At 67.0% G+C, this 225,403-nt stretch carries 218 protein-coding genes, 5 tRNA genes and 1 riboswitch (2 of these 224 running past the window's edge); of the genes, 151 read left to right on the forward strand and 72 right to left on the reverse strand.

The genetic code is table 11. From position 1 onward, the window contains the following. From AAYO93_RS06950 to smc, 4 genes are all read left to right on the forward strand, one after another. Positions 1 to 820 carry the 3' portion of a branched-chain amino acid ABC transporter permease gene (locus AAYO93_RS06950; RefSeq protein WP_345764261.1) on the forward strand. It extends 380 nt beyond the left edge of the window, so the window shows 820 of its 1,200 coding nt (coding positions 381-1,200); its start codon lies beyond the left edge, outside the window; the stop codon is at positions 818 to 820. Next, on the forward strand, positions 817 to 1,716 hold the full coding sequence (locus tag AAYO93_RS06955; protein ID WP_345764262.1) for an ABC transporter ATP-binding protein: 900 nt from the start codon (positions 817 to 819) through the stop codon (positions 1,714 to 1,716). Before AAYO93_RS06950 ends, AAYO93_RS06955 begins: the two co-directional genes overlap by 4 nt. Then, a complete protein-coding gene (locus AAYO93_RS06960; RefSeq protein ID WP_345764263.1) occupies positions 1,703 to 2,416 on the forward strand; it encodes an ABC transporter ATP-binding protein in 714 nt (237 codons plus the stop codon). The genes AAYO93_RS06955 and AAYO93_RS06960 overlap by 14 nt, the downstream gene beginning before the upstream one ends. Before the next feature lie 234 nt (positions 2,417 to 2,650). Next, the gene (smc, locus tag AAYO93_RS06965) at positions 2,651 to 6,196 is read left to right on the forward strand and encodes a chromosome segregation protein SMC (protein ID WP_345764264.1); all 3,546 of its coding nucleotides are present in this window, start codon (positions 2,651 to 2,653) and stop codon (positions 6,194 to 6,196) included. Here the strand turns inward: smc and AAYO93_RS06970 are convergent. Next, entirely contained in the window at positions 6,193 to 7,074 is an 882-nt protein-coding gene (locus AAYO93_RS06970; RefSeq protein WP_345764265.1) for a CHAD domain-containing protein, read from the reverse strand. The two genes, smc and AAYO93_RS06970, sit on opposite strands and share 4 nt — an antisense overlap. Positions 7,075 to 7,141: 67 nt before the next feature. On the opposite strand from AAYO93_RS06970, the gene ftsY reads away from it, so the two are divergent. The 4 genes from ftsY to ffh all read left to right on the forward strand — a co-directional run bounded on the left by ftsY (position 7,142) and on the right by ffh (position 10,782). Further along, complete coding sequence (ftsY, locus tag AAYO93_RS06975; protein ID WP_345764266.1) at positions 7,142 to 8,017, forward strand: signal recognition particle-docking protein FtsY; 876 nt, start codon at positions 7,142 to 7,144, stop codon at positions 8,015 to 8,017. A gap of 9 nt (positions 8,018 to 8,026) precedes the next feature. Continuing rightward, positions 8,027 to 8,527, forward strand: a complete 501-nt coding sequence (locus tag AAYO93_RS06980; RefSeq protein WP_345764267.1) for a DUF2004 domain-containing protein — start codon at positions 8,027 to 8,029, stop codon at positions 8,525 to 8,527. 71 nt (positions 8,528 to 8,598) lie between these two features. Next, a complete protein-coding gene (locus tag AAYO93_RS06985) occupies positions 8,599 to 9,207 on the forward strand; it encodes a GNAT family N-acetyltransferase (RefSeq protein WP_345764268.1) in 609 nt (202 codons plus the stop codon). A gap of 12 nt (positions 9,208 to 9,219) precedes the next feature. After that, on the forward strand, positions 9,220 to 10,782 hold the full coding sequence (gene ffh, locus AAYO93_RS06990; RefSeq protein ID WP_345764269.1) for a signal recognition particle protein: 1,563 nt from the start codon (positions 9,220 to 9,222) through the stop codon (positions 10,780 to 10,782). 98 nt (positions 10,783 to 10,880) lie between these two features. Here the strand turns inward: ffh and AAYO93_RS06995 are convergent, their stop codons facing one another. Together AAYO93_RS06995 and AAYO93_RS07000 are read right to left on the reverse strand one after the other, a co-directional pair. Further along, a complete protein-coding gene (locus AAYO93_RS06995; RefSeq protein ID WP_345764270.1) occupies positions 10,881 to 11,576 on the reverse strand; it encodes an SGNH/GDSL hydrolase family protein in 696 nt (231 codons plus the stop codon). Between the two features lie 86 nt (positions 11,577 to 11,662). After that, positions 11,663 to 12,802, reverse strand: coding sequence for a glutamate--cysteine ligase (locus AAYO93_RS07000; protein ID WP_345764271.1), 1,140 nt, complete (start codon positions 12,800 to 12,802; stop codon positions 11,663 to 11,665). A 181-nt stretch (positions 12,803 to 12,983) separates the two neighbouring features. Between AAYO93_RS07000 and rpsP the strand changes: the two genes are divergently transcribed. The 3 genes from rpsP to rimM are packed head-to-tail and all read left to right on the forward strand — an operon-like array spanning position 12,984 to position 14,306. Beyond that, positions 12,984 to 13,469: a 30S ribosomal protein S16 gene (rpsP, locus tag AAYO93_RS07005; protein WP_345764272.1), complete on the forward strand. Its 486-nt coding sequence runs from the start codon at positions 12,984 to 12,986 to the stop codon at positions 13,467 to 13,469. Between the two features lie 2 nt (positions 13,470 to 13,471). Continuing rightward, positions 13,472 to 13,708 (forward strand): RNA-binding protein, encoded by a 237-nt coding sequence (locus AAYO93_RS07010; protein WP_345764273.1) that lies wholly within the window; start codon positions 13,472 to 13,474, stop codon positions 13,706 to 13,708. A 1-nt stretch (position 13,709) separates the two neighbouring features. Continuing rightward, on the forward strand, positions 13,710 to 14,306 hold the full coding sequence (gene rimM / locus AAYO93_RS07015) for a ribosome maturation factor RimM (protein WP_345764274.1): 597 nt from the start codon (positions 13,710 to 13,712) through the stop codon (positions 14,304 to 14,306). Positions 14,307 to 14,370: 64 nt separating this feature from the next. Here rimM and AAYO93_RS07020 read toward each other — a convergent pair whose 3' ends face one another. Beyond that, positions 14,371 to 15,033, reverse strand: coding sequence for a GntR family transcriptional regulator (locus AAYO93_RS07020; RefSeq protein ID WP_345764275.1), 663 nt, complete (start codon positions 15,031 to 15,033; stop codon positions 14,371 to 14,373). 126 nt (positions 15,034 to 15,159) lie between these two features. Here AAYO93_RS07020 and AAYO93_RS07025 point away from each other — a divergent pair, with 126 nt between their 5' ends. Together AAYO93_RS07025 and trmD are read left to right on the forward strand one after the other, a co-directional pair. Beyond that, complete coding sequence (locus AAYO93_RS07025) at positions 15,160 to 16,332, forward strand: MFS transporter (RefSeq protein WP_345764837.1); 1,173 nt, start codon at positions 15,160 to 15,162, stop codon at positions 16,330 to 16,332. A gap of 21 nt (positions 16,333 to 16,353) precedes the next feature. After that, positions 16,354 to 17,040 (forward strand): tRNA (guanosine(37)-N1)-methyltransferase TrmD, encoded by a 687-nt coding sequence (gene trmD / locus AAYO93_RS07030; protein WP_345764276.1) that lies wholly within the window; start codon positions 16,354 to 16,356, stop codon positions 17,038 to 17,040. 111 nt (positions 17,041 to 17,151) lie between these two features. On the opposite strand, the gene map is transcribed toward trmD, so the two are convergent. Then, positions 17,152 to 17,919, reverse strand: a complete 768-nt coding sequence (gene map, locus AAYO93_RS07035) for a type I methionyl aminopeptidase (RefSeq protein ID WP_345764277.1) — start codon at positions 17,917 to 17,919, stop codon at positions 17,152 to 17,154. Positions 17,920 to 17,988: 69 nt separating this feature from the next. On the opposite strand from map, the gene AAYO93_RS07040 reads away from it, so the two are divergent. From AAYO93_RS07040 to AAYO93_RS07080, 9 genes are all read left to right on the forward strand, one after another. Next, a complete protein-coding gene (locus tag AAYO93_RS07040; RefSeq protein ID WP_345764278.1) occupies positions 17,989 to 18,483 on the forward strand; it encodes a hypothetical protein in 495 nt (164 codons plus the stop codon). A 212-nt stretch (positions 18,484 to 18,695) separates the two neighbouring features. Further along, positions 18,696 to 19,043, forward strand: coding sequence for a 50S ribosomal protein L19 (rplS, locus tag AAYO93_RS07045; protein ID WP_345764279.1), 348 nt, complete (start codon positions 18,696 to 18,698; stop codon positions 19,041 to 19,043). Between the two features lie 153 nt (positions 19,044 to 19,196). Next, the gene (gene lepB, locus AAYO93_RS07050) at positions 19,197 to 19,874 is read left to right on the forward strand and encodes a signal peptidase I (RefSeq protein WP_345764280.1); all 678 of its coding nucleotides are present in this window, start codon (positions 19,197 to 19,199) and stop codon (positions 19,872 to 19,874) included. After that, a complete protein-coding gene (locus AAYO93_RS07055) occupies positions 19,874 to 20,533 on the forward strand; it encodes a ribonuclease HII (protein WP_345764281.1) in 660 nt (219 codons plus the stop codon). Before lepB ends, AAYO93_RS07055 begins: the two co-directional genes overlap by 1 nt. Before the next feature lie 23 nt (positions 20,534 to 20,556). After that, entirely contained in the window at positions 20,557 to 20,880 is a 324-nt protein-coding gene (locus tag AAYO93_RS07060) for a DUF2469 domain-containing protein (protein WP_055813042.1), read from the forward strand. A gap of 103 nt (positions 20,881 to 20,983) precedes the next feature. Next, positions 20,984 to 21,337, forward strand: coding sequence for a YraN family protein (locus AAYO93_RS07065; RefSeq protein ID WP_345764282.1), 354 nt, complete (start codon positions 20,984 to 20,986; stop codon positions 21,335 to 21,337). Further along, complete coding sequence (locus AAYO93_RS07070) at positions 21,337 to 22,917, forward strand: YifB family Mg chelatase-like AAA ATPase (RefSeq protein ID WP_345764283.1); 1,581 nt, start codon at positions 21,337 to 21,339, stop codon at positions 22,915 to 22,917. The genes AAYO93_RS07065 and AAYO93_RS07070 overlap by 1 nt, the downstream gene beginning before the upstream one ends. Further along, a complete protein-coding gene (dprA, locus tag AAYO93_RS07075) occupies positions 22,914 to 24,194 on the forward strand; it encodes a DNA-processing protein DprA (RefSeq protein WP_345764284.1) in 1,281 nt (426 codons plus the stop codon). Before AAYO93_RS07070 ends, dprA begins: the two co-directional genes overlap by 4 nt. Positions 24,195 to 24,310: 116 nt before the next feature. Further along, positions 24,311 to 25,216: a tyrosine recombinase XerC gene (locus AAYO93_RS07080; RefSeq protein WP_345764285.1), complete on the forward strand. Its 906-nt coding sequence runs from the start codon at positions 24,311 to 24,313 to the stop codon at positions 25,214 to 25,216. 36 nt (positions 25,217 to 25,252) lie between these two features. Here the strand turns inward: AAYO93_RS07080 and AAYO93_RS07085 are convergent, their stop codons facing one another. Then, a complete protein-coding gene (locus AAYO93_RS07085) occupies positions 25,253 to 25,774 on the reverse strand; it encodes a murein hydrolase activator EnvC family protein (RefSeq protein ID WP_345764286.1) in 522 nt (173 codons plus the stop codon). Between the two features lie 246 nt (positions 25,775 to 26,020). Between AAYO93_RS07085 and AAYO93_RS07090 the strand changes: the two genes are divergently transcribed. The 11 genes from AAYO93_RS07090 (at position 26,021) to AAYO93_RS07140 (ending at position 36,181) form a co-directional block, all read left to right on the forward strand. Next, a complete protein-coding gene (locus AAYO93_RS07090; RefSeq protein WP_345764838.1) occupies positions 26,021 to 27,457 on the forward strand; it encodes a sugar porter family MFS transporter in 1,437 nt (478 codons plus the stop codon). Positions 27,458 to 27,718: 261 nt separating this feature from the next. Beyond that, positions 27,719 to 28,708 (forward strand): 30S ribosomal protein S2, encoded by a 990-nt coding sequence (rpsB, locus tag AAYO93_RS07095; RefSeq protein ID WP_345764287.1) that lies wholly within the window; start codon positions 27,719 to 27,721, stop codon positions 28,706 to 28,708. A 50-nt stretch (positions 28,709 to 28,758) separates the two neighbouring features. After that, positions 28,759 to 29,586 (forward strand): translation elongation factor Ts, encoded by an 828-nt coding sequence (gene tsf, locus AAYO93_RS07100; protein WP_345764288.1) that lies wholly within the window; start codon positions 28,759 to 28,761, stop codon positions 29,584 to 29,586. Between the two features lie 102 nt (positions 29,587 to 29,688). Further along, positions 29,689 to 30,414, forward strand: coding sequence for a UMP kinase (gene pyrH, locus AAYO93_RS07105; RefSeq protein WP_345764289.1), 726 nt, complete (start codon positions 29,689 to 29,691; stop codon positions 30,412 to 30,414). A gap of 46 nt (positions 30,415 to 30,460) precedes the next feature. After that, entirely contained in the window at positions 30,461 to 31,015 is a 555-nt protein-coding gene (frr, locus tag AAYO93_RS07110; protein WP_345764290.1) for a ribosome recycling factor, read from the forward strand. A gap of 95 nt (positions 31,016 to 31,110) precedes the next feature. Further along, positions 31,111 to 32,016 carry a phosphatidate cytidylyltransferase gene (locus tag AAYO93_RS07115; protein ID WP_345764291.1) on the forward strand — a complete coding sequence of 302 codons (906 nt, stop codon included), beginning with the start codon at positions 31,111 to 31,113 and terminating at the stop codon, positions 32,014 to 32,016. 21 nt (positions 32,017 to 32,037) lie between these two features. Continuing rightward, complete coding sequence (locus tag AAYO93_RS07120; protein ID WP_345764292.1) at positions 32,038 to 32,586, forward strand: DivIVA domain-containing protein; 549 nt, start codon at positions 32,038 to 32,040, stop codon at positions 32,584 to 32,586. Between the two features lie 54 nt (positions 32,587 to 32,640). Beyond that, positions 32,641 to 33,321 carry a lytic transglycosylase domain-containing protein gene (locus tag AAYO93_RS07125; protein ID WP_345764293.1) on the forward strand — a complete coding sequence of 227 codons (681 nt, stop codon included), beginning with the start codon at positions 32,641 to 32,643 and terminating at the stop codon, positions 33,319 to 33,321. Between the two features lie 48 nt (positions 33,322 to 33,369). Beyond that, a complete protein-coding gene (locus AAYO93_RS07130) occupies positions 33,370 to 35,112 on the forward strand; it encodes a cation:proton antiporter (protein ID WP_345764294.1) in 1,743 nt (580 codons plus the stop codon). A gap of 26 nt (positions 35,113 to 35,138) precedes the next feature. Continuing rightward, a complete protein-coding gene (locus AAYO93_RS07135; RefSeq protein ID WP_345764295.1) occupies positions 35,139 to 35,438 on the forward strand; it encodes a hypothetical protein in 300 nt (99 codons plus the stop codon). A gap of 2 nt (positions 35,439 to 35,440) precedes the next feature. Next, the gene (locus tag AAYO93_RS07140; RefSeq protein WP_345764839.1) at positions 35,441 to 36,181 is read left to right on the forward strand and encodes an alpha/beta hydrolase; all 741 of its coding nucleotides are present in this window, start codon (positions 35,441 to 35,443) and stop codon (positions 36,179 to 36,181) included. A gap of 12 nt (positions 36,182 to 36,193) precedes the next feature. On the opposite strand, the gene AAYO93_RS07145 is transcribed toward AAYO93_RS07140, so the two are convergent. Continuing rightward, entirely contained in the window at positions 36,194 to 37,231 is a 1,038-nt protein-coding gene (locus AAYO93_RS07145) for an AI-2E family transporter (protein ID WP_345764296.1), read from the reverse strand. A 17-nt stretch (positions 37,232 to 37,248) separates the two neighbouring features. Then, positions 37,249 to 40,185: a hypothetical protein gene (locus AAYO93_RS07150; RefSeq protein ID WP_345764297.1), complete on the reverse strand. Its 2,937-nt coding sequence runs from the start codon at positions 40,183 to 40,185 to the stop codon at positions 37,249 to 37,251. Positions 40,186 to 40,466: 281 nt separating this feature from the next. Here AAYO93_RS07150 and AAYO93_RS07155 point away from each other — a divergent pair, with 281 nt between their 5' ends. From AAYO93_RS07155 to AAYO93_RS07165, 3 genes are read left to right on the forward strand one after another with little or no spacing between them, the layout of a single operon-like run. Continuing rightward, a complete protein-coding gene (locus AAYO93_RS07155) occupies positions 40,467 to 42,296 on the forward strand; it encodes a hypothetical protein (protein ID WP_345764298.1) in 1,830 nt (609 codons plus the stop codon). Then, positions 42,293 to 43,261 carry a tetratricopeptide repeat protein gene (locus AAYO93_RS07160; protein ID WP_345764299.1) on the forward strand — a complete coding sequence of 323 codons (969 nt, stop codon included), beginning with the start codon at positions 42,293 to 42,295 and terminating at the stop codon, positions 43,259 to 43,261. Before AAYO93_RS07155 ends, AAYO93_RS07160 begins: the two co-directional genes overlap by 4 nt. Positions 43,262 to 43,295: 34 nt before the next feature. Continuing rightward, positions 43,296 to 44,081 (forward strand): SDR family oxidoreductase, encoded by a 786-nt coding sequence (locus AAYO93_RS07165; RefSeq protein ID WP_345764300.1) that lies wholly within the window; start codon positions 43,296 to 43,298, stop codon positions 44,079 to 44,081. Here AAYO93_RS07165 and glgB read toward each other — a convergent pair. Both glgB and AAYO93_RS07175 read right to left on the reverse strand, forming a co-directional pair. Next, positions 44,065 to 46,284 carry a 1,4-alpha-glucan branching protein GlgB gene (glgB, locus tag AAYO93_RS07170; RefSeq protein WP_345764301.1) on the reverse strand — a complete coding sequence of 740 codons (2,220 nt, stop codon included), beginning with the start codon at positions 46,282 to 46,284 and terminating at the stop codon, positions 44,065 to 44,067. The two genes, AAYO93_RS07165 and glgB, sit on opposite strands and share 17 nt — an antisense overlap. Then, on the reverse strand, positions 46,284 to 48,230 hold the full coding sequence (locus AAYO93_RS07175) for an alpha-1,4-glucan--maltose-1-phosphate maltosyltransferase (RefSeq protein WP_345764840.1): 1,947 nt from the start codon (positions 48,228 to 48,230) through the stop codon (positions 46,284 to 46,286). Before AAYO93_RS07175 ends, glgB begins: the two co-directional genes overlap by 1 nt. A gap of 224 nt (positions 48,231 to 48,454) precedes the next feature. On the opposite strand from AAYO93_RS07175, the gene glgP reads away from it, so the two are divergent. Beyond that, positions 48,455 to 51,016, forward strand: coding sequence for an alpha-glucan family phosphorylase (gene glgP / locus AAYO93_RS07180; RefSeq protein ID WP_345764302.1), 2,562 nt, complete (start codon positions 48,455 to 48,457; stop codon positions 51,014 to 51,016). Positions 51,017 to 51,042: 26 nt separating this feature from the next. Here the strand turns inward: glgP and ybaK are convergent, their stop codons facing one another. Together ybaK and glgX are read right to left on the reverse strand one after the other, a co-directional pair. Beyond that, complete coding sequence (gene ybaK, locus AAYO93_RS07185; protein ID WP_345764303.1) at positions 51,043 to 51,531, reverse strand: Cys-tRNA(Pro) deacylase; 489 nt, start codon at positions 51,529 to 51,531, stop codon at positions 51,043 to 51,045. Then, positions 51,531 to 53,648, reverse strand: coding sequence for a glycogen debranching protein GlgX (glgX, locus tag AAYO93_RS07190; protein WP_345764304.1), 2,118 nt, complete (start codon positions 53,646 to 53,648; stop codon positions 51,531 to 51,533). The genes ybaK and glgX overlap by 1 nt, the downstream gene beginning before the upstream one ends. Positions 53,649 to 53,695: 47 nt before the next feature. Between glgX and AAYO93_RS07195 the strand changes: the two genes are divergently transcribed. From AAYO93_RS07195 to AAYO93_RS07245, 11 genes are all read left to right on the forward strand, one after another. Then, entirely contained in the window at positions 53,696 to 54,925 is a 1,230-nt protein-coding gene (locus AAYO93_RS07195) for a cysteine desulfurase family protein (RefSeq protein ID WP_345764305.1), read from the forward strand. A 51-nt stretch (positions 54,926 to 54,976) separates the two neighbouring features. Continuing rightward, positions 54,977 to 56,095, forward strand: a complete 1,119-nt coding sequence (mnmA, locus tag AAYO93_RS07200) for a tRNA 2-thiouridine(34) synthase MnmA (protein ID WP_345764306.1) — start codon at positions 54,977 to 54,979, stop codon at positions 56,093 to 56,095. 63 nt (positions 56,096 to 56,158) lie between these two features. Next, positions 56,159 to 58,405 (forward strand): NAD-dependent DNA ligase LigA, encoded by a 2,247-nt coding sequence (gene ligA / locus AAYO93_RS07205; RefSeq protein WP_345764307.1) that lies wholly within the window; start codon positions 56,159 to 56,161, stop codon positions 58,403 to 58,405. A 196-nt stretch (positions 58,406 to 58,601) separates the two neighbouring features. Beyond that, positions 58,602 to 59,915: an alpha/beta hydrolase gene (locus AAYO93_RS07210; RefSeq protein WP_345764308.1), complete on the forward strand. Its 1,314-nt coding sequence runs from the start codon at positions 58,602 to 58,604 to the stop codon at positions 59,913 to 59,915. A gap of 214 nt (positions 59,916 to 60,129) precedes the next feature. Beyond that, complete coding sequence (locus tag AAYO93_RS07215) at positions 60,130 to 60,270, forward strand: hypothetical protein (RefSeq protein ID WP_345764309.1); 141 nt, start codon at positions 60,130 to 60,132, stop codon at positions 60,268 to 60,270. Between the two features lie 524 nt (positions 60,271 to 60,794). Further along, positions 60,795 to 61,091 carry an Asp-tRNA(Asn)/Glu-tRNA(Gln) amidotransferase subunit GatC gene (gene gatC, locus AAYO93_RS07220; protein ID WP_345764310.1) on the forward strand — a complete coding sequence of 99 codons (297 nt, stop codon included), beginning with the start codon at positions 60,795 to 60,797 and terminating at the stop codon, positions 61,089 to 61,091. Positions 61,092 to 61,094: 3 nt separating this feature from the next. Next, positions 61,095 to 62,642, forward strand: a complete 1,548-nt coding sequence (gene gatA, locus AAYO93_RS07225) for an Asp-tRNA(Asn)/Glu-tRNA(Gln) amidotransferase subunit GatA (protein ID WP_345764311.1) — start codon at positions 61,095 to 61,097, stop codon at positions 62,640 to 62,642. After that, positions 62,642 to 64,147 (forward strand): Asp-tRNA(Asn)/Glu-tRNA(Gln) amidotransferase subunit GatB, encoded by a 1,506-nt coding sequence (gatB, locus tag AAYO93_RS07230; protein ID WP_345764312.1) that lies wholly within the window; start codon positions 62,642 to 62,644, stop codon positions 64,145 to 64,147. The genes gatA and gatB overlap by 1 nt, the downstream gene beginning before the upstream one ends. A 181-nt stretch (positions 64,148 to 64,328) precedes the next feature. Next, complete coding sequence (locus AAYO93_RS07235) at positions 64,329 to 64,502, forward strand: hypothetical protein (RefSeq protein WP_345764313.1); 174 nt, start codon at positions 64,329 to 64,331, stop codon at positions 64,500 to 64,502. Positions 64,503 to 64,520: 18 nt separating this feature from the next. Next, the gene (locus AAYO93_RS07240; protein ID WP_345764314.1) at positions 64,521 to 65,078 is read left to right on the forward strand and encodes a YbaK/EbsC family protein; all 558 of its coding nucleotides are present in this window, start codon (positions 64,521 to 64,523) and stop codon (positions 65,076 to 65,078) included. Further along, entirely contained in the window at positions 65,075 to 65,983 is a 909-nt protein-coding gene (locus AAYO93_RS07245; RefSeq protein WP_345764315.1) for an oxygenase MpaB family protein, read from the forward strand. The genes AAYO93_RS07240 and AAYO93_RS07245 overlap by 4 nt, the downstream gene beginning before the upstream one ends. Here the strand turns inward: AAYO93_RS07245 and AAYO93_RS07250 are convergent. Next, entirely contained in the window at positions 65,970 to 66,107 is a 138-nt protein-coding gene (locus tag AAYO93_RS07250) for a hypothetical protein (protein ID WP_345764316.1), read from the reverse strand. The two genes, AAYO93_RS07245 and AAYO93_RS07250, sit on opposite strands and share 14 nt — an antisense overlap. Positions 66,108 to 66,304: 197 nt before the next feature. On the opposite strand from AAYO93_RS07250, the gene AAYO93_RS07255 reads away from it, so the two are divergent. Further along, a complete protein-coding gene (locus AAYO93_RS07255; protein WP_345764317.1) occupies positions 66,305 to 68,071 on the forward strand; it encodes an APC family permease in 1,767 nt (588 codons plus the stop codon). Beyond that, complete coding sequence (locus AAYO93_RS07260) at positions 68,068 to 68,589, forward strand: PaaI family thioesterase (RefSeq protein WP_345764318.1); 522 nt, start codon at positions 68,068 to 68,070, stop codon at positions 68,587 to 68,589. Before AAYO93_RS07255 ends, AAYO93_RS07260 begins: the two co-directional genes overlap by 4 nt. Here the strand turns inward: AAYO93_RS07260 and AAYO93_RS07265 are convergent. Together AAYO93_RS07265 and AAYO93_RS07270 are read right to left on the reverse strand one after the other, a co-directional pair. Continuing rightward, a complete protein-coding gene (locus AAYO93_RS07265) occupies positions 68,586 to 70,283 on the reverse strand; it encodes a long-chain-fatty-acid--CoA ligase (protein ID WP_345764319.1) in 1,698 nt (565 codons plus the stop codon). The genes AAYO93_RS07260 and AAYO93_RS07265 overlap by 4 nt on opposite strands. 9 nt (positions 70,284 to 70,292) lie before the next feature. Further along, positions 70,293 to 70,946 carry an SDR family oxidoreductase gene (locus tag AAYO93_RS07270; RefSeq protein WP_345764320.1) on the reverse strand — a complete coding sequence of 218 codons (654 nt, stop codon included), beginning with the start codon at positions 70,944 to 70,946 and terminating at the stop codon, positions 70,293 to 70,295. A gap of 131 nt (positions 70,947 to 71,077) precedes the next feature. On the opposite strand from AAYO93_RS07270, the gene AAYO93_RS07275 reads away from it, so the two are divergent. From AAYO93_RS07275 to AAYO93_RS07300, 6 genes are all read left to right on the forward strand, one after another. Beyond that, positions 71,078 to 71,383 carry a DUF6412 domain-containing protein gene (locus AAYO93_RS07275; protein WP_345764321.1) on the forward strand — a complete coding sequence of 102 codons (306 nt, stop codon included), beginning with the start codon at positions 71,078 to 71,080 and terminating at the stop codon, positions 71,381 to 71,383. A gap of 90 nt (positions 71,384 to 71,473) precedes the next feature. After that, entirely contained in the window at positions 71,474 to 72,235 is a 762-nt protein-coding gene (locus AAYO93_RS07280; RefSeq protein ID WP_345764322.1) for a YidC/Oxa1 family membrane protein insertase, read from the forward strand. 108 nt (positions 72,236 to 72,343) lie between these two features. Next, the gene (locus tag AAYO93_RS07285) at positions 72,344 to 72,664 is read left to right on the forward strand and encodes a hypothetical protein (RefSeq protein ID WP_345764323.1); all 321 of its coding nucleotides are present in this window, start codon (positions 72,344 to 72,346) and stop codon (positions 72,662 to 72,664) included. Further along, a complete protein-coding gene (locus tag AAYO93_RS07290; RefSeq protein WP_345764324.1) occupies positions 72,661 to 73,212 on the forward strand; it encodes a DUF1697 domain-containing protein in 552 nt (183 codons plus the stop codon). Before AAYO93_RS07285 ends, AAYO93_RS07290 begins: the two co-directional genes overlap by 4 nt. A 73-nt stretch (positions 73,213 to 73,285) precedes the next feature. Next, positions 73,286 to 73,921, forward strand: a complete 636-nt coding sequence (locus tag AAYO93_RS07295; RefSeq protein ID WP_345764325.1) for a TetR/AcrR family transcriptional regulator — start codon at positions 73,286 to 73,288, stop codon at positions 73,919 to 73,921. Then, positions 73,918 to 75,639, forward strand: coding sequence for an MDR family MFS transporter (locus AAYO93_RS07300; RefSeq protein ID WP_345764326.1), 1,722 nt, complete (start codon positions 73,918 to 73,920; stop codon positions 75,637 to 75,639). The genes AAYO93_RS07295 and AAYO93_RS07300 overlap by 4 nt, the downstream gene beginning before the upstream one ends. Before the next feature lie 96 nt (positions 75,640 to 75,735). Here AAYO93_RS07300 and AAYO93_RS07305 read toward each other — a convergent pair whose 3' ends face one another. Further along, positions 75,736 to 76,947 carry a HAMP domain-containing sensor histidine kinase gene (locus AAYO93_RS07305; RefSeq protein WP_345764327.1) on the reverse strand — a complete coding sequence of 404 codons (1,212 nt, stop codon included), beginning with the start codon at positions 76,945 to 76,947 and terminating at the stop codon, positions 75,736 to 75,738. Further along, on the reverse strand, positions 76,944 to 77,594 hold the full coding sequence (locus tag AAYO93_RS07310) for a response regulator transcription factor (protein WP_345764328.1): 651 nt from the start codon (positions 77,592 to 77,594) through the stop codon (positions 76,944 to 76,946). Before AAYO93_RS07310 ends, AAYO93_RS07305 begins: the two co-directional genes overlap by 4 nt. A 136-nt stretch (positions 77,595 to 77,730) precedes the next feature. Between AAYO93_RS07310 and AAYO93_RS07315 the strand changes: the two genes are divergently transcribed. From AAYO93_RS07315 to AAYO93_RS07335, 5 genes are read left to right on the forward strand one after another with little or no spacing between them, the layout of a single operon-like run. After that, a complete protein-coding gene (locus tag AAYO93_RS07315; protein ID WP_345764329.1) occupies positions 77,731 to 78,324 on the forward strand; it encodes a hypothetical protein in 594 nt (197 codons plus the stop codon). Continuing rightward, the gene (locus AAYO93_RS07320; RefSeq protein ID WP_345764330.1) at positions 78,317 to 79,423 is read left to right on the forward strand and encodes a peptidoglycan-binding protein; all 1,107 of its coding nucleotides are present in this window, start codon (positions 78,317 to 78,319) and stop codon (positions 79,421 to 79,423) included. Before AAYO93_RS07315 ends, AAYO93_RS07320 begins: the two co-directional genes overlap by 8 nt. After that, positions 79,420 to 80,103, forward strand: a complete 684-nt coding sequence (locus AAYO93_RS07325) for an ABC transporter ATP-binding protein (RefSeq protein ID WP_345764331.1) — start codon at positions 79,420 to 79,422, stop codon at positions 80,101 to 80,103. Before AAYO93_RS07320 ends, AAYO93_RS07325 begins: the two co-directional genes overlap by 4 nt. Beyond that, complete coding sequence (locus AAYO93_RS07330; protein ID WP_345764332.1) at positions 80,100 to 81,314, forward strand: ABC transporter permease; 1,215 nt, start codon at positions 80,100 to 80,102, stop codon at positions 81,312 to 81,314. The genes AAYO93_RS07325 and AAYO93_RS07330 overlap by 4 nt, the downstream gene beginning before the upstream one ends. Before the next feature lie 58 nt (positions 81,315 to 81,372). Continuing rightward, on the forward strand, positions 81,373 to 82,020 hold the full coding sequence (locus tag AAYO93_RS07335; protein ID WP_345764333.1) for a hypothetical protein: 648 nt from the start codon (positions 81,373 to 81,375) through the stop codon (positions 82,018 to 82,020). Positions 82,021 to 82,127: 107 nt separating this feature from the next. Here the strand turns inward: AAYO93_RS07335 and AAYO93_RS07340 are convergent, their stop codons facing one another. Then, on the reverse strand, positions 82,128 to 83,132 hold the full coding sequence (locus AAYO93_RS07340; RefSeq protein ID WP_345764334.1) for an aldo/keto reductase family protein: 1,005 nt from the start codon (positions 83,130 to 83,132) through the stop codon (positions 82,128 to 82,130). Between the two features lie 108 nt (positions 83,133 to 83,240). Between AAYO93_RS07340 and AAYO93_RS07345 the strand changes: the two genes are divergently transcribed. Beyond that, complete coding sequence (locus tag AAYO93_RS07345) at positions 83,241 to 84,503, forward strand: DNA polymerase IV (RefSeq protein ID WP_345764335.1); 1,263 nt, start codon at positions 83,241 to 83,243, stop codon at positions 84,501 to 84,503. A gap of 36 nt (positions 84,504 to 84,539) precedes the next feature. Here AAYO93_RS07345 and AAYO93_RS07350 read toward each other — a convergent pair whose 3' ends face one another. After that, a complete protein-coding gene (locus AAYO93_RS07350; protein ID WP_345764336.1) occupies positions 84,540 to 85,457 on the reverse strand; it encodes an endonuclease/exonuclease/phosphatase family protein in 918 nt (305 codons plus the stop codon). Positions 85,458 to 85,570: 113 nt separating this feature from the next. Between AAYO93_RS07350 and AAYO93_RS07355 the strand changes: the two genes are divergently transcribed. The 6 genes from AAYO93_RS07355 to AAYO93_RS07380 all read left to right on the forward strand — a co-directional run bounded on the left by AAYO93_RS07355 (position 85,571) and on the right by AAYO93_RS07380 (position 89,825). After that, complete coding sequence (locus tag AAYO93_RS07355; protein WP_345764337.1) at positions 85,571 to 85,903, forward strand: spore germination protein GerW family protein; 333 nt, start codon at positions 85,571 to 85,573, stop codon at positions 85,901 to 85,903. Positions 85,904 to 85,918: 15 nt separating this feature from the next. Next, positions 85,919 to 86,028: riboswitch (TPP riboswitch) on the forward strand. A gap of 36 nt (positions 86,029 to 86,064) precedes the next feature. Further along, positions 86,065 to 86,685 carry an ECF transporter S component gene (locus AAYO93_RS07360; protein ID WP_345764338.1) on the forward strand — a complete coding sequence of 207 codons (621 nt, stop codon included), beginning with the start codon at positions 86,065 to 86,067 and terminating at the stop codon, positions 86,683 to 86,685. Between the two features lie 11 nt (positions 86,686 to 86,696). Then, positions 86,697 to 88,181: an ABC transporter ATP-binding protein gene (locus AAYO93_RS07365; protein WP_345764339.1), complete on the forward strand. Its 1,485-nt coding sequence runs from the start codon at positions 86,697 to 86,699 to the stop codon at positions 88,179 to 88,181. Further along, positions 88,178 to 88,960 (forward strand): energy-coupling factor transporter transmembrane component T family protein, encoded by a 783-nt coding sequence (locus AAYO93_RS07370; RefSeq protein ID WP_345764340.1) that lies wholly within the window; start codon positions 88,178 to 88,180, stop codon positions 88,958 to 88,960. Before AAYO93_RS07365 ends, AAYO93_RS07370 begins: the two co-directional genes overlap by 4 nt. Continuing rightward, complete coding sequence (locus tag AAYO93_RS07375) at positions 88,944 to 89,540, forward strand: ATP-binding protein (RefSeq protein WP_345764341.1); 597 nt, start codon at positions 88,944 to 88,946, stop codon at positions 89,538 to 89,540. Before AAYO93_RS07370 ends, AAYO93_RS07375 begins: the two co-directional genes overlap by 17 nt. 24 nt (positions 89,541 to 89,564) lie before the next feature. Further along, the gene (locus AAYO93_RS07380) at positions 89,565 to 89,825 is read left to right on the forward strand and encodes a hypothetical protein (RefSeq protein ID WP_345764342.1); all 261 of its coding nucleotides are present in this window, start codon (positions 89,565 to 89,567) and stop codon (positions 89,823 to 89,825) included. A 25-nt stretch (positions 89,826 to 89,850) separates the two neighbouring features. Here the strand turns inward: AAYO93_RS07380 and AAYO93_RS07385 are convergent, their stop codons facing one another. The 3 genes from AAYO93_RS07385 to AAYO93_RS07395 form a co-directional block, all read right to left on the reverse strand. Beyond that, on the reverse strand, positions 89,851 to 90,201 hold the full coding sequence (locus AAYO93_RS07385; RefSeq protein ID WP_345764343.1) for a metallopeptidase family protein: 351 nt from the start codon (positions 90,199 to 90,201) through the stop codon (positions 89,851 to 89,853). A 3-nt stretch (positions 90,202 to 90,204) separates the two neighbouring features. Further along, on the reverse strand, positions 90,205 to 91,266 hold the full coding sequence (locus tag AAYO93_RS07390) for a hypothetical protein (protein WP_345764344.1): 1,062 nt from the start codon (positions 91,264 to 91,266) through the stop codon (positions 90,205 to 90,207). Between the two features lie 105 nt (positions 91,267 to 91,371). Continuing rightward, complete coding sequence (locus AAYO93_RS07395; protein ID WP_345764345.1) at positions 91,372 to 92,130, reverse strand: hypothetical protein; 759 nt, start codon at positions 92,128 to 92,130, stop codon at positions 91,372 to 91,374. Between the two features lie 340 nt (positions 92,131 to 92,470). Between AAYO93_RS07395 and AAYO93_RS07400 the strand changes: the two genes are divergently transcribed. The 3 genes from AAYO93_RS07400 to AAYO93_RS07410 all read left to right on the forward strand — a co-directional run bounded on the left by AAYO93_RS07400 (position 92,471) and on the right by AAYO93_RS07410 (position 95,826). Then, a complete protein-coding gene (locus AAYO93_RS07400) occupies positions 92,471 to 93,196 on the forward strand; it encodes a GAF and ANTAR domain-containing protein (protein WP_345764346.1) in 726 nt (241 codons plus the stop codon). A gap of 130 nt (positions 93,197 to 93,326) precedes the next feature. Beyond that, entirely contained in the window at positions 93,327 to 94,412 is a 1,086-nt protein-coding gene (locus tag AAYO93_RS07405; protein ID WP_345764347.1) for a fatty acid desaturase family protein, read from the forward strand. A gap of 55 nt (positions 94,413 to 94,467) precedes the next feature. Beyond that, positions 94,468 to 95,826, forward strand: a complete 1,359-nt coding sequence (locus tag AAYO93_RS07410) for a maltokinase N-terminal cap-like domain-containing protein (protein ID WP_345764348.1) — start codon at positions 94,468 to 94,470, stop codon at positions 95,824 to 95,826. On the opposite strand, the gene AAYO93_RS07415 is transcribed toward AAYO93_RS07410, so the two are convergent. The 4 genes from AAYO93_RS07415 to AAYO93_RS07430 form a co-directional block, all read right to left on the reverse strand. Then, on the reverse strand, positions 95,823 to 96,698 hold the full coding sequence (locus AAYO93_RS07415; RefSeq protein WP_345764349.1) for an aminoglycoside phosphotransferase family protein: 876 nt from the start codon (positions 96,696 to 96,698) through the stop codon (positions 95,823 to 95,825). The genes AAYO93_RS07410 and AAYO93_RS07415 overlap by 4 nt on opposite strands. A 30-nt stretch (positions 96,699 to 96,728) precedes the next feature. After that, a complete protein-coding gene (locus AAYO93_RS07420; RefSeq protein ID WP_345764350.1) occupies positions 96,729 to 96,875 on the reverse strand; it encodes a hypothetical protein in 147 nt (48 codons plus the stop codon). 69 nt (positions 96,876 to 96,944) lie between these two features. Beyond that, positions 96,945 to 98,636: an HAD family acid phosphatase gene (locus AAYO93_RS07425; RefSeq protein WP_345764351.1), complete on the reverse strand. Its 1,692-nt coding sequence runs from the start codon at positions 98,634 to 98,636 to the stop codon at positions 96,945 to 96,947. 198 nt (positions 98,637 to 98,834) lie between these two features. After that, positions 98,835 to 99,044: a hypothetical protein gene (locus AAYO93_RS07430; protein WP_345764352.1), complete on the reverse strand. Its 210-nt coding sequence runs from the start codon at positions 99,042 to 99,044 to the stop codon at positions 98,835 to 98,837. 86 nt (positions 99,045 to 99,130) lie between these two features. Here AAYO93_RS07430 and AAYO93_RS07435 point away from each other — a divergent pair, with 86 nt between their 5' ends. From AAYO93_RS07435 to AAYO93_RS07445, 3 genes are all read left to right on the forward strand, one after another. Then, complete coding sequence (locus tag AAYO93_RS07435; protein ID WP_345764353.1) at positions 99,131 to 100,093, forward strand: helix-turn-helix domain-containing protein; 963 nt, start codon at positions 99,131 to 99,133, stop codon at positions 100,091 to 100,093. A gap of 108 nt (positions 100,094 to 100,201) precedes the next feature. Then, complete coding sequence (locus AAYO93_RS07440; RefSeq protein WP_345764354.1) at positions 100,202 to 100,855, forward strand: hypothetical protein; 654 nt, start codon at positions 100,202 to 100,204, stop codon at positions 100,853 to 100,855. Beyond that, entirely contained in the window at positions 100,852 to 101,766 is a 915-nt protein-coding gene (locus tag AAYO93_RS07445; RefSeq protein ID WP_345764355.1) for a hypothetical protein, read from the forward strand. The genes AAYO93_RS07440 and AAYO93_RS07445 overlap by 4 nt, the downstream gene beginning before the upstream one ends. 43 nt (positions 101,767 to 101,809) lie before the next feature. On the opposite strand, the gene AAYO93_RS07450 is transcribed toward AAYO93_RS07445, so the two are convergent. Together AAYO93_RS07450 and AAYO93_RS07455 are read right to left on the reverse strand one after the other, a co-directional pair. Further along, a complete protein-coding gene (locus AAYO93_RS07450) occupies positions 101,810 to 101,986 on the reverse strand; it encodes a hypothetical protein (RefSeq protein WP_345764356.1) in 177 nt (58 codons plus the stop codon). A gap of 43 nt (positions 101,987 to 102,029) precedes the next feature. Then, positions 102,030 to 103,913: a DUF2207 domain-containing protein gene (locus AAYO93_RS07455; RefSeq protein WP_345764357.1), complete on the reverse strand. Its 1,884-nt coding sequence runs from the start codon at positions 103,911 to 103,913 to the stop codon at positions 102,030 to 102,032. Positions 103,914 to 103,981: 68 nt separating this feature from the next. Between AAYO93_RS07455 and AAYO93_RS07460 the strand changes: the two genes are divergently transcribed. Then, positions 103,982 to 104,503 carry an AAA family ATPase gene (locus AAYO93_RS07460; RefSeq protein ID WP_345764358.1) on the forward strand — a complete coding sequence of 174 codons (522 nt, stop codon included), beginning with the start codon at positions 103,982 to 103,984 and terminating at the stop codon, positions 104,501 to 104,503. 19 nt (positions 104,504 to 104,522) lie between these two features. Here AAYO93_RS07460 and AAYO93_RS07465 read toward each other — a convergent pair. The 3 genes from AAYO93_RS07465 to AAYO93_RS07475 form a co-directional block, all read right to left on the reverse strand. After that, positions 104,523 to 104,598: transfer RNA gene (locus tag AAYO93_RS07465), tRNA-His, on the reverse strand. A 52-nt stretch (positions 104,599 to 104,650) separates the two neighbouring features. Beyond that, positions 104,651 to 105,271: an oligoribonuclease gene (gene orn, locus AAYO93_RS07470; protein ID WP_345764359.1), complete on the reverse strand. Its 621-nt coding sequence runs from the start codon at positions 105,269 to 105,271 to the stop codon at positions 104,651 to 104,653. Between the two features lie 9 nt (positions 105,272 to 105,280). Further along, positions 105,281 to 106,087 carry an SGNH/GDSL hydrolase family protein gene (locus tag AAYO93_RS07475; protein WP_345764360.1) on the reverse strand — a complete coding sequence of 269 codons (807 nt, stop codon included), beginning with the start codon at positions 106,085 to 106,087 and terminating at the stop codon, positions 105,281 to 105,283. A gap of 149 nt (positions 106,088 to 106,236) precedes the next feature. Between AAYO93_RS07475 and AAYO93_RS07480 the strand changes: the two genes are divergently transcribed. Continuing rightward, positions 106,237 to 106,497 (forward strand): thioredoxin, encoded by a 261-nt coding sequence (locus tag AAYO93_RS07480; RefSeq protein WP_345764361.1) that lies wholly within the window; start codon positions 106,237 to 106,239, stop codon positions 106,495 to 106,497. Between the two features lie 30 nt (positions 106,498 to 106,527). After that, positions 106,528 to 106,600 (forward strand) — tRNA-Arg (locus AAYO93_RS07485). A 95-nt stretch (positions 106,601 to 106,695) separates the two neighbouring features. Here the strand turns inward: AAYO93_RS07485 and AAYO93_RS07490 are convergent. Both AAYO93_RS07490 and AAYO93_RS07495 read right to left on the reverse strand, forming a co-directional pair. Further along, complete coding sequence (locus AAYO93_RS07490; RefSeq protein ID WP_345764362.1) at positions 106,696 to 107,067, reverse strand: hypothetical protein; 372 nt, start codon at positions 107,065 to 107,067, stop codon at positions 106,696 to 106,698. A gap of 32 nt (positions 107,068 to 107,099) precedes the next feature. Then, entirely contained in the window at positions 107,100 to 108,404 is a 1,305-nt protein-coding gene (locus AAYO93_RS07495) for an MFS transporter (RefSeq protein WP_345764841.1), read from the reverse strand. 183 nt (positions 108,405 to 108,587) lie between these two features. Here AAYO93_RS07495 and AAYO93_RS07500 point away from each other — a divergent pair, with 183 nt between their 5' ends. Next, entirely contained in the window at positions 108,588 to 109,442 is an 855-nt protein-coding gene (locus AAYO93_RS07500; protein WP_345764363.1) for a LysR substrate-binding domain-containing protein, read from the forward strand. Positions 109,443 to 109,461: 19 nt separating this feature from the next. On the opposite strand, the gene AAYO93_RS07505 is transcribed toward AAYO93_RS07500, so the two are convergent. Then, positions 109,462 to 110,682 (reverse strand): cation:proton antiporter, encoded by a 1,221-nt coding sequence (locus AAYO93_RS07505; RefSeq protein WP_345764364.1) that lies wholly within the window; start codon positions 110,680 to 110,682, stop codon positions 109,462 to 109,464. Between the two features lie 88 nt (positions 110,683 to 110,770). Here AAYO93_RS07505 and nadE point away from each other — a divergent pair, with 88 nt between their 5' ends. Further along, positions 110,771 to 111,613, forward strand: coding sequence for an ammonia-dependent NAD(+) synthetase (gene nadE, locus AAYO93_RS07510; RefSeq protein WP_345764365.1), 843 nt, complete (start codon positions 110,771 to 110,773; stop codon positions 111,611 to 111,613). Positions 111,614 to 111,685: 72 nt separating this feature from the next. On the opposite strand, the gene AAYO93_RS07515 is transcribed toward nadE, so the two are convergent. Next, on the reverse strand, positions 111,686 to 112,369 hold the full coding sequence (locus tag AAYO93_RS07515) for a hypothetical protein (protein WP_345764366.1): 684 nt from the start codon (positions 112,367 to 112,369) through the stop codon (positions 111,686 to 111,688). 76 nt (positions 112,370 to 112,445) lie between these two features. After that, positions 112,446 to 113,456, reverse strand: a complete 1,011-nt coding sequence (locus tag AAYO93_RS07520; protein ID WP_345764367.1) for an aldo/keto reductase — start codon at positions 113,454 to 113,456, stop codon at positions 112,446 to 112,448. Between the two features lie 47 nt (positions 113,457 to 113,503). Between AAYO93_RS07520 and msrA the strand changes: the two genes are divergently transcribed. The 5 genes from msrA (at position 113,504) to AAYO93_RS07545 (ending at position 117,850) form a co-directional block, all read left to right on the forward strand. Then, a complete protein-coding gene (msrA, locus tag AAYO93_RS07525) occupies positions 113,504 to 114,031 on the forward strand; it encodes a peptide-methionine (S)-S-oxide reductase MsrA (RefSeq protein ID WP_345764842.1) in 528 nt (175 codons plus the stop codon). Positions 114,032 to 114,169: 138 nt separating this feature from the next. Next, complete coding sequence (locus AAYO93_RS07530; RefSeq protein WP_345764368.1) at positions 114,170 to 114,784, forward strand: single-stranded DNA-binding protein; 615 nt, start codon at positions 114,170 to 114,172, stop codon at positions 114,782 to 114,784. Between the two features lie 98 nt (positions 114,785 to 114,882). Then, positions 114,883 to 115,350, forward strand: coding sequence for a DUF6993 domain-containing protein (locus AAYO93_RS07535; protein ID WP_345764369.1), 468 nt, complete (start codon positions 114,883 to 114,885; stop codon positions 115,348 to 115,350). Positions 115,351 to 115,663: 313 nt separating this feature from the next. Beyond that, on the forward strand, positions 115,664 to 117,346 hold the full coding sequence (ettA, locus tag AAYO93_RS07540; RefSeq protein ID WP_345764370.1) for an energy-dependent translational throttle protein EttA: 1,683 nt from the start codon (positions 115,664 to 115,666) through the stop codon (positions 117,344 to 117,346). Positions 117,347 to 117,373: 27 nt separating this feature from the next. Further along, complete coding sequence (locus AAYO93_RS07545) at positions 117,374 to 117,850, forward strand: acyl-CoA thioesterase (protein WP_345764371.1); 477 nt, start codon at positions 117,374 to 117,376, stop codon at positions 117,848 to 117,850. Between the two features lie 148 nt (positions 117,851 to 117,998). On the opposite strand, the gene AAYO93_RS07550 is transcribed toward AAYO93_RS07545, so the two are convergent. Continuing rightward, a complete protein-coding gene (locus AAYO93_RS07550) occupies positions 117,999 to 118,448 on the reverse strand; it encodes a ubiquinol-cytochrome c reductase iron-sulfur subunit (protein ID WP_345764372.1) in 450 nt (149 codons plus the stop codon). Between the two features lie 123 nt (positions 118,449 to 118,571). Between AAYO93_RS07550 and AAYO93_RS07555 the strand changes: the two genes are divergently transcribed. Both AAYO93_RS07555 and AAYO93_RS07560 read left to right on the forward strand, forming a co-directional pair. Further along, on the forward strand, positions 118,572 to 119,081 hold the full coding sequence (locus AAYO93_RS07555) for a sigma-70 family RNA polymerase sigma factor (protein WP_345764843.1): 510 nt from the start codon (positions 118,572 to 118,574) through the stop codon (positions 119,079 to 119,081). Then, positions 119,078 to 119,818 carry an anti-sigma factor family protein gene (locus tag AAYO93_RS07560; RefSeq protein WP_345764373.1) on the forward strand — a complete coding sequence of 247 codons (741 nt, stop codon included), beginning with the start codon at positions 119,078 to 119,080 and terminating at the stop codon, positions 119,816 to 119,818. Before AAYO93_RS07555 ends, AAYO93_RS07560 begins: the two co-directional genes overlap by 4 nt. A gap of 72 nt (positions 119,819 to 119,890) precedes the next feature. Here AAYO93_RS07560 and AAYO93_RS07565 read toward each other — a convergent pair whose 3' ends face one another. After that, positions 119,891 to 120,763 (reverse strand): acyl-CoA thioesterase, encoded by an 873-nt coding sequence (locus AAYO93_RS07565; RefSeq protein WP_345764374.1) that lies wholly within the window; start codon positions 120,761 to 120,763, stop codon positions 119,891 to 119,893. A gap of 42 nt (positions 120,764 to 120,805) precedes the next feature. On the opposite strand from AAYO93_RS07565, the gene AAYO93_RS07570 reads away from it, so the two are divergent. After that, complete coding sequence (locus AAYO93_RS07570) at positions 120,806 to 121,504, forward strand: hypothetical protein (RefSeq protein ID WP_345764375.1); 699 nt, start codon at positions 120,806 to 120,808, stop codon at positions 121,502 to 121,504. A gap of 34 nt (positions 121,505 to 121,538) precedes the next feature. Here AAYO93_RS07570 and AAYO93_RS07575 read toward each other — a convergent pair whose 3' ends face one another. The 9 genes from AAYO93_RS07575 to AAYO93_RS07615 all read right to left on the reverse strand — a co-directional run bounded on the left by AAYO93_RS07575 (position 121,539) and on the right by AAYO93_RS07615 (position 132,102). Beyond that, positions 121,539 to 123,191 carry an FAD-binding dehydrogenase gene (locus AAYO93_RS07575; RefSeq protein ID WP_345764376.1) on the reverse strand — a complete coding sequence of 551 codons (1,653 nt, stop codon included), beginning with the start codon at positions 123,189 to 123,191 and terminating at the stop codon, positions 121,539 to 121,541. Between the two features lie 67 nt (positions 123,192 to 123,258). Then, positions 123,259 to 123,669 (reverse strand): globin, encoded by a 411-nt coding sequence (locus tag AAYO93_RS07580; protein ID WP_345764844.1) that lies wholly within the window; start codon positions 123,667 to 123,669, stop codon positions 123,259 to 123,261. Between the two features lie 79 nt (positions 123,670 to 123,748). Next, positions 123,749 to 124,897: a mechanosensitive ion channel family protein gene (locus tag AAYO93_RS07585; RefSeq protein WP_345764377.1), complete on the reverse strand. Its 1,149-nt coding sequence runs from the start codon at positions 124,895 to 124,897 to the stop codon at positions 123,749 to 123,751. A gap of 45 nt (positions 124,898 to 124,942) precedes the next feature. Further along, complete coding sequence (locus AAYO93_RS07590) at positions 124,943 to 125,635, reverse strand: response regulator transcription factor (RefSeq protein WP_345764378.1); 693 nt, start codon at positions 125,633 to 125,635, stop codon at positions 124,943 to 124,945. Positions 125,636 to 125,638: 3 nt separating this feature from the next. Beyond that, positions 125,639 to 126,910: a sensor histidine kinase gene (locus AAYO93_RS07595; protein ID WP_345764379.1), complete on the reverse strand. Its 1,272-nt coding sequence runs from the start codon at positions 126,908 to 126,910 to the stop codon at positions 125,639 to 125,641. A 10-nt stretch (positions 126,911 to 126,920) separates the two neighbouring features. After that, a complete protein-coding gene (locus AAYO93_RS07600) occupies positions 126,921 to 127,745 on the reverse strand; it encodes an ABC transporter permease subunit (RefSeq protein WP_345764380.1) in 825 nt (274 codons plus the stop codon). Further along, positions 127,742 to 128,653, reverse strand: a complete 912-nt coding sequence (locus AAYO93_RS07605) for an ABC transporter ATP-binding protein (RefSeq protein WP_345764381.1) — start codon at positions 128,651 to 128,653, stop codon at positions 127,742 to 127,744. Before AAYO93_RS07605 ends, AAYO93_RS07600 begins: the two co-directional genes overlap by 4 nt. 107 nt (positions 128,654 to 128,760) lie before the next feature. Continuing rightward, positions 128,761 to 131,304: an aminopeptidase N gene (pepN, locus tag AAYO93_RS07610; protein ID WP_345764382.1), complete on the reverse strand. Its 2,544-nt coding sequence runs from the start codon at positions 131,302 to 131,304 to the stop codon at positions 128,761 to 128,763. A 111-nt stretch (positions 131,305 to 131,415) separates the two neighbouring features. Further along, on the reverse strand, positions 131,416 to 132,102 hold the full coding sequence (locus AAYO93_RS07615) for a hypothetical protein (protein ID WP_345764383.1): 687 nt from the start codon (positions 132,100 to 132,102) through the stop codon (positions 131,416 to 131,418). Between the two features lie 120 nt (positions 132,103 to 132,222). Here AAYO93_RS07615 and AAYO93_RS07620 point away from each other — a divergent pair, with 120 nt between their 5' ends. Genes AAYO93_RS07620 through AAYO93_RS07635 form a run of 4 tightly spaced genes read left to right on the forward strand, consistent with a single transcriptional unit; the run spans position 132,223 to position 135,799 of the window. After that, positions 132,223 to 132,711: a ribose-5-phosphate isomerase gene (locus AAYO93_RS07620; protein ID WP_345764384.1), complete on the forward strand. Its 489-nt coding sequence runs from the start codon at positions 132,223 to 132,225 to the stop codon at positions 132,709 to 132,711. Between the two features lie 11 nt (positions 132,712 to 132,722). After that, positions 132,723 to 133,697, forward strand: a complete 975-nt coding sequence (locus AAYO93_RS07625; protein ID WP_345764385.1) for an Fpg/Nei family DNA glycosylase — start codon at positions 132,723 to 132,725, stop codon at positions 133,695 to 133,697. A gap of 3 nt (positions 133,698 to 133,700) precedes the next feature. After that, positions 133,701 to 134,333, forward strand: a complete 633-nt coding sequence (locus AAYO93_RS07630; protein WP_345764386.1) for an FMN-binding negative transcriptional regulator — start codon at positions 133,701 to 133,703, stop codon at positions 134,331 to 134,333. Continuing rightward, positions 134,330 to 135,799: an amidohydrolase gene (locus AAYO93_RS07635; protein WP_345764387.1), complete on the forward strand. Its 1,470-nt coding sequence runs from the start codon at positions 134,330 to 134,332 to the stop codon at positions 135,797 to 135,799. Before AAYO93_RS07630 ends, AAYO93_RS07635 begins: the two co-directional genes overlap by 4 nt. A 214-nt stretch (positions 135,800 to 136,013) precedes the next feature. Here the strand turns inward: AAYO93_RS07635 and AAYO93_RS07640 are convergent, their stop codons facing one another. Beyond that, on the reverse strand, positions 136,014 to 136,499 hold the full coding sequence (locus tag AAYO93_RS07640; RefSeq protein WP_345764388.1) for a Dps family protein: 486 nt from the start codon (positions 136,497 to 136,499) through the stop codon (positions 136,014 to 136,016). A gap of 233 nt (positions 136,500 to 136,732) precedes the next feature. Between AAYO93_RS07640 and AAYO93_RS07645 the strand changes: the two genes are divergently transcribed. From AAYO93_RS07645 to AAYO93_RS07655, 3 genes are all read left to right on the forward strand, one after another. After that, positions 136,733 to 138,091, forward strand: coding sequence for a sensor histidine kinase (locus AAYO93_RS07645; protein ID WP_345764389.1), 1,359 nt, complete (start codon positions 136,733 to 136,735; stop codon positions 138,089 to 138,091). A gap of 16 nt (positions 138,092 to 138,107) precedes the next feature. After that, positions 138,108 to 138,764 carry a response regulator transcription factor gene (locus tag AAYO93_RS07650; RefSeq protein WP_345764390.1) on the forward strand — a complete coding sequence of 219 codons (657 nt, stop codon included), beginning with the start codon at positions 138,108 to 138,110 and terminating at the stop codon, positions 138,762 to 138,764. Positions 138,765 to 138,852: 88 nt separating this feature from the next. Continuing rightward, the gene (locus AAYO93_RS07655; RefSeq protein ID WP_345764391.1) at positions 138,853 to 139,206 is read left to right on the forward strand and encodes a ribonuclease E inhibitor RraB; all 354 of its coding nucleotides are present in this window, start codon (positions 138,853 to 138,855) and stop codon (positions 139,204 to 139,206) included. On the opposite strand, the gene AAYO93_RS07660 is transcribed toward AAYO93_RS07655, so the two are convergent. Next, a complete protein-coding gene (locus AAYO93_RS07660) occupies positions 139,109 to 139,933 on the reverse strand; it encodes a DUF5995 family protein (protein ID WP_345764392.1) in 825 nt (274 codons plus the stop codon). The genes AAYO93_RS07655 and AAYO93_RS07660 overlap by 98 nt on opposite strands. 107 nt (positions 139,934 to 140,040) lie before the next feature. Between AAYO93_RS07660 and AAYO93_RS07665 the strand changes: the two genes are divergently transcribed. Next, a complete protein-coding gene (locus tag AAYO93_RS07665) occupies positions 140,041 to 140,349 on the forward strand; it encodes a hypothetical protein (protein WP_345764393.1) in 309 nt (102 codons plus the stop codon). 15 nt (positions 140,350 to 140,364) lie between these two features. On the opposite strand, the gene AAYO93_RS07670 is transcribed toward AAYO93_RS07665, so the two are convergent. Further along, positions 140,365 to 140,435 (reverse strand) — tRNA-Gly (locus AAYO93_RS07670). Between the two features lie 178 nt (positions 140,436 to 140,613). Between AAYO93_RS07670 and AAYO93_RS07675 the strand changes: the two genes are divergently transcribed. The 6 genes from AAYO93_RS07675 (at position 140,614) to clpX (ending at position 145,660) form a co-directional block, all read left to right on the forward strand. After that, a tRNA-Pro gene (locus AAYO93_RS07675) sits at positions 140,614 to 140,691 on the forward strand. A 52-nt stretch (positions 140,692 to 140,743) separates the two neighbouring features. Beyond that, positions 140,744 to 142,144 (forward strand): trigger factor, encoded by a 1,401-nt coding sequence (gene tig, locus AAYO93_RS07680; protein ID WP_345764394.1) that lies wholly within the window; start codon positions 140,744 to 140,746, stop codon positions 142,142 to 142,144. Positions 142,145 to 142,222: 78 nt separating this feature from the next. Continuing rightward, positions 142,223 to 142,708 carry a tetratricopeptide repeat protein gene (locus tag AAYO93_RS07685; RefSeq protein ID WP_345764395.1) on the forward strand — a complete coding sequence of 162 codons (486 nt, stop codon included), beginning with the start codon at positions 142,223 to 142,225 and terminating at the stop codon, positions 142,706 to 142,708. A gap of 261 nt (positions 142,709 to 142,969) precedes the next feature. Further along, positions 142,970 to 143,566 carry an ATP-dependent Clp protease proteolytic subunit gene (locus AAYO93_RS07690; protein WP_345764396.1) on the forward strand — a complete coding sequence of 199 codons (597 nt, stop codon included), beginning with the start codon at positions 142,970 to 142,972 and terminating at the stop codon, positions 143,564 to 143,566. A gap of 27 nt (positions 143,567 to 143,593) precedes the next feature. Beyond that, complete coding sequence (locus AAYO93_RS07695) at positions 143,594 to 144,262, forward strand: ATP-dependent Clp protease proteolytic subunit (RefSeq protein WP_345764397.1); 669 nt, start codon at positions 143,594 to 143,596, stop codon at positions 144,260 to 144,262. 123 nt (positions 144,263 to 144,385) lie between these two features. Beyond that, positions 144,386 to 145,660: an ATP-dependent Clp protease ATP-binding subunit ClpX gene (gene clpX, locus AAYO93_RS07700; RefSeq protein ID WP_345764398.1), complete on the forward strand. Its 1,275-nt coding sequence runs from the start codon at positions 144,386 to 144,388 to the stop codon at positions 145,658 to 145,660. 10 nt (positions 145,661 to 145,670) lie between these two features. Here clpX and AAYO93_RS07705 read toward each other — a convergent pair whose 3' ends face one another. Continuing rightward, complete coding sequence (locus tag AAYO93_RS07705) at positions 145,671 to 146,984, reverse strand: ion channel protein (RefSeq protein ID WP_345764399.1); 1,314 nt, start codon at positions 146,982 to 146,984, stop codon at positions 145,671 to 145,673. Between the two features lie 43 nt (positions 146,985 to 147,027). After that, on the reverse strand, positions 147,028 to 149,067 hold the full coding sequence (locus AAYO93_RS07710) for a M3 family metallopeptidase (RefSeq protein WP_345764400.1): 2,040 nt from the start codon (positions 149,065 to 149,067) through the stop codon (positions 147,028 to 147,030). A gap of 159 nt (positions 149,068 to 149,226) precedes the next feature. Between AAYO93_RS07710 and AAYO93_RS07715 the strand changes: the two genes are divergently transcribed. The 3 genes from AAYO93_RS07715 to AAYO93_RS07725 are packed head-to-tail and all read left to right on the forward strand — an operon-like array spanning position 149,227 to position 151,330. Then, positions 149,227 to 149,841 (forward strand): ArsR/SmtB family transcription factor, encoded by a 615-nt coding sequence (locus AAYO93_RS07715; RefSeq protein WP_345764401.1) that lies wholly within the window; start codon positions 149,227 to 149,229, stop codon positions 149,839 to 149,841. Beyond that, positions 149,838 to 151,121 (forward strand): MFS transporter, encoded by a 1,284-nt coding sequence (locus AAYO93_RS07720; RefSeq protein WP_345764402.1) that lies wholly within the window; start codon positions 149,838 to 149,840, stop codon positions 151,119 to 151,121. The genes AAYO93_RS07715 and AAYO93_RS07720 overlap by 4 nt, the downstream gene beginning before the upstream one ends. Then, positions 151,118 to 151,330 (forward strand): hypothetical protein, encoded by a 213-nt coding sequence (locus tag AAYO93_RS07725; protein ID WP_345764403.1) that lies wholly within the window; start codon positions 151,118 to 151,120, stop codon positions 151,328 to 151,330. The genes AAYO93_RS07720 and AAYO93_RS07725 overlap by 4 nt, the downstream gene beginning before the upstream one ends. Positions 151,331 to 151,332: 2 nt before the next feature. Here the strand turns inward: AAYO93_RS07725 and AAYO93_RS07730 are convergent, their stop codons facing one another. The 5 genes from AAYO93_RS07730 to AAYO93_RS07750 form a co-directional block, all read right to left on the reverse strand. Continuing rightward, positions 151,333 to 151,599, reverse strand: coding sequence for a hypothetical protein (locus AAYO93_RS07730; protein WP_345764404.1), 267 nt, complete (start codon positions 151,597 to 151,599; stop codon positions 151,333 to 151,335). A 3-nt stretch (positions 151,600 to 151,602) separates the two neighbouring features. After that, positions 151,603 to 152,061, reverse strand: coding sequence for a GNAT family N-acetyltransferase (locus AAYO93_RS07735; protein WP_345764405.1), 459 nt, complete (start codon positions 152,059 to 152,061; stop codon positions 151,603 to 151,605). Positions 152,062 to 152,171: 110 nt separating this feature from the next. Continuing rightward, the gene (locus tag AAYO93_RS07740; RefSeq protein WP_345764406.1) at positions 152,172 to 152,618 is read right to left on the reverse strand and encodes a GNAT family N-acetyltransferase; all 447 of its coding nucleotides are present in this window, start codon (positions 152,616 to 152,618) and stop codon (positions 152,172 to 152,174) included. After that, complete coding sequence (gene valS / locus AAYO93_RS07745) at positions 152,615 to 155,230, reverse strand: valine--tRNA ligase (RefSeq protein ID WP_345764407.1); 2,616 nt, start codon at positions 155,228 to 155,230, stop codon at positions 152,615 to 152,617. The genes AAYO93_RS07740 and valS overlap by 4 nt, the downstream gene beginning before the upstream one ends. Before the next feature lie 172 nt (positions 155,231 to 155,402). Continuing rightward, a complete protein-coding gene (locus AAYO93_RS07750) occupies positions 155,403 to 156,764 on the reverse strand; it encodes an MFS transporter (RefSeq protein WP_345764408.1) in 1,362 nt (453 codons plus the stop codon). Positions 156,765 to 156,842: 78 nt separating this feature from the next. Between AAYO93_RS07750 and AAYO93_RS07755 the strand changes: the two genes are divergently transcribed. The 5 genes from AAYO93_RS07755 to ndk all read left to right on the forward strand — a co-directional run bounded on the left by AAYO93_RS07755 (position 156,843) and on the right by ndk (position 163,407). Next, the gene (locus AAYO93_RS07755; protein WP_345764409.1) at positions 156,843 to 157,487 is read left to right on the forward strand and encodes a TetR family transcriptional regulator; all 645 of its coding nucleotides are present in this window, start codon (positions 156,843 to 156,845) and stop codon (positions 157,485 to 157,487) included. Positions 157,488 to 157,711: 224 nt separating this feature from the next. Next, positions 157,712 to 161,134: an isoleucine--tRNA ligase gene (gene ileS / locus AAYO93_RS07760; protein WP_345764410.1), complete on the forward strand. Its 3,423-nt coding sequence runs from the start codon at positions 157,712 to 157,714 to the stop codon at positions 161,132 to 161,134. Next, positions 161,127 to 162,488: a bifunctional folylpolyglutamate synthase/dihydrofolate synthase gene (locus AAYO93_RS07765; RefSeq protein ID WP_345764411.1), complete on the forward strand. Its 1,362-nt coding sequence runs from the start codon at positions 161,127 to 161,129 to the stop codon at positions 162,486 to 162,488. The genes ileS and AAYO93_RS07765 overlap by 8 nt, the downstream gene beginning before the upstream one ends. Further along, complete coding sequence (locus AAYO93_RS07770) at positions 162,485 to 162,991, forward strand: DUF4233 domain-containing protein (RefSeq protein ID WP_345764412.1); 507 nt, start codon at positions 162,485 to 162,487, stop codon at positions 162,989 to 162,991. The genes AAYO93_RS07765 and AAYO93_RS07770 overlap by 4 nt, the downstream gene beginning before the upstream one ends. Next, positions 162,988 to 163,407, forward strand: coding sequence for a nucleoside-diphosphate kinase (gene ndk, locus AAYO93_RS07775; protein WP_345764413.1), 420 nt, complete (start codon positions 162,988 to 162,990; stop codon positions 163,405 to 163,407). The genes AAYO93_RS07770 and ndk overlap by 4 nt, the downstream gene beginning before the upstream one ends. Before the next feature lie 128 nt (positions 163,408 to 163,535). On the opposite strand, the gene AAYO93_RS07780 is transcribed toward ndk, so the two are convergent. Continuing rightward, positions 163,536 to 164,135 carry a vitamin K epoxide reductase family protein gene (locus AAYO93_RS07780; RefSeq protein ID WP_434056675.1) on the reverse strand — a complete coding sequence of 200 codons (600 nt, stop codon included), beginning with the start codon at positions 164,133 to 164,135 and terminating at the stop codon, positions 163,536 to 163,538. Positions 164,136 to 164,449: 314 nt separating this feature from the next. On the opposite strand from AAYO93_RS07780, the gene AAYO93_RS07785 reads away from it, so the two are divergent. After that, the gene (locus tag AAYO93_RS07785) at positions 164,450 to 166,918 is read left to right on the forward strand and encodes an Rne/Rng family ribonuclease (protein WP_345764414.1); all 2,469 of its coding nucleotides are present in this window, start codon (positions 164,450 to 164,452) and stop codon (positions 166,916 to 166,918) included. Positions 166,919 to 166,946: 28 nt separating this feature from the next. Here the strand turns inward: AAYO93_RS07785 and AAYO93_RS07790 are convergent, their stop codons facing one another. After that, the gene (locus tag AAYO93_RS07790) at positions 166,947 to 167,234 is read right to left on the reverse strand and encodes a DUF4031 domain-containing protein (protein ID WP_345764415.1); all 288 of its coding nucleotides are present in this window, start codon (positions 167,232 to 167,234) and stop codon (positions 166,947 to 166,949) included. Between the two features lie 265 nt (positions 167,235 to 167,499). Between AAYO93_RS07790 and rplU the strand changes: the two genes are divergently transcribed. The 10 genes from rplU (at position 167,500) to AAYO93_RS07840 (ending at position 174,886) form a co-directional block, all read left to right on the forward strand. Continuing rightward, positions 167,500 to 167,808 carry a 50S ribosomal protein L21 gene (gene rplU, locus AAYO93_RS07795; RefSeq protein ID WP_163289947.1) on the forward strand — a complete coding sequence of 103 codons (309 nt, stop codon included), beginning with the start codon at positions 167,500 to 167,502 and terminating at the stop codon, positions 167,806 to 167,808. 30 nt (positions 167,809 to 167,838) lie between these two features. After that, a complete protein-coding gene (gene rpmA, locus AAYO93_RS07800; RefSeq protein WP_163289946.1) occupies positions 167,839 to 168,093 on the forward strand; it encodes a 50S ribosomal protein L27 in 255 nt (84 codons plus the stop codon). A gap of 127 nt (positions 168,094 to 168,220) precedes the next feature. Beyond that, positions 168,221 to 169,762, forward strand: a complete 1,542-nt coding sequence (obgE, locus tag AAYO93_RS07805; RefSeq protein ID WP_345764416.1) for a GTPase ObgE — start codon at positions 168,221 to 168,223, stop codon at positions 169,760 to 169,762. Further along, entirely contained in the window at positions 169,759 to 170,541 is a 783-nt protein-coding gene (gene proB, locus AAYO93_RS07810; RefSeq protein ID WP_345764417.1) for a glutamate 5-kinase, read from the forward strand. The genes obgE and proB overlap by 4 nt, the downstream gene beginning before the upstream one ends. Positions 170,542 to 170,567: 26 nt before the next feature. Beyond that, complete coding sequence (locus AAYO93_RS07815; protein ID WP_345764418.1) at positions 170,568 to 171,836, forward strand: glutamate-5-semialdehyde dehydrogenase; 1,269 nt, start codon at positions 170,568 to 170,570, stop codon at positions 171,834 to 171,836. Between the two features lie 102 nt (positions 171,837 to 171,938). Further along, positions 171,939 to 172,178 (forward strand): hypothetical protein, encoded by a 240-nt coding sequence (locus AAYO93_RS07820; RefSeq protein WP_345764419.1) that lies wholly within the window; start codon positions 171,939 to 171,941, stop codon positions 172,176 to 172,178. Positions 172,179 to 172,189: 11 nt separating this feature from the next. Then, positions 172,190 to 172,792, forward strand: a complete 603-nt coding sequence (gene nadD, locus AAYO93_RS07825; RefSeq protein ID WP_345764420.1) for a nicotinate-nucleotide adenylyltransferase — start codon at positions 172,190 to 172,192, stop codon at positions 172,790 to 172,792. Continuing rightward, positions 172,789 to 174,297 carry a hypothetical protein gene (locus AAYO93_RS07830; RefSeq protein WP_345764421.1) on the forward strand — a complete coding sequence of 503 codons (1,509 nt, stop codon included), beginning with the start codon at positions 172,789 to 172,791 and terminating at the stop codon, positions 174,295 to 174,297. Before nadD ends, AAYO93_RS07830 begins: the two co-directional genes overlap by 4 nt. Before the next feature lie 40 nt (positions 174,298 to 174,337). Then, positions 174,338 to 174,715, forward strand: coding sequence for a ribosome silencing factor (gene rsfS, locus AAYO93_RS07835; protein ID WP_345764422.1), 378 nt, complete (start codon positions 174,338 to 174,340; stop codon positions 174,713 to 174,715). A 95-nt stretch (positions 174,716 to 174,810) separates the two neighbouring features. Next, positions 174,811 to 174,886: transfer RNA gene (locus tag AAYO93_RS07840), tRNA-Ala, on the forward strand. A 55-nt stretch (positions 174,887 to 174,941) separates the two neighbouring features. Here AAYO93_RS07840 and AAYO93_RS07845 read toward each other — a convergent pair. Beyond that, entirely contained in the window at positions 174,942 to 177,566 is a 2,625-nt protein-coding gene (locus AAYO93_RS07845) for a glycoside hydrolase family 38 C-terminal domain-containing protein (protein ID WP_345764423.1), read from the reverse strand. A gap of 127 nt (positions 177,567 to 177,693) precedes the next feature. Between AAYO93_RS07845 and AAYO93_RS07850 the strand changes: the two genes are divergently transcribed. From AAYO93_RS07850 to AAYO93_RS07860, 3 genes are all read left to right on the forward strand, one after another. Further along, positions 177,694 to 178,389: a GNAT family N-acetyltransferase gene (locus tag AAYO93_RS07850; RefSeq protein ID WP_345764424.1), complete on the forward strand. Its 696-nt coding sequence runs from the start codon at positions 177,694 to 177,696 to the stop codon at positions 178,387 to 178,389. Positions 178,390 to 178,421: 32 nt separating this feature from the next. Continuing rightward, the gene (locus AAYO93_RS07855) at positions 178,422 to 180,131 is read left to right on the forward strand and encodes a SulP family inorganic anion transporter (RefSeq protein WP_345764425.1); all 1,710 of its coding nucleotides are present in this window, start codon (positions 178,422 to 178,424) and stop codon (positions 180,129 to 180,131) included. A gap of 164 nt (positions 180,132 to 180,295) precedes the next feature. Then, a complete protein-coding gene (locus tag AAYO93_RS07860; protein ID WP_345764426.1) occupies positions 180,296 to 181,606 on the forward strand; it encodes an LCP family protein in 1,311 nt (436 codons plus the stop codon). 13 nt (positions 181,607 to 181,619) lie between these two features. On the opposite strand, the gene AAYO93_RS07865 is transcribed toward AAYO93_RS07860, so the two are convergent. The 3 genes from AAYO93_RS07865 to AAYO93_RS07875 are packed head-to-tail and all read right to left on the reverse strand — an operon-like array spanning position 181,620 to position 183,303. Continuing rightward, on the reverse strand, positions 181,620 to 181,832 hold the full coding sequence (locus AAYO93_RS07865) for a DUF6186 family protein (protein ID WP_345764427.1): 213 nt from the start codon (positions 181,830 to 181,832) through the stop codon (positions 181,620 to 181,622). After that, the gene (locus tag AAYO93_RS07870; protein ID WP_345764428.1) at positions 181,829 to 182,458 is read right to left on the reverse strand and encodes a hypothetical protein; all 630 of its coding nucleotides are present in this window, start codon (positions 182,456 to 182,458) and stop codon (positions 181,829 to 181,831) included. Before AAYO93_RS07870 ends, AAYO93_RS07865 begins: the two co-directional genes overlap by 4 nt. Positions 182,459 to 182,469: 11 nt before the next feature. Further along, positions 182,470 to 183,303, reverse strand: a complete 834-nt coding sequence (locus AAYO93_RS07875) for a UbiA family prenyltransferase (RefSeq protein ID WP_345764429.1) — start codon at positions 183,301 to 183,303, stop codon at positions 182,470 to 182,472. 72 nt (positions 183,304 to 183,375) lie between these two features. Between AAYO93_RS07875 and AAYO93_RS07880 the strand changes: the two genes are divergently transcribed. The 7 genes from AAYO93_RS07880 to AAYO93_RS07910 all read left to right on the forward strand — a co-directional run bounded on the left by AAYO93_RS07880 (position 183,376) and on the right by AAYO93_RS07910 (position 191,708). After that, positions 183,376 to 184,386, forward strand: coding sequence for a LacI family DNA-binding transcriptional regulator (locus AAYO93_RS07880; RefSeq protein WP_345764430.1), 1,011 nt, complete (start codon positions 183,376 to 183,378; stop codon positions 184,384 to 184,386). A 193-nt stretch (positions 184,387 to 184,579) separates the two neighbouring features. Continuing rightward, entirely contained in the window at positions 184,580 to 186,298 is a 1,719-nt protein-coding gene (locus AAYO93_RS07885; RefSeq protein ID WP_434056676.1) for a glycoside hydrolase family 13 protein, read from the forward strand. Positions 186,299 to 186,397: 99 nt separating this feature from the next. Then, positions 186,398 to 187,774 carry an extracellular solute-binding protein gene (locus AAYO93_RS07890; protein WP_345764431.1) on the forward strand — a complete coding sequence of 459 codons (1,377 nt, stop codon included), beginning with the start codon at positions 186,398 to 186,400 and terminating at the stop codon, positions 187,772 to 187,774. Between the two features lie 91 nt (positions 187,775 to 187,865). Next, entirely contained in the window at positions 187,866 to 188,807 is a 942-nt protein-coding gene (locus tag AAYO93_RS07895; protein WP_345764432.1) for a carbohydrate ABC transporter permease, read from the forward strand. Continuing rightward, on the forward strand, positions 188,804 to 189,811 hold the full coding sequence (locus tag AAYO93_RS07900) for a carbohydrate ABC transporter permease (RefSeq protein ID WP_434056677.1): 1,008 nt from the start codon (positions 188,804 to 188,806) through the stop codon (positions 189,809 to 189,811). The genes AAYO93_RS07895 and AAYO93_RS07900 overlap by 4 nt, the downstream gene beginning before the upstream one ends. 235 nt (positions 189,812 to 190,046) lie before the next feature. Further along, entirely contained in the window at positions 190,047 to 191,045 is a 999-nt protein-coding gene (locus tag AAYO93_RS07905) for a glycoside hydrolase family 3 N-terminal domain-containing protein (RefSeq protein ID WP_345764433.1), read from the forward strand. Positions 191,046 to 191,150: 105 nt separating this feature from the next. Then, a complete protein-coding gene (locus AAYO93_RS07910; protein ID WP_345764434.1) occupies positions 191,151 to 191,708 on the forward strand; it encodes a YceI family protein in 558 nt (185 codons plus the stop codon). A gap of 91 nt (positions 191,709 to 191,799) precedes the next feature. Here AAYO93_RS07910 and AAYO93_RS07915 read toward each other — a convergent pair whose 3' ends face one another. The 3 genes from AAYO93_RS07915 to AAYO93_RS07925 are packed head-to-tail and all read right to left on the reverse strand — an operon-like array spanning position 191,800 to position 195,055. Next, complete coding sequence (locus AAYO93_RS07915) at positions 191,800 to 192,843, reverse strand: FUSC family protein (RefSeq protein ID WP_345764435.1); 1,044 nt, start codon at positions 192,841 to 192,843, stop codon at positions 191,800 to 191,802. A 17-nt stretch (positions 192,844 to 192,860) separates the two neighbouring features. Next, entirely contained in the window at positions 192,861 to 193,952 is a 1,092-nt protein-coding gene (locus AAYO93_RS07920) for a winged helix DNA-binding domain-containing protein (protein ID WP_345764436.1), read from the reverse strand. Positions 193,953 to 193,987: 35 nt separating this feature from the next. Next, entirely contained in the window at positions 193,988 to 195,055 is a 1,068-nt protein-coding gene (locus AAYO93_RS07925) for an App1 family protein (protein WP_345764437.1), read from the reverse strand. Positions 195,056 to 195,269: 214 nt separating this feature from the next. Here AAYO93_RS07925 and AAYO93_RS07930 point away from each other — a divergent pair, with 214 nt between their 5' ends. From AAYO93_RS07930 to AAYO93_RS07950, 5 genes are all read left to right on the forward strand, one after another. Then, positions 195,270 to 195,932, forward strand: coding sequence for a TetR/AcrR family transcriptional regulator (locus AAYO93_RS07930; protein ID WP_345764438.1), 663 nt, complete (start codon positions 195,270 to 195,272; stop codon positions 195,930 to 195,932). A gap of 238 nt (positions 195,933 to 196,170) precedes the next feature. Beyond that, entirely contained in the window at positions 196,171 to 197,055 is an 885-nt protein-coding gene (locus AAYO93_RS07935; protein WP_345764439.1) for an ABC transporter ATP-binding protein, read from the forward strand. After that, complete coding sequence (locus AAYO93_RS07940; RefSeq protein WP_345764440.1) at positions 197,052 to 197,756, forward strand: ABC transporter permease; 705 nt, start codon at positions 197,052 to 197,054, stop codon at positions 197,754 to 197,756. The genes AAYO93_RS07935 and AAYO93_RS07940 overlap by 4 nt, the downstream gene beginning before the upstream one ends. Beyond that, positions 197,753 to 198,499 carry an ABC transporter permease gene (locus tag AAYO93_RS07945; RefSeq protein ID WP_345764441.1) on the forward strand — a complete coding sequence of 249 codons (747 nt, stop codon included), beginning with the start codon at positions 197,753 to 197,755 and terminating at the stop codon, positions 198,497 to 198,499. The genes AAYO93_RS07940 and AAYO93_RS07945 overlap by 4 nt, the downstream gene beginning before the upstream one ends. Positions 198,500 to 198,521: 22 nt before the next feature. Then, positions 198,522 to 199,448: an ABC transporter substrate-binding protein gene (locus AAYO93_RS07950; protein WP_345764442.1), complete on the forward strand. Its 927-nt coding sequence runs from the start codon at positions 198,522 to 198,524 to the stop codon at positions 199,446 to 199,448. A gap of 66 nt (positions 199,449 to 199,514) precedes the next feature. Here AAYO93_RS07950 and AAYO93_RS07955 read toward each other — a convergent pair whose 3' ends face one another. Continuing rightward, a complete protein-coding gene (locus AAYO93_RS07955; protein ID WP_345764443.1) occupies positions 199,515 to 200,105 on the reverse strand; it encodes a TetR/AcrR family transcriptional regulator in 591 nt (196 codons plus the stop codon). Positions 200,106 to 200,278: 173 nt separating this feature from the next. Here AAYO93_RS07955 and AAYO93_RS07960 point away from each other — a divergent pair, with 173 nt between their 5' ends. From AAYO93_RS07960 to cydC, 4 genes are read left to right on the forward strand one after another with little or no spacing between them, the layout of a single operon-like run. Next, positions 200,279 to 201,691, forward strand: coding sequence for a cytochrome ubiquinol oxidase subunit I (locus tag AAYO93_RS07960; protein ID WP_345764444.1), 1,413 nt, complete (start codon positions 200,279 to 200,281; stop codon positions 201,689 to 201,691). 9 nt (positions 201,692 to 201,700) lie between these two features. Then, positions 201,701 to 202,717 carry a cytochrome d ubiquinol oxidase subunit II gene (gene cydB, locus AAYO93_RS07965; protein WP_345764445.1) on the forward strand — a complete coding sequence of 339 codons (1,017 nt, stop codon included), beginning with the start codon at positions 201,701 to 201,703 and terminating at the stop codon, positions 202,715 to 202,717. A gap of 3 nt (positions 202,718 to 202,720) precedes the next feature. Next, positions 202,721 to 204,370 carry a thiol reductant ABC exporter subunit CydD gene (cydD, locus tag AAYO93_RS07970; RefSeq protein WP_345764446.1) on the forward strand — a complete coding sequence of 550 codons (1,650 nt, stop codon included), beginning with the start codon at positions 202,721 to 202,723 and terminating at the stop codon, positions 204,368 to 204,370. After that, entirely contained in the window at positions 204,363 to 206,069 is a 1,707-nt protein-coding gene (gene cydC / locus AAYO93_RS07975; protein WP_345764447.1) for a thiol reductant ABC exporter subunit CydC, read from the forward strand. The genes cydD and cydC overlap by 8 nt, the downstream gene beginning before the upstream one ends. Here the strand turns inward: cydC and AAYO93_RS07980 are convergent. Then, on the reverse strand, positions 206,041 to 206,829 hold the full coding sequence (locus tag AAYO93_RS07980; RefSeq protein ID WP_345764448.1) for an aminotransferase class IV: 789 nt from the start codon (positions 206,827 to 206,829) through the stop codon (positions 206,041 to 206,043). The genes cydC and AAYO93_RS07980 overlap by 29 nt on opposite strands. Before the next feature lie 68 nt (positions 206,830 to 206,897). Between AAYO93_RS07980 and AAYO93_RS07985 the strand changes: the two genes are divergently transcribed. The 6 genes from AAYO93_RS07985 to AAYO93_RS08010 all read left to right on the forward strand — a co-directional run bounded on the left by AAYO93_RS07985 (position 206,898) and on the right by AAYO93_RS08010 (position 215,738). Then, positions 206,898 to 208,304, forward strand: a complete 1,407-nt coding sequence (locus AAYO93_RS07985) for an anthranilate synthase component I family protein (RefSeq protein ID WP_345764449.1) — start codon at positions 206,898 to 206,900, stop codon at positions 208,302 to 208,304. Between the two features lie 121 nt (positions 208,305 to 208,425). Then, positions 208,426 to 211,014, forward strand: a complete 2,589-nt coding sequence (leuS, locus tag AAYO93_RS07990; RefSeq protein WP_434056680.1) for a leucine--tRNA ligase — start codon at positions 208,426 to 208,428, stop codon at positions 211,012 to 211,014. A gap of 101 nt (positions 211,015 to 211,115) precedes the next feature. Beyond that, a complete protein-coding gene (locus tag AAYO93_RS07995) occupies positions 211,116 to 211,808 on the forward strand; it encodes a helix-hairpin-helix domain-containing protein (protein WP_345764451.1) in 693 nt (230 codons plus the stop codon). Continuing rightward, complete coding sequence (locus tag AAYO93_RS08000; RefSeq protein WP_345764452.1) at positions 211,805 to 214,378, forward strand: ComEC/Rec2 family competence protein; 2,574 nt, start codon at positions 211,805 to 211,807, stop codon at positions 214,376 to 214,378. The genes AAYO93_RS07995 and AAYO93_RS08000 overlap by 4 nt, the downstream gene beginning before the upstream one ends. Then, on the forward strand, positions 214,345 to 215,235 hold the full coding sequence (gene holA / locus AAYO93_RS08005) for a DNA polymerase III subunit delta (RefSeq protein ID WP_345764453.1): 891 nt from the start codon (positions 214,345 to 214,347) through the stop codon (positions 215,233 to 215,235). Before AAYO93_RS08000 ends, holA begins: the two co-directional genes overlap by 34 nt. 35 nt (positions 215,236 to 215,270) lie before the next feature. Continuing rightward, positions 215,271 to 215,738, forward strand: coding sequence for a GNAT family N-acetyltransferase (locus tag AAYO93_RS08010; protein ID WP_345764454.1), 468 nt, complete (start codon positions 215,271 to 215,273; stop codon positions 215,736 to 215,738). A gap of 187 nt (positions 215,739 to 215,925) precedes the next feature. On the opposite strand, the gene rpsT is transcribed toward AAYO93_RS08010, so the two are convergent. Together rpsT and AAYO93_RS08020 are read right to left on the reverse strand one after the other, a co-directional pair. Beyond that, complete coding sequence (rpsT, locus tag AAYO93_RS08015; RefSeq protein ID WP_345764455.1) at positions 215,926 to 216,186, reverse strand: 30S ribosomal protein S20; 261 nt, start codon at positions 216,184 to 216,186, stop codon at positions 215,926 to 215,928. A 169-nt stretch (positions 216,187 to 216,355) separates the two neighbouring features. Then, positions 216,356 to 217,246: an NAD-dependent epimerase/dehydratase family protein gene (locus AAYO93_RS08020; RefSeq protein WP_345764456.1), complete on the reverse strand. Its 891-nt coding sequence runs from the start codon at positions 217,244 to 217,246 to the stop codon at positions 216,356 to 216,358. 91 nt (positions 217,247 to 217,337) lie between these two features. Between AAYO93_RS08020 and AAYO93_RS08025 the strand changes: the two genes are divergently transcribed. The 4 genes from AAYO93_RS08025 to hemW all read left to right on the forward strand — a co-directional run bounded on the left by AAYO93_RS08025 (position 217,338) and on the right by hemW (position 222,506). Next, positions 217,338 to 218,561: an amidohydrolase gene (locus AAYO93_RS08025; RefSeq protein ID WP_345764457.1), complete on the forward strand. Its 1,224-nt coding sequence runs from the start codon at positions 217,338 to 217,340 to the stop codon at positions 218,559 to 218,561. Positions 218,562 to 218,707: 146 nt separating this feature from the next. After that, positions 218,708 to 220,558 (forward strand): translation elongation factor 4, encoded by a 1,851-nt coding sequence (gene lepA, locus AAYO93_RS08030; protein ID WP_345764458.1) that lies wholly within the window; start codon positions 218,708 to 218,710, stop codon positions 220,556 to 220,558. A gap of 67 nt (positions 220,559 to 220,625) precedes the next feature. After that, positions 220,626 to 221,273 carry a DUF1990 family protein gene (locus AAYO93_RS08035; RefSeq protein WP_345764459.1) on the forward strand — a complete coding sequence of 216 codons (648 nt, stop codon included), beginning with the start codon at positions 220,626 to 220,628 and terminating at the stop codon, positions 221,271 to 221,273. A 3-nt stretch (positions 221,274 to 221,276) separates the two neighbouring features. Continuing rightward, a complete protein-coding gene (gene hemW, locus AAYO93_RS08040; protein ID WP_345764460.1) occupies positions 221,277 to 222,506 on the forward strand; it encodes a radical SAM family heme chaperone HemW in 1,230 nt (409 codons plus the stop codon). Here the strand turns inward: hemW and AAYO93_RS08045 are convergent. Continuing rightward, positions 222,503 to 222,877 carry a DUF4870 domain-containing protein gene (locus AAYO93_RS08045; protein WP_345764461.1) on the reverse strand — a complete coding sequence of 125 codons (375 nt, stop codon included), beginning with the start codon at positions 222,875 to 222,877 and terminating at the stop codon, positions 222,503 to 222,505. The genes hemW and AAYO93_RS08045 overlap by 4 nt on opposite strands. Before the next feature lie 86 nt (positions 222,878 to 222,963). Next, positions 222,964 to 223,497, reverse strand: coding sequence for a DUF4870 domain-containing protein (locus AAYO93_RS08050; RefSeq protein ID WP_345764462.1), 534 nt, complete (start codon positions 223,495 to 223,497; stop codon positions 222,964 to 222,966). A gap of 214 nt (positions 223,498 to 223,711) precedes the next feature. Between AAYO93_RS08050 and hrcA the strand changes: the two genes are divergently transcribed. After that, complete coding sequence (gene hrcA, locus AAYO93_RS08055; protein ID WP_345764463.1) at positions 223,712 to 224,734, forward strand: heat-inducible transcriptional repressor HrcA; 1,023 nt, start codon at positions 223,712 to 223,714, stop codon at positions 224,732 to 224,734. A gap of 26 nt (positions 224,735 to 224,760) precedes the next feature. Further along, a protein-coding gene (dnaJ, locus tag AAYO93_RS08060; protein WP_345764464.1) for a molecular chaperone DnaJ crosses the window boundary here: on the forward strand, positions 224,761 to 225,403 show its 5' portion. The gene runs 467 nt beyond the window's last position; the window shows 643 of its 1,110 coding nt (coding positions 1-643); its start codon is at positions 224,761 to 224,763; the stop codon falls past the right edge of the window.

Here is a 225,403-nt window from a genome sequence, read left to right on the forward strand (position 1 = left end):
CTCACCGTTCACGCACATCCCGTACCTGTGGACCATCCCGGTCGCGATGGCCGTGACGATGACCTTCGGGGTGATCCTCGGCGTACCGACGCTCCGCCTCCGCGGCGACTATCTGGCGATCGTGACGCTCGGCTTCGGTGAGATCGTGCGCATCCTCGCGACGATCATCCCGGCGATGCAGGGACAGGTCGGATTCCAGAACGTCGGTCACCCGCCGGGCAACGATGCGAACGGCGAACCGATCTTCTCCAACTCGAACGGGATTCCCTGGTACTGGCTCACGCTGGGGGTCATCATCATCGTGCTGCTGCTGGTGGGCAACCTCGAGCGCAGTCGCGTGGGTCGTGCGTGGATCGCCATCCGCGAAGACGAGGACGCCGCGGAGATCATGGGTGTCCCCACCTTCAAATACAAGGTGTGGGCGTTCGCGATCGGGGCATCCGTCGGTGGCCTGTCCGGTGCGCTCTTCGCCGGCCAGGTGGGCTTCGTGAACAACCAGAAGTTCGACGTGCAGACGTCGATCCTGTTCCTCGCGGCCGTCGTGCTCGGCGGCTCCGGCAACAAGGTGGGCGCGATTCTGGGTGGCGCGATCGTGGCGTACATCCCGCTGCGCTTCACCGCCATCGCCGACTACAAGTACCTGATCTTCGGCATCGCACTCGTGCTGCTGATGATCTATCGGTCGAAGGGCCTCATCCCCGCGAAGCAGCGGCTGCTCGCTTACGGGCGTCACGCTCTCGAGTACCTGAAGGCGAAGCCGACTGCGCCGCCGCCACCGCCGCAACCGGCGGCCGATGTGTCGGAGGGAGGCGCATCATGACCGAGGACGCCGACAACCTGACGGAGGCCGGAGCCGATCCCACCGAGCTCGCCGAACTCAACGTCGACCTCGACATCGCCGAAGCCGCCGCCCCGGATCGTGAGATCGCGGTCGAGGTCGGAGACAAGCTCGTCGAGGTCAAGAACCTCACGGTGAAGTTCGGCGGCCTGCTGGCCCTCGACGACGTGACCTTCGACATCAAGCGAGGAGAGATCCTCGGGCTGATCGGGCCGAACGGCGCGGGCAAGACGACTTGCTTCAATGCCATGACCGGGGTCTACAAGCCGACGAGTGGTGACGTGCTGCTCGAAGGAAAATCGCTGAAAGGCCAGAAGCAGCACAAGATCACGCGACTGGGCCTCGCGCGCACGTTCCAGAACATCCGACTCTTCGGCGAGATGAGCGCACTCGAGAACGTGGTCGTCGGCCTCGACGCCCGACACCGAACCAGTGTGCCCGGCGCGCTCCTTCGCCTGCCACGGCACACGCGTGAGGAGAAGTCGGCGATCGAGCGCGGTATGGCGCTGCTCGAGTTCGTGGGAATCGCCGACCTGGCGAACACCGCCTCCCGCCAGTTGCCGTACGGCTACCAGCGGAGACTCGAGATCGCCCGCGCGCTGGCCACCGACCCGAAGGTGCTGTGCCTCGACGAGCCGGCCGCCGGGTTCAACCCGGCGGAAAAAGAGGACCTGATGGAGCTCATCCGCACCATCCGGGCCGACGGCTACACGGTGCTGCTCATCGAACACGACATGCGCCTGGTGATGGGTGTCACCGACCGCATCGTCGTCCTCGAATTCGGGCGCAAACTGGCCGACGACATTCCTGTCGAAATCCGCAATGACCCGCGCGTGATCGCCGCCTACCTCGGGGAGCCCGAAGATGACGTTGCTTGAGCTGAAGAACGTGAGCGTCGCCTACGGGCGCATCGAAGCGATCCACGACATGTCGTTCTCGGTGGACGAGGGTGAGATCGTCAGCCTCATCGGCGCGAACGGCGCCGGCAAGTCGACGACGATGAAGACCATCTCCGGTCTCCTCAACCCGTCGAAAGGCACCCTCATGTTCGAGGGCGAGGACATCACCAAGATGAAGGCGCACATCCGCGTCGTCCGAGGGATCTCGCAGGCGCCGGAAGGCCGGGGGATCTTCCCCGGCATGACGGTGATGGAGAACCTCGACATGGGAGCCTTCGGCCGCAAGGACCGCAGTGGGATGGAAGCCGACTTCGATCGGGTCTTCTCGCTGTTCCCGCGGCTGGCCGAACGCCGCACGCAGGCCGGCGGCACGATGTCCGGCGGCGAGCAGCAGATGCTCGCCATCGGCCGGGCGCTGATGTCGTCACCGAGACTGCTGCTGCTCGATGAGCCGTCCATGGGCCTCGCCCCGCAGTTCATCAAGCAGATCTTCTCGATCATCACGGAGATCAACCAGCAGGGGACCACCATCCTGCTGGTCGAGCAGAACGCGAACCAGGCGCTCGCGCGGGCCAACCGCGGCTTCGTGCTCGAAACGGGTTCGATCACCCACTCCGGCACCGGCAAGGAGCTCCTCGCCAATCCCGCCATCAAAGAGGCCTACCTCGGGGTGGGCTGACGCCGGCTCCTCGCTCACATTGGTCGAGCACAGGGAAAATCTCCTCATCCACGTCGATTAGGGTGCCTTTTCCTGTGCTCGACGGGGTACGAGCGCGTGGGCTGCGCGGCGCGGCGGTGCCGGTCGGGTAATCTTGCTCGCGATGACCTCGCGAGCGCAGCCCGCTCGGCGCCGGCGTCGCCGAATCGCGGTGCGATTCTCATAGCTCCAGCGCGCAGAACGAAAGGGCGGCAGGTGTATCTGAAGAGCCTGACGCTCAAGGGGTTCAAGTCGTTCGCTCAGCCGACGACGTTCGCCTTCGAGACCGGCGTAACCTGTGTCGTCGGGCCCAACGGTTCGGGCAAGTCGAACGTCGTCGACGCACTGGCCTGGGTGATGGGCGAGCAGGGCGCGAAAACCCTGCGCGGCGGCAAGATGGAAGACGTCATCTTCGCCGGCACCTCGACCCGTGGTCCGCTCGGTCGGGCCGAAGTCACCCTGACGATCGACAACTCGGACGGGGCGCTCCCGATCGAGTATTCCGAGGTCACGATCTCGCGCACGCTCTTCCGCAACGGCGGCAGCGAATACGCGATCAACGGACAGGCCTGCCGTCTGCTCGATGTCCAGGAGCTCCTCAGCGACTCGGGTCTCGGCCGCGAGATGCACGTCATCGTCGGCCAGGGCCAGCTGGATGCTGTGCTGCACGCGAGCCCCGAGGATAGACGCGGTTTCATCGAAGAGGCGGCGGGCATCCTGAAGCACCGCAGGCGCAAGGAGAAGACCCTGCGCAAGCTCGAGGCGATGCAGACCAACCTGACGCGCCTCAGCGATCTCGCGGGCGAGATCCGGCGCCAGTTGAAGCCGCTCGGACACCAGGCCGAGATCGCGCGTGAAGCGCAGTCCATCGCGGCCATCGTGCGGGATGCGCGCGCCCGGCTGCTCGCCGACGAGGTCGTCTCGCTGCGCACCGCTCTCGACGCGCACGGGCGCACTGAGAGCGAACGGCACAGCGAGCGCATCGTCCTGCAGGAGCAGCTCGAACAGAAGCAGTTGAGGGTCGCCCGTCTCGAGCAGGCGCAGGTCGGCGACGACGTGGATGTCGCTCGCCGTACCGCGTTCGGGCTCGAGTCGGTGCAGGAGCGGCTCCGCAACCTCTACACGATGGCGAACCAGCGACTTGCCCTTCTCGGCTCGCAGGCCGAGGCACAGGATGCTGCGCCCGGCGTGACGCCCCAGATGGTCGAGGATGCGCGGGCCGAGGTCGAACGACTGCGTGCCGTCGTCACCGAAGCCGAGGCGGCCTGGGTCGCCGCGCAGGCCAAGACACGCGCCGCGCGCGCCGGTCTCGATTCGGTGGATGAGGAGATCGCCGCCCAGAGCGCTCTCGTCTCCCGCCACGACCTCGAGATCACGAAGCTCACCGGACAGTCCGACGCCGCCGCATCACGGCTCGCCGCAGTGCGGGGCGAGGTGCTTCGCCAGCAGAACGCGCTCGACGCCGCAACCGACCGCAAGGAGAAGGCGCGGAGCGATTTCGACGCTCGCGAGTCGGAGGCGGAGATCACTGATGCGAGCGAGGGCAACCTCGATGAGGCCTACGAGCTCGCGCAGGCCGACGTCTTCGAGGCCGAAGGCGAAATCGACCGGCTGCGCGAGGAACTCCACGTGCTCGAGCGGGAGCGCGACGCTCTCGCCGCACGCACCAGCGCCCTCTCGCAGGCGCTCAACCAGAGGGACGGCTCCGCAGCCCTCGTCGAGGCCCGACTCGCCGGTGTGAGGGGGCTCGCGGCCGAGCACATCCGCGTGCGCCCGGGATTCGAGGCTGCCATCGCCGCAGCCCTCGGTTCGCTGGCGGATGCGGTGCTCGCCGAAGATCGCGACGCAGCTTTCGAGGCGGTCGCCCACGCATCCGCTGACGATCTCGGACGCGTGGAGATCATCATCGCGGCCGCGAGCGCTCCCGACGTCGACCTGTCCGGCATCGACGGCGTCGTCGCCGCCCGTTCCGTCGTGGAGGCACCCGGTGGGGTGCTCGGCGTCCTGTCGTTCACGGCGATCGCCGACGACCTCGATGCGGCGCGCGCGGCATCGGCCGCCTTCGGCGCGCGTGGCCTCGGAGCTCCCGTCACGATCATCACCCGTGCCGGCGAAGTGCTCACGGAGTTCGTCCTCCGCGGCGGTTCCGGCGCGAAGCAGAGCCGAATCGAATTGATCGCCGATCGCGATGCGGCCGAGGATCGTCTCGGTGAAGTGACGTCGCTGATCGACCGGGCGAAGTTCGCTCTCGCCGAGCAGCGCGGCGTGCTCCAGGTCGCGAAGGAGCAGTCGGCTGCGGCGCTCGCGGCCCTGCGCGAATTCGATTCGCAGCTCGCCGCGCAGACCGAGCAGCTGAACCGGCTCAAGGTGCAGATGGAGGCTTCCCAGGCGGAGTTCGATCGCCTGAGTGTCGCGCTCGGCCTCGCCGAGGAGCGGGTGGCGGATGCGGAAGCCGCTTCCGAGAAGGCCAGGGCGGAGCTCGAGACGGCTCGCGCACGCCCGCGCCCGATCCTCGACGTGAGCGCCCGCGACTCCCTCTACGCCGAACTCGAGACGGCGCGCGAGACGGAGGTCGAGTCGCGCCTCGGAGTGGAGACCGCCAAGGAACGGGTGCGCGCCGAGCAGGCCAGGGGCGAAGCGCTCGCCCGGCAGCTCGACGCGGAACGCGCGGCAGCCGAGGAGGCCGCCCGCCGGGCAGTGATCCGCAGGCGGCAGGTCGACGCCGCGACCCTCGTGATCGAAGCGCTGCCCGCCGTGCTCGACTCGGTCGATCGTTCGGTCGCCCAGGCTCGCGTGGAGCTTGCCACGGCGGAAGCCCAGCGTGCCAGCCAGAACGAGGAGCTGGCCGTTCTGAGGCGGGACGAGAGTGCCCTCCGGGAGCGGCTGCAGGCCATCACCGAGAACGTGCACGGCCTGGAACTGCAGATCTACGAGAAGAAGCTGCACCTGTCCAGCCTGCTCGAGCGTGCGGGCAGCGAACTGGGTCTGGTCGAAGACGTTCTGGTCGCCGAGTACGGGCCGGAGGTTCCGGTGCCGGTGGATGTGAAACCGGATGCTGAGGGTGCCGGGAACTCCGACGAGGTTGAAACGAAACTATTCGACCGTGAGCAGCAGCAGAAGCGCCTCTCCCAGGCCGAGCGCAAGCTCGCGCAGCTGGGCCGCGTGAATCCGCTCGCTCTCGAGGAGTTCGCCGCCCTCGAGCAGCGTCACAAGTTCCTGACCGAGCAGCTGACCGACCTGACGAATACACGCCGCGACCTCCTCACCATCATCGAGGAGATCGACGAGAAGATGCAGTCGATCTTCCAGAGCGCGTTCGAGGACACGAAGGCGGCGTTCGGCGAAGTATTCCCGGTGCTGTTCCCCGGAGGCTCGGGAAGCATCCAGCTCACCGATCCCGACAACATGCTCACGACCGGCATCGAGGTGTCGGTGAGGCCCGCCGGAAAGAAGATAGAGCGCCTCTCACTGCTGTCGGGCGGAGAGCGATCCCTCGCAGCGGTCGCCCTCTTGATCGCGATCTTCAAGGCGCGCCCCAGCCCGTTCTACATCATGGATGAGGTCGAGGCCGCGCTCGACGACGCGAACCTGGGGCGGCTGCTGACGATCTTCGAGGATCTCCGCCAGTCGAGCCAGCTCATCGTGATCACCCACCAGAAGCGCACGATGGAGATCGCGGATGCGCTCTACGGCGTCTCGATGCGTCAGGACGGCGTGTCCGCCGTGGTCGGGCAGCGGGTCGCCCAGGAGAAGGCTTCTTAGCCTTTCGGCGGATAGAGCTCGCGGATGCCGTCGAGCGCGACGTCGAGGCGGTCGAGTTCCCGGGTCGCCTGCTTCTCGCTCCGTGATGCGAAGATCCCGATGCCGGTCGCAGCCGACCGGCCGAGTGTGTGCCGGTCCAGGGCGTGCCGGAGATGGTGGGCGAGCAGGATGCCGTCGCGATGGTCGCCGAGCACGTCCTGTGCTGTCTCCGCCGCGTAGGCGAGACGCTGCGTCCTCAACCCGAGCACGGGTGCCGGTTCGCTCGACACGGCGTCTGCCGCGTACCGCAGCCGGCGGGCCTTCTTGCGCAGGTCATGAAGAGCTTCGAGACGCAGGTCGGCCGCCGCCCGTGCGCGCGCGTCGACGCGGGCGACCTCACGACGGAGCGCCTTGCGGAACCAGCGCCGGGCCGGCAGCGCAGCCCGGCGATGGAGCGGGGGCTCGACGGCGAACCGGGTGATCCGGTCGAGCAGTGCCGCGTGCTCGGCCGTCTCGAAGAGCTGCAGGAGAGCGCCGTGCGCCCGGTGGAATTCTCGCTGCGACTGTGCGGCCAGAGCTTCGACCGCATCGATCACCGGTGGCGACGTGCGTGCGAGGAGCAGATCTTCCATCGCCTTCGCGCGCACCTCGGGATCGCGCGCCGTGCCGAGGGCCGCCCCGAGGGTGCGGAGATCCCGCCTGAGCTCTTCGGTCTGCCCGCGGGCGAACAGCCGCCGATACACCGCGAGCACGCTCCGGATGCGCCGGACGCGGATGCGCGCCTGGTGGACCGCATCCGGGTCGTTGCGACGCACCGCCGCCAGCTGATCACGGAGTTCGGCGTCGAGGAAGACGAGAACGCGGACGACGGCTTCCCCCGCGCTCGTATCGTCTTCCATGTCGAAAACGTACCCCTCAGGCACCGGTCGCAGGAAGAGGCGCCCTGCGAACAACTAGGGTGAATCCATGGCTGAACGCACCCCGTGGTCCTTGTCGAGCGCCCTCCGCGGGATGTTCTCGAAGAAGACCATCGACGACGACACCTGGGACGACCTCGAGACCGCGCTCATCACTGCCGACTTCGGAGCGGACGTGACCGAGGCGATCGTCGACGACCTGAGGGCGAAGGTCGAACGGTACCGCACGACTGACCCGGCCGACCTCCAGCGGATGCTGCGGGAGACCCTCGAGGAACGGTTGTCGAAGCTCGACCCGACACTCAAACTCTCCGAGCGTCCCGCGATCGTGCTGGTCGTCGGTGTGAACGGCGTCGGCAAGACGACGACGATCGGCAAGTTCGCGAAGTTCCTCCGCACCTACGACCGAACTGTCATCGTCGGTGCGGCCGACACGTTCCGTGCCGCGGCGGTCGAGCAGCTGGCGACCTGGGCGGAGCGCGCCGGGGCCGACATCGTCCGCCCGCAGCAGCAGGGCCAGGATCCGGCATCCGTCGCCTTCCAGACGGTGGAGCGCGCGAAGGCCGAGGGCATCGAGATCGTCATCATCGACACGGCCGGCCGGCTGCAGACCAAGGGCGGCCTGATGGACGAGTTGTCGAAGATCAAACGGGTCGTGGAGAAGCAGGCGCCGATCGCGGAGGTTCTGCTCGTTCTCGACGCGACGACCGGGCAGAACGGCCTCGCGCAGGCGGAAGCCTTCATCGAGCACGCGGGCGTGACCGGGCTGGTGCTGACGAAGCTCGACGGGTCGGCCAAGGGCGGTTTCGTACTCGCCGTCCAGGAGAAGACGGGTATCCCGATCAAGCTCGTCGGCCAGGGCGAGGGCATCAACGATCTGACCGGCTTCACCCCGCACGTCTTCGCACAGCAGTTGATCGGCTAGGAGGATCCGATGGCGATCGAACACGAGTATTTCGGGATCATCGACGAGACCGCGAGCGGCGGGCTGGCCTGGCAGGATACCATCGAGCTCGGCGACCAGGCGGTCGAAGTCGACCTGCAGGCGGAGTCCGAGAGGCGGGTGACCGAATACTCCCTCGATGCCGCAGCGGCGCTCATCCAGGCGCTCGAAGGCTTCGACGCCCGGGCGAGGGATGCACTGGTCGCGCAGCTGAGCGAACGCGCGTCCTCCACGGTGAATTACGTCGACCAGCAGATGGACGAGATGGGGGAGAGCCTCATCGATCTCCTGGTGCACAACTCGGGCGACATCGCGGTCGACGTGCTGCGCTCCCTGCAGCTCATGCGGGTCGCGCTCTACCCGGAGCGTTCGGATGAGGAGGACGTCTTCGCGACGTTCGACTACTCGATCAGCCCGGACGACACCGACTCGGTGCTGATCGTGAGTTTCGATATCCGGGGCGACGTCGTCGCCGTCGAGATGCAGGGCTGATGGGGGAGCTGTTCCAGCCCCGGCAGGATCCTCGGCCGGACGATACCGTTTGGCCCGAGCTGCAGTGGCCGATGGACCCCTCGATCGAACTGCGCGGAAGCATCGTGACGCTGACCGGGGTGCGCGAACCGGAGCGCGACGCGCGTGAGCTGTTCGCCGCGCTCGACGACGACGCGGTCTGGCGCCATATCGCCGGCCGGCCGGCCGATGTCGAGGCGCTGCAGGCGCGCCTCGAGGACGCGCTTCAGCCCGGTCCGCGCTTCCAGTGGATCGTACGGCTGGCTGTTCCCTGTCGCGGACTGGCGGCGGGGACGGCGGTCGGCCAGACGTCGTATCTCGACGTCTCGGCACCGGATACGCGGCTCGAGATCGGTTCGACCGCGTACCGGCAGGCGGTGTGGGCGTCCGGCGTCAATCCGGAGACGAAGCTGCTGCTGCTCGAGAACGCGTTCGACCGGCTCGGTGCCGGCCGGGTGCAGCTCAAGACGGACATCCGCAACGAGCGTTCGCAGCGGGCGATCGACCGCCTCGGCGCGCGCTATGAGGGTGTGCTCCGGCGCCACATGAGGCGTGCGGACGGCACCGTGCGCGACACCGTGATGTTCTCGATCCTCGCCGAAGAGTGGCCGGATGTGCGCAGTGGGCTGAACGAGCGCGTGCGCTCAGCATCCGCCGGTTAAACTGTCTGGACCATGGCTACTTTCGGAACCCTGTCTGACAGGCTCGCAGACACCTTCAAGAACCTCCGCACCAAGGGCAAGCTGACGCCCGCGGATGTCGACGGCACCGTTCGCGAGATCCGTCGCGCACTCCTCGATGCCGACGTCTCGCTCGACGTCGTCAAGGCGTTCACGGCGACCGTGCGCGAGCGCGCGCTCAGCGACGAGGTCAACAAGGCACTGAACCCTGCCCAGCAGGTCGTACAGATCGTCAACGAAGAACTCGTGACGATCCTCGGCGGGCAGCAGCGCCGTCTGCAGTTCGCGAAGAAGCCGCCGACCGTCATCATGCTCGCGGGCCTCCAGGGTGCAGGCAAGACGACACTCGCCGGAAAGCTCGCGAAGTGGCTTGCCAAAGACGGCCACACCCCGGTGCTCGTCGCGGCCGACCTCCAGCGCCCGAACGCCGTCACGCAGCTGCAGATCGTCGGTGAGCAGGCGGGCGTGCCCGTGTTCGCTCCCGAGCCCGGCAACGGTGTCGGCAACCCGGTCAAGGTCGCCAAAGAGGCGATGAAGTTCGCCGAGACCAAACAGTACGACGTCGTCATCGTCGACACGGCCGGCCGCCTCGGCGTCGACGCCGAGCTCATGAAGCAGGCCGGCGACATCCGTAAGGCCGTCGACCCCGACGAGGTGCTGTTCGTCATCGACGCGATGATCGGCCAGGACGCGGTCGCCACCGCCAAGGCGTTCCAGGACGGCGTCGACTTCACCGGCGTCGTGCTCACCAAGCTCGACGGCGATGCCCGCGGTGGTGCGGCGCTGTCCGTCGCATCCGTCACCGGGCGCCCGATCATCTTCGCGTCGACCGGAGAGGGACTCGACGACTTCGAGCCGTTCTATCCCGATCGCATGGCCAGCCGCATCCTCGATCTCGGTGACATCCTCACCCTGATCGAGCAGGCGCAGGAAGCGTTCGACGAAGACGAGGCACGCAAGGTCGCGGAGAAGTTCGCGACCGACACGTTCACGCTCGACGACTTCCTCAAGCAGATGCAGCAGCTGCGCAACATGGGCTCCATCAAGAAGATGATGGGCATGCTGCCGGGTGCGGGCGCCATGAAGCAGCAGCTCGACAACTTCGACGAGCGCGAGATCGTGCGCACCGAGGCGATCATCCAGTCGATGACCAAGGCGGAGCGCGCAAATCCGAAACTCCTCAACGGGTCGCGCCGCCTGCGCATCGCCAAGGGAGCCGGTTCCACCGTCACCGAGGTGAATTCGCTCGTCAACCGCTTCGAGCAGGCCGCGAAGATGATGAAGACCGTCTCCAAGGGCGGCGTTCCGAACGTTCCCGGCATGGGGCCGATCCCGGGAGCCGGATTCACGGGCGGCCGAGGAAAGCAGCAGCAGAAGAAGAAGGGCTCGCGTTCGGGCAACCCGGCCAAGCGCGCAGCCGAGAACGCAGCTCTGGCGTCCGGCGCCAAGCCGGTCACGGCTGCGGGCGGCTCAGGCTTCGGACTCGGGGGAGCCGCGAAGAAGGACGGCCCGACCGAAGAAGAGCTCGCGTCGCTGCAGAAGTTCCTCGGGCGCTGAGCGCGACTTCATCGCGAGAGTGACACTTGCGGTCGAGCGGGTCAGGTGTGCCGGTCGCCCTCGGCCGGAACTGTCGCTCTCGAGGTACCGGCGCGCAGTCAGCCCGTGATGCGGGCAGCGTCGAGCGCGCGCTCGACGACGTCTGCAACGACCATCTGACCGGGCGCGTTCGGGTGGATGTGGTCGGCCTGGAGGAGTTCCGGGTGCCCGGCCAGCGGGAAACCGAGATCGAGCCACGTTCCGCCCACGCCGGTGACTGCCTCATGCACGAGGGCGTCGACGGCGGCCAGGCGCGCGGGCGGCGTGTTGTCTCCCCACACTGCACTGGTGCCGACGATCGTCGCTTCTGGAAGCGCAGAGCGGATGCGGCCCAGGAGCTCTACGGCCTTCGCCCGGAGCGCCTGGTCGCCGATCGTCAGGTCGTTGCGCGTCGCCGCGATCAGCACGATGCGGGGATGCAGGCGGATGGCCGTCTCGACCTGGGCGTCGTAGGTGAAACCGTCCCAGCCGGGCTTCACGAACCCGGAACCGCTGATCGCCACATCGTCGAGCGCCCATTTGTGCGCGGCGGCCACCTGCTCGGGCCATGCCTGCGCGGGGAGCACTCCGCGGCCGTGGGAGATGGAGTCGCCGATGGCGACGGCAGTCACGGTGGCCGCTGCATGGTCCGCCGACGCCGCCTTCGCATCCGCTGCCGCCGACCGCTCTGCGGCTACGGCGGAGCACCCGCTGAGCGCTGCGAGCACGGTCAGGCCGGCGACCACGAAGAGCAGTCGTCGGGGGGAAGTCGTCACGCGCACGGAGTGAGCGTAAATCCTCGGAACTGCGCGGATGCTGTGAGTGCGGCCGCGTGTCGGGACCCGGCCGTCGGTGTCGGCGTTCACACTCGTGAAAGTCCGTTCCGCAACTCGTGGGTGAGCGAGCTCACCACGGCCTGGAGGCTGCCACCGTTCTCCTCGGCGACCTGCAGCTGTCGCTGGTAGCTCGCGCCACGCTCCAGTATGAGGTCGACGTTCTCCAGCTGTTCCAGGCACCCGAGCCGTTCGGCGATCGGTGCGAGTTCGACGACCAGGTCGCGCAGCTCGTCCGAGACCAGGCGTTCGTCTCCGGCGGCATTGAGGATGACTTCGGCGTCCATCCCGTAGCGGGCGGCACGCCATTTGTTCTCACGGACGAACCACGGCTGCAGGCTCACCGGTTCGACGCCGTCATCGAGCTGGCCGGACATCCGGTCGACAAGACAATGGATGATCGCCGCGACCGCCCCGACCTCCTCGGCGGTCGACAGCCCGTCGCAGGCCCTCATCTCGACGGTTCCCCAGTGCGGGGACGGACGGATGTCCCAGCGCACCTCGCTGTAATCGTGCACGACGCCGGTGTTGACCAGGTCCTGCACGTACTCCTCGTAGTTCGCCCAGCTCCCGAACTGCCAGGGGAGTCCCGCTGTCGGCAGCTGCTGGAACATGAGAGCGCGGTTCGAGGCGTACCCGGTCTTCGCACCGCCCCAGAACGGGCTGGACGCGCTGAGCGCCTGCAGGTGAGGGTAGTAGGTGAGCAGGCCGTTGACGATCGGCAGGGCCTTGTCCCGCTCATCGATGCCGACGTGGACGTGGATGCCCCAGATCATCATCTGGCGGCCCCACCACTGTGTGCGGTCGAGCAGTCGGTCGTAGCGCTCGTTCGGGGTGACCTTCTGGTCGAACCACTGGGCGAACGGATGGGTCCCCGCACACATCAGCTCGACGCCGAGAGGATCGGTGACCTCGCGGACGAGCGCCATCAGCTCATTGAGGTCGGCGACCGCATCCGGAACGGTGTGATGCACCCGGCTGACCAGTTCGACCGTGTTCAGCAGGAGCTCGTGGGTGATCTGCGGATGCTCCTTGCCGTCGGGCGTACCCAGAGCCTCGAGGACCTCCTGCGCGATGTGCACGAGGTCACCGGATGACCCGTCGACGAGCGCGAGCTCCCATTCGATGCCGACGGTCGACCTCTCGGATGCTGCGAAATCGATCTGCATCTGGTCGTTCCGCCCATCCGATTATTCAAAGCCCGGTGTATCTGACAGAATAGCTAGTTGAGTTCTGTTCCGCCCGACCCTCTAATCAGGCGAGAGAGAACCCCATAGACCTCCTGCCGAGTGTGCCCCCACGCTCACGGCAGTCAGTTCGTTCAAACACCTCATACAACACAGGAGAATTGTGGCTGTCAAAATTCGTCTGAAGCGCCTCGGCAAGATCCGCGCGCCCTACTACCGAATCGTCGTCGCCGACTCGCGCACCAAGCGCGACGGCCGCGTCATCGAAGAGATCGGCAAGTACCACCCCACCGAGGAGCCTTCGCTCATCGAGGTCAACTCCGAGCGTGCGCAGTACTGGCTCAGTGTCGGCGCACAGCCGACCGAGCAGGTAACCGCGCTGCTGAAGCTCACGGGCGACTGGGGCACCTTCAAGGGTGACAAGAACGCTACGAACACGGTCAAGACCAAGGAAGCCAAGGTCGAGTTCGTCGCTGACGAGAAGAAGAAGCCGGTTCTGAAGCCCAAGGCTGAGAAGCCGGCTCCGGTGGTCGAAGAGGCCGAGGCCGTCGTCGAAGCCGAGGTCGAGGCCGAAGAGGCCGCCGAGGCCGAGGTCGTCGAGGCTGCGGAAGAGATCACCGAAGCCGCCGCCGACGGCGAGAAGGCCTAGCCTTGCTCGGTCCCGCTCTCGAGCACCTGGTCAAGGGGATCGTCGATCACCCGGCCGATGTGCACGTCGTAGCAAAGAATTCGCCCCGCGGCGAGGTCCTCGAGGTTCGCGTGAACCCCGAGGACCTCGGCCGGGTCATCGGCCGGGCCGGGCGCACCGCCAAGGCGCTGCGCACGCTCGTCGCCGCGCTCGCCGACGGACGTCGCGTGCGCGTCGACGTCGTCGACACCGACTACTGAGGTGTCGGCCGACAAGCCTGCCCAGACTCAACTTCGGGTCGGTCGTCTGACGAAGGCGCATGGGCTGAAGGGCGCCCTCAAACTCGAGTTGTATACGGACACTCCCGAGCAGCGGTTCACGCCCGGCGCGGTGTTCACACTGCAGGTCCCGACCGGCTCCAAGTGGCACGGCAAGACCCTCGAACTGACGGAACTCCGCTGGTACAACGGTCACGCGGTCGGCTTCTTCAAGGGCGTCGACGATCGCAGCGAAGCCGAGACTCTCGTCAAGGCGATTCTCTGGGTCAATCAGGACCCGGCGGAGCTCCCTGAAGAGGAGGACGCCTGGTACGACCACCAGCTGGTCGGTCTCGCCGCGGTGCGCGACGGCGTGAAGGTCGGGCTCGTGGCCCGGGTCGACCACCTGCCTGCCCAGGACCTGCTCGCGATCAAGACGGATGCGGGCGAGGTGCTGGTCCCGTTCGTCAAAGCGATCGTGCCTTCGGTCGATCTGGCAGCGGGAACCGTCATCCTCACGCCGCCGACGGGGTTGTTCGAAGAACTGCCCGATGACGATGACGAGTCCCCTGACGACGCGGAGCCCGAAACGGCCGAGTAGATCACGAAACGGACCGGTTGCGCCGCTGAGGTGCGCCGGTCCGTTTTCTCGTTCCCGGGTGATCTCAGCGCACGACGGCGAGGCCGCGAGCGCGCAGGATGCGGGTGTCCGCGTCGAGTGACGCGAGCAGGCGCTGGTGCGTCGCGACGATGTGGTGGTGGATGCGGTCCGCCGCCCCATCCGCATCCCGCGCGGCGACGAGGTCGACGATCTCGCGATGCTCCTGCCAGGCCGTGCGGCGTGCGTCCTCGGTGCGGACTTCCAGCCACCTGGTGCGTTCAAGGCGGGTCATGGCCGACGCGACGCTGTCGGCGAAGAAGTGGTTGCCGGACAGCCTTGCGAGTTCGACGTGGAAATGCGTTCCCGCTCGCACACCCTCGTCGCTCGGGGCGGCGATGTCGAAGGCCCCGAGTCTGCGCCCCAGCGACGTGATCGCTTCTGCGGGTGCTCGTTCGCAGCTGAGGCGCACCGCGGCGGTCTCGAGCGCATCCCTCAGTTCGCTGAGCTGGGCGATCTCGCCGAGGTCGATCGGCGAGACCTGCCAGGCACGCCCGACGCGTTCCACAAGACCGTCGCCTTCGAGTCGCATCAACGCGGCACGGAGCGGGGTGCGGGATGCGCCGAGCTCCGTTTCGAGGCCGCGCTCGGTGAGGCGGGCGCCCGGCGTGCGCTCGAGGTCGAGGATCTCGGAGCGCAGGAGCTCGTACACGTGAGTCTGCTCGGGCATGGACGACCTTTCGCTTGGTATACCGAGCTGGTATACCGCTAGGGTATACCAAAAGACCTCGCTGATGCCGGAAGGAGCACCGTGACCGCAACGATCACCCGCACACGAACCGCCCGCCCCTGGCTGATGCTCGCCCTCGGTGTCGTCGCCCAGGCGAGCTCGACGGTCTTCGTGAGCACTCCGGCCTTCCTCATCCCGCTCCTCCACACCGAACGCGGGCTGAGCCTCGCGGAGGCGGGCCTGCTGGCGTCGACGCCCACACTCGGAATGGTCACGACCCTGATCGCCTGGGGTGCGCTCAGCGATCGCATCGGCGAACGGTGGGTGATCGCATCCGGCCTCGCCGTGACGGCGCTGGCGGCGATCGGCGCGATGTTCGCGAGCGGCTACATCGGTCTCGGGTTCTTCCTGCTGATCGGTGGGATGGCGTCGGCCAGTCCCAATGCGGCGAGCGGACGCGTCGTGGTCGGCTGGTTCCCGCGCGAGCGCCGGGGCCTCGCGATGGGCATCCGCCAGATGTGCCAGCCGCTCGGGGTTGCGATAGCGGCGGTGAGCATCCCGATCCTGGCATCCACCTTCGGCATTCCCGCTGCGCTGGTGGTTCCCGCTGTGCTGACCGGCGTCTCCGCCGTTCTCTGCGCGATCTGGATCGTCGATCCGCCGCGGCCGGAACGTAGTGCGAGCAACGAGGTCGATGCGCATCCGCAGGCGGGATGGAATCCGTACCGTTCGACGTCACTGCTGTGGCGCATCCACGGGGTGTCGATCCTCCTCGTCGTGCCGCAGTTCGCGGTCTCGACCTTCGGCCTGGTGTGGCTCGTAACCGAACTCGGCTTCCCGGCTCTCGGGGCCGGGCTGGTGATCGGAGCGAGCCAGTTCGTCGGCGCCGTCGGGCGGATCGGGGTCGGGGTGCTCAGCGACCGCGTCGGCAGTCGGCTAGCGCCCCTGCGCTGGGTCGCTGTCTCGGCCGTCGCGGTGATGCTGCTGATGGCCGTCGGTGCCACTCTCGGAGCAACCTGGGCCGCGGTCATCCTGGTCGTGGCGGCCGTGGTGACGGTCGCGGACAACGGTCTCGCCTACACTTCGGTGGCCGAGATCGCTGGTCCCTTCTGGTCGGGACGCGCGCTCGGCGCCCAGAACACGGGGCAGTTCCTCGCGGCCTCCATCGTGGGCCCCGCGGTCGGCGGCCTGATCACACTCATCGGGTTCCCCCTCGCCTTCGCGTCGGTGGCGCTCTGCCCGCTCGCGGCCATCCCGCTGGTCCCGCGCGACCGGGAGCTCGCCGTCGTGCCGCAATAGGCCCCGTTAGAATTGGCCTCCATGCGCATCGACATCGTCACGATCTTCCCCGAGTTCTTCGATGTGCTCGACATCTCACTACTCGGCAAGGCCCGGCAGTCGGGGATCATCGACCTGGGTGTCCATAACCTCCGCGACAACGCGCACGACCGGCACCGCACAGTCGACGACACCCCGTACGGCGGCGGCGCCGGCATGGTCATGAAGCCGGAGCCGTGGGGTGAAGCGCTCGACGGCATCCTCGACACGAGCCCGGGGGATCCGGTGGTCATCTTCCCGTCGCCGGCGGGTGACGTGTTCACCCAGGCCACCGCTCGCGAACTCGCAGGCGAGGACCATCTGGTCTTCGGATGCGGTCGCTATGAAGGAATCGACCAGCGCGTGTTCGACGAGACCGCCTCCCGCGCCCGCGTTCGGCTGATGAGCCTCGGCGACTACGTGCTGAACGGGGGAGAGGTCGCGACGATGGCGATGATCGAGGCGATCGGTCGCCTCATCCCCGGTGTTGTCGGCAACCCGGAGTCCCTGGTGCAGGAATCACACGAAGATGGACTGCTCGAGTACCCGAGCTACACGAAGCCGTCGGTCTGGCGCGGGCGCGAAGTCCCGCTGGTGCTCCTGAGCGGCAACCACGGAGCGATCGACGCCTGGCGACGTGAGCAGCAGCTCGACCGCACGCGCCGCGTGCGCCCCGATCTTCTCGACTGAGCCGCCCTCGTCGCCCGCGCTCTCGACCAGAGTCTCCGTCGAGCACAGGAAGAAGCACCCTATTCGCGCGCCTGAAGGTGCTTTTTCCTGTGCTCGATGAGCGGGATGCGGTCAGTCGCGGGCGGTGAGGACGATGGGGACGTCGTCCGTGATCGCGATGGTGTGCTCGGAGTGGGCCCCTCGCGAGCCGTCGGCGCTTCTGAGGGTCCAGCCGTCCGCATCCGTCACGATCTTGTCCGTCGTCTCGAGGAACCAGGGTTCGATGGCGATCACCAGTCCCGGTCGCAGCGGGTAGCCGCGCCCGGCCCGGCCGTCGTTGGGCACATGAGGATCACCGTGCATGGTGCGGCCGACGCCGTGGCCGCCGAAGTCGGTGTTGATCGAGTAGCCCTCCGCGTGCGCGACCGCGGCGATCGCCGCGGAGATGTCGCCGATCTTGTTGCCCGGATGCGCGGCGGCGATCGCTGCGTCGAGAGCGCGCCGGGTGGTGTCGATGAGCCGGAGGTCGTCTGCACGAGCCGAGCCGACCACGAGGCTGACCGCCGAGTCGGCCACCCAGCCGTCGACGGCCGCGGCGAAGTCGAGCGAGAGCAGGTCGCCGTCGCGCAGGCGGTAATCGTGGGGGAGGCCGTGGAGCACGGCGTCGTTGACCGAGGTGCAGATCACTTTGCCGAACGGGCTGGCGCCGAACGAGGGGTGGTAGTCGATGTAGCTGGAGACGGCACCGGCTTTGCGGATGAGGTCGTGCGCGATCCTGTCAAGCTCCAGCAGGTTGACCCCGACCTTGGCTGCCGCGCTCGTGGTGCGCAGCACCTCCGCGACGAACCTGCCTGCCGGCTTCATTGCCTCGATCTCCGCGGGCGTCCTCAACTCGATCATGGAGACAGTTTTTCATGCCGTCAGCGAACCCGCAGGCCGTGCACAGCCGGCCGAGGATAATCTGGTGCCGTGATCCTCCGCAGGGCGTTCTACTGGTGGCTGTTCCCATCCGCCGTGATCCTTCCTGCCTGGCTGCTCGTCGGCTGGGCGATCTTCGGAGGCGGCGGCTGGACATTCCTGGGGCTGCTCATCGCCTGCCCCGTGCTCTTCATCGCGATGCTCGCGATCGGCGGCATCATCGCTGCGCGCAGAAGCGTCCGCGAAGCCAGGGCCGTGTCCTGGTACGACGTCGGGCTTCTTGCCGCCTGGCATGTCTCGATCATCGCGTTCGGATGCTTCATCCCGGGTGCGGCGGGCTGGATCGCGGTGCTCGGCATCCTGCTCGGTCTCGCGATGTTCTGGGTGTCGCTGTGGGAGCTTCTCGTCGAGACGCGCGCCCGTGTGCAGCTGACGTTCGACGCGTATGAGCGTGCTGCGCAGCCGGATCAGGCCGGGCGCCCCGATCCCGGTTTCGTCGACGGCGGCGAGTACATCGTGATCGAAGAGCGCCGCGACGAGGAATGATGGAGGCGCGGGCGGGCTCCCGGCTCCGACCGCTTTGGTAAAGACTGCCTGTCCATGGCAGAATAGTTGTTTGTGCCGCGGCCAGGCTCTGCCACAGGGGAGCCAGCATTCTTCGCGGTCACCCCATAACTGACAATTCGGCCCGTCGTGCACCCTGCACGGCAGCCCCAAGTCCGTCCTCGACCTGTGGCGGGTACAGAGAGCGAACACACATGCACATTCTCGATGAGCTGGACGCAGCGTCCCTCAAGAAGGACATTCCGGACTTCCGCGCGGGCGACACCGTCAAGGTCCACGTCAACATCGTCGAGGGCAGCCGCTCTCGTATCCAGGTCTTCCAGGGCGTCGTCATCGGCCGCTCAGGCGAGAGCGTCCGCGAGACCTTCACGGTCCGCAAGGTCAGCTTCCAGGTCGGCGTCGAGCGTACCTTCCCGGTTCACTCCCCGATCATCGACCACATCGAGGTCGTGACGCGCGGTGACGTTCGTCGCGCCAAGCTCTACTACCTTCGCGAGCTCCGTGGCAAGAAGGCCAAGATCAAGGAAAAGCGCGAAAGCTAAGCCGCTGCCGCCGACCCGCGGTCGGCTCCCGGCAAATCCTGAGCTCCCGATCCCATAAACTGGGTCGGGAGCTCAGGCGGTTAAACGACAGAAGATACTTTGCCCACGCGGACAGACCGCGCGGCGGCAGACAAGCGCCGTAAACAGCGCAGCGTGAAGCTCTTCATCCGTGACATCCTCATCATCTTCGTGGTGGCGGTCCTCGTCTCCTTCCTGATCAAGACGTTCGTCGTCCGGTCGTTCTACATCCCGTCGGCGTCCATGGAGAACACGCTCCAGATCAACGACCGCATCATCGTGAACGAGCTCGAGCCGAACCTCATCCCGATCCAGCACGGAGATGTCGTCGTCTTTCGCGATCCGGGCGGCTGGCTTCCGCCCACCCTGCCGACCAACCAGAATCCCATCGCCGCTGCGTGGGACGCGGCCCTCTCATTCGTCGGTCTCTCCGCGCCCGACAGCAATGACCACCTGATCAAGCGCGTCATCGGCCTTCCAGGCGATCACGTCACGTGCTGCAACGCACTCGGTCAGATGAGTGTCAATGGTGTTCCTCTCAAGGAGCCCTACGTTCTCCTCCCGCCGGGCTCGCAGGCCGTATCCGGAATCACCTTCGACGTGACCGTGCCTAAGGGGTCGCTGTGGGTGATGGGAGACAACCGGTACAACTCGGCCGACTCTCGTTACCATGTGAATGACCCCGGCAAGGGTTTCGTGCCGATCAGCAACGTGGTCGGCCGCGCGTTCGTGATCAGTTGGCCGGTCAGTCGGTGGACCTGGCTCGACAACTATCCCGACGTGTTCCGTGGTGTGGAGGACGACCAGAAGTAATGCCCGCAGATCCGACCCTGCGATTCGAACGTTCGCTGTTCCGCAGCGGCGTTGAGTCGATCATCGCCTGCGATGAGGTCGGGCGCGGAGCGCTGGCCGGACCGGTCGCGGTGGGCATGGTCGTGATCGACCAGAGCGTGAAGCGGATGCCGAAGGGTCTCCGCGACTCCAAGCTGCTGCCGGAGCCGCACCGTGAGCTGCTCGCCCCTCTGTGCACGAAATGGGTTCTGTACTCGGCCGTCGGACTCGCTTCGGCGGACGAGATCGATTCGCTCGGGCTGAGCCGGTGCCTCGGCCTCGCGGGCCGGCGCGCCCTTGAAAGCCTCGAGGCGCTCGGTGCGCCGATCGCGACCAGCACGCTCGTGCTCGACGGCAACTGGGACTACCTGAACCCCGCACTCGACGCGCGGGTGGATGTGGTGACCAGGATCAAGGCGGACCGTGACTGCGCGTCGGTATCCGCGGCATCCGTCATCGCCAAGGTGCACCGCGACCGGTTGCTGATCGAACGCGACGTCGTGACGCCCGGCTACGGCTGGACGTCGAACAAGGGGTATGCGAGCCGTGCCCACTTCGCCGCCATCGATCTGCTCGGGCCGAGTGACTATCACCGGCTCAGCTGGTTGAAGGGCGACGTCCCGCGCGAACAGGTCGAGTGAAACCGGCATAGACTTGTCGGACGATGGATGAAGACGAGTTCGACGACTACGACCGCGAGGTCGAGCTGGCACTGTACCGCGAATACCGCGACGTCGTCTCACAGTTCAAGTACGTGATCGAGACCGAGCGGCGTTTCTACCTTGCCAATGAAGTGGAGTTCGTGCGGCGTGACACCGAGCACGACTTCTACTTCGAGCTGACGATGAACGACGTCTGGGTGTGGGATGTCTACCGCTCAGACCGCTTCGTCAAGTCCGTGCGTGTGTTGACGTTCAAAGACGTCAACATCGAGGAGCTGTCGAGCAAAGACTTCGAGCTGCCCAAGGAACTCGCGCTCGACGAGTAGGGCCGCTTCCTCCACAGAGCGCCTTTGAGGGCTTTCCTCCACAGATTTCTGCGCGCCCGGAAATCGTCTCGCGGATGCCGCGAGGCTGGTTCCGGAGGCACCAATGGCAGACAAAGACGACCTCGGTCGACGGGGTGAAGAGATCGCGGCGACGTGGCTCGAACAGCGGGGCATGACGGTGATCGCGCGTAACTGGCGCTGTGGGTCAGGCGAGATCGACATCGTTCTGAGCGAGGGCGAGACGACTGTCTTCGCCGAGGTGAAGACGAGGTCGTCGACCACCTTCGGGCATCCGTTCGAGGCGATCACTCCAGCCAAAGCCGCACGTCTTCGACGGCTCGCGGCGGAATGGTGCAGGCAGAATCGGGCATCCGCCGAGTTGCGTATCGACGTCGTGGCGGTCCGCGACGCGTGGAGCCCGAGTCCGATCGTCGAACACGTGCGCGGAGCTGTCTGATGGCCGTGGCGAGGACATTCGCCGTCGCGCTGAACGGGCTCGAGGGACACGTCGTCGAAGTCGAGGCGGACATCGCACCGGGGCTTCCGGCGTTCGTGCTCATCGGACTGCCGGACACGGCACTCGGCGAGTCCCGCGAACGCGTCCGAGCGGCTGCCGTCAATGCGGGATGCCCACTGACGCAGCGCAAACTCACCATCAATCTCTCGCCCGCAGCTCTGCGCAAGCAGGGCTCCGGATTCGACCTCGCGATCGCAGTCGCGGCTCTCGCCGCGGCCGGCGACGTCTCGGTCGATTCCGTGGCGGGTGTGGTCCACCTCGGTGAGCTCGGGCTCGACGGTCGGCTCCGACCGATTCCAGGGGTGCTTCCGTCGGTCGCCGCCGCGCGTCGGGCCGGATTCGCGAATGTCATGGTTCCAGCGGCGAATGCCGACGAGGCTCACCTGGTGGACGGGATCCGGGTCATCGCCGTGGGGTCCCTCCGGGATGCTGCGATCTGGCACGGCGGCCGCTTCTCGCCGCGGCCGGTCGAACCCGTGGGGCTCCCCGTTTCGACCGACCGTCGGGAAACAGCCGAGGGCGGTCTCGACATGAGCGACGTGCTGGGGAACGAGGATGTGATCGAGGCGCTCATCGTCGCGGCCGCAGGCGCGCACCACGTGTCGATGGTCGGGCCGCCGGGGGCTGGCAAGACGATGCTCGCCGCCCGGTTGCCAGGCATCCTGCCCGACCTCACCGACGAGGAGGCCCTCGAGGTCACTTCGATCAGATCGCTGACGGGAGTTGGCGTCGGGGGAGAGCTCGTGCGACGCCCGCCGTTCGAGGCGCCGCATCACACGGCATCGGCGATTTCGATCGTGGGTGGAGGCAGCGGGCGGATCGTCCCCGGCGCCGTGGTTCGCGCGACGAACGGAGTGCTCTTCCTCGACGAAGCACCCGAATTTCCCGCGCGCGTGCTTGACGTGCTCCGTCAGCCTCTGGAGTCGGGACGGATCGCGATTCATCGCGCGAGCGGCGTCGCCGCCTTTCCTGCACGTTTCCAGCTCGTTCTTGCGGCGAACCCCTGCCCGTGCGGGAGGTACGGTTCGCAGGACGACGAATGCACCTGCACTCCGATCGCTCGCAGGCGTTACCTCGCGCGACTGTCGGGGCCGTTGCTCGATCGTGTCGACATCCGGCTGACCGTGCGCAGGCTCAGCGTCGCGGCAATGCGTGCGTCGGGAGCCACAAGTCCTGCGTCGAAGCCAGACGGGGTCACGACGTCTGCCGCGGTTACGAGCGAGGCGATCCGGCATCGGGTCGTCGGGGCACGAGCGGTCGCGGCAGAGCGGCTTGCGACGACCCCCTGGACGCGCAACTCAGAAGTGACCGGAAGCTGGCTGAGAACCGGGCCGAGAAGGCTGCCGCACGCCGCCACCGCGGCCCTCGATCGGGCCTTCGAGCGAGGCGCGATCACCATGCGCGGGTTCGACCGTACGCTCCGGCTGGCGTGGACGCTCGCCGACCTCGACACGGCTGAGGCGCCGACGGCCCACCACGTCGGCGCGGCACTGTTCCTTCGGCGGGGGATGGAGTCATGACCTTCCTCGGCCTGACCGACGAGCAGCTGAGTGCCTGCGTGGGCCCTGTGGTCCCGGCTCCTACCAGACAGGCTGGGCCTTTCACGCCGGGATCGGGCGAGACTGGGCCGTCGACCACGCGCGCCCGGTTCGCACGCGGGGTGATGACGGCGCTCGGCGAGCCGGGCGACACCGATGCAGGTGCGATCGTCGGAGCGATCGGTCCGGTTCGAGCACTGCGCGCAATAGTCGAGGGGTGGGAGGCACCCCGCGTCCTCGACCTGATCCGCGAGAATGATCCGGCCATGGCGGACGGCATGCAGGGTCGGCTCGCTAAGGCGCTCGAGCGCTGGAGACCGCGTGCCTCACAGTCGGCCGCCGTTCGCATCTTCGAGTCGGCCGGACACCTTCGCGCGGTGCTCGTCACACCGGAGGACGCCTGCTGGCCACATGCCGTCGACGACCTGGGCGACGGTGCGCCTCACGCGCTGTGGGTACGCGGAGATGTGGGTCTCCTCGGCAGTCTCGGGCGGTCCGTTGCGCTGGTCGGTGCCAGGGCTGCAACCGGTTACGGCGAGCACGTGGCGATGGAGGCGGCCTCCGGACTGGCCGACCGTGGATTCCTCACCGTGTCCGGAGGCGCCTACGGGATCGACGGAGCGGTGCATCGCGCGACCCTTGCCAGCGATGCGGCGACGGTCGCCTTCCTCGCGGGAGGTGTCGACCGCCTGTACCCGGCCGGTCACACGGAGCTTCTCCGCCGCGTGGCCGAGCGCGGCCTCCTCATCGCCGAGCTGCCGTGCGGGTCGTCTCCCACGAAGTGGCGCTTCCTCATGCGCAACAGGCTCATTGCGGCCGCCAGCACGGCCACAGTGGTCGTCGAGGCCGGCCGACGATCCGGATCGCTCAATACCGCGGGCCACGCCGCCACCATCGGCCGTCCGCTCGGGGCGGTTCCCGGTCCGGTCACCTCACCCGCTTCCTCTGGCTGCCACCGTCTCATCCGCGAGTACGGGGCGGAATGCGTCACCAGCGCAGAGGAGATCGCCGAACTCGCCGGTTTCGCCGGCGAGGCGCCGTCGGCCGACGGAGCCGAAACGACCTCCGGTCGGGATGCGTCCGACGGGCCCGAGGCAATTCGGGTGATCGATGCGTTGAGTGCTCGCAAGCCCCGAAGCGTCGGTGAACTCTCGATTGTGACGGGGATGTCCACACGGGATGTCATCGCAACGCTCGGCGCCCTCGACCTCGACGGAAGGGCCCGTCACCGTGATGGACTCTGGCTGAAATCTCCCTAGGAGACCCCATAGCGACCAAAACTTCTGCGCCGAGGATCAGGCATCCGCCAAGGCAGTGAAGGTATGGCGGAGCGTCGCTCCGGTGAGGACGACGATTCGCAGAGCAAGCTGGAGAGGTGCAGTTGGAACAAGCGATCGAGGACTACACGGTCCACCTGACCGCGGAGCGGGGATACTCGCCGCAGACGGTCCGCGCGTACCGCTCCGACCTCGCCGTGCTCGTCGCCTTTGCACACACACGCGACGTGGGGACGACTGAGGACCTCACACTCGACCTCCTCCGGGACTGGCTCTGGAACGCATCCCAGGCAGGACTCGCGAAGGCTACGCTCGCGCGGCGCGCGGCGTCCGCCAAAGGCTTCAGCGCCTGGGCCGTGCGCGCCGGCGGAACCGACAAGGACCCCGCCGCTCGACTGCGCTCGCCGAGACCCGACAAGACGTTGCCCAGGGTGATCAACCGGCAGCAGATGTCCGGGTTGCTCGACACGCTCATGGCGGATGCGGCGACCGGCGACCCCTCGGCGAAACGCGACCTCGCGGTCATCGAACTCCTCTACGCCACAGGAATCCGTGTATCCGAACTCACCGGACTCGACAGCGATGACGTCGACCTGGAGCGGCTCACACTGCGTGTGCTGGGGAAAGGATCCAAAGAGCGTGTCGTCCCGTTCGGCGTGCCCGCGCGGGCAGCCGTCATCGCGTACCTCCAGGAAGCCCGACCCGCAATCGCCACAACCGGATCCGGCCCGGCCCTGCTACTCGGCGATCGAGGTCGAAGGCTCGGAACCCGTGCTGTCTACCAGCTCGTCGCGCGCCTCCTCGCAGACGTACCCGGATCGGGACCGGCGGGTCCCCACGCCCTGCGCCACACCGCGGCTACCCACCTGCTCGACGGTGGTGCCGACCTTCGAGCGGTACAGGAGCTCCTGGGCCACGCAAGCCTCGGAACGACTCAGATCTACACGCACGTCTCGACCGAGCGACTGAAAGAGAGTTACCGGACCGCCCATCCGCGCGCCTGATCCCGTTCCGGCTGCCGGCACCCACCGCTGACGCCGTCACTCGAGCGGCAGAAGGACAGCCCGTGGCACTCGGTCGAAGAACAGCATCGGCGAGACGTAGGCGCCACGAACCCGCACCCCCACGTGCAGGCACGAAGGTCCGCAATGCCCACCCGCGGCCAGATGGCCGATCAGCTCGCCTCGCGCGACGCGATCACCGCCTGCTACGGCGGCCTCGAGCGGCTCGAAGCTGACCAGGACATCGCCGCCGACATCGATCGTGAGAACGGGCCGATCGACGACCACGCCGGCGAAGGTGACGACGCCGTCTGCGGGTGAGCGCACCTCCGATCCGGGATCAACTGTGAGGTCGATGCCCCGATGGCCCGCGGAATACGGCGTAGCCGGCGCGACGAACCCCCGGCCGACGACGATCGGCGGCGCGACGGGCCACGGCCAGCGCGGGCCCTCGTCGGGGATCGTGGCGGACGGGGATCCGAGGATGAAGGCGAGCACAGCGACGGACGCGACCCGAGCGATCACACGAGCCGACCATCCGGGCAGAGAACGTCGGTGCATGGAACCATCGTCGCGAACCGAGGTCGCCAGGAGGGCGTGTCCTGCCCGATCTGTGCGCATCCATCAGACCTGCCGAATTGTGAACGAGTCGTGCCCCGTACCTCCGCAAACCACTTACCTCCGCACAGGGGAGGGGTACCGTGTGCGGAAGCGGAGCGACTCAAGGGGGTACCGATGTCCGATCGACACGACAACACACCATCCTCGAAGATCGAGGAATGGGAGGGTGCGAAGCCGACCCCGGCAATGAGGCGCAAAGTGGTGGGTCTCTCCATCGCGGCAGCGGTCGGCGGCTTCCTCTTCGGATTCGACTCGTCCGTGATCAACGGTGCTGTGAACTCCGTCCAGGGACATTTCGCCCTCAACGCCTTCGTCACCGGCTTCATCGTCGCCATCGCGCTGCTCGGATGTGCCGTCGGCGCCTACATCGCCGGCCGCCTGGCCGACCGGTGGGGCCGCCTCAAGGTCATGCTCCTCGGCGCTGTGCTGTTCCTGGTCAGCTCGATCGGAGCCGGCCTGGCGTTCTCCGCGTGGGATCTCGGGCTCTGGCGAATCGTGGGCGGGCTCGGAATCGGCATCGCCTCCGTCGTGGCACCGGCCTACATCGCCGAGATCGCACCGCGGCAATCGCGTGGTGGGCTCGCCTCGCTCCAGCAGCTCGCCATCACGATCGGCATCTTCGTCGCTCTGCTCTCGGACGCTCTGCTCGCAGGAATCGCGGGTTCCGCTTCTGACCAGTTGTGGCTTGGCCTCGAAGCGTGGCGGTGGATGTTCCTGGTCGGCGTGATCCCATCGGTCGTCTACGGAATCATCGCGCTCACGCTGCCCGAATCGCCGCGATACCTCATCACCACCGGCAGGCGCGACGAAGCCAGGGAGATCTTCTCGACCCTCGTGCCTGAAAGCGATCTCGACCGTCAGATCGGCGACATCGAACGGTCCATCTCCGAGGACAAAGAAGGAAAGAAGGCCACTCTACGAGGCGCGTCCTTCGGTCTGAAGCCGATCGTGTGGATCGGCATCATCCTGTCCGTCTTCCAGCAGTTCGTTGGAATCAACGTGATCTTCTACTACTCGACGACGTTGTGGCAGGCTGTCGGCTTCACGGAGCGCAACTCGCTCCTGATCACTGTCATCACCTCGGTGACCAACGTCCTGGTGACCGTCGTGGCCATCCTGCTCGTCGACCGAGTCGGCCGACGGCCGATCCTGCTCACCGGATCGGTCGGGATGGCCCTGTCGCTTGCGACGATGGCTCTCGCCTTCAGCTTCTCCGACAAGGTGCACGGCACGGTCAGCCTTCCCAATCCGTGGGGGCCGATCGCGCTGGTCGCGGCGAACGTGTTCGTCGTCTGTTTCGGCGCATCCTGGGGTCCGCTGGTCTGGGTCCTGCTCGGCGAGATCTTCCCCACCAAGATCCGCGCCAAAGCGCTTGGCATGGCCGCGGCCGCCCAGTGGATCGCCAACTTCCTCGTCACCGTCACGTTCCCGCCGCTCGCCGACTTCTCGCTCGTCTTCACGTACGGGATGTACGCCGTCTTCGCCGCGCTCTCGTTCATCTTTGTGTTCTTCAAGATTCCGGAGACCAACGGGATGGCTCTCGAGCACGCGGAGACCCTGTTCGCGAACGCGAGGAAGTCGCGCGGTGTCTCGGTCACAAGTTCGGGAGACAGCATCGGATAGGTGCCTGCGGCCGGCTGACGCCGGGCGGAAAGGCCGCCCGCCGCCGGATGGTACTATTCATGGAGCACCCCGCTCGCCGGGGTGACTACGCGTGCACACTGCGCTGAATGCAGCGCCGCGTCGCATCCACACGGTCCGTCTCTGGAAACAGGGGTGGCGGATGCGCGCCGGGCACCAGGAGTGGCGGCCGTCCGGTCGTCGCTGAGAACCGATTGGCATCCGCGCTGACACGTGCGGCGTGCCGGAACAGGAGTACGGCAAATGGCCGTCGTAACCATGCGCCAGCTGCTCGACAGCGGCGTCCACTTCGGACACCAGACCCGCCGGTGGAACCCGAAGATGAAGCGCTTCATCCTCACCGAGCGTTCGGGCAGCTACATCATCGATCTCCAGCAGTCGCTGGCCTACATCGACAAGACCTACGAGTTCGTCCGCGAGACGGTCGCCCACGGCGGCACCATCCTCTTCGTCGGCACCAAGAAGCAGGCCCAGAACGCCATCGCCGAGCAGGCGACCCGCGTCGGCCAGCCCTACGTGAACCAGCGCTGGCTCGGTGGCCTGCTGACCAACTTCCAGACGGTCTCCAAGCGTCTTGCCCGTATGAAGGAGCTCGAGGAGCTCGACTTCGAAGGCACCACGAGCGGCTTCACGAAGAAGGAGCTCCTCATCAAGAAGCGTGAGCTCGACAAGCTGCACAAGTCGCTTGGCGGTATCCGCAACCTGACGAAGACCCCGAGCGCGCTGTGGGTGGTCGACACCAAGAAGGAGCACCTCGCGATCGACGAGGCAAAGAAGCTGGGCATCCCGGTCATCGGCATCCTCGACACGAACTGCGACCCCGACGAAGTCCAGTACCCGATTCCGGGTAACGACGACGCCATCCGCTCGGTCGGCCTCCTGACGCGCATCGTCGCCGACGCTGCCGCCGAGGGTCTGATCCAGCGTCACCAGAAGCCCGAAGAGGGCGCGGAGCCGGCTGAGCCGCTCGCCGAGTGGGAAGCGGAGCTCCTCGGAGCGTCCGGCCAGGAGCTCCAGTCGAGCCCCGAGACCGCGAAGTCGGTCGACGCCGACCTCAAGGAAGCCAAGGCCGAGCTCGGCTCGGCGGCCGTTGAAGCCGAGGTCCTGGAAGAGGCCGTCGAGGAGACCGAAGCCGCCGCTGACGAGACCGTCGCCGTTGACGACGCGACAGAGGCCGTCGTCGAGGCCGAGGCCGAGGCCGAGGCTCCGGCGACCGACGCAGAAGCCAAGTAACTCCGGCTTCACCTTTTCGTACATTTTCGACAGAAGGTTCTCAGAAGAACATGGCAAACATCAGCATCGCTGACATCAAGGCACTGCGCGAGCAGCTCGGAACGGGCATGGTCGACACCAAGAAGGCCCTCGAGGAAGCCGACGGCGACCTCGAGAAGGCGACCGAGATCCTCCGCCTCAAGGGTGCGAAGGGCAACGCGAAGCGTGCCGACCGCTCCACGAGTGAGGGCCTCGTCGCCGCCAAGGAGAACGGCTCGACCGCAACGCTCATCGAGCTCGCCTGCGAGACGGACTTCGTCGCCAAAGGCGAGAAGTTCATCGCGCTGGCCGACAAGGTGCTCGACGCGGTCGCCGCAGCCGGCGCCACCACGGTCGACGAGGGCCTCGCGGCTCCTGCCGGCAACAGCACGGTCGCTGACCTGATCAGCGACGAGGCGGCCATCCTGGGCGAGAAGATCGAGCTGCGTCGCGTCGCGGTCGTCTCCGGCGAGCACTTCGCGATCTACCTGCACAAGACCTCCAAAGACCTGCCTCCGCAGGTCGGCGTAGTGGTCGGATACTCGGGTGACGACGCGGAGACCGCTCGCAGCATCGCGCAGCACATCTCATTCGCCAACCCGGAGTACCTCAGCCGCGAGGACGTCCCCGCCGCAGCGGTCGAGAACGAGCGTCGCATCGTCGAGGAGATCTCGCGCAACGAGGGCAAGCCCGAGGCCGCACTGCCGAAGATCATCGAGGGTCGCCTCGGTGCCTACTTCAAGCAGGTCGCTCTTCTCGAGCAGGACTACGCGAAGGACAACAAGCTGACCATCAGCTCTGTGCTCAAGGACGCGGGCCTCACCGTTTCGGGCTTCGCCCGCTTCAAGGTCGGCGCCTGACCCACACGTGAAGGAGTCCGGATCGAATCTCGATCCGGACTCCTTTTCTCTGCCCACAGCAGCTAGCTTTAGAAAAACCGGATCGGAAGGACTCGAATACGCATGTCGGAATCGCACAAGAGGCGTCGGGTCCTTCTCAAGCTCTCCGGTGAGGCGTTCGGCGGGGGACAGCTCGGCGTCAACCCCGACATCGTCAGCGCCATCTCGCGTGAGATCGCACAGGCCGCTTCCGATGTAGAGGTAGCGATCGTCGTCGGCGGAGGAAACTTCTTCCGCGGTGCGGAACTCTCCCAGCGGGGGATGGACCGTGGTCGCGCCGACTACATGGGCATGCTCGGCACCGTGATGAACTCTCTCGCGCTCCAGGACTTCCTCGAGCAGGCCGGTGCCGAGACCAGGGTCCAGTCGGCGATCTCGATGACCCAGGTGGCCGAGCCGTACATCCCGCGCCGTGCGGAGCGGCACCTCGAGAAGGGCCGTGTCGTCATCTTCGGCGCCGGTGCCGGGTTGCCGTACTTCTCGACCGACACCGTGGCAGCGCAGCGTGCGCTCGAGATCGAGGCGGACATCGTGCTCGTCGCAAAGAACGGTGTCGACGGAATGTACAACGACGACCCGAAGAAGAACCCCAACGCCCGCATGATCGAACAGATCTCGCACCAGGAGGCGCTTCAGCAGAACCTCCGCGCGGTTGACTCGACGGCGCTCAGTCTCTGCATGGACAACGGGATGCCGATGCGCATCTTCGGAATCGAGCCTGCGGGCAATGTGACCGCCGCCATCCTCGGCGCGGAAATCGGCACGCTGCTGAGCGCCGGCGTGCGCTGAGCGCAACGGTAAGCTTGACTGACGCCCACCGATTGAAGGAGTGACCGTGATCGCGGATGTGATTTCCGACGCCCGCCAGCGCATGAGCAAGACCGTCGAGGCGGCGAAGGACGACTTCGGCACGGTCCGCACCGGGCGGGCGAACCCCCAGCTGTTCCAGAAGATCATGGTCGAGTACTACGGCTCTCCGACCCCGCTCGCGCAGCTGGCTTCGCTGCAGAACCCGGAGGCGCGCGTCCTGCTGGTCACGCCCTACGACAAGTCGGCGCTCAAAGAGATCGAGAAGGCCATCGTGAACACGCCGAACCTCGGCGCGAACGTCGGCAATGACGGCGAGATCGTCCGCGTGACCCTCCCGGAGCTCACCGAGGAACGCCGTCGCGAGTTCGTCAAGATCGTTCGCGGCAAGGGCGAGGATGCGAAGGTCGCGATCCGCAACATCCGGCGCAAGGCGAAGGACGACCTCGACGCGCTGAAGAGCGAGGTCGGCGACGACGACGTGGCCCGCGGCGAGAAAGAGCTCGAGCAGCTCACGAAGACCCACGTCGACGCGGTCGACGAGGCTCTGAAGCGCAAGGAAGCCGAACTCCTCGAGGTTTAGGGCGCCACGCAATGACCGAAGCTCCTCCGGGTGAACCGGGTCCGCCGGTACCGCCGCAGCGTGGCAGAGCGTCGCGCGCGGAGTTCCGGGCGCAGGTGAAGGCAACACGTGCCGACATCGAACGCCAGATGCAGGCGCGCAAGGCGCAGCTGGATGCGACGAATGAGCGCATCGAGGCGCGCACCGGCCGCAACCTGATCCTGGCGATCCTCATCGGGCTCGCGTTCGGGTTGCTGATGCTGTTCAGCCTGATCGTGATCAAGGAACTCTTCATGGTGGTCGCAGCTGCGACTGTCGTGTTCTCGGCGTTCGAGCTCACTCAGGCGCTGCGCGCGGCCGGCTGGGACGTGCCGCGCATCCCGACGATGATCGCGTCCGTAGTGATCATTCCCGCGGCCTACTACGGCCACTCCGGCGGCCAGCTCATCGCACTCGCCTCCGGCATCGTCTTCGTCTGGGTGTGGCGTCTCGTCGAGGCGGCGGTGAAACGGCCCGGCGTGTCCCGGACGCAGCTGATGCGCGACCTCGGCGCAGGCGCGCTCATCCAGCTGTACGTGGTCTTCCTGGGGAGTTTCGCTGTGCTCCTGCTGGCCGAGGACGGCGGCCAGTGGTGGACGCTCGCCTTCCTCATCCTGGTGATCGCGATCGACACGGGGGCGTACGCTACGGGTCTCTCGTTCGGACGGCATCCGATGGCTCCGACCATCAGCCCGAAGAAGACCTGGGAGGGTTTCGCGGGCGCCGCCGTCGCGAGTGTCGTGGCGGGCATCCTGCTGTCGATCTTCATGATCGGCGAACCGTGGTGGTTCGGAATCATCTTCGGACTGGTCCTGCTGTGCACCGCCACGTTGGGCGACCTTGCAGAATCCCTGATCAAACGCGATATCGGTATCAAGGATATGAGTTCGTGGCTCCCCGGGCACGGCGGCTTCCTCGACCGGCTCGATTCGATTCTGCCGTCCGCGGCCGCCACCTACGCGCTCTTCCTGATCTTCCGATAAAGCATTTGGCACAATAGGGGAGTGAGTACCTTCCCCCGCACCCGCAAATCGAAGCTGGGCTACGACACCGACCAGGTCGAGGAGTTCCTCCAGCAGGCGAGGCGCGCCTACGACTCCGACCATGACGGCGTCGCGCTGCTGACCGCAGAAGACATCCGCCACACGGCCTTCACGATGCAGAAGGGCGGCTATTCGACCTCGCACGTCGATTCGGCGCTCGAGCGCCTCGAGGATGCGTTCGCGTCGCGTGAGCGCGAGGCTGCCAGGGGCGTGCTCGGAGACAGCGCCTGGTATGACGAGGCGCGCACGACGGCACAGGTCATCCTGAACCGGCTCGACCGCCCGGAGGGGCATCGATTCGCCCGCACGAGCATTCTCACTTTCGGCTACCACCGCGCCGATGTCGACCGATTCGCGGGCCGCCTGGTGCGTTATTTTCAGGACGCGCGACCGATGAGCGTCGACGAAGTCCGCACTGTGACCTTCCGGCCGCAGCGCGGCGGATACAAGGAGATCCAGGTCGATCTGCTGCTCGACAGCGTGACCGATGTCATGCTGGCCGTTCGCTGAGTGTGACCGCGTCGTCTTGGTATCCACGCGGATGTCCGTTATGGTTTTGTGATCGTGAGTAGACGAGAAGCCGAACTAGTGCCGCTCACGCCGTCCAACCCGGTCGGTGTTGCTGTCAGGCGACCGCACGTCCGTTCGCGGGCGAGCCTCTGGGTGTTCGCATTCAGTGCGGCGGTCGGCTTCCTGCTGGTGAACGTGGTCGACCCGTACTCGGGCGCGACCGCAGCCACGTTCAGTCCGACGACCTCTCGTTTCGGCACCCAGCCCATCCAGAAGATGACTGTGGAAGGCTCATACACGACCACGGTCACGCGCGAAGCGGTCTCGGTGAAAGCGAAGCCCAAGCCGCCGCCCCCGGCTCCCACCAAGTCCACGTCGTCCAGCAGCAGCAGCGGCGGAGGCGGCGGAGCACCCGCTGCGGGCACGCCCGACCCCGGCACAGCGCAGGCGATCGGTTACAAGATGGTCCACGACCGTGGCTGGGGAGACGACCAGTACAACTGCCTCGTCGCACTCTGGAACCGCGAGTCGCACTGGAACGTGTACTCCTACAACGCGAACAGCGGCGCGTACGGCATCCCGCAGGCGCTCCCGGGCAGCAAGATGTCTTCTGCGGGTCCTGACTGGCAGACGAACCCCGCCACCCAGATCACGTGGGGCCTCGGCTACATCACCGGCCGCTACGGCACGCCGTGCGGCGCCTGGGACCACTCGCAGAGCACCGGCTGGTATTGATCCGGTCGTCGATCGCTTCCCAGGCGGGTCGGCTTGTAGCGTAGGTCCATGGAGATCGCGCTGATCGCTGTCGTCGGGGTCGTCACGGTCGTCGCCGTGGCCGCCTTCGCGAAACAGCTCGGCATTGCCGCGCCGCTCGTGCTCATCGTCGTCGGCGTGGCGACGTCGTTCCTGCCCGGACTGCCGTCGCCTTTCTTCGTGCCTTCGTGGGTCATCCTGACGCTTGTCCTCCCGCCGCTGTTGTACTCGTCCGCCGTTCAGGTGCAGCTGACGGATTTCCGGCGAAATCTCGGCACGATCTCGGCGCTGTCCGTCTTCCTGGTGATCGCGACCGCCTTCGTCGTCGGCTTCGCGCTGCACGCCGTCCTGCCGGGGCTCGATCTGGGCTCCGCCATCGCTCTGGGTGCGATCGTCAGCCCGACCGATGCGGTGGCCGCGACCTCCATCGCCAAACGCCTCGGACTTCCGACCCGACTCGTCACCGTGCTCGAGGGCGAGAGCCTGGTGAACGACGCCTCCGCGCTCGTACTGCTGAAGGCCGCACTCGGGGCCACCGCGGCTTCTCTCAGCGCCTGGGCGATCGCTGGTGACTTCCTCTATTCGGTGGTCATCGCGGCCGGCGTCGGACTCGTTGTCGGTGTCGTCAATGTGTGGGTCCGGTCGAGGCTGAAGGATTCGGTGCTGGAGACCGCGATCTCGTTCGTCGTTCCTTTCGTCGCCTTCATCCCCGCAGAGTCGCTGGGCGCATCCGGTGTGCTCGCCGTCGTGGTCGCGGGCATCTACACCGGTCACCGGGCAGCGCATTCGTTCACCGCCCAGGCGCGACTCAGCGAGCAGATCAACTGGCGCACGATCCAGTTCCTCCTCGAGAACGGCGTATTCCTGCTGATGGGACTTCAGCTGAACACGATCATCGCGCAGGCGCAGGGCAGCATTCTGGGCGTCGGCGGTTCGTTCGCGATCGGGCTGGCTCTGTGTGTACTGCTGCTCATCATCCGTGCCCTGTTCGTCATTCCGATCATCTGGCGGCTTCGTGCGAGCCAGAAGCGCGCTCCTGAGGTTGGTGAGCGCCTCTCGGACGGCCTGGAGCGGGTGCGTACGGAACGCGAGAAGCGCCCACCGCAGGATGAGCGCACGGAACGGCGCTGGAACCGTTTCACCCGCTACCTCGAGCGTCGTGAGGCGGATGTGACAGACCTGCAGGAGCGGCCGATCGGATGGCGCGGCGGTTTCGTGCTCGTCTGGGCCGGGATGCGCGGTGTGGTGACTCTCGCGGCCGCCCAGTCGCTGCCGCAGACGGCGTACCGCTCACCGCTCATCCTGATCGCTTTCACGGTCGCGGTCGTCACGCTCCTCGTCCAGGGTGGAACCCTTCCGTGGGTGATCCGCCGACTCGACGTCACCGGTTCGGATGCCGCGGCGGACCGACGCGAACTGGCCGGACTCCTCGAGGAGATGGGCAAGGCGGGCCTCGCCGCCATCGAGCACCCCGACGATGTCGCAGAAGCCGGCCGCACCTTCGACCCGGAGGTCGTCGAGCGGGTGCGGGAGGACACGATGTTGCGCGTCGAGGCGCAGTGGGAGCGCGCAGAGCGGGAGGCGTCGGACGGCGTCGGCTTCGGGCCGCACCAGCAGTACCAGGCACTCCGGGAGCAGGTCCTCGAGGCGGAGCGCAGTGCCCTGCTGGATGCGCGGAGCCGCGGCAGCTACTCGTCACGCGTTCTGACCCACGCCCAGCTCATGCTCGACTTCGAGGAGTCGCGCACATCCCAGCGTGACGATCAGGTCTGAGACCGCGCCCGTCCTAGACTGAAACCATGCCGCGCAGTAACCGTCCCCGAGGCCGCAAGCCCAGTCAGGACGAAGACGAGGCTCTCGACCTGTCGCGCGTGACCCAGGGCTGGCGCCGTACCGAAGTGCGCCGCGGTTTCGCCTGGAACGTCCAGCCTGTTTCGCCCGTGCAGGCTGTCAAGGTCTACGTCTGCCCGGGTTGCGGCCTCGAGATCGAGCCCGGCATCGCCCACCTCGTGACGTGGCGGGCGGATGGGCTCATGGGCGACGCCGCCGACATCGCTGCGCGGCGACACTGGCACACGCACTGCTGGAGGATCAGTTGACGATCGAGATCAGAGGGGGAGTCGAGCTTCCTGCCCGTCGCGAGGACATCGAACTCCACACGAAGGACGGGCTCACCCTCGTGGGCGAACTCGCCTCGCCGCTCGATCGAGAACCGGTCGCCACCCTGGTGACACTGCATCCGCTTCCGACGGGCGGCGGCTTCATGGATTCGCACATCCTCCGGAAGGCGGCAGGGCGGCTGCCCGCACTCGCGGACATCGCGGTCCTTCGTTTCAACACGCGCGGCACACGATCGCCGCGCGGCACCAGCGGCGGTCAGTTCGACGGCGGAGTCGACGAACGATTGGACGTCGAGGCCGCGATGGCCTTCGTCGCTGAACGTCGGCTTCCGCATCCGTGGCTGGTCGGGTGGTCGTTCGGCACGGAGCTGGCGCTCATGTACGGTCGCGAGCTGGCCGTGGACGGAGTCATTCTGCTCTCCCCACCGCTACACCGTGCAACCCCGGCACAGCTGGCCGCGTGGGCGGGCGACAACCGGCCCATGGTCGCACTGATCCCCGAACACGACGATTACCTGAGGCCGGCCGCTGCAGCGGAACGCTTCGCGCCCGTTCCCCAGATCGAACTCGTGAATGTCGAAGGCGGCAAGCATCTGTGGGTCGGTGAGAACCAGACGCGGCGAGTGCTGACGGAGATCGTGCGGCGGGTCAATCCGGGCGCGCTCCCGCTTCCGACCGAATGGTCGGGATCGGGCGAGGCGGAGCCGACGCCCGACGCCTGAGCTGCGAGCCGGTCAGAGCTCGTTCTGGCGCGGGATCACGACCTGCTTGATTATCAGCAGGATGGATGCGGCGAAGGGGATCGCGATCAGCGCGCCGAGGATGCCGAGGAGCGACCCGCCCGCCAGCGCAGCGATGACGACGACCGCGCCGGGCACGGAAACGGCGCGGTTCATGATGCGCGGGCTGAGGAAGTATGCCTCGACCTGCATGTAGATGAGGTAGTAGATCGCCGCCGCCAGTGCAGTCGGCCAGCCTGAGAGCAGGCAGATGGCGACGATGATGACGGATCCGGTGATGGTTCCGACCAAGGGGATCAACGAGAAGAAGAAGGCGATGAACGCGAGGAGGATCGGGAACTTCGCGCCGATGATCGTGAGGAAGATGGCGCTGAGGGCACCGTTCACGAGCGCGAGCGACACCTGGCCCATGACGTATTTGCCGACTGAATCGGTGATCTGGTCGGCGAGGTCGGCGAAACGGGCGCGCTTGGACGCCGGAACCAGCAGGTAGCTTGCCCGCTTGATGTTGGGCAGGGATGCGGTGAAGTAGATCGTGAGGATGATCACGACGATCACGCCGAAGAACCCGCTCACGATGCCGAGACCCGTCTGGACGATCCCGTTGGTGATGTTTCCGACGTTGCTCTGCAGCCAGTGGACGACGTTGTTGATGTTCTCCTGGTTGACGATCGTCGGGAACTGGTGCTGCAGGTTCTCGAACCACTTCTGGGCGTCGCCCTTCTGCACCCAGGTCACGATGCCCTGGACGAGCTGCGTGGCCTGCCCGACGGCGATCGGGACGATGGCCCAGATCAGCCCGGCGAATGCTCCGATGATGATGACCAGCACGGTCACCAGCGCGGCCCACCGGGGGAACTTACGGCGTTCGAGGAACGCGATCAGCGGCTCGATGCCGAGTGCGATGAAGAGCGCGGCTCCGATGTAGGTGAGGATCGTCGACAGTGTGACGATCGACATCAGGATCAGGAGGCCGAGGCCAACGCCCAGAGTTCCGATGAGGCCGAATCTGAACGCGTTCTGGATCTTCATCCGGACCTCCCCGTGGTCTAACCGTTGTTGTCCGCCGTCACCTTCTCAGCCTGCTGGAGTACACCGCGCAGGTTCTCGAAGTAGCCGGCGACGGCTTCTCGCTCGATCCTAATCTGAGCGAGCCGGTCCTCCGCGTCAGCCACGAGGCTTTCCGTGCGCTTCTCTGCATCGTCGATGAGGTCTGCTGCGCGCTTCTCGGCGGCACCGACGATCTTCCGGGCGGTCGCCTCGGCCTCCTTGCGAGCCGCCTTGACCTCGGCGCGGGCCTCGGCCTCGATCGCGTCGGCCTCCTCGCGCTTCTCAGTCGTCCGCTTGATCGCTTCGGCGAGCTGCTGGTTCGCCTCGTCCAGGTATTTCTGGGTCTGGGCGACGGCCTCCTGGTGACGGGCGAGATGCTCCTTCTCGGCTTCGTCCCGCCTCGCCTTCAACTCCACATCCAGGTCGATGCGCGCCTGCTCGAGTTCGCGGGCTCCTGCCTGGGCGGCATCAAGGGCATCGGCGCGGACTGTAGCCAGCTCCGATCCGAGGGCGGCTTTCGCCTCCGCGCTCTCCGCCGCGAAGGCTGAGCGGGTCGAGGTGATCTCGTCTGCGAGGTCGGCGCGCGCCTGTTCGAGCTCCCGCGCCAGCTCGGCGCGCGCTTCCGACGACTGCTTCTCGAGGTCCACGCGCGCCTGCTCCGTCTCCTCAGCGAGGGCGACGCGGGTGTCCTCGGCTTCGCGAGCGAGCGCGACGCGCGTCTGCTCGCGTTCGTTCGCCAGCTCGAGCCGGACTGTCTCGCTCTCCTCGGCGAGGGTGGCCCTCGTCGTCTCGACCTCGTCGGCGAGGGCGGCCTTGGTCGTCTCGACCTCTTCTGTGAGCGCGCTCGTCTTCTTCTCGACTTCGGCCGCAAGCCGACTCTTCGTTCGCTTGACCTCGGTCGCGAGCTTGCTCTTCGTCTGCTCGACCTCGGCTCCGAGGGCGCTCTTCGTCGCGGTCACTTCGGCGGCGAGGTTCGCCTGCGTCTGCTCGACCTCGGTGGCGAGGGCGGTCTTCGTCTGGAGCACCTCGTCGGCCAGTTCGGCCCGTGCGCTGTCGACGTCGGCCGTGAGCGCGTTGCGGGTCTCCTCGACCTCGGCCGCGAGCGCGTTCTTCGTCGTGCGCACCTCGGTCTCGAGTTCCGTCTTCGTCTTCTCCACTTCGGTGGCGAGATCGGCTCTCGTCTTGTCGATGTCGGCAGCGAGAGCCGCCCGAGCGCTCGTGACGTCGTTCTCGAGTGCGGCCCGGGTGGTGCTGACTTCGTTCTCGAGCGCAGCCCTGGTCGTGTTGACTTCGTTCTCGAGTGCCGCCTTGGTGTTCGTGACTTCGTTCTCGAGTGCCGCCTTGGTGTTCTTGACCTCGTTCTCGAGTGCGGTCTTGGTCGCGGTGACCTCGGCGTAAAGCTCGGTCTTGGTCGCGGTGACCTCGGCGTCGAGCTGTGCCTTCGTCGCCGTGACCTCGGCATCCAGCTCGGCCTTCGTCGTGTTGACCTCGTTGGCGAGCTCCGCCCGGGCCGTCGTGACTTCGTTCTCGAGCTCGGACCGGGTGCTGGACACCTCATTGTCGAGGTCGGCCTTGGTCTTCTCGACCTGTGCGGCGAGGGAGGTGGTCGTCTCCTCGACCTCCGTGGCGAGTGCGCTCCTGGTGCTGTCCACGTCGGCGGCGAGGGTGTTCTTCGTCTGCTCGACCTCGAGGACCAGTTTCCGCTTGGTCTCCTCGACCTCGGTGGTGAGGGCGCTCTTGGTCTGTTCCACCTCGGCGGCGAGGGCACTTTTCGTCGTGGTGACCTCTGCGGCCAGGTTCGCCTGGGTCTGCTCGACCTCGGTGGCGAGCGATGTCTTGGTCTGCAGGACCTCGTCGGCCAGGCTGCTGCGTGTCTGCACGACGTCGTCGTTCAGCGCGCTCCGGGCCTGCTCCACCTCGGCCGTGAGCGCCATGCGCGTCTGCTCGACCTCGACGGCGAGCTCCCGCTTCGTCAGTTCGACCTCGGTCTCGAGTGCGAGCTTCGTCGTATCCACCTGGTTGGTCAGGTCGGCGCGCGTCTGTGCGGTCTCACTGGCGAGGGTGGCCCGCGCCCGCTCGGTCTCGGCCGCCAGGTCTGCACGTGCCTGCCGGGTCTCGTTCGCGAGCGCCGTGCGCGCCTCGAGCGTCTCCGCGTCGAGGGTCACCCGTGTCTGCTCGATGTCTCGGGCGAGGGCCAGACGGGCCTGTTCGGATTCCTTCTCGAATGCGGCTCGCGCCGCGTAGAGGTCTGCCGTCGCCTCCGCGCGGCGCTGGTTCAGTTCGCGCTCGATGTTGTCGGCTTCTGCACGGGCTGCCGCGGCGTCCCTGGTCGCGACGACTTTGAGTTCGGCCGCCTCGCGCTCGGCTTCCGCACGCACGGCCGCGGACTCCCGCTTGCTCGTCGCACGCAGCTCCGCGGCCTCCGTGGCGACGGCGCCGCGGATTGCGGCTGCCTCGCGGACCGCATCCTGCGTGAGGGTCTCTTTGTCTTCCTTGGCCTTGGCGACGAGTTCGGCAGCCTCGATCTGCGCATCCTCGAGGGCGGTCGTCGCGCGCGCCCGAGCATCCGCGAGCACCCGCTCGGCCTGCTGCGCCGCCGCCTGCTTGATCTTGTCGACTTCTGCGGCCACGCCGCTGCGCAGCTTCTCGGCGTCGATGTCTGCCTGGGCGATCAGGCGTGTGGACTGCTCTTCGGCGACACGAAGCGTGTTCTCGAGCTTGGTGCCCAGCCCCGAGAAGGTCGGGCTTCCGACCTCTTCGATCTCGGCATTGAGCTCCTCCACACGGATCTGGAGCCGCTTGATCTCCTTGGCCGAGTCGGAACTCTGCGTGTTCGACTTGATGAGCTCGCGACGGAGGCCCTGGATGGCCTTGTCTACCTCGTCCTTGTCGTAGCCGCGGAATACCTGCGTGAAGTTCTCGTCGTCGGTCGCCACTGTCTCTCCTGGTCAATTGAATGCAGGCATTCGGGGGTGGGGCGCTGCAACCGATCCGATCTTAGCCACCCGACCTGCGTGCCGCACTTGAAGGGCTTGCAGGCAACGGTTAGCGCGCTCTCAGGGTGGTCCGGTATCGTTACTTGACTTTGTTTGTTGCCGTTCAGTGGCGGTGCGTCCGCTGCAGATGGTGTGGTCCAGAACCCGATGAGGGCGACAACCGTCGTCCGGCCGCACCACGGGATCGCTCAGCGAGGACGGGCAGCACAGGAGGAGCTTTTTTGCGTTTCGTACTCGCCATCGTCGCCTTCGTGGTGGCTGCCGTGATGATTCTCGCGGGCATCGCCCAGCGCACGGTGTTCGCACCACCTGCCCAGGTGTCGGCGGCCACGACGGTCAGCGGCGAGCCGCGGTTCATCGTCATCGACGGCGCTGTGCTCAATTCGCACCCCGGCCAGCAGACGCTCTACGTCGACGGCGCCAAGAACGAACTGGTCGCCTACGGCCGTACCGCCGATGTCACCACGTGGCTGGGCGACCAGTCGTACGCGACGCTGAAGTACGACGCCACCACCGCCAGCCTGACCAGCAAGAACGTGACGCCGTCGCCGGCCGTCGACACCTCGGGCACGGCACCGTCGACGACAGCGCCGACGACCTCGAGCACTCCATCTGCAGACGCCAAAGGCCCGAACCCCGCCGGTTCCGACCTGTGGCTCGAGGAGTTCGACGGTACCGATGCGAACGTGACCCGGATGAACGTGCCCAACAACATCAGCGTGATCATCGCGAGCGACGGCACGGCCCCCGCGCCGAATCAGATCCGCATCGTCTGGCCGCTCGACGCGAGTACGCCGTGGGCCGGCCCCTTGATCGTCGGCGGGGGTGCGCTGCTCATCGTCGGCCTCGGGCTGTACCTCTGGGGTCTCTACGCACTGCGCAGGTCGCGTGGGCCGAGGCGCAAGGGCGGACCCAAGATGCCGAAGCTGCCGAAGGCACCGAAGTACAAGCCCTCCAAGTCCATCGAGGCGACCCCCAAGGGACGCCGATCGGCCCGGCGGGCCATGATCGCCGTCCCGGTCGTGCTTGTCGGGGCGCTCGGCCTCTCGGGCTGCTCAGGCGACTACTGGCCACATTTCGGCGGGACGACTCCCATGGCGACGTCGACTCCGATCACCACTGAGCTGCCGAAGTCGAAGGACGTGCAGCCTCCGGCCGTGACCGTTCCCCAGCTCGAGCGGATCATGACGAAGATCTCCGCTTCCGCGACGACGGCGGATGCGAAACTCGACTCCAAGGGCATCGCTACCCGCTTCACCGGTCCCGCCCTTCAGCTGCGCCAGGCGAACTACGCCATCCGGGCGAAGAAGTCCAACGAACCGGCCCTTCCGGCGATCGCAGCAGGTCCGCTGGCGCTGACCCTCCCGCAGGCGACCTCCATGTGGCCACGCGTCGTCTCCACCGTGGTCCAGGGATCGAGCAAGACGCAGGCGCCGCAGGCGATCACTTTGGTGCAGGAGACCCCGCGGTCGAACTACCTCGTGACATACGCTGTCTCGCTCGAACCCAAGGCGAAGGTCCCCGACCTGGCGCCCGCTGCCATCGGCGCGGCAGTCGTGCCCCCGGACTCGAAGCTGCTCCTGCTCCCGCCCCAGCAGGTCGCGGCCGCATACGGCGACATCCTCATGAAGGGTCCGAAGAGCACCTACTTCAACCTGTTCGAGGCCCAGGGCGACACGCTTCGGCCGGCGGTCGGGCTCGAATACAAGACCAAGAAGAAGGCGGCGATCCCCAAGACCGCCTCCCTGACCTTCACGAACAAGGTCGGTGCGAGTGATCCGATCGCGATGGCGACGAACGATTCGGGCGCGATCGTCTGGACGAGCCTCGAGGAATTCGAGACCACGAAGGTAGTTGAGGCGGGTGCCGAGATAACATTGCCGGCGAACAGTCAGACGGCTGCCCTTCTCGGAACGAATTCGAGCAAGACAGGGATCCAAGCGAATTACGGGTACCAGCTGGCGTTCTACGTTCCGCCGGCCGGATCCGACCAGAAGATCACGTTGCTCGGGTTCGCCCAGGGCCTCGTCTCAGCCAAGGAGGTTCAATGAGCCAGCTCGATCCCGCCAACCTGCGCGGAGCCGTCGACCTCTCGTCCCTGGTCAATCGGGCTGCCCTGCCCGGGCCGGCGGCGCCCGGCGCAGCAGAGGCCGAGCCGGCACAGTCCCTCGCGCTGCCCAGCCTCTTCTTCCAGGGCACCGACGCCAACTTCAACGACTTCCTCGACCTGTCGATGACCGTCCCGGTCATCGTCGACCTGGCTGCATCGTGGGCCGAGCCGTCGCAACAGCTCTCCACGACGCTCGAGCGAGTCATCCTGGACTATGACGGCACCTTCGTGCTGGTCACCGTCGATGTGGATGCGAACCCGCAGCTCGCGCAGGCCTTCCAGGCCCAGTCGGTGCCCGCGGCAGCCGCGGTGATCGCCGGCCGCCCGGTCCAGCTGTTCGCGGGCGCGCTGCCCGAGGCCCAGATCCGCGATGTGTTCGAGCAGCTGCTGCAGCTCGCCGCGCAGAACGGCGTGACCGGCCGTGTGACCGTGGAGGGCGACGGAGCCGCGCCGGCCGAAGCGGAGGAAGGGGCGGAGCCGCAGCCGGAGCCGCTGCCGCCGCACCACGCCGAAGCCTACGAAGCGATCGAGCGCGGCGACTTCGACGAAGCGATCGCCGAGTACAAGCTCGCGATCGCCCAGGACCCTCGGGACACCATGGCGGTCGCAGGTCTCGCCCAGGTGAGTCTTCTCGCCCGGCTCAAAGGCCGGACCACCGACGAGATCCGCTCGGCGGCCGCCCAGGACCCGAACGACGTCGAGGCGCAGGAGCTCGTCGCCGACCTCGACATCTCCGGCGGACACGTCGACGATGCGTTCGACCGGCTCCTCACTCTGTTCCCGAAACTCGGCGCCGCCGAACGTGATTCCGTCCGCGCCCGCTTGATCGACTATTTCGAGATCGTCGGTGTGGACGACCCGCGTGTGATGAAGGCCCGGGCTAGGCTGGCGTCGCTTCTGTACTGACACCCACGCCAGACCAGACCCCGGGAGGCTTCGCATGGCGCGCGTCCTCGTCGTGGGTGGGACCGGGCTGGCGGGCCGCGCGATCGCCGGCGAAGCGGTCGGGCGGGGTCATGATGTGGTCGTGGCGAGCCGGCGGGTTCCGGATGACGACAGCCCGGCCTACGTCCCCGGCACCGTCTATGCGACGGCAGACCTGGTGACCGGCGACGGTCTCGAAGAAGCGGTCGACGGTGTCGACGTGCTCATCGACTCCTCGAACGGCACCGGCCGCGAGGCGAGCCACACGTTCATGGCCGGGTCTCAGAACCTCCTGCACACCGCCGCACGGTTCGGCGTCGGTCACGCGGTTCTGCTCTCCATCGTCAACGTCGATCGGTCCGGGTACGGGTACTACCGCGCCAAAGCGGCTCAGGAGCGCGCCTACCACGACTCGCCGATCGAGTCGCGGATCGTGCGCACGACGCAGTTCCACGACTTCCTCGCCTCCATGTTCGCCTCAGGCGCCCGTATGGGCGTCATCCCGGCGTTCACGAAGGTCCGCTTCCAGACGATCGCGGTAGCCGATGTCGCGCGGATCCTTCTGGATGCTGCCGAAGGCTCGGGACCGTCCAACGCGACGCGTACCGTCGGTGGGCCGCGCATCCAGACCAGCCGTGCCCTCGCCGAGGCCTGGAAGGCCGCGACGGGGTCACGCGCCGTCATCGCAGGTGTGCGGCAGGCCGGAGCGCTGGGCGCTTCGTGGCGCGCCGGCGAGAACCTCGCTCCCGATCAGGCGATCAACGGTCTCGACTTCGAGGGCTGGCTCAACTCGACGGTCTGAGCCAGAGTCCGGCGAGCGGGGGCAGCGTGACGAGCGCCGACGCGGGCCGACCGCCCCACGGTTCGTCGACGGCCTCGACCGCGCCGAGGTTGCCGACGCCGGAGCCTCCGAACACGACAGCATCGGTGTTGAGCAGCTCTTCCCACCGCCCGGCGAAGGGCAGCCCGACGCGATAGTCGCTGTGCGGATTCCCGGAGAAGTTCATCAGCACGGCGATCGGGTTGCCGTCGTCGTCCCAGCGCAGGAACGAGACGACGTTCCCGGCCGCGTCGCCGCCGTCGATCCATTCGAAGCCCGCCGGGTCGTTGTCGAGCGCCCAGAGAGCGGCATTGTCGCGGTAGACGCGGTTGAGCTGGCCGATGAGGTCGAACAGCCCACGATGCGTCGGCTGGTCGAGGATCCACCAGTCGAGGCCGCGTTCCTCGCTCCATTCCGACGGCTGGCCGAACTCCTGACCCATGAACAGCAGCTGTTTGCCGGGATGGGCCCACATGAACGACAGGTAGGCGCGCACGTTGGCGAGCTGTTGCCAGTGGTCGCCCGGCATCTTGCTGAGCAGCGAGCCTTTGCCGTGCACGACCTCGTCGTGGCTGATCGGGAGGAGGAAATTCTCGCTGAACGCGTAGACGAACGAGAAGGTGATCTCGTTGTGGTGGTACGACCGGTACATCGGATCTTCATGGATGTACTGCAGCGAGTCGTGCATCCACCCCATGTTCCACTTGAAGCCGAAACCGAGGCCGCCGCTGGAGGTGGGCTGCGTGACACCACCCCAGCTGGTCGACTCCTCGGCGATCATCACTGTGCCGGGGTTGCGCTTGTACGCTGTCGCCGTCACCTCCTGCAGGAAGCCGATCGCTTCGAGGTTCTCGCGGCCGCCGTACTTGTTCGGCTCCCACTCGCCTTCCTCGCGGGAGTAGTCGAGGTACAGCATGGAGGCGACGGCGTCGACGCGCAGCCCGTCGATGTGGAACTCCTCGAGCCAGTACAGGGCGTTCGCCACGAGGAAGTTGCGCACCTGGGAGTTCCCGAAGTCGAAGATCAGGGTGCCCCAGTCCTTCTGTTCGCCCCGGCGTGGATCGGAGTGCTCGTAGAGGGGCTGCCCGTCGAATCGGGCGAGCGCCCAGTCGTCCTTCGGGAAGTGCCCCGGAACCCAGTCGATGAGCACGCCGATGCCGGCCTGGTGGAGACGGTCGATGAGGTAGCGCAGATCGTCTGGATGCCCGAACCGGCTGGTCGGTGCGTAATAGCCCGTGACCTGGTAGCCCCAGGATCCGCCGAACGGATGCTCCGCCAGAGGCAGGAACTCGATGTGCGTGTACCCGAGCTCGCCGACGTACTCGATGAGCTGGTCGGCCAGTTCGCGGTATCCGAGCCCCGGGCGCCAGCTTCCGACGTGGAGCTCGTAGACGCTCATCGGGCCGTTGTGCGGGTTGTGCGAGGAACGCGCCGTGAGCCAGTCGCCGTCGCGCCAGTCGTAGTGGGTCTCGCCGACGACGGATGCCGTGGCCGGAGGACACTCCGTGTAGCGGGCCATCGGGTCTGCTTTGCGGACCCAGTTGCCGTCCTGGCCGAGGAGGTCGTATTTGTAGATGGTCCCGGGTGCGATACCGGGTATGAAGAGCTCCCAGACCCCCGTCGTACCCATGTTGCGCATGGCGTGCTGGGTACCGTCCCAGTCGTTGAAGTCGCCGACGACGCGCACCGCGCGCGCGTGCGGGGCCCAGACGGTGAATCCCGTTCCCACCGTTTCGGCCGTCACGCCGAACTGGGCCTTGTAATGGGAGCCGAGAGCATCCCACAGTCGCTCGTGCCGGCCTTCGCCGATCAGGTGCAGGTCGAGTTCGCCGATCGACGGGCGGAACCGGTACGGGTCGTCGGCCGTCCATGACGGCGCGTCGGCATAGTGCGTCTCGATGACGTAGTCCTGCGGCCCGAGAAGGCTGAACCCCTGCCAGATGCCGTGCGCGAGATGCCCGAGCTCGACACGTGAGCCGTTCGAGAGCACGGCGACCACCTCGCTCGCGAGGGGCCGCAGGGCGCGGATGACCGTGATCGGGTCGTCGATGCCCTGCGCCCGGACGACGTGCTGCCCGAGCACGGCGTGGGGATCGTGGTTGCTGCCGGACGCAACAGCGGCGAGCAGAGAGTCGTGCAGGGTGGGCAGGGCGATCGCGGCCGCGCCTTCGGGGATCGGGCTCATCAGGGGGTCCCCTTCACGGTCAGGATGTGGACGGGCTCCGTGAACGCGTCGAGCCGCACGTAGTCGTCGGCCCCCCACGTCCACTTCGCCCCGGTGATGATGTCTTTCACTTCGAACAGGCTGCCGGGCGCGACGCCGAACTGCGCGACGTCGAGGTGCACGACGGTCTCGCGGACGGAATGCGGGTCGACATTCGCGACGACGATGACCGCATCCGGTTTCCCGCTGCGGGTGAACGCCCCCGGGAGGTATTTGCTGTAGACGAGGATCGCGTCGTCGTCGCTTTCGTGGACGTGCAGGTTGCGCAGCTGGCGCAGGGCCGGATGCTCGCTCCTGGCCCGGTTCAGCATCGTCAGGTAGGGCGCGAGCGACTTGCCGAGGTTCTGGGCCCGCGCATAGTCCCGCGGGCGGAACTCGTACTTCTCGTTGTCGATGTACTCCTCGGCCCCGGCGCGGGCGACGTTCTCGTACAGCTCGAAACCGGAGTAGACGCCCCACGTCGGCGCTCCCGTCGCGGCGATCGCAGCGCGGATCTTGAAGGCGGCCGGTCCGCCGAACTGGAGGTACTCGGTGAGGATGTCCGGCGTGTTCACGAAGAGGTTGGGCCGGAGGAAGTCGGCGGTTTCGTGGGCGAGCCCGTCGAGGAACTCGGCCAGTTCCTCTTTCGTGTTCCGCCACGTGAAGTAGGTGTACGACTGCTGGAAGCCGACTTTACCGAGGGTGTGCAGGATCGCCGGCCGCGTGAACGCCTCCGCGAGGAAGATCACATCGGGATGGTCGGCGTTGACGTGGTGGATCAGCCATTCCCAGAAGCCGATCGGCTTGGTGTGCGGGTTGTCGACCCGGAAGATCCGCACACCGAGAGAGATCCAGTAACGCACGATGCGCAGGATCTCGTCGCGCAGGCCGATCGGATCGTTGTCGAAATTGATCGGGTAGATGTCCTGGTACTTCTTGGGCGGGTTCTCCGCGTAGGCGATCGTCCCGTCCGGGAGCGTGGTGAACCACTCGGGATGCGACGTCACCCACGGGTGATCGGGTGCGGCCTGGAGCGCGAGGTCGAGCGCCACTTCGAGGCCCGCCTGTTTCGCCTTGCCGACGAAGAACAGGAAATCCTTCTCCGTACCGAGCTCGGGATGGATCGCATCGTGGCCGCCCTCCGCGCTGCCGATCGCCCACGGGGATCCCGGGTCGCCAGGACCTGCGTTGAGCGTGTTGTTGGGACCTTTGCGGAACTCCCGCCCGATGGGGTGGATCGGTGGCAGGTAGACCACGTCGAAGCCCATCGCGGCGACCTCAGGCAGGCGCTTCGCCGCCGAGCGGAAGGTGCCCGACTTCCAGGTCCCGTCAGGCTGCTTCTTCGCGCCCTCGGAGCGGGGAAAGAATTCGTACCAGCTGCCGACACCGGCGCGCGTGCGCTCGACGAGGATGCTGCGGGTGGGGGACAGCGTCGGAAGGCTGACGACCGGCCGCGCGTCGAGCACGCCGACGACGCGGGTGTCCGTCGCGGCCGCGAGCCGTTCATCCGGCGTCTTCGACGTGTCGGCGACGGTCTTGGCGGCCTCGCCGAGGTGGCGCCGCTCCGCCGTGCTGCGGCGCTTGTCGTCGGCAGCCTGCTCGAGGAGTCCGTGGCCGATCGTGAACATGAGCTCGACGTCGACACCGGCCGGGACCTTCACGGTCGCATTGTGCAGCCAGGTCGCATACTCGTCGCCGTACGCCTGGATGCGGTAGCGCCAGAGGCCCTCCGTCTCGAGCTGCACGAGGGCTTCCCACCGGTCAGTGCCAGGAGCGACCGCCTTCATCCTGTGCTCGGTCTGCGTGCCGTTCGGGTCGAGGAGCAGCAGGTCGACCCCGATCAGGTCGTGGCCCTCACGGAAGGCAGTCGCCCGGAACGGGATGACCTCTCCGCTGAACGCCTTGGCCGGCCAGGTTCCGTCGTCCACCTGGGGTGACAGGGCGAGGATCGGGATGCGTCCGACCGCCGGCGCGAACGGGGAGGGCGCAGGGCCGTCGCCGGCCGGTACAGCATCCGTGCGGGTGTCCTTGCCCGCCTTCTGGTTCTCCGCAGTCTTTCCCACCCCCTGACCGTACCGCGCGGGCCCGCGACTTGGCACCCTCCAACGCAAGCGCTTACCGCATCCAATCCGACTCGCCTAGGCTGTTGGGCGTGAAGGCGATCCGAAGGTTTACCGTTCGCGCAGTACTCCCCGAGCAGCTCGGGGCGCTGGAAGAGCTCGCAGGCAACCTGCGGTGGTCGTGGCATGAACCCACCAGGCAGTTGTTCGCACGCATCTCGCCGGAGCTCTGGCAGCAGACCGGGCACGATCCGATCGCGCTGCTGGGTGCCGTCGACCCCGCGCGTCTCGCGGAGCTGGCGAACGACTACGGATACGTGGACTGGGCGAACCGGCTGCGTGACGATCTCCACGCCTACCTCAGCGAGCCGCGCTGGTACCAGGGACTCGACGGCACCGCGCCGCGCTCGATCGCCTACTTCTCGCCCGAGTTCGGCATCGCAGCGGCGCTTCCGCAGTATTCGGGGGGACTTGGCATCCTCGCGGGAGACCACCTGAAGAGCGCGTCCGACCTCGGCGTCCCGCTGGTCGGTGTCGGCCTGTTCTACCGGTCCGGCTACTTCTCGCAGGCGATCTCACCGGACGGCTGGCAGGTGGAGAGCTACCCGGTGCTCGACCCGGATGGGCTGCCGCTGGCCGTCCTCCGCCAGCCGGACGGCACCGCGGTCCAGATCACGCTCGCGCTGCCGGACGGCCGCGCTTTGCACGCCAGGGTCTGGCAGGCTGCTGTCGGCCGCATCCGCCTCCTCCTCCTCGACACGGACATCCCCGAGAACGACGACGCGCTGCGCTCGGTCACCGACCGGCTGTACGGCGGCGGGGGAGAGCACCGGCTGCTGCAGGAACTCCTGCTCGGGATCGGCGGTGTGCGCGCGATCAAGGTGTGGGCCGAACTCACCGGGATGCCCGAGCCCGAGGTCTTCCACACGAACGAGGGTCACGCCGGATTCCTGGGAGTGGAGCGGATCTCCGACCTGATCGGCGAAGGCCTCACCTTCGACGAGGGGCTCCAGGTCGTGCGCGCGGGCACGGTGTTCACGACGCATACCCCGGTCGCCGCGGGGATCGACCGGTTCGAGCGCCCGCTGGTGGAGCGCTACTTCTCGACCGACCTCCTTCCTGGCGTGCAGGTGGCCGATGTGCTCGCACTCGGTGCGGAGGATTACCCGGGCGGCTCGCCCGACGTGTTCAACATGGCCGTGATGGGCCTCCGGCTCGGCCAGCACGCCAACGGGGTCTCGAAGCTGCACGGCCAGGTCAGCAGGCGGATGTTCCGCGGGCTGTGGCCGGGATTCGATGTCGACGAAGTTCCGATCGACTCGGTGACGAACGGCGTGCACGCGCCGACCTGGACGGATCCGATGCTCCGCGCGCTCGCCGAAGAGCGCCTCGGCACGACCGACACGACGGCGGCCGACTGGGCTTCCGGCGGACTCGGCGACCGCGACATCTGGTCGGTGCGCACGCGGATGCGCGAACAGCTCGTCGGCGACGCACGCCGACGTGTGGCCGATGCCTGGGAGAAGCAGAACCCCGGCGGCGTCGCGCCCGCCTGGATGTCGGAGCTGCTCGATCCGTCGGTACTCACCATCGGGTTCGCCCGTCGCGTTCCGACGTACAAACGACTCACCCTCATGCTGCACGACCCCGACCGGCTGCGGGCCATCCTGCTGAACCCGGAACGCCCCGTGCAGATCGTGATCGCAGGCAAGTCGCACCCGGCCGACGAGGAGGGCAAGCGCCTCATCCAGAAGCTCGTCCAGTTCGCGGCCGAGCCGGACATCCGGACGCGCATGGTGTTCCTCCCGGACTACGACATCGGCATGGCGCAGCTGCTCTATCCGGGAACGGACGTGTGGCTGAACAATCCGCTGCGCCCGCTGGAGGCCTGCGGCACGTCGGGAATGAAGGCGGCGCTGAACGGCGCGCTCAACCTCTCGATCCTCGACGGCTGGTGGAACGAGTACTACGACGGCGAGAACGGCTGGGCGATCCCTTCGGCCGATGCTGCAGGTGACGGAAGCGAGCGTGACGCCCTCGAGGCCGAAGCGCTCTACGACCTCATCGAGAACCAGATCGCGCCGCGCTTCTACGAGCGGAACGGCGACGGTGTCCCGGAGGCGTGGGTCGGGCAGATCCGGCACACACTGTCGACGCTGTCGCCCTCGCTCAGCGCCGACCGCATGGTGCGTGAATACGTCGAGCGGATGTACCTCCCGGCCAGCGTGTTCGAGCGGCGCGTGAGCGACGACGGCTATTCAGGAGCGCGGGCGTTGTCGGCGTGGAAGGGGCGCGTGCGATCGGCCTGGCAAGGCGTCGCGGTCGTCCACGTCGAGTCAGGCGGCGTGGATGCGACCCCGCAGGTCGGCGACGAACTGCACCTGCGCGCGCGGATCCAGTTGAACGGACTCACACCGGACGACGTCGCCGTCCAGGTGGTCTACGGTCGCAGCCAGAACGGCGACGAGCTCACCGAGGTGCGCATCCGTGACCTGGAGGTCAATGAGGAGTCGTCGATCGGCGGAGCCTTCGAATACACGGGGACCGTCGAGCTGGGGCGCGCGGGGTCGTTCGGCTACACCGTGCGCATCGTCCCGCGCAACGACCTGCTGCTCAGCTCTGCCGAGCTCGGCCTCGTCGCCGTCGCCGGCTGACTCACCCCTGTTCTCGACGAAGGAGCTCAGGGGCGGGCGATGGGGGCGACGACGGCGTCGGTCGCGGCGATGAGGTCGGCGGGGGCGAGTTCGAGGTCGAGCCCCCGCTTGCCGCCAGACACGAACACGGTGTCGAAGAGTTCGGCCGTCTCGTCGAGGACGGTCCGCAAGTGGACCTTCTGCCCGATCGGGCTGATCCCGCCCACCACGTAGCCGGTTCTGCGCTCGGCCACCGCCGGGTCGGCCATGACCGCGCGCTTCGCCCCGACAGCGGTCGCGAGGGCTTTGAGGTCGAGCTTGCCATCGACGGGGACGATGCCGACGATCAGCCCGGCGTCGGTGTCTGCCAGGAGCGTCTTGAACACGCGCTCGGGTTCGATTCCGAGCGCGTCGGCGGCCTCGAGCCCGAACGACGTCACCGAGGCGTCGTGGTCGTAGGCGTGGACGGCGAACGGGATGCCGGCAGCGGTCAGGGCGACCGTCGCAGGGGTGCCGGCCGACGTGCGTTTCGCCATCAGCTCGGAAGCGGGTCCGTGATCGGATGCGGGCTCGGCGCGGCGCCGGGAGCGGCGACGACACGGGGTCCGTCCGCCCGGAAGAGCTGCATCGATGTGCCGCCGACGAGGCGCTCGGATCCGGGTGCGAGCGACCCGAGATCCTCCTCGATCGGAACCTCGGTCGCGCTGTCCCACAGCAGGGTGTAGGACTCGACGCCCGGAGCGACCGGAAGGGAGACGGTCACGTCGTCCTCGACCCCGTGGACGATCAGCAGGATGCGGTTGAACTGCTCCTTGTCCGGGGTGCTCGCCGCGAGGTACTGCAGCGTCCGGTTCTCAGGCGAGTTCCAGTCGTCGTCGTCCATCAGCGCGCCGGTCGCGTCGAACCAGTCCATGTGGCTGGCGTTCTTGGTCGTCTCGCCGAAGACTGCGAATCTGCTGGGGCGGAGGGCCGGGTTGGTGCGCCGGAGCTCGAGAAGCCTCCGCGTGGTCGCGAAGAGTTCGCGCTGGTCGCGGGTGCGGAGCCAGCCCATCCACGTGAGCTCGCTGTCCTGGCAGTACGCGTTGTTGTTGCCGCGCTGACTGCGGCCGAATTCGTCGCCGGCGGTGAGCATCGGGACTCCCGCCGACAGCAGCAGGGTGCCGAGCAGGTTGCGCATCGCCTTGTGCCGGTTGAGGAGGACGGCTTCGTCTGTCGTCTGGCCTTCGATTCCGTGGTTGAACGACCGGTTGTTGTCCGTGCCGTCACGATTGTTCTCGCCGTTGCCCAGGTTGTGCTTGACGTCATAGGTCGTGAGGTCGGCGAGCGTGAATCCGTCGTGGGCGGTGATGAAGTTCACGGATGCGAGCGGTCCGCGCTCGGGCGAGAAGGTGTTCGACGATCCGGCCAGTCGTGTCGCGAAACCGCCGATGCCGGTCGGAGCGGCGCCCGTCGCGCGAGCTTGGGCGATGTCGGCCAGCCAGAAGGCTCGCGCCCGGTCACGGTAGCGGTCGTTCCACTCCGACCAGCCGAGCCGGAAGTTCCCGGTCTGCCAGCCGCCGGCACCCACATCCCACGGTTCGGCGATCATCTTGACGTTCGCGAGCTGTGGGTCCTCGAGGATGCCCCTCAGGAGCGGATGGTCGGGGGAGTAGTTCACGTTCGCGTCGCGCCCGAGCGTGGCCGCCAGGTCGAACCGGAAGCCGTCGATCTGCACCTCGTTCGCCCAGTACCGGAGGGAATCGAGCACCAGTCTGACCGGCACATCGTGACCGAAATTGATCGTGTTGCCGCACCCCGTGACATCGATGTAGGCGCCGTGCTCGTCCTGGCGGTAGTAGTTGGCGTTGTCGATCCCGCGGAAGCTCGACCGGGGCCCGCCGATCCCTTCTTCGGCCGTGTGGTTGTAGACGACGTCGAGGATGACCTCGAGTCCGGCCTCGTGGAGGAGCTTGACCATCCCCTTGAACTCGGACAGCACCGCATCCGGACCCGCGGCCTGCGCCGCCCGTGAGGCGTACGCGGCGTGCGGTGAGAAGAAGTTGAGCGTGTTGTAGCCCCAGTAGTTCGTGAGGCCCTGATTGATGAGCCGCTGCTCGGAGAGGAACGCGTGGACCGGCAGCAGCTCGACGGCCGTGACCCCGAGGTCTTTCAGATAGCCGGTCGTCGATTCGTGGGCGAGGCCGGCGTAGGTTCCACGCAGTTCTTCGGGGATGTCGGGGTTGAGCTTGCTGATGCCCTTCACGTGCGTCTCGTAGATGACGGTGTGGTCGAGCGGCGTCTCCGGTTTGCGGGAGCCGCCCCAGTCGAAGCCATCTTCGACGACGTAGGAGAGCCATCCGTTCGATCCCGTGTGGACGAGGCCGCGCGCGTACGGATCGATCAGCATCGTCTCCGGATTGAACGTGTTGGTCGGGCTCGCGGGCCCGGACACGCGGATGGCGTAGCGCCGGCCCGGGGTCAGCGTTCGCGACTTGCCGACCCAGACATTGTTCGCGTCCTTCGCCATCCGGATGGTCTTGACCAGCCAGTTCGCGTCCTTGTCGTCGAACAGGCAGAGTTCCATTGCGTCGGCGTTCTCCGACCAGACACGCAATTCGCCGCCGTTCGAGGTCTGTCGGACGCCGAGATTGCGCAGGGGATCGGCAGGAGTCATGCGATCTAGAGTAGTGAATACAGGCGAGTGCAGAGGGAGTGATGGCAGTGGCTGTCTACCTGGACCATGCGGCGACGACGCCGATGCTGCCCGAGGCGATCGCGGCGTACGCCGAAGCGATGAGCGTCGTCGGCAATCCGTCGTCGATCCACAGCCAGGGGCAGCAGGCGAAGCGCATGCTCGAAGAGGCTCGCGAGACCGTCGCCGCGTCGCTCGGGTGCGACCCGATCGAGGTCGTGTTCACCTCGGGCGGCACCGAGGCGATCAACCTGGCGCTCAAAGGCATGTACTGGGCGCGCAACGACGCCGGCCAGCCCGCGCGGCCGCGGGTTCTCGCGCCCGGAGGCGAGCATCACGCGACCGTCGACACTCTCGAATGGCTCGAACGCTCCGAGGGTGCCTCGGTCGAATGGCTGCCGCTCGACGAGCGCGGTCTGATCGACCTGGACGCAGCGCAGCGTTCGTTCGCGCGTGAGAGCGATTCGATCGCGCTGGCGACGGCGCTCTGGGTCAACAACGAGGTCGGGACGATCGAGCCCGTTGCGGAGTTCGCCCGGCTCGGGCAGCAGCACCGGGTTCCCGTTCACCTGGATGCGGTCGCCGCCTACGGTCACCTGCCGATCGATTTCGCGGGACTGAGGCAGGCCACCGGAAGCGGCACGGCGGGTCTCGTCGGGCTCAGCGTGTCCGCCCACAAGGTCGGCGGTCCCGTCGGAATCGGGGCGCTCGTGCTCAGCCGCAAGGCGACCGTGGTGCCGCTCGTGCACGGCGGCGGCCAGCAGCGCAACGTGCGCAGCGGCACGCAGGATGTCGCAGCCGCCGTGGCCTTCGCCGTCGCAGCCGAACGGGCGGTGCGCGACCTGGACACGGAGCGGATGCGGCTGGAAGGGCTGCGGGACCGCCTCATCGCGGGCGTGGCCCGGGAGGTCCCGGAGGCGGTGCTGAGCGGGATGCCCGCGGGGGACCGGGGGCGGGTCGCGTCCAACGTGCACTTCGTCTTCCCCGGGGCACAGGGAGACTCCCTGCTCTTCCTGCTCGACGTCGCGGGGATCTCCGTGTCGACCGGGTCGGCGTGCCAGGCGGGCATCCCTGAGCCGTCGCACGTGCTCATCGCGATGGGACGCACCGATGAGGAGGCGCGCGGTGCGTTGCGCCTCACTCTCGGACGGACGACGACCGAGGGTGACATCGATGCGGTCGTCGCCGCGCTGCCCGCCGCATACGAACAGGCGGCGCGCGCCGGGCTCGCCGAACGGGCGACGCGGCTCGGGCGCTGAACCGCGGGCGCTCTCGGCGAGCGGCCAGCAGGAGCGCCGTAGACTTGTTGGGTGAAAGTTCTGGCAGCGATGAGTGGTGGCGTCGACTCGGCGGTGGCGGCGGCGCGCGCGGTCGAAGCCGGCCATGACGTGGTCGGCGTGCACCTGGCACTGAGCCGGATGCCCGGTACGCTGCGCACCGGCGGCCGCGGCTGCTGCACGATCGAGGATTCGATGGATGCGCAGCGGGCGGCGAACATCATCGGCATCCCGTATTACGTGTGGGACTTCTCCGAGCGTTTCAAGCTCGATGTCGTCGACGACTTCATCGCCGAGTACACGGCCGGCCGCACACCGAACCCCTGCATGCGCTGCAACGAGAGGATCAAGTTCGCCGCCCTCCTCGAGAAGGCGCTCGACCTCGGGTTCGACGCCGTCTGCACGGGCCACTACGCGGCCATCGTGACCGATGACGACGGCAACCGTGAACTGCACCGCGCGAGCGCCTGGGCGAAAGACCAGTCCTATGTGCTCGGCGTGCTCACGACGGAGCAGCTCGCACACGCGATGTTCCCGCTGGGAGCGACCCCGTCGAAGGCCGAAGTGCGTGCCGAAGCCGCGGCGCGGGGCTTCAGCGTCGCGAACAAGCCCGACTCGCACGACATCTGCTTCATCCCCGACGGTGACACCCGGGGCTGGCTCGCCGAGCGTGTCGGCGCCGAGACCGGAGACATCCTCGACCGCGAGGGCAACCGGCTGGGGTCCCACGAGGGCGCGCACGCGTTCACCGTCGGACAGCGCAAGGGCCTCAACATCGGGTTCCCCGCCGACGACGGCAAGCCGCGATTCGTGCTCGAGGTGCGCCCCAAGGACAACACGGTCGTCGTCGGGCCCAAGGAGGCGCTCGACATCGCCGAGATCGCCGGCTCCCGGTTCACCTGGGCCGGTCGTGCCCCGGAGAACCCCGGGGAGCCGTTCGCCTGCGAGGTGCAGATCCGTGCCCACGCCGACCCGGTGCCCGCAGTGGCCGTGGTGCGCCCGGGCGCGGACGGTGCCGATGAGCTCGTGGTCACACCGGACACCCCGCTGAACGGCGTCGCACCGGGGCAGACCGCGGTCGTCTATGTCGGAACCCGCGTGCTCGGGCAGACGACGATCGACCGCACGATCAGCGCGGTTCCCGTCGGCTGAGCGACCCGGCGGCGGCGAGGCGTGGTCACGCCCGGCGTCGGCGGCTGTCCGTATGCTGGGAACGTGGTGAACGACACAGCGGATGACCCCACGCGGGCACGGGCCGAGGCACAGCAGCTGACCGAGCGCATCATCGAGTTGCGCGACGCGTATTACGAACGCGACACGGTACTGGTGAGCGACCTCGAGTACGACGAGATGATCCATCGGCTCGAAGAGCTCGAACGGCTCTTCCCCGAGTTGCAGAGCCAGGACAGCCCGACCCAGACCGTCGGCGGCCGGGCACAGACCACGCTTTTCGCGCCGGTCGAGCACGCGGAGCGCATGCTCAGCCTCGACAACGTCTTCTCGATCGACGAGTTCGACGCCTGGGCGGCGCGGGTCGAACGGGATGCGGGGCGCAGGGTCGACTACCTGTGCGAGTTGAAGATCGACGGTCTCGCCATCAATCTGCGTTACGAGAGCGGGCGCCTCGTCTCGGCCGCGACCCGGGGCGACGGTGTCGTCGGCGAAGACGTGACCGAGAACATCCGCTTCATCCCGGCGATCCCGACGCGCCTTTCGGGCACCGGGCATCCGCCGCTCGTCGAGGTGCGCGGCGAGGTCTTCTTCCCCGTCGCGGAGTTCGAGGCGCTCAACGCGGCGCAGACCGAGCTCGGCGAGAAGGTGTTCGCCAATGCGCGGAACGCGGCCAGCGGCTCCCTCCGGCAGAAGGCCGAAGGCAAGAACGACACGCAGCTCGCGCTGATGCGCGCCCGCCTCGGGCGGTTGCACATGCTCGTCCACGGAATCGGGGCCTGGGCGAACCCGCCGGTCGACAGCCAGTCGAAGACCTACGAGCTGCTGAAGGAATGGGGGCTGCCGACCTCCACCCACTATCGCGTCGTCGACTCCATTGCGGGGGCTGCCGAGTTCATCCGCTACTACGGCGAGCACCGAGACAGTGTCGAGCACGAGATCGACGGTGTCGTCGTGAAGGTCGACGAACTCGCTCTGCACGACGAGCTGGGCGCCACGAGCCGCGCGCCCCGATGGGCCATCGCCTACAAGTACCCGCCCGAACAGGTCAACACGAGACTCCTCGACATCGTGGTGAGCGTCGGGCGCACCGGGCGCGCGACGCCGTTCGCGGTCATGGAGAAGGTCCGGGTCGCCGGCAGCGAGGTTCGCCAGGCCACCCTCCACAACCAGGACGTGGTGAAGGCGAAGGGCGTCCTGATCGGCGACACCGTCGTGCTTCGCAAGGCAGGCGACGTCATCCCCGAAGTCCTCGGCCCCGTCGTCGAACTGCGCGACGGCACGGAGCGTGAGTTCGTCATGCCCGAGAACTGCCCGGTCTGCGGCACGCGACTGGCACCGGCCAAGGAGGGCGACGTCGACCTCCGGTGTCCGAACGCGGAGTTCTGCCCCGCCCAGGTGTGGGGCCGCGTCGAGCACATCGGGTCCCGGGGGGCGCTGGACATCGAAGCCCTGGGCGAGGTCGCCGCCGCCGCGCTGACGCAGCCGTTCAAACCGAAGACGCCGCCGCTGCCCACCGAGGCGGGCCTCTTCGACCTCACGATGGCCGATCTCTTCCCGATCGAGGTCGTCGTCCGCGACCCGGAGACCGGGCTCCCGCGCCTCACCGAGTCGGGGGAGCAGAAGACCGACACCCCGTTCCGTCGCCGTCGTCAGAAGAAGGACGGGCCCTACGACCCTGATGCGGCCGAATTCGCCGGAAGCGAGGACTCTGTCCCGTCGAAGAACGCCGAAGAGCTGCTTGTCAATCTGCAGGCGGCCAAGGCCAAGCCGCTCTGGCGCATCCTCGTCTCCCTGAACATCCGTCACGTCGGCCCGGTCGCCGCGCGGGCACTGGCAAACCATTTCGGGTCGCTCGACGCGATCCGTGCGGCAGACCGCGACGAGCTCGCCGAGGTCGACGGCGTCGGGGGCATCATCGCCGACGCGGTCCGCGACTGGTTCGGCGTCGACTGGCATCGCGAGATCGTCGAGCGCTGGGCGGCAGCGGGGGTTCAGTTCACCACTCCCGGGCATCCCGGTCCGGGCTCCGCAGAAGACAAGGGAGGCACGCTCGCGGGACTCACCGTGGTCGCGACCGGGAGCCTGGAAGGGTTCACCCGGGAGGGAGCGCAGGAGGCGATCATCGCGGCCGGCGGCAAGTCCGCATCCAGCGTCTCGAAGAACACCGACTACGTCGCAGCCGGCCCCGGCGCAGGGTCGAAGCTGGGGAAGGCTGAGCAGCTCGGTATCCCGATCCTCGACGCCGACGGGTTCCGCAGACTGCTCGAAGGTGGGCCAGACGCCGTCTGAGCCTGCTAAAATGGTGGTTCTACTCCCGAACAGGGGGTAGAACGAGTATCTGGCGGAGGTTAACCGACCGATAGCATCAAAGGGCGCGCCTCGCCAGGGGCGGTGCAAGGGCTCTGCTCGTCGCTCTCGGAGGGACCCGGACGGAGTGCTGGTCGGCTTTGCAGCAATACTCTCGATTACCTCGGTCATAGGAGGAGTGGCCGGGGTCGGAGTCATGCCCGTAGACGCCGCTGCCTACCAGCCCGCATCCGCGTATTCGACTGTTCTCTCCCATGACACGACGCGGGCCGCCACGGTGGGCGATGCGCCCGCGGGTAACTCGCAGACCGGGCTGCTCGCCGCCAACATGCTCGGAGCGCTCAGCCAGATCGGCGCGACCGACGTACCGGCATTCGTCGATTCGCATCGGGCGGCACTCGACGCGATGCTCTCCAATCCTCCACGGGCGAGCGACGTCGCAGGATTCTGGCGCCTCATCGACCCCGCCACCCAGGCCTCGCTCATCCACTCCGCACCCCATGTCGTCGGAAATCTGGAGGGCATCCCGTACGACGTTCGTGGACGCGCCAACGTCCTCGACCTGAAGCAGACCATCGGGCACGAACGAACCAGCCTCGCGTCGGTGCCGGGCAAGGCGCAGCGACTGGAACTGAAGCGAAGCCTCGACACTCTGCAGAACGTCAACCGTGCGCTCGCCAGACACGACGGCGTCAAACGCACGCTCGTCTCACTCGACACGTCAGCGGATGCGCGCGCGGCGATCGTGATCGGCGACCTGTCCAGGGCACACTTCGTCAGCTATCTCGTACCCGGGATGTACATGTCGGTCGACGAACAGATCGTCGACTGGGCCAAGACCGCCCAGGAACTCTACGACAGCCAGACGCAATGGCTGCACCGTGTGCTCGGGCCCCGCGGTACGCAGGCGACCCCTGGCGTCGCGACTGTCGCGTGGATCGGCTACCAGACGCCGGAGCTCATGAACATCGGAGGGCTCGACCTCGCCACTCAGGGCGCCGACAACATCGAACGCGCTCTCGAGGGCCTTCAGGCGCTCCGCAAGTCCGACATGCCATACGTGAGCGTTTTCGCGCACTCGTACGGATCGACGGCCGTTCTCCTCGCCCTCGAACGGCACAACGTCTCGATCGACGCCCTCGCTCTCCTCGGATCGCCCGGCAGTGACGCCCAGTCCGTCTCCCAGCTGAGCGTGACAGACGGTAACGTCTTCGTCGGCCAGGCGCCGATGGATCCGATCGTGCACAGCGCCTTCTTCGGCAGCGACCCCGGAGCCGCGACCTATGGTGCGCGCACGATGGGTGTCTCCGGCGGCGTCGACCCGATCACCCAGGACACGCTCGGCGGCTCCTCCGGGCACAACGAGTACTTCGCGGCCGGCAGCGAATCGATGCGGAACCTCGCTCTGATCGGGATCGACATGGGGGACCTGGTCATGGATGGATCTGCACCGGCCGCGCCGGTCACCGAGACGACTGCCTCGGGCAGGTAGTGCCGTGAGGACGGGGAGCGGCGAGTGGTCCCCGACGATGCGATGCCCGATCGAGATGATGCCCCGGATGGGAGCCGCGGCGCATCCCGTCGCGCGTTCCTGAAGGGTGCAGGGCTCACTACGGCAGGCGTCGACGTCGGCGGCGTAATCGGTGGTGCGGGCTACCTGTACGACGAAACGAACCTCCCCGCGGGCGCGAGGTTCGACGGTCTTCGTGCGCGACTACATCGGCGCGCTGAAGGCGGGGCACGAGGGTCGATCGCCGACTCTGGACGAGTACAGCCGCATCATGGGGTCGTTCAGCCCGGACATGCTGCCCGTTCTCTCGACCCTTGCGCGGCAGTTCGCGGTCTAGGACGACTGGCATTGCGCAGTCCCGTCGCAGGTGCTCTGCAATCGTTCGTTCTTCCACGCGTCGACCTCGCACGGCTACGTGACCAACGGGGGCGACGGCGGGCTCCGCAAATGGTTCGACCCGAGGAATGCCGCACCGACGATCTTCAACCGCCTGGAGGATGACCACGTGGCCCCGGGAGCGGCCGTCCCACCCGACGACACTGTCGGGGAGCACGGCTTCGGCTTCGACCGGCTCGGCGTGCGTGTCCCCGCGATCGCGATCTCGGCGTACACCGGTCGAAACACCGTGATCAACGACACCCACCCGCCGTACATTCCGATCAACCCCGAAGCCGCGGGCCCGGGTCCCGGCGACGAGGACCGCCCGCTCAGCCCGCCCGGGATCGGACTCGTCGGGCTCCTCTCCGTGAAGCGTACGAGCTCGTCAACCGGGAAGGTGCGGGGCTGTTCGGGCGATGACCAGTCCCCGGTCGCTCGAATAGGATTGAAGAATCCACACACTGACGCAGCAGACGGAGACCCATGTCCGAAATTAGCGCCGAACAGGTCGCGCACCTGGCGAGCCTCGCCAGGATCGACCTGAGCCCTGAAGAGATCACCAGCCTGACAGCCGAGCTGGGGCAGATCGTCGACGCGGTCGCAAAGGTCACCGAGGTCGCCGGCCCCGACGTTCCCGCGACCAGTCATCCGCTTCCGCTGACCAACGTTTTCCGCGAAGACGTCGTCGTGCCCGGCCTGACCGTCGAGCAGGCGCTCTCCGGTGCCCCCGACCGCGAGGGCGACTGGTTCCGCGTCGCCCCGATCCTGGACGAGGAGTAGACCATGACCGACCTCACCAGGCTCTCCGCTTCGACGCTCGCCGACCTGCTCGCCACCCGCGACATCTCGTCGGTCGAAGCCACCCGCGCACACCTCGACCGCATCGAAGCGGTCGACGAGGACGTACATGCCTTCCTTCATGTCGCAGGCGAAGCCGCACTCGCGACCGCGGCCGACGTCGACGCGCGCCGTGCCGCCGGCGCACAGCTGTCCACGCTCGCCGGTGTGCCCATCGCGATCAAGGATGTGCTCGCGACGAAGGACATGCCGTCCACCTCGGGCTCGAAGATCCTCGAAGGCTGGCTGCCGCCCTACGACGCGACCGTGGTGCGCAAGCTCCGCGAAGCCGACCTCGTGCCGCTCGGCAAGACCAACATGGACGAATTCGCCATGGGCTCCTCGACGGAGCATTCGGCCTACGGTCCGACGCGCAACCCGTGGGACCTCGAGCGGATTCCGGGCGGTTCGGGCGGCGGGTCGGCCGCGGCCGTCTCCGCTTTCGAGGCACCGCTCGCGCTCGGCTCGGACACCGGTGGATCCATCCGCCAGCCCGCTGCCGTCACCGGTTCCGTCGGCGTCAAGCCGACGTACGGCGGCGTGAGCCGGTACGGAGCGATCGCCCTGGCGAGCTCGCTCGACCAGGTGGGCCCGGTCTCGCGCTCGGTCCTCGATGCCGCTCTGCTGCACGACGTTATCGGCGGACACGACCCCTTCGACTCCACGTCCCTTTCCGACGCGTGGCCGTCGATGGCCGCAGCCGCCCGGGTGGGACTCGCGGGCGGCGCGCTCAAGGGCGTTCGCGTCGGAGTGATCACGGAGCTCTCCGGTGAGGGCTTCCAGGCCGGCGTGAAGCAGCGCTTCGAGGAATCGCTCGCCCTGCTCGAATCCGCGGGCGCCGAGATCGTCGAGGTCTCCGCTCCCAGCTTCGAGTACGCGGTCGCCGCCTACTACCTGATCCTTCCTGCGGAAGCCTCGAGCAACCTCGCCCGTTTCGACTCGGTGCGTTTCGGTCTGCGGGTCGACCCCGAAGACGGACCCGTCACCGTCGAGCGCGTCATGGCCGCGACGCGCGACGCCGGGTTCGGCCCGGAGGTCAAGCGCCGCATCATCCTCGGTACGTACGCGCTGAGCGCCGGCTACTACGACGCCTACTACGGCAGCGCCCAGAAGGTTCGCACGCTCATCCAGCGCGACTTCGCGGCGGCGTTCGAGAAGGCGGATGTGCTGGTCAGCCCGAGCGCGCCGACGACCGCCTTCCGCTTCGGCGAGAAGCTGGCCGACCCGATGGCGATGTACCTGAACGACGTCACGACGATTCCGGCGAACCTTGCCGGCGTACCAGGGATGGGACTGCCGATCGGGCTGGCCCCGGAGGACGGCCTTCCGGTCGGCCTGCAGCTGATGGCACCGGCACGGGCCGATGCGCGGCTCTACACGATCGGTGCGGCCCTCGAGCAGCTCCTCGAAGAGCAGTGGGGGCACAGCCTCCTCAGCCAGGCGCCCGACCTGTCGGCCACTGAGATGTTCGCAAGCGAAGAGGGAGCCGTCTGATGGCCGCAGCTGAACTGATGGACTACGACAAGGCCATCGAGCTCTTCGAGCCTGTCCTCGGCTTCGAAGTCCACGTCGAATTGAACACCAGGACGAAGATGTTCTGCGGTTGCTCGAACGCCTTCGGCCAGGGCGCCAACACCAACACCTGTCCGACCTGTCTCGGCCTGCCCGGTGGTCTGCCACAGGTCAACAGGAAGGCGATCGAGTCGAGCATCCGCCTCGGACTCGCACTCGGCTGCAACATCGCCGAGACGAGCCGGTTCGCGCGCAAGAACTACTTCTACCCGGATACACCGAAGAACTTCCAGACCTCGCAGTACGACGAGCCGATCGCCTACGACGGCACGATCACGATCGAACTCGAGAGCGGTCGCTCGGTGACCGTCGCGATCGAGCGCGCGCACATGGAAGAGGACGCCGGCAAGCTGACGCACGTCGGCGGCTCCACCGGCCGCATCCAGGGCGCCGACTACTCGCTCGTCGACTACAACCGCGGCGGCGTTCCCCTTGTCGAGATCGTCACCAAGATGATCGAGGGTGCTGAGGCCGACGCGCCTGAGGTCGGCCGCACGTATGTCGCGGCGATCCGGGAGCTCGTCAAGGCACTCGGTGTGTCGAACGCGCGAATGGAGGAGGGCAACGTGCGCTGCGACGCGAACGTCTCCCTGCGTCCGCGGGGATCGTCGGTGCTCGGTACGCGTACAGAGACGAAGAACGTGAACTCGCTGCGCTCGGTGGAGCGCGCCGTCCGTTACGAGATCCAGCGCCAGGCTGTGATCCTCGCAGCCGGCGGCACCATCACCCAGGAGACCCGGCACTGGCATGAGGACACCGGCACGACCAGTGCCGGGCGCCCGAAGAGCGACGCGGACGACTACCGCTACTTCCCGGAGCCCGACCTCGTCCCGGTCGCGCCGTCCCGCGAGTGGGTCGAAGAGCTGCGCGCAACCCTTCCCGAAATGCCGGCCGCACGTCGCAAGCGACTCGCCGCCGCGTGGGGATTCACCGCGCTCGAGTTCCAGGATGTCGCCAACGCGGACCTGCTCGACGCGGTCGATGCCACCGTCGCCGCCGGCGCATCGCCTGCGGCCGCCCGCAAGTGGTGGACGGGCGAGATCGCCCGGCTCGCCAACGCGCAGGGCGTCCCCGCCGAGACTCTGGTCTCGCCCGAACACGTGGCGTCGCTCGCCGCACTCGTCGACGATGGGACCCTCACGGATCGTCTCGCTCGCCAGGTGCTCGAAGGCGTCATCGCAGGCGAAGGCACGCCCCAGGAGGTCGTAGACGCTCGCGGGCTCGCTGTCGTCTCCGACGATGGTGCGCTCATCGCGGCCATCGACGAGGCACTCGCGGCCCAGCCGGATGTGCTGGAGAAGATCCGCGACGGCAAAGTGCAGGCGGCGGGCGCCGTGATCGGCGCGGTCATGAAGGCCATGAAGGGCCAGGCGGACGCGGCTCGCGTGCGGGAGCTCGTGCTCGAGCGGGCGTCCTCCCAGCAATGACCGAGGTGAGCATCCGCCTCCTCGACCGCGAGACGCTCGATCCGAGCGTTCTCGACGGCCTGGCGGAGGTGCTCGCCGACTGCGTCGGCGGCGGCGCGAGCGTCGGATGGGTGCAGGTTCCCAGGCGGGCGGCTGCGGCCGGCTGGTGGGCGGCGTTCACACAAAGTCCGGGCGTGTCCACGTGGATCGCCGGACGCTCCTCGTCCTCCACACGGAGACGGGGAGTCCGGCCGAGCGCCTCTACACGCGCTGGGGCTGGACGCAGGTCGGAGCCATCCCGCAGTACGCGCTGAGTCCGTCGGGCGTGCTCGCCGGCACGACCCTGATGGCGCGCACCCTCACGCCGGCCGGCTGAGTTTGGCAGAATCGGGTCATGGGAGTCTTCACACTCGGTGATCTGACCACGGTGCCCGCATCCACTCGTCCCGACCTTCTCAGCGGTCCGACCGCCGCCGCCCTCGCCGCTGCAGGCGTTGCGGATGAGATCGGCGTCGTCGAGATCGATCCGGATGTCTCCGACACGGCGGCCACCCAGGCGCGGTTCGGCCTCGACGCCGGCACCCTCGCCAACTGTGTCGTCGTCTCCGGCAAGCGCGAGGGCGTCGAACGCATCGCCGCGTGCGTGATCCTCGCGACCACGCGTGCGGACATCAACACTGTCGTCCGCAAGCTCCTCGACGTGCGCAAGTGCTCCTTCCTCCCGATGGATCGCGCCGTCGAGCTGACCTCGATGGAGTACGGCGGCATAACGCCGATCGGGTTGCCCGAAGACTGGCCCGTGTACGTGGACAGCCGGGTGGATGCGACGGACGTCGTCATCATCGGCTCCGGGGTGCGGCGGTCAAAGCTCCTGCTGCCCGGAGCGACGCTCGGCACTCTCCCCGGCATCCGGGTCGTCGACGGCCTCGCGGTGGACATGCCGACCGGATGACCCGCCTCACCGACCCCATCCGCGTGCGGCTGCTCGAGACACTGGCCGGACAGCCGAACGGTGTGCCCGGCTGGGTGCGGGAGTTCGAAGAGGGGGACGACGCCGGATTCTTCGGTCCGGGAAGCGCGACCTGGACGGTTCACGGTTCGATGCCGACGCTGGTCGCCGGCGTTCGCGCCCTACTCATGCAGGCTCTGCATCCGGGCGCGCTCGCGGGTGTGCGGGACTGGTCGCGGTTCCGCGAGGATCCGCTCGGAAGACTGGCGGGCACCATCCGCTGGATCCACACCGTCACCTATGGCGACACGACGCAGGCGGCAGAGGGCTCGCAGTGGGTTCTCCGGCTCCACGAACGTGTGGTCGGCACCTATGTCGATGCGCGGGGTGCCACCCACCCATACGCGGCCAACGATCCGCACCTCCTGAGCTGGGTGCACCTGGCGTTCACCGACTCGTTCCTGACCGCACACGAGCTGTGGGGCGCGCCGATCCCCGGTGGGTCCGACGAGTACGTCCGCGAGTGGGCGACCGCGGGCGAGCTGATGAACGTCCCGAATCCGCCGCGGTCGCGCGCCGAACTGAAGACACAGCTGGCGGAATTCCTGCCCGAACTCGCCGGGGGAGCGGATGCCGACGAGATCGTCCGCTTCGTGCGGCGTGCGCCGCTGCGGAGGACACTGCGGCCGTCGTACGCGGTGCTGTTCGCGGGCGCCGTGCATTCGCTCGAGACGCCGTACCGCGAACTGCTCGGCCTCCGAGAGCCCCGGCTCGGCCCTGTGCCACTGCCCATCGCCGGGGCGACGTCTCTCGTGCTCCGCGGAGCCGGCAGGATGCTCGGTCCGAGGAGCGCTGGAGAGAACGCCGCCCGGCAGCGGCTGGAACGGCTTGGCGCTAGCGCTTCTTGATATCGGAGACGGCGTCCATATGTGCCTTCGCGTCGGACTTCGCGTGTTTCTCGAGCCGCTTCTCCTTCAGAGATTTGGTGGCGGCGGTCTTGGAACTGTTCTTCTTCGGTGACTTGTCAGACATGGTGACTCCCTTGATCGAGAGTCGAACGACTCCGTAGTGCTGACTGTATGCCCTTTCCCCGCGCGCCATGCCGACTCCACAGGTACGTGCAGGAACGGATGAAAAGGCGTAAACATGTCTAGTCGGGCTGTTCACCGTTGAACAGCCGTTCGCGACCAGGTTCGGCCGGCATGCCGGCCGCAGTGTTGGGAGACCCGATGACGACCACTGTTCCCCCCAATTCCAACTCCGAATCCGTCGACAGCAAGGGACTGAAGTCCGGCGCGCTCGGGCTCGTCTCGAGCGTCGTGGTGGGTGTCGCCTCGACGGCCCCCGCCTACAGCCTCGCGGCCAGCCTGGGGTTCATCGTCGTCGGCGGCACGCTCGCCGCCGGCGTGCATGCGCCCGGCATCGTCCTGCTGGCGTTCATCCCGATGTACCTGATCGCGGTGGCCTACCAGGAGTTGAACAAGGCGGAGCCGGACTGCGGCACGACGTTCACCTGGGCTACCCGAGCCTTCGGGCCGATCACCGGCTGGATGGGCGGATGGGGGATCATCGTCGCTGACGTGATCGTGATGTCGAACCTGGCGCAGATCGCCGGGTCGTACACGTTCACCTTCATCGGTGGTTTCGGGCTGCCGGGGGTGGCGGCGCTCGCGACGAACGAGTTCGCGACGCTCATCGCCGGCCTCCTGTGGATCGCCGTCATGACATGGATCTGCTACCGGGGGATCGAGATCTCCGCGCGCGTGCAGTACGTGCTGCTCGCCTTCGAGGTCATCATCCTGCTGTTCTTCGCGGGTTTCGCGCTCGTGAAGGTCTACACCGGCAACGCCGAGCCCTACTCGCTGATCCCGCAGTGGAATTGGTTCAACCCGTTCGGGCTCGACTTCAGCCAGACGATCGCGCCGGCCATGCTGACAGCGATCTTCATCTACTGGGGCTGGGACACGGCGGTCTCCATCAACGAGGAGACCAAGGACCCGGGAAAGACCCCGGGACGTGCGGCCGTGATCAGCACCATTCTCCTTCTCCTCACCTACGCGATCGTCACCGTCGCGGCCATTGCATTCGCCGGGGTCGGAGACAAAGGCATCGGATTGGCGAACCCCGCCAACTCGAGTGATGTGTTCTCCGCCATCGGGCCGACATTGTTCGGCTCCGGACCCATCGGATCGATACTCCTGACCCTTCTCGGCTTCTCGATCCTGACCTCCGCGTCGGCGTCGACCCAGACGACGATCCTCCCGACGGCGCGCACCTCACTGTCGATGGCGGTCTACAAGGCGATCCCGGAGAAGTTCGCCCGCATCCACCCCAAGTTCCTGACGCCGACCTGGTCGACGATCGGCATGGGCGTCATCTCGGCGGCGTTCTACTTGATCTTCTCGGCGATCAGTTTCAGCCTGTTGAACGCCCTGATCGGGTCGATCGGCCTGATGATCGCGTTCTACTACGGCCTGACCGGGTTCGTCTGCGTCTGGTTCTACCGCAAGACGATGTTCAAATCGTTCCGTAACGTGATCATGCGCGGCGTGTTCCCGTTCGTGGGCGGGGTGATTCTGCTCGCCGTGTTCGTCTACGGCCTCGTCCAGTTCGCAGCCCCCGACTGGCTGGTCGACGACGCCGGCAAGAATGTGACCATCTTCGGCATCGGCGCCGAAGCGGTCGTCGGTGTGGGCGGACTGCTGCTCGGACTGGTGCTGATGTTCATCTGGTGGGCGGTCAGGCCGGACTTCTTCCGGGGCAAGACGCTTCCGATGCGCTCCGACGACCTCGTGCTCGCGAACGTCGAAGGAGGGCTGGCCGGCTTCGGGCTTCCGGACTCGGGCGTCTTCGCGACGGTCATCGCCCCCGACCTGTCGAACCTTCCTCCCGGCCAGACGGCGATCAACGTCGAGACCGGTGAACCGGTCGACACCCCGTCCGAGCTGCCACCGGCCGATCCGAACTTCGGCAAGCCACCGGAGGAACGCGAGTGAGCGGTGACGAGCAGCCCGAAGCGACCAGCGGCATCCGCAGCCGGGTGATCGAGTGGGAGGACCCAGCGCCCGGCGTCGCCGTCATGCCGACGATGTCGGGTCTGGAGTACCTGCGAACGCTGATCCGGGGTGAGCTTCCGCCGCCGCCGATCATGGCCCACCTGACCATGCGTCTCGTGGACGCCGACGTCGGGACGGCGACGTTCGTGTGCGAGCCGGACGAGTCGCACTACAACCCGCTCGGCACCGTGCACGGGGGACTGGTCTGCACCCTCCTTGACTCGGCACTGGGATGCGCGGTGCAGAGCACGCTGGCGCAGGGCCAGGGCTACACGTCGATCGAGATCAAGGTGAACTACCTGCGGCCGGTGTTCGCGGATGCGGGCCCGCTCACCTGTGTGGGCACGGTCACGAAGCCGGGCAACCGCGTCGCGTTCGCCGACGGCGTCGTGACGGATGCGTCGGGCAAGATCGTCGCGACCGCCACCGGCTCGCTGCTCGTCTTCCCGATCGCCTAATCCGAGCCCTTCTCCTTCAGCAACTGGTCCCGCACCTGGCGTCGGACGACCTTGCCGATGAGTGACCGCGGCAGTTCGTCGACCTGGGTGATGTGACGCGGGACTTTGTACGGAGTGAGGTTCTCGCGGGCGTAGGCCCGGATGGCGGCCTCGTCGAATGAGGCGCCGGGCTTCATGACGACCGCGGCGACCACATCCTCGCCGCCGCGCCCGTGGGGGACGCCGACCACGGCGACATCCGCGACGCCCTCGACCGTGCGCAGGCAGTCCTCGACCTCGGTCGGCGCGACGTTGAAGCCCCCGGTGATGATGAGTTCCTTGATGCGGTCGACGATGCGCACGAAGCCGTCGTCGTCCATCGTCACGATGTCGCCCGTGCGGAACCAGCCGTGCTCATCGAGCACTTTGGCGGTCTCATCCGGTTTGCGCCAGTATCCCGAGAACACCTGCGGCCCCCGGGCGACGAGCTCGCCTTCCTCGCCGAATTCCCGGTCGGTGTCCGGATGCTCGGGGTCGATGACACGCAGGTCGGTGCTCGGCAGGGCAAGCCCGACCGTCCCGGCCTTACGGGTGCTGCCGACGGGGTTCGCCATCAGCACCGGCGAGCATTCGGACAGGCCGTACCCTTCGACCAGATAACCGCCGGTCTCCTTCTCCCACATGCTGACGATACTGTCCGGGAGATTCATGGCGCCGGAGATCGCGATGTCGATGCCGCTGAGCGAGACCTTCTTCTTCTTCGCCGCGGTCGCGAGCCGCTCGTAGATCGGCGGGACCGCGGGCAGGAAGGTCGGCGGGCGTTTCCGGACGACGTCGAGCACGAGGTCGGGGTCGAACTTGGGGAACAGCACCAGCCGGGAGCCCATGCTCATCGCGAACGTGAGGCACAGGGTCAGTCCGTACGCGTGGAACAGCGGGAGCACCGCGTAGACGACCGACGTGCCGCGTTCGATCGCGGGGACCCAGGCCCGCGCCTGCGCTGCATTCGCGTCGAGGTTCCGGTGGCTGAGCATTGCGCCCTTCGGGACGCCCGTCGTGCCGCTGGTGTATTGGATCAGGGCGAGGTCCTGGGCCTCGGGCCGCGGATAGGTCGCAGCGATCCGCCGATTGTCGAGGAGCTTCTCCCACGTGATCGTGCCGCGCACCTGCGTCGTCAGCTGCTCCCGGGCGGTGCGCGCCGCCGCGACGGGAAGGCGGAGCGCGAATCGCTTGGACGCCGGCATCGCCCGGGTGACATCGACGGAGATCACCGTGGAGACGCCGAGGTCTGCAGGGAGATCCTGGACCGTCGCGGCCGCCTTGTCCCAGACGATCGCGATCTGCGCTCCGTGATCTTCGAACTGGTGACGGAGCTCACGCGGCGTGTAGAGCGGGTTGTGCTCGACGACGACGGCACCAAGCCGCAGGACGGCGTAGAACGCGGCGACGTGCTGGGGGCAGTTCGGGAGCACGAGTGCGACGCGGTCGCCCTTGCGCACGCCGAGCTTGCGGAGACCTTCCGCGGCCCGGCCGATCTGCTCGCCGAGCGCAGCGTAGGTCGTCGTCGCCCCGAAGAATTCGAGAGCGACGTTCCTGCCGTACGTCGCCACGGACTCGTCGATCAGGTGGGCGAGGGAACCCTCGGGGAGGTCGATGTCGACAGGAACACCGGGGGCGTAACTGGCCTGCCACGGCCGCTTTGCGTACGTAGTCACGCACCGAGCCTACGCGCCGCGCACCGCCTCGGCGATCGGAGTCTCCCCGCTGATGACCTCCCATTGGGCGCCGATCGAACGCGGTTCGTCCATGCAGGCGACGATGAGTGCAGCGACATCTTCGCGGGGGATGGATCCGCGCGGCACGGTGGTCCCGAGAAGGATGCTGCCGGTGCCCTCCTCGTAAGTGAGCGCGCCGGGGCGGAGGATCGTCCAGTCGAGACCCGACTGACGGAGCACCGCATCCGCGTCGCGCTTGGCGGCCACGTAGGCCGCCCACTGCTCGTCGGCGTCGGCCGCGACGGGAGTGTCCACACCCCATGCCGAGACCTGGATGAATCGGCGGACCCCCGCGATGATCGCGGCCTGCACCGACTTCACCGACCCGGCATAGTCGACCGTCATCTTGCGATCGACGCCGGAGCCCGGACCGGCACCCGCGCTGAAGACGACGACGTCGCAGCCAGCGAACGGGATCGCCAGCTGCTCGGCCGACGCGGCCTCGATGTCCACGAGCGCGCCTTCGCCACCGAGGCGGAAGACGTCTTCGCCGTGGTCGTCACTGCGCACGACGCCGACGAATTCATCACCCCTGTCGTAGAGGAGGCGCATCAGCTGCTGCGCGACTTTACCGTGGGCACCGACGATGGCAACGCGAGTCATGGCTCCATCTTCCTCCAGGCGGTCCGCTGCGCCCAAGGCGAACATCCTGTCGAAGCGGAGCCACGGGTTGGTATGGTCTCGATTGACCGCTGCTGTCGCGGCCGCGCCCACCCGACTGGAGAAACGCTCCCATGCTGCAGTTCCTCGACCTGCTCGCCCGGCTCGTCGCCGGGTCGCTGGAGGTCCTGCGCGGCACGTCCGGGCCGGGAGCCGCGTTCGCGATCGCGGGCGCCGTCGGCGCGATCGGGCTGGCCTCGCTGCTGGTCGCAGCATCCGTGCGTTATGTGGTGGCGCTCGCCGCCTCCCTCGTGGTCAGCGACGCGCTCGCTCATCCGATCGAGCCGGCCGATCGCGCAGAACTGATCGGTCAGAGCGATCCCGACGCCGACGGCCACGCGCGACCCAGAGCACCGGCACTGTCCCTCTCGGCCGCCTGACGCCTCCGAAGCGCCCGCACGAGGGCTGCTCCGTGCGCGCCCGTGGCCATACGGTACCCACCCATCCGTAGACGCAGGGACACATTTCTCATGGACTTCTTCACCTTCGGCCCGATAGCGGCCATCCTCGACGGGGCCTATCGCTTCGTCACAGCTCTTTCCACGACGGTCGAACCCGTTGCCGGCACGGCGGCGGGACTCGTCGCCGTCGTCATCCTCACGATGCTCGTCCGCGCCCTCCTGATCCCGGTCGGCCGCTCGCAGGTCCGAGCCGAATTCACCCGCAGACGGCTCGCCCCGAAGCTCGCGGAGCTTCAGAAGAAGCACGGCAAGGACCGCGAGACACTCACCCGCAAGACCATGGAGCTCTACCAGACGGAGAAGGCATCCCCGTTCGCCGGATTCCTCCCGCTCCTGCTGCAGATTCCGGTCATCTCGCTGGTCTACGCGTTGTTCACGCACACCCAGATCGCCGGCCACGCGAACGCGCTCCTGGCCGAGCAGGTGATCGGCGCGCCCCTCGGAACGAGCTTCGTCGGACTTGCGGGCGCGGTCGGATCGGTGTGGCCGTCGATCCTCGTATACCTGGTCGTGCTGGTGCTCATCGCTGCGGTGACCACGGTCTCGCGCCGCGTGCTCGCCCTCCCGCAGCCCGCGGGGGCGATGCCCAACGGGCTCGTGAAGGCACTGTCGTTCCTCCCGTATGTGACGGTGGTGTTCGCGGCGTTCGTACCGCTGGCGGCAGCGGTGTACATCCTGACCTCGACCGCGTGGACGGTCGCGGAGCGTTTCACGCTGCGTCGGATGCTCGATCCGGAGCGCGGCGCCAGGTCGCGTCCCGCGATCGGCTGACGTGCAGCGGCCTGCGTCCGCGATCGACGCGATCACGATGGCCGTTCTCTCCACCGACCCGCGCTGATCCTCGATCCGCCTCCTGCTCGCGGTGGCACAATGGGCGCCATGAGGAGAAGCAGGACGCGTCACGTGCACGACCCGAACGATCACCCGTTCGGCGTCGGCGTGCAGGTGCATGTGCCGGAAGCGGAGTGGGGTGCGCTGGATGCGTGGCAGGGCGAGCCGACGGGTGTGATCGTCTCGACCGGCACGGCGCGTCCGGATGGGGCGAACGTTCCCGGCCCGTCCGGCCCGGTGTGGGTGGTGGCATTCGACGAGCCGCAGTACCGGCGGGACGGTCGGGGTCCCTTCGAGCAGGCGGAGATACCGCAGTCGCGGCTCGTCGCGGCCGACCCGATCAGCGATGACCTGTGGCCCCGCGGGTGAAACCGGCCGTCGGGCTCGTTCGCGGCATCAATGTCGGGCCGTCGACCGCGGTCGCCATGGACGACCTGGCGGCGTCGTTCGAAGCAGTCGGGTTCACCGCGGTGCGCACTCTGCTGCGCAGCGGCAACGTCGTCTTCGAGCTGCCCGCCGGGTCGGCCCTGTCGGTGGACCGGTCCGCCGCGAAGGTTGAAAGGGAGCTCGCGGGCCGCTCCGGGGTGGCTGCGAGGATCCTGCTCATTCCCGGAGCGGAGTTCCGACGGATCGCCGCGGAGAACCCGCTGCTGGATGACGGAGACGACTTCTCGAAGCAGGTCGTGACCTTCCTGGGTGCCGAGCCGATGCCGAAGAAGGTGGAGGTTCCGGATGCGTACTCGATCGCTCCCGAAGTGGTCGCGGTCGGCAGGCAGGCGATCTATCAATGGTGCCCGCTCGGCGTGTCGAAGACGCGGCTGACCGCAGCCTTCTGGCGGCAGCTGAGCCCCGCTGCGACAGCACGCAACTGGCGCACCGTCCTGAGGATCCTGGGGGAGCTGGACGCCCGGACCTGAGTATTCGCCGTGATTACTGCATTTCTGAATAGTTTCAGTTGTGCAAAATTACGGTGTACGCAACTATAGAAGGGTGACATCCTCCGAAACCCCTGGCCTGCGCGAGCGCAAGCGTGCCGAGACACGGCAGCAGCTCGAACGCGCAGCCGTGACGCTCGCACTCGAGGTGGGCATGGAGAACGCGACGGTCGACGCGATCTGCGAATCGATCCCGGTCTCGCCCCGCACGTTCTTCAACTACTTCGAGACGAAAGAAGACGCGATCCTCGGTGTGCGCGACGTCGAACTCGACGAGGCCGCGCTCGCGGCGCACCTCGACGAGTTCCGTGACGCCGACCTCACCGAGTCGATCGTCGGCCTCATCTTCACGCTCATCGGCCCGACCGTGCCCGACCACGAGCTCCGGCAGGGGCGCATGGAGCTGGCCCGCAAGTATCCGCAGCTCCTCGGCCGGCAGGTCGCGCAACTCAGCCGCATGGGCCAGCAGCTCGTCGACGCGATCGCGGTCATCGTCGGCCGCTACCCGCGCTTCGCCGGCGACACCGACGCGGAACGCATCGCGTTCGCCGAACTCATCCTTCCGTTCTGCGCCGGGGCTGTGAAGTCCGCCGTCAAAGCGTTCGTCGCCGCCGGCGGCACGCAGACCCGTGACGAACTCCAGAACCTGGCCAACACACTCATCCGAGAGGCACTAGAGAAACTGAAATGACAGACACCACCACCATCGACTCAGGCTCACCCGTTCGCGCGGGTGCCGCCGCTGCGCCTGCAAAGCGCAGCATCATCCTTCTCTTCGCGGGACTCATGGTCACGATGCTCCTCGCATCCCTCGACCAGACGATCTTCGGTACGGCGTTGCCGACGATCGTCGGCGAGCTCCACGGCGTCGACCACATGCTGTGGGTCACGACCGCCTACATCCTCGCGTCGACCATCATGCTGCCGGTGTACGGCAAACTCGGTGACCTGATCGGCCGAAAAGGCCTGTTCATCGGCGCAATCGTGCTCTTCATGGCTGGCTCGGTCGTGGGCGGCCTCGCGCCCGACATGACCTGGCTCATCGTTGGCCGCGCAGTCCAGGGACTCGGCGGTGGCGGGCTCATGATCCTGTCGCAGGCGATCATCGCCGACGTCGTCCCCGCCCGCGAACGCGGTCGCTACATGGGCATCATGGGCGGCGTATTCGCTTTGTCGTCCGTCGCCGGCCCGCTCCTCGGCGGCTGGTTCACCGAAGGCATCGGCTGGCGCTGGGCGTTCTGGATGAACATCCCGCTCGGCATCCTCGCCGTCCTCTCCGCTGTGGTCTTCCTTCGCCTGCCGAAGGGCTCGAGCAGCAAGCCGAAGCTCGACTGGGCCGGAATGGGCCTGCTGGCCATCGCATCCACCTGCCTCGTGCTGGTCACGACCTGGGGCGGCACCACGTACGACTGGAACTCCGGCGTCATCATCGCGCTGATCGCGGGCACCGTGGTCACGGCTGTCGCCTTCGTGCTCGTCGAACGGCGCGCCGCAGAGCCGATCATGCCGCTCGCCCTCTTCAAGGACCGCAACTTCAACCTGACCACGATCGCAGGCCTGATCATCGGTATCGCGATGTTCGGTGCCCTGGCCTACATCCCGACGTACCTGCAGATGGTGACGGGCGCGAACGCGACCCAGGCCGGACTCCTGATGATCCCGATGATGGCTGCGCTTCTGCTGACGTCGATCGTCTCCGGTCAGATGGTCAGCCGCACCGGCCGCTACAAGTGGCTGCCGATCGTCGGCACCGCGATCGTCGCCGTGGCACTGGTACTCCTGTCGACCATGACTCCCAGCCTTCCGGTGTGGGTGCTCTGCTCGTTCCTCGCCGTGATGGGCATCGGACTGGGCATGAGCATGCAGATCCTCATCCTCATCGTGCAGAACTCGTTCCCGGTCTCGAAGGTCGGAACCGCGACCGCGTCGAACAACTACTTCCGTCAGATCGGTGCCTCACTCGGCTCCGCGATCGTCGGCAGCCTGTTCGTCTCGCGTCTCACCCAACTCCTGACCGACCGGATGCCCGCTGGCGCGGGTTCCGGGGGTTCCAGCAACTCGTTCACACCGTCACTCGTCAAGTCGCTGCCCGGCCCCATCCGCGACGTGATCGTCGGTGCGTACAACGACGCCCTGACCCCGGTCTTCCTCTACATGGTCCCGCTCATCCTGATCGCAGTCGTGGTGCTGTTCTTCGTGAAGGAGAAGCCGCTCGCGACCACGATCGAGCGCGATGTCGTGGCTGAGACCCTCGAGGTCGACGGTGCGACGCGGGTGAACCTGGAAGCCGGATTCGCGAGCGAGGGCGACTCCCTCGACCCGCTGGATGCCGAACTCGCCGACCTCGAACTCGACGCGATGCTCGAGGAAGCCGACCCGCAGGGTCCGGCGGCCCCGGCGGCACGCTGATCCAGCATCCGCTGATCCGGCACCTGCACTGACCCGGCCCGTCCGGTACGATCTTCCCGCCCGACACGGGGGACGTACCGGGCGGGCCTTCGTGCGTCAGCCGACAGCGGCGGGCGCTTCGACGGGAGCGGATGCGGAGGCCGCAGGCAACCGCACGACGACCTCCAGGCCGCCTGCCGCGAGAGCGGTCGCGCCGACCGTCCCGCCATGGGCGGTCGCGATGGTCTCGACCAACGCGAGCCCGAGTCCGAAGCCTTCCGTGCCGACGCGTTCGTCGAGGCGGGTGAACGGCTGGAAGATCTCGTCGACGCGCGCAGGCTCCACGGGCGTTCCGGTGTTGGCGATCCTCAGGGTGACAAGGTCGTTCGACGCGGTCACGTCGACGGTCACGTCGCCGCCGGGGATGTTGTAGCGGATCGCGTTCGAAACCAGGTTCGACACGAGGCGTTCGAGCAGCAGTCGATCGCCCTCGACGTCCGCCCCGTCGATCCGAACCTCACGGGTCAGCGTGCCGAAGTCGGTGCGCTCGACGACGCCGGACACGATCACTCCCAGGTCGACCCGGTCGGACGATCGAAGGGTTCCCTCGTTCTGTGCCAGCGCGAGCAGCGTGGTGATCAGCGCATCCGCATTCGAGACCTCCGCGCGCACGTCCTCACCCATCGCGACCAGCTCGGCGTTCGAGGGCGATCGTTTCGCGAGCACGACGTCGAGTGTCGTGCGCATGACGGTCAAGGGTGTCCTCAATTCGTGACTCGCGTTGGCGATGAACCGGCGCTGGGCGAGGAAGGCGAATTCGAGCCGGTCGAGCATCGCGTCGAACGTGTCGCCCAGTTCGCGGATCTCATCGTGCGGCCCGTTGAGGTCGAGTCGCTGGCTCAGGTTGTTCTCGCTGGCGTTGCGCGCCGCCTCCGTGAGGCGATGGATGGGCCTCAGGATGCGACCGGCGATCAGCCAGCCCGCGAAGGCTGCGACGATGGTTGTCGCGACCAGTGTGAGGGCCGCGTACAGCAGGAGATCGTCGAGCATCGCCCGGCGCTGGGCGCCCGCTGCCGCCGCGGCCCCGAGCTTGATGCTCGTCGCGCACTTGAACTTGAGGTTCTCATCCAGTGGCTTGGGCGAGGTCGCAACGTTCGCGCAGGCCTTCTGGAAGCTCGCGTCCGATGCGGGACTGTTGATGTCGGCCACGGAGACGTTCTGGGCGACGAGCACGTACGTGATCACGAGCAGGATCGTGCCGCCGACAGCGTAGAGCGCCGCGAAGAGGATGGTCAGGCGGGCGCGAGCGGTGAGTCGAAGTCGTCTCATAGCCGGTACCCGGCCCCCACGACCGTCGTGATCAGTTGCGGCTCGCCGAGCTTCTTGCGCAGGCGAGCGATGGTGACTGCCACGGTGTTGGTGAACGGATCCGCATTCATGTCCCAGACGTGCTCGAGGAGCTCCTCCGCGCTGACCACTGCGCCGTCGGCGGCCGCGAGGTATTCGAGAACGCCGAACTCCTTGTGGGTCAGGACGAGCGGATCGCCGCCGCGCGAGACGTGCCGGCGTGCCCGGTCGATGGTGAGGTCATCCCTGACGACGACAGAGGGCTGCGACGGCTCGCGCCGAGCGAGCGCGCGGACGCGGGCGATGAGCTCCTCGAAGGCGAAAGGTTTGCAGAGGTAGTCGTCGGCGCCGAGTTCGAGACCCGTGACACGGTCGTAGACCTCGGACGCTGCCGTGAGCATGATCACGCGAGTCTTCGCGTCGCCGGCGGTGAGCTCGCGGCACACGCGATCGCCGTGGACGACGGGGATGTCGCGATCGAGCACGACGACGTCGTAGGCGACCGCGTCGGCCTGCTCCAGCGCGCTCGCGCCGTCGTACACGACGTCGGACGCCATGCCGGCGTCCCGCAGGCCTTCCGCTATCCGGTCGGCCAACAGCTGATGGTCTTCGACGACGAGTATCCGCACGATTCCATTGTGCGACTCCTGGGATGACAGCGGTCTAACACGGCCTGTTCGACTGGTGTAACGGGTCCAGTCCTACAACAGAAAGGGATCGGCTGCACCCGCGTCCGGTCGACATCGCAATCCCAGGAGATCGATCATGAAGATCCTCGTCACAGCAGCTGCGGTGTGCGCACTCGTCGTGCTGCTCGCCGGATGCACGTCCGGGACATCGAGCGACATCCCGCACCTCGGAGGCGGATCGGCGCACGCCGGGTCGGGGCAGGACCAGCCCGCGAAGCTGCACGCAGCAGCAGACTGCATCCGATCGCACGGCGCCCCCGGCTACCAGGACCCCGTCGTGGATTCGACGGGCCATGTCTACACGGACTCTCGCAGCCTCCAGAACCTGAGCGAAGCGCAGGGGAAGGCGATCGAGCAGGCGTGTTCGTCGCTCATCACCGCCGCGGGGTTCTCGCCGACGGACGAGCCGCCGGCGCCCCCCGCGCTCGTCGCGGCGGGTGTGAAGGCGGCCCAGTGCCTGCGGGCCCACGGGCTGCCCGACTATCGGGATCCGAAGGGTTCGACGCCCTTCACCCCGGGTCACGGTTTCGGGCTGAGTGCCGACGAGATTCCCAACAACGGGGCGCTCGGCAAGCAGGATCCGTCGCTCCAGGCTGCGTTCAAGGCCTGCAGGAAGCAGCTCGACGCCGAGGTGCGGGCATCGTCGTTGAGTGCCCTCTCTCATGGCTAGGCGCGCCGTACTCGGGATCGTCATAGCGGCTGCGGTCGCGGTGGGAGGGTCGCTCGCCGGATTCCTGATGCTCCACGGGCCGGCATCCGGTTCGGCCCCGTCGACCGACGTACCGGTGGCAACCGCCGTGGTCAAGCGCACGACCCTGTCGAGCTCGACCCAGCTGTCCGGGACCCTCGGACACGGGTTCGCGACCCCGGTCTTCGGTGGTGCGCCCGGCGGAATCGTGACTGCACTGCCGGTGCCGGGGACGATCGAACAACGCGGCTCGGCGCTGTTCGAGGTCGACGGCTCACCCGTCACGCTCTTCTACGGCGCACGTCCCGCCTGGCGGGACTTCCAGCCGGGCATGACCGCGGGCCCCGACGTCGTCCAACTCGAACGAAACCTGGTCGCACTCGGCTATGCGGCCGGACTCGACCTGACGGTCGACGACAGCTTCACGGCCGTGACGGATGAGGCCGTAGTGCGCTGGCAGCGGGCGACCGGTCAGGCGCCGACGGGCGCGGTCGCTCTCGGCAGCGTTGTCTTCGAACCGTCCGGTGTCCGTATCGCGTCGACCGAGGCCGCGTTGGGTTCGCTCGTGCAGCCCGGGAACCCGGTGATCACCGTCGACGCGTCCTCCGTCGGGGTCATCGCGCAGGTCTCGACATCCCAGACCTACCTTGTGCACCGCGGAGACGCGGTCTCGATCACGCTCCCGTCCGGTAGCGCGCTGAACGGCCATGTGGCCGCCGTGTCCCGCGTAGCGGTCGCGAACACCGACACATCCGGCTCCGGCGGCCCACAGCCCTCGAATGGAGGACGGGCAGACGTGACCCTTCCCGTGTCGGTCGCGCTCGATGACCCATCGGCTGCCGCCGCACTGGACGAGGCGCCCGTGACGGTCAATGTCACGGACAAGACAGTCCGGAACGTGCTGGCAGTGCCGATCACCGCCCTCGTTGCGCTGGCCGAAGGCGGCTACGCGGTCTACGTCGTGCATGGCAGCGACCGCCAGCTCATCGCCGTCACGCCCGGCCTCTTCGCGTCCACGCTCGTGCAGGTGACGTCGGCTGGCCTGCACGAGGGCGACGCAGTGGAGGTTCCGGCATCATGAGCGAACTCGTCGTGCTCGCCGGCGTCAGCAAGCGCTACCCGCCGCCCACCGCGGTGAACGCGCTCGTCGACGTATCGCTCCGGATCGGGGCGGGGGAGACGATGGCGATCACCGGTCCGTCCGGATCCGGCAAGTCGACGATGCTCAACATCCTGGGAACGCTCGAGGTGCCGACGAGCGGGCGCCTCACTATCGACGGTATCGATGCCTCGACGCTCGGTGACGACGCGCTGTCCGCACTTCGCGCCAACCGCATCGGTTTCGTCTTCCAGCAGTTCCACCTGCTCCGCCACCTGAGCATCCTCGACAACGTAGCGACGGGACTGCTCTACCGGGGCGCGGCCAATAAGGAGCGGAGATCGGCCGCCCGCGACGCCCTGGAACGCGTAGGCCTCGCAGGGCGCAGCGGCCACCGCCCTGCCCAGCTGTCCGGCGGCGAGCAGCAGCGCGCGGCGATCGCCCGGGCGATCGTCGGCAGCCCGTCCCTGGTGCTCGCCGACGAACCGACCGGAAACCTGGATTCGGTGAGCGGCGAATCGGTCATCGATCTGCTTCGAGGGCTCGCCGGCCCCAACACGACCGTTGTGGTGATCACGCACGACGCGCGCGTGGCCGCATCCATGCACCGCCGTGTCGTGCTGAAGGATGGTCGGATCATCGACGACGAGGCGGCCGCATGATGCGTACGACGACAGCGGACGATGCACTCCGCTCCCGGATGCGAGCCGGGGAGGCCATCCGTCTCGCCCTTGCGGGCCTCGCAGCCCGCCGGACCCGTTCGATCCTCTCGGCGCTCGGGATCGCGGTGGCGGTGGCCGCCCTCGTCGCGGTCCTCGGACTCTCGGATTCGTCCCAGGCCGGGCTCCTCGCGCAGTTGGGGGCCGAGGGGAACCTCCTGACCGTCGCGACGGGCCAGACGTTCAGCGGAAACATCACGCCGCTGCCGACCACGGCGGAAGCGATGATCGGTGCGATCCCGCCGGTCGAGCATGTGACCGCGGTCGGAACCCTCCCTGCCGCGACGGTGCGGCGCAGTGCGGCCGTCCCGGCCATCAACACGTCCGGGATCAGCGTGGTGGCCGCCCAGGCGTCGCTGATGTCGGCGCTCGACGGACGCATCCTCGCCGGGCAGTACCTGGGCCGGGCGGCCGATTCGTATCCCGAAGCCGTCCTCGGCTTCAGTGCCGCCCAGAACCTGGGGATCGACACCCTGGGACCTCAGACGCAGGTGTTCATCGCCGGGCGCTATTTCGCGGTCGTCGGGATCCTCGGCCCGATCGCGGTCGCGCCAGAACTCGATGATGCGGCGCTCGTCAGCTTCCCGCTGGCGACCGCGGCATTCGGCTTCGACGGGACCCCAACGAGGATCTACGTCAGGACCGACCCGGACCGGACCGAGGCGGTGGCGGCTGTGCTCCCGTTCACAGCGTCGCCGGATGCGCCCGACCAGGTCGAGGTGCGCCGCCCGTCCGACGTACTCGCCGCCCGGCTCGAAGCGCGCAACACCTTCGTGGACCTGTTCGTCGCGCTTGCGGGCGTCGCACTCCTCGTCGGGGGGGTGGGAATAGCGAACATCATGGTCATCGCCGTTTTCGAGCGGCGAACCGAGATCGGCCTGCGTCGGGCGCTCGGCGCGCGATCCCGACACGTCGCTGTGCAGTTCCTCCTCGAATCGATCCTCCTGTCGATGTGCGGTGGCGTGGCGGGTGTCGCCATCGGGGCGGCTATCACCTGGATCGTCGCCTCCGCGCAAGCGACCCCGCCCGTGGTCTCGCTGCAGGTGGCCGGCCTCGCGGTGCTCGCGACCGTCGTCGTGGGCGCGATCGCCGGAATCTACCCTGCCGCGCGGGCAGCCCGACTGTCGCCGGCGGATGCGCTGCGATCCGTCTGAGGCGGATCGCGCGTAAGACCCACTGGCGGCTGTCAGGGGTCGAATCTATGCTGACACCATGTTCGTCGAGGGGACCCTTCGATGGCAGGTCACCGAGGATTGTCCGTGGGACCTGCTGATGGCTCTCGCCCTCCGCGACCTCGCCGGTCTCACGAAAGTGGAGCAACCGCCCATTCCACGGGTCTTCCCGGCTGTCGCGCGTGTCATGCACCCGGCTGCGGGTTCGGATCCGCTGCCGCGACCGACCGTCCAGGGACACACGTCGAACCCCGATCCTGCGACCCTCGCCGACCAGTGGCGGGCGTGGTGGGAGCTCAGCCTGCAGCGCGAGCGTCGCCCCATCGTCACGCAGCTGAAGCCACCGCATTTCGAGCTCTTCGACCGGGCGATCGAACTCCAGGACCTGGTCACCGAATACTACGAGGACGCCGTCGCGTGGGCGGCAGAGCGTCACGAGGAGTACGCCCGCCTGAGCCTTCTCCAGCACTCGCGTCGAGCTGCGGACATCGTCGATGTGGTGCGCGATCGCGAACACGAACTCCGCAGGCAGGCCGGCTACTTCCGGCTGGACATCTATGTACTGCCGCTGGCCGAACCGGGTGCCTGGATCGTCGCCCCCCACACCGTCGTCGTGAGCACGTCCCTCCGCGACGACTCGGCCGCATTCCGCGACTGGTTCACGCCCCTCATCGCTGCCCTCGTCTGACCCTGCCCGCCCGGATCGGGGCCGAGCACAGGAAAAGTCACCCCATTCTTCGCGAATGACGTGACTTTTCCTGTGCTCGGCGTCGACCAGGCGGGGTGGGGCGCCGATTACGCGGGGCGTCGGTCCGGCGACACGGTCTGAGCGGGATCGGTCTCGGCGATGTCGCCGACGGCGACATCGATGCGGGCGAGCACCGACGCGTCGAGTGTGATCCCTGCGGCTTCGGCGTTCGACGCGACCTGCTCGGGGCGCGAGGCGCCCACGATGGCGCCCGACACGTTCGGGTTCTGGAGCACCCAGGCGACAGCGAGCTGCGCCATCGTGATCCCGAGTTCGTCGGCGATCGGCTGGAGCTTCTGAACCGACGTCAGGATGTCGTCGCGCATGAAGCCCTTGATCGTGTTCGCGCCGCCCTTCTCATCCAGCGCGCGGCTGCCGGCCGGTGCGTCGGCGCCCGGCTTGTACTTGCCGGTGAGCACGCCCTGGGCGACCGGCGACCACACGATCTGCGAGATGCCGAGCTCGGCCGAGGTCGGAACGACCTCCGACTCGATCACGCGCCACAACATCGAGTACTGCGGCTGGTTGGAGATGAACTGGATTCCCAGGTCGCGAGCGAGCTTGTGTCCGGCACGCAGCTGGTCGGCATTCCACTCCGAAACCCCGATGTACAGGGCTTTGCCCGCGCGCACGACATCGGCGAACGCCTGCATCGTCTCTTCGATGGGGGTCTCGTAGTCGAAGCGGTGGGCCTGGTAGAGGTCGACGTAGTCGGTGCCCAGCCGTTCGAGCGAGGCGTCGATGGATTCCATGATGTGCTTGCGGGACAGGCCGACGTCGTTGTGCCCCTTGGGACCGGTGGGCCAGTACACCTTGGTGAAGATCTCCAGGGAGGACCGACGCTGGCCACGGAGGGCGTCGCCGAGCACGCGCTCGGCCTCCGTGTTCGCATAGGCGTCGGCGGTGTCGAACGTCGTGATGCCGGCGTCGAGGGCGGCCTGGACACACTGCTTCGCCACGTCGTTCTCGACCTGCGAAGCGTGGGTCAGCCAGTTGCCGTAGATGATCTCCGAGATCTTGAAGCCGGAGTTTCCGAGATATCTGAATTCCATAGGAGAAACGCTACTCGCTCCCGCCGGCGGGCAATTCCACGGTGAACCCGACCCCGCCCACAGGCGGAATCGGGGGCGCCCACCAGGCGCGCGTGGCAAGCTTGGGGAGTGGGACGAGCGGATGGCAGCGACCGGCGGGTGACGACCGATGCCGTCGACGACGCCACGGCCACCATCCTGCACGTCGACATGGATGCGTTCTTCGCCGCTGTCGAGCTTCTCGACCATCCCGAGTTACGCGGCAAGCCCGCGATCGTCGGCCACCCGGGGCCTCGCTCGGTGGTGACGAGTGCCACCTACGAAGCGCGACGGTTCGGGGTGCGGTCGGCGATGCCGGTGTCGCAGGCGCTCCGCCTGTGCCCGAATGCGATCATCCTGCCCCCGCACATGGAGAAGTATCGCGATTACTCGAAGCGCGTGATGACGATCTTCTCCGAGGTGACCCCGTTGGTCGAGCCGCTCAGTATCGACGAAGCCTTCCTCGATGTCTCCGGTGCGCGCAGGCTGCTCGGCTCGCCGCGACGCATCGCCGAGCTCATCCGGGCGCGGGTCCGCGACGAGACAGGGCTCACCTGTTCGGTCGGGGCGGCATCGACGAAGTTCGTCGCCAAGCTCGCCTCCGGGCGGGCGAAACCGGACGGTCTCCTGGTCATCCCGGCATCCGAGACCCTCGCTTACCTGCGCCCGCTCCCCGTCGGCGCCCTGTGGGGTGTGGGGGAGAGCACGCAGCAATCGCTCCAGCGACTCGGCCTCCACACTGTCGCCGATCTGGCGGACACGCCGCTCGCAGTCCTGCAGCGCGCCGTCGGCGATGCCGCCGGCCGCAAACTCCACGACCTGGCGAATGGCGTCGACACGCGCAGCGTGGTCGTCACGTCGCGGGAGAAGAGCGTCGGCCACGAGATGACGTTCGAACAGGACATCTCCGACCCCGTCAGGCTCCGCCGCGAACTGCTGCGGCTGTCGAGCCAGGTCGGTGCGCGATTGCGCAAACACGAGCTGGTCGGCCGCACGGTGGCGCTCAAGCTGCGATTCTCCGACTTCCGCACCGTCACGCGCTCGCGCACGCTGGCCGAGCCGACGAACGTCGGGCGGCGGATCTTCGAGGAAGTGACCTCGATCTACGACGGACTCGGACTCGGCCGCACGCCGATCCGCCTGATCGGCGTGCGCATGGAGCAGCTCGGCGAAGCGGGCGACAACCGGCTCGCCCTCTGGGATCCCGATGAGGAGTGGCGTGAAGCGGAGCGGACGCTCGACCAGGTGAGCGCACGATTCGGCCGCGGAGCGATCGGTCCGGCGTCGCTGGTCAGGTCCACGGGTTCGACCGTCGGCGAGACGGCGAACCCGCGGGCGATGCCCGACGACTGATCCGGCGGACCGGGCGACTCGGCACAGGTCGGGGCGTCAGCGCATCCCGACCAGGATGCCGCGATGGTCGCTGCCGTTGTCGGGGAGGACCGTGCTGCTGACAGTCGTCAGGCCGCGGGTGAGAGCGTGATCGAGGCGGGCGACCGGGAACTCCGCCGGCCAGGTGAAGCCGAACCCGAGATCGCTCTGCGACGCCTCGTGGACGATCCGGGTGAGCGGCGTGAACGCGCGGTCGGTCGACGCACTGTTGAAGTCGCCGACGACGACGACGCGCGACGAATGATCGGCCTTCAGGGTCGCCGTGAGGTTCGCGAGCATCGTGTCGCGCTGCTGGTACTGACCCGGGCGCACCGACGCCAGATGCACGGCGTAGACCCTGGTCGGGCTGCCCGGAGTGTCGAGGTCGACCCACAGCGCCCGATCCCAGCCGAGGCCGAGATCGAGGCGTTTCTCGCCTCTGATCGGGATCGTGCTCCACACGCCGACCGTGCCGACGATCTGCGAGTACGGGTACTTCGCGTCGAGCGCCGCGCCGACGGCTGCCCGCGATGTCGAGTCGAGCTCCTGGAGTGCGATGACGTCCGGGTGCTTCGCCGCGAGGTCGGCGGCGATCGATCCGGCAGCCGTGTTCTGGGCGTGGATGTTCTCACTCGCGACAGTCAGCGACGTCGCGCCGGTCGCCATGCCGGGAAGCATCGCCGGCCCGAAGGTGAGCGACCAGATGGCGACGGCGACGGCGACGCAGAGCCCGCCGAGGAGCGAGAACCGCAGGAGCGCGGCGATGCCGAGGAGGAGGATCGCACCTCCCAGCCAGGGCAGGAATGTCTCGATGAGCGAGGCGGCGCCACCCACGTCGGGGAGGATTCCGTGCCAGAGGATCAGCGCGCCGACAAGGAGTGCCAGAACGCCGACGGCGATGCCGCGGGGTCCGCGGGCTGCTCTGGCGTTCGACACCTGACGATTATTCCGTGCTCTCTGGTGAGAAGAATCCGCAAACGCTGGACGCAGCCTGTACGCGACTCGAAACCGCCCTGTTCACCGACCGCCCCGGCGGGTAGCGTGGCAGCATGACGAACACCTCGCTCCGGCTTGCAGAGACCTTGACGTCCAACGGCATCAGGTCGGTCTACGGTGACCCTGTCGAACTCGACGGAATCACGCTGATCCCGGTTGCGCTCGTGCAGTACGGCTTCGGCGCCGGCTCCATGGGCGGAGAGCCGGACACGGGTGCCGGAGGCGGCGGTGGCGGCGGATACAGCATTCCGCTCGGCGCATATGTGCGCGACCGGAACGGCCTGCGCTTCCGGCCGAACATCATCACGCTCCTCGTGGTGGGCATCCCCTTCGTGTTCGTGGCCGGACACGCCTGGACCCGCATCATCCGCGCGCTGAAGCGATAGCGCCGCACTAGACTGTTCCACGAACACGGGAGTCCGGTGAGCCGGGCTGAGAGGAAGCTTCTCAAGCTTCGACCGTCGAACCTGATCTGGATAATGCCAGCGCAGGGAGGCCGCATTTCTCAATCCCGTGCCCTCTTTTCCCAAGTGAAAGGGCACGAACAGTGCACGCAACCATTGCATCAACCACCGGTCGACCGACACGCACCTTCAAGTGGCGTGTCGTCGACATCGTCGTAGCAAGCGTCGTCGCCGTCGCGAGCGGCGTCATCTTCTGGGCGTGGGGGATCGCCTGGACCCCGATCAGCGCGCCCGTGACGGCGGCGCTTCCGGGACTCCAGGGCATCCTGAACGGTCCCTGGCTGTTCGCGGGGGTGCTCGGCGCCCTCATCATCCGCAAGCCCGGCGCCGCGATCTTCACAGAACTCGTCGCCGCCATCGTCTCTGCGTTGCTCGGAACGCAATGGGGACTGACGACGCTCCTCTCCGGTTTCGTCCAGGGACTCGGCGCAGAGATCGTCTTCGCTCTGTTCCTCTACGCCAACTGGCGGCTCTACGTGGCGCTGCTCGCGGGCGCAGGCGCAGGACTGGCGGAGTCGGTACTCGACCTCGTCGTCTCGTACCCCGGTGTGAAGCCGGAGTTCGCGATCATCTACACGATCACGACCACCATCTCAGGGATCGTCGTGGCCGGTCTCGGATCCTGGCTGGTCGTGCGTGCACTGGCGAAGACGGGTGCGCTCAGCCGCTTCGCCGCCGGCCGGGCTGTCACGAGTCAGGCCTGAGCATTCCGGAGATGGATGGTCGGCCTGCGTCGGTCACCAGCGAAGGCTGGGGCTGGCGGTACGGAGGGCGCGCGGCGTGGGCCGTGCGCGATCTGTCGCTGCGCATCGAGCCGGGGGAGCGCATCCTGCTGCTCGGCGCATCCGGGTCGGGCAAGAGCACGCTGCTCGCGGCGCTGGCCGGAGTGCTCGGAGGCGATGACGACGGCGAGGCGCACGGCAGGCTGCTGATCGACGGGGAACGCCCCGGCGTCCTGCGCGGTCGGAGTGGTCTCCTTCTCCAGGATCCCGATGCCCAGGTCATTCTCGCGCGCGTCGGCGACGATGTGGCTTTCGGCTGCGAGAACCTCGGGATCCCGCGGGACGAGACGTGGCGACGGGTGCGCGCATCCCTCGACGCGGTCGGTCTTGAGCTGCCGCTCGATCATCCGACGTCCACGCTGTCCGGTGGCCAGAAGCAACGCCTAGCGCTTGCCGGCATCCTCGCCATGCGGCCTGGTCTGCTCCTGCTCGACGAGCCCACGGCGAACCTCGACCCGGAGGGCGTCGGGGAGGTGCGGGATGCGGTGGGCGCGGTCGTCCGGTCGACGGGCGCGACGCTGGTCGTGGTCGAGCACCGCGTGTCCGTGTGGCGTGACCTCGTCGACCGGGTGATCGTACTCGCCGCGGACGGCGGCGTTCTGGCCGACGGAGCGCCGGATGCGGTGCTCGCCGACGAAGCGGACGTCCTTCGGCGCGCGGGCGTCTGGCTCCCTCATGACGAGCTTCCCGCGTCGCGGGTCGTGGACGGTCCTCCGGGTCCGGCTCTCCTCGAGGCGTCCGGGCTTGCGCTCCGGCGCGGCCGCGGGGAGCTGCTGTCGCACCGGATCGACCTGAGCGTCGACGCGGGCTCGGCGATTGCGCTGACCGGCCGGAACGGTGTGGGCAAGTCGACGCTTGCACTGACGCTGGGCGGCCTCATCCCCTCCGCTGGCGGATCGCTCGTCGCGACGCCGGAGCTCGCCGCCGGCGCGGCGGCATCACCGCAGCGCTGGACATCGGCGCAGCTCCTCACCCGCATCGGCAGTGTGTTCCAGAACCCGGAGCACCAACTGCTGGAAGCGACCGTGCGCGCCGAGCTCCTGGTGGGACCGCAGGCGCTCCGACTCCCGCTCGCCGAAGCGTCGCAGCGGGTGGACGACCTGCTCGAGCGCCTCAGGCTCGCCGACCTCGCCGACGCCAACCCGTTCACGCTCTCGGGAGGGCAGAAGCGGCGGCTCTCGGTTGCGACCGCTCTCATCTCCCGGCCGCGCGTACTGGTCTTCGACGAGCCCACCTTCGGTCAGGATGCGCTCACCTGGGCGCGGCTGGTCGAGCTGATCGCAGAGCTGCGCGCCGACGGGCACGCCGTCGTCGCGGCGACCCACGACCTGGACTTCATCTCGGCGATCGGAGCCCGCGAGTTCCGGCTGGCATCGGACGTCGCGGATGCGGCGACGATGCGCGGGCGGCGGTCATGACCGTCATCGCCGCATATCGCGCAGGCCCGCTCGGGGGAGTGAACCCGGTCGCCAAGTTCGGGTTCTCACTCGCGATCACGCTCGGGCTGCTCCTGACCATCGACTGGGTCTCCGCCGCCGTCGCACTGGCAGCCGAACTGGTGCTGCTCGCCTTCGTGGGCCTCCCGCCGAAACTGGTCGTCGTGCGAACGGCGCCCGTCTGGATCGCAGCACCGCTGGCGGGGCTCACCGCGGTGCTCTACGGGCGCACGTCGGGCACGGTGTACTGGCACTGGTCGCTGATCGAAGTGAGCGACGGATCGATCGCGCTCGGAGCCGCAACGGCGCTCCGCGTGCTGGCGATCGGCATCCCGGCCGTGCTGCTGTTCGTCACCATCGATCCGACCGACCTCGCTGACGGGCTCGCCCAGGTTCTTCGGCTGCCCGCGCGTTTCGTGCTGGGCGGCCTCGCCGGCCTGCGGCTGGTCGGACTGTTCATCGACGACTGGCGTGCCCTCGGTCTCGCCCGGCGCGCGCGGGGTGTCGCCGATCACGGCGCCGTGCGACGCTTCCTGGGCCAGGCGTTCGCCCTGCTGGTCCTGTCGATCCGACGGGGAAGCAAACTGGCGACCGCGATGGAGGCGCGCGGGTTCGGTGCTCCGGTTCCGCGCACCTGGGCACGCCCGTCCGTCTTCCGTGTCCGGGACTGGATGGTCGTCCTCCTCGGCGTCGGCGTGGCGCTGCTCGCGACCGGGGTCGCGATCGCTGCAGGGAGCTGGAACCTTGTCGGCGCATCCTGAGCTCGACGCGCTCCTGGAGCGCGTCCGGTCTGCGGATGCCGCGGCCCGCGCAGCCGGTCACCCGCCCGTCGTGCTCATCGACGGCCCGGCGGGAGCCGGGAAGAGCACCCTCGCAGACCTGATCGTGGAGCGCTGGCCGGACGCGGCCACGCCCGTGCTCGTGCGCATGGACGACCTCTATCCGGGCTGGGGCGGCCTCGTCGAGGGGAGTGTCAGCCTCGGTGAAGAACTCCTGGCCCCACGGCGCGCAGGCGCGGCCGGCCGCTGGCAGCGGTACAGCTGGGCTCTGGCGCGGCCCGACGAATGGAACGAGGTCGACGGAACGCTTCCCCTGGTGGTCGAGGGATGCGGCACGCTGTCGCGAGCGAACGCGCCGTTCGCCGACCTGCGGATCTGGCTCGCCGCCGACGATCACCTGCGCAAGGGCCGCGCCCTGCGCCGCGACAACGGCGGCTTCGACGCCCACTGGGACCATTGGCAGTCGCAGTTCGAGGAATACCTCGAACGGGAGACGCCGCTCGCGCAGGCGGACGTCGTGCTCGACGTCACGGACTGGCCGCTCGTCTCACGCGACACCTGAGCCCAACGGGTCTAACGTGGTCGCATGAGTGATGCAGAGCGGGCCAGCGAAGAGTACGTCGTCGAGTACGCCGACGGACCGCTGGCCGGAGAGACCGACCGGCGTGTGCTGATCGCCGGCCACTACGACGACCGCATCGGCGCGGTCGCGGCGGTCGAAGGGCTCGAATCGCTGTTCTGGTACAACGCGGGCGACACCCGGGAGATCCAGGGGGAGCTGCACGTCAGCTACACCTTCGACGCGCCGGACAGCGATCCTGTCGAGGCCATCCGCGACGACGAGTAGGACAGCAGAACGATCCGCGGGGCGATCAGTCCCAGCCGAGTTCGTGGAGCCTGTCGTCATCGATGCCGTAGAAGTGCGCGATCTCGTGCACGAGCGTCACATGGATCTCGTCGCGCAGTTCATCCATCGACTCGCAGATCGACAACAGGGGCTCCCGGTACAGGATGATGCGGTCCGGCATCTCGCCGAAGCCGTACTGTCCGCGTTCGGTCAATGCGATTCCGTCATAGAGACCGAGGACATCGAGCGATCCGTCGTCCGGGCGGTCCTCGACCAAGAAGACGATGTTGTCGAGCCCGTCGACCATGTCATCGGGCAGCGCGTCGAGCTCGTCTGTGACCAGGGCTTCGAAAGCGTCCGTGTCCAGTTCGAGCATCCGCTACACCCAGGCGTCGGCGACGGCGGCGTGGAGGTCGAGAAGCGGGGCGGTCCGCTCGCTCGGCCCGCGGCCGAAACCGCATTCGGTGGCGACCCCGAACCGGTGTTGCGCCGTCGCTGCGGCCCGCGCGCGGCGGAGAGCGCCTTCGACCCCGTCCTCATGGTGGATGAGGCCGAGGTACAGTTCAGTCGCTTCGGGCAGGTCGACCTCGGCGAGCGGCGCGAAATACGCTTCGTCGTCGCGTTCGATGGGGACGGGAAGGTGGACCCAGTTCACGGTGCGGGGACTCGACTGGAGCAGGCGTGAGGTGAAGGTCGCGAGGTAGCCGGCATCGGTGGGCTGGACGAAGTGCGCCTCCTCGACGTCGCCGTAGCAGAGGTGAGAGCCGAGGTGGACGGCGTCGGGCACGCGCGATGCCTGCCGTGCGGCGCGCTCGACGACGCCGCCCATCACATCGTCGAACCACGGCGTGATCGCGTGATGAGAGCGGATGTTCGCCGACTCGAGCAGCGCGAACTCCACCGCGGTGTCCCACTGGATGGCGAGCTCCTCGTGCGGGATCGCTTCGAGGATGCGGTCGAGTTCGGCGAACAGCGCACGCTCGTATGCCGGCTCGAACGCCGCACGGTCGTCGGCCACGACGAACGCACCGACGACGGCGGCGGGCGTGGGGAGCGAGACCTGGAAGCGCGTTCCCGGAGCGATCGCTCCCTGATCGCGCAGTTCGGCGAACGTGCGGTATGACTCGATCGCGGCATCGGCGTAGCCGAGGTTCGGGAAGACGAGGTCGGCGGCGTCGACGCCCTCATCGATGGTGAACGGGCGGCCGTCGAAGGTCTCGCGGATGTAGAACGGCTCGACCGGGATGCGCGAGACGCCCGCCATGGTGTCGAATCGCCTGGTCTGGAACTGGATCCAGTAGAAACGCTCGCCCACCTCCCCGTCAGGGATGCGCTTCAGGCGATCGCCGAGATGCTCGCTGACAGTGCGGAAGGTGGTGCCCGCATCCGGGAGGTTGATGCTGCCCACGAGGTGGGCGCCCTGGATGACTGTCTCGCTCATTGCTCTCCTCCGCGGCCTCCGCTGTGGCCGTGACGAGTCTAATCGGCACGAAGGGGAGTCCCGGACGAATCCGGGACTCCCCTGAAGTGTGCGTTCAGGCGCCGATCAGTACCAGTTCATCGACTGCGAGTGCGACCAGGCGCTGCATGGCGAACCGTACGAGCGGGCGATGTAGTCGAGGCCCCAGCGGATCTGCGTGGCGGCATTGGTCTGCCAGTCCGAACCGGCGCTCGCCATCTTGCTGCCGGGAAGGGCCTGCGGGATACCGGTCGCTCCGCCGCCCGGGTTGTACGCGGTGTACGACCAGCCGGACTCCTTCTGCCAGAGGCTGCTGAGGCACTGGAACTCGCCGTCGCCCCACCCGTACTTCTGCGCCATCATGGTGCGTGCAGTCGCGCGGGCGCCGTCCGGCGTGTTCGCCAGACGTTTGGCCTCGGCGGCAGCTTCCGCCTGGCGCACCTGGGCGCCCTTGACCGCGACCGTGTGGATCGCGGCGTTCGCGGCGTCGATCCGCGCGCGGACCGCCGTGTCGGGGAGCTTCTGGTAGCTCGCGAGCTGGGTGATCGCCTGGCTCGCGGCCGCTGTGCTGACCGTCGAGCTGTTCGCCTTGACGGTCTGCGCTCCTGCCGAGATCGTCTTGGCTGCTTCTGCATCGAGACGGTCGCGCACATTGTTCGCGTAGATCGCGAGCTGGTCGTGGTGCATCCCGGTCGATTCGGACAGCTGGTGCGCCGCTGCGACGCGCTCCGAGGCCTGGATGTTGTGGGTGACGGCAGCAGGAACGACGAGCGCTGCGGTGAGCGCCGCGGCTGCGACGGCGCCGATGATGTGCTTCGCGGACAGGAGTGAGGTGGAACTGAGCATGTACTTCCAGAGTTAGGAACTTCCCCGCTGCTCTGAAAAGGCCGTGGCCGATTGCGGGCGTGGTCGTCTCCGCCCTGGGGAGGGCGCGGACCGGGAGCGGGCTGGGCGCCGCGGAAGATCGTCAGTCGGCCAGGGTCGGGTGGGTCTGGGGGAGGCCGGCGCGATTGTGCCTACGCGACGAGACGGCTTACTGTGCCGCCAACCCTGATACCGTACGAGGCCGATCTGGGCGATCCGGGCACAACCCATGGAAAAGACGTGCGCATTGGCTGGGAGTCTCATCCATGGCAATCCGCGCGAAACCGGCCTCGTCCACCGCCGAAGTTCTTACAATTGCTTCATGACGACGCAGTCGTACGAGCAGCGGGACGGTCGCGAGGCACAGCTCATCGCGACCTTCGTCACGCTTGCCGACACGCTCGTCGCCGGTTACGACGTCGTCGACCTCCTGCACATGCTCACGGAGGAGTGCGTCGCGATCCTCGGGGTGGATGCGGCCGGGATCATGCTCTCGGACCCGGCCGGTGTACTGCATCCGATCGCCTCATCCGATGGGGTCAGCGAACGGGTGGAGGCCGCCCAGGTCGAGGCGGGCGAAGGTCCGTGCATCGAGAGCTTCCGCACAGGCGCAGCGGTGGCCCTCGATGACATCCGGGAGTCCGGGGCCGGAGCTTTCCGCGCGATCGCCGAAGCGGCAGGCTTCCGTTCCGTCCTCGCGGTTCCCCTGCGGCTGCGCGACTCGACGATCGGCGCGCTCAATCTCTTCGGCCGATCGCCCGGAGCGCTCCGCGGTGAGGATGCCGCCGTCGCCCGGGCGCTGGCGGATGTCGCGACGATCGGCATCCTTCAGGAGCGGGCGATCCGCGATGGCCGGCTTCTCACCGAGCAACTGGAGCACGCGCTCAACAGCCGGGTGCTCATCGAGCAGGCCAAGGGCATCATCGCCCAGACCAGGCAGGTGCCGGTCGATGAGGCGTTCGCAGTGCTGAGGGCCTACGCCAGACGCAACAACGAGCGGCTGCGGGATGTGGCGGAACAGGTCGTGGAACGGCGGCTGACGGTGTGAGTCGACCGCGCGCGTCCGACGCCGAAAGCGTCCTGTGAAGTTGTGCCACGGCGCTATCCGCCTCTGTAGAATGTGATTGTTGCTCGAGACCCCGGCAGCGGTTCGCTGAATCGACCGCACGGGAGCGCTCATGGGCACGACAATCGTCAACCCGACAGGGGCTCGCAAAGAGCGGCCTACCGATGTGTACGTCGAACTCGCCGGGGTGATCCGGGCATCCGGTCTTCTAAGAAGACGCTACGGGTACTACTGGACCAAGCTCGCGGCCGTGCCGGTCGCCCTCGCCGCGTGTGTGGTGGCCTTCATCTGGGTCGGTGACAGCTGGTGGCAGTTGGTCACGGCCGTCGCGTTCGGCTTCGTCTTCACCCAGATCGCGTTCCTCGGTCATGATGCCGCTCATCGGCAGATCTTCCGCTCGGGGCGCTGGAATGACTGGACGAGCCTGGTGATCGGCAACCTGTTCGTCGGCATGAGCTATGGCTGGTGGCAGCACAAGCACACGCGGCATCACGCGAACCCCAACAAGGAAGGTGTGGACCCGGATCTCGATCTGCCCGTGGTCTCGTTCACCACGGCCCAGGTGACGGCACACACGAACCCGCTCGTGCGGTGGCTCATCAGCCACCAGGGCTGGTTCTTCTTCCCGGTGCTGCTACTCGAGGGGCTGTCGCTTCACGCATCCAGTGTTCGCCGTGTCTTCGCCCGCGAGCCGATGCAACGGCGTCCGGTCGAGATCGTGTTCCTCGTCGTCCGGATCGCCGCGTACCTGGCGCTCGTGTTCCTCATCCTGACGCCGGGTGTCGCCGCCGCCTTCCTGGCTGTGCAGCTCGGAGTGTTCGGCATGTACATGGGGCTGTCGTTCGCCCCGAACCACAAAGGCATGCCGATCGTCGGCAAAGACGTCAAACTCGACTTCCTGACCCGGCAGGTGCTGATGAGCAGGAACATCCGAGGGAACCTCGTGCTCGACTTCATGATGGGCGGGCTGAACTACCAGATCGAGCATCACCTTTTCCCGTCGATGCCGCGGCCGCACCTGCGGCGTGCGGCGCCCACTATCGCGCAGTTCTGCGAAGCGCACGACGTTCCGTACACGCAGACGGGACTCGTCGAGTCGTACGGGATCGTGACGCGTTACATCAACCGCGTCGGGCTGGGGGAGAAGGACCCGTTCGCCTGCCCGCTCCTCGAGCAGCGCAGCGCGATCGGGCCCTGACCGACCCGCGCGGCGCTCATGGCACCACCTCGTGCGATCGGCGTATGGTTCAGACATGGACGATGTCGCCGCCCTCCTCGGAGCCTGGATGGTGCGCCAGCGGTGGTATGCGACGAAAGGCCAGACCCCGCGCATCCGGATCATCGGGTCCGTGCACCTGGGCGGCGGGTCGAGCGTCGCGCTCCCCGTCATCCACCTGGTCATCGATGATGCGCCCGACATGCCCGTGCTGTACCAGGTGCCCGTCGTGGTCCGGACGACCCCGGTGGCAGGGTCGTCGGCGGCACTGATCGGCGAGAGCAGTGGGCAGTTCTTCTACGACGGGCCGCATGACCCGGTGTTCACCGCCGCGCTCCTGGACGCGATCAGCGGTGAACGCACCCTCACCGGCGACGACGCCGAAGCGATCGGCACCGCTCTCGGGGGCTCGGGACGGATCGCGCGCTCGCGGGTGCTCGGCGGCGAGCAGTCGAACACGTCGATCGTGTACGACATGGACGGTGGTCCGCTGCCGTTCGTGATCGCCAAAGTGTTCCGGGTGCTCCACCACGGCGAGAATCCGGATGTGACGACGCAGGCCGCGCTCACCGAGGGCGGATCGCATCGCGCCCCGCCCCTCGTCGGCTATCTGGCCGCGACCTGGCCGGACCCCGGACGCGCCGGCGGAAAGGCGACGGGCCACCTCGCGTTCGCGCAGGAATTCCTGCCCGGCCTCGACGACGCCTGGCGGGTCGCACTGCGCGCGGCTGCAGCGGGTGAGGGCTTCGCGGATCGTGCCTACGACCTCGGGATCGCGACAGCAGAGGTGCACGCGACCCTGGCACGCGTGCTGTCGACGGTGCCGGCCGGCCCGGATGACGTCGAGGATGCGCTCGTGAGCATGCGGGCACGGCTGCGCGTCGCTTCGAAGGAAGTCCAGGGGATCGCGCCGTTCGTGGAGAGCATCACGGCCGTCTACGCGGCGGCGGCGTCCGGCGACCTGCCACGATTGCAGCGCATCCACGGCGACCTGCACCTCGGCCAGGCGCTCCTCGCGCCGGAACGCGGCTGGGTGCTCATCGACTTCGAGGGCGAGCCGCTGCGCCCGATGGACGAACGGTCCCGTCCGGATTCGACGCTGCGTGATGTGGCCGGGATGCTGCGCTCGTTCGACTACGTGGCCGGGTCGCTCGCGCAGACGGACGGGACGGATGCGCGTGACTGGGCGTCGGAGGCACGTCGAGCGTATGTGGACGGTTACGTGGCCTCCTCTGGGTTCGATCTGAGGACCCATCGACTTCTGCTCGACGCCTTCGAGCTCGACAAGGCGGTGTACGAGGCCGTGTACGAGTCGCGGAGCAGGCCGAACTGGATCGGGATTCCGCTGGCCGCTGTGCGGCGCCTCGTGACACGGTCGGCACCGCTGCCCGGTTAGGGCTGGTCTTCGAAGAGCTGTTCGAGCGCGTGCAGGCCGATCCGGCGCATCGCGGGGGCGTCGGCCGAATTCGCGAGCACTGCGGTCGCCATGGTGACGGCCCAGCCGCGCGCGCGTGCCCAGGTCGCGTCGTCGTAGGCGAGCTCGCGGACGAAGGTGCGGCGTCCTGCTGCGTCGAAGGTCAGCCACGCCGTGGCGAGATCCGTCGCCGGGTCGCCTGCGGTCAGGTCGCCGAAATCGATGACGGCAGCCAGCCGGCCGTCGCGGGCGATGATGTTCGCGGGATGGAGGTCCCCGTGAAGCCACAGTGCAGGACCAGTCCAGACTGGAGCGGCGATCGCCTCCTTCCAGAGTGAGGCGACTGCAGGGGCGTCGGGAACCAGGCCGGTTGCCAGGCGGGCGGCCACCGCACCCGACCGCGTTTCGAGCGGCACCCCGCGGACCGGGTTGGCCGGCGCCTCCGCGGGAGCGGGAACGTGGAGATCGCGGACGAAGCGGGCGAGTTCGACAGCGAGTGCTCCGTGCTCGTCGAACGGGGTGTCGGCGGCGAGTTCGCCGTCGATCCAGCGCGTCACACTCCATTGCCACGGGAATCGCCGACTGGCCGCACCCGTGCGGACCGGGACGGGGATCGCGACGTGCACGAGCGTCGCCAGCAGGGGGAGCCACGTGTTCTCGTGCGCGACGAGCTCGGCGGCTATGGTGCGACGCGGAACACGAACCGCGAAGTCGACACCCAGCCGATAGATCGCGTTGTCCCAGCCGTTCGCGACGAGGCGGAGCGGCAGGTCGGCCAGATCGGGATGCTGCTCGGCGAGAAGCGACTGGACGAGAACGTCGTCGACATCGATGTCGGCAGCCGGCGTATCCACGTGCAACAGGTTAGCGCGCGCCGACCTGTGTCAGGCGGTGAGCTGCAGCTCCTCCTCGAGGAACCGGTGGCATCCGTCGCCGCCGCACTCGACGCACAGCGTCACCTCGTCCACCCGGTGTGGCTGGATCGGGTCGGCACCCGTACCGTCGCAGCGTTCGCACATTTCGAGCCTCATGCACACCATGATGCGCTCCCCCTCCGACATTCACCGGAGGGGGAGCGCGTGTCGGTCAGCGGGATCCGATCAGGGCAGGTAGTACGTCGGGTTCGGCAACTTCACGGTGCGGTCGGCGGAACCGCCGATCAGGTCGCTGAACTGGTCCCCGAAGTTCGCCACGATGTCGTACCCTCCTCCTGCGCTCGATTCAACGTGGGCGCGCGTCTGCGACTTGTACTCGATCGTGGTGCACTTCGCTGTCGCGCAGGTGATGTACGACGGCTGCTGGGATGCGCCGACACCGGTCCACTTCGTGTAGTAGTTCGCGGACGTGAAGCCGGTGTACCCGACCTTCGCCAGGTTGCCGAGTGTCGCCGCCTTCTGGTCGTCATTGCGCCCGGTCAGCCCGACGATCGTGCATCCGTACTTCTGGGCGACGGCCGCGAGTCCGACCATGGACGGCGTGGCGGGGAAGCGCTGGTCCTGTACCCAGACGTCCTGCTCGGCGGGGTTGAAGTTGAAGTGCATGTCTCCGACTTCCATGTCGTACGTCCACAGCGTGGTGTCGTCGGCGTCGAGCACGATCGCCGGGTTCTTGTGCGAACGCTTGCCGACGTAACACGCCGCCGCGACGGCGGGCTCCTGCTGCTTCACGAGCTTCGCCATCTCGGTGATGTACGGCGACGACGTCTTGTTCGAGATGCCCGTCCCCGGGTCGCCGTAGTAGGTGGCGATCGTCTTCTTCACCGAGTCGATGTTCGGGATGCCCTCACCGCCGACTTTCGCACCGCTGGTGCCGTCCGGCGCCATCGTGAAATGGGTGCGGGGTGCGAGCCACGGCTGGGAGACGCCCGGCAGGTTCGTCGAGGGGAGGTAGTACGTCGGGTTGGGGAGCTTCAGCGCCCGCTCGGAGAAGCCGCCCTGCAGGTCCGACCACTGGTCGCCGACGTTCAGGGTGATCGTGTAGCCGAGGGACTCGATGTGCTTGCGCGTCTGCGCCTTGTATTCGACGGTCGTGCAGCTCGTGGTCACGCACGTGATGTACGACGGCTGCTGCGAGGCTCCGACGCCTGTCCACTTCGTGAAGAAGTTGGTCGCGTTGAACGGCGTGTAGCCGACCTTGTCGAGGTTGCCGAGCGTCGCCGTCTTCTGGTTGTCATTGCGGCCGGTCAGACCGAAGACCGCGTATCCCATCTTCGAGGCGGCGTTGACGTAGGCGACCATGGCAGGTGTCGCCGGGAAGCGCTGGTCCTGCACCCAGACGTCCTGTTCCGCCGGGTTGAAGTTGAAGTGCATGTCTCCGACTTCCATGTCGTACGTCCACAGTGTGGTGTCGTCGGCGTCGAAGACGATCGCAGGCTTCTCGTGGTGGCGAACCGCCTGCAGGTAGGTGAGCCTCAGCTTCGCGGTCTCGCGCGCGAGGATGGAGTCCATCTCGCTGATGTATGGCGACGTCGTCTTGTTCGCGATGCCCGTTCCCGGGTCCCCGTAGTAGGTCGCGATGGTCTTCTTCACCGAGTCGATGTTGGGGATGCCCTCGCCGCCCGCAGTGGCGCCGCTCGAACCGTCCGGTGCCATGACGAAACTGGTTCGCGGGGCGAGGTTCTGGCCGTGGCCGTGGTCGCCGCCGTGCCCGCCGTCCCAGGCCTGCGCGCCGGATGCACCGACCACGCTGAGGCCGAGTGCCAGGGCGACCGCCGCAGCTGCACTGCCGAGCATTCGCCTTCGCGGCGGGCGGATGGTGGGGGAGTCGTGGAATCGGGCAGGGCGTTCTGACATCGGCGTCACCGTTTCGTTCGTGGAGACCGGCCCCCAATTGGGGGCCGGTCAGCACGATAGTCCGGTCAGCGCCTCCCCGCTAGTATCACCTGGGTCGAAAGAATTTCGGCAAACGAGTGCTTTCGCACTAGCTGTGTCCCGCCGCACTAAGTAGACGTAGTGCGGTGAGACGGGGCTAGTGCGATGAGTTGTGTGGCGTCAGCGACCGGTCTCGCGAGCGCCCTGCACCGCCTGGAGGTCACGGAACATCCGCTCCGTGTCGCGGTTCGGTTCGCCGCCGCGCGCCTTGATGGCGGCGGCCAGGAATTCGCTGATCGGTGTCCTGCGTCGTTCGGGGGATGCCGTCCGTCGCGTCTGGCGGGTCGCCATCCGGTGGCCATGTCCTGAAGTGAGGATTCCGTGTGTCATGGCATTAACGATACGGAAGTAGATATTCGGCCACCAGGTGGCTTTGAGACTATCTTCGCAAACATTCGGCCACTAAACTCGGTTACATGATCACCCGCGTCGCTGTACCCCTGATCGACGACTTCGCGATGTTCGAATTCGGGGTTGTCTGCGAGGTCTTCGGCCTCGACCGCAGCTATGCCGACCTCCCGGTCTTCGACTTCCGGGTCTGCGGCGTCGAGCCCGGAGTGCCCATCACCAATCCCACGGGAGTCACCGTCACCCCGCCGTACGGGCTCGAGGCGATGGACGACGCCGACCTGATCGCGGTACCCGCGGCGCGCATTCGCGACGAGTATCCGCACGAAGTCCTCGAGGCGCTGAGACGCGCATCCGACCGTGGGGCGATCCTCCTCAGCGTCTGTTCCGGCGCGTTCGTCCTCGGCGCCGCCGGCCTCCTCGACGGCCGCGCGGTCACGACCCACTGGCGATACGCCGAGGCGCTGAAGAAGCGCTTCCCGCTCGCGAACATCGACCCGGATGTGCTCTTCGTCGACGACGGCGACCTGATCACCAGCGCGGGAACGGCCGCCGGCATCGACGCCTGCCTCCACCTCGTTCGGCGCGAACTCGGCAGTGCCGTCGCGAACACCATCGCACGGCACATGGTCGTGCCTCCGCAGCGAGACGGCGGTCAGCGGCAGTTCGTCGATCATCCGGTGCCCGAAGCCGAAGGGGATGCGCTGGCCGGCATCCTCGAATACCTGGCCTCCCGGCTCGACGAGCAGCACACCATCCCGTCGCTCGCCCAGCATGCGCGCATGTCGACGCGGAGCTTCTCCCGCCGTTTCCGCTCGGAGACCGGCGTCTCGCCGATGCAGTGGTTGAACCGCCAGCGCATCCTGCACGCACGCCTGCTCCTCGAGACGACCACGATGTCGATCGACGAGATCAGTGCGCAATGCGGATTCAGCAGCCCGACCCTCTTCCGTCACCACTTCGACCTGGAAGTCGGGGTCGCACCAACGCGTTACCGCCGCGCTTTCGCCGGCTCGGCCCAGCCGGCCTGATCGGGCGCGCCGTCGCGGACGGTTGCCGGTGGCCGCACGTTGCGGGATACTCGGGTCATCGGTGGACGGCGTGTCACGACGTCGCCACCCCTCCATACGGAGGCTGTCATGGATACTTTGCGAAATCGGGGGAGCGCATTCAGCGTGGTCCTCGCGACGGTCATCGTCTGTGTGGCCGGCCTCGCCGGGTGCGTCGGGACCGCGGCCCCCGAAGTGGATCCGGGCCACGTGGACACGTCCGCCCCGAACACGGGGACCACCGCGCCTCAGCCGGAGAACACCTCCCAGGCAGTGTCGGTCGAGCTCGCCCAGCTGCCGATCGGCGGAAACACGACCCAGGACCAGACCACCTCGGCCGACACCTGTGTGACCATCAACTGGATCGTGCAACAGGATGCGGCGAAGATTCCGTCCGACGTGAAGATCCAGATCACGGGCGCAGCATTCAGCACGGACGTGTACACGCTGGCCGACCAGGGCTGCGCGAACGACCATCCGGCGTGCATCGGGTTCGTGTTCGACGCAGGGCACCAGGCGTGCAATCTGGCGATCACGCCGACCGGATCACTGGACTCGACGGGAACAGAACCCGCCGTGAGCCTCGGCGGGAACGTGACGTGCGTCGACGGTCAGACTCCTGAATGCACTGACTTCCTCAATGCGGTCGCGACGGAGCCGAGCGTGACCATTCCGCTCGACCCACCGCCGTCCGAGCAGGGCGCCGGACCTGCGCCGTCCGATCGCGGCGGGGCCGGCGCGTGACCGACGACGTCCCGAAAGAGTCCGAGAACACCGGCACGGCCGACGCGTCCGCTGCACCGCAGGTCGAGCGCTGGGTCAACGTGCTCGGAAGTGTGATCGCCCCCGCTACCCTGCTCGGCGCGCTCCTCTTCTATTTCGGGTATGTCTCGTCGCGTGCGCAATACGACTACTTCGGGATCGACGTCGACGTGATCGGCCTGACCACCCAGAACTACGTCGCCCGCAGCCCCCAGCCACTTCTCGTGCCGCTGCTGGTGCTCGCGCTGCTGGGCGCGGCGCTGGTCGGGCTGCACGCGATAATCCGGCGGCGTTCGCGGCGCCCCGGGTTCGCCGGCGCCATCCGCCGGGCGGTTCTCGTGGGACTTATCATCCTGGGCGCCGGAATCATCCTGCTGTTCGCCTACCCGTTGCTGTCGGGCTGGCCCTACTACCCCCTGGTGACCCCGTTCGTGCTGGCTCTCGGTGGCGCGGTCACGGCGTACGGCCTCGGCACACTTCGGTTTCTGGCCCGGCGAGACGGCACGGGCACGTCCCCGCGGCTCGGCGTCGTGGTGCTGCTGTGGGCGGCGACCGCCGCCTGCGTCTTCTGGGCGACCGCGACGATCGCGCAATGGTCGGGGCTCGGTCTGGCGCAGCAGCAGGCGCGCCACCTCGACACGCTCCCGAGTGTGATCGTCGACACGCAGGACCGGCTGTTCCTCCCCGCCGAATCGCATGTCGCCGAGATTGCGCTGCCCGCTTCGGACAGCCAGAAGTTCCGTTACCGCTACACCGGCCTGCGGCTGCTGATCGTCGGCGGCGACCACATGTTCCTCGTGCCCAACACGTGGAACCCGCACGACACGACTCTGGTGCTGCCGGTCGATAGTTCGACCCGGCTCCAATTCCAGTTCCGCAACCTGGCGCCCTGACGCGCCCGGCGCCCTGATGGGTCCCGGCGGCCCGGCACTGCGGTCAGTCGACGTCGACGGTCCAGATCACCAGACCGGTCGCCGTGCGCCTCGCCGTCTCGAGGTAGGTCGCGGTCCGCCCGTTGTCGTCGGTGAGCTCCGCCTGCAGCACGTACTCGGTGACATCCCAGGTGCGTCCGTCGAACGGGCCGCCTTCCAGTTGCGCGATCGTCACATCCATAGCTGAACGGTACTCCGCCCGACGCCGGAACGGGATGCCGGATTCACCAGCCGCCGCCACCCCCGCCGCCTCCGCCACCGCCGGAGAACCCTCCACCGCCCGAACCGCCGAACGAGCTTCCCGAACCCGATGACGGGGGCGGGGTCACGGCGAATGGAGCTCCCTCGTAGATCGAGCTGAAGGCGGCGATCTGCAACGGAAGAAGCGATGCGTTCATCGTCCCGGCGGTCCACTCCGGTTCGAGGCCGGTCGTGGCGTACGAGTGGGCGAGTTCGCGCATCCACTCCTTCTCGACGCCCCAGACGATCGCGTACGGCAGGAGTTTCTCGTTGAGGCGCACGACAGCCGAACCGTCGGTCGCATCCACCCGGTCTGCGCCTTCCGGGCTCTGCAGGACGCGGAAGCGTTCCGCCTCCGCCAGCGTCAGGTATTCGCGGAGCCCGAGGAGATGGTCGCGAACCTCGACGCCTTTCGCGGTCATCAGATCGGGCACGCGGGCGAGCCAGAAGACGAGCACGGCGATGATCACGACCGCCCACAGTCCCCACGACAGGATGTCGGTCGTCCCGTTCTGCGTGGTCGCCCACCAGATCAGCAGCAGCCAGGCGGCGAGGACGACGATGATCCCCGATCCGAGGATACGCGGGAGCCGGCTCTTCGCCCGTCCTCGAAGGCCCCGCGCGTCGACGACGCGGGCCAGTTCGGAGTCGAGGAACGCCATCCGGTCGCCGAGTCTGTGGTCGCTCGGGTCGAGCAGCACCTCTGTCCCCGGTTCGTCTGTGACGAAGATGCGGTTCAGGATGGCGCGCTCGTCGGGGTCGGCGACGGAAGCGGCGGGTTGCAGCAGGCGCAGCCCGAACAGTTTGTCGACGGATGCATTCGAGTGATCGATCAGCGCGGCGACCTTGTTCACCGCGAACCCGATCAGTTGCGCAGGGATCGCGCGGTCGCCCCGGTTGAGGAACTGCGCGGCGAGGGCCGGGAACATGTCGGGCGGCGCAGCGTATTCAGCGACGATGATGCCGCGACCCTTCGGCGTGCGCCACACGAACAGCCGGGCGACGACGACTGAGACCGCGATCGCGATCGCGAGGCCGAGCAGGATCCAGGGGAGTACCGCGAACGGGAAGGCTGCGCGCGGGTCCGGCAGTGTCGCGAACGTACCGGCAGTGAAACCGACAGCCATCGTGACGTTCTGCTGCGGGCCGAGGTTCGCGTGGCCCGCCGTGATCACTGTGCCTCCCGCCTCAGGCGCGGACGTGATCGTGCAGCGATCGGTGCTGCCCAGGTCTCCGACGTAGCAGGCGTTGTCGCCGGTCAGCGCGCCGGTGAGCGTGCTGTCGAGGTGGAGGTGTGCGGTCACCTGGCCGAACGGCTGATCCCAGCCGGTTCCGTTGACATCCCAGTAGAACTCGTCATCGCCGGTGTCCGCGAAGTATCGCACCACGTTCTGCTCGGTGTAAGTGATGACGTACGTCTGCTTGCCGTGCACGAAGCTGTCGGGCGAACCGATGCGCAGCTGTGCGAATCCGTCCTGGTCCGCACGCTCGAACGGGATGCTCGCCCCGTTCGCGTCCGTCACCGACACGACCTGGACGTTCAGGTCCGTGTTCTGGTCGGTGAGCGGGATCGCCCGCACGATCCCGTGGTTCTGATCGAACTGAGGGAACTCGGCGACGAGCGTCTCGACTGTCTTCAGGGTCGAAACTTTGTCGGCGTCACGGCTGAGCGTGTAGTCGGCAGTGAACGAGTCGAAGGTGAAGTCGCTGGTATCCGTGCGCAGCGTACCGGGAGCGTGTCCGGATGCTGTCACCGGCGCGGTCTCGGATGCTTCTGCCGGCGCGGCGCCAAGGGCCAGGAGGCTCACAATGACGCCGGTCGCGGCGAACACCGCGACGAGGGAGGAGCGGATGCGGTGGCTGGGCACTGCTAGAGAGTAGCGCGCATGATCCGGATTTCGGCGCACCACGGGAGATCGGGATACTCTGGCCCGCGATGACATTCGACTGCGTCTTTCTGAACGGAACCGTGGGAACGGGCAAGACCACCACCGCCGAGATGCTGAGCAAGCACGTCAGTCTGAGCGGCGTGCGAAATGCAGTGATTGACCTGGACGAGATCCGCCGATCGTGGCCAGCACCACTGGACGACCCGTTCAACCACGAGCTCGAGCTCAGGAATCTCGCCTCCCTTGTCGGCAACTATCGCGACGCGGGGGCTGACCGATTCATCCTTGCCGGCGTGATTGAACAGCGTTCGGAGCTTCCCCGATATCGGGCGGCCGTGCAGAGCGAGGGGATGTTCGTGGCACGCCTGGTCACCGATCCCGGGGTCCTCGAGGCGAGGCTGCTGAAGCGTCACGAGGGGGACCCCGAGGCCATCGAGTGGTACCTCGAGCGGGCGGTCCAACTGGCCGGCATCCTCGAGACGGCCGACTGCGATGACAGAGCTTTCGACACCACGGACCAGAGCGCCACCGAGGTGGCGGCCGCCATCAGCAGTTCCGTCGGCTGGTAGTCGGCTGCACGGACGACCTTGGGGTGAGTAACGGGGCTTGAACCCGCGACCTCCTGGACCACAACCAGGCGCTCTACCAGCTGAGCTATACCCACCATGCGACCTGCCTGACACTGCTGTGTCGAGCGAGGCAACTAGGAGATTCTATTACATCCGGGGCGCCCATTTTTCCACTACCGATGCAGCGACCGCCTGAGTGGCCTCCGTCGTGGGTCCCGGTTCGCCGACGAACGCAGCAGAACGGTAGTAGTCGAGCTCGCGGATCGACTCGAGAATGTCGGCCAACGCGCGGTGGCCGCCGTTCTTCGCCGGGGCGTTGAAGTACACGCGAGGGAACCAGCGGCGAGCCAGCTCCTTGATCGAGGAGACGTCGACATTGCGGTAGTGCAGGTGATTGTCGAGTCGCGGCATGAACTTGGCGATGAAGGACCGGTCGGTGCCGATCGTGTTGCCGGCGAGCGGTGCGGTGCGGGCGCCGGGGGCGAACTTCAGCACGTACTCGAGGACCTCGTATTCGGCCTCGGCGAGGCTGATGCCGTTCGGGATCTCTTCGATCAGGCCGGAGGTCGTGTGCATCTGGCGGACGAAGTCGCTCATGCTCGCAAGAGCCGACGCGTCCGGCTTGATGACGATGCTGAGACCAGGGTCGAGAACGTTCAGGTCGAAGTCGGTGATGACGACGGCGATCTCCACGAGTTCGTCGACCTCGAGGTCGAGTCCGGTCATTTCGCAGTCGATCCAGACCAGTCGATCCGAGGAAGTAGGCATGCCGAAAGTCTACTGTGGGGCTCCGACGCGGCACGGGACGGGCAGTTTGGGGCTCAACCCGTCGCCCGCCGAAACACCCCTCAGCCGTCGACCGGCCCACGGGATGGCGTAGACGCGCAACCAAGTGCGAAAGGGGAGCGAATCAGGTGGGGAGGGCGGCACATCCGCCGCCACCGAACGCGCAGCGATCTCGGCATACGGAATCCCGAGCACATGGGCTGCACGAGCCGCGAGCAGCCGATGACCGAGGGTGCTCAGATGTACGCGGTCCGCAGCCCACATGGACGTCTGCTGGAATTCGCGGATGCCCCACACATCGAGCACGCTCGCACCGTTCGCGCGCGCAATGCTCCAGATGTCCGCGTTGAACACTGCTGCCCGTCCGCGGAACGGCTTCAGGAAGAACGCGAACTGCGGGTCGAAACAGTTCGCCAGCAGCACGTTCGCGCCGGCTTCGCGCAGGCGGCGGATGCCGTCCTCGAGCTGATCGGCCAGCGCATCCGGATCCGCCTTCGGGCTCATGAGGTCGTTCCCGCCGATCATCACCGACACGAGATCGGCGTGGAGGCCGATCGCGCGCGGTATCTGATCACCGACGACGTGCGAGATCCGACGCCCTCGCACGGCGAGGTTCGCGAACTCGAAGGTGGTGCGACCCAGCCGCGCGTGCCCGTCCAGGATGACGGCGAGCCGGTCCGCCCATCCGAGCCATTCGATACCGGGAGCGGGACCGGTCGTCACCGGGGCAGGGTCGCAGAACCCTTCAGTGATGGAATCACCCAGGGCGACGTATCTGGTCCACGCGGCTCCGCTCACAGTACGAATTCTCGCCGCGCGCAGTCGTCTTCGGGGCTGGGCGCGGACGCTGCCATGCACTCGTCTCCCGTTGTTCGTCCGCCGTACACTGAACGAGGAAAGCGCGACACCGCAGGTTTACCTGCGTGTCACATGCCGGGGAGGATTCGATGGAACTCAAGCTCTACACGTCGTCCTTCTGCGAGCCGTGCATGCAGACGAGAGCGGTTCTCGCCGAGGTCGAACGCCTTGTGCCGGATGCGCGCGTCACCGAACGCGACGTCGCACGTTTCATCGATTCTGCGGAGGCGGACGGCATCCGCTTCACGCCGACGGTGATCGTGAACAACGCGGACGGGGAAGAGGTCTTTCGCGCCGAAGGAGTGCCGACACTGCAGCAGGTCCTCGTGGCCGCTGCCAAAGCGATCTGACCCCATCCGGTATCGTTGAGGCGGTTGAGCGCCCCCGTAGCTCAGCGGATAGAGCAGGAGCCTTCTAATCTCTTGGTCGCAGGTTCGATTCCTGCCGGGGGCACCCCTGTGGCGTGGTCTGGTCGGCGATCGCCCGATTGATTGCCAATATATTGGCGCCACGTTCGACCACTTCGCGATCTTTTGGCAACTGATCGATCAGTCGGCGGCCTTTTTGCGCGCGGTCGCTTTCGGCTTGAGCGCGCTGGTGTACGCGTGGCTCGCGACGAACCAGGCAGTCAGCTGGGCGGTGTCGGCGAGGAGCCAGCCGGGCACATCCACGTACTCCTTCTGCACGCGGCCGTACGCCATCGTCGGCGACGTCTCATACGTCGCAAGGAACTCTTCGCGTGCGTCGGGAGGCAGTCGCAGGGCGAGCGTGCCTTCCTTGCCCAGGTAGCTGAACATGTTGCCGTTGACCGACGTGTACGGCACGGTCGCGCCTTTGCGCGGCACCCCGGGGATGGTCGCGACGAGTCGCTCGTACTGCTCGAGGATCTCGGCGGGGATGGAGGACACCGGCTTCGCCATGCCTCCATTGTGCGCGCGATCGACCGCGGAGGTCAGAGGTGTTCGACGGTCTTCCCGGCGCGGGTGACGATCGTGATCTGAGGCCGCACACCGCGCAGGCTGAAGCGCAGCCGCAGCTGCGCACTCCTGGCGATGAGGGATGCGATCACAACGGCCGCGACAGCAGGCACGGCTCCGGAGATCAGCATCGCCGTGTGCGGCCCGTACTGCTCGACGACCCAGCCCATCAGTGGTCCGCCGATGGCCTGTCCACCGAGCAGCACCAGGATGTACAGCGAGATGACCCGGCCGCGGATCTGCACGTTCGACGACATCTGCACCAGCGAGTTCGCGCCCGTGATGAACAGGAGGTTCATGACTCCGATTCCGACGAGCAGCACACTGAACGTGATCTCATTCGGCGCGAGCCCCGCTATGGCCTGCACGATGCCGAGTCCGACCGCGGTGCCGACGACCATCGACAGGCGGATGCTCGTGCGGCGCGTGGATGCGATCGCACCGGTCAGCGCACCGGCCGCGACCAGGGCGTTGAAGAATCCGTAGCCTTTCGCCCCGACGCCGAACACGTTGTTCGCATACGCGGCGAGGAACACCGGCATGTTGAACGCGAACACCGCGAGCACCGCGACCATGACGACAGTCCAGAAGATCACCGGCTTGCTGCGCACATAGCGGATGCCTTCGGCGAGCTGTCCCTTTCCGCGAGGAGCAGCCGGGCTCGCGTGCAACTGCGAACGGTTGAGGGAGAGTAGGGCCGCCACGACGCACAGGCAGGCCACGCCGTTGATGGCGAACGACCAGCCTGCGCCGACCGCCGTGATCAGGATGCCGCCGACCGCGGGGCCGATGAGGCCGCCGAGCTGGAAGATCGACGAATTCAGGCTGATCGCGTTGCGAAGGTAGTGCGGTCCGACGAGCTCGTTCACGAAGACCTGCCGTGCCGGGTTGTCGATGACGGTGACGAGCCCCAGCACGAACGAGATCACGTAGACGTGCCAGACCTCGATCGACCCGGTGAGCGTAAGAGCGGCGAGGATGGCGGCGAGGACGGCCGCGGACGACTGGCTGACGATGAGGAGCCGCTGCTTCGGGTAGCGGTCGGCGATGACGCCTCCCCACAGCCCGAGCACGAGCATCGGGGTGAACTGCATCGCGACGGTGATGCCGACGGCGGCGACGCTCCCGGAGAGCTGGAGCACCAGCCAGTCCATTGCGATGCGCTGCATCCACACCGCGGTGTTGGCGACGAGGTTCGAAGCTGCGAACTTGCGGTAGTTCGGTACCTTCAGTGAGACGAGCGTTTCACGCCACGGTGGGCGTGCGCTCAATACGGGCATGGGGCCTGTCGGCGGCGCTGCTGCGGTGTGCGGGGGAGTCACGGTCGTTCCTGCGAGTTGAGAGTCGGATGCGGTTACGTATGGGTGTTTGTCGCGGCGACCCTTCGACGCTACGCCCCGGCGGACCATTCCAAGGCTAAATTGAACCTATAACTCCTATTGGATTATCGAATGGATGCTCGAATGTTCGATCCCGTCCTGCTGCAGACCTTCCTCGCGGTCGCCGAGACGCGCAGTTTCACCCGGGCGGCCGCGCGCCTGGGCATCAGTCAGCCCACCGTGAGCCAGCAGGTGCGCAGGCTCGAACAGGCGGCCAAACGCCAGCTGATCGCACGCGACACCCGTGAGGTGCGTCTCACGGACAACGGCGATGCGATGGCGGGGTTCGCGCGGACCATCCTGGCAGCGCACGCCGAAGCGACGAGCTACTTCAGCGGGTCGGCGATGCGCGGACGCCTGCGCTTCGGCGCAGCGGACGACCTCGCCATCACGCAACTGCCGCGAATCCTGCGGCACTTCCGCCAGCAGCATCCGCAGATCAACCTCGAACTGACCGTCGACCAGAGCGGCCCGCTTCACCGCAAGCTGAAATCCGGCCACCTCGACCTCATCTTCATCAAACAGAATCCAGGCACGACCGAGGGCGCTGTCGTGGCGACGGATGCTCTGGTCTGGGTCGGCCAGGAGAAGACTCTCATCGACCCCGATCAGCCCCTTCCGCTGATCGCCTACCAGGGGCCGAGCATCAGTCGCCAGATCGCGATCGACGCGCTTGAGGCGGCCGGCCGCACCTGGCGGATCACGTGTAACACCCGTGAGGTGAACGGCGTGCTCGCGGCGGTCCGTGCGGGCATCGGGGTGGCGGTCTTCCCCCAGACTCTCATCCCGTCCGATCTCGTCAAAGTGACGAACCGGTTCGGCCTTCCGGAGCTCGGACACGTCGACTTCACGCTGTTGAGCAACCCTCTCGCGCCGCGGGAGCCGGTGGATGCGCTGACCGCGGCCATCATCGGGCGCACGCTCACGCAGACTCCGTGACAGTTCGCCGCCGTAAGCCTTAGCCTTCGGTCGGCACGTGGATGTCCGTGTCGGGTGGGCGGATCCCGCCGTCCGACGAGCGCCGCCGCTGACCGAGCGCGATCAACGGGAACAGCAGTACGGAGAGCATCCCTGCACCGACCAGGGCGGTGGCTGTTCCCGGCTGAAGGTCGTGCTCCTTCAGACCGATGTTGGTGACCGCCACGATGATCGGGAGCGCAGTCGCGCTGTACAAGGCCATCGCGCGCCGGTCAGCCCATGTCGAGCCGACAGGCAGGGCGAATGTGCCCGGAATTCCGCGGACGATCAGGAAGAGCACAAGGAAGATCGGCAGCAGCAGCAGCGCGTGCGGGTCGGTGACCAGGGCCTTCAGGTTGAACGTGATACCTGTGTTGATGAAGAAGATAGGAACGAAGAAGCCGAACGCGACCGCCTCGAGCTTTCCTTCGATGACCTCCGCATCCTCTTTGTTGGCACCCTTGAGCAGGATCTTGCAGATGACGCCCGCCGTGAACGCGCCGAGGAGCATGTCGAGCCCGAGGGCGATGCTGAGTCCGACCAGCGCGGCGATGACCACGACGACGAACCGCACGGCGAACTGGCCACTGGTGTGCAGCGTCGCGGTGACGAGCCGGTGGAAGGTCGCGTGCGTTCCGCGGGATGCGAGCCAGATCGCGAGGGCTGCGACCACCGCGAACCCGACGAGGACAAGTGTTGCGACACCGGGTCTCCGACCGCTCAGGAAGAGCGAGATGGCGATGAGCGGACCGAACTCGCCAACGGCGCCGACAGCAGTCACGGCGCGCCCGAACGGCGTGGAGAGCTCGCCGGCGTCGCGCAGCACCGGCATGAGCGTGCCGAGGGCCGTCGACGTCAGCGCGACACCGACGAAGATCCCTGCCGCGAAGTTCGGCGCCAGCAGAAGGCCGATGACGACGCCGGCGACGAGCGAGATGAGCCAGCCGAGCGCGGCCCTGTTCAGTGGACGGCCCCTGATTGCGCCGAAATCGATCTCATTGCCGGCCATGAAGAACAGGAATGCGAGACCGAAGTTGGCCAGCGCATCCACGAACTGGCTGTGCGGCACCCAGCCGAGCACACTGGGTCCGACGATGAGACCGAGGACGATCTCGAAGACGACCAGCGGAATCTTCGCGACCCGGCCGATCAGGCTCGCCAGGAGGGGGGCCGCAGCTGCGAGCAACGGCACGATGATCAGCGCGTTCAATGAGTCGACCATGCTCGTGATGCTATTGCCGCCCCGGAGCCGCGTCTACGTCGAACGGTCTGTTCACACGGCCGAAACGCGTCGGTACTACTCTGCTGCTATGCGCGACCTCCAGGCCCTCATCATCGAAGAACTCAACGTCAGTCCCGCCATCGATCCGGCCGATCAGGTCGAGAAACGCGTCGGTTTCCTGGTCGACTACCTGAAGTCGACCGGTGCCTCCGGCTTCGTGCTCGGGATCAGCGGCGGCCAGGATTCGTCGCTCGCCGGGCGCCTCAGCCAGCTCGCCGTCGAGCGCCTCGCCGAGGAGGACGTCGAGGCCGAATTCATCGCCGTGCGCCTGCCGTATTCCGTGCAGCGCGACGAAGAGGATGCGCAGCTCGCCCTCGGCTTCATCCAGCCGCACCGGGCCGTCACCTTCAACATCCAGCGCGGTGTCGACGGATTCGAGGAGGAGTACGCGGATGCGATGGGGGAAGATCTCTCGGACTTCACCAAGGGCAACGCCAAGGCGCGGGCCCGGATGATCGCCCAGTACGCGATCGCGGGGGAGCGTCGGCTTCTCGTCGTCGGCACCGATCATGCCGCTGAGGCGGTGACCGGCTTCTTCACCAAGTACGGCGACGGCGGGACCGATGTCCTGCCGCTGACCGGCCTCACCAAGCGGCAGGGTCGCGCTCTCCTCGAACACCTGGGAGCGCCGTCGAGGCTCTACCTCAAGGCTCCGACCGCCGACCTGCTCGACCACAAGCCCGGGCAGACCGACGAAGACAACCTCGGCCTGACGTATGCGGACATCGACGACTTCCTCGAAGGCAAGGACGTCGCCGACGAGGTGGCCGTCGCCCTCGAGAACCGTTACCTCGCCACTGAGCACAAGCGCCGCGTGCCGGTGAGCATGTTCGACGATTGGTGGCACGAACGAGGTGGCTACTCGAAGTAGCCCCAGACCCGTGCACAGACGAGGGCGGGGCCGGTGGAATCGACCACCGGCCCCGCCCTTCGTTACGTCGTTCTAGCCGACCGGCGTGTAACGCTGGGTCGGAGCGGTGTCCGTGTTCTCCTCGGCCAGGGCCGGCTCGGGACGGAACGCGGGCTCAGGTGCCTCGGCAGGCTGCGTGGCCTGCCCACCGGAGTACTGCTCGTGGTGCTGCTGCGCGACCCACGCATCCTGCTGCGCAAGCAAGGCACGCTCGGTGTCCGAGTTCTCGAACCGCCAGCGCTCGAGGTCGCTCTGGAAGATGCGACGCGCGCGCCCCGGGTTGTTCTGCCACTCGATGAGCCGGTCGCGGAACTCCGCCACCGCCGGATCGAGCTGGTAGCCGAACGTCGCCGAGCTGCGCTTCAGCTCGGCGAGCTGATGCCCGGCCCAGTTGGCCGCGATCCCGGAACCCTTGATGGGCAGGAGGCGGACCATGATGTCGGCCTGACCGACGGCGCGGTCCGAGAGGACCTGCTCGCCGGGAGTCAGGGAGTTCCAGACGGATGCCTCGGTCGCCGCATCCACGAGGGCCGCGATGGCCGACGCCTTCTGCTGGCGGTCGGTGCGGGAGAGCAGGCCTTTGATCGCACCTCTGGCGATCCAGGCTGCCAGCAACCCGGAGATGATCACGGCGACCGCGAGCACAACCGCGTTGAAGATCGCCGGGCGTGCGCCGGGCGAGAGAAGCCAGTCTACGAAGTCATTCCACCACTGCATGTTCGGATGGTACCCGGGCGGCTGCGGATCGCTTGGATGCGCGCCCGCAGTGTCGCAGACTGGCTCTTCTCCATCGCTACTCGAGCTGCTCGGTGCCGTCGACGGCGAACGGTTCGATCGCGTCGATCTCGTCGGGGGTGAGCGCGGGCGCGTCGAGGGCGGCGACGTTCTGCTCGAGCTGCGCCACACTGGATGCGCCGATCAGCGCACTCGTGATCTGCGGCTGACGAAGCACCCAGGTGAGGGCGAGCTGCGCGAGCGTCTGGCCACGGGAGGCCGCGATGTCGTTGAGAGCCCGCGCCCGCTCCAGATAGGTCGGGCTCAGCTGTTCCTCCGACAGGAAGTGGCTGGTCGCAGCGCGGGAGTCGCTGGGAACGCGTCCGTCGAGGTAGCGGTCGGTCAGCATCCCCTGCGCGAGCGGCGAGAAGACGATGCTCCCGATGCCGAGCTCGTCGAGAACGGGGAAGAGGCCATCTTCGATGGTGCGGTCGAACATCGAATAGCGGGGCTGGTGGATGAGCAGGGGCACCTTGTGCTCGGCCAGGGCGGCCGCTGCGGCGCGGGTCTCCTCAGGGTCGTAGTTGGAGATGCCGACGTAGAGGGCCTTGCCCTGGTTGACGGCGGTCGCGAGCGCGCCCATCGTCTCTTCGATCGGGGTGTTCGGGTCGGGCCGGTGGGAGTAGAAGATGTCCACGTAGTCAAGACCGAGCCGGCCGAGGCTCTGGTCGAGGCTCGACAGCAGGTTCTTGCGCGAACCCCACTCGCCGTAGGGGCCCGGCCACATGTAGTAGCCGGCCTTGGACGAAATGATGAGCTCGTCGCGGAAGGGACGGAGATCTTCGGAGAGGATGCGCCCGAAGTTCGTCTCGGCGCTTCCGGCGGGAGGGCCGTAGTTGTTCGCCAGGTCGAAGTGGGTGATGCCGAGGTCGAATGCCCGACGCACGATGGCGCGCTGGGTGTCGATCGGGCGTTCATGGCCGAAGTTGTGCCAGAGGCCGAGCGACAGCGCGGGCAGCACGAGGCCGCTCCGTCCGGTGCGGTTGTAGGTCATCGAGTCGTAGCGGTTCTCCGCGGGAGCGAATGTCATGTCCTCATCGTAGGAGAATGGCGGTGACCGGACGAAAGGGGTTGGCGATGCAGACCGTCGTGCTCGCGGGTGGTTGTTTCTGGTGTCTTGACGCGGTCTACCGCGTCCTTCGCGGCGTCAGTGACGTCGTGTCCGGGTACACGGGTGGCACGACGGTGCACCCGTCGTATGAGCAGGTGTGCACGGGGACGACGGGGCACGCCGAGGCCATTGCGGTGACGTTCGATCCCGAGGTGATCCCGGCGAGTGTGATCCTCGACGTGTTCTTCACGCTTCACGATCCTCGGCAGCTGAACCGGCAGGGTGCGGATGTGGGAACCCAGTACCGGTCGGCCATGTTCTACGACGGCGACGAGCAGAAGGCTCTGTTCGAGGCGGCGCTCGAGAGGGCGGCGACGTATTGGGATGGAACGATCGTCACGACTCTCGAACCCCTCGGCACGTTCTACCGGGCAGAGGAGTATCACCAGGACTTCTTCGCCAAGAACCCTGGGCAGGGCTACTGCATGGCCGTTGCCCTGCCGAAAGTGAACAAGGTCCGCAAGTCGTACGCGGAGTATGTGATCGCGGCCTAGAGCGGGCCAGTCCTCCACAGCGGGGTCGCTCACGGTGTTGTCCACAGAATGATGATTCTCGGGGCGGCCTTCGGCGCTGTTCATCGAAACTCGATCTGAGACGCCGCAACGGGCGCTCAGAACTCGAGGAGACATCCTATGAACGATTCCCTGTCCACCCGTGGCGTGGTGGCCACCGTTCCCAACCACATCGTCACCAGCGAGGGCCTTCCGATCACGAGCTTCCGGCTGGCCTCATCGCAGCGCAAGTTCAACCGCTCGACCCAGACGTGGGAGAACGGCGATACGAACTGGTTCACCGTGACAGCGTTCCGTCAACTCGCCACCAACATCGCCGCGTGCGTCTCCAAGGGCGACCGTATCGTCGTCTCCGGCCGGCTCTCGGTCAGGGACTGGGAGAGCGGCGACCGAAGTGGAACGGTCGTCGAGGTCGATGCGGATGCGGTGGGCCACGACCTCACGTGGGGCACCGCGACCTTCTCTCGCACTGTCAAGCGTTCGGGCCCCGCCGAAGGTCAGCCTCCGGCGGAGGCGGCGGAAGACGGTGGTCAGTCCGCATGGGGCGAGGCCGACAAGCCTGCACCGGCGGGTGGCCTGCTCAGTGCCTCGCCGGAGGCGGGCGAGGAATCGGCGACGGGCGAGCTATCGACCCGCGAGCGTGCGATCGACGACGCGGACACCGACTCCGACTCCGACCCTGACTCCGAGTCGGAAGCCGATGCCGGGACAGTCCCCACAGGTGGTGCCCTTTAGACTCACGGAGGAGGATTCGGGCCGAGCACAGGGGAGGCGACATGCGGGGGAATCGTGAAGCTCCTCGACCAGACCGTCACACTCGCGCTGTCCTTGTCGTGGCAGGTTTCGCTCTCGCAGCCTCCGCGCTCGCCGCGTGCGTCTCTCCCGCGCCTGCGCCGACGATCACGACGCCTCCTGCTACCTCGCAGACCCCCACGCCGACGCCGTCGGCAACTCCGAAGCCGACCGGGGTTGCGCTGGACCCGACAGGCACGGCCGCAGACAACAAGGCCTACTTCGACAAGGTGAATCGCGCCACTCTGGCGAAGAACCCCGCTGCTGGTGGGCGTGACTTCATCGACGCCCTCGTCGTCGCCGGTTTCCACAAAGCCGACATGCAGCTGACGGTCGACACCACGACGATCGGTCTGAAGGCGAACTCGATCCAGTTCTCCGTCCGCTTGAACGGCGGCTGCCTGATCGGCCAGAACGGGGAGGGCAGCGGTGGCTACCAGAGCACCGTGACCGCCGTCCTCGCCACCGGCGACTGTCTCGTCGGCGACACCCGCCCCATCGACTGGTAGCCGCCGGCGAGCATCCGTCGCCGAGCGGTGCGCGATGGCCAAACGGACTGTCTCGGCCGGGTCCTATCGGCCGCACCTGGTTCTTAGGATTCTGGGAACCTCGCTCAGCGCCGTCAGTTGCTTCCAAGGGCCCCCTTGAGTCGCAGGCGTTGGGTCCGTTGTGGGTCGACCCGACAGGCGCACCGAAGGCGTCGAGTTGAGGCGAATCGTGGTCTCCTCTCACAGGAGACCACGATTTCCCTCAAGTCGCGTCCAACGACTGGTTCACGCGGCGCGGCAAGGAGGGCCGGCGAGCCCAATTAGACTTGTCGGCATGGCCGAATACATTTACTCGATGGTGCGCGCCCGCAAAGCGGTGGGCGACAAGCTGATTCTCGACGACGTCACCATGGCGTTCCTGCCCGGAGCGAAAATCGGTGTCGTCGGACCGAACGGCGCCGGAAAGTCGACCATCCTCAAGATCATGGCGGGGCTCGACACGCCGAGCAACGGCGAGGCCAAGCTGACGCCGGGCTACACCGTCGGAATCCTCATGCAGGAGCCCGTCCTCGACGAGACCAAGACCGTACTCGAGAACGTCCAGGAGGGTGTCGGCGAGATCAAGGCCAGGGTCGACCGCTTCAACGAGATCTCGACCGCGCTCGCCGACCCGGATGCCGACTTCGACACCCTCCTCGCCGAGATGGGAACGCTGCAGGAGCAGATCGACGCCGCAGACGCGTGGGACCTCGACTCCCAGCTCGAGCAGGCGATGGATGCGCTTCGCTGCCCGCCCGGAGACTGGCCGGTCAACACCCTCTCCGGTGGTGAGAAGCGTCGTGTCGCGCTCTGCAAGCTGCTCCTCCAGAAGCCGGACCTGCTGCTGCTCGACGAGCCCACCAACCACCTCGACGCTGAAAGCGTTCTCTGGCTCGAGCAGCACCTGGCCAAGTACCACGGTGCCGTGCTCGCCGTCACCCACGACCGGTACTTCCTCGACCACGTCGCGGAATGGATCGCCGAAGTCGACCGCGGCCACCTCTACCCCTACGAAGGCAACTACTCGACCTACCTCGAGAAGAAGCGTGACCGTCTCGCCGTTCAGGGTAAGAAGGATGCAAAGCTCGCGAAGCGACTCTCCGATGAGCTCGACTGGGTGCGCAGCAACGCCAAAGGCCGCCAGGCGAAGTCGAAGGCTCGACTCGCCCGCTACGAGGAGATGGCATCCGAGGCCGAGCGCACCAGAAAGCTCGACTTCGAAGAGATCCAGATCCCGCCCGGCCCGCGACTCGGCCAGATCGTCCTCGACGCGAAAGACCTCGCGAAGGGGTTCGGGGACCGCCAGCTCATCGACGGTCTCACCTTCACGCTCCCGCGCAACGGGATCGTCGGCGTCATCGGCCCCAACGGCGTCGGAAAGACGACGCTCTTCAAGACGATCGTCGGGCTCGAGCCTCTCGACGGCGGCGACCTGAAGGTCGGTGAGACCGTACAGATCTCGTACGTCGACCAGAGCCGCGGAGGAATCGACCCCAACAAGACGCTGTGGGAAGTCGTGTCCGACGGACTCGACTACATCCAGGTCGGCAAGACCGAGGTTCCGAGCCGCGCCTACGTCTCGACGTTCGGGTTCAAGGGACCCGACCAGCAGAAGCGCGCCGGCGTGCTCTCCGGTGGCGAGCGCAACCGCCTGAACCTGGCGCTCACGCTCAAGCAGGGCGGCAACCTCCTGCTCCTCGACGAGCCGACCAACGACCTCGACGTCGAAACCCTGTCCAGCCTGGAGAACGCACTCCTCGAATTCCCCGGATGCGCGGTGGTCATCACCCACGACCGGTGGTTCCTCGACCGAATCGCGACCCACATCCTGGCCTATGAGGGCACCGAGGAAGACCCGGCGAACTGGTACTGGTTCGAAGGCAACTTCGAGGCCTACGAAGAGAACAAGGTGGAGCGACTCGGCCCTGACGCGGCCAAGCCGCACCGTTCCGCGTACCGCAAACTCACTCGCGACTGACCCAGCGACCGCGAAGTCGGGCCGACCATGAAACTGCACGTCCCCATCGGGCTCCGCTGGAGTGACCTCGACGCCTACGGGCACGTCAACAACGCTGCGATGCTGCGCCTCCTCGAAGAGGCGCGCATCCAGGCGTTCTGGGTGAACGACGACGCGGAGGAAGCAGTCGGCGGCACCACGGCCGTTCTCGACGGGCGCCCGGGAGCGGACACGCTGACACTCATCGCGCGCCAGGAGATCGAATACCTCGCGCAGATCCCATACCTGAGGCAGCCGCTGGACGTCCAGCTCTGGCTCGGCCGGCTCGGTGGCGCCAGCCTCGAAGTCTGCTACGAAGTGCGATCACCGGTAGGCATGGAGCCGCCGATCCTGTACTCGCGGGCCGCGACCACGATCGTGCTCGTCGACGCGGCAACCCAGCGCCCGCGCCGAATCAACGACCACGAGCGAGCCGCCTGGACCCCCTACCTGGACGACCCGGTCACCTTCGCAAAGCGCGACTGAAACATCCGCACCCGCTCCTCCCGAATCCGCAGTCCGGAAGTTGCCACGAGTTGGCAGTTGTTGTCGCCATGCGCAACGGCCGCGGCGACAACAACTGCCAACTCGTCGCCGGGGGCGAACACGCGGGCGCGCCCTCGCCGAACCCAGGTCAGGAGATGGTGACGGTATCGCCGGATACTGTCGCGGTGAGCTTCGTCAAGGGGGAGGGTGCCGGTCCCTGGATCACGTCGCCTGTCGCCGCGTTGAAGCGGGAACCGTGACAGGGGCAGTCGAACTCTTTGCCTGCCGGCGCGACCGTGCATCCCGCGTGCGTGCAGATCGCGCTGAACGCGACCACCGTCCCCGAGCGCGGCTGCGCCACGACGATCGGATTGGAACCCATCGTCGCCGAGGTCGCCCCGCCCACTGGAATGTCGGAGAGTTTGAGGGTGACGGGAGACGCGTCTGCGGAGCCCGATCCGCCACCGGCTGCGCCTCCCGCCGCTGAACCCGCACCGAGCGGCGCGCAGGCGGCCAGGGCGAGCGCCCCGACCCCGAGCAGGCCGGCCCCGCCGATCGTGATCACCGATCGGCGCGTGAGCGGTGCGGGTTCGTTCATGCTGGCTCCATTCGTCCGGCGTAGTTTAGCTCTTACGGATATGCACGAATCGTGACCGTGAACGGTTCACGAAGCGCGATGAACTTTCCTGCCGTCGAGGCCGTGTCATTGGTGGAGGTGTTCATGCCGCAGGACGACGCGCAGCTCCTGCGTGAGCTGCACGATCAGCACGCGCAGGCGTTGTGGCGCTATGTCGTGTACCTGACCGGCGATCGTGCGATGGCGGATGATGTGGTTCAGGAGACGCTGTTGCGTGCGTGGAAGAGGCCGGCGATTCTCGACCAGTCGCAGTCGTCGGCGAGGGCATGGCTGTTCACTGTCGCTCGCAACATCGTGATCGACGACCGGCGGAGCGCCCATGCGACCCACGAGTTCGGCACCGACACCCTTCCTGAGACGGCCACCGGAAACGAAGCGGATGCGGTCCTCGAGTCGTGGCTGGTCACGGATGCGCTCGCAGAGCTGTCGCTCGAGCATCGCGCCGTGATAGTCCACGCATACTACGGCGGCCGTTCGATCGCCGAGATCGCACGCGAACTGGACATTCCTGAGGGAACGGTCAAGTCGCGCATCCACTACGGCCTGCGAGCCCTGCGGCTCGCGCTTCAGGAGAGGGGGGTGACCGAGCGATGACGAGCCATGACGAGTTCGCGACGTGGGATGGAGCATATGTGCTCGGTTCGCTGTCCCCGGCTGATCGCCGTGCCTACGAGGCTCACCTCGCGACCTGCGGCCTGTGTGCGGCGTCGGTGAACGAGCTGGCGGGTCTTCCGGGCCTGTTGGCGCGGGTGCCCGCGGAGAAGGCGCTGGCGCTGGTCGGTGCCCAGGCGCCCGTACCTGTAACCGCCGAGGCTGTCGCGGGTGCGGAGCCCGTTCGTATCGGCACGGCTCCGGATGCGCTCCCGAAACTTGTGCACGCCGCCCGCCGGCACCGGGCGCGCGTCCGCTGGTGGACCGCCGGGTCGATCCTTGTCGCGGCGGCGGTGCTCGCGTTCGTCGGCGCACTGGTGCTCCCGGGCGCGCTGGCGCCGAGCGTTCCGCAGGCGAACGGAACACACGTGTCCCTGTCCCAGGTCGAGCCGAACCCGTTGAGTGCGGATGTCCGACTCATCTCGGAGCCGTGGGGCACGCGCATCGAGACGAAGTGCAGCTATGCGGAGTGGAAAGGTGCGACGTCGGAAGGCCCCTGGAAGTACACGATGGTCGTCACCGACCGCAAGGGGTCGTCCATGACCGTCTCGAGCTGGACGGCATCCGCCGGCACCACCGTGTCGCCGACGGCGACGACCAGCGTTCCGGTCGCGGATATCGCGTCCATCGACATCCGTGCGGCTGACGGCGAGGTGCTCCTCAAGACCACCTTCGAATGACCGGGGTGCGGGCTCTCGCTTTCGATTCGGCTTCCACTGGCGAGAGCCCCCACCCCCTTTTCCCGCCGCAGGCTAGGAGCGGCCGGGAACCCGGATCATGCCTTCCTGCGCGACGCTGGCGAGCAGCCGCCCGTCGCGGCTGTAGATGCGGCCGAGGGAGAGTCCGCGTCCGCCGGTGGCGCTCGGCGATTCCTGCACGTAGAGAAGCCATTCGTCGACCCGCCCGAACCGGTGCCACCACATCGCGTGGTCGAGGCTTGCCGCTTTCAGCCCGGGAGTCGACCAGGCGATCCCGTGGCGACGCATCGCCGACTCCATGATCGTGTAGTCGCTCGCGTAGGCGAGGGCCGCGCGGTGCAGGTCAGGGTCGTCGGGCAGGGGACCGACGGATTTGATCCACACCGCCTGGTGGGCGACATGCTCGCCTTCCACCGTGAGGTAGACGGGACTCGGCACGTGGCGCATGTCGAACGGCCGGTCGCTGGCCCAGTACTGGGCGACCGGATGGTCGATGTGGGCGAGCGTGGCGGCCGAGTTCGGCAGCGACTCGGGTTCCGGCAGGTCGTCCGGCATGTCGACCTGGTGCTCGAGGCCTTCGTCTTCGTCCTGGAACGACGCGATCATCGACAGGATCGGCAGGCCGTCCTGGTAGGCCTGGGTGCGCCGGGTCGAGAACGACCGGCCGTCGTGGATGCGGTCCACGGAGAACGTGATGGGCAGGTTGACGTCGCCAGGCCGGAGGAAATATCCGTGCATCGAGTGGACGACGCGGTCGTCGGGCACCGTCCGCATGGCGGCGATCAGGGACTGGGCGAGCACCTGTCCGCCGAAGACGCGACCGAGCGGCATCCACTGTGACGGGCCCGTGAAAATGTCCTCGTCGGTTCGGGCACCGGTGTCGGTCAGGTCGAGCGCTGTGAGGAATGAAGCGAGGGGCTCTGTCATGATGCCTTTCGAATCGGTGTCCCTTGGTAGTTTAGACAGCACATGAGCCAGTCATTCTTCCTCGTGGATTCCCTCGCGGTGTCCGATCTTCAGGTGTACCTGTCGCGTGCCGGTCGCGTCGAGGACGGTTCGGTGCGCCTGATCGGCGGTTCCGGCGTCCTCGCCGTCTACACGGCCATCCTGTATCCGCGCGGTCTGCTCGATCAGACGCCGACCGTGCTGGGCTTGCGTACCTTCGCGATCCAGCCGGGCGTCGCCTTCGATGCGGTCGTTCCGATGCGTTCACTGCTCGACAGGCTGGCCCGCATCACTGAGACGCTCGGCGCTGCCGGCGCTGATGCCGATGCCCCGTCAGGGCCGGTCGAGGTGCGCATGCCGCTGGAGGTGAGCACCGTCACCTGGGCGGGGATCTCTCCGCCCCGCGGAGGCTGGCGCGCTGTCGGCGAGACGGGCTTCGACGTCCTGGAGCCGACGGCGAAGGCGGGTATCGCCGAGGTCGCCGAGGCCATCCCGTCGGGCACAGGGGAGCAGCTCGTCCAGCGGGTTCGCGCGGAGGTGTGGGGTCGCCCGATCGACGGGCTCGAGTACGTTCCGGCGGGTGCGGCGTTCGCTGCCGAGAGCCTCGGGTTCCTGGCGAAGGATGAGCCTGTCACGATCCACGAGACAGGACCGTGGACGCGTCTCACGACCCGCCGCGGCCACATCCTGATCCGCCGTCAGGCCTGGACGCTCCGGGCCTGACGAACGGGCTCAGTGCGGCTGGCGTGCAGACGGGTCAGGCGTGCGCGATCGCGCGCCCGGCCTGCCGCCCGGAGAAGAGGCATCCGCCGAGGAAGGTCCCTTCGAGCGCACGGTAGCCGTGCACGCCGCCGCCGCCGAAGCCGCTCGCCTCGCCTGCCGCATAGAGGCCCGTGATGGTCTGGCCGTCCGCTCCGAGTACGCGACCGCTCAGGTCGGTCTCGATGCCGCCGAGGCTCTTGCGGGTGAGCACGTGCAGTTTCACCGCGATCAGGGGCCCTGCCTTGGGATCGAGCAGTTTGTGCGGCGTGGCCACGCGGATGAGTTTGTCGCCGCGGTAGTTCCGCGCTCCGCGCAGGGCGGTGATCTGAGCATCCTTCGTGAACTCGTTGTCCATCTCGCGGTCCCGCTCGCGGATGTGACGCTCGACGCGTTCGACATCGAGCTCGGTGTCCGACAGCTTCTGCATGCCCGCGAGCAGCTCCGGCAGCGTCCGAGCGACGACGAAGTCCGCCCCCTTCTCCTTGAACGCCTCGACTGGACCGGGCGCGCCCGGCCCGACCCGCTTGGCGAGCAGGCGGTAGTCCTTGTTCGTGAAGTCGGGGTTCTGCTCGCTGCCCGAGAGCGTGAACTCCTTCTCGAGGATCTTCTGGGTGAGCACGAACCAGCTGTGGTCGTGACCTGTGGCGCGGAGGTGCTCCAGGGTTCCAAGGGTGTCGAAGCCGGGGAACAGGGGCACCGGGAGCCGGTTGCCTTCGGCATCGAGCCAGAGCGACGATGGGCCGGGAAGGATGCGGATGCCGTGCCTCGCCCACACCGGGTTCCAGTTCTGGATCCCTTCGACGTAGTGCCACATGCGGTCGCCGTTGATCAGGCGCGCTCCGGCCGTCTCGGTGATACCGAGCATGCGACCGTCGACGTGCGCGGGAACGCCGGAGAGCATGAACTCCGGCGGCGTGCCGAGGCGCTCGGGCCAGTTCGCACGGACCAGGTCGTGGTTGCCGCCGATGCCGCCGCTCGTCACGGCGACCGCCGGTGCCCGCAACTCGAAGTCGCCGACGACGTCACGATTGCTTGGTGCTCCGCGTAAAGCCTGGTCGTCGGCGAGAACGGCTCCGCGCACCCCGACGACCGCGCCCTCCTCGACGATCAGCTCGTCGACGCGGTGGCGGTGGAGCACGGTCACGAGTCCTGCGTCGACGCCCTCCTGCACGCGGCGGATGAACGGGGCGAGCACGCCGGGTCCGGTACCCCAGGTGATGTGGAATCGCGGGACCGAGTTGCCGTGGCCGCCGGCTGTGTATCCGCCGCGTTCCGCCCATCCGACGATGGGGAAGAATCGCAGACCCTTCTCATGCAGCCAGGCGCGCTTCTCGCCGGATGCGAAGTCGAGGTAGGCCTCGGCCCATTGGCGTGGCCAGTGGTCCTCGTCGCGGTCGAATCCAGCGGTTCCGAGCCAGTCCTGGCGTGCGAGCTCGAGCGAATCGTGCACGCCGAGGCGGCGCTGCTCCGGGGAGTCGATCAGGAACAGCCCGCCGAACGACCACCACGCCTGGCCGCCGAACGATGCGGCGGGCTCCTGTTCCACGATGGTCACCCGTTTGCCGGCTTCGACCAGCTCGGCTGCTGTGACCAGGCCGGCAAGTCCTGCACCGACGATGATGGCGTGGGGTTCGGGGGATCGGGTCATTCGGGTGTCTCCTTCGGCACTGGATTCCCATTGTGCAGTATCCCGGACACCCTCCCGAACCGCCGCGCTACTCCTCGAAGGTGTTGACCATCGCGTGGGCTGCGCGCTCCAGATAGTTCCAGAGAGTCGCGTGCTGCAGCGGCGGAAGATCGAGCGACTCGACGGCCTCGCGCATATGCGTCAGCCAGCGGTCCCGCGCAGCCGGGTTGACCTTGAACGGGTGGTGGCGCATTCGCAGCCTCGGGTGTCCGCGCTGCTCACTGTAGGTGCCGGGGCCGCCCCAGTACTGTTCCAGGAACATCCGGAGCCGCTCCTCCGCGGGGCCGAGGTCGTCCTCCGGGTACATCGCCCGCAGCTCGGTGTCGGCTGCGACGCCGCGGTAGAACTCGGCGACGAGTCGGTGGAACGTCTCATGGCCGCCGACGAGCTCGTAGAACGTCCCTTCGACGCCGGGACCGTTCTCGCCGACGCGGAGCACGACCGGGCTCGGGCCGACCGAGGCGGATGCCGCGGTTTCGCTGGTGGGCTCGATCGGCCCGACGGGGATGGTCATATCGTCAGTGCTCCGGTTTCGCGGGAGGCTTCGCGTCGGTGCGTGGAACCTTGACGGTCGGATCGACGACCGGCATCGACTGCGGGTCGGCGGGTGCTGGTGCTGGCGCGGCGGCACGACCGGAGACAGACGCTTGTGTCGCCGCCGCCTTGCGGGAGGCACGGGCTTTGCGACCCGTCGGCGCCTCGACGACAGCGACCGGCTTCGTGCGCGGCGGGCGGGCTCCGCTCACACTGCCTGCGCCGTCGAACCCGCTGAGCACGATGGTGTTCAGCGCCGGGAGCTTCACGTCCATCTCGTCGAGCGCCTCCTTGAGACGGATCCGGAGTTCCCGCGAGACGTCGTCGCGTGCCGTCGAGCGGGTCTTGATGACGATGCGGAGCACGAGAGCGTCGGCCGAGATCGATTCGAGACCCCAGACCTCCGGCTTCTCGAGGATGCGTGATCGCCATTTCGGACTCGTCGCAAGAGCGTTCGCGGTCTCGAACATCTTCGCCTGGACGGCGTCGACGTCGGCCTCGTAGGGGACGGCGAGATCGATGATGACGCGCGCCCAGCCCTGTGACATGTTGCCGACCCGCAGGATCTCGCCGTTGCGAACGAACCACAGGGTGCCGTTGACGTCGCGCACCTGGGTGACCCGGATTCCGACCGCCTCGACCACGCCGGTCGCCGCTCCGAGGTCGACGACGTCGCCCACCCCCAGCTGGTCCTCCATGACCATGAAGAGACCGTTGAGCACGTCCTTGACGATGTTCTGTGCACCGAAACCGAGACCGGCACCGATCGCAGCGGTGAGCAGGGCGAGCGAGCCGAGCGCATTCGGCGCGGCGGTGTTGATGACGAGGATGACGGCGATGATGCCGACCGTGACATTGACGACGTTGCTGAGGACCGTGCCGATGGTGCGGGTTCGCTGCACCACCCTGACCGCGGCGAGCGGGGACGCGACGAGCGCCTGCGTGTCCTGCACGTTCTGCGTCTTCTTGACGCCGTTGACGATCTGACGCACCACGCGCCGGATGACGATGCGGAGGATCCAGGCCAGGATGAACGCACCGACGATGATGCCGGCGATCTGTGCCAGGACCCAGCCCACGTCAGCCGCGTGGGCACCGAAGTCGGACCAGAAGTTAGACGTAGTGATCAACATACGGATGCAAGCTTATCGAGGGTGCTCTGCACGCCACCTGAGTCGTCACCGGGCGAGGAGCCCGTTCTCGTACGCGAAGATCACCGCGTGCACCCGGTCGCGCAGCTCCAGTTTCGCCAGCACACGGCCGACATGCGTCTTCACGGTCGACTCCGTGAGGTAGAACTTGCCGGCGATCTCGCCGTTCGAGAGCCCCTCGGCGATGGCCTGGAGGATCTCCCGTTCGCGCGGTGTCAGTGCGGCGATCGGATCGACGTCTGCACGGGCTGCTCCGGCGGCGGGCAGACGGTCCGAGAACAGGTCGAGCATCGCCTTGGTCACTCGGCTGGACACCGCGGCGTCGCCCGCCGCGACCGAACGGATCGCCTGGGTCAGTTCCGCGGGACGCACGTCTTTGAGGAGGAAGCCGCTCGCGCCGGCCCGTAAGCCGCCGAAGGCGTACTCATCGAGGTCGAACGTCGTGAGGATGATGATGCGCGCCGCCGGGTCGGCAGCCACGATCCGCCGTGTCGCTTCGATCCCGTCGAGCCCGGGCATCCGCACATCCATCAAAATCACGTCCGGAGATGTTTCGACGGCCAGCCGGATCGCGGTCTCGCCGTCACCGGCTTCGCCGACGACGTTCAGGTCGGCCTCGGCTTCGAGCACCATGCGGAAGCCGAGTCGCACAAGCGCCTGGTCGTCGACGATCAGGATGCGGATGGGTTGAGTGGGTTCGGTTGACGGAGTGTCGGTCATCGTCTAGTCCTCGGTCGACAGGGCTCGGAATTCGGCGCGGAGACGCCAGCCGCCGGGGGCGCGCGGTCCCGCTTCGACGGTGCCGCCGTACAGGGCGACACGTTCGCGGATGCCGAGCAGCCCGCGGCCCGCGCCCTGGTCGGCGGGCGTGTGCACCGTGGCGTCGTCATCGACCGTCACCGTCACGGTCTCCGGCGAGTAGGCAATCACGACGTCGACAGTGGATGCTGCCGGTGCGTAACGCAGGACGTTCGTCAGAGCCTCCTGGACGATGCGATAGACGGCGAGCTGCTGTCCGGTGTCGGCCGGAGGGACGCCCGTCGCCCGGAACCGCACAGGAAGGCCCGCCGCGCGGAACGTCTCGACGAGGCTCGCGAGGTCCTCGGCGCCGGGCTGGGGGCCGCGCACCGCATCCGTGCCGTCGTCTTCGCTGAGTACCCCCAGCATCCGCCGCATGTCGCCGAGCGCCGAGCGACCGGTCTCCGCGACCTGGCGCATCGCATCCGCGGATCGCTCCGGCGCGGTCGCGGTGAGCGCCGCAGAGCCGTCGGCCAGGGTGATCATGACGGTCAGACTGTGCGAGACGATGTCGTGCATCTCGCGGGCGATTCGTGAGCGTTCGGCCGCGGTCGCGATCGTGGCCTGCTGATCGCGTTCGCGTGCGAGTTGCCCTGCCCGCTCGATGAGCGCCTGGAGGTAGCGTCGCCGGTTGCCGATGTTGATCGCGATCACGACGACGAGCAGCGCCAGCACGACGACCTGGATGAACGCGTTCACCGGGGGAGCGGACAGCGGCGCCACGTCGGTGTTGCCGTGCAGGACCTCGAAGGTCACGCCGGCGAGTGCGGTGACCGCGCAGAGCACCCCGTAGGCGATCCAGCCTTCGCGCGTGGAGCGGTAGACCGCGACCGCGTAGAGCCCGAAGAGCGCGGCCAGGAAATCGAAGTCGCGGCCGACGAGCACCAGTGCGAACATCGCCGCGAGGCCGATGCCCAGGACGACCCAGGGGCGGTAGCGGCGGAACAGCAGGGCGACCGCGCACAGTACGGCCAGCGCGAGGGGCACGACGACCGACGCGACGGTCGTCGGGGTTCCGGCGCGCTGAGCGAACGACGACCCGGCCGCACCCAGCAGGTAGAACCCGGCGATGAGGGAATCGACCAGCCACGGGTGGCGCGCCCAGAACTGCCGGATCACACCCGGAGGCTTGGGCAGACGCAGATCTCCCTCGGCGGGCGAAGCCGGCCCGCCGAGGGAGAGGTCGTGTTGCGTCATGCTGTGGACTTTACGCGTCCCGGCGCTTGAGGAGGATCGCACCCGCGACGAGTGAGACGACGGCCCAGCCCACGACGACGAGGATCTGCTGCCAGGTCTCGAGGGTGCTCGCGCCACCGAAGCCGCTGAGTCCGAACGACGAGAGACCGGCGTTCATCATCAGGTAGGGGGCGGTGTCGTGCATCCACTGCAGCGGGGCGATCGTGAAGACGATCGGGAGCAGCAGGATCGCGCCGAGCGCGGCCGCGATTCCACCTGCGCTCGCCCGCAGGATCGCGCCGAGACCGAGCGCGAAGACAGACACGATCGCAAGGTAGAGCGCGCCACCCAGGATGTGCAGGATCATGTCGTTCTCGAACAGCGAGGCGTGGAAGCCCTTGGAAGCGAGGATGGGCGATGCTGCGAGGAACGCGGCAGTGGATGCGACCACACCGACGACGAACGACGAGACGAGCAGGACTGCGGCTTTCGCCCACAGCGCCGGCAGCCGGCGCGGAACCGCCGTCAGCGTCGAACGGATCATGCCCGTCGAGTACTCGCCACTGATGACGAGGACACCGAGCACGGCGATCACCAACTGCCCGAAGAAGACCCCGAACAGCGATGCCTCCCGCACCACCGACGCCTGGGCGGCGGCAGGGACGACCCCGTCTGCGGCAGGGATTCCGAGACCCAGCAGGACGGCGAGTCCGACGGAGACCGCGATGACGATCGCGAACGACCAGAGCGTCGAGCGCAGGCTGCGCAGTTTGATCCACTCGGATCGCAGGACGCGCGGGAAGGTCAGCCGACCTGTGCCGGCGGTGCGGTCGTAGGTGAGGGTTGCGGTGGTCATCGGGAGATCTCCGTCCGGTATTCGACGTCGTCCTGGGTGAGGGCGAGGTAGGCCTCTTCGAGCGAAGCGTTGATGGGGGTGAGCTCATGGAGCACGATGCCGGCCTGGGCCGCCGCCTCGCCGACCTGGGCGGAGGTGAGTCCGCCGACTTCGAGGAGCTGCGACTCGACACCGGTGACGGTCACATCCGGGCCTGCGACGAGGTTGGCCAGCAGATCGGGTTGCGGGGTACGGACCCGGACCGCGTTGCGTGTGGCGCCGGTCAGGATGTCCTGAACCGGGGCATCCGCGAGGATCCGTCCGCGACCGAGCACGATGATGTGGTCGGCGGTCTGGGCCATCTCGGTCATCAGGTGCGAGGAGAGGAAGACCGTGCGGCCCTCGGCGGCGAGCTGGCGGGCCAGCTGACGCACCCAGAGAACGCCTTCGGGGTCGAGACCGTTGACCGGCTCGTCGAGGATGAGCGTCGCCGGGTCGCCGAGCATCGCCGCGGCGATACCGAGACGCTGGCCCATGCCGAGCGAGAAGCCGCCGACACGCTTGCTCGCGACCGCTTCGAGGCCGGTCATCGCGATCACCTCGTGCACCCGCTTGCGGGCGATGCCGTGCGTGGCGGCCATGGCCAGCAGGTGGTTGTATGCCGTGCGACCGGTGTGGACGGCCTTGGCGTCGAGGAGGGCGCCCACTTCGTGGAGTGGCGCCCGATGGTCCACATAGCGCTTGCCGTTGACCAGCGCATTGCCGTGGGTCGGGCGGTCGAGCCCGACGATCATGCGCATCGTGGTCGACTTGCCGGCACCGTTCGGGCCGAGGAAGCCGGTCACTTTACCTGGCTGCACTGTTGCGCTGATGTCGTTGACGGCGGTCTTCGCGCCGTACGTCTTGGTCAGTCGTTCGAGTTGGATCATGCCTTCGAGCCTAGGAAAGGCTCGCGTTCGCCGAATCCGCCGCAAGGCCGGTCTTGACGACGGATGCGGTGGTACCGCAGTACCACCGAATCCGTCGCAGGTGCTGCCTAGGAGGCGTCCTTCGCCTGAGCGGCGAGAGCGCGCTCGACGCCGGCCAGGTTCTCGACGACCAGACGGCGCAGTGCCGCAGGTTCCGGGTTGGCGTCGAGCCAGGCCCGGGTCGCGTCGCGGAGCTCGGTGTTCGCCAGCGGCGCCGGGTACATGCCCGCGACGAGGTACTCGGCGATCTTGTAGCTGCGCGAGGTCCAGATCTCCTGCAGAGACTCGAAGTACGGGCGGATGAACGCGGCGACCACGTTCTTGTCTGCCGCGCGCTGGAAGCCGAGGCCCGTGAATCGCACGATCGTGTTGGGAAGTGCATCCGAGCCGAAGACCGAGTCCCAGGCCGCCTGCTTGCCCTCGAGGCTCGGGATCGACGCGGCCGCCTGGGCGGCGAACTGTGCGCCGTTCGCGGTGTTGTCCGCCGCGAGAGCCGCATCGATCTCCGCCGTGCCCGCCTTGCCGCCCGCGGCGAGCGCGACCAGCAGCTCCCAGGCGAGGTCGGTGTCGACCTCGAGGCCGTCGAGCTTCGTCGATCCGTCGCGCAGGGCGGCGACCGTCGCCAGCTGCTCCTCCGTCGAGGCGAGCGCTGCGAAGAACTTGACGAACTGGAACTGGGCGTCGCTGCCGGCGTCCGCCTGCTCGGCGAGCGTCCACAGAGCCGAGGCGGCCTCCTCGGAGGTCGCCTTCTGGCGGTCGGGCGCGACATACGCGCCCGCGGCCAGCACGAGCTGGTTGAGCGTGGTGCGAATGGTCGTCGACTCGGACTCGGAAGCGATGTTGCCGAGCACCAGGCGCACGTAGTCGCTCGCCTTCGTCTCCGCGTCACGAGTAGCATCCCACACGGCACCCCAGACAAGCGAGCGCGCCAGCGGGCTCTCGATCTTCGCGAGGTGCTCGATCGCGACCGCGAGCGACTCGTCGTCGAGACGGATCTTCGCGTAGGCGAGGTCGTCGTCGTTGATGAGGACCAGGTCGGGCCGCGTGAGTCCGACGAGCTCGGCGACGTCGGTACGCTCGCCGTCGACGTCCAGCTCGACGCGGTGCTCACGCACGAGGGCACCGTCCACCAGGTTGTAGAACCCGATGGCGAGGCGGTGCGGGCGGATGGTCGGGTAGTCGGCCGCCGCGGACTGGAGCACCGAGAACGCGGTGATCACGCCATCCGGATCCACCGTGAGCTCCGGACGGAGCGTGTTGACGCCCGCGGTCTCGAGCCACTTCTTCGACCAGTCGGCGAGGTCGCGGCCGCTCTTCTCCTCGAGCTGCACGAGAAGGTCGCGGAGTTCGGTGTTGCCGTGGGCGTTCTCCTTGAAGTACGCGCTCACGCCGGCGAGGAAGTCGTCCTGGCCGACCCAGGCGACGAGCTGCTTGAGCACCGAGGCGCCCTTCGCGTAGGTGATGCCGTCGAAGTTGACCTGGACATCTTCGAGGTCGTTGATGGTCGCGACGATCGGGTGGGTCGACGGCAGCTGGTCCTGGCGGTAGGCCCAGCTCTTCTCCATCGCGGCGAACGTGGTCCAGGCTTCGTGCCACTCGGTGGCCTCGGCCGTGGCGAGCGTCGACGCGTACTCGGCGAACGACTCGTTGAGCCACAGGTCGTTCCACCACTTCATGGTCACGAGGTCGCCGAACCACATGTGGGCGAGCTCGTGCAGGATCGTGACGACGCGACGCTCCTTGATTGCGTCGGTCACCTTCGACCGGAACACGTAGGTCTCGGTGAACGTCACCGCTCCGGCGTTCTCCATGGCCCCCGCGTTGAACTCGGGCACGAACAGCTGGTCATACTTCTCGAACGGGTACGCGTAGTCGAACTTCTCCTCGTAGAACGCGAAGCCTTCCCGCGTCTTCTCGAAGATGTAGTCGGCGTCGAGATACTCGGCGAGGCTCTTGCGTGCGAAGACGCCGAGGGGGATGGTGCGGCCATCGCGGCTCGTGAGCTCGCTGCGGACCGACTCGTACGGGCCGGCGACGAGCGCGGTGATGTAGGAGGAGATCACGGGAGATGGCGCGAACGTCCAGGTCCGGGCGCCTTCGTGCGCGGCCACCGGCTCCGGCGTCGGCGAGTTGCTGACGACCTGCCAGTGCGCGGGAGCGGTGACCGTGAACTGGAACGTGGCCTTCAGGTCGGGCTGCTCGAACACCGCGAACATGCGGCGCGAGTCCGGAACCTCGAACTGGCTGTAGAGGTAGACCTCGCCGTCGACCGGGTCGACGAAGCGGTGCAGGCCCTCACCGGTGTTCGTGTAGATGGCGTCGGCCACCACAGTGAGTTCGTTCTCGACCTGGAGGCCGTCGAGCTGGATACGCACCCCGTCGCTGACCGTCGCCGGATCGAGTTCGACGCCGTTGAGGGTCACCGAATGCACGGTCCTCGTGATGGCGTCGATGAAGGTGGAGGCTCCGTCGGCGGCACCGAAGCGGACCGTCGTAGTACTACGGAACGTCTCCGGTCCCGTCGTCAGGTCGAGATCGACCTGGTAGTCATAGGTGCGGATGAGCGCTGCGCGCTCCTGTGCTTCGACACGGGTGAGGTTCTCTCCGGGCAACGCTGACTCCTTCGGTATGCGCTTGTGGCGTGGGATGGGATCCAACACACCACCCTATGTGACGCGCAGACCACCGCCGTCGGCCGCGATGCGCCGACGATCCGATCGGACTCAGGCGACGAAGGGCGAACCGATCGGCTCCCGCACCGTCGAGTCGGCGGGCTGCTCGAGCGCGATGAAACGCTTGCTCACCTCGATCGTGGACACGAGCAGCGACCGGAGTCGCTCATCCCGGTCCTCCACGAAGGCGTGTGCGATGCCGTCGACAGCACTGAGCACCAGCGCCTGCGTCTGACGCGGTGTCGTCGACTCCGGCAGCTTCGTCTGGTAGCGGCCGAGGAATTCGCGAGCCCAGGATTCGGCGCCCGGCGCCGAATGGAGAGCGTCGGCGATCGGAGCCTCGGTTCCGCTCGGTGCTCCGCCCATCCGTGTCAGAACTGCATCGCAGACGATCGCACCGACCGCGAGCGAGTCCTGTCTGGCCTCGGAGGCGATGGGAAGTGCGGCCGACGCCACGTGCAGCGCGATGATGATCTCGAGTCGCGGATCGTTGGTCGTGAGTCCTATCACCGACGGGATGAGCGGCGCCAGCGTGCTGCGGGCCTTGTTGGAGATCGTGTCGTTCACCGCCCGCGCGAGATTCGCCAGCCCCGGATGGGTGCAGGACGGATGGTCGCTCCAGCGTTCGCCCGCGAGGTACGAGGCGAACTCCATGAAGCACGCGCCCCGGCGGGGGTTTCGGTGCTTTCCGGCGGAGAGGATGGGAACGAGGACTTCTGGAACCGATGAAGTGGGCATCTGGCGCCTCCGCGCAATTAGACCGTTGTATCCGACTCTGCTCCTTGTGGCCGCGAAGATCAATGGTCTCCTGCTGTGAACCAGCCCGATGATGACGGTGGCCCCTCATAAACTGGTCGAATGCGCATCCATATCGCCACCGATCACGCCGGTCTCGACTTCAGCACGCACCTCAAGAAGCACCTCACCGAGGCCGGGCACGAAGTGATCGACCACGGGCCGACCGAATACGACCCGCTCGACGACTACCCGGCGTTCTGCATCAATGCGGCCAAGGGCGTCGTCGCCGACCAGCAGGCGGGCACGCAGGCGCTGGGTGTCGTCTTCGGCGGCTCCGGCAACGGCGAGCAGATCGCAGCCAACAAGGTGCACGGCGTGCGTGCCGCTCTCGTCTGGAACCTCAGCACGGCAGAGCTCGCCCGGCAGCACAACGACGCGAACGTGATCTCGATCGGCGCTCGTCAGCACACGATCGAGGAGGCGACGGGCTTCATCGACGCCTTCATCGCCGAACCGTTCTCGTTCGAGGAGCGCCATGTGCGCCGCATCGGCCAGCTGGCCGAATACGAGGCCACCGGCACCATCGCGGGCAAGCACGTCGACGCATAAGGGAGCAGCCGATGCCTGAGGGTCACTCCGTCCACCGCATCGCCCGGCAGTTCGCGCAGAACTTCGTTGGGCGTCGCATAGCCGTGTCGTCGCCGCAGGGTCGTTTCGCCGAAGAGGCTTCCCGGATCGACGGCCGCACGATGATCGACGCCCGAGCCGTCGGCAAGCAGATGTTCCTCGAGTTCGACAACGGGCTCTGGCTGCGCATCCACCTCGGAATCTACGGAGCCTGGGACTTCGCAGGCGAGATCTCGGTCGACCCGACCATCGCATCCGCGAACGGTCGAATGGGTCAGACGAACCAGAGGGGAACCGTACTCGACGGCGCGGGAGAGAACTCGCTTCACAGCATCGGGGCGCCGCGGCGCACCCGGCTCCGCATGTCCGAGTCGGAGAAGCTCGGAGATGAGATCACCGAGTTCCCGCCGGAGCCGATCGGCCAGGTCAGAGTCAGACTGCTCACCGAGACGGCGGTCGCCGACCTGCGCGGCCCGACCGCGTGCGATGTGCTCGACCCCGCACAGGTCGATGCGGTGATCGCCAAACTCGGGCCGGATCCGCTCAACGACGAGAGCGTCGACGCCGAGAACCGATTCGTCGCGACGGTCCGAAAGAAGCCGACGCCGATCGCCCTTCTGCTGATGGACCAGTCCGTCGTGAGCGGGATCGGCAATGTGTACCGGGCGGAGCTGCTGTTCCGGGCGCGCCAGAACCCGCACACGCCCGGCAGGCTCGTGACGGAGGAGACGGCGCGGGCGCTCTGGCGCGACTGGGTCCACCTTCTGCGAATCGGTTTCGAGACCGGCCAGATGATGACGATGGACGACCTCGATGACGATGCGTACCGCAAGGCGATGGCGTCGCGCGACGACCGCCACTGGGTCTACAAGCGCGAAGGTCTGCCATGCCGCGTGTGCGGAACGCACATTCTGATGGAAGAACTGGGTGGCCGGAAGCTTTATTGGTGCCCGGTCGACCAGAATTGACCCATGCGCCAGAACCCCAGCTTCGTCCTCGCCGACCCTGAAGAGATCGCGCGGGTGATCCGCGAGAATCCGTGGGCGACCATCGTCAGCAACACCTCAGACGGTCTCGTCGCCTCCCACTATCCCGTGCTCATCGACGACTCCCGCGAGGAGTTGTCGCTCGTGACCCATGTCGGGCGGCCCGACGAGCAGCTGCACGAGCTCGGGCAGCACGAGGTCCTCTTCATCATCCAGGGCCCGCACGGCTACATTTCGCCGGGGTGGTACGACCCGAAGCCTGCTGTGCCCACCTGGAACTTCATCACGGTGCACCTCGGCGGCGTCCCCGAGATCCTGAGCGACGAGGAGAACCTCGATGTGCTGGCCTCTCTCGTCGACCACTTCGAAGACCGGATGCCCGAACCACGCCGCATGCACGGCACCCCGGAGAACTCCGAGTACGCCGCCCGCATCTCGAGCGGCACGGTCGGTCTGCGCCTGACCCCGACTCGCATCGTGGCGAAGTCGAAGATGAGCCAGAACCGGCCTCCCGAGACGGTCGACCGCATCATCACCGAGCTCGAAGGGGACGGCCCGTACTCGAGCGAGGGGCTCGCGGCGGAGATGCGCCGCGTGCGCGACCGTATGCGCCGATGAGTCTCGCGCTCCGCGGCGCGCGACTTCCCGAACATGACGGGCTCGTCGACCTGGTCATCGACGAAGGCAGGATCGTGTCGGTGACGCCGACCGGTCATGCCGTGTCGGGCGCTGCCGAACAGCTTCATCTCGACGGGCGCTGGGTCATCCCGGGACTCTGGGACAACCACGTGCATTTCACGCAGTGGGCACGGACTTCGCGCCGCATCGATGTGTCTGATGCCCGATCCGCCGCCGACGCGGCACGGCTGGTGGGCGTTGCGGCAGCGGACCGGGCGGGCGACGAGGTGCTCGTCGGCTTCGGGTACCACCCGGTGCGCTGGCCCGACGAGCCGACCAGGCAGCTTCTCGACGAGGTGGCCGGAGCTCGGCCCGTCGTGCTCATTGCGGGCGACCTTCACGCGTGCTGGCTGAATTCGGCGGCAGCCAGGCGTTTCGCGGGCGGATCGCGCGAGGCGGTGTTGCGCGAAGACGACGCGTTCGCGGTGATCGCGGCGCTCGAATCGCTCGACGGATCCGAGACGGCGACAGATGCCTGGGCGCACGAAGCGGCCCGGCGTGCCGCCGAGCGCGGAATCGTGGGGATCGTCGACCTCGAGATGGCGTGGAACCGTGACGTCTGGATGCGCAGGATTCATTCGGGCAACGACACCCTTCGGGTGGAGTTCGGCATCTACGCGCCCGACCTGGGCCGGGCGATCGACCTCGGATTCCGCACGGGCTCGGTGATCGAGGGCAGTTCAGGCCTTCTGGCGGTCGGTCCGTTCAAGATCATCACCGACGGTTCGCTCAACACGCGCACCGCGTACTGCTTCGACGCCTACGCCGGCTCGGCTGGTGACGCGCATCCCTACGGCGTCCTCACGGTTCCCACCGACGAGCTGATCGCGCTGATGGCGCTTGCGAACGAGGCGGCCATCGAACCCGCCGTGCACGCCATCGGCGACCGCGCCAACAGCCTGGCGCTCGACGCTTTCGAGACACTCGGCTGCACTGGACGCATCGAACACGCCCAACTTCTGGCCGACGATGACATCGCCCGCTTCGCCCGGCTCGGTGTCACGGCGAGCGTCCAGCCCGAGCACGCGATGGATGACAGGGACGTCGCCGACGAGCTGTGGACAGGGCGGACGCGCCGGGCCTTCCGCCTCGCCGAGCTCCACGGTGCGGGAGTGCGGTTGGCGCTCGGGTCGGATGCGCCCGTCGCCCCGCTCGACCCGTGGGTGTCGATCGCGTCGGCTGTCGCACGAACCAGGGGAGATCGTGAGCCGTGGCATCCGGAGAACGCGGTGTCGCGAGAGGTGGCGCTCGGCGCATCCGTTCGCACCGCTGTCGCCGTCGGCGAGCTCGCCGACCTGGCGATCATCGAACGCGACCCGCTCGCGTGCACGCTGGCCGAACTGCGGCGGATGCCCGTGGCGGCGACCCTGCTCGGCGGCCGCTTCACCCACCGCGCCCTAGGCTGAGCGCTGCCTGCGGGTGTCTGCCGGCGTCTGCGCATCCGCCCCACGCCGCGCGCCGCGCGCCGATGCTCCCTCTACCGTGTCTGCGCATGTTTGACGCGTGCGCGGCCCGGCGAGCAGGGGGCAGACGTACCGAACGGCCGCTGTCACGGTCGAACGACCGCCGGAAACGACGAAAGGGCCGCCCGGAGGCGACCCTTTCGCGACGTCGTTCCGGCTACTCGCTGATGTGTGCGAAGAGGAACCAGCGGTCCTTGTCCAGTCCGCGCGCGATCTCGATCGCGACATCCTGGCTGGTCTGGTCGAGCTCGTCGAGCTCCTTGACGGCTGTGTTCACGACGACAAGCGCGGCATCCAGCTGAGCGATCATCTCGACGATGGTGTCGTTCGACTGGCGGAAGCCTGCGGTCAACTCTGTGGTCGAGGTCTTGGCCGCCACAGTCGCGAGGCGGGCGTCGACGGGGAGCCCGAGAGCCACGATCCGCTCGGCGGCGGTGTCGGCCCACTCTTCCGCGTGCTCGACGATGCTGTCGAGGAGTTCGTGCACTCCGACGAAATTCGCTCCACGCACATGCCAGTGGGCCTGCTTGCCGTTCACCACGATCGCGGTCAGGTCGACGACGACAGGGCTCAGGAACTGCGCGACCCCGGCAGCGACGTCCGGGTTGGAAACACTCTGGGGAACGGTGACAGTCTCAGTCATGTGGTGTCCTTTCGCTTCGATCCTTCACAACGCTACGCGCCGAGGAACATTCCGCAACCAAGCTGAGGCTGTGCTTAGTCCGCCCGCTTATGCGGATGGCGCGTCAGGTGGGGGTTAACCCCCGCGCAGATTCGGAGGCATGCCCGGTTCGCAGGAGTCGGCCGATTCGCGAGTCTTGACGCATGAGTACCGAATCCCTTCCCAGAACCCAGCCATCTGACACTCTGGATGCTGTGAGCAGCACCCGACCACAGGAACCGGCCCGACGCGGTTACGGCGCGCTCTGGCGCGGAGTTCCCCGGGAGCTCGGGTTCCTCGTGCTCACGATGCCCATCGCGTATGTCGCGTTCAGTCTTCTGAACGGAATCCTGTGGGCCGGCGTCGGCACCCTCATCATCTACATCGGCGTCTTCCTCGTCGCCGGTTCCCTCTACATCGCCCGGGGGTTCGGCACGCTCGAACTCGTCCGGCTCCGCTGGTCCGGGCGGCCAGAGATCACGCGCCCCGACTGGAACCCGGGCGGCAAGCCGATCACGTTCTGGCGCGCGGTCTTCGGCCCATACGCGAACGGCCACTACTGGCTGTACCTGCTGCACGCGATGATCATCAACCCGATCATCAGCATGATCAGCTGGGTGTTCACGATCGTGTGGGTCTCGGTCGGCCTCGGCGGCGTCACCTACTGGTTCTGGGACCGGTTCGTGCCGCACCCCGACAGCGAGATCTACCTCTCCAAAGTCATCTACGAATGGTGGTTCCAGGGCTCGGCGGCGCCGTTCAACCCGACCGTTGGCGACAACGTCATGGAGTTCGTGCTCGGAGCCATCTGCCTCGTGACCTTGCCTTTCATCACGCACGCGATGACGCTGATGCACCAGGCCGTGGCACGAGGCGTGCTCGGGGCGTGGCGGTCGGAGGCGCTCCAGCGGGAGGTCGCCGATCTCTCCGCGTCGCGTGGGGCGGCGGTCGTCGCCGAAGACCAGTCGCTTCGCAGGCTGGAACGCGACCTGCACGACGGACCCCAGCAGCGCCTCATCCGACTCCAGATGGACCTCGCCAGCGCCGAACGCAAACTCGACAGCGACCCTGAAGCCGCCCGCACGATCATCGCGGAGGCCGGCCAGCAGGCGCAGGACACCCTCGAAGAGCTCCGTGCGTTGTCCCGCGGCTTCGCCCCGCCCATCCTCCAGGATCGCGGGCTCGTCGCAGCCCTCGAGTCCCTCGTCGCCCGCAGCACTGTCCCGGTCGTCTTCGACAATGGTCTCGCGCCCGACCTTCGGCTGCCGTCCGAAATCGAACGCAGCGCCTACTTCATCGCCGCCGAACTGCTGACGAACGTGTCCCGCCATTCGGGTGCGACCGCCGCGCGGCTGCACGTGGAGGTGTCGGCCGAGCCGGGAACATCCCGGCGACTCGAGCTCTGGGTGACCGACAACGGTCACGGGGGAGCGGCAGTGACAGCCGGCCACGGGCTGAGCGGGCTCGACGAGCGCACCCGCGGGCTCCGTGGGGACCTGATGATCGACAGCCCGGTGGGAGGTCCCACGCGGATCGGAGTGCACATCCCGATCCCTGAGGCCGCAACCGACTGAGCCATATGCTGGGGGGATGCCCGCGCATCCCCCCGCTCTGCGTGTCGTGGTGGCCGACGATTCGGTGCTGCTGCGCGAAGGGCTCGTGCGACTCTTCGACGAGGCAGGCTTCGAGACGGTGGGAGCCTACGGTGACGCGGATGCGCTGCTTGCCGGGCTCGGGGAAGCACCGGATGTCGCGGTGCTCGACGTGCGCATGCCGCCCACGTTCCGGGACGAGGGAGTACGCGCGGCGATCCGGCTGCGGTCCGAGCATCCACACATCGGCGTGCTGCTGCTCAGCCAGTACGTCGAGGGAACGTATGCGCAGGAGCTGCTGTCCGCCGGTGAAGGAGGGATGGGGTACCTCCTGAAGGACCGCATCGCGTCGCTCGACGAACTGCGGGATGCGATCACCCGCGTCGCCGATGGAGGTACCGTCCTCGATCCGCAGGTCGTGCGCGAACTTCTCGTCCGGCGCACCAACCCGCTCGAATCGCTGACGCCGCGCGAGGGCGAAGTACTGCAGCTCATGGCGGAAGGGCGGACCAACGCGGGGATCGCATCCCGGCTGGTCATCGGCGTCGGCGCCGTGGAGAAGAACGTGACCGCGATCTTCCAGAAGCTCGGGCTCGAAGACTCCGGCAACGACCATCGACGGGTGCTCGCAGTGCTGGCTTTCCTGCAGCGCTGAGTCCTCTCACCCATCGTGGGGTGAGACGGTCTGTAGTCCTCCCTTTTTGGAGCTACTGGCCCGATGCTGCGCTCTATACGCTCCAACCATGGGTCTCTTCTCTTGGCGTGCGCCGACGGCGTCGACAGGTGATCCTGAGGACGACGAGCTGTATGCGCTGATCGCGCGCAAGAGCGATATCCGTTCGCCGCGCAACTGGGTGCACTACCTCTATTTCGCCGACGAGAGCGGGGCGCGTGCCGCCTGTGCCGCCGCGGTCGACCATGGGTGGGTTCTCCAGCGGGTCGGAGCGGCCGCAGCAGGCGAGGAGTGGATCGTCATCGCCGAGCGCCGCAACACCGTGGTCACGCCGGAGGCGATCCGGGATGCGCGCGCGTTCTTCGCGGGCCTGGCAGCATCCATCCGCGGCGGCGAGTACGACGGCTGGGAGGCCAGTCTCTGAAACGGTTCGCTTCCTGCTGCGGCTCTACAAGGGTGGCAGTGGGAAGTGCGTCAGCAGCTGGCGACTTCACCAGGTTGACCGTGTTCGCCAGAGTCTGCTCGGTGACCTGCGCGACGATCGGGATATCGCGCACGGCCCAGAGCGTCAGGGCGGACGCCCACGCGGCGTCGCGTGCCCGGTCCATGGAGAAGTTGGTCAGGATGTTCGCGAGCGGCGCCACGGGAGCACCGTATTGCACGACCGTCTTGTCGAGGAATTCCGCCCGGATTGGGGCGACCAACTCTGCGAGCACCCCGTTGATCCGGTCGAAGTCTGCATGGATCGAACCCGATTCGGGGTCGCGGTCGCGCTGTTTGCAGGAGTCCACGACGGCGATGGCCAGGTCGTGGTTGATGTGGGCGTTCATCCCGGCGAGCGCGAACTGGAGGGGAAAGAGTGCCACCGCGCGGGAGTCGACGAGCGGCTCCCACGATCGGGCGACCGGCTTGCCCACGGCGATCGCCTGCGGGACATCGAGGAAGATGTCGGCGAAGACGACGTCGAGCGCCTCGGTGAAGGCCGGGTCCTGGAAGGTGCCGTCCATCACGCGCTGCGCGACGAGGGCGGTCACCTGGCGGTAGATGTCCGTGAAGACGGCGATGCCGTCGGATGCTGCGAGCGGCGCGCGTACCGCATCCATTCGGCTGAGCACCGCGTCGATGGCGGCCGACGATGCCGGCGTCGTCATGCCAGGTCCGTGGGCTTGTCGAACATGAGTGCATGCTGTCACGAATCCGCGCCAGGCAGAAGGGCGGATGCTGGACTCGGCAGCCGCGCGGACGCTACGGTTTCCCTGTGTCCACGGAACCGGTGAAACCCGAAAGCGCGCACCTCGGCGACGTCGTCGCCACCGTCCTGCTGATCATCGGCTCGATCGGTCTGGCCATCGGCCTCTTCTTCGGGGTGTTCCTCTGGGACACGACCGGCACGCACGCGATCGGCTTCTTCCTGGGCGTCTTCGTGCCCCCGGTGCTCACCGTGCTGGGAGTCATCGGCGGGATCGTCGCGCTGGTTCGCAGACGGCTGGCGTTCGTGTACCCGCTGGCGGGCATCCTGCTCAGCCTGCTGTCGTGGTGGATCGCGCAGTCGATCGCAACGTCGTAGCAGCGCCTCTTTCGGAGGGGATGACGGGAATCGAACCCGCGTAATCAGTTTGGAAGACTGAGGCTCTACCATTGAGCTACATCCCCGCGCCGGCTCAGCCGGGCACCCGAACATCGTAATACAGGTTGGCTGGGCGCTCTGACCACCGCGCCGGCCGGGTCAGCGGGCTCCATGCCGGTGCAGTAGACTTGCGCGTGGTCTTTCGCCCCCGACGGGTTCGTTCGCGTCGCGGAAACGGACCGGGCGGGTTGAGGTCGACGAACCCGGGGCGTAGCTCAGCTTGGCTAGAGCGCCCGCTTTGGGAGCGGGAGGTCGCAGGTTCGAATCCTGTCGCCCCGACCAACCTCATAACCTCCGCAGAGACCATCGTTCAACTATCAGGAGAACCCAACACGTGAAGACCACGGTCGAAAAGCTCAGCCCCACACGCGCGAAGCTCACCATCTCGGTGACGCCGGAGGAGCTGAAGCCCAGCATCACCCACGCCTACGGGCACATCGCCGAGCAGGTCAACATCCCCGGCTTCCGCAAGGGCAAGGTTCCGCCGGCCATCATCGACCAGCGGGTCGGCAAGGCCGCCGTACTCGAGCACGCCGTTAACGAAGGCCTCGACGGCTTCTACCGCCAGGCTGTCGAAGAGAACGAGCTTCGCACCCTCGGACGCCCCGAGGCCGACATCACCGAGTGGCCCAACGAGAAGGACTTCTCCGGCGACCTGCTGCTGACCATCGAGGTCGACGTGCGTCCCGAACTCACCCTTCCCGACTACAACAACGTCAAGATCACGGTCGACGCGGCCGAGGTCAGCGTCGACGACGTCGAAGAGGAACTCGACCGTCTGCGTAGCCGCTTCGGCACGCTCGTGACGGTCGACCGTCCGGCGAAGTCCGGCGACTTCGCCCAGATCGACCTGGTCGCCGTCATCGGCGACGAAGAGGTCGACACGGCCAACAGCATCTCGTACGAGATCGGCTCCGGCGAGCTCATCGAGGGCATCGACGAGGCGCTCGACTCGCTGAGCGCGGGGGAGACCACCACGTTCGAGGCGCCGCTCATGGGCGGCGACCACGAGGGCGAGAACGCGCAGATCACTGTGACGCTGACCGCAGTCAAGGAGCGCGAGCTCCCCGAAGCAGACGACGACTTCGCCCAGATCGCCAGCGAATTCGACACGATCGGCGAACTCCGCAGCAGCCTGCGCACGCAGGTCGAGCGGTCGAAGACCTTCGGTCAGGGTGCGGACGCACGCAACCAGCTCGTCGAGAAGCTACTCGAGCTCGTCGAGGTGCCGGTCCCCGCGAAGCTCGTCGAAGACGAGGTCCACCGTCACCTCGAAAGCGAGAACCGTCTCGAGGACGACGTGCACCGCGCCGAGGTCACCGAGTCGAGCGAGCGCACGTTCCGCACGCAGATCCTCCTCGACGAGATCGCTCAGGCCGAGAACGTCAAGGTCAGCCAGGACGAGCTGACGCAGTACCTCATCCAGGGTGCTGCCCAGTACGGCATGGAGCCGAACGAGTTTGTCCAGGTGCTCAGCGAGAACGGCCAGATCCCGTCGATGGTCGGAGAGGTCGCCCGCAACAAGGCGCTCGCGATCGTCCTCGGCCGCGCCGAGGTCACCGACTCCAACGGCAACAAGGTCGACCTGGCCGAGTTCACCGCTGTCGACAACGGCGACGAAGACGGCGAGAACATCTTCGAAGAGGTCGTCGAGACCGCTGACGCAGCCGAGGCCGAAGAGGCCGCCGAGGCCGAGGCCGCTGAGAAGCCGGCCAAGAAGTCGAAGAAGAAGTAGCAGCAACCGCACAGAACGGGCCGGACGTCGAAGGATGTCCGGCCCGTTCTGCATTGTCGCTGAAGAGAGGGACTGAGGATGACCGAGTGGGATGCACGCGTCGACGCGGTCTGGGAGCAGGCGGACACGCTCGGAGAGGCTGCGGTCATCGAACGGATGGATGCCCTGGCGGCTGAACGACCGGAAGATGACCCTCGCGCGATCTTCGAACGGGCCGGTGCCCGCGACTTCGCAGGCGCGGAAGCGGATGCGGAACCCCTCTACCGGCGTGCCCTTGCTCTCGGGCTCACCGAGCCGCATCGTGCGCAGGCGGTCATCCAGCTGGCCAGCACGCTCCGCAACCTTGGCCGCGCCGACGAGAGCATCGCCATGCTTCGCAGCGAGCTGGCCGAGCATCCGAACCACGAGCTCGCGGACGCCGTGCGCGCCTTCCTCGCGCTGGCACTCGTGAGCCAAGGGGATGCGGCGGCCGGCGCATCCGTCGCCCTCACCGCGCTCGCGCCCCACCTCCCGCTCTACAGCCGAGCCATCGTCGCCTACGCCGCCAGTCTCACCACGCGCTGATCCGCCGTCGCTGACTCTCCCGACCGGAATCGCCCCCTCGCGTGGCTGGGACGCACCCAGCCTCGACATGACAGTTGTTGTCGCCGTTGTTTGCGTCCTGGCAACAACAAGTGCCAAGTGACGGATGCTCATGGGCTCAGACGAATGCCGCCACGGCAAGCAAGCAGGCGGCGCGCCTATCTGCCCACGGCGAACAGGACGGATTCTGTGTGTTGGCTCCTATAGATTCGATTCCGAAGCGACAAGGAAATGGAGCGAGACATGGCCGAATCGGGCATGCAACCGAGTGTTTTTGACCGACTCTTGAAGGACCGCATCATCTGGCTCGGGTCGGAGGTGCGTGACGAGAACGCCAACGAGATCGCGGCGAAGCTGCTCCTGCTCGCCGCAGAGGACTCCAAGCGGGACATCTACCTCTACATCAACTCGCCCGGTGGTTCGATCACCGCGGGTATGGCGATCTACGACACGATGCAGTTCGTCCCGAACGACATCGTCACCGTCGGAATCGGCATGGCGGCGTCGATGGGGCAGCTGCTGCTGACGGCCGGCACGAAGGGCAAGCGGTACATCACGCCGAACGCGCGTGTGCTGCTGCACCAGCCGCACGGTGGGTTCGGTGGAACCGCGAGCGACATCCAGACGCAGGCGGCGCTCATCCTCGACATGAAGAAGCGACTCGCTGAGATCACGGCCGCCCAGACCGGCAAGTCGGTCGAGCAGATCAACGCAGACGGCGACCGCGACCGCTGGTTCACCGCCCAGGAGGCTCTCGAATACGGCTTCGTCGACCACATCCGTGAGACCGCGACCGAGGTCGTCGGCGGCGGCGGCACGGCCGGCTCGGAATCCAAGTAGAGACCACCGGAAGGAACAGGAAAGAACATGAACATCCCCACTTTCGGCGGACAGGCGTTCAACGGGATCCAGGCCCCGGGCTCGCGGTACATCCTGCCGAGCTTCGAGGAGCGCACAGCCTACGGGTACAAGCGCCAGGACCCGTACGCGAAGCTCTTCGAGGACCGCATCATCTTCCTCGGCGTGCAGGTCGACGACGCGTCGGCCGACGACATCATGGCGCAGCTCCTCGTGCTCGAGAGCCAGGACCCCGACCGCGACATCGTCATGTACATCAACTCACCCGGTGGCTCGTTCACCGCGATGACGGCGATCTACGACACGATGCAGTACATCCGTCCGCAGATCCAGACGGTCGTGCTCGGCCAGGCGGCTTCCGCTGCGGCCGTGCTGACCGCGGCCGGCTCGCCGGGCAAGCGACTCGCGCTGCCGAACGCCCGCATCCTCATCCACCAGCCCGCCGTCGGCGAGGCCGGGCAGGGCCAGGCGTCCGACATCGAGATCCAGGCCAACGAGATCATGCGTATGCGTACCTGGCTGGAGGAGACGCTCGCGCGCCACTCCAACCGTTCGCAGGAGCAGGTGAACAAGGACATCGACCGCGACAAGATCCTGTCGGCCGAGGAAGCGCTGGAATACGGTCTCATCGACCAGGTGCTCACCAGCCGCAAGAACCTTCCGGCACTGGTCAAATAACGACACATGTAGAAACGGCGCGTCACCTTCGGGCGGCGCGCCGTTTCGCTTCCGGGGATTGCGCGACGATGTCCCCGGCACAGGCTAGGCTCGAAGAAAGTTCCCAATGGAGGAGGGTGAGGGATGGCTCGCATAGGGGAAAGCGCCGATCTGCTCAAGTGTTCCTTCTGTGGCAAGAGCCAGAAGCAGGTCCAGCAGCTCATCGCAGGGCCGGGCGTCTACATCTGCGACGAGTGCGTGGAACTCTGCAACGAGATCATCGAAGAACGTCTCGCTGAGGCCGGCGAAGAAGCCACCAGCGAGTTCGACCTTCCCAAGCCGAAAGAGATCTTCGGCTTCCTCGAGGAGTATGTGATCGGCCAGGAGGCCGCCAAGCGCGCGCTGGCCGTCGCCGTCTACAACCACTACAAGCGCGTTCGCGCGAAGTCGACGATCACCTCGGCCGACACGATCGACGACATCGAGATCGCCAAGAGCAACATCCTCCTGATCGGCCCCACGGGCTGTGGCAAGACCTACCTCGCACAGACCCTCGCGAAGCGCCTCAACGTTCCGTTCGCCGTCGCCGACGCGACCGCGCTCACCGAGGCTGGCTACGTCGGTGAAGACGTCGAGAACATCCTTTTGAAGCTGATCCAGGCCGCCGACTACGACGTCAAGCGCGCAGAGACCGGCATCATCTACATCGACGAGGTCGACAAGATCGCTCGCAAGGCCGAGAACCCGTCGATCACCCGCGACGTCTCCGGCGAGGGAGTTCAGCAGGCACTCCTCAAGATCCTCGAGGGCACGGTGGCCTCGGTGCCACCCCAGGGCGGCCGCAAGCATCCGCACCAGGAGTTCATCCAGATCGATACGACGAACGTCCTGTTCATCGTCGCCGGCGCGTTCGCCGGTCTCGAAGACATCATCTCCCAGCGTGCAGGCAAGAAGGGCATCGGCTTCGGCGCCCCGCTTCACAGCAAGGGCGACGACTTGAACCTCTTCAGCGAGGTGCTCCCCGAAGACCTGCACAAGTTCGGCCTCATCCCCGAATTCATCGGCCGGCTTCCCGTCGTCACCACTGTCACTCCGCTCGACCAGGATGCGTTGATGCAGATCCTGACCGTGCCGAAGAACGCACTCGTCCGCCAGTACCAGCGCATGTTCGAACTCGACGGCGTCGAACTCGACTTCGAGCCGTCAGCGCTGGAGGCCATCGCCGACCTCGCCGTGCTGCGCAAGACGGGTGCCCGCGGACTCCGCGCGATCATGGAAGAGGTGCTCGGGCCGATCATGTTCGAGGTCCCCTCGAGCAGTGAAGTCGCGCGCGTCGTCGTGACGCGAGAGGCGGTCCTCGAGAACGCCGCGCCCACGATCGTCCCTCACCGCCCGCGCCGCGAAGAGAAGTCCGCCTAGCCAGCTGCCGCTACGCGCCGGGCGACGGGGAGGCCGGTGTGCTCGGTGTCTGCGGGTCCTTCGCGGGTGCAGGCAGCGTGATGCGCATCTCCGGGGTGCGTGACACCATCAGCCAGGTCGGCAGGATGACCAGGCACAGCAGCGGGAGCACTGCGATCGAGCCGGTGACGGCGACGCCCAAGAAGATCGCGATCCAGCCATCACGCGCGATCACGAGCGTCACACCGAGGATGGCGCAGCCTACCGCCACCGCCATCGGGACAGACGGAACGAGAGCGTTCGCCAGCACGCCGACAGCAGCGCCGATGAAGACGCTCGGGAAGATGCGTCCGCCCCGGAAGCCGGCCGATGCCGCGATCACGAGTGCGACGAGCTTCACCACAAGGATGAGCGCCAGCTGCCCGGACGAATAGGTGGCCCGGTTCTGAATCAGCTCGCTCATCTGCGACAAGCCCTTGAAGAGGGTGATGGGGCCGCCGATCGCACCGAGGACACCGAGCACCATGCCGCCGAGTGTGATGTAGATGACCGGGTTGCCGATGGAGTGGAAAAGACGGTGGACCAGAGGGAACACGTACACCGCCACGAGACCGATCAGGGTAGCGATCACACCGATGATGAGGCCCGACAGAATATCGATCGGGTGCGTCGTGGTGTATGCGGGCATCGGCACGGTGAATTTCGGATGCTGCAGCAGCGTCATTGTCAGCGAGCCGGCCGCCGCGGCAACGAGTGGCAGGAACAGGCGATCCCACAGGGCTCCGCCGGTCTTCAGGGCGGCGACCACACCGGTGAAGACGAGCGCCGCTGCGACGGGCGTGCCGAAGAGGGCGCCGATCGTACCGGCCGCCGTGATGAGCACGATCAGCTGTGACGGGACGGCCGGCCACAGCCGGGCGACGAGGGCGACCAGCAGTGCGGTGTTGATCGCGATGATCGGGTTCTCCGGGCCCAGGCTGACGCCACCGGCGAGTGCGAGCACCGTGACCAGGGCCAGGGACGGCAGAACGGCCAGTTTCAGCGGAGGCTCGATCAGCTCGGTCGTCGCCGAGTCCGGACCGCCGTGTCCGGGCACGAGCCAGACCACCAGTCCGACGGCCAGACCGGTGATACTCAGTACGCCGAAGATCCACCATCCCGAGGCCGGGTCGACGCCGATCGCCTTCGGGAGCGCGGTCCAGATTCCCTTGTCGACGATGTCGGCGATCCAGTCCAGGGCGAACAGCACGAGTGCGGACACCACTCCGACGATGACTGCGGGAACCGCGAGCCTGACGAGCGTGCGGATGGTTGGGACGTCTGTCGGTGCCGGCTGATCCGTCATGGTGCCCCATTCATCGGTGTTGCCCCTGTGTCCCGGCGGCAGGTCAGCCGTCGAGCCCCCGCCGTTTCAGGAGCGGCTCGATCACCGCATCCCGGCCACGGAAATCCCGGTACGCCTCGAGCGGGTCCTTCGACCCGCCGACGCCGAGCAACCGGGTTCGGAAGCGGTCGCCGTTGTCGCGCTTCAGGCCGCCGTTCTCCTTGAACCACTCCACGGTATCGGCGTCGAGCACTTCACTCCAGATGTACGAGTAATATCCCGCGTCGTAGCCGCCCGCGAAGGTGTGCGCGAAATACGTGCTCGCGTACCGCGTCGGAACAGCGGGGTTGTCGAGTCCGACCTGGGCGAGCGCATCCGCTTCGAAGCCGGCGACGTCGGAAACGGTGTCGTCTGCCGAGATCGTGTGCCACGCCTGGTCGAGCAGTGCGGCGGCGAGGTATTCGCTCGTCTTGAAGCCTTCGTTGAACGACGATGACGCATTCAGCCGGTCGACGAGCTCGTGAGGCATGCGCTCGCCGGTCTCGTAGTGAACCGCATAGTTTTCGAGGATTTCGGGCCAGAGCATCCACATCTCGTTCACCTGGCTCGGGAACTCCACGAAATCACGGAACACGTTCGTTCCGGCGAATTTCGGATAGGTGACGCGGGCGAACAGCCCGTGAAGGGCGTGGCCGAACTCGTGGAACAGCGTGTTCGTCTCGTCGTAGGTGAGCAGGGTCGGCTCGCCGGGCGCCGGTTTCGGCACGTTCAGGTTGTTGACGACGACCGTCGGATAGCCGAGGAGTTCGGACTGCGAGATGAGTGGATTCATCCAGGCCCCGCCGCGCTTCGAGTCGCGCGTGTAGAGGTCGAGGATGTAGAGGCCGAGCGGGGAGCCGTCTTCGTTCGTGACCTCGAACACGCGTGCATCCGGGTGGTACGCGACCAGCTCGGGCCGCTCGGCGAACGTGATGCCGTAGAGGCGCGTCGCGGCATAGAAGACGCCGTCGCGGAGGACGCGCTCCGCTTCGAAGTACGGGCGCATCGCAGCGACGTCGACGTCGTACTTCGCCTGCCGCACCTTCTCGGTGTAGTGCGCCCAGTCCCAGCTGGCGAGCGCGAATGCGTCGCCGATCTGCTCCTGGAGGTCCGCCTGTTCGGCGCGGGCGTCCACGGCGGCCGCCGGGGCCAGTCGCCCCAGCATGTCGGCGACGGCGTCGGGTGTCTTCGCCGTCTGGTCGGCGGTGACGTAGGCGGCGTGGGAGGCGAACCCGAGCAGACGGGCGCGTTCGGCGCGCAGCCTCGTGATCTCGAGGACCAATTCGCGGTTGTCGTTGTCGCCGCCACGGATGCCGCGGGAGCGCGACGCTGTCATGATGCGCTCACGCAGGCCGCGGTTCGTCAACCCGGCGAGGAAAGGATGCCCGGTGGGGAGCACGAGGGTGATCACGAACTTTCCATCGAGGCCGCGCTCGCGAGCTGCTTCGGCCGCTGCCGAGATCTCGCCTTCCGCCAGGCCATCGAGTTCTGCGACATCGTCGACGACGACTGCGAGATCGTTGGTGTCGGCGAGGAGGTTCTTCTCGAACCGCGTGGTGAGTGTCGACAGCCGCTGGTTGTAGTCCTTCAGCAGGTCCTTGTCGGCATCGCTGAGACCTGCGCCCGCGAGTGTGAATTCGGTGAAGTAGCGGCGGACGAGATACTGCGACTCGTCGTCGAGGCCCAGCGTGTCGAGCTGGTCGTGGATCGTCTTGATCCGCGCGTAGAGGGCAGGGTCGAGCTTGACCGCGTCGTCGTGGGCTGCGAACAGCGGCGCGATCTCTTCTTCGAGCGCGTTCGTGAAATCGGTGCTGTCGGACGAACTCTTGTTGTAGAAGACTTCGGCGACGCGCTGGAGGATCTGGCCGCCCTTTTCGAGAGGCACCATCGTGTTGTCGAAGGTCGGCGGCGCCGCTTGGGCAGTGATCGCGCTGATCTCGGCCAGGTGCTCAGCGAATCCCCGTTCGAATGCCGGCCGGTAGTGCTCGTCACGGATCTCGGCGAACGGCGGCAACTGGTAGGGAAGTGCGCTGGGGACGTAGAAGGGATTGGTCGAATCTGCCATTGCCCCAGCCTAGGACCGCGGTGCCCGCGATGTGGTTAGGGCAGGGGGCCGGATGCGCGTCAGCCGGCGTGCAAACGTCTCGTTGCAAATAGGACATTGCAAACAAATAATTGCAAAGAAGTACTTGCAAAGGTACCTTTGCATCGCTAGTCTGAGGCTATGAGCACCGCCGACGAGACCCCGAAGGCCAGCGATCGCTTCACGCCGCTCGGCATGGAGGCCCTGCGCGCACTGGCGCATCCGCTTCGCGTCCAGATCATGAACGAGCTGTCCGATTTCGGGCCCCTCACGGCGAGCGGCCTCGCGTCCCGGCTGGGGGAGTCGAGCGGATCGACCAGCTACCACCTGCGCCAGCTCGAGAAGCACAACATCATCCGCGAGGTCGAGGGCAAAGGCTCAGGACGGGAACGCTGGTGGGAGATGTCGCCCGGCGGAGTCACCATCGGCACGCCTGAGATCCTCGGCACGCCCGCCGGCCGTGAAGCGACAGAGCTCGTCTCACGCGAATGGCACCACAACAACGAGCGACGGCTGGCCGCCTTCATGCGCTACGGCATCGACCGCCTCGGAATGGACTGGATGGAGTCCGCCTCACTCTCCACAGCCCACCTCAAGCTCACCCGCGAACAACTCAAGGCCTTCGGCGAGGAATATCAGGAACTGCTCAAGACCCTCACAGACAAGTACCGCGGGCAGGAGACGCCGGGGGCGCGCCGCACCCAGATCCAGTTCAATGCCTTCCCCCTGATCGACGAAGCAGGTGACGAGGAATGACCGCCCCGGCCCTGATCGCGAAGCCGAAACGGGCTCCCTTCAGCTCGGGATTCAACCGTCTCTGGAGCGCCGCGATCGCCAGCAACCTGGCTGACGGTATCGGCCGCACGGCCGTTCCGCTGATCGCCACCACTCTCACGCGTGACCCGGCGCTCATCGCGGGACTCACCGCCGTCACCTTCCTTCCGTGGCTGATCTTCGGCATCCCTGCAGGCATGCTCCTGGACCGTGTCGACCGACGCATCGCTATGGCGGTCGCCAACACGCTTCGTTTCGCCGTCGCCGGGCTCCTGTCCGTTCTGATCGCGACCGACCAGCTGACGATCTGGTGGCTCTACGCGTGCGTACTCCTGTTCGGGATGGGCGAGACCGTCTTCGACAACGCCACAACCACCGTGGTGCCGAGCCTGGTCACCCGCGATCAGCTCGATCGCGCGAACGGGCGGATGCAGTCGGCGGAGATCGTCGTGCAGAACTTCATCGCGACGCCGATCGCCGGCTTCCTCTTCGCCGTGGCGATCGGCCTGCCGATCTGGCTCACCGGCAGCGGGTTCCTCATCGCGGGACTGCTCGCGCTGGCCATCCCAGCGGCCGCCGCCCGGGGATACTCGGCGGGCGCGGTCGAAGACGGGGGAGAGGCCGAGCGGCCCAGACCCGCTTTCCGCGCCGTGGTCTCCTTCCTGCTCCACCAGCGGTTCCTCCGCAACATGATCGTGCTCACGTCGCTGACGGCCTCGGCTCTCGCCTTCGCGCAGGGCAGCGTTGTGCTCCTGCTGCTGCAGACCTTCTCCGTTCCAGCGGCGGCGATCGGTGTCGTGACGGCCGCTGTCGGCGCCGGAGCCCTCGTCGGTGCACTCCTGGCGAGCCGTTTCGTCGAACGATTCGGGCGGGGCGTCGTGATGTTCACAGCTGTGCTCGTCGGCGGTGTCGGTCTCCTCGGGGTCGGCCTGACCTCCAACGTCCTCATCGCGATCGGTGCCTACGCGTTCGGCGCGTTCGGCGTAGCGGTGTGGAACGTCCCGTGGGGCGCCCTTCGACAGTCCATCGTGCCGTCCGACATGCTCGGGCGTGCGATGGGCATCATCAGGACGATCGGCTGGGGACTCACGCCGATCGCCACGGTCCTGGGTGGTTTCGTCGCCCGGATCGACCTCAGGCTGCCATTCGTGATCGGTGGCGGCCTCGTCGTCGTGCTTGCGCTCGTCGCAGCACGACTCCTGCTCTCGGCCGGCGCGCAGGTGCCGACGGAGTCGAACGAAACGGAAGGGGTCGCATCATGACCGTCATCCCGTACACCACGACCGCGCACACTCGTGCGACCACTCCGACCCGCGTCGACCGACTGCTGATCAGCGCCGGGACGGCGATCGCAGCATGGGGGGTCCGCAGGGCGGCGCTCCGCAGCATTCCCGGCTTCGCGGACCAGACAGCCGCGTTCGAAAGCCGGCGCGACGCGGCCGCGCGCGATCTCCCGATGCTGCCGCGGTAGGACTAGTCCCGATCGAACTCGTCCGGCTCCGATTCGACCGGCTGGGTGATCGTCGCCGAATCCTCGGAGGGGTTGTAGCGGATGACCGTGCCGTCATCGAGCTCGACGACGGGTTTGCCTTCGAGCCAGGTCAGCGTCCAGCGCCAGGTGTCGGTGTCGACATCCAATGCGAGCAGTTCTTCTTCGACCGTCGAGACGGCGTAGGCGACCACCTCGGGAAGCGACTCCGGGGAATCTCCTCCGACCGGCCAGCGCGTGCCGAGCTGCATCGTCTACAGCTCGATCTCGTACGTCACCCAGGCCGTGCGCGAGCCCAGCTCGTCATACAGGTGGATGGCCGTCTCATTGTCGGGAGCGGTGATCCACTGGACGACCCCGAGCTTGCGTTCCTGAGCGATGCCCCGCACTGCTTCGATGAGCGCTTTGCCTGCTCCGTGTCCACGGACCGGCTCATCCACATACAGGTCGTCGAGGAACAGCCCGCGATCCGTCTCGAGGGGCCGGGCGAATTCTCGGTAGTGCGCGAGTCCGACCAGCTCGTTCCCATCGTCGGCTTCGTCGTCGATGGCGACCAGCGCACTCTCCTCGTGACCGGGGTCGATCAGCCAACTCCACACGAGAAGCGCCTTCTCATCGGTGAGAGCGGTCTCGTAGAACGCGGCATACTTCTCGTACAGGCCGAGCCAGGCGAAGAAATCGCCGTCCGCAGCCGGTCGAACCGTTATCGACATTGGTGCCTCCTGTCGCCAAACCCCGCAGGCCGAGAGTCGTTACTGTTCACGACCCTATCGCGCGCGCACACCCACGGTCGATGTTTGAGGTGGTGAGGTTTCAGCCTCCGTCACGGGACGAGGTCGTAGGTGACCCACTCCGTCTTCTCGGCGACCCGGTCGTAGAGGCGCCGCGCCTCGTCGTTGTCGGCGGCGGTGATCCAGCGCACGACCGAGAACCCCTCGTCGCGGGCACGCGCCTTCAGCGTCTCGAGGATGGCCGTGGCCGCCCCTTCGCCGCGCGCATCCGGAGTGACGAAGAGATCGTCGAGGAACAACCCGCGACTGCCGGCGAGCGGCCGCGAGAACACGCGAACGTGAGCGAGGCCGATCGGGTCACCTGCGTCGTTGAGCGCGAAGTAGGCTTCGAGCTCGTGTGCCGGATCGGAGAGCCAGCTCCAGACGAGTACGGCCTTCTCATCGGTCAGCGGGGTCTCGTAGAACTCGCCGTAACCGCTGTACAGGTCAAGCCAGGTGAAGAACTCACCGTCGTCGACGCGACGTACGGTCGTTGTCATCGGGCCTCCTCGGTCTGGGGGATGGGCGCAAGCAGAATATCGGTCACCACCAGCACATCGCCGGATTCGAACCGCAGGTCGGCGATTCGTCCGACTGCCTTGAGGTCGTCCGCGGCAAGGCGGAGCGCCGCGATCGCCTCGTCGGGGCCGGCGATGACGGCGCTGTCGACGAGGGTCTTCTGCGACGCCTTCGCGTCGGTCTTCGCCCGGCGGATGCCCGTCAGCGCCTGGCTCGCGAACGACAGCACAGCCGACTCGTCGGCCCATTCGCCGGTGAGTTCTGCGGCCGTCGGCCAGGGAGCGAGGTGCACAGTGCCCTCGTTGAACCACGACCAGGCTTCCTCGGTCGCGAACGGTGCGACCGGGGCGAACAGACGGAGCAGGGTGGACAGGGCCGTGCGGAGCGCGACCACCGCCGAGACCTGCTCGGGGCCCGCGGTGGAGTACGCGCGCTCTTTGACCAGTTCGAGATAGTCGTCGCAGAACACCCAGAAGAACGTCTCGGTCTGCTCGAGGGCCCGTGCGTGGTCGTAGCCGTCGAGCGCATCCGTCGCATCGGCGACCACTGCGGCCAGCTGCTCGAGCATGCTTCGGTCGAGCGGCTGGGTCACCAGTGCGAGGTCGTCGGAGGCCGGCGCCTCGAAGCCGAGGATGAACTTGGCCGCGTTCAGGATCTTGATCGCGAGACGGCGACCGATCTTGATCTGGGTCGGATTCTGGGGATCGAAGGCCGCATCCGTTCCCAGGCGACTCGATGCCGCCCAGTAGCGGACCGCATCCGAGCCGTGCTGCTCGAGGATGTCGACCGGGGTGACGACGTTGCCCTTCGACTTCGACATCTTCTTGCGGTCGGGGTCGACGATGAAGCCGGAAATCGCCGCGTGGGCCCACGGCGCGACGCCGTGCTCCAGCTGTGAGCGAAGAACGGTCGAGAACAGCCAGGTGCGGATGATGTCCTGGGCCTGCGGCCTGAGGTCGAACGGGTAGACGGCGTCGAAGAGCTCGGGGTCGCGCATCCAGCCGCCTGCGAGCTGCGGGGTGAGGGAGGAGGTCATCCAGGTGTCCATGACGTCGTGCTCGCCGACGAAGCCGCCGGGCTGGTCGCGCTGGCTCTCGACGAAGCCGGGGGCCGCATCCGACGAAGGGTCGACCGGAAGGCTGTCGACCGACGGGAGGATCGGCTGGTCGAAGACGGGGTTGCCGTCGGCGTCGAGCGGATACCAGATCGGGATCGGCACGCCGAAGAAGCGCTGACGCGAGATGAGCCAGTCGCCGGAGAGACCGCCCACCCAGTTCTCGTAGCGCACGCGCATGAAGTCGGGGTGCCAGTCGAGTTCTTTGCCGAGCTCGATCAGGCGTGCCCGCAGCTCTTCGTCGCGGGCGCCGTTCTTCACGTACCACTGGCGGGTCGACACGATCTCGAGCGGCTTGTCGCCCTTCTCGAAGAACTTCACCGGGTGGGTGATCTGGCGGGGATCGCCGATGAGGTCGCCCGACTCCTTCAGAAGCTCGACGACCGCCTGCTTGGCCGAGAAGATCGTCTTCCCCGCCAGCTCCCCATACGCCGCCTTGCCCGCCTGGGTGGTGATCGCATCCGGAGCCTCAGACACGATGCGCCCGTCGAAGCCGATGATCGCACGGTTCGGGAGATCGAGCTCACGCCACCACACCACATCCGTGATGTCGCCGAAGGTGCAGATCATGGCGATTCCGGTGCCCTTGTCGGGCTGCGCGAGGTGGTGCGCGAGCACGGGCACCTCGACGCCGAACACCGGCGTCGTGACGGTCGTGCCGAAGAGGGGCTGGTAGCGCTCGTCGTCCGGATGCGCGACCAGCGCGACACAGGCGGGGAGGAGTTCGGGCCTGGTCGTCTCGATGTAGACCGGACCGTTCGCGCTGTGGAACGAGACGCGGTGGTAGGTGCCCGGCTGTTCGCGGTCCTCGAGCTCTGCCTGGGCGACCGCCGTGCGGAACGTCACATCCCAGAGGGTCGGAGCCATGGCCTGGTAGGCCTCACCGCGTTCGATGTTGCGCAGGAACGCGAGCTGCGAGGTGTGGAGCGACTCTGTGCCGATCGTGCGGTACGTCTGCGACCAGTCGACCGAGAGACCCAGCGAACGCCAGAGCACCTCGAACTGCTTCTCGTCCTCGACCGTGAGGCGCTCACACAGCTCGATGAAGTTGCGGCGGGAGACCGGCAGCTGGTCCGCGGCCTTGGAGCTCTTGTTGTCGCCGCCCTCGAACGGCGGCGTGAAGGCGGAATCGTAGGGGAGCGACGGGTCGCAGCGCACGCCATAGTAGTTCTGCACACGCCGCTCGGTGGGGAGGCCGTTGTCGTCCCAGCCCATGGGGTAGAAGACGTACTGGCCGCGCATCCGGTGATAGCGGGCGACGATGTCCGTGTGGGTGTAGCTGAAGACGTGCCCGATGTGGAGAGAGCCGGACGCGGTCGGCGGGGGAGTGTCGATCGAGTAGATGCAGTCGCGATCGGTCGCGGACAGAGCGTTCGCCCGGTCGAAGAGGTAGGCGCCCTCGGACTGCCAGCGGCCGCCCCATTTGGCTTCGAGCCCTTCGAGGGCGGGCTTGTCGGGCACAGGGTTGACGGCGCTCATTGCATCTCCGAATCGATATGTGCGGCACCGTGTCAATGGTGGGGTGCCTGAGTGTGCGGTGTTTCAAGGGTACCGGACACTCGGGTGCACAGGCCGAAAGCGCCCGCTCCGGACGAGAGCGCCCCGCAGAGCGGGCGCACTCGCCCGGAACGGGCACGGTGGTGGCTGCGGGTTACGCGGTCGCCGCTGCGGTCTCGGCCGGCGCGGGAATCGGCAGCTCGTCGATGATCGGCTTGCGCCGGGCGGCGAAGCCCGCCGCCACCAGTGTGATCACCGACATGATCGCCAGGATGATGCCGGGGTGCCACCAGGCGTTCCCCGTCGCGTGGCCGAGCGTGAGGGTGATGGCCGGGATGAACGCCGTCAGGAGCGCAGCGATGCTGTACGCCACCGAGAGCGCGCTGTAGCGGTTGCGGCTCGGGAACAGGTCGGCCATCAGCCCGCCGAGGCCGGCCCACGACAGCGTCGGGAGGATGCCTCCGATGATCATGGTGCCGACGAGGATGGGGAAGGTCGCGAACTGCAGGAACCAGTACATCGGGAACGTGATGAGGAGCGTTCCCACGGCGCCGATGGCGACGACCCTGGCGGACCCGATCCGGTTGGCCCAGACGCCGAAGAGGGGGATCGTGACCAGCTGGAGCAGGCCGCCGATCGTCGTCGCGATCAGGAGGTCGTTGAAGCTGAAGCCCAGCGTGGCCGTGCCGTAGTTGACCATGTAGGTGTTCATCAGCGAGTACGAGCCGATCCCGAGGACCGCGGCTCCGATGGCGATGAGGAACGGGATGGGCGAGTTGCGGAGCACGTCGGCGAGCGGGAAGCGGTCGCGGCTGTTCGTCGCGACCAGGTTCTTGAAGACGGGCGTCTCGTCGATGGACCAGCGCAGATAGAGCGAGACGAGCAGGAGCGGGATCGCCGTCAGGAACGGGATGCGCCAGCCCCACTCGGCGATCTGGGCCTGAGTGAGCATGAGCGGCAGCGCGATGAAGACGACTGCGCTCAGGATGGACCCGACCGGTGACCCGAGCTGCGGGAGCGACGCATAGAACCCGCGGCGCTTGGGATTCGCATACTCGGTGGCGAGCAGGATGGAGCCGCCCCATTCGCCGCCCAGAGACAGGCCCTGGATGAGCCGGAGGAGCACGAGCGCGATCGCCCCGAACCAGCCGGCGACTGCATAGGTGGGCAGGAGGCCGACGAGTCCGGTGCTCACGCCCATGATGCTGATCGTGATCAGAAGGGTTGCCCGACGCCCGATCCGGTCGCCGAGGTGGCCGAAGACGATGGCACCGAGGGGGCGGATGACGAACCCGGCCGCAATGGTGAGGAAGGCGGCGAGGACCTCGCCGAACGAACCGAGCGGCGCGAAGAAGAGCGGGCCGACGAAGAAGGCGCTGAAGTACGCGAAGAGGTAGAAGTCGTACGATTCGAGCGAGGTGCCGACGAACGACGCGATGGTCACGCGTCGGGCGGTGCCGGGGGTGATCCCTGGACGATCGGTCTCACTGAACGTCAGGGTGTCGGATGAACTCACGAACGGTCCTTTTCTGTTGTCGCTTGTGGCGGTCTTAGTATTTGGATCGGGTCCAATAATAGGCATGAGGGGGAACGCATGAGCGCAGCGGACCATTCCCGCGTCCCCCGCAACGGCACCGGCCGGCCTAGGGCGTCATCCCGTGCCATGCTCGCCGAGGCTGCGGCCGAGCTGTTCCTCGAGCAGACCTACGCCGGAACGACGATCGATCAGATCGCCCAGCGCGCCGGTGTGAGCCGGAACACCTTCTTCAACTACTTCCCGGCGAAGAGCGATGTGCTCTGGTACGAGGTCGACGACAGCCTGCGCAGTTTCAGCGAGATCCTCGCGTCGGTGCCCTATGAGGTGCCGGTGCTGACGGCCGTGCGGAGCGCGATCCTGTCGCTTGCCGGGGACTTCAGCCCCTCTCGTGTTCCGATCGCCCTCACCCAGTTCGACCTGATGGGCACGAGTGTCGAGCTCGAGTCGTCCGCGCTGTCGCGGTTCACCGCGGTCGTCAGCCAACTCAGCGGTGACATCGCGCGACGCCTCGGGACGGATCCCGGCACGCTCGAGCCGCAGGCGATCGCCACCGCGGTCATCGGTGCGGCGGTCGCGGCGGCCGGAGTGTGGGCGCGTGCGGGAGTCCGTCGGGGCGCTCTCACGCCGTACGTCGCGGATGCGATCACACCGGTGTGCTCCGGGTATCAGGGGATGCTCGATCGCCAGGCGGCGACCCGCTAGAATCGAAGGCAGAGACGTCGACCCGGCCATCACCGGTGAGTCTTCGGAAGAACGGCGCAGCATGACGCGCTCAGTAGAACCGAACGGGGCTGGCCCGTCACAGCCAACGAATAAGCGGTCGCGCCGTGCCGAAGGGGGCAGTGCGCGGCAAGCGGGGTGGTACCGCGACTCGCGCCTCGAGCGCCTGGCGTCCTCGTGCAGACACAGAACCTGCCAGGAGAGAAATGCCGTACCCCAAGTCGAACCCCGGCGACCAGCCGTCGGATGCCGCGCGCGGCGTCACGCCGTCACCGAACTTCCCCGAGATCGAGACCGAGGTCCTCGACTTCTGGAAGAAGGACGGAACGTTCCGCGCATCCATCGACAACCGGGCGGATGCGCCGGAGTGGGTCTTCTACGACGGCCCGCCCTTCGCCAACGGCCTGCCGCACTACGGCCACCTCCTGACCGGCTACGCGAAAGACGTCTTCCCCCGGTTCGAGACCATGCGCGGACGCAAGGTGGAGCGCCGTTTCGGCTGGGACACCCACGGCCTGCCCGCCGAGCTCGAGGCGGAGCGGCAGCTCGGCATCACCGACAAGAGCCAGATCGAAGAGATGGGCATCGCGGTCTTCAACAAGGCCGCGCGCGACTCGGTGCTGCGGTACACGCACGAATGGCGCGAGTATGTGACCCGCCAGGCGCGCTGGGTCGACTTCGACAACGACTACAAGACCCTCGATGTGAACTACATGGAGTCCGTCATCTGGGCGTTCAAGCAGTTGCACGACAAAGGCCTCGCCTACGACGGCTACCGGGTGCTCCCGTACTGCTGGCGCGACCAGACACCGCTGTCGAACCACGAACTGCGCATGGACGACGACGTCTACAAGATGCGCCAGGACCAGACTGTCACGGTCACCTTCCCGCTCGTCGGCGAGAGGGCCGAAGCGCTCGGGCTGACCGCCGTGCGTGCGCTCGCGTGGACGACGACACCGTGGACGCTGCCCACAAACCTCGCGCTGGTCGTCGGTCCGGACATCCAGTACGCCGTGCTGCCCGCCGGACCGAACGGCGCAGCCGACGGCAACGGCAATCCCGAGCACGCGGAATTCGGTGCGGAATACCTGCTCGCGCTCGACCTCGTCGGCAACTACGCGAAAGACCTCGGCTATGCGTCGTCGGCGGATGCGCTCGCCGCCGTCAGCCGCCGCATCCCGGGTTCCGAACTGGAGGGCGTGCATTACGACCGTCTGTGGGACTACTACGCGGATGCGGAGACTTACGGCACCGGGAACGCGTGGCAGATCCTCGTCGACGATTACGTGACCACGGAGGACGGCACCGGCATCGTCCACCAGGCCCCGGCCTATGGTGAAGACGACCAGCGCGTCTGTGAGGCCGCGGGCATCCCGGTCATCATCTCCGTGGACGACGGCGCGCGCTTCCTGCCGGTCGTCGAAGACGTGGCCGGGCTCCAGGTGTTCGAGGCGAACAAACCGCTGACCAAGCTGCTGCGCGAAGGCGGCCGCCTGCTGCGCCAGGCGAGCTACGAGCACTCGTACCCGCACTGCTGGCGGTGCCGCAACCCGCTGATCTACAAGGCCGTATCGAGCTGGTTCGTTCGCGTCTCCGATTTCCGCGACCGGATGGGCGAACTGAACCAGGAGATCACCTGGGTTCCCGACAACGTGAAGGACGGCCAGTTCGGCAAATGGGTGGGCAACGCCCGGGACTGGTCGATCTCGCGCAACCGCTTCTGGGGTTCGCCGATCCCGGTGTGGAAGAGCGACGATCCGGCCTACCCGCGTGTCGATGTCTATGGCTCGCTGGCTGAGCTCGAAGCCGATTTCGGCACGGTCCCTGTCGGAGCCGACGGCCAGCCCGACCTGCATCGCCCGTACATCGACGAACTGACGCGACCGAACCCGGACGACCCGACAGGTCGGTCCACCATGCGCCGCATCCCCGACGTGCTCGACGTCTGGTTCGACTCCGGAGCGATGCCCTTCGCGCAGGTCCACTACCCGTTCGAGAACCGCGACTGGTTCGACTCGCACAATCCGGCCGACTTCATCGTCGAGTACATCGGGCAGACGCGCGGCTGGTTCTACCTCCTGCACGTACTCTCGACGGCGCTCTTCGACCGGCCGGCGTTCAAGAACGTCATCAGCCACGGCATCGTGCTCGGCAACGACGGGCAGAAGATGTCCAAGTCGCTGCGCAACTATCCCGACGTCAACGAGGTCTTCGACCGTGACGGTTCGGATGCGATGCGCTGGTTCCTGATGGCGAGCCCGGTGCTGCGTGGGGGAAACCTCATCGTCACGGAGGAAGGCATTCGCGAGGGCGTGCGCCAGGTGCTCCTTCCTCTGTGGAGCACGTGGTATTTCTTCTCGCTGTACGCCAACGCGAGCGGTGGATCGGGCTCCAGCGGCTACGAAGCGAGCTGGCGCACCGACTCGACCGACGTCCTCGACCGGTACCTGCTGGCGAAGACGCGCGACCTGGTCGCAGAGGTCACGACCGACCTCGAAGCGCTCGACAGCACCATGGCCGCGGCCAAGCTCCGGGACTTCGCAGACGTGCTCACCAACTGGTATGTCCGCCGGTCGCGCGACCGCTTCTGGGCGGGCGTCGTCGACGACGGGGAGAACAGCGAGGCGTTCGACACCCTCTACACGGTGCTCGAGACGTACGCGCGCGTCGCGGCGCCGCTCCTCCCGCTCGTCACCGAGCGGATCTGGCAAGGGCTCACCGGCGGACGCAGCGTGCACCTGACCGACTGGCCCGATGCGGGGATCTTCCCGGCCGACGATGCGCTGGTCGACGCCATGGACCGCATCCGCGGGATCAGTTCGACCGTCTTGTCCCTGCGCAAGCAGGGCGCCTTGCGCGTTCGCCTGCCGCTCGCGCGCCTGACCGTCGTGGCGCACGACGCGGAGGCGCTGGTTCCGTTCGAGTCGATCCTGCGCGACGAGCTCAATGTGAAAGCCGTCGACCTGGTCGAAGTGCACGAGTCCAGCGCCGTCGACTATGGCATCACCAGCAAGCTCACGGTCAATGCACGCCCAGCCGGCCCCCGACTCGGCAAGGACGTCCAGCGCGTGATCCAGTCGGCCCGTGCGGGTGACTGGTCGGAGATCGACGGTGTGGTCACCGTGGGCGGCATCGAACTCGTCGAGGGCGAATTCGACCTGGTGCTCGAGACGGCCCAGGCCGAAGGCGAGACGGGTACGGCACTCGCCCTGCTGCCTGGGGGCGGATTCGTGCTCCTCGACACCCGCACGACACCCGACCTCGAAGCCGAAGGACTCGCGCGCGATGTCATCCGGGCCGTGCAGGACACCCGGAGGGCCGCCGGACTCGACGTGAGCGACCGCATCCGGCTCGACCTGGTGTTCTTCGACGATGCGGATGCAATAGCGCTCACGCGCGCATCCGACGTCGACATCGCCGCGGAGACCCTTGCGCTCGAGACGACGCTGCGCTGGCCGGAGAGCCACCCTGCCATCGACGGATTCGCGCGACAGATCCCGTCGGAATGGCTCGCGAGCGTCGTCGAGCACGAGGCGGCGTTCTACCAGGACTTCACGGCCGGGCAGTTCGCCAATTCCGGCCGATTCATCGTGGCGGTCACCCGATGGGACGGGAGCATCGATGTCTGACGACGACTTCACAGCCGCGGGCGACGCGGTCTACCAGGCGTTGCTCGCACGGCTCGGAGAGGCGAGCCCGCAGCCGCGCCTGGCAGCGACGAGACGAGCTGTCGAACTGCTCGGTGATCCTCAGCGGGCGTACCCGATCATCCATGTCACCGGCACCAACGGTAAGACCAGCACGAGCAGGATCGCCGAAAGCATCCTGCGCGCCTACGGTCTTCGCACCGGGCTCTTCACCAGTCCGCACCTGGTCAGGTTCAACGAGCGGATCATGATCGACGGGGAGCCGATCAGCGACGAGTCGCTCGCGCGCAACTGGGACGACATCCAGCCCTACCTCCAGATCGTGGATTCCGAGCTCGAGACGGCCGGCGAGCTTCCGCTCACCTTCTTCGAAGCGATGACGGTCTTGGCGTTCGCCTGCTTCGCGGATGCGCCGGTCGACGTCGCGGTCGTCGAGGTGGGGATGGGCGGCGAATGGGATTCGACGAACGTCGGTGACGGCCAGGTCGCAGTGTTCACACCGATCTCCCTCGATCACACCAAGCGACTCGGCAACACCATCGCCGAAATCGCTCGCACGAAGTCGGGCATCATCAAGCCGGCCGCAGACGTGGTGAGCGCGGCTCAGCCCGCCGAGGCGCTCCGCGAGCTGGAGCACGCGGCAGAGCTGACCGAGTCGACCTTCTCTGTGCAGCCCGACGGGTTCGCGGTAGTGAAAACTGACGTGGCGGTCGGGGGCCAGCTGGTGACCATCCGCGGGCGTGCCGCGACCTACAGCGAGCTCTTCCTTCCGCTCTACGGCGACCACCAGGCACAGAACGCCGCGGTCGCAGTCGCCGCCGTCGAAACGTTCCTCGGCCGCGGAACGATGCCGCTCAACCCGCAACTCGTCGAGGAAGGGCTGGCAGAAGCCACGTCGCCGGGGCGTCTGCAGCTGATCGGGATCGAGCCGACCGTGCTCGTCGATGCTGCACACAACCCGAGCGGTGCGGCGACGCTCGCCGCAGCACTGGGCACCTACTTCGACTTCGACGAGATCGTGTTCGTGATCGGCGTGCTCGCCGACAAGGACGCTGTCGGCATCATCCGCGAACTCGCCCCACTGGCGACACGCTTCCATGTCACCCAGTCCGGTTCGGAGCGGGCCATCGACAGCGAGGTCCTCGGCGACCTCGTGCTTGCGGCCACGAACGCCGACGCCACGTACGTCTTCTCCGAGCTCGACGATGCGATCGAGCGCGCCCGCGAGTGGGCTTCGGAATCGTCGCGACGAGCGGTCGTCGTGACGGGGTCGATCACGCTCGTGGGCGATGCGATGGCGATCGCCGCCGCACGCGATTGGAAGCCGGCTTCGTGAGCGGCGCATCCGAGACGCCCGGAGAAGCGGGGACGCCAGGCGTACCCGGCGAACCAGGTGCCGGGCTGCCGGCGCGGCGCGCCCGACGGACCCGCACGATGCGCGAGAGCCTCGGCTCGATCGTCCTCGGCTTCGAACTGATCATCGTGTTCCTGGGCGCGCTCGTGCTGTTCGGACTTCACAGCCTGCCCGCGCCCGTCGCGCTCGGCGGGGGAGCGGCGCTCGTCGTGCTGATGATCGTCGCCGTCGCCCTCCTGCGGTATCCCGTCGGCATCATCCTCGGGTGGGCGGTCCAGCTCATCGTGATCGCCGCCGGCCTGCTCGTGCCCGCCTTCTTCATCGTGGGTGCGATCTTCACAGCGATGTGGACGTACTGCATGATCGTCGGCGGGCGGATCGACCGCCGCGACCGACTCGCCCGCGAATCCGCGGAGTTCGCGAACCCCCAGAACGACATCGGCACCGACAACGAATCCCACCGGGGAACGGAGAAACCAGAATGACCACCACCGTTGAAGAGACTCTCGTCCTCGTGAAGCCCGACGGCGTCGCGCGCAACCTGACCGGGGAGATCCTCCGCAGGATCGAGGCGAAGGGTTACGCCCTCGTCGACATCCGGATGCTGCAGGCCGACCGCGAACTGCTCGCCAAGCATTACGAAGAACACGACGGCAAGCCTTTCTACGAACCGCTCGTCGAATTCATGGAGAGTGGACCGATCGTGGCCATCCGTCTTGCGGGCAACCGTGTGATCGAAGGTTTCCGCTCCCTCGCGGGTGCGACCGACCCGACGACGGCGCTGCCGGGAACGATCCGCGGCGACCTCGCACGCGACTGGGGCCTCCGGGTGCAGCAGAACCTGGTGCACGGCAGCGACTCGCCCGAGTCGGCGGAAAGGGAGCTGGCGCTCTGGTTCTGAGCCCTCCGAAGCGAAGCTTCGTCGGCGCACCTTCCGCTCGCCGCACTTGTTGTGTCCCGGCGCACTACGTAGACCACGTGCGACGGGACGCAACGAGTGCGGCGACGCGTCTTTCGTCGTCGCGAAGGTCAGAGGCGGTGCAGCCAGTCGAGCTGAACCTGTGCGATGACCGCGACGACGATGTAGCACGCGAGTGTGATGAGGGGCACCCAGCTGTACCAGGCCGCAGCGAGCCGCCGGACGGATGCCGGAACGGGAATATTGCCCGTCTTCAGGTTGTACAGGGTCACCAGCCAGAACGTCGGAATCGTGACGACCCAGGTGAGCATGCACCACGGGCACAGGACGAAGAGCTGGTAGATGCTCGTGTAGATCAGGAAGATCACGAGGGCGAGCGCCCCGACCACACCGAGGTTGAACAGCATCCAGTACCAGCGTGCGAAGCGGGCGCCGGCGAGGATTCCGACGCCGACGGAGATCGTGGCCGTCCAGCCGGCGATTCCCAGGATGGGGTTCGGGAAGCCGAGAAGCGAACCCTGCCACGACTCGAGGTTCTTGCTGCAGCCCACGAGCACGCTGATGTTGCACGAGAGCTGGGCGTCGGGATTGGCGAGGACCGCGAACTTGTCCAGCGTGAGCTGGAACGCCGCCCAGAACCCGATGAGCCCAGCGATGATGAGCGAAATGGCGAGGACAGTCGGACGCTTGGCTGGCTCAGTCAGGGACACGGTGGAATTATGACATATCAACCCTGCGTGTCACGGGGCCCTGCGCACGGACGGCAGCGGGGTCGTGCGATAATTGAGGGGAAGTCTCCCGGGCCGCGCCCGGAGAGGCGCCAAAGAAGGCTTTTTGGGCGTCGATACGCCCAGCAGTGGTCGGTCAGAGTGGCCGGCAGTCAGACATTGAGACAGTGTGATCAGAGCCAAGAGCCGGTCGCACGTGTAAAGGATTGGCGGAACGACGCACAGCGTGGTTTCCGCTCTGGAGAGTACCCGGGCAGGTGGCGCGGTCGCCCACCCGGTTGAGGAGTGCACCAGAGATGGTGGAAAACGAAAATACCGACAAGACGCAGACAAACGGGGCGGATTCATCCGCCGAGACGGGATCGAGGAAGCGCACGCGACTCTTCGGGGCACGTAAGTCGTCGAAGAAACCTTCGACAGCGACGGATGAGACCCAGGCTCCGAACGGTGCCCCGGCGATTCCGGATCCGGCTCCGGTGAAGGAGCCCACGGCTGCCGCAGGCACCCGCAGCGGGACCATCGCAGAGCCGCCCGTGGCCGAGGCCACTGCCTCGGATGCGACGTCCGAGGAGTCCGAGGCAGTCGAGGAGCCGGTCGTGGAGACCGCTCCTGCGGCACCGCAGCGCCCCGCCACAGCGATCCTGTTCCAGGCGCCCGACATCAAACCGCTCCCGCCGCTGCCTCGCAGTGTGCGTGACGGCGACGGTGAGGAGGCCAGCACGGTGCGCCGTCGCGCGCGCCGTCGGCCGGGCGACGAGAGCAGGCCCGGATCGGACGACCCGGCGAACACGGTCGTCAAGGTCCGCACGCCGCGCGAGCCCGAGCTGATCACCGAACCGCAGCGGGTCAAGGGCTCGACGCGACTCGAGGCCAAGAAGCAGCGCCGGCGTGACGGCCGCGACGCAGGCCGCCGCCGTCCGGTCATCACGGAAGCCGAGTTCCTCGCGCGCCGCGAGTCCGTCGACCGTCAGATGATCGTCCGCTCGAAGAACGGCCGGATCCAGATCGGCGTCCTCGAAGACAAGGTGCTCGTGGAGCACTACGTCGCCCGGTCGCAGGAAGCATCCCTGATCGGGAATGTCTACCTCGGGCGCGTGCAGAACGTGCTCCCGAGCATGGAAGCCGCGTTCGTCGACATCGGTCGCGGCCGCAATGCCGTTCTGTATTCGGGTGAAGTCGACTGGGAGGCGGCCGAGACGGGCAACCAGCCGCGTCGCATCGAGCTCGCGCTGAAGCCGGGCGACCGCGTGCTGGTCCAGGTGACCAAGGATCCCGTGGGCCACAAGGGCGCCCGCCTGACCAGTCAGGTGTCGCTGCCCGGCCGCTATCTCGTCTACGTGCCGAACGGATCGATGAACGGCATCAGCCGCAAGCTGCCGGACACCGAGCGTGCGCGTCTCAAGAAGATCCTCAAGGACGTGCTTCCCGAGAACGTCGGCGTCATCGTGCGCACCGCCGCCGAAGGTGCGACCGAAGAGCAGCTGACGCTCGACGTCAACCGTCTCACGGCGCAGTGGGCCGACATCAGCAAGCAGGTCGAATCGGTCCAGGCCCCTGCGCTGCTCCACAGCGAGCCCGATCTGCTCATCAAGATCGTTCGCGACGTCTTCAACGAAGACTTCCAGAAGCTGATCATCGCAGGCGACGACGCGCGCCAGACCATCGAGAGCTACCTCCGCCAGGTCGCGCCCGACCTTCTCGACCGCGTCGAGCCGTACACGGGCGACCGCGACGCGTTCGACGAGTTCCGGATCAGCGAGCAGATCGAGAAGGCGCTCGACCGCAAGGTGTGGTTGCCGTCCGGTGGTTCGCTCGTCATCGACCGCACTGAGGCCATGACGGTCGTCGATGTGAACACCGGCAAGTTCGTCGGCTCCGGTGGAAACCTCGAAGAGACGGTCACGAAGAACAACCTCGAGGCCGCTGAAGAGATCGTCCGTCAGCTTCGCCTGCGCGACATCGGCGGAATCATCGTGGTCGACTTCATCGACATGGTCCTCGAGACCAACCGCGATCTCGTCCTCCGCCGTCTCATCGAATGCCTCAGCCGCGACCGCACGAAGCACCAGGTCGCCGAGGTCACGTCGCTCGGCCTCGTGCAGATGACCCGTAAGAAGCTTGGTCTGGGGCTCCTCGAGACCTTCAGCGAGCCGTGCGAGGTCTGCGCGGGCCGCGGCGTCATCGTGCACCACGATCCCGTCGTCAAGCACCGTCCGGCCCAGCAGGCGCCGACCGAGCGTCGTGGCCGCGGCCGTGGCGGCCAGGGAGGGCAGCAGAACGCCAACGGAGGTTCGACGCCGTCGACCGCGAACGGCGCGACCCACGCCATCACCGACGACGCGAAGAATGCGCTCGCTCAGATCGCCGCCAGCACCATCCTCGCCCACGCTCATGACGAGCACGGTGCAGAGGCATCGGTGGGCGCCGTGGATGCTGCGGAAGCCGTGCACGGAAAGCACGTCGCCGCGCCGGTCGACGAAGCGCTGCTCGAGTCGGAGCGGGAGAACGTCGCCGGACCGATCGAGGAGCCTGCTGAACCGACGGAGCCGGTCGCCATCCTCGACATACCCGTAGCGACGCCGCCGAAGAGCAACCGGCGGGTGAAGACGAAGGAGGCCGAGCAGCTTCTCGACTCCGTACTCGACGCGCTGCCCCAGCCGAAACAGCCCGGCCAGGGCCGTAGCCGCAATCGCCGGGTCACCACAGCATCACTGTCGGGCGGGGTAATCGCGCCCGAGGTCACCCGCACCGAGTCGGAGGACTGACCACCGCCGCGGGCGGCCCAGTCGCCCGCTACGCCTCCGGGTGCGTGTGGGCTTCGCGATCCTTAGCCGGGATGCGGAGCCCACTGGCCCGCAGGCGGCGCACCAGGTCTTTGCCGCTCACGGCAGCGGCGCCGGCGTCGACCAGTTGGTCGTACATCTCCGCCGGAACGTCGTAGTGGTCGAGGTCGAACGCGCGGCGCCGGATGCCGTTCGCGGCCGCGAAATCGTGCAATTCGACGAGCGACGCGTCGCTCACCAGGTGCGACCAGAGCGTGCCATGGGCGGGCCACGCAGGGGGATCGATCAGCACCGTCATAGGATGATTGTAGGAACCGGTCGTGCCGGGATGGGCGGGCAGCAGTGCGAGCCGCGGCGCGAATTGACCGGGGGAGACCCATCAGGTAAAGTTGACCGTTGGTGTGTGTTGGGCATAGCCCGCACGTTTGCCATGGTTTTCTGAGAGGTGGAGCGCCGCAAGCGCGACTTCATTCTCCCCAGTGACTCCCTGAAGAATAAGTAGGAACTGCAGCAGCAGCTTTTCGAAGCGCGGGTGCGGATCCCCAGAGAAAAGGTACGTAAAAGTGGTTTACGCAGTTGTGCGCGCCGGTGGTCGGCAGGAAAAGGTCGAGGTCGGCACCATCGTTACGATGGACCGCATCAAGGCCGACAAGGACGGCAACGTCGAGCTGGCTGCTGTGCTGCTTGTTGACGGTGACAAGATCACCTCCGACGCGAAGTCGCTCGCCAAGGTGAAGGTGACTGCCGAGGTCCTCGGCGACCTCCGCGGTCCGAAGATCGTCATCCAGAAGTTCAAGAACAAGACCGGCTACAAGAAGCGCCAGGGCCACCGTCAGGAGCTCACGCGCGTCAAGATCACCGGCATCGCGTAGCGCCGACACAAGGCTTAGGAGAAGAAGCAGATGGCACATAAAAAGGGAGCGAGCTCCACTCGCAACGGCCGTGACTCGAACGCTCAGCGCCTCGGCGTGAAGCGCTTCGGTGGCCAGGTCGTCAGCGCCGGCGAGATCATCGTCCGCCAGCGTGGCACCCACTTCCACCCCGGCGTGAACGTCGGCCGTGGCGGCGACGACACTCTCTTCGCCCTCGCCGCAGGCGCGGTCGAGTTCGGCAACAAGGGTGGCCGCAAGGTCGTCAACATCGTGGTCGACGCCTAACCAGCACACGACACACACGGCTTTTCGGATGGGCGAGCTTCGGCTCGCCCATCCGTGTTTGAGGCCCTCGGCGGATCCCCGCCACGCAGTACCGTAGTCCCTAACAACAAACGCACCTGGAGTAGTCATGGCAACGTTCGTGGATCACGTGACGTTGCACCTCCGCGCCGGTAACGGCGGCAACGGGTGTGTTTCGATCCGTCGCGAGAAGTTCAAGCCCCTCGCCGGTCCTGATGGCGGCAACGGCGGCAACGGCGGCGACATCGTGCTCGTCGCCGATCCCCAGGTCACCACCCTTCTCGGCTACCACCGCAATCCTCATCGCTCGTCCGACAACGGCGGCTTCGGAATGGGCGATCACCGCAGCGGCCACACGGGCGAAGAACTCGAACTCCTCGTTCCACTCGGAACGGTCGTCAAAGACGTCGACGGCAACGAGCTGATCGACATGGACGAGCCGGGCATGCGTTACGTCGTCGCACCCGGCGGCCAGGGCGGGCTCGGAAACGCCGCACTCGCATCGACCAAGCGCAAAGCACCCGGATTCGCTCTGCTCGGAACGCCGGGATGGGAAGGCGATGTCAACCTCGAGTTGAAGACCGTCGCCGACATCGCGCTCGTCGGGTATCCCTCGGCAGGAAAGTCGAGCCTGGTCGCCGCGATCTCCGCAGCCAAGCCGAAGATCGCCGACTACCCGTTCACCACCCTGCACCCGAATCTGGGTGTGGTCCAAGCGGGCGAGGTCCGCTACACGGTGGCGGATGTCCCCGGTCTCATCGAGGGCGCGAGCGAGGGCAAAGGCCTGGGCCTCGAGTTCCTGCGGCACGTCGAGCGCTGCAGCGCCCTGCTGCACGTACTCGACTGCGCCACGCTCGAGCCCGGACGCGATCCGCTGAGCGATCTCGACGTCATCCTCGCCGAGCTGGCCGCTTATCCGGTTCCCGACGGCCAGGTGCCGCTGCTCGAGCGCCCCCAGCTGATCGCTCTCAACAAGATCGACGTTCCTGACGGCCGCGAGCTTGCCGATTTCGTGCGCCCTGAGCTCGAATCGCGTGGATACCGCGTCTTCGAGATCTCCACCGTCAGCCACGAGGGGCTCCGTCAGCTCTCGTTCGCTCTCGCGGAGGTCGTCGAGACTGCTCGCGCCGAGCTGGCCGCGGCCGAACTGGTCCGGCCGCGCATCGTCATCCGGCCCAAGGCTGTCGACGACGGCGGTTTCGTCGTGCGGGTCGAAGGCGGCTCGTTCGGAAACGTGTATCGCATCCTCGGCGCGAAGCCGGAACGCTGGGTCGCCCAGACAGATTTCGCCAACGACGAGGCCGTGGGCTTCCTCGCGGATCGCCTCGCGAAGCTCGGCGTCGAGGACGAACTCTTCAAGGCCGGAGCCGAGGCAGGATCGACAGTCGTCATCGGACATGGCAACGGCGTGGTCTTCGACTGGGAGCCCACGCTGACCTCGACCGCGGAGCTCCTGACCGCACCACGCGGAACGGATGCTCGCCTCGACGCCAGCCACCGTCCGACGCGCAACCAACGGCGTGAAGAATACTTCGAGCGCATGGATGCGAAGGCAGAGGCGCGCGCGGAACTCGTGCGCGAGCGCGAGGCGGGCCTCTGGAACGACGACGAGGGTTTCGCGATCACACGTGAGGAGACCGATCCGGAATGACGATCGCGGATCGCAGCCAGGTTCCCGCCGCGAGACGCGTCGTCGTGAAGGTGGGCTCCTCGTCCATCAGCGGTGACAACGCGGGACAGATCGCGCCGCTCGTCGACGCCCTCGCCGAGGCCCACGGGAGGGGTACGCAGGTCATCCTCGTCTCCTCCGGTGCCATCGCGACCGGGATGCCGTACCTGGCCCTCGACTCCCGGCCGACGGATCTGGCCACCCAGCAGGCCGCCGCCGCTGTCGGACAGAACGTGCTCATCTACCGCTACCAGGACAGTCTCGACCGGTACGACATCGTCGCGGGCCAGGTCCTGCTGACCGCCGGCGACATGGAGACTCCGACTCACCGCGTCAATGCGCAACGAGCCATGGAACGGCTGCTCGACCTGCGGATCCTGCCCATCGTCAACGAGAACGACACCGTCGCGACCCACGAGATCCGGTTCGGTGACAATGACCGGCTCGCTGCGCTCGTGGCGCTGCTCGTGAAGGCCGACCTGCTGATCCTGCTCTCCGACGTGGATGCCCTGTACACGAAGCCTCCGCAGGACCCGGGAGCCGAGCGAATCGACGAGGTCGCCTTCGATGATGCCCTCGAGGGCGTCGAGATCGGGTCAACCGGCCTTTCCGGGGTCGGCACGGGCGGGGCGCTGACCAAGGTTTCGGCCGCGCGCCAGGCTGCGGAGGAGGGCACAGCGGTCATCCTGACCGCGACCACCCTCGTCACGGAAGCCCTCCGGGGAGAGCGCGTCGGCACCTGGTTCGCCCCGGCTCCCTAGCCACACCGTGTCGGTAAGCTGGGATCATGCCCGAGACCACCCTGGACCTCGCGACCCTCTTCGACAAGCTCACCGCCGCGAAGTCGGCGTCGATCGCGCTCGCGACCGCGACGACGACGCAGAAGGACGGCGCTCTGTCCGCGATCGCGGCCGGCATCCGGCAGTCGGCCCGCAGCATCCTCGAAGCGAACGAGCTCGACCTCGCGAACGGCCGCGAGAACGGTCTGTCCGCAGGGCTCATCGACCGGCTCACCCTCAGCGACGCGCGGCTCGAAGCATTGGCGGATGCGGTGGACCAGATCGTTGGCCTCACCGACCCGGTCGGGCAGGCGGTCCGGGGGAGCGCGCTGCCCAACGGGGTGAAGATCACCCAGGTCCGAGTGCCTTTCGGGGTGGTCGGTGCCATCTACGAGGCGCGGCCGAACGTGACCGTCGACATAGCGGCGCTGGCTCTCAAAAGCGGCAATGCTGTGGTGCTCCGTGGGGGCAGCGCCGCGATCAACACCAACCGGGTGCTCGTCGAGGTGATCCAGTCCGCGCTCTCGGGGGCTGGTCTGCCTCCCGAGTCGGTTCAGACCATCGATGAATTCGGGCGTGAGGGCGCCACCGAGCTCATGAAGGCGCGCGGATTGGTCGACGTGCTCATTCCGCGCGGGAGTGCCGACCTGATCTCCACTGTCGTGCTCGAGTCGAAGGTGCCCGTGATCGAGACCGGCGCCGGTGTGGTCCACATCTTCCTCGACGAGTCCGCCCGCGACGACTGGGCCGTCGAGATCGTGCACAACGCGAAGGTCCAGCGGCCGAGCGTCTGCAACTCCGTCGAGACGGTGCTCGTGCACGCGGCAGCCGCCGATCGGCTCCTGCCCCTCATGGCCGCACGCCTCGTCGAGTCCGGAGTGACGATCCACGCGGACGAACGTGCACGCGCCGTTCTCCCCTTCGCCGTTCCGGCCGTGGAGGAAGACTGGTCCACCGAGCACATGAGCCTCGATATCACGGTGAAGGTCGTCGACACGATCGACGAGGCCATGGCGCACATCCGTCGCTATTCGACGCAGCACACAGAATCGATCATCACCAACGACCTACAGAACGCCGATCGGTTCCTTGCCGAAGTGGATTCGGCCGTCGTGATGGTCAACGCGTCGACGCGCTTCAGCGACGGCGGCGAATTCGGCTTCGGCGCCGAAGTCGGGATCTCGACCCAGAAGCTCCATGCGCGCGGCCCGATGGGGCTTCCGGAGCTCACGAGTACCAAATGGATCGTGCGCGGCTCTGGGCAGACGAGGAGCTGAGCCACCGCTGACACGCTGCTGGGCGGCCTCTATGCGAGGACTGGGAGCGTTCGCGCACTAGACTGTGGGGTGGCGTTCGCGCCGAGGAAAGGAAGAACCACGATGTCATTCTTGACGGCCGTCCTGGCCCAGACTGAGTCCACGACAGAGCTTTTCATGCCGCCGTGGGGGTTCGGCCTGACCGCCATCGTCATCTTCGCCGTCCTGGGTTTCGTCATCTGGACCTACCGTGATGTCGCCAACCGTCACAGCCACCGCACCGGGCCCCACGCAGCCGAACACGCGACCGCTCCGGGCGCGACCCACCACGGCACGGGACATCCCACCGAGTCCGGGCACTGAACCCGGATCGCATGGTACTGCCGGAGAAACGCCGCCCACGCATCGGCGTGATGGGTGGAACGTTCGATCCGATCCATCACGGCCACCTCGTCGCAGCGAGCGAAGTGGCCCAGTCCTTCGACCTCGACGAAGTTGTCTTCGTTCCGACGGGTCATCCGTGGCAGAAGGGCGACGTCTCTGCCGGCGAGCACCGCTATCTGATGACGGTCATCGCAACCGCCTCGAATCCGCGCTTCACCGTGAGTCGGGTCGACATCGACCGCGAGGGCCCGACATACACGATCGACACCCTGCGCGACATCCATCGATCCCGTCCGGAAGCCGAGTTGTTCTTCATCACCGGCGCCGACGCGATCGCTCAGATCCTGAGCTGGCGCGATGTGAACGAACTCTGGGCGCTTGCTCATTTCGTCGCTGTGAGTCGCCCGGGACATGACCTGACCATTTCAGGATTGCCTAACCAGGACGTAAGCTTGTTGGAGGTTCCGGCCCTGGCAATCTCGTCAACCGACTGCCGGAGCCGGGTGAGCAGGGGATTCCCCGTCTGGTACCTCGTGCCCGACGGTGTTGTTCAGTACATCTCCAAACACCATCTGTATCGGAGTGTGGCATGACTTTGTGGCAAGACCAGCCGCCACAGACACGGCGACAGGCCCGCGAACAGGAGCGCTTGCAGGCTCCCGAAGAGAATGCGCCGGCCTCGTCCCGTCGGGCGGCCACCGTTGAACCTACCCCTGCCGGTGAGATCCCGGCCGTCACGACCCCGTACGTCTTCGCGTCCGGGCGCGACGCCGCAGAGGCCGAATCCCAGGCCGCGCCGACGCCGTTCGGCGGAGCGGGCGCGCCCCCTGTGCGCCCGAACCTCCCGGCCTACGGCGGGTCGTTCGATTCGATCGTGGCCCCATCGGCGCCTGTTCAGCCCGAAGCCGCTCCGACACCCCCGCAGTCGCCGCTCTTCCGAGAGACCCCGGCGCCCGACGCCGTCGAGCCGGTCACCACACCGGTCGCCCTCGTTCCGGCATCCGAATTCACTCCGGCGCCCTCCAAGACCACCGCCCCACTGGACGAGTCCGACGCATGGGTTCCGGAGCGAACGCTCACCCGGCGTGAGCTCCGTGCGATGCTCCAGGCGCAGGAGGCCAACCAGTTCGCCGGAGGACGCGCGGACGGGTCGGTCGACCATGCCGAGCCTGCCGCCCCGGCGTTCACCCCGCCTCCGGCGGAAGCCCAAGAGCCCGTCGTGGATCCGCTGGCTGCTCTGTTCGCGCAGAATCCGCCCGAGGCCGAGAGCCGGGAAGATTCTGCGCCCGCCGCCTCGTCGCTTTCGCTGGCCGAGGAGCCCGCGGCTCCCAGCGCGTGGCCGTTCGCACCGCTGACGCCCACGAACGCAGACCCCGACGCCGGTCAGTCGGCGGCCGACGACGTTCGTGAAGAGACGGGCTCCCGTGACGGCGAGATGAGCTTCGGGCTGCCATTGGTAGTGCCCGCAGCACCTGCCCAGGCCGTGGACCCGGCCCCACCGGCGCCCGCTTTCCTTCCGGCACCGCCTGCTCCGATCCAGCAGGCGCCCGCGGCGGCAGTCGCGCCCGAGGCGCAGGCTGTGGCCGCCGACGAAGAGTCGCGCCAGCCGTACCAGCCGCCGGTCGGTCACTGGTCCACCGCGGGTGAGCTGGATGACAAGAACCAGCAGTTCGACCAGATCCTGTCGCGCAGCGTCGGGGCTTCGGGAGCTGCGACGACGACGAATGCACTCATCCTGCCGGTCGTTCCGTCCGCACCCGACGCAACGGGCCCGTTGACCAGCACAGGCGAGATCCTCGTGACCGGATCGATCGATCTTCCTCGTGGCCTCGGCTCGACCGGCCAGCACCCCGATCGCTATGACACGTCCGACATGGATCGCATGTTCGATCAGGACGAGAACGAGTTCAACACCTCCGATGTGGCCCCGATCCGCGCCTCGCGCGCGGTCAGCACGCACACGTCGACCCGCGGAGTCATCACTCCGCCCAAGAAGCGCGGTGGCCGTCTGCCCGTCGTTTTGTCCATCACGGCGGCCGTCCTGGCCATCGGGGTCGTAGGGCTCCTTGTCGCCGGCTACATCCTGAAGGTCTTCTGATCATTTCCGTCAACTGTTCCGTAATCCGGCTGGTACGCGCGTGACCGCATCCGAACGTTCAATCGAGATCCTGCAGGTCGCGGCCCGCGCCGCCGACGCGAAGGGCGGCGACGACCTGGTCGCACTCGACGTGTCGAATCCGCTGCCGCTCGCTGACATCTTCCTGCTCGTCACGGGGCGCTCCGAGCGCAACGTCGTCGCCATCGCGAGCGAGGTCGAGGACAAGCTCAACGAGGCAGGCGTCAAGACCCTCCGCCGTGAAGGCAAGTCCGAAGGGCGATGGATCCTGCTCGACTTCGGCGACCTTGTCGTGCATGTGTTCCACGAAGAGGACCGCATGTACTACGCGCTCGAGCGACTCTGGAAGGACTGCCCGGTCCTTCCCCTCGAACTCCCGGTGCACGAGTCGGCCGAATAGCCGTTCTCCACGATCGCCGCGGCCCTCAGTTTTTGCGTGCGCGTCGAATGTAGTAGTCTGAGGAGGTTGTTTCCGAGAGATCGAAAACGGCATCTGGGTCTGTGGCGCAGCTGGTAGCGCACCTGCATGGCATGCAGGGGGTCAGGGGTTCGAGTCCCCTCAGATCCACCAAAAACCCCTGATCGAGTTCAATTCGATCAGGGGTTTCGTGTTGGGCGAGTAGTACTCACCGCGGCGTGACGCGGATGCTCACCTCACCGAAAGCTGGAATCAGCTGCTCGGGAGACGAGTCCAGCGTTTCCTGGGCCTTGGGCCGCTCGAGCACGTCGACAGCTGACACAGTCCCGTTCGACCGGAGAACGTCGAGCGGGATCCGCACGTCGTCAGCCGTGATGTTCCTGAGGCGCAGGATCAGCCCGTCGCCGAACGTCGCAACCTTCAGGTGCGCCTCGATCCCCGGCAGATCCGGCAGCTCGAAGAGGGTTCCGGACGCAGCTCCGGTCGGTTTGTAGTCGCGAAGCACGACGGGCGCCACGGACTCCTCGAGTGCGAATCGGTTGGCGTCCGCGTAGTCGCACCTCCCGGCGTGCGTGGTGAAGCGGTAGCGAAGGGGGATGTGGCCTTCCTGGCTCGCTTTGAAGTTCACCATCCAGTGATTGTTCAGCGCCCACGAGACCAGCCCGGGACGCTCCGGCTCGATCCGGTCGCCGACCTTGTTCGTCGTGATACCACCCAGCTGCATGAGCGGTGCGTCGAGCGCAGCGACCGTCACGCCGCGCATCCCGTCGCTCACATCCGTCCAGCGACGCGTCGGGTACCAGTCGAAAACCGAGCCGGCGAGCTGGTCTTCGTTCGGCCGAACCGGCGTGCCGTTGAGGTCGACGACATACTCGTGCCCGTCGAGCTTCACGGGGAAGAGGATGTAGACCGACTCGGGGTCCGTCTGGGGTTCCTTGTCGAGAAGCCAGTCCACGTGCAGGGTCTTCGTTTTCGTCGGGAGGCTGATCCGGCAGGTGGCACGACGAATTCCGCGACCGGTGATCGCGATCTCGATGATCGCGACTCCGGCGTCGATGCGGGCGGGCGAGCACTCGACCGTCGAGGCGCGAGCCCGATCGAACGGCGGGTTCTTCACCCAATGACCGAAGTCCCAGTCGCTGAAGTCGTTGACGAATAGGGCGTCGCGGCCGAGCGCGCTGTCGACCGTTTCGTGGAGGTAGGTGCCGAAGCCGCCCAGGTCGCTCGTGTCCGCGAATTCGTGGGAGAGCTGTTTGTCGTACCACGATGAGATCCGTCCCGTGCGCGGATCGACCTCGACCCGGTAGAACTCGTTCTCGATCGCCGTGCCGGAGGCGACGAGGTCGTCGGCCTCCGCGTGGTCCGAGGGGTGGATGAACGCGTAGCCGAAGCCGGGAACCGTGACGCGGACCGTGGCGAGGTCGCTCGTCGGCGGACCTCCCCAGGGCACGTCCCGGGGGAAGAAGCTCTCCAGCATGCCCGCGGGTGCGCCCCCGGCACGGAACTCGGGCACCTCGACGTTGACGGTCCGCTCGAACGGCAGAGTGTTGAAGATGAGCAGCTCGCCTGCGTCGTCTGTCGGGTACGCCCGGTCGCTTCCCAGATCGCCGAGGTCGAAACGTCCCTCCACGGCACGTTCGGCATGGGCATCGGCGAGTTGGCGAGCCGACCGCGTGAGCATGTCGTGCGATTCCATCGCAGCCTGGTAGGCGAAGCTCGCCTTGCGGTTCCACTGCGCGCGGGTGAAGAGCGACTCCGGTGCGTCGATGCTCGAGAATCCGCCCCAGGTGTGCTCGTCGAACAGTGACATCGCTTCGTACGTCTTCTCGACGAGCTCCTTTCCGAACTGGGGCGACCTGCCGCTCGCCACCACCCAGGCCGCCAGAACCTCGGCCGATGCGAGGATTTCGTGGGTGGCGCGGTTGATCCCGGTCTCGTATGCGCTCGAGCCTGCGCCGTCGGCCCACCAGTCGGTCCAGTCCCCCCGAACCGTCGGAAGTCCGGCGGTTCCGTGGGCTTCGAGTTCCTGGCGGAACAGGCGCGGCGTGCTGAACTCGATGCGTGGTTCGCGCCCGCGGTCGTTCCACTCCCGCACGAAGTCGGCCATGCGGACGTCTGGCGGCCCGTTGTCCACGCGCATCGGGTGAGTCGACTCGACGTAGAGGAAGTCGTACGGGAAGGTGTCTGAGTCCTCGAGGGCATCGAGATAGTGGGGGAGCGACCCGTCGACGAACCGCCAGTCGCCCAGCTTGGCCTGGCTTCGTCCGAACAGGTAGTGGAACCCGTTCCAGGTGAGCAGCCTGCCTCCAGCGGGACCCTGCCACCAGAACGCGCCGGGGAACGGACGCGGCGCGCGCCCCCGCGATTGGTTGATCGCCATGGTGAGGAAGTCGATGCCGATCGACGGGAGGAGGTCGGCGAACATCCAGCTGACGCCGTTGACGTCATCCTGCATGGCAGTCTGCACATCGATGCCCATCTCCTCGCGGAGTATCCGCACGGGGTAGAGGCTGCGGCGCATCTGCTCGGGCGACAGCAGGGGAGTGAGGTTGTACTGCATGGCTGCGACATCGATCGCGCCGCGCTCCTGCCAGTAGCGGAAGCGCGCGACTTCGGCCGGTCCGGCTTCTTTCAGGTAACGGACGAGAGGCCCCGTCACTTCGCACACCCAGCGGTACTGGCTCACCGGCTCGCGCGACGCGGTCGCCTCGATCAGGTCGAGGGCGTCGCGCACGAACTCGCCGTGCTGGCGGAAGCAGACATCCTGGTAGTCGTTGAAGCCGATGTCGTGGTGCGTGTGGTTCGCCACGAGAATCCGTTTGATCTGAGCCATCACATCTTCCTTGATCGACAGCCGAATCGGTGCCCCGAGGCGGCATATCCGGCATTGGTAACGTTCCCAACGCAAGCGAGATTACCAGATTGCCGCGTCCGGCGGCGATGCAATAGCGTGAGCTGTGATGATGCGAGACCAGCCAGAGACCGCTCTACTCGAGAACCCGGTTTGGTCCTCCCTGAACGGTGCGCACGCCTCGCTGGCGCGCATCCACGGCGACGCGCGCAGTTACGACCCGTTGGTTTCGGTCTTCGCCGGGATGCCGAACGGGCCCACTGCCGGCGCATGGGCGGACCTGGCTGCACTGCTCGGGCCGGATGGCGGAGGGGTCATCGTCGGGACCCGCGTCGACGTGCCCGACACCTGGACGGCATTGCGGGTCATCCAAGGCATCCAGTTCGTGGAATCGGGCGTCGACGATGCGTGGGCGGACGATATCGAGGCACTCGGCGAAGCGGATGCGGCCGAGATGCTCGCCCTCGCCGAGCGCACGAGACCAGGGCCGTTCCTGCTCGGGACAGTCCGCCTCGGCGGCTATGTGGGCATCCGGGACGACGGCCGGCTCGTCGCCATGGCGGGCCGGCGCATGAATCCCGAAGGCTGGATCGAAGTGAGTGCGGTCTGCACCGACGAGGCGTATCGAGGCCTGGGCATGGGCGCTCGCCTCGTCCGTGCGGTCGTCTCCGGCATCCATCGTGAAGGACAACGCGCGTTCCTGCACGTCGAGAAAGGGAACAACGGAGCCATCGGGCTGTACCGCAAGCTCGGGTTCGAACCGAGCCGCGACATGACCTTCGTATTCGCCCGCCCGGGGGCCTGAGCCCCGCGAAAGGTGCCCGGTAGTGTGTGGGCATGATGACATCGGTCAGCTACCTCAAGCCGCCGAGGGCGCCACTGTTCTTCGCGTCACTGCGCGGATACAAGTCGGCGTGGATCAAGTACGACCTGCTCGCGGGCCTCGCCGTCTGGGCGGTTCTGATCCCGGAATCCCTGGCGTACGCATCCATCGCGGGTGTCTCGCCGGTGATCGGCCTCTATGCGGCATTGCCCGCGCTGGTTCTCTACCCGATCTTCGGAAGTTCGAAGCACCTGATCGTCGGACCAATGTCGGCAACGGCAGCGCTGTCGGCCAGCATCGTCGCCGCCCTCGTGCCCCATGGCGACGCCAAGTATGCGGCGTACACGGCGGCACTCGCCCTCACGACGGGTGTCCTGTGCGTGATCGCCGGGCTCTTCAGATTCGGCTTCCTCGCGTCGTTCATCTCTGAGCCGGTCCTCAAGGGATTCATCGTCGGACTCGCGCTCACCATCATCATCGGTCAGGTTCCGAAACTCTTCGGCGTCCCCACGACCGAAGGCAACTTCTTCGCACAGCTCTGGGGATTCGTCTCCCGCCTCGGCTCGACGAACATCCCGACCTTCGTCATCGGAGCGCTGAGCCTGATCCTCGTGCTGGCCCTGAAACGCTGGCTGCCGCTCGTTCCGGGATCCCTCGTCGCGGTCGCCTTCGGTGTGGGAGCGGTTCTCCTCTTCGGCCTCGGTTCGAAGGGCGTCTCGATCGTCGGTCACATCGAGGCCGGCTTCCCGACACTCGGGATACCGCTCGCCGGTTCGCTCGGAGACTACCTCCAGCTCATCGGCCCGGCCGCGGGCCTGCTGATCGTCGGCTACGCGGAAGCGTTGGGGGCGGCCAAGACCTACGCGTCGCGAGCGGGTTATGACATCGACGCGAACAAGGAACTGGTCGGGATGGGAGCCGCGAACCTCGGCAGCGGTCTGATGAGCGGCATGGTCGTCAACGGAAGCCTGTCGAAGACGGCCGTGAACGGCGGCGCAGGAGCGCGTTCGGGCATCTCCAGCCTGTTCATGGCGGTGCTCACCGTCCTCACCCTTCTGTTCCTCACGCCCCTGTTCGAGAATCTGCCCGAGGCGACGCTCGCCGCGATCGTCATCGCCGCGGTGATCGAACTCGTCGACGTCCCCGCGATCGTCCGACTGTTTCGCGTGTCGACACCCGAGCTCAGCCGCATCTACGGGATGGCCAGCCGTGCCGACTTCATCGGCGCCGTCGCCGCGATGCTCGGCGTGCTGATCTTCGACACGCTCCCCGGCCTGATCATCGGCCTCGTCGTGTCGCTTCTGGTGATGCTGTTCCGGGTGTCGAAGCCGAACATCGCGATCCTCGGCAAGGGCCCGAACGGCGGGTGGCTCGACCTCGCGCGCAATCAGCAGGTGACCGCGCCCGACGGCGTGCTCGTCGTCCGGGTCGAGGCCGGGCTCTTCTTCGGCAACGCGGACCATGTGCGCGAACAGGTGCGGCTGCGAGCGAAGGCTGTGGACGCGAAAGTCGTGGTGCTGGATGCGCGCACCACACCATCAATCGACGTCTCGGCCACCGAGATGCTGACGAACCTCAATCGCGACCTCGCTCGCGAAGGCATCGCATTCGCACTCGCACGCGACGTCGGGCAGGTTCGGGACATCCTCGCGAACGCCGGGGAGGGACTCCCGCCCGCTTATGCGACGGTTGACGAGGCGATTGCTGGGGTAAAATCTGCCTGACCGGGGTTTCTGAACGATCGTTGACGAAGTCTGCGATTACCGGATGGTTTCGGTCGAGTGTTTTACAGCCAACACATGGCGGCGGTCGAATATAGTGCTCGCGATGTGTCGATGACACATGCGCCGCGGGTTCCGCGACGCAGAACCCCACAAGGACTGCACAGATGAGCGACGGCGCGCCCCTTCGACGGCGACGATCCAGTGGATCACCGTCGATTCGTCATGGTCGCCTGCACAAACGCCGGCCGTTCGCGTTCATCGCCAAAGTGCTTGTCGCCACCCTCGGTGTGCTGATCGTCAGCGGGGGATCGATCGCGGCGATCGCGGCGTGGGATGTCGCCCGAACGATCAAGCCGGGAGTGCACCTGGCGCTGCCGCCCGGCAAGACGGCCGGGCCGATCCCGAGTATCGGGGCCATCGACGGCGGCGTGAACCTGCTGCTCACGGGAACGGACACGCGCACCGGGCAGGGCGGGGCCTTCAACAGCGCCGATGAACTCGACGGCAGTTCCGGGGCCGGGAACAACGATGTGACGATGCTGCTCCACATCGCCCAGAACCACCAGAGCGTGACGGTCGTGAGCTTTCCGCGTGACCTGATGATCCCCATCCCGGAGTGTCCTTCGCCCAACGGCGGCACGTACGGTTCCGTGGACAAAGCGATGATCAACACCACGCTGTCGCGCGGCGGGCTGTCGTGCGTCGTGCTCACCGTCGAGAAACTCACCGGCGTCTCCATCCCGTTCGCGGCGGAGATCAGCTTCGACGGCGTGAGCGCGATGTCGAACGCGGTCGGGGGAGTGACGGTCTGCCTGGCGTCGCCGGTGGTGGACAAGTACACGAATCCGCCGCTGGACCTCGCGGCCGGTCAACAGACCATCGTGGGAGCGGAGGCTCTCTCCTTCCTCCGCAGCCGCCACGGTGTCGGCGACGGAAGCGATCTGGGCCGCATCAGCAACCAGCAGGTGTTCCTGTCGGCGCTGGCGCGCAAGATCGTCAGCGGGGGTGTCCTCGCGAACCCGTTCCAGCTGTACCCGCTCGCCAAGGCGGCCGCGACCAACATGACCCTCTCGGACACCCTGACGAACCCGACGACCATGGTGCAGATCGCGCTTGCGTTGAAGGACACCGGTCTCGACAAGATGACCTTCATCCAATACCCGGTGATCACGGACCCCGACAACGTCAATCGTGTGATCCCCCAGAGCGATGACGCACAGGTCCTGGACGACGCCCTCGTCAACGACCAGCCGATCCAGCTCACGGGAACGCCTGGCCGGGCGGCGGAGCTCAACCCGAACGTGCCGACGCCGGCACCGATTCCGACGGCAGCTCCGACCACGACACCGGGGGCGACCACAGCTCCGGCCCCAGCGGCGACGCCGACCCCGTCGGGTCCTGCGCCCGTGGTGCTGCCGTCCTCCATCACCGGGCAGACCGCCGCGCAGCAGACCTGTACGAAGGGCAACGGCTGAGTCGGATCGCGTCTCAGGCGGCCAGCGGCGGCGTGACGAGAAAATGCCAGCCGAGCCACCACCAGAACAGCACGATCGTCACGCGGGCGGCACGATCCTGCATGACGCCGTCGAGCAGCTCACCGAAGCTCGCAAGCCGGGATTCCTGCCGCCGCGAGGTGATGACGAGAACCAGCATGGCCACGCCGCACGCGATGAATCCGGCGATGGTGACAACCCGGGTCACGACGCCCTCCCACGTTTGATCAGCGCGTAACCGCCGGCGAGCCACAACGCGATCAGCACGGCCCGGCCGACCGGCGACGCCACGAACGGATCGATGAGATCGGAGAGCGGCGGGAAGTCGTACTCGGCCGCCAGTGACGGCCTGCTCATGAAGTAGGCCCCGATCTCCCAGGCAGCCCCCGCAACGGCGATGACGGTCCACACCACGGCCGCCCGGCGGACAGCTTCCGGACGAGCGCGCGGCGCCGGAACCGTCGGTTGCGGCCACGTGATCGGGATGAGCGCGATCCCGATCGCCACGACGACCACGGTCTCCACGCCGCCATAGATCGGGGCGAGAGCGAGGACGAGAAGCAGTACGGCCATCAGCACCACCAGAAGGATCCGGCGCGGGTGCCGCTCTCGGTTCAATACTCGGAAGTTCAGCCGGCCCAGCGCATCCGCTGCGACCACCAGAGCGCCGCCGAGGAAGATCAGTCCGTCGACGGGAGCGCCGCGGAAGATGTGGAAAGCGCCGGTCAACGTGAGGATGACGATCCAGGCGACACGCGTGACGGTTGCGGAACGCGCGACGGTCTGTTCGGCGCGCTCCGACTCTGCTGGTCGATCCATTGCCATGGCGATCACCAGAGTACGCCTCAGAGCGCTGTCGACTGCCCCGCAAGCGCGAGCATCACGACGTCGATCAGTGCGCAGGCCATGATCAGGCGCATGAGGATGCGCGTGGTGTTCGTGCGCGCCACCAGGACGACGCCGACTGCGACGATCACGAGTCCGGCGACCAGGCCGACCAAGAGCGCTGGTCCGGGATGCGGACCGGGACCGAAGGTCAGGATGACGGTCGCGACCGCCACACAGGCGAAAGCGATATAGCCGGATGCGCGTGCCCCGAGGCGATGCGGGAGTCCGCGCACACCCGTGTCGCGGTCGTCGGCCAGATCGGGCAGCACGTTCGTGAAGTGCGCGGCGACGCCGAGCAGCGCACCGACGACGATCACCCAGGGCGCCGGGAACTGCGGAACCGGTTGGCCCAGCGTCGCCACCGCGGGAAGCAGCCCGAAGCTGACGGCGTACGGAAGCACGGATATCGGCGTGTTCTTGAGGCCGAGGTTGTACGCCCAGCCCATGGCCACCGCGACAATGTGGGTGAGGGCGGCGAGCGGTCCGAGCAGCAGGGAGAGCACGACCATGGCCGCGGCGGCGGCGAATGCCGACGTACGCACGACACTCACGGCGACGGCGCCCTGTGCAGCGGGCTTGTCCGGACGGTGGACGGCGGCGTCGCGCCCGGCGTCGATCCAGTCGTTCGACCATCCGATCGAGAGCTGCCCGGCAAGGATCGCGGCCATCAGGAGTAGGAGCCGTGCGGGTGCGTACGCGAGCCCGAATCCGAGTACGCCGGCAACGAGTGTGACGACGACGGTCGGACCCGGATGGCTGGCCAGCAGCAGGGATCGGACCGTTTTCGGCATGACCACATGCTAGTGACTCGGGAAATGTAAACAATTTGCGTGATCTTGCAATGAATTGCGTATGATCTAGGCATGTCGAAACGTTTGGCCGAAGTGGCTCGCAAGGTCGGTGTCAGTGAAGCGACGGTCAGCCGCGTGCTCAACGAGAAGCCCGGAGTGTCGGATGCGACGAGGCAGGCGGTTCTGACCGCGCTCGACGTCCTCGGGTACGAAAGACCCAGCAAACTCCGCGGCGAGCGGGCCCGGCTCGTGGGTCTCGTGCTGCCCGAACTGCAGAACCCGATCTTTCCGGCCTTCGCCGAAGTGATCGGGGGCGCGCTCGCCCAGAACGGCTACACGCCCGTGCTCTGCACCCAGACGGCGGGCGGCATCTCCGAGTCGGCCTACGTCGAGCTCCTCCTCCAGCAGCAGGTCTCCGGGGTGGTCTTCGTGGGCGGCGCCTATGCCCAGCAGGACGCGTCGCACGATCACTATGCGCGGCTGACCGACCTCAATCTGCCCACCGTGCTCGTGAACGCGCCGGTGGACGACCTGGACTTCGCGACCGTCTCGTGCGACGACTCCGTGGCCACGGAACAAGCGCTGAATCACCTGCGTCAGCTGGGTCATGAGAGAATCGGCCTCCTGCTGGGGCCGCGCGACCACGTGCCCTCGCAGCGCAAGCTCGCGGCTGCGAAGCGCGTCGTCGCATCCTGGGCGTTGCCATTCCACGACGAGCTCGTCGTGCATTCCCTCTACTCGCTGGAAGCGGGTCAGGCTGCGGCGACGCGACTGCTGGCGGCGGGCGTGACGGCAATCGTGTGCGCGAGCGATCCGATGGCTCTCGGCGCGATCCGGGCGGTGCGGCGGGCCGGACTGTCGGTCCCGGGCGATGTCTCGGTGATCGGCTACGACGACTCCGCACTGATGAACTGCACCGAGCCGCCGCTGACGACGGTGCGCCAGCCCATCGAACCGATGGGCCGCACGGTGATCGAACTCCTCCTGCGTCAGATCTCGAGCGATTCGGCCATTTCTGATGAGCTGTTCTTCGAGCCCGAACTCGTTGTTCGGGGCTCGACGGGTCCTGTTCGCGAGCGGTGATCCCTCGCAACGGAATGCAAAGTACGCAAATAACTTACGTTCTGTTTAGTTCTTGCATCAATCTGTCGATAACGCTACGTTTGCGTTCGACGACGGCGCCGGACGGTTCGACGCGGTCGCAACCCGAACGAACACGTCGACCCGACACTCGCAGCGCGAGCAGCAGGAGTCGCCCGATTGAGAAGGACTCCGAGTGGATCTTCCCGTGCTCGCTGCCCAGCCAGAGTCACCGGCGTCCGCCCGCGCAGCGCAGACCGCGATCGCGCGGCCCGCCGTGCCACCGCAGAACGACCCGGTGTGGTGGCGCAGCGCGGTCATCTATCAGATCTACATCCGCAGCTTCGCCGACGGGAACGGCGACGGCATCGGCGACCTGGCCGGTGTCCGCAAGCACCTCGGCTACCTCCGGGACCTCGGTGTCGACGCGATCTGGTTCACTCCCTGGTACGAGTCACCGCTCGCCGACGGTGGCTACGACGTCGCCGACTACCGCACCATCAACCCCGCGTTCGGGCAGCTGGCGGAAGCCGAAGCCCTCATCCAGGAAGCGCTGGAGTTCGGCATCCGCACCATCATCGATGTGGTGCCGAATCACATATCCGACCTCCATCCGTGGTTCCAGGCGGCGCTGGCCGCAGGCCCGGGGTCACCCGAACGCGAGCGTTTCTGGTTCCGTCCGGGACGGGGACCCGACGGCGATGAGATGCCGACCAACTGGGTGTCCAATTTCTCGGGGGAGACCTGGACCCGGACCACCAACCCCGACGGCACCCCCGGCGAGTGGTACCTTCACCTGTTCACGCCGCAACAGCCGGACCTGAACTGGAACCATCCGGATGTGAGGGCCGAACACGAGGCCATCCTCGAATTCTGGTTCGACAGGGGCGTGGCGGGAGTCCGCATCGACTCTGCGGCCCTTCTCGTCAAGGATGAGACGCTTCCCGAGGTCCCGCAGGACCCCGGGCCAGGCGAGCATCCCAACCAGGACCGCGACGAACTCCACGAGATCTACCGGGGCTGGCGTGCGATCGCAGACTCGTACCCGGGCACCCGTGTACTCGTCGGAGAGATCTGGCTGCCCGACATCGACAGGTTCGCGATGTACCTGCGTCCGGACGAACTGCACACTGCGTTCAATTTCGATTTCCTCGCCCGGCCCTGGAAGGCGCAAGAGCTCCGGACCTCCATCGATGAGACCCTCTCCGCCCACGCGCCGGTGAACGCGCCGTCGACCTGGGTGCTGTCCAATCACGACGTGACGCGGCCCGTCACCCGCTACGGCCGCGCGGACACCTCGTTCGCGTTCCTGAAGAAGCGCGCCGGGACCCCGACCGACCTCGCGCTGGGCGAGCGCCGCGCGCGAGCGGCAGCGCTCCTCACGGCCGCGCTCCCCGGCTCCCTCTACATCTACCAGGGCGACGAACTCGGGCTCCCCGAGGTCGAAGACCTTCCGGCCGATCGCCTCGAAGATCCCATGCACTTCCGCTCGGGCGGAGTCGACCCGGGTCGCGACGGCTGCCGTGTTCCGCTCCCGTGGCGCGGCATCCGCCCGCCCTTCGGCTTCAGCCCGGCCGACGCCTCCGACGAACCGTGGCTTCCGCAGCCGGAATCGTGGGCGCACCTCACCGTGGAATCGGAGCAGAGCAATCCCGCCTCCATGCTCTGGCTGTACCGCCAGGCACTGCGCATCCGCCGCAAGACCGACGGACTCGGCGACGGTCCGCTCGCTTGGCGTGACAGCGCAGACGACGTGCTCGTATTCGCCCGTGGCGAGCACTTCGTGAACGTCACCAACCTCTCGGATGCGCCGGTCGCGCTCCCGGAGCACACGGCCATCCTGCTCAGCAGCAGTCCGCTCGAACACGGACTCCTGCCCCCGGACTCCACGGCGTGGCTACGAACACAGCACTAGCCGCCGGAGAGCGTCGCGGAACCCCGCCACGACGCGCAACGCACCACCAGCAATGACAAACCCACAGAAACAACAAACACACTCCGAAAGGAACCGACAATGAGGTCACCAAGAACGGTCGCCGCAGTCGCGGCGATCACGCTCGCCGGCGTCGGCCTGTTGGCCGGCTGCTCGAGCTCGGGCAGTGGGGACAGTAGCGACGGCAAGACGCACATCACGGTCGCCAGCCTGATCCCCGGCAGCGACAAGTCCGCATTCAAGGCGTTCGACGACCGTGTGAAGGCGTTCGAGAAGGCGAACCCCGACATCGTCGTCAAGTCCGAGGAATACCAGTGGACCGGGCCGACATTCGCCACGCAGCTCGCCGGCGGAACGCTGCCCGACGTCTTCAACGTGCCGTTCACCGACTCGCAGTCGCTGCTGCAGGCCGGCCAGCTCGCAGACATCACCGCAGAGGTCAACACGCTGCCGTACGCGGACAAGTTCAACGAGAACATCCTGGCGGTCGCGAAGGACGGCGACAAGATCTACGGCATCCCCTACGGGCCGTACGCCATGGGGCTGTCCTACAACCGGGAGATCTTCCAGAAGGCCGGTCTCGACCCGAACAAGCCGCCGACAACCTGGGATGAGGTCCGTCAGGACGCGAAGACCATCTCGCAGAAGGTCCCCGGTGTGGCGGGCTACATGCAGATGACCAAGGGCAACACCGGCGGCTGGGAACTCACCACCACCGTCTACGCTCGCGGCGGACGCATGCAGACGGTCAGCGACGGCAAGACCAAGGTCACGACGAACAACCCCGTGACCAAGGAGGCGCTGCAGTTCCTGCACGACATGCGCTGGCAGGACAACTCGGTCGGCAGCAACTTCCTGCTCGACTGGAGCGGAATCAACCAGGCGTTCGGCGCCGGCCAGATCGCGATGTACCCGAGCGGATCGGACGTACTGACCGCTCTGGTGCAGCAGGACAAGGTCGACCCGAAGAACTACGGCCTGGCCATGCTTCCGGTGGCGGACAGCAGTGACGCCGGCGTCCTGGTCGGTGGAAACGTCGCGGCGGTCAGCCCGAAGTCGAGCGCCGCCGAGCGTGCCGCCGCAGTCAAGTGGATCGACTTCTACTACATGCAGAAGCTGCTCGACCAGGACCAGGCCGTCGCCGACGCGAAGACCCTCGCCGCATCGAACCAGCCGGTCGGCGTTCCCAGCCTGCCGGTGTTCGACAAGGCCACGTACGACCAGACGCTGTCGTGGATCAAGGACGAGGTGAACATCCCGCTCGAGAATGTGGCGCCGTTCACCGACAAGATCTTCGACGCAAACCTCGTGCCGGAGCCGAACAAGCACACGCAGGAGCTCTACGGAGCGCTCGACTCGGTGGTGCAGGCCGTGCTCACCGACAAGAACGCTGACATCGACAAGCTCCTCAGCACCGTGGACACGAACATCCAGGCGCTGGTCGACGCAGACAAGTAACCAGCAGCTGCGAGGCTGGCGGGGCGTCGATCGCCCCGCCAGCCTTCAGCCGCTTTCGGCGAACTCCGCACCGCACAGAAAAGGCAGATCCATGACAGCCATCGACCGGCCGAGAACGAACTCGCGCAGAGTCGTCAGACGCAACCCAGCCACCTGGCTTCGGGGAGGCGGTCTGAGCACACTCGTCTTCCTCCTCCCGATGCTCCTGATCTTCGGGCTCTTCTCGTGGTACCCCATCGTGCGGGCCATCATCATGAGCTTCCAGCACACCAACCTGGTCTCGACGCCGACCTGGGTCGGCTGGGACAACTTCGTCCAGGTCGTCCATGACCCGCTGTTCTGGACGGCCATCGGCAATACGGCGTGGTTCGCTCTCCTGGCGCTCATCCTCGGCTACCCCGTGCCGTTGATCGCGGCCGTGCTCATGAGCGAGGTCAAGCGGGCGAAGGGCCTGTACAGCGCGCTGGCCTATCTTCCGGTGGTCGTTCCGCCCGTGGTCGCGGTCCTGCTCTGGAAGTTCTTCTACGACGCGAGCCCGACGGGCGTGTTCAATACCATCCTGGGCTGGGTCGGGATTCCGCCACAGCCATGGATCCAAAGTGCGACGCAGGCCATGCCGTCCCTGGTCGTCGAAGCGACCTGGGCGGCCGCAGGCGGCACGATCATCATCTATCTCGCAGCGCTGACCGGCGTAGCGCCCGAGCTGTACGACGCGGCAGAGGTCGACGGTGCGAGCATCTGGAAGAAGATCTGGCACGTGACGCTGCCGCAGCTCCGCGGCATCCTCCTCATCACCCTGATCCTGCAGATCATCGGCACCGCACAGGTGTTCCTCGAACCTTTCTTGTTCACGGCGGGCGGTCCTGTCAACTCGACGGTCACCATCCTTCTGCTCATCTACCGCTACGCGTTCCAGAACAGTCTCGGCGGCGACTACGGGGCCGCGACGGCGCTCAGCCTGATGCTCGCGGTGTTCCTCGCCGTCCTCTCACTCGTGTACTTCCGCCTCACCAAGTCCTGGAGCCAGAATTGACCACCTCGACCGACTTCACGCCTGAGGTCATGAACGTGATGACCGACGAGATCGAGAGTGCCGGCGTCGCGGGCGGCCCACCGAGGCGACCCCGGCGCAGGCGCAAGGAGAAGGCGGCGCAGGACAGTCCGGACCGCGGCATCCTGTCGCCATCCGACTGGCGCCGGCGCCGGACCCGCTGGACGAACAGGACTCTGCACATCGTTCTGCTGGTGATCCTCTTCATCGTCGGCCTCGGCCCATTGCTCTGGCTTGCGAAGTCGGCGATCACGCCGACGGCGGACACGCTCAGGACACCGATGGCGATCTTCCCGCACGGCGTGGACTGGTCGATCGTCTCAACAGCCTGGTCCACCGTGCACATCGACGTGCAGTTCGTGAACACGATCTGGGTCGCTGCCGGGTCGTGGGCGTGTCAGATCGTCGTCGCGACGACCGCCGGCTATGCGTTGAGCGTTCTACGGCCGAAGTACGGCAACGTGATCCACGGCCTCGTGCTCGGAACCCTCTTCGTGCCCGCGGTAGTGCTGCTCGTTCCGCTCTACCTGACCATCCTCAACCCGCCGCTGATCGGCACCTCGCTGATCAACACGTTCTGGGCCGTGTGGCTGCCCGCGGGCGCCAACGCGTTCAACGTCGTCCTGGTGAAACGGTTCTTCGACAACCTTCCCCGGGAGGTGTTCGAGGCGGCACGCACGGACGGCGCAGGCCCGTTCCGCCTGTTCTGGTCGATTGTGCTGCCGATGTCCAAACCGATCCTCGGAGTCGTCTCCGTTTTCGCGATCATCGCGGCGTGGAAGGACTATCTCTGGCCGATGCTCGTACTGCAGGATCCGGCCATCCAGCCGCTCTCGGTCCGCCTGCCGAACCTGCAGGCGGCGATCGAGCTGGACGTCTTCCTCGCAGCGCTCGCGATCTCCACCCTCATCCCGATCGCTCTCTTCCTCGTGTTCCAAGGTTTGTTCCTTCGCAGCGCAGGACTGGGGGGCGCCGTCAAGGGCTGATGTGCAGGTTCCGTCCGGGTGGCGCGGTTACCATCGGACGGTGTCAGCGCGAGAGACGGTTTCCGGGCGACGCGGACGCTCCCGCCGCGTGGCGGTCGTGCTCGCGGTCGCGGGGCTCATACTCGCGGGTTGCGCATCGACGGCGAGCGTAACTCCCTCCCCGTCGCCGTCCCGATCGCCGCAAACTGCCGCACCGGATCCGGTTGATGCCTATGCGGAGGCCCGCCTCGCGTCGATGACGCTGAGACAGAAGGTCGCGAGCCTTCTCATGCTCCACCGGCCGGGCGTCGACGGCATGGCCCTGCGCTCGTTCGTCGACAGCTACGGTCTGGGCGGCCTGATCCTGATGGGCGACAACATCCCGCCGGGATTGGCCGCACTTCGCGCCGAGACGGCCGCGATCAGCTCGGATCCGGGGCTTCCGGTGCTCACGGCGACGGATGAGGAAGGCGGCATCGTCAGGCGACTGCCGGAGGACACGGCTCCGGGTCCCGATCAGCTGAAGGGCGAGGCTCCGGATGCGACCCGCGCGGCATCCGCCAGCCGCGCGGCCCTGCTGAAGGCGGCGGGCATCTCTCTCAATTTCGGGACGGTCGCCGACGTGACGGCCGATCCGCATTCGTTCATCTTCGATCGCGTGCTCGGAACGACGCCGGCGGATGCGAGCAGCCGGGTCGCTGCATCCGTCGCCGGACAGAAGGGTGTGGTGCTTTCGACGCTCAAGCATTTTCCCGGGCACGGCGAGGTCGAGGCCGACTCGCATCTGTCCATCCCGACGACGCCGGTGTCGCTCGATCAGTGGCGTGAACGCGATGAGCCGTCGTTCGCGGCGGGGGTGAAGGGCGGCGCAGACGTCGTCATGTTCGGGCATCTCGTCTACAGCGCGGTCGACAGCGCACCCGCGTCGCTATCCGCCGTGTGGCACCGCATCCTCGTAGACGAGGTCGGGTTCGACGGTGTGACGATCACAGACGACATGCGGATGCTGCAGGACTCCGGAGTCGCGCAGTACCAGGACCCCGGAGAGAACGCGGTGCGCGCACTTGCTGCGGGGAACACGATGCTGTTGTTCGTCCTGGGCACCGACCCGTCCGAAGACGGAGTCGACCCAGGACACGTCATCGACGCGATCGTCGCAGCGGTCGACTCCGGGCGGATCTCGCTTTCCCAGATCGACGGGGATGCGCGCAAACTGCTGCGTCTGCGGCGATCGCTGGCAGTATCCGGCGACTGATCGGAAGAATTTTCGCGATCTCGGAATAACCGGGATATCTATGCGCTTGCATACATCGGACGAGAAAGTCCCCCACTCCCACCGAGTCAACCATTGGAGATCACTATGTCCGAAAACGTCACCATCCCCGGATACAAGGCCGGAACCTGGACCATCGACCCGTCGCACAGCGAGGTCGGGTTCAGCATCCGCCACCTCACGATCAGCAAGGTCAAGGGTGTGTTCGAGAACTTCGACGCGACCTTCGTGACCGCTGAGAACCCGCTCGAGTCGACTGTCACGGCCAAGGCCGATGTCGCCTCGGTCAACACCAAGGACAAGAACCGCGACGCCCACCTCCGCACCGGAGACTTCTTCCTCGCAGAGGAGCACCCGACCATCGACTTCGTCTCGACGGGCGTGCGTGTCGAAGGCGGCGACTTCCTCGTCGACGGCGACCTGACCATCAAGGGCGTCACCAAGCCGGTCACGTTCGACTTCGACTTCGGCGGTTTCGGCCAGGACCCGTACGGCAACTACAAGGCCGGCGCGACCGCCAAGACCGAGATCAACCGTGAGGACTTCGGTCTCACGTACAACGCGGCACTCGAGACCGGCGGCATGCTTCTCGGCGACAAGGTCACGATCACCCTCGAACTCCAGGCCGTTCTCGCTCAGGCCTAGTTCGACAGCAATACAATCGATTTCTCAGGGGTCCCGCACTTTCGGGGCCCCTGAGCTCGCTTAAGCGGCGTTCCTTCGAGGGGTGCTCGTTTCACGGGCCGTCTTCTCCGGTGATCTCGTCATGGATCCGACGGAGGTCCTCGACGAGCGAGCCGATCAGCACCCAGTGCCGCGAATTGGGCGCGGCCACCGACAGCGGAGCCGTCAGCACCGGGATGTCCGCGGTCACGGACTCGGGCTCGGGAGCCGCAGTCGGGTCGCGCGAGAGCAGCCTGAGGTCGTGGGATGCGCGGCTCAGCTCATCGGCGATGGCCTCGACCGTCGGCTCCCGCGAAATGCTGTCGTCATAGCGGTCGTGAAAGGCGCGCGTCATTCCCAGGATCCGTGTGATCACTGGGCCGAGACGGCTGAAGAAGGCGTCGACGGCGTCCAGATCCCGTCTGTGGCGTGACTGCCGCGGATTCAGTGTGAGGCTCTCGCGTGCCTGGGTCAGGTCTGCCTCGGTCTTCTTCTGCATGGGGCGCAGCAGGCGCGCGGTGATGAGCAGCTCATCGAGTTGCGCCTGCGACTGGGGTGTCATCAGCGCAGCGGCCAGACGATCGAGTGTCGCTGCCGCCTCGTTACCGAGGGCGTTGACCGAGTTGCGTGCGGGGCCGATCAGCACGGGCGGGACGATCGCGATGTTCACAATGATGCCGATGATCGCGCCGATCACCGTCTCGATGATGCGCACGAACGCGTAGCCCGGCGAGAGCGCGCCGATGGCGAGCACGAGCATCGCCGTGATCGGAACCTGGTTCGCAGTGCCGGGGGTCAGCTTCAGCGCCCAGGAGAGGAAGATCGCGACGACGACCGCGAGCAGCACGATCCAGCTCGTCGTGCCGAAGAGGAGTCCGACGGCGTAGGCGATCACCACTCCGACGATGACGCCGATGCTCCGCTCGATCGCGCGCCCGATCGACTGGTTGACACTCGGCTGGACCACCAGAAGCGCGGCGATCGCTGCGAAGATCGGCAACTGGGTGGGGAGGAACGTGCCCGCGATGAGCCACGCGAGAATCATCGCGACAGCCGTTTTCGCAACCTGCAGCAGCGGGATGCGCGCTGGTGCTCGCAAGGTCGTTGGCAATCGCACGAGTCAAGGCTACGGCGTCAGGCGACCTCACCGCGCAGACCCAGGAACCGGCCGTAGCTGCGGACAGAGGTCGCCAGGCTGGCCTTCTCGCCCGGCGCGAGGGGAGCGAAAGGGTCTGCTTCGATCGCCACGCGCGAACCGTTGGCCGCCCGCCGCCAGGTGCCCGCGACACGACCTCTGGAGACGATGAGGGGTTTGAAGATGCCGTTCGCGCCGGGAACGACCCGGTCGGCGAATTCGGGAGCGAGGACAGGACTTCGATCCTGGTAACCGAGGAGGTACTCGTCGAAGCCGGGCAGGAGGTGGACCGCCCGAGGGCGAGCGGCGGGTGCCGAATCGGCGAGTTCCGACGTCATCCAGTACGTCACACCGTCCACCTCGAACGACGTGAGCCTGTCCCGGATGAGCGCGAGTCCCGCCTTCGCGCCGGCCATCGTCCCCTTGGTCCACCAGATGTAGTCCTTGAGCGTGGCAGGACCATGTCCGGCGAGGTAACGCAGAAGGAATTCGCCGAGGGCCTCGTCGTCGCCGAGGATCCGCTGGTTCGGCGCCCATTCGGCCAGGAGTACGAGCGACTGCTGGGTGCGATGGGGCGGACCCCAGCACAGTACGCCGGTCTGGCCCAGGTAGAAAATGAGATGGTAGCCGCGCTGGCCCGTGGTGCGTATGCCGTGACGCTCCCAGAGCTCCATCAACTCCGCGCGACCCAATGATCGGCCGCCCGACAGCTCATCGACGACGATGTCGCGTGCGCGAGCGAGGTCTGCATCGTCGAGTTCGAGCTGGCGGTGCCGGGTCGCCAGTCCCTTGATCATGCGCGGCATCGTGAGCCTGAGCATCCACCCGAGTTCGCTCGCCGGGACGAAATGCAGGGTGCCACGCATCGGCCAGGAGCGCACGATCTCGCCCCGCTCGAGCGAGGTGATCACATCCGTCTGTTTCGCGCCTTCGGAGCGGACGCCGAGCGCCCAGCAGCCCGCCGCGAAATCCTGTGCCTGCGTGGCGAGCATGCGCTCGGCGACGGCCAGAGGCGATTCGAGGGATTCCGTCAGCGCCTGGGCGGCCTGACGGAATCGGAAGAGGTCGGCGTATCCCGCGTGCGTCGGCATGTGTCCAGTATTGCGGCAGCCGCCGACAGGACGCGTCAGCTCAGGAGGCCCAGGTCTGTGAGCTGGTCGCTAAGACCTGCGCCGTCGGGGGAGTACACCCAGGACACGCCGCTCGTCTCGGAGTGCTTCTCGGCTTTGGAGCGGCCACCGGCGAGCACAGCCTCACCTGTCGACAGCTGGCGGATGGCCACAGCGGAGACGTTCTCCGGATGTCTCGTCGTGAACTCGCCATAGATGATCTCGTCGTGCTGACCGTCGTCGCCGACGAGGAGCCAGCGGAGGCCGGGGAACTCCTCTGCGAGTCGAACGAGGCTCGACTCCTTGTGCTCGCGCCCGCTGCGGAACCAGCGATCGTGTGTCGGGCCCCAGTCGGTGAGCAGCAGGGGGCCCGCAGGGAAGAGGTTGCGCGAGAGGAACCGCTTGATGGTCGGCGCGACGTTCCACGCGCCGGTCGACAGGTAGATGACCGGTGTTCCCGGATGGGTCGCTGCGAGTCGTTCGAGAAGCACCGCCATCCCCGGAGTCGGAACACGCGCGTGCTCGTCGAGTACGAAGGTGTTCCAGAACGCCAGGAAGGGGCGGGGGAGTGCCGTCACCATGACCGTGTCGTCGATGTCCGAGATCACGCCGAACGTCGCGGACGGGTCGACGATGAAGACGGGCGACTCGACAGCACCCCGCGAATCCGCCGTGTACATGCGTACGGTGTGCCACCCCGGCGCGAGCTGGACGGGGATCACGACATCGATCACTCCGCCACGGTCCGGACGCACCTCGTGGGTCATGCCCTCGATCTCGATGGTGACCGTCTCGTCGTTCACCGGGACGCTGATGAAGGATCTCCAGCCCCGGATGCTCTCCTCGCGCTTGCGGTTGGCGCGTTCCGCGCGGCTCCCTGGCCGAGGCTCGCGTGCGAGAACGATTCGGCCCAGGATGCGCGCCCAGGTCGGCGCACCGTATCCGGTGTACGGCACGACGGTCGAGAGGAAGCCCTTTTTGCGCGCACGCTTCGCACGGAAATCGTGGAAGGCGTCCTCGATGCGCGCGGCTCGATGCATGATGGGCTCGACGCTCGCGCCGCGATCCTCGGGTGAACGGGCCATATGTGCCAGTTTCTCATGAACCGGCCGGGTTTCAGGGCCACGCGGCGGGCTCGCGCCGCGTGACATGTGCATTTCCTGCGACGCGCCACAGGCTTTACAGGAAAAATGAGGGATTCCCGGTTTATGATCCAATCATCGCGGCGATCGACTCGTCGCAGGGCTGGGGACCCGCAGCGCCGTATTGTGGACATGCAGGAAAGAAGGAGTAGCCCTAGTGCCCATCAATGATCTCGCGACCAGCCAAGGCCAGTCGGGAGTACCTCTCGTTCGTACCGAGCCCATCCAGGAACGCAGTGCCGCGCGCATCGATGCGCTTCTGGACGCCGCCGCCGAAGTCGTCGACGAGATCGGTTTCGACCGTCTCACGACCGCGATGGTGGCCGAGCGCGCGGACGCATCCATCGGGACCGTGTACCGGTACTTCCCCGACCGCATCGTGCTCTTGCAGGCACTGCGCGATCGAGCGTTGCAGCGGTACCGCCACGCCGTGGTCGAAGGCATCCACAAGGCCTCGCCGGACCACTGGTGGGACGCCATGGAGTGCGCCATCGACGCGTTCGTGGAGATGTTCCGCACCGAGCCCGGCTTCCGCATCATCCGGTTCACAGACGCGCAACGTCAGAACGTTTCCGTCGACACGGGCGTCGGCGACGATTTCTTCGCGCACCGGTTTGCCGACATCCTGGCCGAGGAGTTCGGCCTCCCGGCCGGCGACCAGCTGAACTTCCGTCTCGAGGTCGCCGTGGAGATCGCCGATTCGCTGATCACTCGCGCGTTCCTACTCGACCCGCAGGGCGACGAGAGGTTCATCGACGAAGCGCGCGTAGTCATCCGCGAATACCTGGCGAAACGCTACGACGAGGGCGCGACGGCCTGAATCCGTCCCGATCGGCGAGCGCCGATCGGTCGAGGCGCTTGCGGTTCCCGCTCGCGAGTGGGAATGTCGGTGGCCTGAGGCAGCGTTGTCTTCATGAAACGCAGCAAGGCGGTCGGCGATTGCTGAAGATCCCCTTCACAAAATGCAATCCGTCTTTGCCAAACGCTCCGAATGGTGTTTGGGTTGAACATCTGGCACGTGTTGATCCGAAACCTTCCTCGAGGAATGAGCCGCAAAGATGATCGAGTTCCGCTCGGTGACCAAGCAGTTCCCCGACGGAACTGTGGCGGTCCGCGATTTCTCGCTGGTGATTCCGTCGCGCAAGATCACGGTGCTCGTCGGTTCATCGGGGAGCGGTAAGACGACCATCCTGCGCATGATCAACCGGATGGTCGATCCGACCAGCGGGACGATCGAGATCGACGGCGAAGACATCTCCACGCTCGCGCCCGTCCACCTGCGACGAAGCATCGGCTACGTCATGCAGAACTCCGGCCTGCTTCCGCACCGCAAGGTCGCCGACAACATCGCGACGGTTCCGCTCCTGCGTGGCGTGAAGAAGCGGGTGGCCCACGAGAACGCACTCGAGTTGATGGACACCGTGGGACTCGACCGCTCGCTCGCCGACAAGTATCCGAGCCAGCTGTCGGGCGGGCAGCAGCAGCGCGTCGGTGTGGCGCGCGGTCTCGCGGTCGACCCGAACATCCTGCTCATGGACGAGCCGTTCGGCGCGGTAGACCCGATCGTGCGCGACGACCTGCAGCAGGAGCTCCTCCACCTCCAGCGCGAACTCGACAAGACCGTGGTCTTCGTCACGCACGACATCGACGAGGCGTTCCTTCTCGGTGAGCAGGTCGTGATCTTCCGCACGGGCGGAATCGTGGCACAGAAGGGCACGCCGGCCGAGATCCTGAGCAACCCGGCCGACGACTTCGTCGCGTCGTTCGTCGGCGCCGAACGAGGCAAGCGCGCGCTCCACATCGAACAGACCTCGACCGGTGAGATCCTGGTCGACAGCGACGGACGCACCGCAGGTGTGCTCGCCGGCGCATCCGCCCACGAAGCAAAGGCCGCGACCCTTCTGGGCGCGGGTGCTCCGGCGCAGGGTGAGGAAGCGCCGTGAGCTGGCTGTGGTCGAATTTCGGCCTCATCGACTATGGCCAGGTCTGGCAGCTCACTGTCATCCACATCGGACTGAGCATCCCCCCGATCATCTTCGGTTTCCTGATCTCGCTTCCGATCGGCTGGGTGGCCAACCGGTACCATGCGTCGCGGGGGACCCTGCTCACGATCGGCGGCATCCTCTACACGATCCCGTCCCTGCCGCTCTTCATCGCGATGCCGTCGCTGATCGGCACGAAGATCCTGAACCCGGTCAACGTGATCGTCGCTCTGACGATCTATGCGCTCGCACTCATGGTGAGAACGACGGCGGATGCGCTCGGCTCCGTCTCCGGTGACGTATTGCAGTCCGCCACTGCGGTCGGGTTCTCGGGCTGGCGTCGATTCTGGGCCGTCGAGCTGCCGCTGGCCGGCCCGGTCCTGCTCGCCGGTCTCCGAGTGGTCTCGGTGAGCACGGTCAGCCTCGTCAGCGTCGGGTCGCTGATCGGGGTCAACAACCTCGGCAATCTCTTCATCGACGGATACCAGCGGTCCTTCCCCGAGGAGGTCGTGGTCGGAATCCTGGCTGTGATGGCGATCGCGTTCGCGTTCGACGGCATCCTGCTGCTGCTGGGCCGCGTCCTGTGGCCCTGGACCAGGGTCGATCGACGCAACCGCAGGGTGACGCGGCGTGAGCAGGTACGGGCGGTGACAGAAGCATGATCAATTTCGTCGCCGCTTTCGCCTGGATCGGTGATCCTGCGCACTGGGTCGGACCGAACGGCATTCCCGTGCGTATGTGGGAGCACATCTGGTATTCGGGCATCACCCTGCTGATCGCTGCGGTCATCGCCATTCCGATCGGGCTCGCAATCGGTCACACCGGACGTGGTCGGGGGTTCGCCGTCTCCGTTTCCGGGGCGCTCCGCGCCATCCCCACACTCGGTCTCGTCGTGTTCCTCTCACTCGAGCTCACCGCGCCCGATCTGATCCCGCCACTGATCGCTCTGACTCTGCTCGCGATACCGCCGGTTCTGGCCGGGGCCTACGCCGGCGTCGACGCGGTCGACAAGGGCACGGTCGATGCAGCCCGCGCTATGGGTATGACCGAACTCCAGGTGCTGCGAAAGGTCGAACTGCCGTTGGCGCTCCCGCTTCTGATCGGCGGTCTGAGGGCAGCAATGCTGCAGGTCATAGCGACCTGGACGGTTGCGGCATTCCTCCCCGTCGGAGGACTCGGCAGGTACCTCATCGACGGGCTGCCGATCCGTGCGTATGACGAGATGCTCGCGGGTTCGATCCTTGTGGTCGCCCTCGCCCTGGTGACCGACGGCGTGTTCGCGATCATCCAGCGGCTCGTCGTCCCTCGCGGGGTCGTCGTATCCCGCGTCGCAGATGTCCGTGTGAAGACTTCGCGTCGTCGCGCGGTGGTAGGTGTGCCCACTCAGGAAAGCACCACCGAGTAGAGAAAGAGAAAAGGAAGAAATCATGTTTGCATCAAGAAGAGGCCGCATCGCCGCAGGCGTGCTCGCCGCGGGGGCGCTGCTCGCTCTCAGCGCGTGCTCGTCCGGCAATGCGCTTGACAGCGGCAGCACCTCCTCGAGCTCCGCTGGAACCATCACGGTCGGGTCCGCCGCGTTCGGCGAGAACGAGATCATCGCGGAGATCTACGCCCAGGCGCTCGAAGCGAAGGGAGTGAAGGTGAATCGCAACCTGAACATCGGACAGCGCGCGGTCTATCTCGCCGCACTGCAGGACGGATCGATCGATCTCGTTCCGGAGTACACGGGCAACCTGCTTCAGAACTATGACAAGTCGACGACTGTACAGTCGAGCGACGATGTGTATGCGGCTCTCCAGAAGGCTCTTCCCGCCGGATTCGAGGTGCTCGACCAGTCGCAGGCACAGGACGCCGACTCCTACAACGTGACGAAGGCGTTCTCCGACAAGTACAACGTCAAGAGCCTTGCCGACCTCGCCGCGGTGAAGATTCCGCTCAAGGTCGCGGCGAACCCCGAATTCGCGACACGACCCTATGGCATCCCCGGGCTCAAAAGCCAGTACGGTGTCACCTCGGAGCTCATTGCCGTGAACGACAGCGGCGGTCCCAAGACGATTGCGAAGCTCAAAGACGGCGAAGTTCAGCTCGCCGACATCTACACGACGACGCCGGCGATCAAAGATGACGGCTTCGTGACGCTGGATGATCCCAAACACATGATCCTCGCCCAGAACGTCGTGCCGCTGATCAACTCGAAGAAAGCCAATACCACGGTCAAGGACGTCCTGAACAAGGTGTCTGCAGCGCTGACCACCGCCGACCTGATCGAGCTGAACAGTGAGAACCAGGGAGCGCAGAAGGTCTCGCCGGCCGACGCCGCCAAGAAGTGGCTAGCCGACCACAACCTCAGCTGATCGAACGACGAAGGCGGCGATCCGGATGATCCGGATCGCCGCCTTCGTCGTACCGTCGGTGCCGGCTCAGTCGGCCGTCGCCGTATGGAGCCGGTTGATCAGCGACCAGAAGTATTCGAGAGCGCCCGCCATGTCGGCGGTCCCGTCGAGCATCCACTGCACCTGCATCCCGTCGGCGACCGCGATCGTCAGCCGCGCGACCTCGTGAGCGTCGATCGCGGGGTCGATCGCGCCGGCCTCCTGTTCGGTCACGATGTACCGTGCGAGCTGGTCGATGAAGAACCGGTAGCGCTCGACGAAATAGTCGTGGCCCGGATGGCCCTCGTCTGAAGCTTCGGCCGAGATCGTCGCATAGAGGTGCACGAGACCCGGCACTTCGGCGTTGTGCCGCATCGCGTCGACCAACCCCTGGAACGCGTCGGTCTGGTCGACCACCGAACTCATGTCCGCTTCGTCGCGTTTACGCAGGACCTCGGCGAAGAGCTCTTCCTTCGAACTGAAGTGATGCAGCAGTCCCGCCTGGCTGAGGCCGACGGCTTCCGCGATCTCACGGAGGGATGCGCGCCGATACCCACGCTCGGCGAACACTTCGAGAGCAGTCGTCAGGATCTCTTCGCGCTTGGCGAGGCCCTTGGCGTACGACCCTTTCTTCGGCATGGACATGATGCTACTGGCATCGCGACACCCGGATCCGATTCCGTGCGGCGCCGGGCGCGTTGATAGGTTGGATCCGGACGCCACAAGTGTCCGCCTCCACAGGAATGACCATCCTGCCGGAAGCTCTGTCGATGATGCGGCCGAGGTTCGGCCGCATCCCTGAGGAGTACCGCGTGAATGATGCACTGGACGCCCTTCTGCTGGCCCGCTGGCAGTTCGGACTGACCACCATCTACCATTTCCTCTTCGTGCCGATCACGATCGGCATGGCGTCGACAGTGGCGATCTTCCAGTCGGCCTGGTACCGCACAGGCAAGCCGCACTACCTGCAGTTGACGCACTTCTTCGGCAAGATCTTCCTGATCAACTTCGCGATGGGCGTGGTCACCGGCATCGTGCAGGAGTTCCAGTTCGGGATGAACTGGTCCAACTATTCGAGGTTCGTCGGCGATGTCTTCGGGGCGCCGCTCGCGCTGGAGGGACTGCTCGCGTTCTTCCTCGAGGCGACCTTCATCGGTCTGTGGATCTTCGGCTGGAGCCGATTGCCGCGGGGCCTTCACCTCGCCACCATCTGGGTGGTCGCGATGGGTTCGATCCTGTCTGCTTACTTCATCATCGCGGCCAACGCATTCATGCAGTGGCCGGTCGGCTTCACGATCAACGACGCTCGGGGCCGAGCCGAGCTGACCGACATCTGGGCTCTCCTCACCAACAAGGTGGCACTGGCAGCGTTCCCGCACACACTCGTGGCCTGCTTCATGGTCGCTGCGGGACTCGTGATCTCCATCGCGGCGTGGCATCTCTCGCGCGGCCGCAACCTCGACACGATGCGGCCGGCGCTCAAGTTCGGCCTCTGGACCATGATCGTCGCGGGCGTGCTCACCGTCCTGACCGGTGATCAGCTGGGCCTCGTGATGGTGGAGACCCAGCCGATGAAGATGGCTGCGGCAGAAGCGCTCTACCACACGGCGACCGGCGCGAATGCGTCGTTCTCGATCTTCACGTGGGGAACGCCGGACGGAGTTCACGAGCTCTTCTCCATCCGCATCCCCTACCTGCTCTCCTTCCTCTCCACCCACTCGCTGAACGGCACCGTCGAGGGAATCAACGAACTCCAGGCGCAGTACGTGCAGCTCTTCGGCCCTGGCGACTACACGCCGATCATCTGGGTGACGTACTGGGCATTCCGGTGGATGATCGGTCTCGGTCTGCTGCACGTCCTCGTCGCGATCGCCGGCCTGTGGGTGACCCGCAAGGGCCGTTCTCCCGTTCGCCGCTGGGTCTGGAAGATCGCCATCTGGGCTTTCCCGCTCTCGCTCGGCGCCATGATCATGGGCTGGATCTTCACGGAGATGGGCCGGCAACCGTGGATCGTCTTCAGTCTGATGAAGACCAGCAGCGGTGTTTCTCCGGGCGTCACCGGGCTGACGGTGCTCATCTCGCTGATCGCCTTCACGCTGATCTACGGCATCCTGGCCGTCGTCGAGTTCCGCCTGATCAAACGTGCGGCGCAGAAGGGCCCGGATCCCATCGACGACCACAAGGACGAATCGGGCGAGATCGCCCCACTCGCGACGGTGTACTAGGAGCGCATGATGGATCTCACAATTCTCTGGTTCTGGATCATCGCCTTCTTCTTCGTCGGGTATTTCGTCCTCGACGGTTTCGACTTCGGTGTCGGAATGGCTCTGCCCTTCCTCGGAAAGGACGATGTCGACCGCCGGGTGATGATCAACACCATCGGTCCGGTGTGGGACCTCAACGAGACCTGGCTGATCGTCGCCGGTGCCTGTCTCTTCGCGGCCTTTCCCGAGTGGTACGCCACGCTGTTCAGCGGGTTCTATCTCGCGCTTCTCCTGATCCTCCTCGCCCTCATCGTGCGCGGCGTCTCGTTCGAGTACCGCCACCAGCGTCCCGATTCGCGCTGGAAGGCCTGGTTCGACGGGATGATCATCGTCGGTTCGGCGGTCCCCGCGCTGCTCTGGGGTGTCGCGTTCGCGAACATCGTGCAGGGAGTGGCTCTCGACGCCCACCACACGTACACGGGCACGCTGTTCGACCTTCTGAACCCTTACGCGCTGCTCGGCGGACTGACCACGCTGCTGCTCTTCTTCACCCACGGTGTCGTCTTCGTCTCCCTGAAGACCGAAGGCGACATCCGGGATCGCGCCCAGCGGCTCGCATCCCGTTCCGGAGTCCTTGCAATCGTCGTCGCCGCCGCGTTCCTGCTCTGGACGGGGCTCGCCCACTTCAGCGTGGCCTTCGTGATCCTCGCCGTGGTGGCGGCCGTGTGCCTCGTCATCTCGTGGCTCGCGAATCTGCGTCGCGCGGAAGGCTGGTCGTTCCTTTTCATGGCGCTGACGATCGCCTTCGCGGTGGTCTCGCTGTTCGCAAACCTGTTCCCGAACGTCATGCCGGCGACGGACCCGGCCAACAGCCTGACGATCGAGAACGCGTCGAGCACGACCTACACGCTCACGGTGATGAGCTGGACGGCGCTGATCTTCCTGCCGCTGGTGATCCTGTACCAGGGCTGGACGTACTGGACCTTCCGCAAGCGACTCTCCCGGGCGAGCATCCCGTCGGAGTCCTCGGAGACCGTGACCGGCTGACCGGTGCGACCACTCGATCGGCGGCTCCTCGCCTACGCGTCGTCGGCGCGCACAATGCTCGCCGCGGGCGGGCTGCTCGCCCTCGCGCAGGCCGCGTGCACCGTCGGCTTCGCCTGGCTCGTCACCCAGCTGATCGTGAAGGCGATCGGGGGGAAGGGGATCGCGGAGCTGGGCGGTCTCCTGACCGCGCTCGTCGCTGTCATCCTGATCCGCGGTCTGCTCCTCTGGCTTTCCGACCTCACCGCCACCCGCGGAGGCGCGGGCTCGATCGGGCAGTTGCGGTCGGCGCTGCTGGCAGCGATCGGGCGTCTGGGCCCATCCTGGCTCGCATCCCGCAGCACAGCAGAGGTGACCTTGACGGCCGGTCGCGGTCTCGATGCGCTTGACGGATACTTCAGCCGTTACCTGCCGCAACTGATCCTGACCGTGGTCGCCACCCCACTGATCGTGGTGGTCATGCTGGTCAGCGACCCGCTGAGCGGCGTGATCGTCATCGTGACGCTCCCGCTGATCCCGCTGTTCATGGTGCTCGTCGGATGGGCCACCCAAGCCGCCCAGCAGCGGCAGTGGGAGACACTCGGACGGCTTTCGCGGGCGTTCCTCGACATCGTGAACGGTCTGTCCACCCTCAAGCTGTTCGGTCGTCAGCATCGCCAGGCCGACCGGATCCGTGCGATCAGCGACGAATACCGCGTGCGGACGATGCGCGTTCTGCGTGTCTCGTTCCTCAGCGGTTTCGTCCTGGAACTCGGCGCGAGCCTGGCGGTCGCGATCGTGGCCGTCGAGGTCGGCCTGCGACTGCTGGCGGGCGACGTGGACCTCGGCGTCGGACTCTTCGTCCTTCTGCTGGCGCCGGAGGCATTTCTCCCCGTGCGGAACATCGGCACCAGCTATCACGCGGCGACGGAGGGGATCGCCGCCGCCGCGAGTGCGTTCGATATCCTCGACGAGGACCGTGCCGCGGTCGAGACGGATGCGCGCCGACGGCCGTCCCTCGATACGACGCTCCCGAACGGGACCGTGATCATGCGAGCGGTATCCATCGACCACGGCGGCACCGTCGCGGTGCGCGACTTCACCGCCCGATTCGAGCCCGGATCGCTGACCGTCCTGACCGGGCCCAGCGGTGCCGGAAAGTCGAGCCTGATCGCAGCGCTTCTCGGCTTCGCTGCCTTCGAGGGCGACATCCGGCTCGGGGTGGGCGAGCATCCGCCTGCCTCCCGTGCAGCCGGGGAGCTGATCGCCTGGTCGGGTCAACGCCCGAGTCTCGGCGCCGGTACCATCGGCTCGAACATCGCGCTCGGCACGGACCTATACGACGAGGAGCTCGTCCGCCAGGCACTGGTGACGGCGGCGGCGGATGAGCTCTCGTTGTCCACGGTCCTCGGTGTCGGCGGGGCGGGGCTGTCCGGTGGGCAGGCACAGCGGGTCGCCGTCGCGCGCGCCGCCTACCGGACGGCCGAACGCGACTGCCCGGTGCTCGTGCTCGACGAACCGACGTCCGCTCTCGATGACCTGACGGAGGCGCGCCTCATTGCCAGACTCCGGGAACTCGCGGCCGCCGGGCGCACAGTCATCGTCGTGAGTCATCGTGCCGCGGTGATCGCGGCCGCCGATGCCGTCATCGCGGTGGGGGAGCTGGCCCATGCGTGACGCCCGAGTCAGGTCGATCCTCCGCCGTTCGCAGCCGCCGCTGCGCAGATTCTGGCCGGCGGTCGCGTTCGGGGTGCTGAGCGCCGGGTCCGCGGTCGCTCTGCTGGGGGTTTCGGCGTGGCTGATCACGCGCGCATCCGAACAGCCGTCGTTGATCTTCATCTCGTTCGCGGTCGTCGGGGTGAGGGCTTTCGCGCTCGGGCGGGCTTTCTTCCGTTACCTCGAGCGGCTGGTGGGGCATGACGCGGCCTTCCATCAACTCGCGGCGATCCGCGCCGGAATGGTGGATGCGCTCGTGCCGCTCGCCCCCGACGGACTCGGCGCCACGCGGCGCGGACAACTGCTGTCGACGCTGGCCGACGATGTGGATGAACTCCAGAACCGCTCCCTGCGAGTGGTGCAACCGCTGGTGACGGCGGGGATCGTCTCGATCGTGACGGTTGTGGGAATCACCGTCCTTCTGCCTGCGGCCGGCCTCATCCTGGCGATCGCCCTCGTGCTCGCCGGCATTCTCGGCACCGTCGTCAACGGAACTCTGTCGGCGAGAGCAGAGCGGCAGCTCGCGCCCCTGCGCGCGGGCCTCAACGATCGCGTCCTCGAGCTGGTCGGAAACCTTGAAGTGCTCACTGCCTTCGGCGCGCTTCACAATGCCACCGAATCGACCGCGGGGGCCGGTGTGAGGCTGACCCGCGCCATCCGCTCCCGGGCATCCGGAGCCGCACTGACGGCGGCGGTCGTCTCTGTACTCGCAGGCGGCGCCACCGTCGGCGCCATCCTCGTCGGTGCGCCGGCGCTGGGCGCGCACGGGATCGACGCGCCGACTCTCGCGGTTCTCGCGCTCGTACCGCTGGCGATTTTCGACGTCTTCGCCATGGTCCCGCTCGCCCTCAGCGCGCGGCGCCAGATCATGGCCAGCACCGAGCGCATCGCGCGCACGGTTCCTGCTCGGATTCCGTCAGGAATCCCCGTCGACGGTCCGAGCCCGGTCCCTGCCACGACGATCGAGCGCGACGCCCCTGTGCTCGTGCTTGCCGGTGTCACCGCGCACTGGCCGGGTTCGAATCGCCCGGTACTCACCGACGTCTCGTTGCAGCTCGCCCGCGGCGAACGCGTGGTGATCGAAGGCCCGACCGGGTCGGGCAAGACTGCGCTGGCCCACGTGCTCACCCGCTTCATCGACTATGAGGGAAGCTATCGCCTGGGAGGGGTCGAGGCGCGCGACCTCGCTCAGGACGATGTGCGCGCCGTCGTCGGACTCTGCGAGCAGCAGCCGTACCTGTTCGACTCCGACATCCGGCAGAACCTGCTGTTCGCACGCGATACGGCGACGGACGCCGACCTCGAAGCTGTGATCGAGCGCGTCGGCCTCACCGACTGGCTGCACGAACGCGGTGGCCTGGATGCGCGGGTGGGCGAGCGGGGCTCCCTCGTCTCGGGTGGACAGGCGCAGCGCATCGCGCTCGCACGGGCCCTGCTAGCGGACGTCTCCGTGCTCATCGCGGACGAGCCGACGGCCAATGTGGATCTCGACGTGGCCGATCGGATCGTGCGCGATATCGTCACGGTCGCCGCGCGGTCCGGCACTGCCGTCATCCTGATCTCACACGTGGCCGTCGCGCCCGATCTCGTCGACCGACGCGTTCGGATGGAGCACGGCCGGCTGCGACCGCTCAGTCCAGAGGACGTGCCAGCGCGGTGAGTCTGGAGCGCCAGCGGTCCGCGTGGTGACCGGAGGCGTCGAGGTCGGGTCCGTCGACCCAGGCGCTCACGACGCGGATGCCGTGAAGCGCGTTGACGGCCCAGACCTCGCATCCCGCGAGCTCGTCCGGCGTCGCCTCCTCCTCGGCCACCTGGGTGCCTATGGCGGCCGCGATGGTCAGGATCGCGCGCGCGGTGACGCTCGGGATGCGCGGCAGGTACGCAGGCGGAACCATGAGCCGGTCGCCGCGCCACCACATCAGGCTGGTGGTCGAGCCCTCCGACACGAGGCCGGTGTCCAGGATCACCCCTTCGCGTGCGCCGGACCGCTGCGCCTCCTGGCGAAGCCGGAGCATCGCCTCGAGATCGGGCCCCTTGACGGTCGGCTCGGTGCGCGGATCCGTCCCGCTGTGCGTCGCGACGACGACGGACTGCCGGAGCTCCGGCGCCGAGCGGAGGCGGAAAAGCAGACGGAAGGAGCCGTCATGCGACGACACCTCGAGCCGCGGGAACCAGTCTGCTTCGCGGGGGATCAATTGCAGCGCCGCCCGGTAGAACGTGTCGAGCTCATGCTCGTCGTGATGTCCGCGCGCCATGGCCGACTCGATGAACCGGCTTCGATGGACGTCGACCGCGAGTGCGCGCCCATCCCTCACGAGGAACGAGTCGGCGACCTCAAGGCGCGTGGCGAAGAGCTCGCAGTCCTCGAGGAGGCGGAGGGAACCGTCGTGCCAGTCGAAGAGCGCGGAGATCTCGCTCATGTGGATCGCCCTCCTCCCGCTCGGTCGGTGCCGCCCGTCATCTGACCGAGCCGCTCTAGGCTAGTACGGTGGCCACCCGAATCCTGCGATTTCCGGTCGACGGTTGGCTGGAGCCGGAGGCCGCGTTCCTTGGCGCCTTCGCGCACGAGCCCTACGTCGTCTGGCTGGACGCCGGCCCGGATGCGCAGAGTGGCGTTTCCGTGATCGCGGCTGCTTCGGGCGGCTCGGAATTCGTGACCGCGTCGGTGGCGGAGGGCACGGTCTCGGTCGGGCGCCCGGGGGAGTCGCCTCTGACGGATTCCGGCGACATCCTCGCCTTCCTCGGCGAGTCGCTGGCGCAGTTCGACGATCTCGTCGCGCGTCACCCGCAGACGACCGATTTCAGTCTCGGCTGGCTCGGCTGGCTCGGCTACGAATACGGGGCGGCGGCCAGCGGGGTAGCGGTCTCGCCCACACGGTTACCCGATGCGGCGATGCTGTTCGTCGACCGTGCCGTCGTCTTCGACCACGGCACGCAGACGGTCGAGTTGATCGCGCTCGACCGCGACGGCGTGGCGGAGTGGGCTTCCAGCCTGCGCGAGCAGCTCACAGCATCCGGTCGTATGCGTGGAGATGGGCGGCGCGAGAGGCGCACCACGAACGGAGCGGAGGCGACGACACTGCGATGGCGGCACGACGATGCGACCTACCTGGGTCTGATCCGCGATTGCCAGGAGGCGATCCGGCGGGGGGACGCCTACCAGCTGTGCCTGACCAACGAGGCGATCGTCGAGGTGCCCGTCGACCCGATCGACGCCTACCTGCGGCTGCGCTCTTCGAGCCCGACGCACCACGGAGGTCTCCTGAGGTTCGGTGACGTCGCACTGCTGAGCGCGTCGCCCGAGCAGTTTCTGTCGATCACGCCCGCTCGGCGCATCCGTACGAAACCGATCAAAGGAACCCGGCCACGCGGCGCGACGGTCTCACGCGATCTCGACCTGCGCGCTGAGCTCGAGGCCAGCGACAAGGAGCGCGCGGAGAACGTCATGATCGTCGACCTCATGCGCAACGACCTGGGCCGGGTCTGCCGGGTCGGATCGGTGGAAGTGCATCACCTTCTGGCCGTCGAGAGCTACGCGCAGGTCCACCAGCTGGTCAGCACGGTCGAAGGCGTCCTCGCCGACGGCGTCGGTCCCCTCGACGCGGTGGCCGCCTGCTTCCCCGCCGGTTCGATGACCGGGGCGCCCAAGATCAGTGCGATGCGCATCCTGCACGAACTCGAGGACGGTCCGCGCGGAATCTACTCGGGATGCTTCGGCTACCTGGGCCTCGATGGAAGCGCCGATCTCGCTATGGTGATCCGCAGTATCGTTGTCGAACCGGAACGGGTGTCGATCGGTGCCGGCGGCGGGATCACGGCGTTGTCCGTCCCCGAGGAGGAGCTCGACGAGGTAGCGGTGAAAGCGTCGGCGCTCATCGCTGCGCTCGGGCTGTGAGCAGTCGGGAACGGATGCGGGCCGCCGAACGTTTAGTAACCTTGACGATGGGCGTCGCCCGCTGTGATTGCGGGCCACCTTCAGCGTCGACGGGCCCATCAATACGATGATTGAGAGTTACGTGGCACACGAGCACGATTCAGCCAGCGCGCCGACCGAAGGCACGCAGTACGACTTCGCCGCAATCCAGGAGAAGTGGCTCCCGGTCTGGGACGAACTGAAGCCGTTCGCGACCGACGACCCGGCCGACAAGCGGCCGCGCAAGTACGTGCTCGACATGTTCCCGTACCCGTCCGGCGACCTGCACATGGGCCACGCCGAGGCGTACGCGCTCGGCGACGTCATCGCGCGCTACTGGCGCCAGCAGGGCTTCAATGTGCTGCACCCGATCGGCTGGGACTCGTTCGGCCTGCCCGCGGAGAACGCGGCCATCAAGCGCGGCCTCGACCCCAACGGGTGGACCAACGACAACATCGCGCAGCAGAAGGCGAGCATGCGCCGGTATGCGCCCTCCTTCGACTGGGACCGCGTGCTGCAGACCAGCGACCCCGCCTACTACCGCTGGAACCAGTGGCTGTTCCTGAAGCTGTACGAGAAGGGGCTGGCGTATCGCAAGGCGAGCCAGGTCAACTGGTGCCCGTTCGACCAGACCGTGCTCGCGAACGAGCAGGTCGTGAACGGCCGCTGCGAGCGCTGCGACCATCTGGTCACCAAGAAGAAGCTGACCCAGTGGTACTTCCGCATCACCGACTACGGCGACCGCCTGCTCGACGACCTGAACCAGCTCGAAGGTGCCTGGCCGAGCAAGGTCATCAGCATGCAGCGCAACTGGATCGGACGCTCGATGGGCGCCGACGTCGAGTTCGCGATCGAGGGGCGTGAGGAGCCGGTCACGGTGTACACGACCCGTCCGGACACGCTGTACGGTGCGACGTTCATGGTGGTCGCCCCGGATTCCGACCTGGCCGCGGAGCTCGTGGCGGATGCGCCGGCCAACGTGAAGGAACGGTTCGACACCTATCTGGAGAAGGTGCGCGGCACCACGGAGATGGACCGACTGGCTTCCGACCGCGAGAAGACGGGCGTATTCCTGGAGCGGCATGCCACCAACCCGCTGAACGGCGAGCGGCTGCCGATCTGGGCTGCGGACTATGTGCTCAGCGACTACGGGCACGGCGCGATCATGGCGGTTCCTGCCCACGACCAGCGCGACCTGGATTTCGCGCGCGCTTTCGACCTGCCTGTGCGGGTCGTCGTCGACACCAACCAGCCGGTGACCGGCGCCATCCCGGTCATCCACACCGACCCGGCGACCGGCGAGGCCATCCTGCCCGATGACCTGCCGCCGCTGAACCCTGCGGAGACGGGCATCGCGCTCACCGGCGAAGGTCGCCTGATCAACTCGGGTCCGTTCAACGGGCTGAGCAAGTCGAACGCGATCCGTCGAGTGACGGAGGCGCTGCAGGCGAGTTCGCTCGGCCGCTCGGCGAAGAACTTCCGCTTGCGCGACTGGCTGATCTCGCGGCAGCGTTACTGGGGCACGCCGATCCCGATCATCCACTGCGAGGAGTGCGGTGAGGTTCCGGTGCCCGAGTCCGAGCTGCCGGTGCTGCTTCCCCCGGCAGACGGACTCGACCTGCAGCCCAAGGGCACCAGCCCGCTGGGCGCGGCCGAGGACTGGGTGAACGTCGCCTGCCCGAGCTGCGGTGGCGCGGCCAAGCGCGACACCGACACGATGGACACCTTCGTCGACAGCTCGTGGTACTTCCTGCGCTTCCTGTCGGTCGGCGATGACACTCGCGCGTTCGACCCGGCTGAAGCCGAGAAGTGGGCGCCGGTCGACCAGTACGTCGGCGGCGTGACGCACGCCATTCTGCACCTGCTGTACTCGCGGTTCATCACCAAGGTCCTGTTCGACCTCGGCTACCTGAGTTTCACGGAGCCGTTCACCGCGCTCCTGAACCAGGGGCTGGTCCTCATGGACGGGTCGGCGATGAGCAAGTCGCGCGGAAACCTGGTGAAGCTCTCGGAGCAGCTCGACGAGCACGGAGTCGACGCGGTGCGCCTGACGATGTCGTTCGCCGGTCCTCCCGAGGACGACATCGACTGGGCCGACGTCTCGCCGGCCGGCAGCGCGAAGTTCCTGGCGCGGGCGTGGCGTGTCGCGAACGACGTGACCAGTTCGCCCGACGTGCTCTGGAAGGACGGCGACACGTCGCTGCGGCGGATGACCCACCGCTTCCTGGCGGATGCGCCGGGTCTGATCGAGGCCTTCAAGTTCAATGTGGTCGTGGCCCGGCTCATGGAGCTGGTGAATGCGACCCGCAAGGTGATCGACACCGGCGCGGGAGCCGCGGATCCTGCTGTTCGTGAGGCTGCAGAGGTCACGGCGATGGCCCTGAACATCTATGCTCCGTACGCCGCTGAAGACATGTGGGCGATTCTCGGTTACGAGCCGTCGGTGGCTCTGGCGCAATGGCGCAAGCCCGATCCGAACCTCCTGGTCGAAGATGCGGTCACTGCAGTCGTGCAGGTCGACGGAAAGGTTCGCGACCGGCTCGAGGTGTCGCCCAAGATCTCGACCGACGATCTCGAGGCGCTTGCACGGTCGTCGGCCGCAGTCGTGCGCTCCGTCGGTGACCGGGAGATCGTGAACGTGATCGTCCGCGCTCCCCGGCTGGTGAACATCGCGACCCGTCCCACCGGCTGAGAGGAGTAGCGACTCCTCCACAGCGGCGGCGACCGCCCCTGATGTGCACAATCGGACGGCGGTCGGCGGGCCCGTCTCCGTCTGAACCATAGCGTTCAGATGTGCGACATCGAGCCGAGAACCCTCTGAGCGACCTCGCTGCGGAAGCCCGCACGGGGTCGCAGGGTGCTCGCGTCCGGATCGGTGTGGGTGCGGGCGTGATCCTCCTCCTGGTGGGGATGGTGATCGCCGTGCTGGTGACGACCTTTGCGCCGCGGGGCGGTGTTCGAGACCTCGACACGGTGCCGACCGCGTCGAGATCCGCAGCGCCGACAGTCGGCGGAGGCAGCCGCACAGGGCCGGGTTCGACGACCTCCGAGACGGTGCTGCTCGTGCATGTGCTGGGGGCGGTGACCAGGCCGGGAATCGTCGAGCTGCGACAGGGGGCGCGCGTCGTCGACGCCATCGCGTCGGCAGGTGGACTCGCCGCGGATGCGAATCCTGCCGGGGTCAATCTCGCACGTCCGGTCTCCGACGGTGAACAGCTCGTCGTTCCGCGGGAAGGCGAAGAACTCGTCCCCGCGGCGGGCCCCAGCGCGTCGGTCGGCGGTGGGTCGGGAGGCTCGCTCGTGAGCCTCAACCGCGCATCCGTCACCGAGCTGCAGGCCCTGCCGCGGATCGGGCCCGCGCTGGCCCAGCGCATCGTCGACTGGCGGGAAAGCAACGGCCCGTTCTCCGTCCCCGCTGATCTGATGAAGGTGAGCGGGATCGGGCAGACGCTCTTCGACGCGCTCAAAGACCTGATCACTCTATGAGAGTCGACCTTCGTCTCGTCGCGCCGGCATCCGCCGGGTGGCTGGCGACACTGGCCCTGGTGTTTCTTCCCGGTGCGGCCGGAGTCGTCGCTTGCGCAGGCTGGGTGCTCGCGCTGGTGCTCTGCGCGGGAGGCGTGGTCTCGAATCGGAGCCGAGCGCTCTGGCGGGGCGCCGGCCTCTCGGTCGTCGTCGTGGCTCTTCTGTCGACGGTGGTCGCCATCGAAGCTCCGGGACGGAACCCGGCACCCCTCGAGGCCGCGAACGAGCAGGGTGGGGTGGTCGAACTCCAGGTGAGGCTCGATTCCGCGCCCGGCAGAACGAGCGGCGCGCCCGGTTCGCCCGAGCGCTGGCGCCTCGTCGGAACCGTGATCTCGGTGCTCGAAGGTGCTCGAACGGTCGAAGTGAGCGTGCCGGTCGTCGTCTTCGCGAACAGCGAAGCGGGGGCCTTGGCGGGAATCGGATTCGGCGACACGGTCAGCGTCAGAGGCCGGCTTCGCGCTACATCGGCGGGGGAGAGAGCGGCCTACCTCGTCAGTTCGAAGGAGCCGCCGACGCTCACCGCCGACGCGCCGTTCTGGGTGTCCTGGACCGACGGTCTCCGGACGTCGTTCAGCTCAGCGGCAGCGAAGCTGCCCGGCGAAGGAGGGAACCTGCTCCCTGGCCTCGCGATCGGCGATGTCAGTTCCGTCGGCGAGAAGCTCGACACGGCCATGAAGACCAGTTCGCTCAGCCATGTGACCGCGGTTTCGGGCTCGAACTGCGCTCTCGTCACCGGAATCGCCTTCGCGGTCGCAGCAGCAGCCGGCGCCGGGCGCAGGATGAGGGCAGGCATCGCGGTGGTCGCGCTGGCAGGTTTCGTCGTATTGGTCACACCCGACTCGAGCGTTGTGCGAGCGGCGATCATGTCGACGATCGTGCTCTGCTCGCTCGCATCGGGTCGCCCATCCCGAGGACTCCCGGCGCTCGGCCTGGCTGTGATCGTGCTGCTTCTGTTCGACCCGTGGAAGGCGGTCGATTTCGGCTTCGCGCTCTCGGTCCTGGCCACCGGCGGACTCCTTCTGCTCGCAGGTCCGCTGGCGGCTGCATTGTCGCGATGGATGCCCGCTGGGCTCGCGATGATCATCGCGATACCGCTGGCCGCACAGCTCGCATGCCAGCCCGTCCTCATCCTTCTCGATGAGACGCTGCCGCTCTACGGCGTACCGGCGAATGTGCTCGTCGAGCCGGCAGCACCGGCGGCGACAGTCCTCGGCCTTGCCGCGTGCATTCTGCTGCCGTTGATTCCTGTCGTCGGCACCGCACTCGCGTGGCTCGCCTGGCTTCCGGCCGCATGGATAGCCCGGGTCGCGCTGGCGGTTGAGGAACTCCCGTCGAACCGCCTGCCATGGCTGGGCGGAGGCCCGGGCCTCGTTCTCGCGGCGGTGGTGCTCGTCCTCGTCTGCATTCGGATCGCGGCACCGAAGGGCCGACTGACGGTGTGGTGGTCGGTCGTCGCGACGGTGGGCCTCATCGTCGCTGCAGGCGTCTACGCGGGCTCCCTGACGGGAACGCGCTGGGGAGACGCGCTGGCACTGCCCGCGAACTGGCAGATCGCGGCGTGCGACGTCGGCCAGGGCGATGCGGTGCTGGTGAGGGACGGTGACTACCACGCACTGGTCGATGTCGGCCGTCATCCCGAACTGATCAGCGCCTGCCTGGAACGATTCGGCATCAGCAGGCTGGATCTCCTCGTCCTGACCCATTTCGACGCAGACCACTCAGGCGGCCTCTCCGCTGTCGTGGGAATGGTCGAACGGGCGGTCGTCGGGCGTGCGGTGACCGCGGCAGAAGAGGCGGAACTCGAGCGCCTTCGCCAGGCCGGCGCGACTGTCGAACAGGGCATGACCGGGGTCGGCGGCGAACTCGGCGGTCTCTCGTGGTCCGTTCTGTGGCCTGTCGGCGGAGGCGATCCTGAAGCGATCCCGAGCGGCAACCCCGGGAGCGTCACGGTCGAGTTCGAGGGCCGCGGAATCCGGTCGATCTTCCTCGGCGACCTGGGCGAGCAGTCGCAGGATGCGCTCCTGGCGACCGGAGCGATTCGTCCGGTCGACGTGGTGAAGGTGGCGCATCACGGCTCGGCTGACCAATCGCCGCGCCTGTATGACGAGTTGGCGGCGCGGGTGGGCCTGATCTCTGTGGGTGTCAACGGCTATGGGCATCCGACGCGCTCACTGCTCGAACTGCTCGCCGCCACCGGGACGTCCGCGTTGCGAACGGACACGCAAGGCGTGCTCGTGGTCTCGCAGCGAGGCGATTCGGGCGACATCGAGGTGTGGACGGACCGCGCGGACGATGACGGAGGGGGCACCTATGCTGGAACGGACGAAGGAGGATCGTGGCGGCACGAAGCACGGCAGGCGCACGCGGCGGCAGGGCGACGGGGGGTGCCGGCCGGTCTGCGGCGGCGATCCCACAGGTCACCTGGAACAGCATCCGCCCGAAGCCGGTCGTTCTCGTGTCGGGTACAGAAGGGTTTCTCGCCGACAGGGCTATCCGTATGCTGCGCGACCAGCTCAAGGCCGAAGATCTGAGCCTCGAGGTCAGTGATCTCGCTGCCAACGACTACGCGCCGGGCGAGCTCCTCACGCTCGCCAGCCCATCCCTCTTCGGTGAGCCTCGACTGATCCGCGTCGATGCGGTCGAGAAGTGCTCCGATGTGTTCCTCGATGAGATGCTCGGCTATCTCGCCGACCCTGCTGAGGGAGCAGTCGTCGTTCTCCGGCACGCCGGGGGAGTGCGCGGCAAGAAGCTTCTCGACGCGATCCGTGCCGGCCAGGGCGACGGCATCGAAGTCGTGTGCACCGAGCTCAAGCGCGACTCCGACAAGTACGATTTCGCCCAGGCGGAATTCGCGGCGGCCGGCAAGAAGATCTCCCCAGGAGCCCTCCGCTCCATCACGTCGGCCTTCACCGACGACCTGGCCGAACTCGCGGCGGCCTGCCAGCAGCTCATCTCCGACGTCGGGGCCGAGGTCACCGAATCCACCGTCGACAAGTACTACAGCGGCCGGGTCGAGACCAACGCCTTCCAGGTGGCTGATGCGGCGATCGCCGGCCGCCACGGTGAAGCTCTCGTGACGATGAGGCACGCGCTCGCGTCAGGGGCAGACCCCGTCCCCATGGTCGCGGCGTTCGCGGTCAAAGTGCGCACGATGGCGAAGCTCGCCGGGGTGCGCGGCAGCTCGGCGCAGCTTGCATCGCAGTTCGGGCTGGCACCGTGGCAGGTCGATCGTGCGCAGCGCGATCTGCGAGGGTGGACCGATGAGGGACTCGGCCGCTGCATCGAAGTGCTTGCCGAGACTGATGCAAACATCAAAGGCGGCGGGCGCGACCCGGTGTTCGCACTCGAACGCATGATCCGCATCATCAGCTCGCGCGGCCGCAGCTGACGATTCAAGGCCTCGCCGCGGCTACGATCAGGGGCATGGACGGGCGGGTCGTACTTCGTCGGGCCGGGACTACCGATGCCGACGATCTGAGGCGAATCGTCCGCGCTGCGTATGAGAAACATGTCGTCAGGATCGGACGCGAGCCCGCACCGATGCTGGCGGACTACACCCGATTGGTGGGCGAAGCTCGTGTCTGGATCGCTGAACTGGCCGGTCGACCGGTAGGGCTTCTCGTCACACGGCCGGAGGCCGATCATCTGCTCGTCGAGAACATCGCTGTCGATCCGGCCGCGCAGCGGCGGGGAGTCGGAGCGCGTCTACTCGAACGAGCTGAGCTCGACGCTGTCGAGGCGCAGCGGAGCGAGATCCGGCTGTACACGAACGAGGCGATGACAGAGAACCTCGCCTACTATGCGCGTCACGGATACGTCGAGCTGCATCGCGCGACGGAAGATGGCTATCGCCGCGTCTTCCTGGGAAAGCAACTGCCCGAGGGCGACTAGAAACACCCGGCAGACCAGGTCGCTTCGTCGCGAATGCGACACTTCCGGTCGAGAGCGGCAGGCGCACCTGGCGGTCTCGACCGCAGCTGACACGCTCGGGAGACGCCCACGCCAGCAACGCGAAAGGGCCCCCGTCTGTCGACGAGGGCCCTTTCGCACAGCTGCCCACGTGGGCACTGGGGTAGATCTAGAGGCTTGCGACCTGCTTGGCGATTGACGACTTCTTGTTCGCAGCCTGATTCTTGTGGATGACGCCCTTGCTGGCGGCCTTGTCGAGCTTCTTCGTGGCGAGCTTCAGGGCCGAAGCGGCCTTCTCCTTGTCGCCCGCGACGATGGCTTCGCGCGTGGCGCGAACTGCCGTCTTGACTTCGCTCTTGACCGCCTTGTTGCGCTCCTGAGCCTTCTTGTTGGTGCCGATGCGCTTGATCTGCGACTTGATGTTTGCCACGAGTGGTTGAGTTCTTTCGTTCGATGTGAGTTACGGATGTGCCGCTCAGCGAGAGAGGGCGCCTTGCGGCAAGATCGTGCGGATAGAACCCACACGCAAGCCAACAGACAACGTTACCAGCACGATGCCGTTCCCGGCAATTTCACCGGAGATGTCCAGCGCAGTACGATCAGCCGACCGTACTGCGCTGCGGCGCGTAGCTCCCGCTCAGGATCTCCTCCACCAGGCTCGGGCGGTTCGGCTCCCAGCCGAGCTCGATCCGCGCGGCAGTTCCGCTCGCCTGCTGGTCCAGGAGGAGAGCATCCGCGTAACCCGCTCCGAGGCGTTCGCGCGACGCATCCGACGACTCGCCGACCACGCCGCCCTCGATTCCGGCCGCCGCCGCTGCCGCTTCGCCGAGTTCCCGAACGGTCGGATTCTGTCCGCTTGCCCCGATGTAGGTGGTACCGGCGGTCCCGTTCTCGAACGCCAGCAGGTACAGGGCGGCCAGGTCGTCCACGTGCACCGTCGCCCAGTGCTGCGAGCCGTCTCCGATTAGGCGAAGGGCCGGAGGCGCGGTCTCACTCACCGGTGCGCCGACGATGTCGTTCGGCATGCCTTTTCCGTATCCGTACACGACGCCGGGGACGACGATGAGAGTGCGGATGCCGAGCGCGTCACACACCCGGGCTTCATTCACTCCGCGCCACGACGTCAGTTCGGGCGGATCGACGGGAGAGTTCCCGGTGATGTCGCTGTTGCTGCCGTAGGTCCAGATCCCGCCCGTGTGCACGAACGGCTTGTCGCTTCCTTCGAGACCGCGGAACACACCGGTGATGAAGTCGTGGTCGACGTCCTTCGCCGAGGCGAGATGGATGACGCCATCGCTCGCCTCGGATGCGTCGGCGACGAGGTCGATGTCACGGGCATCCCCGATGAGTGCTCGCGCGCCGGCCGCTGTGACCTGGGCAGCCTTGGCCTCGTCCCGGACGAGTGCGGTCACCGAATGACCCTCGTCGATGAGGCGTCGAAGAACGGATGATCCGATGTAGCCGGTCGCGCCGGTCAGGAGAATGCTCATGCAGGCAGTAACGCACGCGCGACCGCGGCATTCCATGGTGGGCGTCATCGGGCGAAATCAGCGCCGATGCGGGTCGGCGTAGGCTCGACAGATGAAGACTGCCCCCGCATCCGTCGCCATCGTAAACGCCTATCTCGTGCCGGTCGCCGGCGATCCGATCGAGGGCGGGACCGTCCTCATCGAGGCGGGCCGGATCACAGCGGTCGGACGCGACGTCGCCATCCCGGCCGAGATCGACGTCGTGGATGCGAGCGGCAAGTGGGTGCTCCCCGGCTTCATCGAGTCGCACGGCCATGTCGGAATCGACGAAGAGGCGAACGGCCCGGCGGGCGACGACACCAACGAGATGACGGCGCCGAACACCGCAGCGGTTCGCGCCATCGACGCCATCAACATCGACGACGAGGGCTTCAGGGATGCGCTCTCGGGCGGCATCACGTCCGTGGTCGTGAAGCCCGGCTCCGGCAACCCGATCGGCGGTCAGACGGTCGCGATCAAGACGTGGGGCGGGCGCACGATCGATGAGCAGGTGATCAGCGACGCGGTCAGCGTGAAGTCCGCGCTGGGTGAGAACCCGAAGCGGGTCTACGGGGCGAAGGACAAGACGCCGAGCACCCGTCTCGGGGTGGCCCTCATCATCCGCCAGGCGTTCGTCGAGGCGCAGGACTACATCGCTGCGCGCGACGCTGCGCTCGCGGACGGCAAGCCGTACACGCGCGACCTCGCAAAGGAAGCGCTCGCGCGCGTCCTGGAGGGTGAGTTGGCCTGGGACCAGCACACGCATCGTCACGACGACATCGCCACGGCCATCCGCCTCGCTGACGAGTTCGGCTACCGCCTCGTCATCAACCACGGCACCGAAGGGCATAAGCTCGCCGACGTCCTGGCCGAGCGGGACATCCCGGTGATCTTCGGCCCGCTGTTCACGTCGCGATCGAAGGTGGAACTACGCGATCGCGCCATTCGCAACCTGGCCACCCTCGCGGCTGCCGGGGTGCGGGTCGCGATCACGACCGATCACCCCGTGGTGCCCATCAACTTCCTGGTGCACCAGGCGTCCCTCGCCGTCAAGGAGGGTCTGCCGCGCGACATCGCCCTGCAGGCGCTCACGGTGAACCCGGCGTCGTTCCTCCGGCTCGACGACAGGGTCGGATCGCTTCAGCCGGGACTCGACGGTGACGTCGTCGTCTGGTCGGGCGACCCGCTCGATGTGAACTCGCGCGCAGAGCGCGTCTTCATCGAGGGTGCCGAGGTGTACCGCTGGGAGGACGGGCGCGGCCACGTCGTCGAACGCTCGGAGCGCTTCTCGGTCTGACGCGCATCCGCGGCCGGCGTGTCTGCGTCGGTTCGTCACGACTGCGGTCGCGCGAGCGCGGGGCAGACGTGCCGAGCGACCGCAGACACGGCGGCAGCAGGCGCGCGTCGTGCGATGCCGCCGGGACATGGGAGAATTGGCGCACAATGTCACCACGAGCTCTGAAGGCCCTCGAGCCCGCCGCGACCGATCCGGCGTCCATCCGCAATTTCTGCATCATCGCCCACATCGACCACGGCAAGTCGACGCTGGCCGATCGGATGCTCCAGATCACCGGCGTGGTCAGCGACCGCGACATGCGTGCCCAGTACCTGGACCGCATGGACATCGAGCGCGAGCGCGGCATCACCATCAAGAGCCAGGCGGTGCGGATGCCGTGGCAGGTGGACTCCGGCACCTACGCCCTGAACATGATCGACACCCCCGGTCACGTCGACTTCACGTATGAAGTGTCCCGTTCGCTCGCCGCGTGCGAGGGCGCCATCCTGCTGGTGGACGCCGCGCAGGGCATCGAAGCCCAGACGCTCGCGAACCTGTACCTGGCGCTCGAGAACGACCTGACCGTCATCCCGGTGCTCAACAAGATCGACCTTCCTGCGGCCGACCCCGAGAAGTACGCGGCCGAGCTCGCCTCGCTCATCGGCGGCAAGCCGGAGGACGTCCTGCGCGTGTCGGGCAAGACAGGGATGGGCGTCGAAGAACTCCTCGACCGCGTCGTCGAACTCATCCCGGCTCCGGTCGGCGACGCCAAGGCGCCTGCGCGCGCGATGATCTTCGACTCCGTCTACGACAGCTACCGCGGCGTCGTGACCTACGTGCGAATGGTCGACGGCCACCTCTCGCCCCGCGAGCGCATCCAGATGATGTCGACCAGGGCCACCCACGAGATTCTCGAGATCGGCGTCAGCTCACCGGAACCGACGCCCAGCAAGGGTCTCGGCGTCGGCGAGGTCGGGTACCTCATCACCGGTGTGAAGGATGTGCGCCAGTCGAAGGTCGGTGACACCATCACGACGGCGTCGAAGCCCGCGACGCAGGCGCTCCCCGGGTACACCGAGCCCAAGCCGATGGTCTTCTCCGGCCTGTACCCGATCGATGGAAGCGACTACCCCGAGCTGCGCGAGGCCCTCGACAAGCTGAAACTGTCGGATGCGGCCCTCGTGTACGAACCGGAGACCTCGGTGGCGCTCGGATTCGGATTCCGCTGCGGGTTCCTCGGGCTGCTCCACCTCGAGATCGTGACCGAGCGACTCGAGCGCGAGTTCGGCCTCGACCTCATCACCACGGCGCCCAGCGTGATCTACGAGGTCACGACCGAAGACAAGAAGACGATCACCGTCACCAACCCGAGCGAGTTCCCCGGCGGCAAGATCGCCAAGGTCGAGGAGCCGATGGTGAAGGCGGCGATCCTCGCGCCCAAGGACTATGTCGGCGTCATCATGGAGCTCTGCCAGAGCCGCCGCGGCGCGCTCCTGGGCATGGAGTACCTCGGTGAGGACCGCGTGGAGATCCGGTACACGATGCCGCTCGGCGAGATCGTGTTCGACTTCTTCGACCAGCTGAAGAGCAGGACCGCAGGGTACGCATCCCTCGACTACGAGCCGGCCGGCGAGCAGGAGGCCGACCTCGTGAAGGTCGACATCCTGCTTCAGGGCGAGCAGGTGGATGCATTCAGCGCCATCGTCCACCGCGACAAGGCGTACGCCTACGGCGTGCTGATGACCGGCCGCCTCCGTGAGCTGATCCCGCGCCAGCAGTTCGAGGTGCCCATCCAGGCTGCGATCGGCGCACGGATCATCGCGCGCGAGAGCATCCGGGCGATGCGTAAGGATGTGCTGGCCAAGTGCTACGGCGGTGACATCACCCGCAAGCGCAAGCTCCTCGAGAAGCAGAAAGAGGGCAAGAAGCGCATGAAGATGGTGGGTCGCGTCGAGGTCCCGCAGGAGGCCTTCATCGCGGCGCTCAGCGGCGACGTCGAGAAGAAGGACAAGAAGTAGGTCGCGATCGCATCCGGTTGACCGACCGACGGGCGCCACTCGCCCGAGACTCTCGTAAAGTTGACGCATGCGCCGCTCCACGTTCACCGACCAGCCCGTCACGTACGGCGCGGTGGGCGGAACACAGGCTCCCGATCTCCTCTATTACCCGCCGAAGGGCTACCGCCCGCTGATCCGCGAGGCTCGGCTCGGCAGCGGCGAGGAGCGGTTCCAGGCGGCGGCCGCCTCGCTCATGACCTGGGGTGTGCAGCGGGGGAGCGGCATCAAGGTCACGGATGCTCGCGAGGGCACCGGCGTGCAGTACGAGGGCGTGATCTTCAACCCGGACGGGAGCCCTGCCAAGCTGCAGGAGCACCGTCAGTCCGAGGCGGTCTTCGCCGAGGACGGCTCGCCGTACATCGTCAATGGGATGACCGCCGTCCTGAAGATCCCGTTCTGGCCGATCCACGTGTCGGCGCCCGTGCGCGTCGTGTATGTGATCGACGAGCAGAACCGGGTCGGTTTCGCCTACGGGACTCTCCACGGCCATCCGGAGAGCGGCGAGGAGGCGTTCATCGTCGAGCAGCGGGACGACGGTTCGGTCTGGCTCGTCGTGCGCGCGCTGGGGCGGCCGGCGAACGGTTTCTACCGCGCGACGTATCCCATTCTCCGACTCGTGCAGCGGCACTACACGAACAAGTACATGCGTTCGCTCCTGCCGGCCAGGGCGGCGTAGCGGATGCCAAGCGCTCTTCCGCTGGGCGACCCGGCGCCGGCCGACGGCGTGCTGCCCGCTTCTGCCTCGGTGGACGGGGAGTCCCGCAACTTCGGCGTCTACCTGCACGTCCCCTTCTGCCGCGTGCGCTGCGGCTACTGCGACTTCAACACCTATACCGCGACGGAGCTGCGCGGGGTCTCCCAGAGCGATTACGCGGGCCACGCCGTCCACGAGGTCGCGTTCGCCCGTCGCGCGCTCGATGGAAGCGGCATCCCCTCGCGCTCGGTCTCGACCGTGTTCTTCGGCGGCGGCACCCCGACGATGCTCCCGTCGACCGACCTCACGTCCATGCTGCACGCGGTGCGCGATGCCTGGGGCCTCGAACCGGATGCGGAGATCACGACCGAGGCGAACCCGGATTCGGTCGACGCCGACTATCTGCGCCGTCTCGCGGACGGCGGCTTCACTCGCGTGTCGTTCGGGATGCAGTCCGCGGTTCCCCACGTTCTGGCAACCCTGGAGCGCACCCACGACCCGGAGCGCGTCCCTCTGGTGGTGGAGTGGGCGCGCGACGCCGGGCTGCAGGTCAGCCTCGACCTCATCTACGGAACGCCGGGGGAGTCCCTCGACGACTGGAAGCGCTCACTCGACTCCGCGATCGCCTGCCGTCCTGACCATCTCTCCGCCTACGCGCTGATCGTCGAACCCGGCACGAAGCTCGCGCGGCAGATCCGGTCGGGTGTCGTGGCCGAGCCAGATGACGACCTCGAGGCCGACATGTACGAAGCGGCGGATGCGCGGCTCGCGGCGGCCGGCTACGGCTGGTACGAGGTAAGCAACTGGGCGACGGATGATGCCCACCGGTCGCGGCACAACCTCGCTTACTGGCAGGGGCACGACTGGTGGGGCGTCGGCCCCGGCGCCCACAGCCACGTCGGCGGAGTGCGCTGGTGGAACGTGAAGCATCCGTCCGCGTATGCGGGGCGGATGGCGGCGGATGAGTCTCCCGCAGCCGGTCGCGAGACCCTCGACGCAGAAACCAGGCGTGTCGAGCGGGTGCTGCTGCTCACGCGCATCCGCGACGGATTGGCGACAAGCGAACTCGACCCCGCTGGTCGCCTGCAGGTCGCCGGCCTCATCGCGGACGAACTCATCGACGCGAAAGCCGCCCTGCGCGGATCAGTCGAGCTGACCCTGCGAGGGCGGCTTCTGGCCGACGCTGTCGTGCGCCGGCTGCTCACGTCGAGCTAGCTGACGAAGCGGATCGCGATCGGGTAGACGTAGGGCTGGCCGGCATTGGCCTTCACCGCGGCGATGATGCTGAACACGATGTTCACCACCCAGACCGCGAGCAGGATGAGCAGGCCGATCCCCACGACCAGCAGAACCCAGCCGACCACGTACGCGATCGCGAGCGTTATCTGGAAATTGAGTGCGGTGGCCGTGTGCTCCCGCACGAACGGTCCGCGATCCTTGAGGACGAGGTAGCCGATCAGGGCGGGGATGAAGTTGAAGAAGATACCGCCGATGTGGACCAGGGTCGCCCACAGCCGCTCGTCGGCCGGGTTCATCTGCGGCGTCGGCTGGTAAGGCTGGGCCGGAGGGGGCGTTGCGTCAGACATCATTACTCCTTGGGTGCCCGGGTGGGCGCTCGATTGACAGCCCCCACCCTAGGACACACCGTCGTCGCAGCCGCGGAAGGCGGCGGCTACTTGATGAAACGGAAGTTGAACGGATAACGGTAGGTACCGCCGCCGTTGACCCGCACGAAGCCCAGGATCGAGAACACGAGGTTCACGATGTAGAGCACCCACGGGATGAGGAGCGAGAACACGAAGGAGATCGGCCAGGCAGGCGTCGCCAGCAGGATCGACCCGAGGATCACCGACACGAGCCAGGCGAGGATCCACGTGATCTGCCAGTTGAGCGCCTCCTTGGATTCCTGACGGGTCAGCGCGCCCCGGTCCTTGAAGACCAGGAAGATGATCAGCGAAGGAAGGAACCAGAGGATTCCGCCGAGGTGGGCGAAGGAGGCCCACTGCTTGTCCTCGGCGGCCGTGAGCGGTGCACCTGGCACGGGCGCCGGCGCGGCGTACGGCTGCTGGGGCGGGACCCCGGCCTGCTGGGGCGGGACGTTCGAGTACGGCTGCTGCGGCGGTACCGGCTGCTGCGGTGGAACCGGCTGCTGCGGTGGGATTCCCGAGCCTGTCGGGTCGACGGGCGGCTGGTTGGGGTCGGTCATGATCGGTGCCTTTCATTCCAGTGGAACTAACGGACCTGCTCGGTAGGCGCGTGCACCTTTCGATGTGATCGATCCGGGCGATCGTGCGAACTCATGCATAAGTTACTGCCGTGAAACTGCCGCGTGCAATGATTCGTTGGCGTGTCGACGCGATATGATTAGCACTCAGGCTAAACGAGTGCTAACAGGTCGGTGTCAGGGAGGCGACGAGAAGATGGTGTCGGATCGGAGCCTCGAGGTTCTCCGCGTGATCGTGCAGGACTATGTCGCCTCACGCGAGCCCGTCGGTTCGAAGAGCATCGTCGAGCGCCACGCGTTCGGAGTGTCTGCGGCGACCATCCGCAACGACATGGCGGCCCTCGAAGACGAGGAGCTGATCGCGGCGCCTCACACGTCGTCCGGCCGTGTTCCGACCGACAAGGGCTACCGCGTCTTCGTCGACCAGCTCGCCGATCTCAAGCCCCTCACCCACGCGCAGCGCCAGGCGATCGAGGTCTTCCTCGGGCAGTCCGTCGACCTCGACGACGTGCTCGCACGCACGGTCCGCCTCCTCTCGCAGCTCACGCACCAGGTCGCGTTGGTGCAGTATCCGTCGGTCTCGCGCTCCCGCATCCGGCACATCGAGTTCGTGACTCTTGCACCGCAGCGTCTGCTGAGCGTGCTGATCACCGATTCGGGCGCCGTGGAGCAGCGCGTGATCGAGGTTCCGCAGGAACTGGACGACCAGCGCATCGCGCAGGTGCGCGCATCCGTGAATGCGGCGACCGCAGGGCTTTCCCTCGCCGAAGCCGCCACGCGCCTCCGCGCCCTCGCAGAGGATGAGTCGGAGCCGGGACATGCCGTGATCGTCCCGGTGGCGCGCACGCTCGTGGAGCAGATCGAGGCCAACCGCCAGGACAAGCTGCTGATGGCGGGCGCTGCGAACCTGGTGCGCACCGAACACGATTTCACCGGAAGCATCTATCCGGTGCTGGAGGCGATCGAGGAGCAGGTCATCCTGCTCCGGCTGTTCGGTGAGATGGCGACCGACCAGCACGGCGTCTCCGTCTCGATCGGCCGCGAGAACGCACCGTTCGGCCTCGCCGAGACGAGTGTGCTGACCAGCGGCTACACCTCTGCGACCTCCGGCATCGCCCGGCTGGGCGTGCTCGGCCCGACCCGCATGGACTATTCGAACAATATGGCGGCCGTCCGTGCCGTCGCCCGATACCTCTCCCGACTGCTCGGCGAGAACTAGCAATCGACAGTTAAGGAACTGCCTACGTGGCTGACCACTACGAAGTACTCGGCGTCGACCGCAACGCCACCCCCGATGAGATCAAGAAGGCATACCGCCGCCTCGCGCGCGAACTGCACCCCGATGTGAACCCGAGCCCCGAGGCATCGGAGCGGTTCAAGCTGGTCACCCACGCGTACGACGTGCTGAGCGACCCCCAGCAGCGGGAGCAGTACGACCTCGGGCCGCAGGCCGGCTTCCCCGGCGGCGCCGGCAACTTCGGCAACTTCGGCGACATCTTCGAGACGTTCTTCGGCGGTGGCGGAGGAGGCGGTCGCGGCCCCAAGTCGCGGCGTGAGCGCGGCCAGGATGCGCTGCTGCGCGTCGAGGTCGACCTCGACGAGGTCATCTTCGGCACGCACCGCGACCTCGAGGTCGACACGGCGATCGTCTGCGAGACCTGCAACGGCTCCTGCTGCCAGCCGGGTACCGCCCCGGTCACCTGCGACATCTGCCACGGCACCGGGAGCATCCAGCGCTCCGTCCGCTCGCTCCTCGGCAACGTGATGACGTCGAGCCCCTGCGGAACGTGCCGCGGGTTCGGCACCGTCATCGTGACGCCGTGCGTGACCTGCCAGGGCCAGGGTCGCGTGCGCGCGCGCCGCACGGTGCCCGTCGACATCCCCGCCG

The sequence above is a fragment of the Diaminobutyricibacter sp. McL0608 genome, from assembly GCF_039613825.1.
Lineage (GTDB): Bacteria > Actinomycetota > Actinomycetes > Actinomycetales > Microbacteriaceae > Diaminobutyricibacter.

Bases quoted from the DNA above. Each gene is read 5' to 3' on its own strand.
- AAYO93_RS06955 (WP_345764262.1), top strand. From the start codon at position 817: ATGACCGAGGACGCCGACAACCTGACGGAGGCCGGAGCCGATCCCACC.
- AAYO93_RS06960 (WP_345764263.1), top strand. From the start codon at position 1,703: ATGACGTTGCTTGAGCTGAAGAACGTGAGCGTCGCCTACGGGCGCATC.
- AAYO93_RS06970 (WP_345764265.1), bottom strand. From the start codon at position 7,074: ATGGAAGACGATACGAGCGCGGGGGAAGCCGTCGTCCGCGTTCTCGTC.
- ftsY (WP_345764266.1), top strand. From the start codon at position 7,142: ATGGCTGAACGCACCCCGTGGTCCTTGTCGAGCGCCCTCCGCGGGATG.
- AAYO93_RS06980 (WP_345764267.1), top strand. From the start codon at position 8,027: ATGGCGATCGAACACGAGTATTTCGGGATCATCGACGAGACCGCGAGC.
- AAYO93_RS06985 (WP_345764268.1), top strand. From the start codon at position 8,599: ATGGACCCCTCGATCGAACTGCGCGGAAGCATCGTGACGCTGACCGGG.
- ffh (WP_345764269.1), top strand. From the start codon at position 9,220: ATGGCTACTTTCGGAACCCTGTCTGACAGGCTCGCAGACACCTTCAAG.
- AAYO93_RS07000 (WP_345764271.1), bottom strand. From the start codon at position 12,802: ATGCAGATCGATTTCGCAGCATCCGAGAGGTCGACCGTCGGCATCGAA.
- AAYO93_RS07020 (WP_345764275.1), bottom strand. From the start codon at position 15,033: ATGCCCGAGCAGACTCACGTGTACGAGCTCCTGCGCTCCGAGATCCTC.
- AAYO93_RS07025 (WP_345764837.1), top strand. From the start codon at position 15,160: ATGCTCGCCCTCGGTGTCGTCGCCCAGGCGAGCTCGACGGTCTTCGTG.
- trmD (WP_345764276.1), top strand. From the start codon at position 16,354: ATGCGCATCGACATCGTCACGATCTTCCCCGAGTTCTTCGATGTGCTC.
- map (WP_345764277.1), bottom strand. From the start codon at position 17,919: ATGATCGAGTTGAGGACGCCCGCGGAGATCGAGGCAATGAAGCCGGCA.
- rplS (WP_345764279.1), top strand. From the start codon at position 18,696: ATGCACATTCTCGATGAGCTGGACGCAGCGTCCCTCAAGAAGGACATT.
- AAYO93_RS07055 (WP_345764281.1), top strand. From the start codon at position 19,874: ATGCCCGCAGATCCGACCCTGCGATTCGAACGTTCGCTGTTCCGCAGC.
- AAYO93_RS07060 (WP_055813042.1), top strand. From the start codon at position 20,557: ATGGATGAAGACGAGTTCGACGACTACGACCGCGAGGTCGAGCTGGCA.
- AAYO93_RS07065 (WP_345764282.1), top strand. From the start codon at position 20,984: ATGGCAGACAAAGACGACCTCGGTCGACGGGGTGAAGAGATCGCGGCG.
- AAYO93_RS07070 (WP_345764283.1), top strand. From the start codon at position 21,337: ATGGCCGTGGCGAGGACATTCGCCGTCGCGCTGAACGGGCTCGAGGGA.
- dprA (WP_345764284.1), top strand. From the start codon at position 22,914: ATGACCTTCCTCGGCCTGACCGACGAGCAGCTGAGTGCCTGCGTGGGC.
- AAYO93_RS07085 (WP_345764286.1), bottom strand. From the start codon at position 25,774: ATGCACCGACGTTCTCTGCCCGGATGGTCGGCTCGTGTGATCGCTCGG.
- AAYO93_RS07090 (WP_345764838.1), top strand. From the start codon at position 26,021: ATGAGGCGCAAAGTGGTGGGTCTCTCCATCGCGGCAGCGGTCGGCGGC.
- rpsB (WP_345764287.1), top strand. From the start codon at position 27,719: ATGGCCGTCGTAACCATGCGCCAGCTGCTCGACAGCGGCGTCCACTTC.
- tsf (WP_345764288.1), top strand. From the start codon at position 28,759: ATGGCAAACATCAGCATCGCTGACATCAAGGCACTGCGCGAGCAGCTC.
- pyrH (WP_345764289.1), top strand. From the start codon at position 29,689: ATGTCGGAATCGCACAAGAGGCGTCGGGTCCTTCTCAAGCTCTCCGGT.
- AAYO93_RS07130 (WP_345764294.1), top strand. From the start codon at position 33,370: ATGGAGATCGCGCTGATCGCTGTCGTCGGGGTCGTCACGGTCGTCGCC.
- AAYO93_RS07135 (WP_345764295.1), top strand. From the start codon at position 35,139: ATGCCGCGCAGTAACCGTCCCCGAGGCCGCAAGCCCAGTCAGGACGAA.
- AAYO93_RS07145 (WP_345764296.1), bottom strand. From the start codon at position 37,231: ATGAAGATCCAGAACGCGTTCAGATTCGGCCTCATCGGAACTCTGGGC.
- AAYO93_RS07160 (WP_345764299.1), top strand. From the start codon at position 42,293: ATGAGCCAGCTCGATCCCGCCAACCTGCGCGGAGCCGTCGACCTCTCG.
- AAYO93_RS07165 (WP_345764300.1), top strand. From the start codon at position 43,296: ATGGCGCGCGTCCTCGTCGTGGGTGGGACCGGGCTGGCGGGCCGCGCG.
- glgB (WP_345764301.1), bottom strand. From the start codon at position 46,284: ATGAGCCCGATCCCCGAAGGCGCGGCCGCGATCGCCCTGCCCACCCTG.
- ybaK (WP_345764303.1), bottom strand. From the start codon at position 51,531: ATGGCGAAACGCACGTCGGCCGGCACCCCTGCGACGGTCGCCCTGACC.
- glgX (WP_345764304.1), bottom strand. From the start codon at position 53,648: ATGACTCCTGCCGATCCCCTGCGCAATCTCGGCGTCCGACAGACCTCG.
- gatC (WP_345764310.1), top strand. From the start codon at position 60,795: ATGTCCGAAATTAGCGCCGAACAGGTCGCGCACCTGGCGAGCCTCGCC.
- gatA (WP_345764311.1), top strand. From the start codon at position 61,095: ATGACCGACCTCACCAGGCTCTCCGCTTCGACGCTCGCCGACCTGCTC.
- gatB (WP_345764312.1), top strand. From the start codon at position 62,642: ATGGCCGCAGCTGAACTGATGGACTACGACAAGGCCATCGAGCTCTTC.
- AAYO93_RS07240 (WP_345764314.1), top strand. From the start codon at position 64,521: ATGGGAGTCTTCACACTCGGTGATCTGACCACGGTGCCCGCATCCACT.
- AAYO93_RS07245 (WP_345764315.1), top strand. From the start codon at position 65,075: ATGACCCGCCTCACCGACCCCATCCGCGTGCGGCTGCTCGAGACACTG.
- AAYO93_RS07250 (WP_345764316.1), bottom strand. From the start codon at position 66,107: ATGTCTGACAAGTCACCGAAGAAGAACAGTTCCAAGACCGCCGCCACC.
- AAYO93_RS07255 (WP_345764317.1), top strand. From the start codon at position 66,305: ATGACGACCACTGTTCCCCCCAATTCCAACTCCGAATCCGTCGACAGC.
- AAYO93_RS07270 (WP_345764320.1), bottom strand. From the start codon at position 70,946: ATGACTCGCGTTGCCATCGTCGGTGCCCACGGTAAAGTCGCGCAGCAG.
- AAYO93_RS07275 (WP_345764321.1), top strand. From the start codon at position 71,078: ATGCTGCAGTTCCTCGACCTGCTCGCCCGGCTCGTCGCCGGGTCGCTG.
- AAYO93_RS07280 (WP_345764322.1), top strand. From the start codon at position 71,474: ATGGACTTCTTCACCTTCGGCCCGATAGCGGCCATCCTCGACGGGGCC.
- AAYO93_RS07285 (WP_345764323.1), top strand. From the start codon at position 72,344: ATGAGGAGAAGCAGGACGCGTCACGTGCACGACCCGAACGATCACCCG.
- AAYO93_RS07300 (WP_345764326.1), top strand. From the start codon at position 73,918: ATGACAGACACCACCACCATCGACTCAGGCTCACCCGTTCGCGCGGGT.
- AAYO93_RS07305 (WP_345764327.1), bottom strand. From the start codon at position 76,947: ATGAGACGACTTCGACTCACCGCTCGCGCCCGCCTGACCATCCTCTTC.
- AAYO93_RS07315 (WP_345764329.1), top strand. From the start codon at position 77,731: ATGAAGATCCTCGTCACAGCAGCTGCGGTGTGCGCACTCGTCGTGCTG.
- AAYO93_RS07320 (WP_345764330.1), top strand. From the start codon at position 78,317: ATGGCTAGGCGCGCCGTACTCGGGATCGTCATAGCGGCTGCGGTCGCG.
- AAYO93_RS07325 (WP_345764331.1), top strand. From the start codon at position 79,420: ATGAGCGAACTCGTCGTGCTCGCCGGCGTCAGCAAGCGCTACCCGCCG.
- AAYO93_RS07330 (WP_345764332.1), top strand. From the start codon at position 80,100: ATGATGCGTACGACGACAGCGGACGATGCACTCCGCTCCCGGATGCGA.
- AAYO93_RS07335 (WP_345764333.1), top strand. From the start codon at position 81,373: ATGTTCGTCGAGGGGACCCTTCGATGGCAGGTCACCGAGGATTGTCCG.
- AAYO93_RS07340 (WP_345764334.1), bottom strand. From the start codon at position 83,132: ATGGAATTCAGATATCTCGGAAACTCCGGCTTCAAGATCTCGGAGATC.
- AAYO93_RS07355 (WP_345764337.1), top strand. From the start codon at position 85,571: ATGACGAACACCTCGCTCCGGCTTGCAGAGACCTTGACGTCCAACGGC.
- AAYO93_RS07365 (WP_345764339.1), top strand. From the start codon at position 86,697: ATGGATGGTCGGCCTGCGTCGGTCACCAGCGAAGGCTGGGGCTGGCGG.
- AAYO93_RS07370 (WP_345764340.1), top strand. From the start codon at position 88,178: ATGACCGTCATCGCCGCATATCGCGCAGGCCCGCTCGGGGGAGTGAAC.
- AAYO93_RS07380 (WP_345764342.1), top strand. From the start codon at position 89,565: ATGAGTGATGCAGAGCGGGCCAGCGAAGAGTACGTCGTCGAGTACGCC.
- AAYO93_RS07385 (WP_345764343.1), bottom strand. From the start codon at position 90,201: ATGCTCGAACTGGACACGGACGCTTTCGAAGCCCTGGTCACAGACGAG.
- AAYO93_RS07390 (WP_345764344.1), bottom strand. From the start codon at position 91,266: ATGAGCGAGACAGTCATCCAGGGCGCCCACCTCGTGGGCAGCATCAAC.
- AAYO93_RS07395 (WP_345764345.1), bottom strand. From the start codon at position 92,130: ATGCTCAGTTCCACCTCACTCCTGTCCGCGAAGCACATCATCGGCGCC.
- AAYO93_RS07400 (WP_345764346.1), top strand. From the start codon at position 92,471: ATGACGACGCAGTCGTACGAGCAGCGGGACGGTCGCGAGGCACAGCTC.
- AAYO93_RS07405 (WP_345764347.1), top strand. From the start codon at position 93,327: ATGGGCACGACAATCGTCAACCCGACAGGGGCTCGCAAAGAGCGGCCT.
- AAYO93_RS07410 (WP_345764348.1), top strand. From the start codon at position 94,468: ATGGACGATGTCGCCGCCCTCCTCGGAGCCTGGATGGTGCGCCAGCGG.
- AAYO93_RS07420 (WP_345764350.1), bottom strand. From the start codon at position 96,875: ATGAGGCTCGAAATGTGCGAACGCTGCGACGGTACGGGTGCCGACCCG.
- AAYO93_RS07425 (WP_345764351.1), bottom strand. From the start codon at position 98,636: ATGTCAGAACGCCCTGCCCGATTCCACGACTCCCCCACCATCCGCCCG.
- AAYO93_RS07430 (WP_345764352.1), bottom strand. From the start codon at position 99,044: ATGACACACGGAATCCTCACTTCAGGACATGGCCACCGGATGGCGACC.
- AAYO93_RS07435 (WP_345764353.1), top strand. From the start codon at position 99,131: ATGATCACCCGCGTCGCTGTACCCCTGATCGACGACTTCGCGATGTTC.
- AAYO93_RS07440 (WP_345764354.1), top strand. From the start codon at position 100,202: ATGGATACTTTGCGAAATCGGGGGAGCGCATTCAGCGTGGTCCTCGCG.
- AAYO93_RS07450 (WP_345764356.1), bottom strand. From the start codon at position 101,986: ATGGATGTGACGATCGCGCAACTGGAAGGCGGCCCGTTCGACGGACGC.
- AAYO93_RS07460 (WP_345764358.1), top strand. From the start codon at position 103,982: ATGACATTCGACTGCGTCTTTCTGAACGGAACCGTGGGAACGGGCAAG.
- orn (WP_345764359.1), bottom strand. From the start codon at position 105,271: ATGCCTACTTCCTCGGATCGACTGGTCTGGATCGACTGCGAAATGACC.
- AAYO93_RS07480 (WP_345764361.1), top strand. From the start codon at position 106,237: ATGGAACTCAAGCTCTACACGTCGTCCTTCTGCGAGCCGTGCATGCAG.
- AAYO93_RS07490 (WP_345764362.1), bottom strand. From the start codon at position 107,067: ATGGCGAAGCCGGTGTCCTCCATCCCCGCCGAGATCCTCGAGCAGTAC.
- AAYO93_RS07495 (WP_345764841.1), bottom strand. From the start codon at position 108,404: ATGCCCGTATTGAGCGCACGCCCACCGTGGCGTGAAACGCTCGTCTCA.
- AAYO93_RS07500 (WP_345764363.1), top strand. From the start codon at position 108,588: ATGTTCGATCCCGTCCTGCTGCAGACCTTCCTCGCGGTCGCCGAGACG.
- AAYO93_RS07505 (WP_345764364.1), bottom strand. From the start codon at position 110,682: ATGGTCGACTCATTGAACGCGCTGATCATCGTGCCGTTGCTCGCAGCT.
- nadE (WP_345764365.1), top strand. From the start codon at position 110,771: ATGCGCGACCTCCAGGCCCTCATCATCGAAGAACTCAACGTCAGTCCC.
- AAYO93_RS07515 (WP_345764366.1), bottom strand. From the start codon at position 112,369: ATGCAGTGGTGGAATGACTTCGTAGACTGGCTTCTCTCGCCCGGCGCA.
- AAYO93_RS07520 (WP_345764367.1), bottom strand. From the start codon at position 113,456: ATGACATTCGCTCCCGCGGAGAACCGCTACGACTCGATGACCTACAAC.
- msrA (WP_345764842.1), top strand. From the start codon at position 113,504: ATGCAGACCGTCGTGCTCGCGGGTGGTTGTTTCTGGTGTCTTGACGCG.
- AAYO93_RS07530 (WP_345764368.1), top strand. From the start codon at position 114,170: ATGAACGATTCCCTGTCCACCCGTGGCGTGGTGGCCACCGTTCCCAAC.
- ettA (WP_345764370.1), top strand. From the start codon at position 115,664: ATGGCCGAATACATTTACTCGATGGTGCGCGCCCGCAAAGCGGTGGGC.
- AAYO93_RS07545 (WP_345764371.1), top strand. From the start codon at position 117,374: ATGAAACTGCACGTCCCCATCGGGCTCCGCTGGAGTGACCTCGACGCC.
- AAYO93_RS07550 (WP_345764372.1), bottom strand. From the start codon at position 118,448: ATGAACGAACCCGCACCGCTCACGCGCCGATCGGTGATCACGATCGGC.
- AAYO93_RS07555 (WP_345764843.1), top strand. From the start codon at position 118,572: ATGCCGCAGGACGACGCGCAGCTCCTGCGTGAGCTGCACGATCAGCAC.
- AAYO93_RS07560 (WP_345764373.1), top strand. From the start codon at position 119,078: ATGACGAGCCATGACGAGTTCGCGACGTGGGATGGAGCATATGTGCTC.
- AAYO93_RS07565 (WP_345764374.1), bottom strand. From the start codon at position 120,763: ATGACAGAGCCCCTCGCTTCATTCCTCACAGCGCTCGACCTGACCGAC.
- AAYO93_RS07570 (WP_345764375.1), top strand. From the start codon at position 120,806: ATGAGCCAGTCATTCTTCCTCGTGGATTCCCTCGCGGTGTCCGATCTT.
- AAYO93_RS07575 (WP_345764376.1), bottom strand. From the start codon at position 123,191: ATGACCCGATCCCCCGAACCCCACGCCATCATCGTCGGTGCAGGACTT.
- AAYO93_RS07585 (WP_345764377.1), bottom strand. From the start codon at position 124,897: ATGTTGATCACTACGTCTAACTTCTGGTCCGACTTCGGTGCCCACGCG.
- AAYO93_RS07590 (WP_345764378.1), bottom strand. From the start codon at position 125,635: ATGACCGACACTCCGTCAACCGAACCCACTCAACCCATCCGCATCCTG.
- AAYO93_RS07595 (WP_345764379.1), bottom strand. From the start codon at position 126,910: ATGACGCAACACGACCTCTCCCTCGGCGGGCCGGCTTCGCCCGCCGAG.
- AAYO93_RS07600 (WP_345764380.1), bottom strand. From the start codon at position 127,745: ATGACCACCGCAACCCTCACCTACGACCGCACCGCCGGCACAGGTCGG.
- AAYO93_RS07605 (WP_345764381.1), bottom strand. From the start codon at position 128,653: ATGATCCAACTCGAACGACTGACCAAGACGTACGGCGCGAAGACCGCC.
- AAYO93_RS07615 (WP_345764383.1), bottom strand. From the start codon at position 132,102: ATGCCCACTTCATCGGTTCCAGAAGTCCTCGTTCCCATCCTCTCCGCC.
- AAYO93_RS07620 (WP_345764384.1), top strand. From the start codon at position 132,223: ATGCGCATCCATATCGCCACCGATCACGCCGGTCTCGACTTCAGCACG.
- AAYO93_RS07625 (WP_345764385.1), top strand. From the start codon at position 132,723: ATGCCTGAGGGTCACTCCGTCCACCGCATCGCCCGGCAGTTCGCGCAG.
- AAYO93_RS07630 (WP_345764386.1), top strand. From the start codon at position 133,701: ATGCGCCAGAACCCCAGCTTCGTCCTCGCCGACCCTGAAGAGATCGCG.
- AAYO93_RS07635 (WP_345764387.1), top strand. From the start codon at position 134,330: ATGAGTCTCGCGCTCCGCGGCGCGCGACTTCCCGAACATGACGGGCTC.
- AAYO93_RS07640 (WP_345764388.1), bottom strand. From the start codon at position 136,499: ATGACTGAGACTGTCACCGTTCCCCAGAGTGTTTCCAACCCGGACGTC.
- AAYO93_RS07650 (WP_345764390.1), top strand. From the start codon at position 138,108: ATGCCCGCGCATCCCCCCGCTCTGCGTGTCGTGGTGGCCGACGATTCG.
- AAYO93_RS07655 (WP_345764391.1), top strand. From the start codon at position 138,853: ATGGGTCTCTTCTCTTGGCGTGCGCCGACGGCGTCGACAGGTGATCCT.
- AAYO93_RS07660 (WP_345764392.1), bottom strand. From the start codon at position 139,933: ATGACGACGCCGGCATCGTCGGCCGCCATCGACGCGGTGCTCAGCCGA.
- AAYO93_RS07685 (WP_345764395.1), top strand. From the start codon at position 142,223: ATGACCGAGTGGGATGCACGCGTCGACGCGGTCTGGGAGCAGGCGGAC.
- AAYO93_RS07690 (WP_345764396.1), top strand. From the start codon at position 142,970: ATGGCCGAATCGGGCATGCAACCGAGTGTTTTTGACCGACTCTTGAAG.
- AAYO93_RS07695 (WP_345764397.1), top strand. From the start codon at position 143,594: ATGAACATCCCCACTTTCGGCGGACAGGCGTTCAACGGGATCCAGGCC.
- clpX (WP_345764398.1), top strand. From the start codon at position 144,386: ATGGCTCGCATAGGGGAAAGCGCCGATCTGCTCAAGTGTTCCTTCTGT.
- AAYO93_RS07705 (WP_345764399.1), bottom strand. From the start codon at position 146,984: ATGACGGATCAGCCGGCACCGACAGACGTCCCAACCATCCGCACGCTC.
- AAYO93_RS07710 (WP_345764400.1), bottom strand. From the start codon at position 149,067: ATGGCAGATTCGACCAATCCCTTCTACGTCCCCAGCGCACTTCCCTAC.
- AAYO93_RS07715 (WP_345764401.1), top strand. From the start codon at position 149,227: ATGAGCACCGCCGACGAGACCCCGAAGGCCAGCGATCGCTTCACGCCG.
- AAYO93_RS07720 (WP_345764402.1), top strand. From the start codon at position 149,838: ATGACCGCCCCGGCCCTGATCGCGAAGCCGAAACGGGCTCCCTTCAGC.
- AAYO93_RS07725 (WP_345764403.1), top strand. From the start codon at position 151,118: ATGACCGTCATCCCGTACACCACGACCGCGCACACTCGTGCGACCACT.
- AAYO93_RS07730 (WP_345764404.1), bottom strand. From the start codon at position 151,599: ATGCAGCTCGGCACGCGCTGGCCGGTCGGAGGAGATTCCCCGGAGTCG.
- AAYO93_RS07735 (WP_345764405.1), bottom strand. From the start codon at position 152,061: ATGTCGATAACGGTTCGACCGGCTGCGGACGGCGATTTCTTCGCCTGG.
- AAYO93_RS07740 (WP_345764406.1), bottom strand. From the start codon at position 152,618: ATGACAACGACCGTACGTCGCGTCGACGACGGTGAGTTCTTCACCTGG.
- valS (WP_345764407.1), bottom strand. From the start codon at position 155,230: ATGAGCGCCGTCAACCCTGTGCCCGACAAGCCCGCCCTCGAAGGGCTC.
- AAYO93_RS07755 (WP_345764409.1), top strand. From the start codon at position 156,843: ATGAGCGCAGCGGACCATTCCCGCGTCCCCCGCAACGGCACCGGCCGG.
- ileS (WP_345764410.1), top strand. From the start codon at position 157,712: ATGCCGTACCCCAAGTCGAACCCCGGCGACCAGCCGTCGGATGCCGCG.
- AAYO93_RS07765 (WP_345764411.1), top strand. From the start codon at position 161,127: ATGTCTGACGACGACTTCACAGCCGCGGGCGACGCGGTCTACCAGGCG.
- ndk (WP_345764413.1), top strand. From the start codon at position 162,988: ATGACCACCACCGTTGAAGAGACTCTCGTCCTCGTGAAGCCCGACGGC.
- AAYO93_RS07785 (WP_345764414.1), top strand. From the start codon at position 164,450: ATGGTGGAAAACGAAAATACCGACAAGACGCAGACAAACGGGGCGGAT.
- AAYO93_RS07790 (WP_345764415.1), bottom strand. From the start codon at position 167,234: ATGACGGTGCTGATCGATCCCCCTGCGTGGCCCGCCCATGGCACGCTC.
- rpmA (WP_163289946.1), top strand. From the start codon at position 167,839: ATGGCACATAAAAAGGGAGCGAGCTCCACTCGCAACGGCCGTGACTCG.
- obgE (WP_345764416.1), top strand. From the start codon at position 168,221: ATGGCAACGTTCGTGGATCACGTGACGTTGCACCTCCGCGCCGGTAAC.
- proB (WP_345764417.1), top strand. From the start codon at position 169,759: ATGACGATCGCGGATCGCAGCCAGGTTCCCGCCGCGAGACGCGTCGTC.
- AAYO93_RS07815 (WP_345764418.1), top strand. From the start codon at position 170,568: ATGCCCGAGACCACCCTGGACCTCGCGACCCTCTTCGACAAGCTCACC.
- AAYO93_RS07820 (WP_345764419.1), top strand. From the start codon at position 171,939: ATGTCATTCTTGACGGCCGTCCTGGCCCAGACTGAGTCCACGACAGAG.
- nadD (WP_345764420.1), top strand. From the start codon at position 172,190: ATGGTACTGCCGGAGAAACGCCGCCCACGCATCGGCGTGATGGGTGGA.
- AAYO93_RS07830 (WP_345764421.1), top strand. From the start codon at position 172,789: ATGACTTTGTGGCAAGACCAGCCGCCACAGACACGGCGACAGGCCCGC.
- AAYO93_RS07845 (WP_345764423.1), bottom strand. From the start codon at position 177,566: ATGGCTCAGATCAAACGGATTCTCGTGGCGAACCACACGCACCACGAC.
- AAYO93_RS07850 (WP_345764424.1), top strand. From the start codon at position 177,694: ATGATGCGAGACCAGCCAGAGACCGCTCTACTCGAGAACCCGGTTTGG.
- AAYO93_RS07855 (WP_345764425.1), top strand. From the start codon at position 178,422: ATGATGACATCGGTCAGCTACCTCAAGCCGCCGAGGGCGCCACTGTTC.
- AAYO93_RS07860 (WP_345764426.1), top strand. From the start codon at position 180,296: ATGAGCGACGGCGCGCCCCTTCGACGGCGACGATCCAGTGGATCACCG.
- AAYO93_RS07875 (WP_345764429.1), bottom strand. From the start codon at position 183,303: ATGCCGAAAACGGTCCGATCCCTGCTGCTGGCCAGCCATCCGGGTCCG.
- AAYO93_RS07880 (WP_345764430.1), top strand. From the start codon at position 183,376: ATGTCGAAACGTTTGGCCGAAGTGGCTCGCAAGGTCGGTGTCAGTGAA.
- AAYO93_RS07890 (WP_345764431.1), top strand. From the start codon at position 186,398: ATGAGGTCACCAAGAACGGTCGCCGCAGTCGCGGCGATCACGCTCGCC.
- AAYO93_RS07895 (WP_345764432.1), top strand. From the start codon at position 187,866: ATGACAGCCATCGACCGGCCGAGAACGAACTCGCGCAGAGTCGTCAGA.
- AAYO93_RS07905 (WP_345764433.1), top strand. From the start codon at position 190,047: ATGACGCTGAGACAGAAGGTCGCGAGCCTTCTCATGCTCCACCGGCCG.
- AAYO93_RS07910 (WP_345764434.1), top strand. From the start codon at position 191,151: ATGTCCGAAAACGTCACCATCCCCGGATACAAGGCCGGAACCTGGACC.
- AAYO93_RS07920 (WP_345764436.1), bottom strand. From the start codon at position 193,952: ATGCCGACGCACGCGGGATACGCCGACCTCTTCCGATTCCGTCAGGCC.
- AAYO93_RS07925 (WP_345764437.1), bottom strand. From the start codon at position 195,055: ATGGCCCGTTCACCCGAGGATCGCGGCGCGAGCGTCGAGCCCATCATG.
- AAYO93_RS07935 (WP_345764439.1), top strand. From the start codon at position 196,171: ATGATCGAGTTCCGCTCGGTGACCAAGCAGTTCCCCGACGGAACTGTG.
- AAYO93_RS07945 (WP_345764441.1), top strand. From the start codon at position 197,753: ATGATCAATTTCGTCGCCGCTTTCGCCTGGATCGGTGATCCTGCGCAC.
- AAYO93_RS07950 (WP_345764442.1), top strand. From the start codon at position 198,522: ATGTTTGCATCAAGAAGAGGCCGCATCGCCGCAGGCGTGCTCGCCGCG.
- AAYO93_RS07955 (WP_345764443.1), bottom strand. From the start codon at position 200,105: ATGCCGAAGAAAGGGTCGTACGCCAAGGGCCTCGCCAAGCGCGAAGAG.
- cydB (WP_345764445.1), top strand. From the start codon at position 201,701: ATGGATCTCACAATTCTCTGGTTCTGGATCATCGCCTTCTTCTTCGTC.
- cydC (WP_345764447.1), top strand. From the start codon at position 204,363: ATGCGTGACGCCCGAGTCAGGTCGATCCTCCGCCGTTCGCAGCCGCCG.
- AAYO93_RS07980 (WP_345764448.1), bottom strand. From the start codon at position 206,829: ATGAGCGAGATCTCCGCGCTCTTCGACTGGCACGACGGTTCCCTCCGC.
- AAYO93_RS08000 (WP_345764452.1), top strand. From the start codon at position 211,805: ATGAGAGTCGACCTTCGTCTCGTCGCGCCGGCATCCGCCGGGTGGCTG.
- holA (WP_345764453.1), top strand. From the start codon at position 214,345: ATGCTGCGCGACCAGCTCAAGGCCGAAGATCTGAGCCTCGAGGTCAGT.
- AAYO93_RS08010 (WP_345764454.1), top strand. From the start codon at position 215,271: ATGGACGGGCGGGTCGTACTTCGTCGGGCCGGGACTACCGATGCCGAC.
- AAYO93_RS08020 (WP_345764456.1), bottom strand. From the start codon at position 217,246: ATGAGCATTCTCCTGACCGGCGCGACCGGCTACATCGGATCATCCGTT.
- AAYO93_RS08025 (WP_345764457.1), top strand. From the start codon at position 217,338: ATGAAGACTGCCCCCGCATCCGTCGCCATCGTAAACGCCTATCTCGTG.
- lepA (WP_345764458.1), top strand. From the start codon at position 218,708: ATGTCACCACGAGCTCTGAAGGCCCTCGAGCCCGCCGCGACCGATCCG.
- AAYO93_RS08035 (WP_345764459.1), top strand. From the start codon at position 220,626: ATGCGCCGCTCCACGTTCACCGACCAGCCCGTCACGTACGGCGCGGTG.
- hemW (WP_345764460.1), top strand. From the start codon at position 221,277: ATGCCAAGCGCTCTTCCGCTGGGCGACCCGGCGCCGGCCGACGGCGTG.
- AAYO93_RS08045 (WP_345764461.1), bottom strand. From the start codon at position 222,877: ATGTCTGACGCAACGCCCCCTCCGGCCCAGCCTTACCAGCCGACGCCG.
- AAYO93_RS08050 (WP_345764462.1), bottom strand. From the start codon at position 223,497: ATGACCGACCCCAACCAGCCGCCCGTCGACCCGACAGGCTCGGGAATC.
- hrcA (WP_345764463.1), top strand. From the start codon at position 223,712: ATGGTGTCGGATCGGAGCCTCGAGGTTCTCCGCGTGATCGTGCAGGAC.